This is a genomic window from Achromobacter anxifer, assembly GCF_903652925.1.
Classification (GTDB): Bacteria; Pseudomonadota; Gammaproteobacteria; order Burkholderiales; family Burkholderiaceae_B; genus Achromobacter; species Achromobacter anxifer.
Genome location: NZ_CAHLAR010000003.1, coordinates 564,687 through 788,361, shown reverse-complemented (window position 1 = coordinate 788,361; position 223,675 = coordinate 564,687). Strand labels below are relative to the sequence as shown.

The window sequence follows — 223,675 nt, the reverse complement described above, 5'->3', positions numbered from 1 at the left end:
CGCTATGGCCGCAGCGTTCGACCTCGCCCACCATGATGATGTGGTCGCCCTCGACGTAGCGGCTGCGGTTGTGGCATTCGAACCAGGCGGCGCAATGTCCGTCCAGCATGGGCGTGCCACCCGGCGCGTGGTGCACCGTCAGGCCGGCGTAGCGGTCCGGCGTCTTGCCGGTGGCGAAGCGGCGCGCCAGCGCGATCTGCTCCGAGCCCAGCACGTTGACGACATAGCGCTCGCACTGCTCGAAGGCGGCCAGCGACGACGAGTTGCGCGACAGGCTCCACAGCACCAGCGGCGGATTCAGCGAGACGGAATTGAAGGAGCTGACCGTCAGTCCGATGGGCGCGCCGTCCAGGCCGGCGGCCGTCACGACGGTCACGCCCGTGGCGTAGCGGCCCAGCGCGGTGCGGAAAAAGGCGGCGTCAAAATCAGGGGAGGAGGCGGGCATGCAATTGTTAATTGGAACGGGCGCGCGCGGCGCCCGGCATCAAGGCGACAGGCGTTCGATCTTCCAGACCTGGCCGTCGGCGACATAGCGCAGGCGGTCATGCAGGCGCGAGGGCCGGCCTTGCCAGAATTCGAAGGCGGTGGGCTTCAGGCGGTAGCCGCCCCAGTGCGGCGGGCGCGGCGGCTGTTCGCCGTAGCGCTCGCGGAATTCCTGCTCGCGGGCTTCCAGCTCTTCGCGGGTGATCGGCTGGCTCTGGCGCGAGGCCCAGGCGCCGATGCGCGAACCGGTGGGCCGGCTGTGATAGTAGGCGTCCGATTCGTCGGCCGGCACCTTCTCGACCACGCCCTCGATCCGGATCTGGCGTTCCAGGGGCTGCCAGAAGAACAGCAGGCTGGCGCGCGGCTCGGCCTGCAGGTCCAGGCCCTTGCGGGATTCGTAGTTGGTGAAGAACGTGAAGCCGCGCTCGTCGAAACCCTTGATCAGGACGATGCGCGCGCTCGGCTGGCCGCTGGCGTCCACCGTGGCCAGGGTCATGGCGTTGGGCTCGGGGACCTTGGCGGCCAGGGCTTCGTCGAACCAGCGGGTGAATTGCTCGAACGGGGAAGCCGCGGCCTGGGTTTCCAGCAGCACGTTCTTGTCGTAGCTTTGACGCAGATCTGAGACGGACATGGGGCGTAGAGTTCAGCGTTGATAACAAGGAGTTTATACCGCCTGGGAGGCGGCACCCTTATTGACCCCGCTCAGGTCGCAGGCAAGATTTCCCGGGCGCGCGCCTCAGGCGCCTTCCGGCAGGGCCTGCCCGTCCAGTTCCAGCCGGCGCGCGATGGCGTCCAGGCGGGCGTCGTGGATGCCGGCGGCGCGCAGCGCCTGAGCGGTCTGCACCACGTATTCGGTGCAGGGGCCGTAGCGCCCGGCGGCGCGGCGCACGATGGCCAGCAGCTCGGGCTCGGGCAGGGCGCGGATATAGGCCGGGTTGTCCCGGTTCATGATGAAGACCAGCGCCCGGACGGTGCCGGATTCGGTGGTGCAGTTGAGCCAGCGCGGCAGATAGGCCCCGGTGGACATTTCGCGGTCCCACAGCGCGGGGAAATAGGTGGGCACCTGATCGCCCGCCAGCCTGTAGACCACGCCCCGGCAGGAGCCGCCGCGGTCCAGGCCGAACACCAGGCCCGGGCATTCCGGCGTGCCGCGGTTGACGCGCGACCACAGGCACAGCGCGCGGTGGTGGCCGCGCAGGGTCGCCAGGCGGCGTTCGACGAAATCGAAATCAGGACGCCATACCAGGGAGCCGTAGCCGTACACCCAGACGTCTTCGCCGGCTTGCCAGTGGCGCAGGGCCTCATCCAGGGAGGCCTGCCGTTCTTCCGGCGTCCAAAGGCGAAAGGGCAGGCTGGCGCCGGCGTGGCCGGCGGCGGGAGGAGAAGACTGCATGTTCACGGCTACTGTTGTTTCCGGTCAGACTCGATCGGGGGATTGCGGTTGGCCCAGCCTCCGGCCATCAGGGCGACTGAATAGGCCCAGAACAAGGGGGCAACGCCAATTACCGCACCAAGCGCGCCGAAGGTCAACGGCAGGGACACCTGGGAGCCATTGATCAGGGCCATCCGCAGGCCCACGGCCTCGGCTGCCCGGCCCGGGGGCGAATGCTGGTGCAGCAGCGACAGCATGCTGGGCTGACAACAGCCCAACGCCAGTCCCAGGATGAAAGACAGCACGATCAGGATCGTAACGTCGGTGAACATCGGGTAAAGCATGAAATCGATGGCGGCCGTTGCCATTGCCGCCCGCACCAGCGTCCAGGACCGCACGCGACGCTGAATGAAGGGCAATACCAGGCGGATGATGAAAGTTGCCGCCGCGAAGGACGCAAGTATGATGCCGATCGTGGTGGCCGACAGGCCGATGGCGACGCCGAAAATGGGCACGACGAACAGATGCGTGTCCCACGCGCCGGACAAAATGGTGTTGACCATCAGGATGCGGCGCAGCGCCGGTACTTCCAGCAATTCCGTAACACGGCGCTTTTCGGCTTCTTTTTTGCCGGACAGCTGCGAATCCACCGCCTTCAATTGGTGACGCAAGGCATACAGCCCGCCCGCCGACAGCAGCGGACCCAGGGTCAGCAGGCCGAAGGCCAGGCGCGTGCCCAGATGGTCAATGGCCAGCCCCGCGATCAGCGGGCCCGAGAACCCGGACCCCGCCAGCGCCAGCGACATGAAGGAAAAATTGCGCAGGCGCTGCGCCGGCTCGGCGTGGCCCAGCAGATCCTGCGTCGCGACCTGGTGCAGCATGAAGCCGATGCCGATGCAACAGGACGCGATCAGCAGGGCGAACTGGGTCTGCGAGATGAAGGGCAGCGCCGTGCCCACGGCCACCAGGGAAGTGCCGATCACCAGCGGCCGGACGATGCCGACCCGGTCGACCCAGCGCCCGGCGCGCACGGAAAACAGCATGGGAAGCACCGCGAACACGGCGACCAGGGTGCCCACCTTGAAGGTCGACAGTCCCATCTGCAGCGCGGTCAGCGAGACAGTGATCCGTCCCCCTGTAAGCGCCACGTGATTCATCATGGCCAGCAGGCACAAAAGCACCGCCCCGGAAAATTCCGGGGAACTGGGTGACGAGGAGGGGGATCTGAGAGGAGTGGACACGGATACGGCTTAACTGCATTCATTCTGGCCATAACGTCGCCCTATGTCGAGGCGAGGTCGTTTTGCGCTGCGGCAAAGCCATATTGGCGCCAATCGCGAGATAGGCGCCATCTAGCGGCCAACTCGCATGCTTATGGCGCGAGATGGCGGCACGTTCGGCGCATGTGCGGGTCAGTGCTTCCATAGGCCGGGCGCAAGACGTTGTATCGTTCATGCAACGGAACAATCGCACTAGTGCTTGACGTCCGGTGCCGCTTTACCGTTTTTCACCGTTTCGCCACATATCGTCGATTCTTCCGACGGACTGCGCGTTTAGGATGTGCAGGCACCGTCGGCAAGTCTGCTTTTGCCTGGTCCGCAATCCGCAATCCGCAATACCGGCGACGGGCCGATCCCCGGCGCCACATCCGGCAGGTTCAATGAAAAAGTCTCGCAGCAAGTTCAAGCGCTACTCCCTGATCGCCGTTTTGCTTCTGTTAGCAGTCATTGGCGCGCGCGCCGCTTTCTTCCCGGCGTCGCCGCCAGCCACTTTCGCGGTGGCCGAGGTCACCCGCGCCAATCTCGAAGACAGCGTGCTGGCCAGCGGCACCCTCGATGCCATCGAGCGCGTCAGCGTGGGCGCCCAGGCCACCGGCCAACTCAAGTCGCTGAAGGTGGCGCTGGGCGACCGCGTCAAAAAGGGCCAGCTGGTCGCCGAGATCGACGACATGACCCAGCAGAACGAGCTGCGCAATGCCGAGGCCGCCTTGCAGACCCGGCGCGCCGAGCGGACCGCCAAGGTCGCGGTGCTGAAGCAGGCCGAACTCGCCTTTCGCCGCCAGCGCCAGATGCTGGCGGCCGACGCCAGTTCGCGCGAAGCCTACGAGAACGCCGAGGCCACGCTGGGCGTGACCCGGGCCGAGATCGCCTCGCTGGACGCGCAGATCGCCCAGGCCGAGATCCAGGTCGACACAGCCCGCGTCAACCTGGGCTACACCCGCATCGTCTCGCCCATCGACGGCATGGTGGTGGCCGTGGTCACCAAGGAAGGCCAGACCGTCAACTCGATCCAGAGCGCGCCCACCATCATCAAGGTGGCCCAGGTGGACACCATGACCGTCAAGGCGCAGATTTCCGAGGCGGACGTCACCCGCGTGAAGCCTGGCCTGCCGGTGTACTTCACCATCCTGGGCGAACCGGACCAGCGCTATCGCGCCCAGCTGCGCGCGGTGGAGCCGGCACCGGACTCGGTGCAGAAGGACGATGCGACCGCCAGCCTGACGGGTTCCTCCAGCGGCAGCTCCACCACCGCCGCCGTCTACTACAACGGCCTGTTCGACGTGCCCAACCCGGACGAGAAGCTGCGCATCTCCATGACCGCCCAGGTCTTCATCGTGCTGGGCGAGGCCAAGGACACCGTGGTGGTGCCGTCCTCGGCGCTGGGCAAGCGCGGCGAGGACGGCCGCTACGCCGTGCGCGTGGTGCTGAAGGACAACAAGACGGAGACCCGCCAGGTCCGGATCGGCATGAACAACAACGTCCAGGCGCAGGTGCTGGAGGGGCTGGAGGTGGGCGAGCGCGTCGTGTCGGCGGATGCCGCGCCGGCCGCCGCGGCGCCGGGGGCCTGAGATGAGCGGCCCCCTGATTTCGCTGAAGGGCGTGCGCCGCGAGTTCCCCGCGGGCGAGCAGACCATCGCCGTCCTGAAGGACATCGACCTGGCCATCGAGGCCGGCGAGATGGTGGCGATCGTGGGCGCGTCCGGCTCGGGCAAGTCCACGCTCATGAACATCCTGGGCTGCCTGGACCGCCCGACCCGCGGCGAGTACCGGGTGGACGGCCGCAGCACGGGCGAGCTGGATCCGGACGAACTGGCCGAGTTGCGCCGCGAGCATTTCGGCTTCATCTTCCAGCGCTATCACCTGCTGTCCGACCTGACGGCGCAAGGCAACGTCGAAGTGCCGGCGGTCTATGCCGGCAAACAGCGCGAGGCGCGCCTCGAACGTGCCAATGAACTGCTGCGGCGGCTGGGCCTGGGCGAGCGCTCCGAACACCGGCCCGGCCAGCTGTCCGGCGGCCAGCAGCAGCGCGTCAGCATCGCGCGCGCCCTGATGAATGGCGGCGACATCATCCTGGCCGACGAGCCGACCGGCGCGCTGGACACGCATACCGGCCAGGAAGTGCTGCGCATCCTGGAGGAGCTGAACGCGGCGGGCCACACCATCATCATCGTCACGCACGACATGAACGTGGCGCGCCATGCCCAGCGCATCATTGAGATCAGCGACGGCGAGATCGTCGCCGACAAGCGCAATCCCGACGCGCCGCGGCGCGAGCACGTCAAGGAAGAGGCGCCGGCGCTGGCGGCGCGGCCGGTCTGGCAGGCTTACCTGGACCGTTGCGGCGAGGCCCTGCGCATGGCGCTCCTGGCCATGAACGCGCACCGTCTGCGCACCTCGCTGACCATGCTGGGCATCATCATCGGCATCGCGGCGGTGGTGTCGGTGGTGGCGCTGGGAGAAGGGTCGCGCCGCAAGATCCTGGACGACATCAGCGAGATTGGCACCAATACGGTGGAGATATTCCCCGGCAAGGACTTCGGCGACGAGAAGGCCGTCAACATCCGCACCCTGGTGCCGGCCGACGCGGACGCGCTGGCGCGCGAATCCTATGTGGACAGCGTCACGCCGGAGGTCTCCACCAGCAACACGCTGCGTTACCGCAACGTGTCGGTGAACGGCGTGATCCAGGGCGTGGGCGAGCAGTACTTCCGCGTGCGGGCCATCAAGCTGGCCCAGGGCAAGTTCTTCGACGACATCAGCGTGACGCGGCGCGCCCAGGAGGTCGTGATCGACGACGGCACCCGGCGCAAGCTGTTCGGCTCGCATACCGAGCCCATCGGACAGGTGGTGTTCCTGGGATCGATGCCGGCGCGCGTGATCGGCGTGACGCAGAAGAAGGACACCGTCTTCGGCAGCAATGACTCGCTGAACGTGTGGATTCCCTACACCACGGCGTTGTCGCGCGTGCTGGGCCAGCAGCACCTGAAGAGCATCACGGTGCGGGTCAACGACGCCACGCCGCCCGCCGCGGCGGAGCAGGCCATCGTGCGCACGCTGACGCGGCGCCACGTGACCAAGGACTTCTTCGTGTTCAACACGGACGCGATCCGCAAGACCATCGAACGCACCACCGCCACCATGACGCTGCTGGTGTCCATGATCGCGCTGATTTCGCTGATGGTGGGCGGCATCGGCGTGATGAACATCATGCTGGTATCGGTGACCGAGCGCACCCGCGAGATCGGCGTGCGCATGGCGGTGGGCGCGCGGCGCAGCGACATCATGCAGCAGTTCCTGATCGAGGCGGTGCTGGTGTGCCTGATCGGCGGCGCCATCGGCATCGTCCTGTCCCTGGGGCTGGGCGTGCTGGTGTCCAAGGCCACCGGCGGTTCGTTCAAGATGGTGTATTCCACGGCATCGATGGTGGCGGCGTTCACCTGCTCCACGCTGATCGGTGTGCTTTTTGGCTATTTGCCGGCGCGCAATGCGGCGCGCCTGGATCCCGTAGAGGCGCTGGCCCGGGAATGAGGACGATGAAAGCGGTTTCCCTGATCTGCAAACCCGGCGCCCTGGCGCTGCTGCTGGCGCTGGCCGGTTGCGGCAGCCTGCTGCACACCGACTACGAGCCGCCCGCGACCACGGCGCCCGCGGCCTGGACCCATGCGCCGGCCAGCGACGTGCAGGCCGGGCCTCTGGCCGATGGCGGCCAGTGGTGGCGCAAGTTCAACGACCCCGTGCTGGACGGACTGGTCGACGCCGCGCTGACGCGCAACAACGACCTGGCCGCCGCCGCGATCCGCGTGCGCCGCGCGCAATATCAGGCCGGCATCACCGAGGACAAGCTGTTGCCGCAACTGGGCGGCAATGCCGACGTGACGCGCAACCGCAATCTGCATGGCGATCGCGCCATCACTCGGACCAATGCGGCGCAACTGACCGTCAGCTACGAAGTGGACCTGTGGGGCAAGCTGTCCAGCCAGCGCGACGCCGCGCAGTGGGAAGCCCTGGCGACCGAGCAGGACCGCCAGAGCGCGGCGCTGTCGCTGGTGGGCACCACCGCCACGCTCTACTGGCAGACCGCCTTCATCAACCAGCGCATTGCCAGCAGCGCCGAAAGCATCGCCTACGCGCGCAAGACGCAGGACCTGGTGCGCGCCCAGTACGCGGCGGGCGGCGCATCGGCGCTGGAAATGGCCGAGGCCGAACAGACCGTGGCCAGCCAGCAGGCCGCGCACACGCTGCTGGTGCAGCAGCGCGTCGAATACGCGAACGCACTGACCATCTTGTTCGACGGTCCGCCGGACCGCATGATGGCCGATCCCGCGCGGCTGCCGCAATATCCGCTACCCGAAGCCCGCGCCGGCGTCCCGGCCGAACTGCTGGGCCGCCGCCCGGACCTGCGCGCCGCCGAACTGCGCCTGCGCCAGGCGCTATCCACCGTCGACGCGACCCGCGCCAGCTTCTATCCGCCGCTGACCCTGACCGGCGCCCTGGGAAGTTCGAGCCCGACGCTCTCGGACGTCCTGAAGAATCCGGTGGGTTCCCTGGGGGCGGCGCTGACGCTGCCTTTCCTGCAATGGAACCAGATGCAGCTCAACATCAAGATTTCCAAGGCCGACTACGAAGAGCGCGTGGTCAATTTCCGCCAGGCGCTGTACCAGGCGATGGCGGACGTGGAGAACGCCTTGTCGAACCGCACCCAGCTGCGCTTGCAGGCCGAGCAGCTGGACGCGTCGCTGCGCGCGGCGCGGGAAGCCGAGAGGTTGTATGAGGTGCGTTATCGGGCGGGGGCGGTGTCGTTGAAGGACTGGCTGGATGCGCAGGAGAAGCGGCGGGTGGCTGAGGTTTCTCGGGATGAGAATATGTTGAATCGGTTGGTGAATCAGGTGGTGGTTTATCAGGCATTAGGCGGGGATGATGTTGGTGGCGGTGTTATTGAGTCTGCTGCTGGCGGGGCGTCGGGATCTTAAGACGCCCGTCGCGTCGGCGTTGCGGGCCGCGCGGGTCAACGATTGCGGTCCGGAGCCTTCGCTCCGGACTTCCCCGTCGTCATCTTCGTCACCGCCTTCGGCGGTTCCTTCAGATTCCCTCGGGCTTATCGACTCCCCGCGCGGCCCGCAACGCCGACGCGACGGGCTCTGCCGTTTGAAACTTGGCGTCAGCCGGGGCGATCTGTCTCCGTAGGGTTCTCGCCGACGGCGGGGTGGGGCGAAGGTCTTGCGGGGCCCGCCCCAGGCCGGCCGCGCGGGCGGCCTTTTGGGGCTTACGCGGCGTCTTGCGATTGGTGATGGCGCTGCGCGCCGCTGACGGTCCGGTACAACCAACGACACCCATATGCCAAAGAAGGCCGCCCGCGCGGCCGTCTTTGGCGTCCCTGCAAGATCTTTCTCTCATCTTCGTCGGGGAGCAGAATGCCAAGCACACTGCCCGTCCCTGTGGCCGGCAAGATTCAATCAGCGGAGCCCGGTGCGGCGGTGCCCTGCGTGGCGCGGGGCGTCGATAAGCCCGAGGGAATCCGAAGGCAGTCGCCGGAGGCGACAACGAGGATGACGCAGGGGAAGTCCGGAGCGAAGGCTCCGGACCGCAATCGTTGCCCCGCGCCACGCAGGGCACCGCCGTGCCGGGCGTCTAAAGAAGCAGCACCCGTCCCACAAAGCCCGCCTGCAATAAAATACGCCCCCATGAACACCCCAGAACCCCAAGCCGACCTCGACCGCCGCTTCGGCAGTCTCTCCCGCCTGTACGGCCCCGAAGCCCCGACCCGCCTGCGCAATGCGCACGTGGCGGTCGCCGGGCTGGGCGGCGTCGGCTCCTGGACCGTCGAGGCCCTGGCGCGCTGCGGGGTAGGCGCATTGACGCTCATCGACCTGGACCACATCGCAGAATCCAACGTCAACCGCCAGATCCACGCCCTCACTGCCACGTTAGGCCAATCCAAGGTCGACGCCATGGCCGAGCGCGTGCTGGCGATCAATCCGGAATGCCGGCTGACGCGGGTGGATGATTTCGTTTCGCCCGAGAACGTCGCCGAGGTCCTGCCCGGCCCGTACTCCGTCATCATCGACTGCACCGACCAGGCCGCGGCCAAGATCGCGATGATCCTGCACGCGCGGGAAATCGGCGTGCCCATGCTGTTGTGTGGCGGCGCGGGCGGAAAGACCGATCCGCTGGCCCTGCGCGCCGGCGACCTGTCGGCCGCGGTCAATGATGCGCTGCTGTCCAAGCTGCGCAACAAGCTGCGCCGGGAGCACGGTTTTCCTCGGGCTTCCGACCAGAACGGCCGGGCCCTGAAGCGCGTGCCGAAAATGGGCATCCACGCCCTGTGGTTCGACCAGCCCGCCATCCTGCCCGACGCCTGGACCCGGCCCGCCGAGGGCGAGGACGACATGGGCGCCTCGGGTGAGACCCTGGCGCCGCAAGGCCTGTCCTGCGCCGGATATGGCTCGGTCGTGACCGTCACGGCCGCCATGGGCATGGCGGCGGCCAACGAAGCCCTGCGCCTGGCCCTGTAGGGCCAGCCTGAACGCGGGTCCTGAAGGGCCGGCGCCAAAGGCCGAGCCCTACAAGGCCACGAACACCACGCCGTCCTCGATCCTGACCGGATAGGTGGCCAGGTTCTCGCGCAGCGGCGAACAGAGCGCGCGGCCGTCGCGCACGTCGAAGCGTCCTTGATGCAGCGGACATTCGATCTCATGCCCCTCTAGAAAGCCGTCGCACAGCCGCGCATTGCCGTGCGTACAGAGGTTGGCGGTGGCGTAGACCTCGCCCTCCACGCCGTACAGCGCGATCTCGCGGCCGCCGGCCTGCACGGCGATGACTTCGTCCTCAGGCACCTCGTCCCGCGCGATGGCCTTGATCCATTGCGTGCTCATGGTTGTCGTGTCCTTGTTCAGATGGGGTAGATGAGCGAATTCGGCACGAGTTCGCTGTCGAAGATGCACAAGCGCGATTCGAACTTGAGCCCGTCCGGGCCGCGCCGCACCACGTCCAGGTAGCGGCCCACGTTGAACACCGTGGTCAGCTGGCTGGGCTTGGTGCGGAACACGGCGTAGTTGGCCTCGGATTCGATGCGGTCGCCCTGCACCGACAGCACGCGCGGCGCGCCCACCACGTGGCGCTGGTAGTAGGGGTCGTGGAAGATGGTGTCGGTGGCGCCGTAGATGCGGTCCTTCAGCATGCCGCGGCTTTCGAAGGACATGGTCGCCAGCGGATAGCCGCGCTCGTGGTTCTCGCGCGGCAGCACTTTGTACACGCAGTCTTCCATGAAGAAGTCGGGCCACTTCTCCCACTGTTCCGCGTCCAGCGCGGCGGCGTAGTCGTTGTACAGGCAGGTCAGTTGGTAGTAGAGGGGAAAGTCCAGCATCTTCAGGCCTCCATGACCCGGCGCCAATACGCGTACATGCCGCGGATCAGCGTTTCGGTGACCATGTGTTCGGTGTTCTCGGCGGTCTTGCCGCCCAGTTCCGCCACGCTGCGGTGCCAGGGCTTCTGCTCGAAGCCCGCTTGCGAGAACTCGATGACCTCGCCGTCGTCCGCCGACACGAAGCCCGCGGGGCCGAACAGATTGGCCTGGCGCAGCCGGCGGCGCGTCATCTCGGGCGTATCGTCGGCGAAGCCGAAATGCGTCCAGACGAAATCGAAGGCGTCGTGGCCCACCGGTTGGATGTGGCGCGTGGACAGCGAGTTCACCTGCTGCTGGATGATGACGCTGGGGAACAGCGTCATCAGCACGGCGGTGGGGCCGTTCCACCAGGGCTCGGGCACGATGTCCAGGAAGCGGTCGTCGTTCAGCGACATCTGTTCCTTGAAGCTGGACACGCCGCTGGTCACGCTGCCCTTGCCGCCCTGGCCGCGGGTCGAGATCATCGCGGCGTGGCGGAAGTGGCGGTCCATTTTCAGTTCGGACCGGTTGTCCGCCCGCCACAGGCCGAAGGTGACGAACCAGGTGTGCAGCAGGCCGGGATGGTAGGGGTCCTTGATGTTCTCCTGCATCAGCTTCCAGTTGCCCGGGATGCGCTGACGGCTGTAGCCGTGGATCACCAGTTCGCGGCCGTCGAAGACGCGGTCGAAGTAGTGCAGGATGTCGGGCCCCAGATAGTCTTCCAGCGGCTCGACCTCATGGTCGAATGAGGCGAACACCACGCCGTTGCGGCAGGCCACGGCAAGCTTGGTCAGGCCGTGTTCTTCCGGCTTGAAATCGGGCGGCATGCCGCCGTTGACCTTGCCGTCCTGCTTCACGCCGCGGCGGAACGGCACCCCGATCAGATTGCCTTGCAGGTCGTAGTTCCACTGGTGGTAAGGACAGACGAATTCGCTGCGGTTGCCGGAGCGTTCGCGGCAGAACTGCACGCCGCGGTGCGCGCATACGTTTTCCACCACGCGCACCTGGCCCTCGTTGTCGCGCAGCAGGATGACGGAGCGCTCGCCCACGGTGGTGCGCTTGAAGTCGCCCGGATTCGGGATCTCGGCTTCCAGGCCCACGTAGCTCCAGTGCGCGCGGTAGAAGAACCGCTCCAGTTCGCGCTGGTGCAGCGCGGCGTCCGTGTAGACGCCGAAGGGAATGCGGTGGGAGCCGTCGTCCTGCCAGCGCGGGGCGAATTGAATGGGTTGCTCGGGGGCGTTCATGATCCGCTCCGGCTACAGGGCGCGGCGGCGGGACGCGTACAGGTACGCATGGCGTGTCTCCTTGGTTCGGCGGGCCGCGGGAGCGGTCCGGCAGAGCCGGCGCGGCATGGGCGCAGGCGTTTGTCACATCATCGGGCAGGCTGCGAAATAAATAAATAGAATCTGCTTAATGAGATAAATCACCAGAATGAATATTGGTGGAGGCAAGCGCATGAACCTGCAAGACGTGGATCTGAACCTGCTGGTCGTCTTCAACGAACTGCGCAAGCACGGCCGGGTGTCCGCCGTGGCCGAGAGCCTGGGCATTTCGCAGCCCGGCGTCAGCAACGCGCTGGGCCGGCTGCGCAAGCTGCTGGGCGATGAGCTGTTCCTGCGGACCTCGCGCGGCATGGTGCCCACGCCCTACGCGCAGGATCTGGCGCAGCCCATCGCCGCGGCGCTGGAGGCGCTGCACAGCACCCTGAACGCTCGCGCCGCCTTCGACCCGGCGCACAGCGGGCGCGCCTTCGTGATCGGCGTGAACGACGTGGGCGAGACCTATTTCCTGCCGCGGCTGATGCGCGCGCTGGACCGCGCCGCGCCGGGCGTGACGGTGCGCACCGTGCGCACCACCTCGATCGACGTGAAGGACGAGATGGAGCGCGGCCGCATCGACCTGGCCATGGGCTTCTTGCCTGACTTGAAGACCGGCTTCTTCCAGCGCCAGCTGTTCCGCCAGCCCTACGTGTGCATCTTCCGCCGCGACCACCCCCTGGCGCGCACCGGCGTTTCCGCCCGGCAGTTCCGCGCCGCCGAGCATGTGGCCATCGCGTCGGAGGGCACCGGCCATGGCGTGGTGGACCAGGTGATCGAACAGGCAGGCATCCGGCGGCGCCTGCGCCTGACCGTGCCGCACTTCATCGCGGTGGGGCCGGTGCTGGCCGCCACCGACATGATCGCGGTGGTGCCACAGCGTTTCGCCGACTGCGCCTGCGGGCCGTTCGGCCTGGCGACCGCGCCCTGTCCGGTGAAGATCCCGGAGTCCGTTATCAATGTGTTCTGGCACGCCCGGAATCATCGCGAGCCGGCCAACCAGTGGCTGCGGCAGGTGGTGGTGGACGAGTTCGCGGACTAGGGCCTGTGCAAGGCCCCTTCTAGTGTGAACAGGCCCTAGGCTTCGCGCAGCACCACGGGAAACCAGCCGCGCAGCGCATTGGACAGGCGGACCTCGTCGGCGGCATGCAGGTCGGCCAGGGTCAGGACGCGCTCTTCCACCTGTTCCGTGTCCAGCAGTTCGGCGCGCTGCACGCCGGGCAGACAGCCGCTGTCCACGGGCGGCGTGTACCAGTCACCGTCCAGGCGCAGATAGACGTTGCTGCGGCTGCCTTCGCAGAGTTCGCCGCGTTCATTCAGATAGAGCAGATCGAAGATGTGCGGATGCGAGGGCAGCCATTCGATCGTCTTGGTGTACCAGGGGCGGTAGGTGGTCTTGTAGCGCAGCAGCGGTTCGGACGAACGCAGCGCTTCGGGCGCCAGCATGGCTTCCTGCACCGCGGGCAGGGGCGGCAGCGGCGCCGTCTGGATGCTGCGGCTGCCGTCGCGCGCCACCAGCAGGCGCAGGCGGTGCGGCCCGGGCGTGGACACGCCCAGCGCGGTGATCATGATGTCGGCTTCGACGGCCCGGCCGCCCCAGCCATAGCCCAGCGCCTTGCAGGACGCTTCCAGCCGCTTCAGGTGGCGCGCCAGCAGCGGCACCCGGCGTTCGGCATCGACCAGGATGGTCTCGATCAGTTCGGGTTGCATGGGACTCTCCTGGGTCTATGGGTACGCTGCGGCCGCGCTCTATCCTACTACCGATGGCGGCGTGCCGGACTCAGGTCCGCAGGATGCGGGCCTTCCAGTGGCATTCCTGCCATTCCTCGGCCGGGTCCGAATCGTGCACGATGCCGCCGCCCACGCTGTAGACGCCATGGCCGTCCGCGTCCAGCACCAGGGTGCGGATCGCGACATTCAGCGAGAAGTCGCCGTCGGGCGCCAGCCAGCCGATGCTGCCGCAATACAGGCCGCGCGGCGCGGGCTCCATCTGGCGGATGCGGCGCATGGCAGCCACCTTGGGGGCGCCAGTGATCGAGCCGCAGGGGAACAGCGCGCGCAGCACGTCTTCCAGCGAGGCGTCCGGCGCCAGCGCCGATACCGTGGACGTCATGGTCCAGACCGTGGGATAGCGCTCCAGCGAGAACAGCGCATCCACCCGCACCGAGCCCGGTTCGGCCAACCGGCCCAGGTCGTTGCGCAGCAGGTCCACGATCATGAGGTTCTCTGCGCGGTTTTTTTCGCTGGCCAGCAGCGCCTGGCCCAGTCGTTCGTCCTCGGCCGGATCGGGGTGGCGCGGAGCGGTGCCCTTCATGGGGCGCGTGGTCAGGCGCGGGCCGTTGCGGCGCACGAACAGCTCGGGCGAAAACGACAGCACCGTGCGCGCGCCGTCCTGGATGTAGGCGCCGTGCGCCACCGGGTTGCGGGCGGCGATGCGCCGGTATAGCGCGGCCGCGTCGCCCTGGAACTGCAGGTCCAGCGGCTGGGTGTAGTTCACCTGATACAGCTCGCCGTCGCCGATCAGCCCGCGGATGGCCTCGATCTGATGCACATAGTCCGCCTCGGTCATGCGGGGGGCGGGCAGGCTGATGGCGGCCGGCGCGCTGCCAGGCGCTGGCGCGTCCCAGGGCGCTTCGTCATGCTTGCGCTCGAAAACCAGCGCCGTCAGGCGCGGCGTGCCGTCAGCGCGCGGCGGCGTCCAGGGGCCTGTGGGCGGCGCCATGGCGGCTTCCGGCAACAGCCATTCGCCCAGCTCGTAATCCAGCAACAGGGCGATCCAGCGGCCCTGCCGCCGCTGCGCCTCGATCGCGGCCAGGGCAGGGCCGACCTCGGCGGCGGCGCGCGCCTCGATCCGCGAGCAAAAGCCCTCGAATCGCAGCGCGCGGCCGGCCAGCCGGTCTTCAAAACGACATTCCATGCTGCCTACTGCTGTTGATGGGCCAGGAATTCCTTCAGGACCCGTCCCGTGTGGGAATGGTCGCTCAGGGTCATGACGTGTTCCGGCGAGCCTTCGCCCACCAGCTTGCCGCCGCCCGTGCCGCCTTCGGGGCCCAGGTCCAGCAGCCAGTCGGCTTCGGCGATCACGTCCAGGTTGTGCTCGATCACCACCACGGTGTTGCCGGCTTCCACCAGGCGGTGCAGCACGTGGATCAGCTTTTCCACGTCGGCCATCGACAGACCCACGGTGGGCTCGTCCAGCACGTACAGCGTGTGCGGGATGCGCGAGGCGCGGCCGGTCTTGATCAGGCCGTCGGTCAGGCGGGCCTTGGACAGCTCGGTCACCAGCTTGATGCGCTGCGCCTCGCCGCCCGACAGGGTGGGCGAGGGCTGGCCCAGCGTCAGGTAGCCCAGGCCCACGTCCTGCATCAGCTGCAAGGGGCGGTGGATCTTGGGGTGCGCCGCGAAGTAGGCGATGGCGTCGTCCACTTCCATGGCCAGCAGTTCGCCGGCGTTCTTGCCGCGCATCTGCACGCTGAGGGTGTCGTTGTTGAAGCGCGCGCCGTTGCAGGCGTCGCAGGGCACCTTCACGTCAGGCAGGAAGTTCATTTCGATGGTGCGCATGCCCTGGCCTTCGCAGATCGGGCAGCGGCCGTCGCCGGTGTTGAACGAGAAGCGCGCCGCCGTCCAGCCGCGCATGCGCGCTTCGCGGGTATCGGCGAACTGCTTGCGCACGTCGTCCCAGAAACCCACGTAGGTCGCCGGGCAGGAGCGCGGCGTCTTGCCGATGGGCGTCTGGTCCACTTCCAGCACGCGGTCGATGGCTTCCCAGCCCTTGATGCTGTCGCAGCCCGCCCAGCCCGGCGCCTTGCCTTGCGACACGGCCTGCATCAGGTTGTCCAGCAGCACTTCGCGCGCCAGGGTGGACTTGCCCGAGCCCGACACGCCGGTCACCACGCTCAGGCGGCCCACCGGGATCTTCGCGTCCACGCTGCGCAGGTTGTGCAGGCGCGCGCCCTTGATCTCGATCATGGGCGTGTCGGCCTCGACCGGCCGGCGGCCTTGCAGCGGATGCTGCAAGGGCTTGGCCAGATAGCGGCCGGTGACGGATTCGGGCGCTTCGATCAAGTCCTGCGCGCTGCCCTGGGCCACCACGCGGCCGCCGCGGATGCCCGCGCCCGGGCCGATGTCGATGATGTGCGAGGCGCGGCGGATGGTGTCGTCGTCGTGCTCCACCACCACCAGCGTGTTGCCGTTGCCTTCCAGGCGCGCCAGCGCGTCCAGCAGGATGCGGTTGTCGCGCGGGTGCAGGCCGATGGTCGGCTCGTCCAGCACGTAGCACACGCCTTGCAGATTGGAACCCAGCTGCGCGGCCAGGCGGATGCGCTGCGCCTCGCCGCCAGACAGCGTGGGCGCGGCCCGGTCCAGCGCCAGGTAGTTCAGCCCGACCTCTTGCATGAAGTTCAGGCGTCCGCGGATTTCCGTGAGGATGTCGCGGGCGATCTCGCCTTCGCGGCCGCGCGCCACCAGGCCGGTGAAGAAGGTATGCGCGTCCGACACCGGCAGCGAGGCCAGTTCCGCGATGGACTTGTCGCGCCAGCGCACGGCGCGGGCCACGCGGTTCAGGCGCTGTCCGTCGCATTGCGTGCAGGGCTTGGCTTCGCCTTCGTACCACGCGTTCCAGGCGGTTTCCTCGCCGGTCTGCTCCTCGTCGAAACCTTGCAATTGCAGGCCGGTGCCGTAGCAGCCAGTGCACCAGCCGTGCTTGGAGTTGTACGAGAACAGGCGCGGGTCGGGTTCGGGGAAGCTGGTGCCGCAGGACGGGCAGGCGCGCTTGACCGAGAAGTGCTGCTGCTGCAGGTCGCTGTCCAGCGCCTCGTGCAGCTTGTTCACGGGCCAGACCACCGACATCACGCCCTGGCCGTTTTCCAGCGCATTCTTGACCGCGGCGCGCAGTTCGGCCTCATTGGCCGGGTCCACCACCACGTCCGCGATCGGCAGTTCGATGGTGTGTTCCTTGTAGCGGTCCAGCCGCGGCCACGGGGCCACGGGGATGAACTCGCCGTCCACGCGCAGGTGCGAGTGGCCCTTGGAGCCGGCCCATTTGGCCAGGTCCGTGTAATAGCCCTTGCGGGCGGTGACCAGCGGCGCCAGCAGGCCGATGTGCTCGCCCTTGTGCTCGCGCAGCAGGCGCGCCACGATCTGGTCCGTGTTCTGCGGCTCCACCGCGACGTTGCAGTCCGGGCAGTACTGCGTGCCCAGCTTGACGTACAGCAGGCGCAGGAAATGATGGATTTCCGTCATCGTGGCCACGGTGGACTTGCGTCCGCCGCGGCTGGTGCGCTGTTCGATGGCGACCGTGGGCGGGATGCCGAAGATGGCGTCCACGTCCGGTTTGCCGGCCGGCTGCACGATGGCGCGGGCGTAGGCGTTGAGCGATTCCAGGTAGCGGCGCTGCCCCTCGTTGAAGAGGATGTCGAAGGCCAGCGTGGACTTGCCCGAGCCGGACACGCCGGTGATGACGGTGAACTTGTCGCGCGGAATTTCCACGCTGACGTTCTTCAGGTTGTGCTCGCGCGCGTTGCGGATCTCGATCGCCATATTGGCCTGGCGGCGCTCGCGCATCAGGGATTGCAGCGGCCGGCCCGCGTCCGCGTCGTAGGCCTCGCCCGGCTCGGCGATGCGAGCGGTCAGGCCCGCCTGCTCGACTTCCTGCGCGTCGGCGTCGGTGCTGACGACCACGTCGGCCGGCAGGATGCTGACCTCGTAGTCGCGCAGGGCGGCGCCGGTGTGCGAGTTGGGGTTGTCCATCAGGTCCTGCGGCGTGCCGACGCCGATGACCAGGCCGCCGGCGTCGCCGCCTTCGGGGCCCAGGTCGATCAGCCAGTCGGCCGCGCGGATCACGTCCAGGTTGTGCTCGATGACCAGCAGCGTGTGGCCGGCGGCCAGCAGCTTGCGGAACGCGCGCATCAGCCGCGCCACGTCGTCAAAGTGCAGGCCGGTGGTGGGTTCATCGAACAGGAACAGGCTGCCCTTCTTGGCGACCTTGGCGGTGGAGATGCCGCTGCGCGCCGCTTCGGCCAGGTGGCCGGCCAGCTTCAGGCGCTGCGCCTCGCCGCCCGACAGGGTGGGCACGGGCTGGCCCAGCCGCACGTATTCCAGGCCCACGTCGGCCAGCGGCGCAAGGCCGGTCTGCACGTCGCGCAGGCCCTTGAAGAAGTCCAGCGCCTCGCTGACCGTCATCTCCAGCACTTCATCGATGGACGCGCTCTTGCCCAGGTGTTCGACGCGCACTTCCAGCACTTCGGGGCGGAAACGCTTGCCGTCGCAGTCCGGGCAGCGCAGGTACACGTCGGACAGGAACTGCATTTCCACGTGTTCGAAGCCGGTGCCGCCGCAGGTGGGGCAGCGGCCGTCGCCGCCGTTGAAGCTGAAGGTGCCGGCCGTGTAGGCGCGTTCGCGCGCCAGCGGCGCCTGGGCGAACAGCTTGCGGATCGCGTCGAACGCGCCCACGTAGCTGGCCGGATTCGAGCGCGCGGTCTTGCCGATGGGGGTCTGGTCCACCATGACCACTTCGGCGATCTGCTCGGCGCCCAGCAGGCGTTCGAAGGCGCCCGGCGCTTCCGAGGGCTTGCCCTTCTGCTTGAGCAGGGCGGGGTAGAGCACGTCCTGCACCAGGGTGGACTTGCCCGAGCCGGACACGCCGGTCACGCAGACCAGGCGGCCCAGCGGCAGCTCGACGGAGACGTTCTTCAGGTTGTGGGCGCTGACGCCTTCCAGCAGCAGGCGCGGCGTGTTCGCCGCCACCGGCATGGGGCGCGGCGCTTCCACGCGTTGGCGGCCGCCCAGGTAGTCGCCCGTCAGCGTGCGCGCCGCGCGCAGCTGGGCCGGGGTGCCGTCGAACACGATCTGGCCGCCGCGTTCGCCGGGGCCGGGGCCGATGTCGATGATGCGGTCCGCGGCCACCATGACCTGCGGATCGTGCTCCACCACCACCAGCGTGTTGCCGGCGTTGCGCAGGCGGTGCATGACTTCGACCACGCGGTGCATGTCGCGCGGGTGCAGGCCGATGGACGGCTCGTCCAGCACGAACAGCGTGTTCACCAGCGAGGTGCCCAGCGCCGTGGTCAGGTTGATGCGCTGCACTTCGCCGCCCGACAGCGTGCGGCTCTGGCGGTCCAGCGTCAGGTAGCCCAGGCCCACGTCGCACAGGAACTTGAGGCGCGCGCGCACTTCGGTCATGAGCAGGTCGGTGGCGGCGTCCAGCGCGCCGGAGAACGACAGCGTGTCGAAGAAGGTCCGCACGCGTTCGATGGGCAGCAGCATCACGTCATGGATGGACAGGCCGCCCAGGTTGTCGAGCTGTTCGCGGCTCCAGTTGGCGCCCACGGGCATGAAGCGCTTGTAGCGGCCGTCTTCCGGCGGCAGCACGGTGTCGGCTTCTTCCTTGGTGCCCAGGCGCCAGAGCAGCGCGTCGGGCTTGAGGCGCGCGCCGTTGCAGGTGGGGCAGGGCGTGTAGCTGCGGTACTTCGACAGCAGCACGCGCACGTGCATCTTGTAGGCCTTGGTTTCGAGCCAGTCGAAGAAGCGCTGCACGCCGTACCATTGGTGCTTCCAAGCGTCGTTGCCGCCCTTCCAGTCGGGCGTGCCGTACAGCACCCAGCGCTTGTGTTCTTCGCTCAGCTTCTTCCAGGGCACGCCCAGCGGCACGCCGGCCTTGGGCGCGTACTTCTGCAATTCGTCCTGGCATTCCTTGTACGACGGGGTCGTCCAGGGCTTGATGGCGCCTTCCAGCAGGGTCTTGTTTTCGTCCGGGATGACCAGGCCGAAATCGATGCCGATCACGCGGCCGAAGCCGCGGCAGGCTTCGCAGGCGCCCAGCGGCGAATTGAACGAGAAGCTGCTGGGCAGCGGATCGGTGTATTCGATGTCGCAGTCGGCGCAATGCAGGCGGTCGCTGTACTTCCAGATGTGGGCGTTGCCGCCTTCCGCGTCCATGACGTACACGGCCAGGTGGCCGGCGCCCATGCGCAATGCGGTGTCCAGCGCTTCCATGACGCGTTCGCGTTCGGTGCCGGCGAAGCGGAAGCGGTCCTGGATCACGTGCAGGATGCGGCGCGATTCCGTGCCGGCCTTCGCGGCCTTGGCCTTCTTGGCGCCCTTGGCCGGGGCGGCGGCGCGCGGCGCGGCGGTTTCCTCGGCGTGCACGCGGGTGTAGCCCTGCTGCTCCAGGAAGCCGCGCACTTCTTCCTCGGTGAAGTTGGCGGGCACGGCGATGGGGAAGGTCACCACCAGCCGCGGGTCGCCGGCCACGGCGGCGCGTTCGGCCAGCGAGTGGTAGATGGAATCCGGGGTGTCGCGCCGCACCACCTTGCCGCAGCCGCGGCAATACAGCTTCGCGCCGCGCGCGAACAGCAGCTTCAGGTGGTCGTTCAGTTCGGTCATCGTGCCGACCGTGCTGCGCGAGCTGCGCACCGGATTGGTCTGGTCGATGGCGATGGCGGGCAGGATGCCTTCGATGCGGTCCACCTGCGGCTTGTCCATGCGGTCCAGGAACTGGCGCGCATAGGGCGAGAAGGTTTCCACATACCGCCGCTGCCCCTCGGCGTACAGGGTGTCAAAGGCCAGCGAACTTTTGCCGGACCCCGACACGCCGGTCACGACGACCAGTTCGCCGGTGGCGATGGTCAGGTCCAGGTTCTTGAGATTGTTCTGGCGGGCGCCAACGATGCGAATTTGGGAGCTCATGGACGGTATCGTAGCCTGAGGGGAGAGGCCTGCCCGAGCGACAACCCATCGCTGGTTCCGAGCGCGGCGATATGGAATAATTGACTATATTGTGAGTCACGCGTCCAATATGTGGACAAAATCGATGCTCACTAGCTGTATAAATAAACAGTATCGCAGATTCGTCTGAAATTCGCGCTGTCCGCGTTGCTCGTTCTGCAGATTCATTGCTAAGGCATGCCGTCCTTAGTTGGAGACATAGTTGCTGGAAACCAAGGTCCCGGGCGCCGCGGCGTTCGCCAAGTTCATGACGGTGCTGCAGGCGGTGGCGGATGCGCCCCAGCCGCCCACGGCCGCGTCGCTGGCGCGCAGCTGCGGCTATCCCCGGCCCACGGTCTACCGCATCGTCGCCGCCCTGGCCGAACAGGGCATGGTGGCCGAAACCGGCGGCGCGTACCGCCTGGGGCCGCGCCTGATGTCGCTGGCCAGCCGGGCCTGGTCGCAGTTCGACCTGCGCGCGGCGCTGGCGCCCGACCTGCAGGCCCTGCGCGACGAAACCGGCGAAACCGTGCACCTGGCCGTGCCCGCCGGGCACGAGATGACCTATATCGACAAGCTGGAAAGCCCCGGCCCGGTGCGCATGGCGTCGCGGGTGGGGGCTTCGGTGGCGCTGCATTCCAGCGCGGTCGGCAAGGCCTACCTGGCGGCGCTGGACGAGGCCTCCCGCGAGCGCCTGCTGCGCGACCTGCCGCTGACCGCGCGCATGCCGGGCACCGCGACCAGCCTGCCGGCGCTGCGCGCCATGCTGGACACGGCCGCGGCCCGCGGCTACGCCACCGACGACGAGGAAAACGAAGCCGGCATCGTCTGCTACGGCGTGGCGCTGTGCGACGCGGCCGGCCGGCCCATCGCCGGCGTCAGTGTCAGCACCTTGCTGTTCCGGCGGCGCGGCGATCCGCAATCCGCCTATATCGAACCCTTGCTGCGGCTGCGCGACGCCGCCGCGGCCAAACTCTCCGTCCTGCCGGTATCGCCCGGCGGCGCCTGACCGTCTGCCCCCAAGGAATGCCATGACCGCATCTGCCCCTCTTGCCTCCAAGCTTGCCGCCCTGTTGGCCGCCCGGGTCGTGCCCGTGCTGCGCTACACGGACGCGGCCACCGCCGCCTATGCGGCCGAAGTCGCCGTGGCCGCCGGCTGCACCACGCTGGAGTTGACCTGGACCATCCCCGGCGTCACCGACCTGGTGCGCGCGCTGCGCGACAAGCACGGCAGCGCGCTGCTGCTGGGCGTGGGCACGGTGCTGGACGAGCATCAGGCGCGCGAGGCACTGGTGGCCGGGGCGGACTTCCTGGTGTCGCCGGCCCTGGCCACCGACATCGTCGACCTGGCGCACGCGGCCGACGCGCTGTGCCTGCTGGGCGCCTTCACGCCCACCGAAGTGCTGGCGGCCCGGCGCGCGGGCGTGGACGTGGTGAAGGTCTTCCCGGCCGACACGGGCGGCCCCAAGCACCTGGCGGCGCTCAAGTCCGTCTATCCGGACACGATCTTCTGCCCCACGGGCGGCGTGACCCAGGACAATATGGGCGCCTACTTCGCGGCCGGCGCCGCCATGGTCGGCATCGGCAGCAATCTGTACGACAAGGCGGCCTTCGCCGCCCGCGATACCGCTGCCCTGGTGGCGCAGATCGTCCGCACCCGCGAGGCCGCCCATGGCTGATTTCGACATCGTCGCGCTGGGCGAGCCGCTGGTCGAACTGAACCAGACGCAGCAGGACCAGCGCCAATACCTGCAAGGCTTCGGCGGCGACACCTCCAACGCCGTCATCGCCGCGGCGCGGCAGGGCGCCCGCTGCGCCTACCTGACGCGGGTGGGCAACGACGCCTTCGGCCAGCAGTTCCTGGACTTGTGGCAGGCCGAGGGAGTGGATACCTCGGGCGTACAGGTGGACGAGCAGGCTCATACCGGCCTGTATTTCGTGCAGCACGGCCCGGACGGCCATGCCTTCAGCTATCTGCGTCGGGGCTCCGCCGCCAGCCTGATGACGCCGGCCAGCCTGGATTCCGGCCTGATCGAGCGCGCCCGCTACCTGCACGTGTCGGGCATCAGCCTGGCGATCAGCACCAGCGCTTGCGATACCGTCTTCGCCGCCATCGAGCGCGCGCGCGCGGCGGGCGTCCAGGTCAGCCTGGATTCGAACCTGCGGCTGCGCCTGTGGCCGGTGGACCGCGCCCGCGCCGTCCTGCGCGAGACCATGCGCCTGGCCGACCTGTTCCTGCCCAGCATGGACGACATGCAGCACTTGACCGGCAACGACGATCCGGAACGCACGCTGGACTGGATCCGCGACGCCGGCGCCGCCGGCGTGGTGGTGTTGAAGCTGGGCAAGGACGGTTCCATCATCGACGACGGCCGCCGGCGCGTGGCGGTGCCGGCCTTGCGCGTGGATGCCGTCGATGCGACGGGGGCGGGCGACTGCTTCGCGGGCAGCCTGCTCGCGCGCCGTTGCCAGGGCGATTCCTGGGAGGACGCGGTGCGCTACGCCAATGCGGCGGCGGCCCTGTCCACGCTGGGCTATGGCGCGGTCGACCCGCTGCCGCGCAAGGAACAGGTCCTGGAACGGCTGCAAGGCACCGCGGGCTGACCGCCCGCGGTATCCAAGTCCGCGCGGCAGGCGCAGGGGCGATCCGTCCCAGATTTCCTGCCGCGTTGCCTGAACAAGACGGGGTGCGCCCAAAATCCCGCCATTGGCGCAGCCTTCCGATTTCAGGCTAAAATGCCAAGTTACCCGAATTTTCCGCCAGCCCAGTATCCGGTTGTGCGGTCGTCGATCCCCGCACAATTCATCAGGAGAATCAACATGGCTGAACGCAAACGCGTGCGTCGCAACACCCTGGAACGTCGTTGCCTGGGCAAGGCTTTCAAGCGCTTGTTCGTCACGTCCCCCAAGGGCGTTTTCAAGATGCTGGAAAAGATCAAGCGCGTCTAATTGACGCGTTCGGCCGGAGTTTTCCGGTCCGATAAAAAAACCCGCCGGTGCGCCGCGCGGGTTTTTTTTCGTCCGCAGCCGGCCGGGGCGGCGCCACGTCTATTCCTGGTCCTGGGGCGGGCCGAGCTTGGGCAGGATGAAATCCATGAAGGCGCGGGTCTTCGCCGGCTGGATGCTGGACGGATACACCACGTAGATCGAAATCGGGTCCACCTTCCAGCCCGGCAGCACGCGCTTGAGCGAATTGCGCTTGATGATGGGGGCGAGCGCATGGCAGTGCGGCATGCGGGTAATCGCCAGGTCCAGCCCCGCCAGCGTGCCGGCGATGCTCATGTTGTTGGCCGCCAGATGGCCGCTGACCGGCACGCGTTCGGTGACCGCGCCGCGGTGCAGCGTCCAGTGCGAATGCGCTTCGTCGATGGCGGTGCGCAAGCACTGGTGCTGGCTGAGGTCCGCCGGCACCTTGGGTTCGCCGTGCCGGGCCAGGTAGCGGTCCGAGGCATACAGGTGGTTCTCCAGGGAAACCAGTTCCTGCACCACGGCGCCGCTAGGCACGGTGCTGTTGCCGTTGCCATTGTCATAGCCGCTTTCCGCCGCGGTCCGCGGATGATGGGCGTCGTTGCCGAATCGCAGCACCACGTCGAACGGGGTGCCCTGCGCGTCGGAGGCCGTCATCATGCTCAGGTCGAATTCGCATTCCACTTCGGGATAGCGATCGGTGAAATCGGTGATGGTTTCGGGCAGCAGCCACATGGCCAGGCTGTAGGGCATGGAGACCCGCAGATTGCCCGAGGGGCCGCCCGACAGCGATTGCAGCTGCTCGTGCGCCAGGCGGGCCTCGTCGATCAGGCCCTGGCATCGGCGCATATAGGCCGCGCCGGCTTCCGTGAGGTCCAGGCGGCGCGTGTTGCGGTTGATCAGCCGCAGGCCGATGGCGCGTTCCAGCTCGTTGATGCGGCGCGACAAGGTGGAAGTCGGCATATTGAGCGCGCGCGCCGCCAGGCTGAAGCTCTTGCGCTTGGCAACCTCCACGAACAAGGCGATGTCATTGAGCTGGACGGTCGAAGCTTCCATAGGCATTCCGGTTTTGGCCGCCCGAGTGTACGCCACCCGGATATGCGGCCGAAGACAGGCGCGATACCGCCAAGTCCGATAAAGCTGTGATTTTGTCAGATTTGATTGCAAATTCGCGCGCGGCGGCGCCGGTTCGCGCAAGCATATCCCCTACACTTCAGGCGAAAACACCAAAACCAAGACCGCAGCGTTTGCGCTACGCATCGCAAAGGGGCTCAGTGGGCATGACCGACACACCAACTCTTTTTACTGTTTTAACGCCCACCTACAACCGGGCGGGCACGCTGCATCGTGTCTATGAATCCCTTTCCCGGCAGACTTTCCGGGATTTCGAATGGGTAGTGGTGGACGACGGCTCCACCGACAACACCCACGAATCCATTCTGGACTGGCAGGCGCGCGCCGATTTTCCCATCCGCTATTTCTGGCAGAACAACCGCCACAAGAAAACCGCCTTCAACCGCGGCGTGCGCGAGGCGCGCGGCGAGCTGATCGTCGCCCTGGACAGCGACGACGAGATGCCACCCGACGCCCTGGCCATCTTCAAGGAAACCTGGGACGCGATTCCGCCGGCGCGGCGCGAATCCTATGTCGCGGTGACGGGCCTGTGCGCGCGCCCCGACGGCAGCATCGTCGGCGACCGCTATCCGCAGGACGTGTTCGACAGCACCGCGGTGGACGTCTATTTCCGCTACCGCATCAAGGGCGAGAAATTCGGCTGTATGCGCACCGACATCCTCAGAAAATTTCCCTTCCCCGAGGACGTCGCGGGCTTCGTGCCCGAAAGCCTGGTGTGGTGGGCGATCGCCCGCGCCGGCTACCTGAGCCGCTTCATCAACCGCGTCGTGCGCACCTATCACGACACGCCTGGCGGCTTGAGCCAGGGCGCGGTTTCCGTGGCCAACAACGCCCAGGGCCTGTACCTGCTGGCCTGGGACATGCTGCAGCACCACCTGGAATTCTTCCGCTACCGGCCGCGCGAATTCATCATGGCCGCGGCGCGCTATACGCGCTTCCGCCTGCACCTGAAGCACTCCGGGGTGCCGACCGCGGTGCAGGCCTACAAGCTGACGAACCCCCTGGCGAAGTTCATGGTGGCGGCGATGTGGCCGCTGGGCTATGCCCTGTACCGCCGCGACCGGCGCCGCGGCGTCGCCTAGGACCCGCGGCGGCAGGCCGCGGCCCGCATTTCAAGCGGGAGCCGCGGCGGGCGCCGCCCCGTGCCCAAGCCCCAGATAGACCTCGACCACGCGCGGATCCTCCGCCACCTGGGCCGCCGGGCCTTCCAGCGTGACGGCGCCGGTTTCCAGCACATAGGCGTAATCGGCCACCTGCAGCGCGGCGCGGGCGTTCTGCTCGATCAGCAGGATCGACACGCCCATTTCGCGCAGGCGGGCGACGATGCGGAACACTTCGCGCACGATGCGCGGGGCCAGGCCCAGGCTGGGCTCGTCCAGCATCAGCAGCTTCGGCTTGGCCATCAGCGCGCGGCCCACCGCCAGCATCTGGCGCTCGCCGCCGGACAGCGTGCCGGACAGCTGCGCGCGGCGCTCCTTCAGGCGCGGAAACAGCTCGTAGACTTCGGCCAGCGTCTGCTCCTGGTCGCGCAGACCGCAGCGAAAGCGGTGGAACGCGCCCAGCATCAGGTTGTCTTCCACCGTCATCTCGGAGAACAGCTCGCGCTTTTCGGGCACCAGGTTCATGCCCGCGGCCACCATTTCCTCGATTTCGGCGTGTTCCTGCCGCTTGCCGCCGAAGACGATCTGGCCGCTGGACGGCAGCACGCCCATGATGGCGGACAGCAGGGTCGTCTTGCCGGCGCCGTTGGGGCCGATCACGGTCACGATCTGGCCTTCGCCCACTTCCAGGCTGACGCCCGAGACGGCCTCGACCTTGTCGTAGGCCACGCGCAGGTCGTGCACTTCCAGCAATTTCGCGCTCATCATTCCACTCCGCCCAGATAGGCTTCCAGCACCGCGGGGTTGTTCTGGATCTCGCCGGGCAGGCCCTCGGCGATCTTCTCGCCGAAGTCCATGACCACCACGCGGTCCACCAGCCCCATCACGAAGTCCATGTCGTGCTCCACCAGCAGGATCGCCATGCCTTCGGCGCGCAGCTTCTTCAGCAGCTCGGCCAGCTCGCGCTTTTCCTGGTAGCGCAGGCCCGCGGCGGGCTCGTCCAGCAGCAGGATGCAGGGATCGGACGCCAGGGCGCGGGCGATTTCCAGGATGCGCTGCTGTCCCAGGGCTAGCGAGCCGGCCTCGTCATGCAGATGCTTGCCCAGTCCGGTGCGCTCGACCTGGCGCGCGGCTTCGGCCAGCAGGCGCGCTTCCTCGGCGCGGTCCAGCCGCCAGGCGGCCGGCAGCACGCCGCGGTGGCCGCGCAGGTGCGCGCCGATGGCCACGTTTTCCAGCACGCTCATGCGGCCCAGCAGGCGCACGTGCTGGAACGTGCGCGACAGGCCCAGCCGCGCGATGCGGCGCGCGCCGGCGCCGGCCACCGACTGGCCCAGCAGCGTCACCGTGCCCGAGGTCGGTGTGTCGACGCCGGAAATCTGGTTGAACATGGTGCTCTTGCCGGCGCCGTTGGGGCCGATCAGCGCCAGGATCTCGCCGGCGCGGATTTCCAGGTTCATGGCGTTGTTGGCGACCAGGCCGCCGAACTTGCGCGTCACGTCCACGGCTTTGAGCACCACTTCGCCGCGCGGCGGCATGGGCTTGCGCGGCAAGGGCTCGGCATTCATGTCCAGCTTGCGCGGCTGCTTCTTCACCGGCACCCAGCGCGTCAGGACCGGCCACAGGCCGCTGCGCGCGCGGTGCAGCAGCAGCACCATGCCGAAGCCGAACACGATCACCTCGAAGTTGCCGGTCTGGCCCAGCAGCCTGGGCATCCAGTCCTGCAGCCATTGCTTGAGCACGGTGAAGACGCCCGCGCCGACCAGCGCGCCCCACACCTGCCCCGCGCCGCCGATGACGGTCATGAACAGGTATTCGATGCCCATCTGCAGGCCGAAGGGATTGGGGTTCACGAAGCGCTGCATGTGCGCATACAGCCAGCCCGAGGCGCAGGCCTGCAGCGCCGCGATGATGAAGATCACCATGCGCGAGCGGGCCGTGTCCACGCCCATGGACTCCGCCATCACCCGGCCGCCCTTGAGCGCCCGGATGGCGCGGCCCTCGCGCGAATCCAGCAGGTTCTGCGTGGACCATACCGCCACCAGCAGGAAGGCCCAGATCAGGTAGTAGATGTTGTCGCCCTGGTTCAGCGTCCAGCCGAACAGGTTGATGGCGGGAATGTCCGGGATGCCGGTGTGGCCGCCCAGGCCTTCGACCGAGCCGAAGACGAAGTACAGCGACAGGCCCCAGGCGATCGTGCCCAGTGGCAGGAAATGGCCCGACAGCTTGAGTGTGATGGCGCCCAGCAGGTAGGCGATGAGCAGCGTCAGCAGCAGCCCCGCCAGCAGCGTCAGCCAGGGCGAGGCGCCCAACCACGCCAGCCACGACGGCAGCGTGTCCGCGCGGGTGGTCAGCAGCGCCGTGGTGTAGGCGCCCACGCCCACGAACGCGGCTTGCCCGAAGCTCGTCAGGCCGCCGACGCCGGTCAGCAGCACCAGGCCCAGCGCCACCATGGCGTACAGGCCGATGTAGTTCAGCAAGGTGACGTAGAACGGCGGCAGGACCAGCGGGGCCAGGGCCAGCAGCGCCAGGAACGCGAGGAGGATGTGGCGCGGGTTCATTCGTCTTCTTCCTCGACGTGATGGCTTTTCAGTGAACGCCAGAGCAGCACGGGGATGATCAGCGTGAACACAATGATTTCTTTGTAGGCGCTGGCCCAGAACGAGGAGAAGGCTTCGATCAGGCCGACCAGGATGGCGCCGGCGGCGGCCAGCGGATAGCTCACCAGTCCGCCGATGATCGCGCCCACGAAGCCCTTCAGGCTGACCATGAAGCCGGAGTCGAAGTACATGGTGGTGATGGGCGCGATCAGAATGCCCGAGACCGTGCCGATCAGCGCGGCCAGGAAGAACGTGGCCTTGCCCGCGAAGACCGGCGAAATGCCCATCAGCCGCGCGCCCAGCCGGTTGAAGGCCGCGGCGCGCAGCGCCTTGCCGTACATCGAGCGTTCAAAGAACTGGTAAAGCACGATGATGAGCAGGGCCGACACCGCCACCACCCACAGCGCCTGGCTGTTGACGTTCAGCGGACCCAGCGCCAGGCTGGCGTCGCTGAACGGCGCAGTGCGTGCGCCCTCGGCACCGAAGGCCAGCAGCCCCAGGCCGACCAGCGCCAGGTGCACGGCGATGGACACGATCAGCAGCACCAGCGTCGAGGCCGACGCGATAGGCTGATAGAACAGGCGATACAGCTGCGGTCCCATCGGCACCACCAGCAGCAGCGTCAGCAAGGCCTGCGCCGCCATGGGCAGCTGCGCCAGCGGCAGCTTGTAGAACAGCGCGGCCAGCGCCAGCGGATAGACCAGCTTCACCGCCATGCGCCATGCGCCGCGGTTGCGGCCCGGCCGCTTGCGGCGCGCCAGCAGATCGGCGCCGACCTCGGCCACCGCGAAGGCGAACAGCAGCCACACCAGCAGCACCGGCTTGCCGGCCTGCAGCGCAGCCATGGTGAGCGCGCCGAACGCGACGAACTCGCCTTGCGGGATGAACAGCACGCGGGTGACGGTAAAGACCAGCAGGATGGACAAGGCCAGCAGCGCATAGATGGCGCCGTTGGTGATGCCGTCCTGCCCGAGTATCAGGGCAATCTGAGCATTCATGCGAAATTCCGGGTAAGACAGACAAGCACGCCAGGTACGTCATCCCCTGTCCGCGCGCACCCTCCGGGATGCTACGGAGCAAACTCTGCGCACCCTATCGGGATGCCACGGAACCGACTCTGCGCACCCCATCGAGATGCCACGAAGCAGGCTCTATGCACCCCTAGCGGGATGCCGCGGATCCGGGCTCTGCCGGTCCGCAGGCATGCCCCCCTGGGGGGGAAGCGCGCAGCGCTTCGGGGGGGGACTATTTCATCAGCTTCCAGGCGCCGTCCTTGACGGTGATGAGTTCGCGGCCGCGGTCGTCGAAGCCGCTGTGGTCGGCGGCGGACATGTTGTAGACGCCCTGGGTGCCGACCAGCTCCTTGGTCTGTTCCAGCGCATCGCGCAGCGCGCTGCGGAATTCCTTGGTGCCCGGCTTGCCGGCCTTTTCAGCCAGCGGCACGGCCTTTTCCAGCAGCAGGCCGGCGTCGTAGACGTTGGCGCCGAAGGTGGCCGGCTTGGAGCCGTTGAGCTTTTCGTAGGCGGCGATGTAGTCGGCGGCGACCTTCTTGGACGGGTTGCTGTCAGGCATTTCCGGCAGCACCAGCATCAGGCTGGCGGCCAGGATCGTGCCTTCGACCTTCTTGCCGCCCAGCTTCAGGAAGTCGGGCAGGGCCGCGCCATGGGTTTGGTAGAACTTGCCCTTGTAGCCCTGATCGAACAGCGTGGTCTGCGGCAGCACGCTGGCGGCGCCGGGGGCGGCAATCAGCACGGCGTCCGGCTTGGCGGCCAGGATCTTCAGCGCCTGGCCCGTGACAGAGCTGTCGAAGCGCAGGTAGCGTTCGTTGGCGGTGATCTTGATGCCCTTTTCCGCGGCCAGGCCCGCGAACACCTTGGACCAGTTCTCACCGTAGGGATCGTTCAGGCCGATGAAGCCGACCGTCTTGATGCCGGTCTTGGCCATGTGATCGACCAGCGCGCGCGCGATGATGTCGTCGTTCTGGGTGGTCTTGAAGACCCACTTCTTCTGCTCGTTCATGGGCAGCACGACCGCGGCGGTGCCCACCGGCGCCAGCATGGGCACGCCGGCCTCGGCCGCGAACTGGATCACGCCCATGGCGTTGGGCGAGCCCGACGGGCCGATCAGCGCGTCCACGTTCTGTTCCGAAATCAGCTTCTTGAAGGCCGTCACCGAGTTGGTGGAATCGCTGGCGTCATCCAGCGAGATGTACTCCACGGTCAGGTCGCCGATCTTCTTGGGCAGCAGCGGCACGGTGTTCTTCTGGGGGATCCCGACCAGGGCCGTGGGGCCGGTGGACGAGGTGACGACGCCGACCTTGACTTGGGCCAGGGCGGGCAGGGCGAACAGCGCGGCTACCGCGGCGGCAGCGGCCAGGGGGAGTTTCTTCGACAGCATGGCAAAACCTCCGGATAGGGAGCAGGGTGGGGGTGCGGCTGGAAAACGGAGAAAACGGTACTTCTGTGCTTGCTTGGTTTGCTTTAATACTTGTTGCTTAAACTTTCTTGTGCGCAGGCTCGCACTGTAGACCTGGTCCGCAGTGCTTACCTATCCGTCAAAACCCGAAGCGGCGCGCGCGATGCGCGCTCAGATGGTGATTGAGCTGACGCTGGCGCCGCCGCAGACGAACAGCGTCTGGCCGGTGACGAAGCTGTTGGCGGGGTCCGAGAAGAACATGACGGCGCGCGCCACGTCGTCCGAACGGCCCAGGCGCTTGACCGGGATGCCGGCCGCCAGCTGCTTTTCGCGCTCGCTGCCGGGCTCGATCACCTCGTAGAACATATCGGTCTGGATCGGGCCCGGCGCCACCACGTTGACCGTGATGCCATAGGGCGCCAGCTCCAGCGACCAGGTGCGCGCCATGCCCACCATGCCGGCCTTGGTGGCCGAATAGGCGGTGCGCGTCGGCAGGCCCAGGGCGCCGCGCGACGACATCATCACGATGCGGCCGAACTTGCGTTCCTGCATGCCGGGCAGGGCGGCCTGCACCAGGCTGATGGCCGCGCCCAGATGGATCTGGGTCAGGCCGTGCAGTTCTTCCTGCGTGACCTGCGGCAGCAGGTTGGGCCAGATGACGCCGGCGTTGTGGATAACGTGGCTGATGGGAAACTTCGCCGCGGCTTCCGCGCCGGCCTGCGCAGTCGCGTCCGCGTCCAGCAGGTCCACCTGCATGTTGTGCAGGCGCGGATGGCTGAAGTCGGCGGCGCGGCGCGCCATGGAAATCACTTCGTAGCCTGCGTCCAGCATGCTGCGGCAGATCTCGGCGCCGATGCCGGCGCTGCCGCCGGTGACGATGGCGACGTTGGTGTGCGTCATGGATATCCCCCTGTAATCGTGGTTGCGCGGCCGGCTCAGGCGCGGCCGGCTCAGGTGCGGCCGGCTCAGGCCTTGGGCGCCAGCGCCAGCACGCGCAGCGGGCTGCCCGAGCCGCTGCGGATCTTGAGCGGCGCCGAGAAGATCACCGCGCCGGTCGGCGGCAGTTGGTCCAGGTTGGTCATGCATTGCAGGCCGTAGCGGTTGTTGCCGTGCATGTAGTAGTGGCAGGGGTAGGGGGGATCCAGGTGCTGCGCCTGGCCCGCGTCGGTGCCGACCGACTCGGTGCCGAATCCGTGCACGTCGCGTTCCTTGATCAGCCAGGGCACCACTTCAGCATCCGGGCCGGGCGAGTGCGCGCCGTCTTCCTGCAGGTTCAGGTAGTCGGCGGGCTTGGCGCGCTTGGACCAGTCGGTGCGCATCAGCACCCAGGAACGCGCGGGGATGCGGCCGTGCCGCTCTTCCCACTTCTTCACGAAGTCCACGGTCAGCAGGAAGTCGGGGTTGTCGCGGGATTCGGCCGAGCAGTCGATGACGCAGGCGCTGGCGATGAAGGCCTCGACCGGAATGGTGTCGACGGTGTTGTCAGGCTGGTCCTTGCCCGTGACCCAGTGGGCCGGCGCGTCGAAGTGGGTGCCAGTGTGCTCGGAGCACGAGAAGTTGTTCCAGTACCAGGCGGGGCCGCGCTCGTCGTAGCGCGAGATCTCCTCGATGCGGAACGGCCAGGCCTGGCCGAATTCCGGCGGCAGCACGATGGTCGGGAATTCAGGCGTCAGCGTCTCGGTCAGGTCCACCACGCGGATGCGGCCGGACATCAGTTCGGCCATGAATTGGGCAAGAATATTTTGGCTCATGTGCTGTTCCTCTAGGTTCGTGCGTTGTCGGGGCGGCGGGCCGTCAGGCTCCCAGCTCCCTTTCCAGTCCCTTGGGGTTCTCCGCCAGCCGGGCGCGGAATTCCTGCGCGACATCGCCGACGTAGACGTCCTCGATGCCTTCCTTCAGCGCGCGCACGATGGCGGCGGCGATCGCCGCGGGCGCCACGCGCGGGGGCGGCGTACGCTGCTCCCATTCGTGGTCCACCGGCCCGGGGAACACGTTCACCACCCGCACGCCCGCGCCGCGCATCTCGGCGCGCAGGCATTGCGCCAGGGACAGCGCGGCCGCCTTGGACGCCGACCACATGCCGCGCGACGGCAGGTTCATGTGGGCGTAGATGGACAGCACGTTGACCCAGGCCGTGGCGCTGTTGACGCCGTCCGCGGCGCGGCCGCACAGCGCCGGGCCGAAGCTCTGCGCCAGACGCATCAGTCCCAGCACGTTCACGTCCATGGCGTCGCGCGCCGTGTTCACGTCCTTGCGGTTCAGCAGGCCGCCCTCGCGCTCCAGGTCGGCGGTGTTGACCAGGATCTCGACCTTGCCGCCGATGGAGGCGGCGACGCGTTCGACCGAATCGGTGTCGGTCACGTCCAGCACCACCGCCTGCACCCGCGGGTCGGCCGCCAGGGCCTCGAAGGCGGCGTCGCGCTTCCAGGCCTGCGGATCGCCCAGGAAGACGGCCGGGCAGCCGGCGTCCAGCAGGGCGCGCGCCACGGCCTGGCCCACCGCCGACTTGCCGTCGGTGACCAGGGCGCGGCGGAACTTGGGATCGCACGAGGTTTCGCGCAGGGTCTTGTCGTCTTCCATGTTCGGCGTGTTCCTTTCAGGCAGGGCGATCATCACGGCCTGGCCGCTGCGGTCCAGCTTCAGCCCCAGGCGCACGCGGTCGCCGTCGGCGCAGTCCTGGTGCACGTGCGCCACGACGGAGGGGCCGGCGGTCATGCGTACCGTGCCCACGCGCCAGGGCAGGCGTTCGCGGAAATACAGGTCGTTGCTGTGATGCAGGGTGGTGCTGACCAGCAGCACGCCGCTGGCATCGGCCGGCCGCCAGGGCAGGCGCTCGGACAGGCAGTGGCCGCAGACCTCGCGTGGCGGATACTGGACCGCGCCGCAGTCGGCGCAGGTCTGCAGGTCGAAGCGGCCCTCGGCGGCGGCGGCGGTCAGCCCGAGCGCGCTGCGGCTGCGCCAGCCCGGTGGCAGCGTCGGCTGGCGAGTGCGGGCGATCGGATTCTTGCGGGGCGGCTTGGCCAAGGGTTCGGTCATGCGTGGCTCCCCAGGATGGCCGCGGCGGTGCACAGTCCGCGGTCGTAATTGATCATGCCGAAGCCGCTCACCATGCCGAGGCGGGCGTCGGCCACTTGCGTACCACCGGCCGTGCCGCTCAATTGGCGCAGCGCCTCGACCATGCCCAGATAGCCGCCGGCCGCGCCGGCCTGGCCCACCGACAACTGGCCGCCATTGGTGTTGAAGGGAAAGCTGCCGTCCACGGTAAAACTGTTGTTGCGAACGAAGTCGGGGGACGAGCCCTTCTGGCAAAAACCCAGGTCTTCGATCTGCATCAGGTTGATGACGGGGTAGTCGTCGTAGGCCTGCAGGAAATCCATGTCGCCAGGTTGGACGCCGGCCTGGCCGTAGAGCTCGTCCAGGTCCATGGCCCAGCCGCCGCGGGTCTGGATCGGGTCCTCGATCCAGGCGTTGTGGCGTTCGATGGTGGAGAGGATGCGGGCGTAGGGCAGCTTGAGCGCGCGCGCCCGGTCCTCGCTCATGACCAGGAAGCCGTCGGCGCCGGCGCAGGGCATCACGCAATCGAACAGGTGTATCGGGTCGGTGATGACGCGGGCGTCCAGGTATTGGGCGAGCGTCAGCGGCTTCTTCATCAGCGCATGCGGATAGCGCAGGGCGTTGTCGCGCTGCGCCACGCACAGCTTGCCGAAGTCCTCGCGGGTGGCGCCTGTGGCGCGCATGTAGTTGGCGGTCAGCAGCGCGAAGCTGGCGTTGGGGCCGCCCGCGCCATAGGGGTAGACCGCGTCCTGCGCGAAGCGCGAGAACTGGCTGACCGTGTTGCGGAACGAGTCCACGTGATTGGTGTCGCCCGCGATGCAGGCCACGATGTTGGCGTCGCCCGCCTGTACGGCGCGGGCCGCGCGGCGCAAGGCCGCCACGCCGCTGGCGCCGCCCATGGGGATGTGGTCCAGCCAGCGTGGGCTCATGCCCAGGTGCTGCACCAGGCCGACGGCGGTGTCGGGCGCCAGCGTGAAGCTCGACACGCAGAGCCCGTCCACGTCGGTCTTGGCGATGCCGGCCTGGCGGATCAGCGCGCCCAGCGCCCGGCCCAGCCACCAGTGGGCGGCATGGGTGGAATAGCGTTCATAGGGAATGGTGACGGGCAGGGCCGCCACCACGCCGTCATAGCCGCGGCGGCTCATCGCGCGGGCTCCTGGCGTTTCTTCATGTGGCCGGTGTCCACGCAGCGGTCCGTGCCGGGCAAGGTGGGCGCCAGGGCCTTCATTTCGCCGCGCTGGATCTTGTTGGTGGTGGTCAGCGGCAGGCTGTCGACGAAGGCCACGTAGCCGGGCGCCTTGTAATAGGCCAGTTGCTCCAGGCTCCATTGCACGATGCTGCGCGCGGCCTCCGCCAGCGCCGCGGCGTCGGCCGGCAGGCTCTCTGGCACCACGCAGGCCAGCACTTCGTCGCCGCGCACCGCATCGGGCACGGCGGCCACCGCCACCGCCTTCACCAGCGGATGCTGCAGCAGCACGCTTTCCACTTCCACGGCAGAGATGTTTTCGCCGCTGCGGCGGATCACGTTCTTCTTGCGGTCGACGAAGCGCAGCGCGCCGTCGGCGTCGCGGCGCACGATGTCGCCGGTATGGAACCAGCCGTCTTCCCAGGCCTGGGAGGTCGCTTCCTTGTCCTTGAGGTAGCCGGCGAAGAAGCCGTAGCGCGGATCGTCGCCGGCGTGGCGCACCAGCAGTTCGCCAGGCTCGCCGGCCGCGGCCTCGGCGCCCGAGTCGGCCACGATGCGCACCAGCACGTCGTCTTCTTCGCGGCCGAAGCAGCTGCTGCCGATGTGGCGCGGCTCCTGGTTGGCGATGATGACGGCGCCCGCGCCGGTTTCGGTCATGGCCCAGGCTTCCAGCAGGGGAAAGCCGAAGCGCTCTTCAAAGGGCTGGTGCAGCTTGCGGTCCACGCCCGCGCCGAAGCCGAAGCGGATGGCGGGCTGCCTATCGCGCGCCGAGGGCTCGGCCTTCATCAGGATGGCGGGCATGACGCCGAGGTAGTGCAGCACCGTCGCGCCGGAGTCGCGCACGCTGTCCCACCAGGTCTTGGGGTGGAAGCGGTCCAGCGGGATCAGGCAGCCGCCGGTCAGCACCATGGCCATGGCCGAATACGCCATGGCGTTCATGTGCACCAGCGGCAGCGGCGTCAGCATGCGTTCCTGGCCCGGGCGCAGTTCGCACAGGCCGCCGATGCGGGCGTACCAGCCGCCCGCGTGCAGGAAATAGCGGTTGGGCAGGATGCAGCCCTTGGGCCGTCCGGTGGTGCCGGACGTGTAGAGCAGGGCGCACTCGGTCAGCACGCCGGGCTCGCTGCCTGCCTGCGGCGCGGGGAAGGGCGCGGCGGGCGGCGCGTCGTCCGGTCCCATCACGCGCAGTTCGCGGCCGGCGCGTTGCGCAGCGGCCAGCAGGTCGGCGTGGCGTTCCGGCAGCGCCACGGCCAGCGCGATCTCGGAGTGCCCCGTCAGGTATTCGAGTTCGGCGGCGCGCAGGTCGGGATTGATCGGCACCACCGACACGCCCAGCGCATTCAGCGCGAACCAGTGCAGGAAGAAGGCGGGGCGGTTTTCCAGCAGCAGGCCGGCGCGGTGGCCATGGCCGTAACCGGCGCGGGCATAGGCCGCGCGCAGGGTCTCGATGGCCTCGGCGGCCTGGCTGTAGCTCAGCTCGCCGGCGGCGATGCCATAGGCCAGCGCCGTCTCGGGCAGGATGCACAGGAAGGGCTGGGCGCCGTAGCGGGCCGCGGTGTCGCGGAATGCCTGATGGACCGTGGTGCTCACAAGCCGCTCCTACATGAACAATTGGATATTGCCGAAGGCCGCGTCGCAATTGACGAGGTCCACGCGCTTGAGGCGGATGCGCAGCGCGCCGTCCTGCTCCACCAGGTGGTGGGTGGCCCAGCCCGCGTACAGCGTCTGCGCGTCGTGCCGCGTTTCGACGTAATGGAAGGCGGTGCGCACCACGTGGCGGCCCTCGGCGGGCGCCGCATCGGGATGGCCGTGTTCGACCGTGGGCGCCTGCAGCAGGTGATGGCAGCGGCTCTTGGGCTGTTGCGAGAAGGTGCGCTGGCCGGCCAGGCGCTCGACGCGCACGCGCAGCAGCAGCTTGTCCTCGTACATGAGCGAGGCGTGCAGCTTGGGGTCGGTCTGGCCATGGGCCAGCGGCATCCAGTAGTAGCCGTCCTCGGTGTACAGGTCCAGCCAGTCCTCGAAGCGCAGCTCGTCCAGCATGCGCGCCTCGGCGTAGACAAAATCGATCAACTCGCGGTCGCTTGCGCTCATACCGACTCCGGTCCGGTCATGTAGCGGCCCCATGCGCGGTACTGGTTGCGCATCTGCCATTCATTGGTGCCATTGGTGGCGACGTTCTTCTGGCCGACCTCGTCGGGCGAGTACAGCCGGCCGACGTTGACCCAGTCGCGCGCGCGCGATTGCAGGCCGTCCTGTGCGCGTTCGTACATTTCCAGGTCATCGTGCCCGACCACCGAAGTCGGCGCGTTGATGAGGCGGTTGTACATGAGCGTGCGTTCCAGCAGCAGGTCGGGCGCGCCCACCAGGCGGAAGGTCCAGGACTCCACCAGCGTGCGGTCGGCGGCGATCGGCTTGAAGATGCGCAGCGTCTGGATCGGGCCCTTCACCATGATGTTGGGGAAGTACACGGTGTTGTGGCGCACGTCGCCCAGGATCTGCTTGGCGCGTTCCTCGCCATAGGCCGCCACCATGGAATCCCAGTAGCCCGGAATGCCGGAATACGAGGCGTGGATGGAGTCCGACACGCCGGTATGGCCGTGGCCGTTCTCCCACACGCGTATGCCCATGTTCTCGAAGAACTCGTAGGGCGAGATGAAGGGCGCGAACAGCTCCACGGCCATGGGCTTGGGCGTGCCTTCCGGCGCCTGTTCCCAGACCTTCACGGCGGTGCCGGCCGAGGATTCGTGCGCCACCATCGGGTGGCAGGTGTCGGTCTGGTTGTCGACCAGCATCTTCCAGTTGCAGCGGTGCATGTAGCGCAGCACTCCGCCGGCGACTTCCAGCCGGCCCTCGGGCGAGCGGTCGACCATGTTGTCCAGGGTGGACAGCGATTCGCCGAAGAAGTCTTCGAAGGACTGGCCCTCCGGGTTCAGGCGGCAGAACACGAAGCCGCGATGGTTCTTCACGTCCTTCACCGCGGCCATGCCCTGGCTGGCTTCGCAGTTTTCCAGCCCGGTGTTCTCGTAGCCCTTTTTCAGCGGGATGGACAGCAGGCTGCCGTCGGTCTTGAAGGTCCAGGCGTGGTAGGGGCAGCGGAAGAACTTGCCGGTGTTGCCGCAGGCGTCGCCCGCCACCATGGTGCCCTTGTGCGGGCAGCGGTTGTGCAGCACCCGCACCGAGCGATCGCTGTGGCGCACCATCACCACCGGCTGGCTGCCTACCGTGGTGGTGACGTAGTCGCCGGGATTGGGGACCTGGCTGTCGTGGCCGACGTAGACCCAGGTGTTGGCGTACAGGCGCTCCATCTCCAGTTCGAACAGCTCCTGGTCGATGAACAGGTCCTTGTGCACCTCGGTGTCGCGCAGCAGGGCGCGGATGGCATCGGGATTGTCGCGGTATTTGCCCATGGTGGCGCTTCCTTGCGTCGGTGCTACAGGTCCAGCACCAGGCGCGCCGACTTGGCGCGCGAGATGCAGATCTGGATGATCTTGCCGCTGGCTTTCTCGGTGTCCGAGAGGTAGTAGTCGCGGTGGTCGGGTTCGCCTTCCAGCACGTTGGCCTGGCAGACGCCGCATTCGCCGCGCTTGCAGTCGTACATCGGGTCGCAGCCTTCCTCTTCCATGACGTCGACGATGGTCTTGTCGGCGGGAATGGTCAGCACCCGGCCGGACTGGCGCAGTTCGACCTCGAAGGGCTGGTCGCCGGCCTGCGGCGCGGCCGTGGCGAAGAGTTCGAAATGAATGTGGGCGTCGGGCCAGTGGCGCGCGCGGGCGCTTTGGATGACGGCGTCGATCAGGCCCTTGGGGCCGCAGACGTACAGGTGCTGGCGCGGCGACGAGGATTCCAGCAGCGCCTGCAGGTCGAAGCGGCGGGACGGATCGTCGTCGGCATGCAGGCTCAGGTCGGCGCCGGCCAGGGCCTGGAGTTCGGGCAGGAAGGCCAGCTGGTCCTTGCTGCGGCCGCAGTAGTGCAGATGGAAGGCGCGGCCCGCGGCCTTGAGCGCGGCGGCCATGGACGCCACCGGCGTGATGCCGATGCCGCCCGCGATCAGCACCACGGGTTCGTCGCCGGCGGGCGACTCGTGCAGCGGGAAGTCGTTCTTCGGGCCCTCGACCGTGAGCGTGTCGCCGGCGGTGAGCGCGTGCATGTGGCGCGATCCGCCCTGGCTGGTTTCTTCCAGGCGCACGCCCAGGCGGTATTCCTCGGGCTGGGCGAACTTGCCGGCCTCGGGCGCCAGCTGCACCAGCGAATAGCAGCGCGGTTCGCGCAGACCCGGCACCGTCACTTTCAGGTGCGCGCCCGGCCCGAAGGCGGGCAAGGGGCCGGCGTCCTCGCGCGCCAGCCGGAACGAACGGATCAGCGGCGATTCCTGCCGGACTTCCCGGACGATGAGTTTCAGTGTCTGCACGGCGATTGTCCCTATCTTTGCTTGTCTCAGGCCGCCAGCTTTTCAGCCAGCTGGCGTTCCATGGGGCCGCATTTTTCGTTGGCCAGCGCGGTTTCGCGCAGCGAGCGCAGCGTCTCGGCGGCATCGGGCCGGCCAACCAGCTGCTCCGCCGCGGCGATCAGCTGGCGGTACTTGCCGCCGCCGCGCACATGCGTGTCGCTATAGCCCTTGACCAGGCGGCGGCAATTGACGGTTTCGACGGCCAGCGCGTAGTCGCGCGGGGTCAGCCGGGCGATCAGGTCCAGCCACTGTTCCAGGCCGGCGGCTTCGGCCTGGTGGCGCAGCGTGCTGCGGCGGAAGCGCCGCATGCCGGCCAGCGTGTACAGCATCAGGAAGCCGCCCAGCGTGCCGCTCTGCATGCGGCGGCCGTGGCCCAGGCGGCGTTCGACGAAGCTGCCGAAGGCCTTGGAGTTTTCGAGCCAGCGGCCCAGCCCGGCGGGCAAGGTGCCGCAGATTTCTTCCAGGCGCGGGTGCATGAATTCGGTGGTGTAGACCAGCTGGTCCGGACGCGCGCCCACTTCCTGGCGCACGCGGTCGAAACGCGTGGCGCGGGTCTTCAGGTCGGCGACGCGGATCACGTCGTCGTAGGCCATGGCCGTGGCCACGTAGCGCGCGGCGGCACAGGTCAGCGCCCACTGCCGGGCCTCGCCGCCGTGGGCGGCGTCCAGGTCGCGGATGGCCTTCATGCGGCGCAGGTATTCGGCGGCGTAGGCCAGGTCCTGGAACTCGATCTGGCGGCGCGTGCCAGCCGCCAGCATGGGCTGCGCACAGGCGGGGAAGTCGCGTTTGATCGTGTCCAGCAGGGCCTGGGCCTTGGGGCTGGCGGCGCGTTCGGGCACGGCGGGCACCGGACGGGACAGATCGATGGGGGCTGGCTGCGCGGGCGCCTGGTCGGCGGATTCGAAGCCCAGCGCGAAGGCGCGCAGGCTGGCTTCCACGCCCAGGCCGGCGCGCCGCACCGTGGCCTCGAAATCGTCGCGCGAGAAAGGCAGGGCGCCGCTGCCGGCCACCGCGCCGAACAGGCTGGCGCTGATGACGCTGCTGGCGCGGTCGGCGAGGTCCTGCAGGTCGAAGCAGAGGAAGCGCTTGGCCGCGGCGCGGCCGGCTTCCAGCACCTTGTTGGGATCGGCGATGCCGTTGCCGGGCGCGGACTTTTCGCTGACCGCGTAGCTGCGGTGCGAAGAGGTCAGCAGCACCGTGCGTTCCGGCGTGACCAGGCCGCGCTGGATGGCGCGGCCGCCTTCCATCAGTTCCGCCGCCACCACCAGGTCCACGTCGCCCGGCGTGGGCATCAGGGCCAGGGCGGGCGGACGGCCGGCGCGCTGCACCTCGGCTTCCGGCAGCAGTTCCAGGTAATAAATGGTGGCGCCGGTGCGCTGGGCCACGCCCGGCACCGAAGTGGTCTGGGCCCACCAGCCGGCGTGCTCGGCCATGTCGACGATCCAGTCGGCCAGCACGCCGCCGCCCTGGCCGCCCATGGCCAGGATGGCGATCTTGATCGGGTTGGCTTGTTGCATAACGGCCGGGTTCATGGAACGGGTGTCCTCAGAGGGCGTGGTGGGCCAGGCGCGCGGCGCGGCGCCGTTGCAGGAAGCCGATGACGGCGGTGCGCATGCGCGCCAGGAAGCGGTCGCGGCCAGTCGGGTTGTGGACGATGTCGGCGCGGTAGAAGGACGGGCAGAGCACGGCGGCATGGGCGACCTCGCCGCAGTTGCCGCAGCCCACGCAGCTGCTTTCCACGTGCGCCACCGGGTCTTCCTTCAAGGGGTCGCCGCTGTCCTTGACCGTCAGCGACGGGCAGCCCGACAGGCGGATGCAGGCGTGGTCGCCGGTGCAGACGTCCGGGTCGACGCCGAAGCGCTCCTTCACCACGCGCTTGCCTTCCTTCACTGCCTTGTTGAACAGCGGCTTGATGCGGCGCTGCTTGTTCAGCATGCATTCCGACTGCGCGATGATGACCTTGGGGCCCTTGATGTCGGTGGTCAGCGCTTCCTCGATGGTGGCGCGGACCTTGGCCACGTCATAGGTGCGGTCCAGCGTGCGCACCCACTTCACGCCCACGCCGCGCACGGCCTGGTCGATGGGGTTGTTGGTGGAGCGGTCCGGGTTGTCGGCGCGCGAGGACAGGATGTCCTGGCCGCCGGTGGCCGAGGCGTAGAAGTTGTCGACGATGACGATGACGCCGTCGTACTTGTTGAACACCGCGTTGCCGATGCCGGAGGCCAGGCCGTTGTGCCAGAAGCCGCCGTCGCCCATGATGGAGATGGGGCGCTTGGCGGCGGGCACGTTGAAGGCCGCCGCGCTGGAAGCGCCCAGGCCGTAGCCCATGGTGGTGGCGCCCAGGTTGAACGGCGGCAGGATCGAGAACAGATGGCAGCCGATGTCGCAGGAAATATGATGCTGGCCCAGCGTCTCCTGCGCCAGGGTCAGGGCCGAGAAGATCGGCCGTTCCGGACAGCCCGTACAGAAGCCGGCGGGACGCGGCGGCACCACGGCGGCCAGGCCCTCGACGTGCTTGTGGAAGGTGATGGGCTGTTCGGCCGGCTGCGGGGCGGGCTTGGGCCGCGCCACTTCGGTGACCTGCAGCTGGCTTTGCGAGGCGTCGGCCGCGGCGGCGGGATGCGTCTGCAGCGATTCCGGGCGCTGGCGCTTGAGGAATTCGCGCAGGCCGTCGCGCATGACCTGGGTGGTGTATTCGCCCGCCATGGGCAGCACGTCCTTGCCGGACAGCCTGGTGTCGATGCCGGCGCGTCGCAGCACCGCGTGCAGGTTCTGTTCGATGTAGTCGGGCTGGCCTTCTTCCAGCAGCAGCACGGCGCGCTTGCCGCGGCAAAAATCGATGACCTCGTCCTCGATCACCGGGTAGGTCACGTTCATGACGTACAGCGGGATGCGGCTATTGCCGAAGTTGTCGGCCAGGCCCAGCAGCTGCAGCGCGCGGATGACGCCGTTGTAGAGCCCGCCTTGCAGGATCAGTCCGATATCGTCCTGGTCGCCGTCGAAGTGCTCGTTGAGCTTGTGCTCCTTGATGTAGCGGATGGCGGCGGGCCAGCGTTCCTTGATCTTTTCCTGCTCGTGCAGGAAGGAGGCAGGCGGCAGCACGATGCGGCTGGTGTCGCGCGCCGGGCTTTCCAGCGCCTCGGCCAGCGAGAAGGCGGGGCGCTTGTTTTCCTTGGCGATGAAGCGGCCGTGCACGTGGCAGCCTCGGATGCGCAGCTGCAGCATCACGGGCGTCTTGCTGGCTTCGGACAGCTCGAAGCCATCCTCCACCGCCTTGACCATGCTTTCCAGGTTGGGGCGCGGGTCCAGCAGCCAGATCTGCGACTTCATGGCGAACGCGTGCGAGCGTTCCTGCATGATGGACGAGCCTTCGCCGTAGTCTTCGCCGACGATGACGAGCGAACCGCCCGTGACGCCGCCCGAGGCCAGGTTGGCCAGCGCGTCGGACGCGACGTTGGTGCCGACGGTGGACTTCCAGGTGACCGCGCCGCGGATGGGGTACATGACCGAGGCCGCCAGGGTGGCCGCCGCCGTGGCTTCCGAGGCGCTGGCCTCGAAGTGCACGCCCAGTTCCTGCAGGATGTCGTTGGCGTCCGCCAGCACGTCCATCAGGTGCGAGATCGGCGAACCCTGGTAGCCGGCGACGTAGCCCACGCCCGACTGCAGCAGGGCCTTGGTGACCGCGAGTATGCCTTCGCCGCGGAACTCTTCGCCCGCTCCGATGCGCAACTGCTGGACTTCTTTTTTGAAAGACCTTTCAGCCATCTGGCACTCCTTCGCGGCCCGGCCTGCGGGTCCTCAATGGTTGCTGCTGCGCAGCATCGTCACGACAGGAAAAACTCGTCTTAAAAATACTTTAGGAGTCAACGTTTTAGCTGTCAACAAAAAAGATGAAATTTCATGGAAAACAAAAAATATCACGCTAAAACAATGACGTATATACTCGTTGTTCTCTAGTGCGCAGCGCCTTTCCGGCGCCGCGATGGTGCAAAAATGGGTTGCGATTCCGGGTATACCCTGTGCTGCGCAACAGCATTGCGGCGCATCATGGCGCGCGTTTGCGCCAGCGTGGTGCAATGCGCATTTCGTCGGGCCGCGTCGGCCCTGGTTTCCGGTGCGTGGGAGCAAAGCAACATGCGGTTGGACAAGCAGCGGGACACGGACGCGGCGGCGCACAAAGGTCGCTTCGTCGATGGCTATCTGGCCTATCTGCTGGCGCAGGCCAGCCAGCGCATTTCGGCGGAATTCCATCTTCAGGTGAAGGCGGCCGGCCTGTCCGTGACCGAATGGCGGGTGCTGGCCAGCCTGCAGGGCAGCCGCGGCGAAACCATAGGCACGCTGGCGGTGCTGGCCATCACCAAGCAGCCCACCCTGAGCAAGGTGGTGCAGCGCATGGAAGGCGAGGGCCTGGTGGCGCGCACCGGCGTGCGGGCGGACCGGCGCCAGACCCGGGTCTGCATCACGACCAAGGGCAGCAATCTGATTGCCGCGCTGTGCGAGCAGGCCTTGCAGCATCAGAAGGCCGTGCTGGCGCCCTTCGGCGAGGAAAAGGCCGCCATGCTGATCGACATGCTGGAAGTGTTGATGACGGAGCACGTGCCGCTGGAGATGGCGGCGCCCGACGACGAATAGCCGGGACCGGCGGGGCGGCGCCTGGACCTGTGGCACCGAACACTGTTTGCTTCGATTATTTTGTTACAAACTTATGTGTCCCCAATACCGTCTCCCTCTGTGAAAACCCCTGACGGTACGCATAAACCCTCAATTGACGGAGGTCTTGCGGCTAGGCAATATCGCGCCGGTATTCAGACTACTGTCAGGAGTAAACCTATGCGCCGCACCTTGATTGCTATCGCGATCGCCGCCGCCGTCGCCGTGCCCACGATCGGGCAGGCCAAGACTTTCCGCTGGGCCGCCCAGGGCGACATCCTTACCTTCGATCCGCATTCGCAGAACGAAGGCATGACGATCGCCGCCAATAGCTACATCTACGAACCGCTGGTGGACTATGACAAGTCCTTCAAGGTGACCCCGCGCCTGGCGACGGAGTGGGAGCAGGTTTCGCCCACGCTGTACCGCTTCAAGCTGCGCCCTGGCGTGAAGTTCCATGACGGCGCCGCCTTTACGGCCGACGACGTGGTGTTCTCGATCCACCGCGCCATGGCGCCCACCTCGAACTACAAGGCCTACACCACCGGCATCAAGGAAGCCCGCAAGGTCGACGACCTGACGGTCGAGATCGAGACCTCGGCGCCCAACCCCGTGTTGCTGCGCCAGCTGACCAACGTGTTCATCATGAACAAGGCCTGGTCGGAAAAGAACAACATCGCCAAGCCGCAGGACTACGTCAACAAGGAAGAGACCTACGGCGCGCGCAACACCAACGGCACCGGCCCCTACAAGCTGAAGTCGCGCGAAGTGGACGTGCGCACGGTGTTCGAGGAAAACAAGGGCTGGTGGAACCAGGCCGGCAAGGTCGGCAACGTGACCGAAGTCGTGTTCACGCCGATCAAGCAGAACGCCACGCGCACCGCGGCGCTGCTGTCGGGCGAAATCGACTTCGTGCTGGATCCGGCGGCCCAGGACCTGGAGCGTCTGCGCCAGTCGGCCAAGGTGGTGGAAGGCAACGAGTACCGCACCATCTACCTGGGCCTGGACCAGAAGCGTCCGGAGCTCCAGTATTCCAACATCAAGGGCAAGAACCCGTTCCAGGACATCCGCGTGCGCGAAGCGCTGTACCGCGCCATCGACGTGGACGCGATCAAGCGCGCCGTGATGCGCGGCCTGTCCGCGCCCACCGGCACGATGATCGCGCCGCAGGTGCATGGCTGGGCCCAGTCCCTGCATGCGCGCGTGCCCTACGATCCCGAAAAGTCGCGCGCCCTGCTGAAGGAAGCCGGCTACGACGGCACGCTGAACTTCACGCTGGACTGCCCGAACAACCGCTACATCAACGACGAAGCCATCTGCCAGGCCGTCGTCGGCATGTGGGCCAAGGTCGGCGTCAAGGCCACGCTGAACGCCATGCCGCGTTCGACCTATTTCCCCAAGGTGCAGTCGTTCGACACCAGCGCCTACCTGTTCGGCTGGGGCGTGCCCACCTTCGACGCCATGTACACGCTGCAGAACCTGATCCGCACCAAGGGAGAGGGCGCGGACGGCATGTACAACCTGGGCAACTACAGCAACAAGGAACTGGACGTCATCATCGACAGGATCAAGACCGAGACCGATCCGGCCAAGCGCGACGCCGACATCATTACCGTGCTGCAAGGGCACGCCAAGGACTTCGGCCATATCCCGCTGCACGACCAGGTCATTCCCTGGGCCATGCGCAAGAACGTCACGGTCATTCACCGTGCCGACAATCGCCTCGTTGCCGATTGGGTCAAGGTTGACTGATCCAGGCTAATCAAACGGCGGGGCCCGAGCGCCTTAGGCTCCTGGCCCCGCCGTTACGCCTTTTCCGCCTATGTTTGCTTTCATACTGCGTCGCCTGTTGCAGGCCGTAGCGGTGATGCTCACCGTCTCGCTACTGGCCTTTGTGCTTTTTCAATATGTCGGCGACCCTGTCACCATCATGCTGGGTCAGGACGCCACCGATGCCGAGCGCATCGCACTGCGTGAGCGCCTGGGGCTAAACGAGCCCGCCATCGTCCAATTCGGCCATTTCGTGGGCAACGCCCTGCAGGGCAATTTCGGCATCTCCCTGCGCCAGAGCGAGCCCGTTTCCACCCTGCTGAAATCCCGCCTGCCGGCCACGCTGGAGCTGTCCATGGTGGCGGCCTTGCTGGCGCTGCTGGTGGGCGTGCCGCTGGGCGTCTACACCGCGCTCAAGCGCAACAGCCTGCTGTCGCAGCTGCTGCTGGCCGGCTCGCTGCTGGGCGTGTCGCTGCCGACCTTCCTGATCGGCATCCTGCTGATCCTGGTGTTCTCCGTGCAACTGGGCTGGCTGCCCAGCTATGGGCGGGGCGACACCGTGAGCGTGGGCTGGTGGTCCTCGGGATTGTTCACCGCCACGGGTTGGAAGCATCTCATCCTGCCGTCCATCACCTTGTCGCTATTCCAGATGACCCTGGTGCTGCGCCTGGTGCGCTCGGAAATGCTGGAGGTGCTGCGTTCGGACTACATCAAGTTCGCGCGCGCCCGCGGCTTGAAGCGCCGCGCCATCCATTTCGGCCATGCGCTGAAGAACACGATGGTGCCGGTCATCACCATCACCGGCCTGCAGCTGGGCGGCATCATCGCCTTCGCCATCGTCACGGAAACCGTGTTCCAGTGGCCGGGCATGGGCCTGCTGTTCATTCAGGCGGTGCAATTCGCTGACGTGCCCGTCATGGCGGCCTACCTGTGCCTGATCGCGCTGGTCTTCGTGGTGATCAACCTGATCGTCGATCTTTTGTATTTTGTCGTGGACCCGCGCCTGCGTAGCGGGCTGACCCGCGGCGGGGGGGCTCACTGATGCGCGCCGTACTCAAACGCTGGTGGGACAGCGACATCGCCTGGGCCTGGCGCCGGGCGCCCGTGGCCATCGTGGCCACCCTCTTGCTGGCGCTCTTGCTGATCGGCTCCTTCGGGGCCGGTTGGGTGGCGCCGCACAATCCGTTCGACCTGACCAAGGTGGAGCTGCTGGACGCGCTGCTGCCGCCCGCCTGGGAGACCAACGGCCAGCCGACCTACCTGCTGGGCACCGACAGCCAGGGCCGCGACCTGTACTCGGCCATCCTGTACGGCACCCGCGTGTCGCTGCTGATCGGCCTGGCCTCGGTGCTGCTGTCCATGGTGATCGGCATCGTGTTGGGCCTGATCTCGGGTTACGCGGGCGGGCGCGTCGACGCCTTCATCATGCGTATCGCCGATGTGCAGCTGTCGTTCCCGGCCATCCTGATCGCGCTGCTGATCGACGGCGTGGCGCGGGCGGCGGTGCCGCGCGAGATGCACGAGCTGATCGCGTTTCCGGTGCTGATCGGCGCGATCGCGCTTGCCGGCTGGCCGCAGTACGCGCGCACCGTGCGCGGCTCCACCCTGGTGGAGAAGAACCGCGAATACGTGCAGGCGGCGCGCGTGATCGGCGTGGCTTCGCCCGTCATCATGTTCCGCCACGTGCTGCCCAATGTGCTGGGTCCGGTGCTGGTGCTGGCCACGGTGCACCTGGCCACGGCCATCATCACGGAAGCCACGCTGTCGTTCCTGGGCGTCGGCGTGCCGCCGACCGCGCCCTCGCTGGGCACGCTGATCCGGATCGGCAACGACTTCCTGTTTTCAGGGGAATGGTGGATCACCATCTTCCCGGGCGCGGCGCTGGTGCTGCTGGTGCTGTCGGTCAACCTCCTGGGCGACTGGCTGCGCGATGCGCTCAACCCGCGTCTGGCATGAAGCCCACCCCCGAAGCGCCTGCGGCGCTTCCCCCTCAAGGGGGCGCCGCGAGCGGACCGGGAAACCCGGATCCGCTGCGGCCCCGCGAGGCGGAGGCCCGCAGTCGTGTGCAACAGGTAATTGAATTGAGGTATCGCGCATGAGCGCATTACTAGAAGTCCGCAATCTGCGCGTGGAGTTCCCGACGCGCCGCGGCACGCTGCGCGCCCTGGACGACGTGTCCTTTTCCATCCAGGCCGGCGAAGTCCTGGGCGTGGTGGGCGAGTCCGGCGCCGGCAAGTCATTGACCGGAGCCTCCATCATCGGCCTGCTGGAACCGCCTGGGCGTATCGCCGCAGGCGAGATCCTGCTGGCGGGCCGCCGCATCGACAACCTGCCCGACGAGCAGATGCGCCGCGTGCGCGGCCGCGAGATCGGGGCGGTGTTCCAGGATCCGCTGACCTCGCTGAACCCGCTGTACACGGTGGGCCGGCAACTGGCGGAAACCATCGTGACGCACCTGGACCTGAGCTGGTCCCAGGCACGCGAACGCGCGGTGGAGCTGCTGGCGGCCACCGGCATCCCGGCTGCGCGCGAGCGCATCGACCACTATCCGCACCAGTTTTCCGGCGGCATGCGCCAGCGCGTGGTGATCGCGCTGGCCCTGGCGGCCGAGCCCAAGCTGGTGGTGGCGGACGAGCCCACCACCGCGCTGGACGTGTCGATCCAGGCGCAGATCATCGAACTGCTCAAGCGCCTGTGCCGCGAAAACGGCACAGCGGTGATGCTGATCACGCACGACATGGGTGTGATCGCCGAGACCGCCGACCGCGTGGCGGTGATGTACGCGGGCCGCGTGGCCGAGATCGGTCCGGTGGCGGACGTGATCCACAAGCCGCGCCATCCCTATACGACGGGGCTGATGGGATCGATCCCGTCGCTGGAAGGGCATTCCGAAAGACTGGTGCAGATCGACGGCAGCATGCCGCGCCTGAACGCCATTCCGCCGGGCTGCGCCTTCAATCCGCGCTGCGGCCAGCGCTTGCCGCGCTGCGGCGTGGAGCGCCCGGAGCTGATGGCCGCCGGCACCTCCCGAGCGGCCTGTTGGCTGCACGACAACAACGATAAGGTGGCCGCATGACGACGCCCTTGGTAGAAGTAAAGGACGCCGCGCGCTGGTTCGATGTGTCGCCGCCGTGGCTGGAACGCAAGCTCGCGGGCAAGCCGCGCGTGATGCTGCGCGCCGTGGACGGGGTGTCGTTCGAGATCGCGCGCGGCGAAACGCTGGCGCTGGTCGGAGAATCGGGCTGCGGCAAATCGACCGTGGCGCGCATGCTGGTGGGCCTGTACGGCCTGACCCGCGGCGACATCCGCTTTGACGGACAGCCCTTGTCGCGCATGTCGGAGCCGGGAGGCCGGGCCCTGCGCAAGCGCCTGCAGATGATCTTCCAGGATCCCTATGCCAGCCTGAATCCGCGCTGGCGCGTGGGCCGCATCATCGCCGAGCCCATGCTGACGCATACCAGCATGTCACCCGACGAGCGCAGCGCGCGCGTGGGCGAACTGCTCAAGCAGGTGGGCCTGGATCCGGCGGACCAGGGACGCTATCCGCACCAGTTTTCGGGCGGCCAGCGTCAGCGCATCTCGATCGCGCGGGCCCTGGCGGTGAATCCTGAATTCCTGGTGTGCGACGAGCCGACCTCGGCCCTGGATGTGTCGGTGCAGGCGCAGGTGCTGAACCTGATGAAGGATCTGCAGCGCAACCTGGGGCTGACCTATCTGTTCATTTCCCACAACCTGGCGGTGGTGCACCACGTGGCCGACCGGGTAGGGGTGATGTACCTGGGCCGCATGGTGGAGGTGGCGCCGCGCGACGAACTGTTCGCGCGGCCACGCCATCCGTACACGCGCATGCTGCTGGAAGCGATTCCCGACATCAACGGCGCGGGCAAGCCGCGCACGGCGGTGGCGGGAGAGGTGCCGAATCCCTTGAATCCGCCGTCGGGCTGCACTTTTCACCCGCGCTGCCCGCATGCGAACGAGCGCTGCAAGGCCGAGGCGCCGGTGGCGATGGCTGCGGGAGTGTCGGTGGTAGCCTGCCACGCCGTGCAGGAAGGGCGGATCTCAGTCTGATCCGCGGGCGGCGCGGTTGTGCGGGGGCGCTACGTCCGCCGCGACCCGCCGTCCGGGGCCGCCTCAGTGGCGGTGGTTGTGGTCGTGAGGATGATCGTGATCGTCCTCATCGTCCTCATCTTCTTCGTCCTCGTCGTCTTCCGCGTCCGGGTCTTCCGGCACGGGCTCTTCCGTCAAGGCGAACGGCAGCACGTCTTCCAGATTGTCGGACCAGGCGGATTCTTCGCCATCGTGGTCCAGCTTGATGAAGCGCTCGCCTTCGTTCAGCGAGATCTCGATGGCCCAGAGATAGACGCAGTCGTAGGTGTCGTCGTCGGACTGCGGCAGGCCGCCGCGGTTGCCCAGCAGGCGCGCGCCCGGGCCGCCCATCTGGACGTGGGTCTGTTCTTCGTCGGGCTTGGCGTTTTCGTCCACCGGCACGCCATAGGTCACCCATTCGGTGCCTTCATCGCCCAGCACCACTTCGGCCAGCACGGGTTTGCCCAGATAGGCGCTCAAGGCGTCGGCTGTCTTGGCCAGCATGTCCAGTTCGGGCGCACTGAAATGGGTCAAGGAAGCGGGAGGGGTGGCGGAGGCAGACATGAAAAGGGTTCCTGGGCGCGATGAAGCCGCGACGGCACGGCAAGTGTAGGGCGTATTGTCTCGCGATCGGCCGCGCCTTGCATCAGGCGCTTGGATGACGCGTTTTTCCGGGGTCAGGATGCGGGCGCGCCGCCCTGGCTGCGCCTGCGCGCGCTGTCCGGCGATTCGCCGGTGAGCCGCTGGAACATGGCGATGAATGCCGAGGGCGTGCTGTAGCCGAGTTCGCGCGCCACGGACTGTACCGGCCTGCCTTCGTCCAGCATGCCCAGCGCGCTGACCACGCGCAGCCGCGAGCGCCATTCGCTGAACGACATGCCCAGGTGCTGCTGGCAATGGCGCAGCAGCGTGCGCTCGGTGATGCCGGCGGTGGCGGCCCAGTGCGCGGCGCCGCGCTTGTCGCCCGGGCTGTGCTGCAGCGCCGACAGGATGGGCGCCAGCAGCGGGTCGGCGCTGGACGGCAGGTAGCTCGCGTAGGCGCGGGCCTGGCGCGTCTGGTCTATGACGATCTGCGCCATGCGCCGGTCTTCCGGCGTATCCGGATAGCTGACGCCGCGCCGTTCGAAGTCGCCCAGGATCGCGCGCATGACCGGGCTGATCTCCAGCGTGCAGGGTTCCTGGGGCAGGCCGGCGCAGGCCGCGGCCGGGATGTCAATGCAGGCGTAGTGCACTTCGCCCTCGTTCTGGCAGCAATGCTCGACATGCGGCGGTATCCAGATGGCGTACTGCGGCGGCGACAGGTAGGTGACGCCGCCTATGCCGATTTCCATGATGCCCGAGATCGCGAAGTTCAGTTCCGCCCAGGGCGAGCTGTGGCGCTTCATGCGCGAACGCGGCGTGAAGTGCAGGATGCGGCAGGCCAGCGGGTAGGGCAGGTGGCTGGCCAGCGTGGGCGTGGAATCGGCGGGAGCCATGTCGGAACTTCGTCTGATCTTGTCTGTTTTTCATTATATACATCAGGTCGGACAGATCCTACACTTGCCTATCCTCTCTTTACCGCTTTGCCTTGCTTCATGACGCGCGCCCACACCCCGCATATTCCCGCCCGCTATCTGCTGTATCCCCTGCTTGCGGCCCTGATCTGGTCGGTCAACATGATCGTCACCAAGATGGCGGCCAGCGCCATCGCGCCGGCGGCCATCGGCTTCTACCGCTGGGCCCTGGCCGGCCTGGTGCTGACGCCGTTCGCGCTGCCCGGCGTATGGGCGCAGCGCCGCCAGATCCTGCCCAACCTGCACAAGCTGGCGGTGCTGGGCGGGCTGGGCATGGCCCTGTACCAGGGGCTGGCCTATGTGGCGGCCGCCAGCACCACGGCGACCAACATGGGCATCATCACGGCGATGATTCCGCTGATGACCATCGCGGTGGTGGCGCTGCTGCTGCGCGAACTGCCCTCGGTCATGGCCATGCTGGGCGGCCTGCTGTCGCTGGCGGGACTGGCGCTGCTGATCGGCGAGGGTGATCCCGCCCGCCTGCTGGAGGTGGGCGCCAACCGTGGCGACCTGCTGATGGGCGTGGGCGCGCTGGCCTATGCGCTGTACGGCGTGCTGCTGCGCCGCTGGGCCTTGCCCGTGGGGCCGTGGCAATCGCTGTATGTGCAGGTGGCCTTCGGCGTGCTGTTCCAGTTGCCGGCCTTCCTGATGGCGCCGCCGTCGCCGCTCAACGGCGACAACCTGCCGCTGGTGCTGTACGCGGCGGTGTTCCCGTCGCTGTTCGCGCCCTTCCTGTGGATGCAGGGCGTGAAGCATCTGGGCCCCAACCGCGCCAGCATCTTCCTGAACGTGATGCCGGTGGCCACGGTGGCGATCGCGGCCGTGTTCCTGGGCGAAAAGCCGCACCTGTTCCACATCGTCGGCGGCGCGATGGCGCTGGCCGGCGTCATGTTGGCGCAAACCCGGTTCGGCAGCCGGGCGGCGCGGCCCAGGAACGCCTGAGCGCCCGGGCCGGGAGCGCCGGCCGGGCATTTGGCCGCGGACACACGCGGGTCAGGGTTCCGGCCTACAATCGACGGTTTCTCAGCTATATCTCCTATACGAGCCCATGGCCCAATACGTCTACACCATGAACCGTGTCGGCAAGATCGTCCCGCCCAAGCGGCAGATCCTGCGCGACATCTCGCTTTCGTTTTTTCCTGGCGCCAAGATCGGCGTGCTGGGCCTGAACGGCTCGGGCAAATCGACGCTGCTGAAGATCATGGCCGGCGTCGACCGCGAAATCGAAGGCGAAGCCATCCCCATGCCGGGCCTGAACATCGGCTACCTGCCGCAGGAACCGCAGCTCAACCCCGAGCACACGGTGCGCCAGTCGGTGGAAGAGGGCCTGGGCGCCGTCGTCACGGCCAAGAAGCGCCTGGACGAGGTCTATGCCGCCTACGCCGAGCCGGACGCCGATTTCGACGCGCTGGCCGCCGAGCAGGCCGAGCTTGAGGCCATCATCGCCGCCGCCGCTTCCAGCGGCGCGGACGATATCGAGCACCAGATGGAAATCGCCGCCGACGCGCTGCGCTTGCCGCCCTGGGATGCCGTAATCGGCAACCTGTCGGGCGGCGAAAAGCGCCGCGTCGCGCTGTGCCGCCTGCTGCTGTCCAAGCCCGACATGCTGCTGCTCGACGAACCCACCAACCACCTGGACGCCGAAAGCGTGGAATGGCTGGAGCAATTCCTGCACAAGTTCCCCGGCACCGTGGTGGGCGTGACCCACGACCGCTACTTCCTCGACAACGCGGCCGAATGGATCCTGGAACTGGACCGCGGCTACGGCATTCCCTGGAAGGGCAACTACAGCTCGTGGTTGGAGCAGAAGGAAGACCGCCTGAAGCAGGAAGAGGCGTCGGAATCGGCCCGCCAGAAGACCATCAAGAAGGAACTGGAGTGGGTGCGCCAGAACCCGAAGGGCCGCCAGGCCAAGGCCAAGGCGCGCCTGGCCCGCTTCGAGGAACTGTCGTCCTACGAATACCAGAAGCGCAACGAAACCCAGGAAATCTTCATTCCGGTGGGCGAGCGCCTGGGCAACGAGGTCATCGAATTCAACAACGTCAGCAAGGCCTACGGCGACCGCCTGCTGATCGACAACCTCAGCTTCAAGGTGCCGCCGGGCGCCATCGTCGGCATCATCGGCGCCAACGGCGCCGGTAAGTCGACGCTGTTCCGCATGATTTCCGGCCGCGAGCAGCCGGATTCGGGCGAGGTCAACATCGGCCAGACCGTGAAGCTGGCCTACGTCGACCAGTCGCGCGACGCGCTGGAAGACAAGAAGACCGTGTTCGACGCGGTGGCCGACGGCGCCGACCTGCTTACCGTGGGCAAGTTCGAAATGTCGTCGCGCGCCTACCTGGGCCGCTTCAACTTCAAGGGCGGCGACCAGAACAAGGTCGTGGGCCAGCTGTCGGGCGGTGAACGCGGCCGCCTGCACATGGCCAAGACGCTGATCGCCGGCGGCAACGTGCTGCTGCTGGACGAACCGTCCAACGACCTCGACGTCGAAACGCTGCGCGCCCTGGAAGACGCGCTGCTGGAGTTCCCCGGCAGCGTCATGGTCATCAGCCACGACCGCTGGTTCCTGGACCGCATCGCCACGCACATCCTGGCCTTCGAAGGCGACTCGCAAGTCGTGTTCTTCGACGGCAACTACCAGGAATACGAAGCCGACAAGAAGCGCCGCCTGGGCGAAGAGGGCGCCAAGCCCAAGCGCCTGCGCTACAAGGCCCTGAAGTGATCAGCGCCTGACGAGAATCCCGGCCTTGCGCCGGGATTTTTTTTTGCCGGGGGTATGCTAGGACCTGTGCTAGGCCCGGCATAGTGCGAACGGGCCTTGCTGACCACTTCCAGGGGTACCCCGCAATGTTGTTGTCCGCCACCGATTCCACCCTGCTGATCGTCGACATGCAGGGCCGCCTGATGCCCGTCATCCACGACAACGAGGCCGTGCTCAACGCCGCGCACAAGCTGGCGCAGGCCGCGCGCCTGCTGGACGTGCCGGTGGCCGCCACCGAGCATCACGCCAGGATGCTGGGCGCCACTGTCGAACCGCTGCGCGAGCAAGTCCAGAGCACGTTCCAGAAGATGCATTTTTCCTCGGCGCTGGAACCTGGCTTCGAGGCTTGGCTGCCGGCCGCGCGCAAGACCATTCTGGTTGCGGGCTGCGAAGCGCACATCTGCGTGCTGCAGACCGTGATCGGCCTCATCGACCTGGGCTACCACGCGGTGCTGGTGTCGGACGCCGCGGGCTCGCGCAAGCCCGCGGATCATCACGCGGCGTTGCGGCGCGCGCGTGTGCATGGCGCGGAAATCGTCACGACCGAGATGGCGATTTTCGAGTGGATGCGCACTTGCGAGCACCCGCGCTTCCGCGAGGTGTTACGTCTGGTCAAATAGCGCCGGCGGCCTGCAACATTGTCCCTGGGGCGCGCAAAATTTATCTCGCCCTTTGACACAATTCATGGGCAAACCTCACAGCCAAGGCAGGGATATTTTGCGATCCTGACGGTTCCAGACCCTTATGGGCGCCGCGCGCTCGCACTCAGTTTCATGCGCGGTTCCTGGGTACGAGAATAGGAACCACAAATATGAAAATCGCATCTCTCTCCAAAATCTGTGTCGCGTTGGCGATGACCGCAGCCATGGCTGGCTGCTCTTCCTGGGACGGCATGAGCCATCGCCAGAAGAGCGCGGTGGGCGGCGCTGCGTTGGGCGGCGTCGCGGGCGCCGTGATCACCAACGGCGGCATCCTCGGAACAGTGGGTGGAGCGGCGATCGGCGGCGTGATCGGCGATCAGGTCGGCAAGCGCTGAGCGCTTCAGCCCCAAGAAAAATGCCCGGCATCGCCGGGCATTTTTTATTGGCCTCGTGGCACGCGCCGCCAAGGCCGCGCGCACAGCCGCATCAATTCTCGTTTTGCGGCATTTCGATCTTCACTTCGAGGACCTCCAGCGTGTCCTGGCGTTCCAGGTGCACCTTGATGTCATCGGGGTTGATCTTCACGTATTTGGAAATGACGGCGATAAGCTCCTGCTGCAACTGCGGCAGGTAATCGGGCGAGTCGCCGCGGCCCCGCTCGTGGGCCAGGATGATCTGCAACCGTTCCTTGGCAACGGATGCGGAGGTCTTCTTTTGACCAAGCAGAAACGACAGGAAGGACATTGCTTACTTGCCTCCGAACAGGCGTTTCAGGAAACCGGGCTTTTCGTAATCGGTAAAGCGCAGGGCCTTGTCTTCGCCAAGGTAACGGGCCACGACGTCCTTGTAGGCTTCGGAAACGTCAGTGTCTCTGAGATGGATGGCCGGCAGGCCCTGGTTCGACGCCTGCAGCACCGCTTCGGATTCGGGGATCACGCCGATCAGCTTGATGCGCAGGATGTCCTCGATGTCGCCCAGCGACAGCATTTCGCCGTCGACCACGCGCTTGGGGCTGTAGCGCGTGAGCAGCAGGTATTCCTTGACCGGTTCGTCGCCTTCCACGGCGCGCTTGGACTTGGCGGCCAGGATGCCCAGGATGCGGTCGGAGTCGCGCACCGACGAGACTTCCGGGTTGGTCACGACCAGCGCGTCGTCGGCGAAGTAGGCGGCCATCAGCGCGCCAGTTTCGATGCCGGCGGGCGAGTCGCAGACGATGTAGTCGAAGCCCATGCCCTTCAGGTCATTGATGACCTTTTCCACGCCTTCCTGCGTCAGCGCGTCCTTGTCGCGCGTTTGCGAGGCGGGCAGGATGAACAGGTTTTCAAGCTGCTTGTCCTTGATCAGGGCCTGGTTGAGCGTGGCTTCGCCCTGGATCACGTTGACGAAGTCGTACACGACGCGACGTTCGCAGCCCATGATCAGGTCGAGGTTGCGCAAGCCGACATCGAAGTCGATGACAGCGGTCTTGTGGCCTCGCATCGCGAGTCCTGCAGAAAAACTGGCGCTGGTCGTGGTTTTGCCCACGCCGCCTTTGCCGGAAGTCACCACAACAATGCGTGTCATGACGATCAAACCCTTATGTTCGAATAAATCGCGTTATCGTAAAGCAAAAAGCCCTTGTAAGGCTTCTTACAGGATGTGTGGAAATTTGCGCGGGTGTCTGCGCGTGCCGCCATTTCCGGGGCTCAGGCCTTGAGGGCCTCGATGCGTAGCGTGTCGCCGTCCAGGCGGATCAGCGCGGGCTGGTTTTGCAGCGTGCGGTCCAGCTTGTCCTCGACCACGCGGTACACGCCGGCCACGGCCAGCAGCTCCGCGTCCAGGTGGGTGGTGAAGATGCGGGCCGAGGTGTCGCCGCGAGCGCCGGCCATGGCCTTGCCGCGCAGCGGACCGTAGACGTGGACGTTGCCGTCGGCGATGACTTCAGCGCCTTGGCTCACCATGCCGATCACGACCAGATCCGTGTGGCGCGCGTAGACGCGCTGGCCCGAGCGCAGCGGCTTGGTGATGACTAGCGCCGACGACGAGTGCGGCGCGGCGGGCGTGGGGCTGGGGGCCGAGGTGGTGCTGCTGGCGGCGCGAGCGGGCAGCGGTTCGGCATCGGACTTGTCCGTGGCCACGGGCGTTTCGGCCGGGGTTTCTTCGGTGGGGGCGGGCGCGGTTTCGACCGCGGCGGCGGGCACCGAAGGCACCGGGGTGGCGACGTCGTTGGGCGGCGCGGTGTCGATCACGGGCGCGGGGCGGGCCGTGGGCGTGGACAGTTCCACCGGTGCCAGGCCCGCGGCACGAGCGGCTTCCAGGTTGGCGCCTTCGGCCACCACGCCGATGGGCGGCAGGTTATGGCCGCGCAATGCCGCCAGCAGGGCGGTCCAGTCGATTTTTTCCTCGACGCGGCTGGCGTCGATGACCACGGGTTCGTTTTCGAAGAAGCTGCCTGCATCGGCCATGCGCTTGGCCAGTGCGGCGTTCAGGCGTTCGGGGTCGGCGCTGTGCAAGACCACCCGGATGGCATAGAGGGTGGCGCTTTTGAAGTCCAGGGCTAGGGATTCAGTGTTCATCTTGATTGTGGCTGGCGGTCCGGGCGCCAGGAAACGGCGCGCTCGGCCGGCTGCGAGGTTCGGGGGATGATAACCCGCCCAGGGGCCGCATGCGCAGGGGGCGGCCCCAAAGAAAAAGGCGCCTTTCGGCGCCTTTTCCGTGCAATGCGGACGCGGCGCGTCAGCCTTGCGCCCACGAGTCGCGCAGGGTCACGACGCGGTTGAGCACCGGCGCGTCGGGCGTGGACTCCTTCAGGTCGGCCGTGAAGTAGCCCAGGCGCTCGAACTGCCAGGTGGCGCCCGGCGTGGCGATGGTGCCCGGTTCCAGCCAGGCCGTGACGGTCTGCTTGGAATTCGGGTTCAGGCAGGCCAGGAAGTCCTTGTCGCCGCCGTCGGGACGCGCGTCGGCGAACAGGCGGTCGTACAGGTGGATCTGGGCCGGCACCGCATGGGCCGCGCTGACCCAGGTGATGTTGCCCTTGACCTTGACGCTGTCGGCGCCGGGCGTGCCGCTCTTGGTGTCCGGCAGGTACTCGGCCTGGACCTCGACGACCTCGCCGGCCTCGTTCTTGGTGAAGCCGGTGCAGCGCACCACGTAGCCGTACTTCAGGCGCACGGTGTTGCCCGGGAACAGGCGGAAGTACTTCTTGGGCGCTTCTTCGCGGAAGTCGTCGCGTTCGATCCAGAGTTCGCGCGACAGCGGGAACTCGCGCACGCCGGCTTCGGGATCATGCGGGTTGCGCGGCGCGGTGCAGATCTCGGTCTGGCCTTCCGGGTAGTTGGTGATGACCAGCTTGATCGGATCCAGCACGGCCACCGAGCGCGGCGCGACCGGGTCCAGGTCGTCGCGCACCGCCTGCTCCAGCAGGCTGTAGTCGATGCGCGAGTCGGACTTGGACACGGCGGTACGGTCGCAGAACAAGCGGATCGAGGACGGCGTGTAGCCGCGGCGGCGCAGGCCGAAGATGGTCGGCATGCGGGGGTCGTCCCAGCCGTCCACGTGGCCTTCGCGCACCAGTTGCAGCAGCTTGCGCTTGCTGGTGACGACGTAGCTCAGGTTCAGGCGGGAGAATTCGTACTGGTGCGGCAGCGGCTGGGCCAGCTTGCCCAGTTCGGCCAGGCGCGCCAGGATCCAGTCGTAGAACGGGCGCTGGTCTTCGAACTCCAGCGTGCAGACGCTGTGCGTGATGCCTTCCAGCGCGTCTTCCACCGGGTGCGCCCAGCTGTACATCGGGTAGATGCACCACTGGTCGCCGGTGCGGTGGTGGTGGGCATGGCGCACGCGGTACATGACCGGGTCGCGCAGGTTGATGTTGGGCGAAGCCATGTCGATCTTCGCTCGCAGCACCAGGCTGCCGTCGGGATGCTTGCCGTCGCGCATTTCGCGCAGCAGCGTCAGCGACTCGGCGGCCGGGCGGTTGCGCCAGGGCGAGTCGGTGCCGGGTTCGGTCAGCGTGCCGCGGTTGGCGCGGATCTCTTCGGGGCTTTGCTCGTCGACGTAGGCGTGGCCGGCCTCGACCAGCGCCTCGGCGAACTCGTACATGTAGCCGAAGTAGTCGCTGGCGAAGTACAGGTTTTCGTTGCCGTCCGCCTTCCAGTCGAAGCCCAGCCAGTGCACGGCCTCGATGATCGCGTCGACGTACTCCTGGTCTTCCTTTTCGGGATTGGTGTCGTCAAAGCGCAGGTGGCAGACGCCGCCGAAGTCGCGCGCCAGCCCGAAGTTCACGCAGATGCTCTTGGCGTGGCCGATGTGCAGGTAGCCGTTGGGCTCCGGCGGGAAGCGCGTGCGGATGCGGGCCGGATCCAGTCCGCCCTGTTGTTGCAAGGCCGCCGGGCCAGGCTTGCCCGCCCAACGCTTGCCTGCGAAGCGCTGGGCTTCGAGGTCGTCTTGAACGATGTTGAGCAGGAAATTCGATGCGGCAGGGGTCGGCGTCGTGGCGGAGGTCATTCTTGAAAGAATAGGAAAAAGCAGCGACAAAGAGTCAATTTTGCCACGTTCCGCAGGCGAGGCCTTTTACGTGTCCGTGCAACCGGTTTCAAACTGGCCCCACATTCATGTAACTGGCTCTACACTACGGCCCATCATGGACATATCCACGTTATCCCTGGCTCGCACGCAGTTCGTGGCCAGCCTGAGCTTTCTGGCGTTTTTCCTGGCCTTCTCGCTGGCGCTTGCCTGGGTGCTGCTGTTCTTCAAGATCAGGGCGCGCTGGTCCGGCCATGGCGGCTGGACGGCCGCCTACCGCTTCTGGGTGCGGATCTTCGCGCTGGCCTTCGTGCTGACCCTGGCGACCAGCGTGCCGGTGCTGATCCAGCTGGGCAGCCTGTGGGCGGGCCTGATGGACAAGATCGGCAACGTGGCGGGCCCCTTGCTGGGCTACGGCATCCTGTCCGTGTTCATCCTCAAATCCTGCTTCCTGGGCGTCATGCTGTTCGGCCAGCGCCGCGTGTCGGACGGCGCCCATACGCTGGCCGTGCTGATGGTGGCCGTGGGGCAGCTGGTGGCGGTGTTCTGGGTGCTGGCGCTGCAGTCCTGGATGCAGACGCCGGACGGCGCGCTGCTGGTCGATGGGCGCTACCAGGTCTACGACTGGACCGCCGTGGTGCTGAATCCCTCGGTGGGCTGGCGCATGGCCGTGGTGGTCGTGGGCGCCGCGCTGGCCGCCGCGTTCCTGATGATGGGCGTGACCGCCTTGCAGGCCCTGCGGCGGCCGCTGGGCGACGGCGAGCGCAACACTTTCAAGACCGGCCTGGTGGTGGCGGTGGTGGCTGCCTTCCTGCAGTTGCCGGTCGCGACCGGCGCCGGGCAGATGGTCGCCAAGCTGCAGCCCGCCAAGGCCGCGGCGGCTGCCGGCTTCTGGGAAAGCGGTTCCGAACCGCAACTGGTGCTGTTCGGCTGGCCCGATGCCCGCGCCCATACCAACGTGGCCGACGTGACCCTGCGCAATACCGGCGGCATGTGGCTGCACCGCAACCAGGACGGCACCTACCGCGGCCTGGACAAGTATTCCGGCATGCTGCCGCCGGTGGCGCTGACCTTCTGGTCGCTGCGCGTAGCGGCCGGGCTGGGCCTGCTGATGCTGGCCGTGGCCTGCGTGACCTTCCTGTGGACCTTCCGGCGCGGCCTGGATCCTTCGACCCTGCCGCGCTGGTGGCAGCGGGTGCTGTGCGGCATGATGTTCTCCGGCGCGATCGCGGTCGTGGCCGGGTGGTGGGTCTCCATCCTGGGCCTGCAGCCGTTCGCCGTGAACGGCACCATCACGCAATCCGAAGTGCTGGGCATCGTCGCCTCCAGCACCGTGCTGTACGGCCTGATCGGCTATGGCGTGCTGTACGCGCTGCTGCTCGCGGCGTTCGTCGGCATGTTGTTCCATGCGGCGCGCTACGGCGTCGTGCCCGTGCGCAAACTGGGCGGAGGTGCGCAATGATCGCCATGCTGGCCGCCTCGCAGGGGCTCAACCCCGACGATCCTTCTTTCTGGATGCCGCTGGCCTTCATGGCCATGCTGTTCGTGGTCATCGCCGCCGGCATGGTGCTGGACGGCTTCGACCTGGGCGTGGGCATACTGCTGCAGTTGGCGCCGGAGCACGAGCGCGGCCGCATGATGAGCCTGCTGAGCCCGTGGCGCGACGCCAATGAGTTCTGGCTGCTGCTGGGCATGGGCCTGTTCGCGGCGGCATTCCCGTTCGCCTGGGGCGCGGTGCTGGGCAAGCTCTACGGGCCGCTGACCTGCATGGTGCTGGGCGTGGTGCTGCGCAGCGTGTCGTTCGAATTCCGCATCCGCGCGCGCAACGAAATGAAGCCGCGCTGGATCTTCGGCTTCTGGGCCGGCTCGCTGATCACCGCCTTCGGCCAGGGCATGCTGCTGGGCCGGATCGCCACCGGCTACCAGTCCGATGCCGGCTATGGCTGGTTCTCCATGTTCGTCGGCCTGTGCGCGGTGGCGGCTTATGTGCTGCTGGGCGCGTCCTGGCTGGTGATGCGGGTGGACGGCGACCTGCAGCGCCGCGCCGCCAACTGGGCTCGCCACGCCATCCGCTGGACGGCGGTGGGCATGGTGGCGATCGCGGTTACGCTGGGCCTGGCCAACGCCGGCATCTTCTACAAATGGAGCAATATCGCCCACCTGAGCCTGGCGGCCACGGTCTGGGTGATGATGCTGGCGGGCTTCGTCGCCGCCGAAATGCTGCTGGCGCGGCTGCCCGGCCGCGCGGACCGCTTCAGCTGGCTGCCGTTCGTGCTGTGCGTGGCCTTGTTCCTGCTGATGCTCAGCGGGCTGGCCTACAGCCTGTTCCCCTACCTGATCCTGGACGACATGACGCTGTGGGACGGCGCGGGCGCGCTGGGCTCGATGCGCCTGGTGCTGGCCGGCGCAGTCGTGGGTGTTCCGGTGGTGCTGGTGTTCAACATCCTGGCCTACCGCTCGGTCTTCGGCAAGGAGCGCGCGCGAGTGCCGCTGCTGCCGCCGCCGACCTGATCCGGCTGGTGGTGGCCGCGGCGCCCGGACAGCGCCGCCGTCACAAGACGGGCTTGGCCACCCGCTGCAGGATTTCCTCGCCGTAGGCTTCCAGCTTGCGGGCGCCCACGCCGCTGATGTGGCTCAGTTCGTCCATGGATTCGGGCTGGGCCAGCGCGATTTCGCGCAGCGTGGCGTCGTGGAAGATGACGTAGGCCGGCACGCCATGGCTCTTGGCGACTTCGCCGCGCCAGGCGCGCAGCGCCTCGAATACCGGTTGCAGTTCGGCCGGCAGGTCGATGGCCGCGGCCTTGGGGCGGCCGCTGCCGGTCTTGCCCGAGCGCGGCTTCTTTTCGGATTCCCGGCGCAGCATCAGTTGCCGTTCGCCCTTGAGCACGGCGCGGCTGCCTTCGGTCAGGGCCAGGGTGCCGAAGCCTTCGTTGTCCACCGTCAGCAGCCCTTGCGCCAGCAATTGGCGCAGCACGCCGCGCCAGGCGGTATCGCTCAGGTCCGCGCCCACGCCGAACACGCTCAGCGTTTCGTGGCCATGCTGCTTGGTGCGTTCGGTGACCTTGCCGCGCAGGATGTCGATGATGTGGCCGGCGCCGTAGCGCTGGCCGCGTTCCTTCCACAGGCGGTAGACGGCGGACAGCACTTTCTGCGCCGCCACCGTGCCGTCCCAGGCCTGCGGCGGGTCCAGGCAGACGTCGCAGTTGCCGCAGGCCGTGATCTGTTGGCCGAAGTAGGCCAGCAGGCGCACCCGCCGGCATTCCACCGTTTCGCACAGTCCCAGCATGGCGTCCAGCTGCTGGCCCAGGCGGCGGCGATAGGACTCTTCGCCGGGCGACTCGTCGATCATGCGGCGCTGTTGCACCACGTCCTGCAGGCCATAGGCCAGCCAGGCCGTGGCGGGCAGGCCGTCGCGGCCGGCGCGGCCGGTTTCCTGGTAATAGCCTTCCACGGACTTGGGCAGGTCGATGTGCGCCACGAAGCGCACGTCGGGCTTGTCGATGCCCATGCCGAAGGCGATGGTGGCCACCATGACCACGGCGTCCTCGCGCAGGAAGCGCGCCTGGTTGGCGGCGCGCACCTGCGCGCTGAGGCCCGCGTGGTACGGCATGGCGTCGATGCCCTGGTTGCACAGGAACTCCGCGGTTTCTTCCACGCGGGCCCGCGACAGGCAATACACCACGCCCGATTCGCCTTCGTGATCGGTCTGGATCATGTCCAGCAGCTGCTTGCGCACCTCGTTCTTTTCGATGATGCGGTAGCGGATGTTGGGGCGGTCGAAGCTGGAAACGAAGTGGCGCGCGTCGTCCAGCTGCAAGCGCTGGGCGATCTCGCTGCGGGTATCGGCGGTGGCGGTGGCCGTGAGCGCGATGCGCGGCACGTCGGGCCAGCGTTCGTGCAGCATGGACAGGCCCAGGTATTCCGGACGGAAGTCGTGGCCCCATTGGGACACGCAGTGGGCCTCGTCGATGGCGAACAGCGCGATGCGGCCGCGTTCCAGCAACTGCAGGCAGCGGTCGGTCAGCAGGCGCTCGGGCGCCACGTAGAGCAGGTCCAGCTCGCCGGCCAGGAAGGCTTGTTCGACGTCGCGGGCGACCCGCCATTCCTGGGTGGAGTTCAGGAAGGCTGCGCGCACGCCCAGTTCGGTCAGGGCATCGACCTGGTCCTGCATCAGCGCGATCAGCGGCGACACGACGATGCCAGTGCCTTCGCGGACCAGGGACGGGATCTGGTAACAGAGCGACTTGCCGCCGCCCGTGGGCATGAGGACCAGCGCGTCGCCGCCGTCGATCACCTGTTCGACAATGGCTTGCTGGTCGCCGCGGAAGGATTCGTAACCGAAAACGCGCTGCAACACGCCGAGGGCGCGCGCGTCAGACATGGGGGTAGGCCGGGAGCATCATGGCGGGGATTTTAAGCCGCAATTCCGGCAGACCCTTTCCACAGGGAGATTTTCGTCCTTGGCACGGCCGGTCTACCAGCTCAGCCAGGTGCCGCGCATGAAGGTGTCCACCGGCATGCTCAGGTTGGCGCGCCATTCGTAATTGCCCGACAGGATGTCGCGGTCCGCGCCCACCGCTAGCTTGACCTTGGGCGCCACGAACATGCTGTGGGACAGGCCCACCCGCTGTTCGGCCAGCGCGGATCCTTCCCGCAGGCCGGAATAGGTGCCGCTGAGCACCCCCCAGCCGGTGATGGGGACGCCGGCCGACACCGTGTTGCGGGTCTGCGCGGTCGCCGCGCCGCCGCCGGCGTAGCTGGACAGATCGCCGTAACCCGCGCCGATCTGCTCGTTGGAATAGCCCAGGTTGACGCTGTCGGCCACGTCCACGTTGTAGTCGAAGCGGTAGCGCCAGGCGCTGGCCGCATCGAAGGAGCTCTGCGTGGCCCCGGCCTTGAAGGTGCCGTATTCGCCCGCGGCATAGGTGGTGCCCATGCCGCGGGTGGTAAGCATGGGGGCGCTCTGCACCTGGCCTTCCACGGTCAGCGCGGGCGTGAGTCCGTAGCGCACGGCGCCGCTGCCCACGGGGTCGCCGTAGTCCACGGCGCCCGAGCTGGCGGCGGGGTCCATGCGGTTGAGCCGGCCGAGCGAGGACGAATAGCCGAAGCTGCCTTCCGGAGCGGTGGCGCCGGATCCGCCCCAGTTCGAGATCTGCAGCCCGCCCACCGGGGCACTGCTGCCCCAGGCCGGGGCCCGGGCGTTGATGTTGCCGACGGAGACCGACGGACCCGTGGTGTTGCGGTAGACCCAGTTGCGGTCGCCGGCGTAGCGCAGGCCTTCCTGGCTGCTGGCGGAGGCGAACCAGGGGCGGGTAGGGCGCGAGACGCCCGAAATCACGACCATGGGTATGCGCGGCAAATCCCCGTCCTCGAGCGCGAAGGAATAGTCCGGCGTGGCTTCCTCGGGCGAGGCCAGCACGCCGCAATCGAGGGGGGCGGCGGGCTGGGTGTCGCCTGACAGCGCCAGCCCGGTGCCGGGTATGGGGTCCGCCGCGTCGACGGCCTGCGCGCCGTGCACGGTGGTGTCCAGGACGGGTTCCATGGCCTGCATGTCGCAGGGAGAGGGATCCAACGGCACCGCGCGCGATGCCATCGAAGGGGCGGGGCGCACGGGTATGGGTTGTACCGGGGACAGTACGCCGATGCCGCGTGCCGAGGGGCCGGCCGGAACATAAGGGGACGCAGCCAGCGGATCGCTCAGGGCCGGGGCGAACGGGCAGGCGAGGCCCGCCGCCAGCGCGGCGCGCAACAACCGTTTTCGCCAGATGATTGCAGGGGCGATCATAGATGCAGTGTAGAAAGGGAATGCCGCCCGGCCTGTAAGCGTTCTTTAGCAAAGCGGACAGGCTGAGGAGGGCTGGCCCCTATTTTAGGGCCAGTCCGGGCGCGATGCAGCGGCTTGCCGGGAAAGCGCTGGAAAACGCGTCCAACATCGTGCAACAGGTATATTTCAGTTGATTTCCTGCCTCTTGCGGCCAGGCGCGGCGCGCCGCACTATGACATCCATGGACAATCCCCACACCAAGCTGCTGGTCGTCGACGACGATCCCGCCTTACGGCAATTGCTGGCCGACTACCTGAACCGGCACGGCTACGACACCCTGCTGGCGCCGGACGCCACCGACCTGTCGTCCCGCATTACCCGCTACGCGCCCGATCTGCTGGTGCTGGACCGCATGCTGCCCGGCGGCGACGGCGCGGACGCCTGCCGCCGCCTGCGCGAGCAGGGCGAAGACATCCCCGTGATCCTGCTGACCGCGCGCGACGAGGCGGTGGACCGCATCATCGGCCTGGAGGCGGGCGCCGACGACTACGTCGGCAAGCCTTTCGACCCGCGCGAACTGCTGGCCCGCATCGAGGCCGTGTTGCGGCGCAAGCGCGGGCCGTCCGCGCTGACCAAGGACGCGCCGGTCTCGTTCGGCCCCTTCGTGTTCGACCCCTCCACCCGCCAGCTGTCGCGCGAGGGCACCGTGGTCAAGCTGACCGGCGGCGAGATCAACCTGCTGGAGGCGCTGGTGCGCAACGCGGGCAAGCCGCTGTCGCGCGAACGGCTGCTGGCGCTGGCGCGCGACGACGACGCTGGCGAACGCAATGACCGCGCCATCGACATCGCCATCCTGCGCCTGCGCCGGGTCATCGAGGACGATCCCAAGCAGCCGCGCTGGATCCAGACCGTCTGGGGAATCGGCTACCGGTTCTCGCCCTGATGCGCTTTTCTCCCGGCTTTCTGGTGCCGCGCTCGCTGCGGGCAAGGCTGATCCTGCTGATCCTGGGCTCGGTCCTGCTGACGCAGGCGGCCACGCTGGTGACGGTGTCGTACTTCCGGCACAAGTTCATGGAAGACGTGGCCATCGGCTACATCGTCACCACTATCCGCACCTTGCGCGCCGCCGTGTCGCAGGTGCCGGCGGAGGAACGCGCCGACTTTGTGCGCACCGCTTCGCAGAACCAGTGGCGCCTGTGGTCGCGGGTGCTGCCCGCCGAAGCCAAGCTGCAACGCTTCAATGGCCGCCGTCCTCCGCCCAAACCCAAGCCCGCGCCGCCTCCTCCGCCGCCGCCGGCCGCGGACGCGCAGATGCACGGCCCCCCCGCGCCTCCGCCGCCCGAAGTCCGCGACGACGATCACGGGAATGAGCGGGGCGCCGAGCGCGGCAATGAGCGCGCCGACGGCCGCGACGGCGACCGCGCGCGCGACCGCGAGGAGCATGGCCGCCGCTACCAGCCCGAGCCGGACGACATCCGCCGCGACCTGCGGGTGCTGGTGCAGCAGTTGAATGAACGGCTGAACGACGGCACGCGCGTGGCGCTGTCGCGCGGCCCCACGCCGGAAATCTTCATTTCCCTGGCGCCCAACTCCGCCAGCGAGGACGTGCCGCGCCTGCGCGAATGGCTGGTCATCCCGCTGGAGCGCCTGGACCCGCCGGTGGCCACGCCCTTCGTCGCTGCCTGGCTGGGCGGCCTGGGCCTTTTGCTGTTGCTGGCGGTGGGTTTCTCGTGGCACATCACGCGGCCGATCACCCGGCTGGCCGATGCGGCCGACCGCCTGGCCGCGGGGCAGCCGCAGCGCGTCCAGCCTTCGGGACCGCACGAAACCCGGGTGCTGGGTGAGCGTTTCAACGCCATGCTGGATGCGTTGTCCGAGTCCGACTCGGTGCGCCGGACCCTGCTGTCCGGTCTGCCGCACGACCTGAAGGGACCCTTGTCGCGCATGTGGCTGCGCATCGAGCTGGCCGACGACTCCAAGCTGAAGGAAGGACTGCGCGCGGACCTGCAGGACATGCAGCACATGGTCGACCAGTTCATCGGCTTCGTGCGCGGAACCGATCCGGCCGCCTACCGCTACGCCTCCATGGCTCTGTCCGACTGGCTGACCGAGCGCGTGGGCGCCTGGCAGGGCGCGGGCACTGAGATCAGTCTGCAGGCCGGCGACGAGGTTGCCGGGCTGGTGGTGCAGGCGGACGCGGTGGCCCTGGGACGCCTGCTGGACAACCTGATCGGCAATGCCCTGAACCATGGCGCGCCGCCGGTCGAGGTCACCCTGCGCCGCGAGGAACACCAGGCGGTGCTGGACGTGGCCGACCATGGCGCCGGCATCGTGCCGGAGCGGCGCCAGGAGGCCCTGCGTCCGTTCAGCCGCCTTGACGATGCGCGCACGCGCACCGGCAGCGTCGGGCTGGGCCTGGCGCTGGCCGAAGCCATCGCGCGCGCCCACGGTGGCTCGCTGGAGCTGCTGGCGGCCGAATCCGGCGGACTCTGCGTGCGGGTCAGGCTGCCCCTGTCCGAATCGGCCTAGGGCCAGCCGCGAGGGCAGGCAGCTCCTGCCCGAATCGGCCCGGGTTTCGCCGCGGGACAGCCTGCCTCGGCCTGAATCGGCCCGGGCTTTGCCGCAGGGTGTACGGCCCCGGGGCGGGCCGCGCTACGGTACGATGCATCCTGCTCAGCATTTTGTCGTTCCCGCACCATGGCCATCCAGTCCGATTCGCTTTCCTCCCGTCCCGACGCCCCCCGTATCGTGGCGCCGCAGCCGGTGTCGCCCAACGAGGAGTCGATCGAACGCGCCCTGCGGCCCAAGGCGCTGGACGAGTACGTCGGCCAGCAGCGCGCCCGCGAGCAGCTGGAGATCTTCATCGCCGCAGCCAGGAAGCGCGGCGAGGCCCTCGATCACGTGTTGCTGTTCGGCCCCCCGGGCCTGGGCAAGACCACGCTGGCCCACATCATCGCGCATGAAATGGGCGTGCAGCTGCGCCAGACCTCGGGTCCGGTGCTGGAGCGTCCGGGCGACCTGGCCGCGCTGCTGACCAACCTGGAAAAGAACGACGTCCTGTTCATCGACGAGATCCACCGCCTGTCGCCCGTGGTCGAGGAAATCCTCTACCCGGCGCTGGAGGATTTCCAGATCGACATCCTGATCGGGGAAGGTCCCGCCGCGCGCAGCGTGAAGCTGGACCTGCAACCCTTCACCCTGGTCGGCGCCACCACCCGCGCCGGCATGCTGACCAACCCCTTGCGCGACCGCTTCGGCATCGTGTCGCGGCTGGAGTTCTACAACGCCGCCGATCTCGGCCACATCGTCACGCGCAGCGCCGGCCTCTTGAATGCCGGAATCACGCCGGACGGCGCCGCCGAAGTGGCGCGCCGCGCCCGCGGCACGCCGCGCATCGCCAACCGGCTGCTGCGCCGGGTGCGCGACTACGCCGAGGTCAAGGCTGGCGGCACCATCGACGCCGAGGTGGCCGGCCGCGCGCTGGCCATGCTGGAAGTCGATCCGCAAGGCCTGGACCTGATGGACCGCAAGCTGCTGGAAGCCATCATCCACAAGTTCGACGGCGGCCCCGTCGGCGTGGACAGCCTGGCCGCGGCCATTGGCGAAGAGCGCGACACGATCGAAGACGTGATCGAGCCCTATCTGATCCAGCATGGCTACCTGCAGCGCACGCCGCGCGGCCGCACGGCCACGCTGACCACCTGGCGCCACCTGGGGCTGACGCCGCCGGCCGGCGCTTCGGCCGGTTCGGGCGATCTTTTCGGGAAGTAGCCGGGGCCGAATCGGCCGGGGCTGCGCTGCGGACGGCGTTCCGCTGGCGCGGGGAGCGCGCCGCGGGTTTATCATCCGAAGGTTTTGATTTCCCTTCGCGATCAAAGGACCGAATCCCATGCAGCCAGAATTGCCCACCTATGATGACGTCGTACGCGCCAGCGAGCGCCTGGCCGGCAACGCGCACCGCACGCCCGTACTGACCTCGGCCACGGCCGATGCGATCAGCGGCGCGTCGGTCTTCTTCAAGTGCGAGAACTTCCAGCGCATGGGCGCCTTCAAGTTCCGCGGCGGCTACAACGCCATCGCGCGCCTGACGCCGGAGCAGCGCGCTGCGGGCGTGGTGACGTTCTCGTCGGGCAACCACGCGCAGGCCATCGCCCTGGCTTCCAAGCTGCAGGGCGTGCAGGCCACCATCATCATGCCGCTGGACGCCCCCGCGGCCAAGCGCGCGGCGACGGAAGGCTATGGCGGCAAGATCGTCACCTATGACCGCTACACCGAGGACCGCGAGGCCATCGCCCGCCGCATCCAGGCGGAAACCGGCGCCACCCTGATCCCGCCTTACGACCACGAAGACGTGATCGCCGGCCAGGGCACCGCGGCCAAGGAATTGTTCGAGGAAGTGGGCGAACTGGACTACCTGTTCGTCTGCCTGGGCGGCGGCGGCCTGCTGTCGGGATCGGCACTGTCGGCCTACGCGCTGAGCCCGCGCTGCCTGGTCTACGGCGTCGAGCCCGAAGCCGGCAACGACGGCCAGCAATCCCTGCGCAAAGGTGAAATCGTCCGAATTCCGGCGCCCAAGACCCTGGCCGATGGCGCCGCCACCACGCACCTGGGCAACCTGACCTTTCCGCTCATCCAGCAGCACGTCCGCGACATCGTCACGGTGACGGACGAGCAGCTGGTCACCACCATGCGCTTCTTCGCCGAACGCATGAAGATGGTGGTGGAGCCCACCGGCTGCCTGGGCGCGGCCGCCGTCATGCAGAACGTGGTGCCGGTGCGCGGCGCGCGGGTCGGCGTCATCATCAGCGGCGGCAACGTCGACCTTCCGGTCTACGCCAAACTGCTGGCGGCCTGAGGGGCTTACAGCGGCCCGCAAGGGGCCGCCGATGCGCGCTTGCGGTTGTCGCGTGTGCAAGGCAGAATCGGACCTGAATCCTGACGAACAGGGGCTGCGACATGCGTATCCTTGTCATCGGCGGCACCGGTTTCATCGGCCGTCATCTGGTCGCGCGGCTCTCCGCGGACCAGCATCAGATCATCGTGCCCACCCGGCTTTACGCCCGCGGGCGCGACCTGCAGATACTTCCCACCGTCACCCTGATCGAATGCGACGTGCATGACGACGCCACGTTGGACAGCCTGGCGCAGGACTGCGACGCGGTCGTGAATCTGGTGGGCATTCTGCACGGCAACGCGGGCCGGCCCTACGGCTCGGACTTTGCGCGGGCGCACGTGCTGCTGCCGCAACGCATTGCCCAGGCCTGCCGCCGGCAGCGCGTGCCGCGGCTGCTGCACGTCAGCGCGCTGGGCGCCGACTCCAATGGCGACAGCATGTACCAGCGCTCCAAGGGCGACGGCGAGGCCGCCATCAAGCAGGAATTCCAGGGCTGGAACGAGGGCGGATGGACCATCTTCCGCCCTTCGGTGATCTTCGGCCCCGACGACAAGTTCACCAATATGTTCGCGGGCCTGGCGCGCTGGCTGCCGGTGCTGCCGCTGGCGGGCGCGCATGCGCGCATGCAGCCCGTCTACGTGGGCGACGTGGTCGCCGCGCTGGCCTCGTCGCTGGGCGACACGCATACCTGCGGCAAGACCTACGAACTGGGCGGGCCCCAGGTCTACACCTTGGGTGAGATCGCGCGGCTGTGCGCGGCCTGGAGCGGCCATCCCCGGCCGGTGATCAGCGTGCCGATGGGCGTGGGCCGCATGCAGGCGATGCTGTTCGAATGCCTGCCCGGCAGGACGCTGATGTCGCGCGACAACCTGGATTCACTGCGCCGCGACAACGTCTGCACCGGGCCGATCGCGCCTGAACTGCATGTGGTGCCGACCGGGCTGGAAGCCGTGGCCCCGCGCTACCTGTAAGCCTGTTTCAGCGCACCAGCGCCTTCAAGGCCTGCTTGATGCCGTCGGACACGCCCACGCCTTCGGGCAGCGTCTTCAGCGCCGACAGCGATTCCTTCTCCGAGTAGCCCAGTGCCAGCAGCGCGTTCAGGATGTCGGACTGGTTGTCCGGCGCCGCGTGGGGCGAGGCGCCGATGTCCGCGCCCAGCTTGCCGCGCATTTCCAGCAGCAGGCGTTCCGCGGTCTTCTTGCCGATGCCGGGCACGCGCGTCAGGCGGCCGGATTCCTGCAAGGTGATGGCCTGGGCCAGGTCCGCCACCGACAGGCCCGACAGCACGGACAGGGCGGTGCGCGCGCCGATGCCGCTGACCTTGATCAATTCGCGGAATGCGCTGCGTTCGCCGGCCGAGGCGAAGCCGTACAGGATGTGGGCGTCCTCGCGCACGGTCAGGTGGGTGTAGAGGGTGACGCGCGCGCCCGTGTCGGGCAGCGAGTACAGCGTGCTCATGGGCACGTCGATGTCATAGCCCAGACCGCCCACGTCCACGCAGATGGTGGGCGGGAGTTTTTCGATCAGGGTTCCGGTGATGCGTCCGATCATGGTGATGGTGGCCTGGCAATGGTGAGGCCGCTGAATGCGCGGCGAATGCGGGGATTCTATACGCGCGGGCGCGCAATCGGCGGGAACTGGTCCCGCCTTGCGGCAAATCGCGGCGTGTCAGGGGTTCAGCCGATCAGGCGGCCGTTGCGGATGCGGGTCTTGCCGCTCATGCGCAGGGAGGCGCCCAGGCGCTCCAGCTTGTCCTGCAGCGGGCCCGCATGGGCATGGCAGATGGCGCAGGCCAGCGCGTCGGCCGAGTCGGGCGCGGGCGCGCCGTCCAGCGACAGCAGGTGCTGCACCATCATCTGCACCTGTTCCTTGGCGGCGCGGCCGGTGCCGACCACGGCCTTCTTGATCTGCAGCGCGGTGTACTCGTGCACGGCCAGCGAGCTGTCGGCCAGCGCGCACAGCGCGGCGCCGCGCGCCTGCCCCAGCAGCAGGGTGGAAGCGGGGTTGGTGTTCAGGAAGATGATTTCAAGCGCGGCCACATCGGGCTGCGTGTCGCGCGCAACCTGGCGCAGATTGTCCAGGATGACCTTCAGGCGTTCGGCCAGCGCCAGCGCCGGCGGGACCACGATGGTCCCGCTGGCCACATAGCGCAGCCGCGGGCCGTCGGCATCGATCACACCGAAGCCGGTGCGGCGCAGGCCGGGATCGATGCCGAGGACGCGCATCAGTGGCGGAAGTGGCGGGTGCCGGTCAGCACCATGGCGATGCCGTGCTCGTCGGCCGCGGCGATGACTTCGTCGTCGCGCACGCTGCCGCCCGGCTGGATCACGCAGGTCGCGCCAGCCGCCACCACCACGTCCAGGCCGTCGCGGAACGGGAAGAAGGCGTCCGACGCCACGGACGAACCCTTCAGGGTCAGGCCGGCGTTTTCAGCCTTGATGGAGGCGATGCGGGCCGAGTCGATGCGGCTCATCTGGCCGGCGCCCACGCCCAGGGTCATGCCGCCGCCCACGAACACGATGGCGTTGGACTTGACGTACTTGGCGACCTTCCAGGCGAACGCCAGATCGTTCATTTCGGCTTCGGTGGGCTGGCGCTTGCTGACCACCTTGAGCGCGTCGCGCGGCACGTTGTAGGAGTCCGGGCTCTGCACCAGCCAGCCGCCGCCCACGCGCTTGATGTCGAAGGCGTTCTGGCCGGTGCCCATCGGCACTTCCAGCACGCGCACGTTCTTCTTGGCGGCCAGGATGGCCAGCGCGGCGCCGTCATAGGCCGGCGCCAGCAGCACTTCCAGGAACTGCGCGCTGACGGCTTCGGCCGTGGCGGCGTCCACCGGACGGTTGAAGGCGATGATGCCGCCGAAAGCCGAGGTCGGGTCGGTCTTGAAGGCCTGCTGGTAGGCGCCCAGCGTGTCGGCCGCGACGGCCACGCCGCAGGGGTTGGCGTGCTTGACGATGACGCAGGCGGGCGCCTCGAAGCTGCGCGCGCATTCCCAGGCGGCGTCGGCGTCCGCGATGTTGTTGTAGGACAGTTCCTTGCCCTGCAGCTGGCGGTAGTTGCCCAGCAGGCCAGCCGGACGCTGCGCGTCCACGTAGAAGGCGGCGGTCTGGTGCGGGTTTTCACCGTAGCGCAGGGCCTGTTGCTGCTTGACCTGCAAGGTCAGGGTGCCGGGCCATTCGTTGCGGGCCGGCACGGCTTCCTGCTTGGGCTCGGCTTCGGCCAGGCTGGTCAGGTAGGCGGCGATGGCGCCGTCGTAGGCGGCGGTGTGGGCGTAGACCTTGGAGGCCAGCGCCAGGCGCAGGCCGTAGGAGGTGTTGCCGCCCTTGTCCATTTCGGCCAGCACGCGCGAGTAGTCGACCGGGTCGATCACCACCGTCACGCCGCCGGCTTCGGTGCCGTGGTTCTTGGCCGCCGCGCGCAGCATGGCCGGGCCGCCGATGTCGATGTTCTCGACGGCGTCGGCGAAAGTGCAGTCCGGCTTGGCCACGGTTTCGCGGAACGGATACAGGTTGACCACCAGCATGTCGATGCGGTCGATGCCGGCCGCCTTGATGGTGTCCATGTGCTCGGCGCTGTCGCGGCGCGCCAGCAGGCCGCCGTGGATCTTCGGGTGCAGCGTCTTGACGCGGCCATCGAGAATTTCGGGCGAACCCGTGTGGGCCGCCACTTCGGTGACGGTCAGGCCGGAGTCGGCCAGCAGCTTGGCGGTGCCGCCGGTGGACAGCAGGCGCACGCCGCGCGCGGCCAGGGCGCGGGCAAATTCAACGATGCCGGTCTTGTCGGACACCGAAAGCAGGGCGGTTTCGATTTTCATGGTTGGGGACGGGAGTGGGCGGGAGCGCCTTTCTCGTTCAGGTCGGATGGGAAATCTGGGGGGAGCGGGCGGCGCGATGCGCAGCCGCCCGCAAGCGAAAGCTATACCTGGATATTGTGCGCCAGCAACTTCTTGCGCAGGGTGTTGCGGGTGATGCCCAGCATTTCGGATGCCCGCGACTGGTTGCCGCCCGACCGTTCCAACGCCACTTCAAGCACCGGGCGCTCAACGCAGCGCATCACCATGTCCCACATATCGTGGGGCTCGGATTCGCCCAAGTCTTCGAAATAGCGCTCCAGGCTGGCGCGCACGCATTCTTCCAGGACATCTTTCTTGCTCATTTGAGTACAGATATTTTTATGTTGGTGTTGAGGCGGTTATGCCGCCAGCAGGGCTTCTGCGACCGGCGCCGGATGGGATCCGCCGTCGCGCGAGATGAGGTCGAACCAGTCCGACACGGCCCGCCACTGGTCGCGGGTGTTGTCGATCAGATTCATGCGGGCGCAGAACGAGTCCGCCCCCGGCAGGCCGTCCAGATACCAGCCTATGTGCTTGCGCGCCGTGCGTACGCCGGTGTGCTCGCCGTAGAACCGGTAGTGGTCGTCGAGATGTTCGAGCAGCAGCTCGCGCATTTCCCCATAGGAGGGAGGGGCCAGTGTTTCGCCCGTGCGCAGGTAGTGGTCGATTTCGCGGAAAATCCAGGGACGGCCTTGAGCCGCCCGGCCGATCATGACCGCGTCGGCGCCAGTGTAATCCAGGACGAGCCTGGCTTTTTCGGGCGAGGTGATATCTCCGTTGGCGACAACGGGGATTTTCAGCTCGGCCTTGACGGCGCGGATAGTGTCATATTCCGCCTCCCCCGTATAGAGGTCGGCGCGGGTGCGGCCATGCAGGGTCAGTGCGGCGATGCCGGCGTTTTCCGCCATTTTCGCCACCCGCAGGGCATTGCGGCTTTCGCGGTCCCAGCCGGTGCGGGTCTTCAGGGTCACCGGCACGTCCAGGGGCGCGCAGGCGGCCACCACCGCGTCCAGGATGCGGGCGATCTGGTCTTCATGGCGCAGCAGCGCCGACCCGGAGGCCACGTTGCAGACCTTCTTCACCGGACAGCCCATGTTGATGTCGATGATGCGGGCCCCCTTGCTGGCATTGAATGCCGCCGCCTCGGCCATCATGGCGGGGTCGGCGCCGGCGATCTGCACCGAAATGGGGGCGATCTCGCCGTCGTGGTTCAGGCGGCGGGACGTCTTGACGCTATCCCACAGCTTGGGGTTGCTCGCGGCCATTTCCGACACGGCGTAGCCCGCCCCCAGCTTCTTGCAAAGCTGGCGGAAAGGACGGTCCGTCACGCCCGCCATGGGCGCGACCATCACGTTGTTGGGAAGGGTCCATTGACCTATGCGCATGCTCACATTTTAACCGGCTCGATCGTTCCCCCTTTGTCACTTGGAGAACACTTGGTAACAAAGGAAGGCGAAAGCAGACAATCCGTCCCCTGTGCGGGGACGGATTACCAGGGAATCAGGCGCGGAAACCTTGCAGCAGATGCTGCGCCAAGGGCGCGCGCAGCGGGGAGGCCAGATCCATCCCCAATAAGGCCAGGCCGCAGGCATGCTCGACCGGCGCCAGGCCGGTCGAGAAGATGCGGGGCATCAGATCGGTCAGGCCCGCGGTGATGAAGCGGTCCACATGGCGCGCGCCGGCGAATTCCGCCAGGGCGGAGCCGGGATTGACCTCGGGATGGGCCAGCCAGCCGCCCAGCGTCTGGGCCAGGCGGGCTGCGTCGCGCAGGCCCAGGTTCAAACCCTGGCCGGCGACCGGATGCAGGGTTTGCGCGGCATTGCCGATGGCCGCCACGCGGCCATGCACCTGGGCGCGGCGGGCGCTCAGCGCCAGCGGGAAGACATGGCGCGGCGCCTGGCTGGAAAGCCTGCCCAGGCGGTCGCCAAAGGCTGCGGACAGCGCCCGCGAAAAGGCGGCGTTGTCCAGCGCGGCCAGTTCGGCGGCGCGTTCCGGCGCGCTGCACCAGACCACGGAATAGGCGTCCGGCATCTGCGGGTGGGGCAGCAGCGCCAGCGGACCTTCGGCGGTGAAGCGTTCCCAGGCCCAGCCGCGGCGGGGCAGGGTTGCGTGGGCGGTGGTCAGCACGGCATGCTGGTCGTAATCGCGTCGCACGTCGGTCCCGCCCGCGCCGTCGGATTGCACCGCGACCCGGCACAGCAGCGTCGCGTCGCCCTGTTCGACGCGCACGCCGTCGGCGTCCTGCAGGCCGATCCGGGCCGGGGGGCCTTCCAGCACGGTGACGCCGCAGGCGGCCACGCATTCGTCCAGCCTGGCGTGCAGCCCGGAATAGGCCACCACGCTGCCCAGCTGGGGCACGCCGAAATCGGTGTTCTGGATCAGGGTGCGACCCAGCCGCCCGCGCTGCGACACATGGATGTTGCGGATGTCGGCCGAGCGCTCGGGCCAGGCATGCAGCGACTCCAGCAGCACGCGGCTGCCGTGGTTCATGGCCAGCACGCGGGGATCCGCGGCGGGCGCCGCCGCCGACGGCGCGGCCGGTGCGGGCGCGTTGCCCGCAAGCAGCGCGATGCGGGCCGGATCCGGCGCCACGCGCGCCAGCATCAGGGCCAGCACGCGGCCCACCGGGCCCGCGCCAAGAATCGCTATGTCGAAGGCGGAAGAAGTCATGACCGGATTTTAACCGTCCACTACAATCCGCAGCAGCCGGCGCAGTCCAGCCGCCGGGGTTTCCCTTTCCGGTCGATCGACATGACGCAGCTCCAGGCTTCCTCCCCGTTGTCCGCCGCACCCGCCCGCCGCCCGCGCGGCAAAGTCACGGTAGGCCTGCTGGCCTGCCTGTTCGGCGCCTTCGGGGCACACTGGTGGTATCTGGGACGCCGCCATGCCTGGCTGGTGACCGCGGTGACGCTGGTCAGCCTGTTCTGCGCCTTCAATTACTACCCCGTCTGGTACGACAACCCCGCCTTCTTCCTGGTGTTCATTCCCATGATCGACGGGTTCATCGAGAGCGCGGTGTTCTCGCTCATGTCCGACGAGAAGTTCGACCGGATCTACAACGCCGGCCTGGGCCGGCCGAACCGGACCGGCTGGGGGCCGGTGCTGGTGGCGCTTACTGCCTGCCTGGTCGGTTCCATCGTGTCCATGTTCGCCATTGCCATGGTGGTGGTCTACACCTGGGTGGCCATGGGCTGGCTGGACGGCTACGTCTTCTAGCGCGGGCCGGCCGCGCCGCCTATTCGCGCATCAGCGCCTCGATTTCCGCTGCCTGTACCGGCACGCCGCGCGTGATGAGCTCGCAGCCCTCGTTGGTGACCAACGCATCGTCTTCGGTGCGGATGCCGATGTTCCAGTAGGCCTCGGGCACGTCGTCGGCGGGCCGTACATAGATGCCGGGCTCGATCGTCAGCATCATTCCCGCTTCCAGCCGGCGCCAAGGGCGTTCCGCGCCCTGGGCGGGCCCGGGCTGGCGGTAATCGCCCACGTCGTGCACGTCCAGGCCCAGCCAGTGGCCGGTGCGGTGCATGTAGAAGCGGCTGTAGTCTCCGGATTCCAGCACGCCGTCGAGGGAGCCCTTCAACAGTTTCAGGTCCAGCATGCCTTGGGCCAGCACGCGCAGCGCGGCCTGGTGGCCGTCGTTGAAGCCGCGGCCCGGCGCGGTGGCCTGCGCCGCCGCGTCCTGGGCCGCCACGGTCAAGTCGTACAGCGCGCGCTGCGGGCCGCTGTAGCGGCCGTTCACGGGGAAGGTCCGGGTGATGTCGCTGGCGTAGCTGTCGACCTCGCAGCCCGCGTCGATCAGCACCAGGTCGCCATCGCGCAGCACGGCTTCGCCGGCCGGGTAGTGCAGCACGCAGGCGTTTTCCCCGGCGGCCACGATGCTGTTGTAGGCCACCGACTGCGCGCCGTGGCGGCGGAATTCGTACAGCAGTTCCGCCTCGATTTCATATTCGCGCATGCCGGGGCGGGCGACGCGCATGGCGCGCATGTGGGCGCCGGCGGAAATCTTCGCCGCGCGCCGCATCGCCGCGATCTCCGAGGCGTCCTTGATCAGCCGCATTTCCGCTAGCAGGGGCCGGATGTCCTGCTGGCGCGAGGGCGGGGCGTGGCCGCCGCGGCTGGCCTCGCGCGCGGCGGCCAGCCAGCGGTGCAGGCGGCCGTCGCTGCGCTTGTCGCCGGCCAGCGGGGCGTACAAGGTCGCGTGGTCCAGCAGCAGCGAGGGCATCAGTTCATCCAGCGCATCGAGCGGGTGGGCGTCGTCGAAGCCGAAGTGCGCTGCGGCCGCCTCGGGGCCGAAGCGCTTGCCTTCCCAGATCTCGTGTTCGATATGACGCGGGCGGCAGAAGAGCAGGGCGCGGTCGCTCGCGCCGGCGATCAGCACCAGCCAGGCGCCGGGTTCGGTGAAACCGGTCAGGTAGAAGAAATCGCTGTCATGCCGGTACGGATACTCTGCGTCGCGGTTGCGGGTGGCCTCTGGGGCGGTCGCCAGTATGGCGATGCCGCCGCCTTCGGCGCGCATGTGCTCCATCAGGCGTTGGCGCCGTGCGGCGTAAGGGGCGATGTCGTCGGGAGGCAGGCTCATGGCGGACTGGGGCGCGAACCCCGGCAGGGTGAGGATGCCGTTTACTTTACCTGCCATCCCCCGGATCCGACACCCCGCGCCGCCCGCGCGGAAATCGCTGGACGAGGCAGGGCAAGCTGCTACAATCGCCGCTCTGTCATTGGGGAGTAGCCATCCTTTGTCCCCTCAAAGGAGCTAGCGTCAACAGACTTGGTGGTTCAGCGCTGCGGAGCAGCCGCTAGAACTCCATGGCGCTAGTAGCGGTATCCATGCAAGCGGCGCGCCCGCCGCATGGATCAGCCAGGCGAGACCTTTGGCCGCATTGCGATCACCCCAGCCGGGCGAGCCGCGATGTCGCGCCAATTGGTTTCTGCTCGTCCGGCTCGCCTATATGTTTCTCACCCTGTTCCTGTTTTTCCTGTCAGCGGCAGTGATCTACTTCGCCTGCGAATTCTTCGTCAACGGCGTCGAGTGGGTCGGCCATCGCTTCCAGCTTGGCGCCACCGCCACGGGCACCGTGCTTGCCGCGTTCGGCACCGCCTTGCCGGAAAGTGCCGTGACCTTCATGGCCGTGGTCTTCGGCGAAACCCCCGAGCAAAAGGACATCGGCGTCGGCGCCGCCATGGGCGGGCCGCTGGTGCTGGCCACGCTGGCCTATGCGGTGGTCGGTCTGGCCCTGTGGCGTTCGCGCCGCGGACGGGCAACCCAGGCGGACTGTATCAACGCGGACCAGCGCCGGCTGGCCCGCGATCAGGCCTGGTTCATGGGCATCTTCATCTTCAAGGTGGGCCTGGGTCTGCTGGCCTTTGCCTGGAAGCCCTGGCTGGGCATCCTGTTCCTGGTGACCTACGGCCTCTACGTCAAGCGCGAACTCAGCAACGACGAGGCAAGCCTGGACAGCGATGATCTCGAACCGCTGAAGCTGCGTCCCCGCGACGAGGATCCGAGCATGTTCTGGGCGGTCACGCAGACGCTGCTGGCGCTGGTGGTGATTGCCGGGGCATCGCACGTGTTCGTCAACCAGATCGAGGTGTTGGGCGTGGCCATGGGCGCATCGCCCCACGTCGCCGCCTTGTTGCTGGCGCCGGTCGCGACCGAGCTGCCTGAGATCATGAATGCGCTGATCTGGGTGCGGCAGGGCAAGGAGCGGCTGGCCCTGGCCAACATCTCGGGCGCCATGATGATCCAGGCGACCATTCCCAGCGCGCTGGGCATCTTCATGACGCCGTGGCTGCTGGACGCCCCCTTGCTGGCCGCCGGCCTGTTCACGATGCTGTCGATCGGACTGCTGTGGATGCGTTTCCGCAGGTCGGCCATGAGCGTGCCGGCGCTGTCGGCGGTGGGAGGCCTGTACGCGGTGTTCGCTGCTTATCTGGGCTGGCACTTCTACGTCTGACGGCAAGCGCGGCATTGGCGGCGGCGCGGGGGCGGCTTGTTGGGGGCGCAGCCCCCGCTTTTTTTGCCACACCCCGGGCCCTGTTTCTCGGCAAAAACCTTGTCCATAAGTGGAAACCCGCGTAAAATCCCGCCTGTTATCCATCCCAGGAGCAGTCTTCGTGAATACCGATTCCGGCGAAAGTTGTCGATCTAGCATCGACGTCGCTGTTTAACAGGTCCACGCAGAACTCCGTCTGCCGCAGCCTGTTGAACAGGTTGCGGTTGTATCCCAAGCTCCAGGCGCAAGCCCGGACAATCGCGTAAGCCAGCGGCTTGCCGGGAACCTCCCCAACGTAAACCGCCAGAACCGCCGCCAGTCGTCGCAGCGCCAGCGTACGCGCACGTTTTTCGTGCCCGCCCGCCAGGCGCCGTGCGTATGCGTGCGTATTCGCGATCACGCTCCCCATTTTTGCAATGGAGGTCGTAATGCGTTTCTTCGACTTGTTCCTGCGCCGTGCCGGCGTGGACCGCGCCGCCGCCCTGGGCCGCCGCCGTGGCATTTCGCGCCTGACGGTCATCTGTCCGCGCGATGAACTGGGCGCCTTGCGCAAGCAGATCTGCCTGGACTTCAGCGCGGCTGGCCTGGATGTCTCGCAAGTGCAGATCGACCAGGGCCGCGACCCTGGCATGGCGTCCGCCTGCATCACCGTCAATTGCCCCCCGGAACTGCGGGGCGAGCTGATGTCGCAAGCGCGCCGCCTGAGCGCCAATCCCGCCGTGCGCCACGTGCATTTTGGCGCGCAAGCCGCCAAGGCCGCTCAGCCTGCGCTGGCCTGACGTCCTTGATTCCGTCCCACAGGAGAGATCATGCCTAGTGCCTTAGACCCCGAGCCTCGATTGCGCCCAGTGCGCGGCGCCGGCATGCCTGTCTGACCTGTCTACTCGCTGCGAGCCGACCGGCCGGATCGTCATCCTGGCCCGTACGGAGTCCGCAGCCTGGAATCCCCGGCCTGGCCCACTTCCTGTGCGCCGCTGCCGCCGGCAACGATTCCTCCGCTAGCTCCCCTTCCGTTTTCCGCACCCGGCGCATCTTCATGCGATCCGGACACCGGCAACATTGCCCCGGTGCCTGCGCACGCCCGTAAGCGGCGGATCGACGGCCTGCGCCCGCAGGCCGCGGCCCGCTGCTGCCCGCGCGCAGCCACGGCGGGCGGGGGCGTCCGTGTCTCCGACAACCAACTACACCAATAGCCGGAGCACTCCGATGTTTAAGTTCCTCAAGTCCTTCTTTTCGTCCGCGGCTGGCCTGCGGCATACCGCAAGGCATTTCCGCCGCTCACCCATGCCGGAACAGGGCGCGGCGGCAGCGTCCTCCGATACTTCCCGCCATGCCAACCGCCAGATGCTGGATCTGTCGCGCATGGACTTCGGCGCCTTGTTCGCTCTCTTCGGCAGCAGCCGCGGCGGACTTTCGGAAAGCCAGGCCGAGGCCGCGCGCGAACGTTACGGCGCCAACGAGGTCGACCACGAAAAGCCGCTGTCCTGGTATGCCCATCTCTGGTTGTCCTACCGCAACCCGTTCAACCTGCTCCTGAGCGCGCTGGCCGCGCTGTCCTGGCTCACCGACGTGCACATGGCCGAGCCGGACGACCAGTCCTGGACGGCGGTCTTCATCATCGGATCGATGGTGCTTATTTCCACCGTGCTGCGGTTTGCGCAGGAGCAGCGCTCCAATCGCGCCGCGGAGGCGCTCAAGGCCATGGTGCAGAACACCGCCACCGTGCTGCGCAACGATCCCGCTGCCGGAGCCGAGGGCGATGCCCGCCGCTACTTCGGCGTCACGCTGCACGTCAGCGGGTCGCGCCAGGTCGAGGTGCCGCTGGCGGAACTGGTGCCGGGCGACGTGGTGCTGCTGTCCGCGGGCGACATGATTCCCGCCGATTGCCGGATCTTGACTGCCAAGGACCTGTTCATCGCGCAGGCCGCCTTGACGGGCGAATCGCTACCGGTCGAAAAGTACGCCACGCAGCGCGCCGAGACCGCCAATGCGTTGGAACTGGAGAACATGGCGTTCATGGGCACCAACGTGGTCAGCGGCTCCGGCAGCGCCCTGGTGGTGGCGACCGGGGCGCGCAGCTACTTCGGCCAGCTGGCCGGGCGCGTCACGCAGAGCAGCCGCGCGCCGACCCAGTTCCAGCAAGGCATCAACCGCGTGAGCTGGGTGTTGATTCGCTTCATGCTGGTCATGGCGCCGATTGTCCTGCTCATCAACGGCTTCACCAAGGGCGACTGGATGGAGGCGCTGCTGTTCGCCTTGGCCATCGCCGTGGGCCTGACGCCCGAAATGCTCCCGATGATCGTCACGGCCACGCTGGCCAAGGGCGCGGTGCGCATGTCGCGCCGCAAAGTGGTGGTCAAGCGGCTGGACGCCATCCAGAACCTGGGCGCGATGAACGTGCTGTGCACCGACAAGACCGGCACCCTGACCCAGGACCGCATCGTGCTGGAGCGGCATACCGACGTCTACGGCACCAGCAGCGACGACGTGCTGGCCTACGCCTATCTCAACAGCTACTACCAGACCGGGCTGAAGAACCTGCTGGACGTGGCTGTGCTGCAGCACGCCGAGGTGGAGCGCAAGCTCAACCTGGCCGCGAAGTACCGCAAGGTCGACGAGATTCCCTTCGACTTTTCCCGCCGCCGCATGTCGGTGGTGGTGAACGAGACCGAGAACGGCCGCGAACACCATGAACTGATCTGCAAGGGCGCGCTGGAAGAGATGCTGTCGGTCTGCACCCGCCTGCGAGTGGGCAGCGAGGAGCATCTGCTGACCGATGCCCGCCGGGCGGACATCCGCCGGGTGACGGCGGACCTGAATCGCGATGGCCTGCGCGTCATTGCCGTGGGCGTCAGGGAGATGCCGCCCACCCAGCAGACCTATGGCGTGGCGGACGAATCCGACCTGGTGCTGGTGGGGTACATCGCCTTCCTGGATCCTCCCAAGGAATCCACCGCGCCCGCGCTCAAGGCGCTCCGGAATTCAGGCATCGAGGTCAAGGTGCTGACGGGCGACGTGGAGCTGGTGACCCAGAAGGTCTGCCGCGAAGTGGGCTTCGAAGTGCGCAAGGTCTACCTGGGCGCGGAGATCGAGGCGATGGACGAGGCCCAGCTGGCCGTGGCAGTGCAGGAGGCCAATGTGTTCGCTCGCCTGACGCCGGCCCACAAGGAGCGCATCGTGCGCAGCCTGCGGGCGCAGGGCAATACCGTGGGCTTCATGGGCGACGGCATCAACGACGCGCCGGCCCTGCGGGCGGCCGACGTCGGCATTTCGGTGGACTCGGCGGTCGACATCTCGAAAGAGGCGGCCGACATCATCCTGCTGGAAAAGAGCCTGATGGTGCTGGAGGACGGTGTGATCGAAGGCCGCAAGACCTTCTGCAATATGCTCAAGTACCTGAAGATGACGGCCAGCTCGAACTTCGGCAACGTCTTTTCGGTCCTGGTGGCCAGCGCCTTCCTGCCGTTCCTGCCGATGTTGCCCATCCACCTGCTTGTGCAGAACTTGATGTACGACATTTCCCAGACGGCGATCCCGTTCGACAATGTCGACGAAGAACTGCTGAAGAAGCCTCAGCAATGGGATCCGGACGGCCTGGGCCGCTTCATGGTGTTTTTTGGTCCGATCAGCTCCATATTCGACATCGCTACCTATGCGCTCATGTGGTACATCTTCCAGGCCAACTCGCCGGAACACCAGACGCTGTTCCAGTCGGGCTGGTTCGTCGAAGGCCTGTTGTCGCAGACGCTCATCGTCCATATGATCCGCACACGCAAGATCCCGTTCCTGCAGAGCCGCGCGGCCTGGCCGTTGATGGGCATGACCCTGATGGTCGTCGTGCTGGGATTGCTGCTGCCGTTCTCGCCGCTGGCTGGGTATCTCCAGCTGCAGGCGCTGCCATGGAGCTATTTCCCCTGGCTGGCGGGCATCCTGTTCTGCTACTGCGCGCTGACGCAGCTGTTGAAGGGGTTCTGGGTTCGCCGCTACGGCTGGCAATAAGTAGACGAGCCCGCGGCGGGCTGGCGCCCGCCGGGCTATCAGGAGAAATGCATGAGAATCGCTACTTTCGCCGCGCTGATGGCGGCAGGCATGGCGCTACCCCTGGCGGCGCACGCCGTCGACGCCGGACAGGGGCTGACGCTCTATGGCGTGGTGGACGCGGGCGTGGCCGTCACCAATGTGTCGGGGCAGGGCAGCCATAGCGGCCTGCTCAATGGCGGGCTGACCGACTCGCTCTGGGGCATGACGGGGATGGAAGACATGGGCGGCGGCTGGAATGCCCGCTTCCAGCTGGAAAGCGGCTTCGATCCGTCCTCGGGCAAGCGGGCCGACAATGACCGTCTGTTCAACTATGCCGCCTGGGTCGGGCTGGGCCATGAAAGCTATGGCGAATTGCGGCTGGGGCGCCAGCGCACCATCGGCCAGGTCTACGGCAACTCCCTGGAGATCGCCTCCTGGAAGGAAATGGGCATGGGCGCCACCTTCAAGGCTTCCGACAACTACCAGTTCAGCAACCTGGTCAACTATTACACGCCCGTGTGGCAGGGCTTCCAGGCGGGTATAGGCTATTCGTTCGATGCCGATGACCGGAGCCAGTTCCGCACCGCCAACAACAACCGCGCCGTCAGCCTGGGCCTGAAGTACGAGAACGGGCCCTTGCTGGCGGTCGCCACCTGGGACCAGTTGCGCCTGGCGGAGCCGCCGGCGGGCAACAATGGCCGGCCGCAGGCGCTGCAACTGGGCGCGTCCTACGACTTCGAGGTGCTGAAGCTGTCACTGGCTTGGTCGCGTCAGCGTAATGGCGACGTCGGGCTGGACGGCGGCGACCCGGACGGACTGGGCATGGGCCTCGGGCCGGCGGCCTTCGTCCGCGGCGGCACGGTCAACGCCTGGCTGGTGGGCGCCAGCGTGCCGGTCGGGCCGGGCACCGTGCTGGTGCAGTGGTCGCTGGCGCGGCCGGACTGGCATTGGGACAACGGCTCGGCGGCGCGCAATGCGCAGGTGATGACCCTGGGCTATACGTACGGCCTGTCCCCGCGCACGACGCTGTACGCATTTGCCGGCTATGCGTCGAACTACACGCTGGACGACCAGTTCGATCCCGGCCACTCCCACACCACACGCGTGGGCACGGGCATTTCGCACCGCTTCTGAGCGCTGCGGCGGGGTCTACTACAATCGACGGAGCATGGCGCCTGGCGCTCGCTCCTGTCCCGCCCGACGTTTTCCGGATGGTCTGCATGAATAGTCTCGAATGGCTCATACCCTGGGAGTTCTCTCCCACGCTGGTGGCCTCCTTCCTGGTGGCCATCGTGCTGTTCGTGCGCGGCCAGCGAGTCCACCATGTGACCGCCGCCCGCAAGGCCCTGTTCTGGGCGGGCATGGTGCTGCTGTACCTGTCCATGCATACCCGGCTCGACTACTACGCCGAGCGCATGTTCTTCATCCACCGTATCCAGCATCTGGTGCTGCATCACCTGGGGCCGCTGCTGGTGATGGCGGCTTTCCCGGGCCAGGTCATGCGCGCGGGCCTGCCCATGGCCTGGCGCATCCGGCTGCGCGACTTTCTACGCACCGGATCCGGCCGCGCCACCGTGGCGGTGCTGACCCACAAGATCTTCGTCCCGGCGCTGTTCGTCTTCCTGGTGATCGTCTGGCTGATTCCGTCGGTCCAGTTCTATTCCATGCTGGACTGGCGGCTCTACCGGCTGATGAACTGGTCGGTGGTGATCAGCGGCTTCATGTACTGGAACCTGATCCTGGACCGCCGGCCCGCGCCGCCCGCGGCCATGACGCCCGGGGGGCGAGTCATTTCGCCCGTGCTGACGATGCTGCCGCAGATGGTGGCGGGGGCGGTCATCGCCTTCACCGAAAGCGATATCTACCCGCTGTTTGAACTGTGCGGCCGAGCCATTGCCATGTCGGCCCAGACCGACCAGACCATAGGCGGCCTGACCATGTGGATTCCGGCCGCGCTGGTCGAGGTGATCGGGTTGATGGTGGCCCTGGGGACCTTGATGCGCCTGTCCGCGAAGGGACGCCTGCGCAAGGCCGACCGCGAGGCCCAGGCGCGCGCCAAGGCCAAGGCCCGGGCGCTATCCGCCTGAAGCGCGGACGGCGCCCCGCCTGCCGCTATTCCGGCAGCAGGCCGTGGTACTTCTTGCCCAGCGCCACGGTGGCCTGGAACATGCCGGCCTTGCTGCCGCAGTCATAGCGCACGCCTTCATAGCGGTGCGCATACACGGCGCGCTCGCGCATCATCGAGGCGATGCCGTCGGTCAGCTGGATTTCATTGCCGGCGCCCATCTTGGTGGAGCGCAGGTGGTCGAAGATCGCGGCTTCCAGCACGTAGCGGCCCACCACGGCCAGCGTCGAGGGCGCGGCCTCGGGGTCCGGCTTTTCCACGATATGGGTGACGCGTTCCGTGCGGCCGTTGCCGCTGGCCTCGCCCTGGCGGGTCGCCACGATGCCGTACTTGCGGGTATCGGCGCGGGGCACGTCCTGCACGCCCAGCACGCTGGCGTTCTGCGCCACGGCCACGTCCACCAGTTGCTTCAGCGCGGGCTGGTCCGAGTCGATCAGGTCGTCCGCCAGCAGCACGGCGAAGGGCTCGTCGCCCACGGCGGGAGCGGCCGACAGCACGGCATGGCCCAGGCCCAGCGGGGCCGACTGGCGGATATAGAGGCAATTCACATGCGCGGGTAGAATGCCCCGCACCATGGCCAGCAGCTCGTGCTTGCCCTTGCTTTCCAGGTCGGATTCCAGTTCCGGCGCGGAGTCGAAGTGGTCTTCGATGGCGCGCTTATTGCGCCCCGTCACGAAAATAAGGTCGGTGATGCCGGCGGCCACGGCCTCTTCCACGGCATATTGGATCAGCGGCTTGTCGACCACGGGCAGCATTTCCTTGGGCATCGCCTTGGTGGCGGGCAGGAAGCGCGTGCCCATGCCTGCGACAGGGAAAACGGCTTTACGGACAGGACGCATTGAGACCTCGTTGGGGGTATCGATGAAACATTTTAAGCTCATCGCTATCATAGGCTTATGAACAGCAGGAAAATGCCATCCATTTGCTCGATTGCGAAACGGGGTGCAATCGTTGGACTGTCCTTGGCCCTGGCCGTCCCCGCCATCCCGGTGGCCGCCTGGGCGCAACCGGTAGGGCTGCCCTCCATGGGCGCCGCGTCCGCGACGGAACTGTCCCCGATGCTGGAGCGCAGCCTGGGCGAGGCCATCATGTCCCAGGGGCGGCGCGACCCGACCTACGTGGACGACTCCGAGCTCAGCCAGTACCTCACCACCATGGGCCGCAAGCTGGCGGCGTATGCGCCGGGAGCCGTGCCCGAGGTCGAGATGTTCGGCGTGCGCGACCCCGAAATCAACGCCTTCGCCATGCCTGGCGGCTTCATCGGCGTCAATACCGGCCTGATCGTGTCCTCCGCCAGCGAGTCCGAGCTGGCCGCGGTGCTGGCGCACGAAATCGGCCACGTCGTGCAGCGTCACATCGCCCGCGGCATGACTCAGCAGAACCAGAACAGCATGGTGATGCTGGCCAGCCTGGCGGGTGCGCTGCTGGCGGCTTTGGCCGGGGGCGGCGGCAACCTGGCGATGGGCGTGGCGGCATTCGGCCAGGCCGCTGCCATCAACCGTCAGCTGGGCTTTTCGCGCGACGCGGAACGCGAGGCCGATCGGGCCGGGTTGCAGATGCTGACCAAGGCCGGCTACGACGCCGAAGGCATGTCGCAGATGTTCGGCCGCCTGATGAACGCCTCGCGCCTGAATGAAGGCGCGGGCGGCGGTTCCTGGGCCAGCACCCACCCGCTTTCGATAGAACGCATGTCGGACGTGCAGAACCGCGTGCGCGCCGCGCAGCCGGTCGCCTCTCGTCATGTGGATAGCGACGACTTCTGGTACGTGCGCGCCAAGATGCGGGTGGTGCAGGGGCGCGACGCCGTCAGCCTGCGCACGGCGGGGCAGCAATTGCAGGACGAAGCCCAGGCGCTGTCCGGGGTGCGCCGCTCTGCCGCCTACTATGGGCTGGCGTTGCAGGCCTACCAGCGCAACAACATGGCGGAGGCCGAACGCAACTGGAACCTGGCGTCCGCCGATGGCCGCGCGTCTCCTCAGTTGGCCAAGCTGAGCGTGGACATCGCCCTGGCCCGCAAGGATTATCCGAAGGCGTTGGAGCTGGCCCAGGCCGCCGCCAAGCGCTGGCCCGCGCAGCGGGCCCTGGGCATTGCCTATGCCCAGGCGCTGCAAAGCGTCGGCCGCCACGCGGACGCGCAGGAGTACCTGCGGGCCAAGATCAAGCAGTGGGGCAGCGACGAGCCCAGCCTCTACCAGATGCTGGCGCAAAGCGAAGACCGCAACGGCAAGCCGGTGGCGGCGCGCCGCGACCAGGCGCGCTACTACGTCATGACCGGCGCGTATGCGGCCGCGGAATCGCAGCTGCAGCAGGCGCGCAGCATGTCCACCGACTTCTACGAGCAGTCGCAGATCGACGTGCAGATCAAGGAAGTGAAGGACAAGCTGGCCGAGGAGCGTCAGCTGTTGGAACGCTTCAAATCGGGCTGAGGCGGGTCTCGGCCTGGGTCTCGGCCCGCCTTACAGGCCGGTCTCGAAGAAGCGTCCGAGCCGTTGCGGCAGCCAGTTCAGATGCGCCGGGAAGCTGCCGGTGGGAAAACCGGCGTGGCCGCCATCCGTGGGCTGGTGCAGCAGGATGGTGGGCGAGCATTCCTCGGGCGCGGGCAGCGACGCCGCCGGAACGAAGGGGTCGTTGCGGGCATTCAGCACCAGCGTCGGCACGGAGATCTTCGGCAGCCAGGGCTTGCTGGACGCGCGCGTCCAGTAATCCAGCGCATTGCGGAAACCATGCATGGGCGCGGTATAGGTGTCGTCGAATTCGCGCAGGTCGTGCGCGTGGGCGATGCGCATCACGTCCACGGCGCCCGGGAAGCGGTGCGCCTTCTCAAGCACCTTGTGCTTGAGCGTTTTCATGAAATGGGCGGTGTAGACCCGCCGGTTGAATATCCCCGTGGACAGCGTCTTGCCGCAAGCCACCAGGTCCAGCGGCACGGAGACGCCGGCGCAAGCCGTCAGCCAAGCGGTGTCTTCCTGGTGCTCGCCCAGGTACTTGAGCAGGGCATTGCCGCCCAGCGACACGCCGACGGCATGCCAGCGCGCGTGCGGAATGCGCTGGCGCACGGTTTGCAGCATGAAGCCGACTTCGGCCGAGTCGCCGGAGTAGTAGGCGCGGGCCAGGCGGTTGGGCACGCCCGAGCAGCCGCGGAAATGCGCGATCACCACGATCCAGCCGCGCGCGCGGAAATGATGCGCGATGGATTGCGCATAGCGGCTGTTGCTGCCGCCTTCCAGGCCATGGAACAGGACCAGGGCAGGGGTGTCGGGGGTATGGGGAAGCGACTTCCAGTCCGCTTCCGTCATCCACCGCGCCGCGGCGGTCTTGCCGTTGGCGACCGGGCGCTGTCCGCTGATGGGCGCGCCATCGGCGGCCTTGTGCGGGAACAGGCCCGGGCCGGTCCAGTCGAAGTCGACGAAATCGGTGTCGGGCGTATCCACCCGTTCGCGCACGAACGCGATGCGGTGATACTGCGCGAACAGGGCGGCATAAACCGTCTGGCTGTCGCCTCCGGGCAACCAGGAGGGAACGGGGCAGGGCGTTGTATCAAGACGAGCAGCGGCCAACTAAAAATCCACCCGATTCAATGCAGCATGTCGGGTACGTCGTGCAAGTCGAGCACCCCGGCTTCCGTGGGCGCCGGCGAGGCATGGTGCATGACCATGCGCCAGCCGGTGGGACCCTTGTGGTAGATGTTGGTGGCATAGCAATTCGCGAATTGCGTGCCTTCCCGCGTGCGCACCGCCACCTGTTCCACCAGCACGTGCACCGCGCACATCATGCTCAGCATGACCAGCGGGCGCAACGGGCGCACGTGCAGAGGGCCGTTGGCCAGCACCTGCTGCCAGGAATCGTGCACCGCTGAATGGCCGACGATGCGCAGGCCGCCCGGGTGGATGCAGACGACTTCCTCGTCGTCCGCCCAGACTTGCATCAGGCGAACGCAGTCCCCCTGCTCCAGGGCTTCGTAGAACGCGTGTTCTGCTTCTTCGGGGGTGGCGAACATGGCTGGGGAAACGGAAGGACGTTGCGGGGCGGGCAGCTTAATGGCCGTGCCCGTGCAGCACCGTGCCGGGCTTCAGGCGGTATTCGGCGCCGCAGTAGGCGCAGCTGGCGGAACCGGTGCGGGCCACGTCCAGGAAGACGCGGGGGTGCATGCTCCAGAGCGGCGCCTTGGGGCCCGGACAGAACACGGGCAGGTCTTCGGCGCCGACCTCGATGACTTCGTGGGAGTGGGGGACGGCGGCCGGGGCAGCAGCGGTCATGGATATTCCTGAAAAAAAACCGGTAAACGGCAGGTTGGGGCAATGATGCGGCCAGGTCGTGGACCGGGCCGCGCGGATCAGACTTTACTCAGCCAGTGATGGTACTTCGGGTTGCGGCCATTCACCACGTCAAAAAACGCTTTCTGCAGCTTCTCCGTGATCGGGCCGCGCCGGCCGGAGCCGATCTGGCGGTTGTCCACTTCGCGGATGGGCGTCACTTCGGCGGCGGTGCCGGTGAAGAACGCCTCGTCGGCGATGTAGACGTCGTCGCGCGTCAGGCGCTTGGTGAGCACGCGCAGGCCCAGGTCGGCGGCCAGCGCGTGTATGGTTGAACGGGTGATGCCGGTCAGGGCCGACGCGATTTCGGGCTCGCAGAGCACGCCGTCCTTGACGATGAAGAGGTTTTCGCCGGAGCCTTCGGCCACGAAGCCTTCCGTGTCCAGCAGCAGGGCTTCGTCGTAGCCGTCCTGCAGGGCCTCGGTATTGGCCAGGATGGAATTGGCATAGGTGGTGGCCACCTTGGCGCGCGGCATCGTGACGTTCACATGCTGGCGCGCAAACGACGACACCTTGACCCGGATGCCCTGGGACAGGGCTTCCTCGCCCAGGTAGGCGCCCCAGGGCCAGGCGGCGATGGCGACATGCACCTTGGCGCCCTTGGGCGACACGCCCATTTTTTCGGGGCCGTAGAACACCAGGGGCCGCAGGTAGCCGGATTCGAGCTGGTTCTCGCGCACGACCGTCCGCTGCGCCTCATTGATCGTGTCGCGATCGAAAGGCATGGGGATCTGGTAGATGTGCGCCGAATTGAACAGGCGGTTGGTGTGGTCTTCGAGGCGGAAGATGGCGGTGCCGAGCTCGCCGCGGTAGGCGCGCACGCCTTCGAAGACCGACAGGCCATAGTGCAGGGAGTGGGTCAGGACGTGCGTGGTCGCGTCTCGCCACGGGACGAGCTTGCCGTCATACCAGATGAAGCCGTCGCGGTCTGCCATCGACATGGTCTACTCCCAAGAGCCCAGGAATCTCGAGGCCCATATTGTATCAAGCGGCGAGGTTACAATACGCCTCTATTCGCGCCCCGGCGCGGCGCCGCCAGGCCCGCGCATCTTGATCCCGGCGGGCGAACGGGTTGTCGTGCGTTCCTTTCCTTAGAGTTTCCATGTCGTCCTGTCCGAATCGCCAGGGGGCTGCCGTTGTCCTCTGAATCTGCGCTTCCTGAATCCGAAGACCCCGTCGCGGTCCGCCAGGAGCGCATCGCCGCATTCCGCTCCGGCGTTCACGCCATCGTGCCCGCCCTGATCGCCACGGCCACCTGGGGACTGGTTACCGGGGTGGCCATGGTCAAGTCGGGCCTGACCGAATCCATGGCGCTGGCCATGACCCTGCTGCTGTACGCCGGGTCTGCCCAGCTGACTTCCCTGCCGCTCATCGCCACGGGCGCGCCGCTCTGGCTGATCTTCGCCGCCGGCTGCGTGGTGAACCTGCGTTTCCTCATTTTTGGCGCGGCGCTGCAACCCTATTTCCGCCATCTGTCCTGGCCCAAGCGGCTGGGGCTGGGATATTTCACGACCGACATGGGTTTTGTGCTGTTCATGCCGCGCTATGGCGACTCGGCTGTGCGCGGCACGCGCGAGCAGCTTTGGTACTTCATGGGCACGATCGCCCCGGGCTGGTTCGTCTGGCAGACGTCGTCCATCGTCGGCATCTACCTGGGCACCATGGTGCCCACCAACTGGTCGCTGGATTTCGCCGCGGTGCTGGCGCTGCTGGCGATCACGGTGCCGCTGGCCACCAGCAAGCCCATGCTGATTTCCATGCTGGCGGCCGGCGTGGTCGCCTGGACCGGCCAGGTCCTGCCGCTGCGCCTGGGCCTGGCGGCCGCCGTGGTGGCGGGCGTGGTGGCCGGCATCTGGGCCGAACGTTACTTCAAGGCCCGCGCATGACCCTCTGGCCGTCCGAAATCTACGTCTATTCCGCCATCCTGCTGCTGGCGCTGTGCAGTGTGCTGACCCGCGCCGGCTTCATGCTGTTTGGCGACTACATCCCCTTGCCGGACGGCGTGCGCCGCGCCCTGCGCTACGCGCCCGCCGCCGCCCTGACCGCCATCGTCGTGCCGGACCTGCTGCCCTGGAAGGCCGGGCTGGGGCCGGTGTTCGATTACAAGCTGGTCGCGGGCGTGGTCGCCATCCTGGTTTTCCTGCGCACCCGCAGCGCGGTGCTGGTCATCATCGTGGGCATGCTGGTTCTGTGGGGCCTGCGCTGGCTGGCCGGCTGACGGGCGTTTCGGCAAGAGTGTCCGTCTGATGGACGCTTCGAGTATGGCCTGCGGGCGCTTGCCGCCGGGCCGCGGAAGGCGTTTGCAACGCCTTTCGGATGGCGTTTGAACCGTGTGGTAGTGCGGCTGCGCTAAAATCATGTTATCCACAGCAATCCGGGCCTGGTACTGCCCTCATAGGTATCGAATCCAGAACGCGTCGCGACCGCACGCATTCTGGCCGTCCCGATGCGTATGTAGTGCAGTGCGCGTAGCACTCTCGTTTTGTTCTTTTTCACTGGTCCGGTATCTGCCTAACCCTGATGACTGAATCCACTCAAGCCGTAGCACCCGCCGCTGACGCTCCCGCGCCGACGTTCGCCGACTTCGGACTGCACCCCCTGCTGCTGCAGTCCATCGCCGAAACCGGCTACACCACCCCCACGCCTATCCAGGCTCAAGCCATCCCCGTCGTGGTGGAAGGCCGCGACGTCATGGGCGCGGCCCAGACCGGCACTGGCAAGACGGCCGCTTTCACGCTGCCCATCCTGCATCGCCTCATGCCGCTGGCCAACACCAGCGCATCGCCCGCGCGCCATCCGGTGCGCGCGCTGATCCTGACGCCCACGCGCGAATTGGCGGACCAGGTCTACGAAAGCGTCAAGCGCTACAGCAAGCAGACGCCGCTGCGTTCCGCCGTGGTGTTCGGCGGCGTGGATATCGGTCCGCAGAAGGAAGCCTTGCGCCGCGGCTGCGAAGTGCTGGTGGCCACGCCCGGCCGCCTGCTCGACCACGTCGAGCAAAAGAATGTGAACCTGAGCCAGGTCGGCATCCTGGTGCTGGACGAAGCCGACCGCATGCTGGACATGGGCTTCCTGCCCGACCTGGAGCGCATCATCCGCTTGCTGCCCGCGCAGCGCCAGGGCCTGCTGTTCTCCGCCACCTTCAGCAATGAAATCCGCAAGCTGGGCCGTTCGTACCTGAACCACCCGGTCGAAATCGAAGTCGCGGCGCGCAACGCCACGGCCAACACGATTACCCAGATCGCCTACAAGATGCCCAGCGACGCCAAGCGCGCCGCGGTGGTGCATCTGGTGAAGTCGCGCGGCCTGAACCAGGTCATCGTGTTTTCCAACACCAAGATCGGCACGGCGCGCCTGGCGCGCGACCTGGAGCGCGACGGCGTGAAGGCCGAATCGATCCACGGCGACAAGACGCAGGCGGACCGCATGAAGGCGCTGGAAGCCTTCAAGGCCGGCGAACTGGAAGTGCTGGTGGCCACCGACGTGGCCGCGCGCGGCCTGGACGTGGCCGGCGTGCCCTGCGTCATCAACTACGACCTGCCGTACAACGCCGAAGACTACGTGCACCGAATCGGCCGTACCGGCCGCGCGGGCGCGTCGGGCGAGGCCATCGCCCTGTTCACGCCCGACGAAGAGCGCTTCCTGCTCGATATCGAAAAACTCATCAAGCGCGAAGTGCCGCGCGGCACGCTGGACGTGCCCGCCGACCTGATCGCGCGCAGCCACCGCCGCAGCGACGAGCGCCGCGGCTCGTCCTCGCGCGAAGGCCGTGAAGGCGGCCGCGAAAGCCGTGATGGCCGCAGCGACCGCGGCCGTTCGTCCGACCGCCGTTCCGGCTATTCGTCCTCCACGCCGCGCCAGCCCGTGGACGATTTCTTCTTCAAGCCCTACGAGCCCTCGGCGCCGTCCGCGCCGGCCGAAGAGCCGGCGCCCAAGAGCAATGGCTCGTCCGGGCCGAAGCGCCAGGTCGCCGTCCTGCTGGGCGGCAGCCGCAAGCCCTGACCGGCGCAGCCATAAAAAAACCCGCAAGGCCTGGACAGGCCTTGCGGGTTTTTTGTTGCCGGAGGACGTCCAGTCAGGACGACAGCATTCGCGGCAGGTCGGGCAGGGCCGTGGCGACCGCCGGGCTGTTCGCATCCAGGCTTTCCAGCAGGCGCTCCAGATGGCCGATATGCGGCAGCATCGGGCCGTAGAACACCACCCGCGGACCGATCTGGACCAGCAGCGTGGGGAAGTTCTCCACGTCTTCATCGCCCAGCAGCTCGGCATGGTCCTCGATGTCTATCCAGGCGAAGACGTGCCGCGGCATGGCCTCGGCCAACGCCTGCAGCTTGGGCTTGTATTGTTCGCAGGTATCGCACCAGGCCGCGCAGAAGCAGGCCACCAGCCAGGTATCGGGTGCAGCGCCGAGCCGCGCGCGCAGAGCGGTCAGATCGGTATCGGGTACAAGTAGAGGCATGTGGGCAGATCGAGGCGTGTTTGACTATCATACCCGGGATGTCTACCCCTTTTTCCTCTTCCATGACCGCTCTGCGCACTGATTCCGCCACGCCCGGCAATGACCGGTTTTCCGCAGCAGGGGCCGGCGCCGTCAGCGTCGGCCAGGCGTTCAAGCGCGCGCTGGTGTCCCAATGCCATCCCACCATGCTGTTCGCGGTGTTGCTGCCGTTCCTGATTGCGCTGGTGGGTTGCCTGCTGCTGCTGTACCTGTTCTGGACGCCGCTCAACGAATGGCTGGCGGCCGAGGCGGCGCGCTGGGACTTCGTCAACCGGGCGGAGGACTGGATGCTGGCGATGGGGCTGTTCTCGCTCAAGGTCTACATGGTCCCGGTGATCGCGGTGGCCATCCTGTTGCCAGTGTCGGGCATCCTGGGCCTGGCGATCGCAGCCGTCTTCGTGATGCCGCTGGTGCTGCGCCACGTCAGCCACCGTGAATATGCCGGCGTCACGCGCCAGGGCAAGCACGCGACCGCGGTCAGCGTATGGAACGCGATCTGGGTCTCGCTGGCGTTTGCCGCGGGTTGGCTGCTGACCTTGCCGCTGTGGCTGGTGCCGCCCATGGCCATCGTGCTGTCGATCTTCTGGTGGGCCTTCGCGTTTTCGCGCATGATGCGCGTGGACGCCATCGTCGAACATGCGAGCCCGGCCGAGCGCAAGCTCATTCTGGAACGCAACAACGGCGGCTTCTGGACCATAGGCCTGCTCTGCTCGCTATTGAACCTCTTGCCTCCCGCGTGGGTCATCCTGCCGGTGTTCTCGGCCCTGGTCTACGCCCATTACGGTCTGGAAGCGCTGAAGCGTTTGCGCGAGGACCGCGTCATCGACGTCTGACCGGCGTCATACCTCTTACTTTCTGGAATCGGACATGGCCGCAGAATCCGCCGCCCGCCGCATCGGCCTCATCATCGTAGGGGACGAGATCCTCTCGGGCCGCCGTCAGGACAAGCATTTTTCCAAGGTCGTCGAGCTGCTCGGCGCGCGCGGCATGCAGCTGAGCTGGGCCGAGATCGTGCCGGACGACCGCGACACGCTCGTGGCTACCTACAAGCGCAGCTTTGCCACCGGCGACGTGGTGTTTTCCTGTGGCGGCATCGGCGGCACGCCCGACGACCATACCCGGCAGGCCGCCGCGGCCGCGCTGGGCCTGCCGCTGGCGCTGCATCCCGAGGCCGAACAGGCCATCGCGCTGCGCTCGGCCGAGATGGCCGCCAAGGGGCAGGGCACGGCCGACATGAGCACGCCCGAAAACCAGCAGCGCCTGCAGATGGGCGTGTTCCCGGCAGGCTGCGAGATCGTGCCGAATCCCTACAACCGCATTCCGGGCTTCTTCATCAAGGACCATACCTTCGTGCCGGGCTTTCCGGTCATGGCCTGGCCGATGCTGGAATGGACGCTGGATACGCGCTATCGTGCGCTGCAGCATGTGCGCGCCCATGCTGAGCATTCCTTCCTGGTGTTCAGCATGCCCGAGTCGCGCATCACCCCTGCCATGCAGACCGTGGAAACCCGCTGGCCCGGGGTGCGGGCGTTCAGCCTGCCGAGCGTGGGCGAGGCGGGCGGCACGCCCCATATCGACCTGGGCGTGAAGGGCGAACCGGCAGCTGCCGCAGAGGCGCTGGAGTATTTGAGGGCCGAGGTGCTGCGCCTGGGCGGCAAGCTGGCGCCCCCGCCGGCGGCGTGAAAACCGGGCCGCCCGACGTGTGCGGCCCTTATTTTTGATACAAAAACCGGTTGCCAAACGCCGCAGTAAATTTCACAATACGGGAAAGAACTGTTTGCTGCGATGCCGCAAGTCCGGTTCCCAAAAGTGGGGCCCTACAGGCGGCGCAGCTGTCCTAGCCCCCTGTCCATGTCCCGTCTCCCCACTACCCGCAATGCCCTGGACGCCGAGACCGAAGGCGCCTCCGCCCATCCCATCGCCATCCAGGTGATCGAGCGCGCCATGCGCCTGCTCGACGCCCTGGCCGCGCAGCCGGATCCGGTAACGCTCAAGGAGCTGTCCGCGACCACCGGGCTGCACGCGTCCACCGCGCACCGCATCCTGAACGACCTGGTCGTGGGCCGCTACGTCGAACGCGTCGACAACGGCCTGTATCAGCTGGGCATGCGCCTGCTGGAGCTGGGATCGCTGGTCAAGGGGCGGCTGAACGTGCGCGAGGCCGCCATCTCCGCGATGCGCTCGCTGCACAAGCTGACGGGGCAGACCATCAACCTGTCGGTCCAGCAGGGCGACGAGATCGTCTACATCGACCGCGCTTGGAGCGAACGTTCGGGCATGCAGGTGGTCCGCGCCATCGGCGGCCGCGCGCCCCTGCACCTGACCTCCACCGGCAAGCTGTTCCTGTCCACCGCCGATACGCGCCAGGTCCGCGCCTACGCCCTGCGCACGGGCTTGGCCGGCCACACGCGCAATAGCCTGACCGACCTGGACCGCCTGGAACGCGAACTGGCGCTGGTGCGCCGCCACGGCTATGCGCGCGACAACGAAGAGCTCGAACTCGGCGTGCGCTGCATCGCAGCGGGCATTTTCGACGATACCGGCAAGCTGGTCGCCGGCCTGTCGATCTCGGCGCCTGCCGAGCGCCTGCAGGACGACTGGATCAAGGCCCTGGTCGAAACCGCTGCCAGCATTTCCGAAGCGCTGGGTTACGAGCCTTCTGTCTCCACGGGCTTCAACGGCCTGGGCATGGCCGCCGAAGCCCTGCGCCCGTAACAGGCAAAGCCAGGCAAAAGAAAAGCCCCGTGGAGGGGCTTTTCTTTTTGAGGCGCGCCGCGCGGGCGCTTGCCCTCGATTATTGCTGTTCGACGCCAGCCTTCTTGAACAGCTCGGCCCATTGCGGGACCTGCTGCTTGACCTTGGCATCCAGCGCTTGCGGGTTGGCGTCGGCCGTCAGGACCTCGGCGCCCAGCTGCTTCATGCGCTCCTGGAACTTGGGATCGGCCAGGCCGGCCTGCAGGCTCTTGACCAGCTTGTCGACGACGGGCTTGGGCGTGCCCTTCGGCACCCACATGCCATGCCAGATGCCCACTTCAAAACCCTTGTAGCCGGATTCGTCCATGGTCGGCAGCTTGGGCAGCGTCGGGACGCGCTTCAGGCTGGTGACGGCGTAGGCCTTCACCTTGCCGCTGTCGATCTGCTGGGTGGTGTTGGTGGTCTGGTCGCAGAGCAGGTCCACCTGCTTGCCGAGCAGGTCGTTCATCGCCGGCGCGGTGCCCTTGTAGGGGATGGTCAGCAGCTGCACGCCGAGCGCTTCGACCAGCATGGTGCCGCACAGATGGCTGGCGGCGCCGATGCCGGCGTTGGCCAGCGAGACCTTGTCCTTGTTCTGTTTGACGTACTCGGCCAGCTCCTTCATGTTGTTGGGCGGGAAGTCCGAGCGCGCGATGATGGTCATCGGCACGTCGACCACCAGGCCGATGGGCTCGAAGCCCTTGTAGGGGTCGTACCCCGGATTCTTGTACAGCGAGGGCGCCGTCGAGAAGCCTGCGTGCATCAGCAGGACGGAATAGCCGTCGGGCTGGGCGCGGGCCACCTGGGTGGTGCCGATGGTGCCGCCGGCGCCGCCCTTGTTCTCGACCACGACCGTCTGGCCCAGAGTCGGCCGCATGGCTTCCGCGAGCGAGCGCGCGACGTTGTCCGTCGGGCCGCCGGCGGCGAACGGCACCACCATATTGATGGGGCGTTCCGGATATTCCGCGTGGGCGGCGCCTGCCGCGAGCATGGCGCTGGCCGCGAGCAAGGCCGAAAGCGTGCGGGGGATGAGGGTCATGGAGTCTCCAATTGCAGGGTTTTGCTTGCTGCGATTTCGTTATTGCGCGCCGACTTATGGTTTGTATTTGTCTGTCATCAGCGTGAAAGCAGTGTAGAAAACAATTGATACGACGTCACTTCGGGTATTTCCCGAATCCTGGGAAATCTTTGTGCTGGATCAACTCCCGGCGAGGCGTGCACCATCAATGTGCAAATCTTTGTTGCGTCGCACAAAATCTTCTTGACAAGTATTTTTCCGAGCCTAGAATAGCAATTGTGCAGTGCATCAAACGGGCCGGCGGTAGCTTGTAGTACCAGTTTCCGCGCACGTTTTTATAGTTCGTCGCAGACAACCATCCTCACTTGCCGGACAGCCTCCGGCTACCCCTGAAGGAGCATTCTATGAGCGCCATCCCGCAACAAGTCCTGGACCGTCAAAAAGCCAGCATCAACACCATCGTGGCCGCCCAATCGGCCGTTTTCGCCGGCTTCGAAAAGCTGGTCGAACTGAACCTGAAGGTCGTCAAGGCTACCCTGGACGAAGTCGCCCAGAAGTCGCAACAAGCCGCTGAAGTCAAGGATCCGCAGGAAGCCGCCGCGTTCGCCTCGGGCCTGCTGCAGCCGGGCGCCGAAAAGGCCATGGCCTACACCAAGCACGTGTACGACATCGTCGCCGGCGTGCAGACCAGCCTGGTCAAGCTGACCGAAGAACAGATCGCCGAAGGCCAGCAGCAACTGACCGAAGCCGTCGACCAGTTCTCCAAGAACGCCCCGACCGGCTCGGAAAGCGCCGTCGCCCTGATCAAGTCCTCGCTGGCCACCGCGACCAGCGCCTACGATTCGATGACCAAGGCTGCCAAGCAGGCTGCTGAAGTCGCCGAGTCGAACCTGAACGCCGCCGCCAACGCGACCTTCAAGGCCGCCACGGACGCCGCCGACGCCGCCACCAAGGTTGCCAGCCGTAGCCGTCGCAGCGCCTAAGTTTTTGGCGCGCGATGCTGCGCAAACCGCAGTTATGTAGTACTGTTGAGTGACAGAGCAGAGCTGGAATTAGGGCCACCCACCGGGTGGCCCCTTTTTTTTGCCCGTCTTTTGCCCGCGCTTTACCCGTCCTGCCGACGGATGCCGGGCCCGTTGCCGGCTAGCGCGCCACGGCGCGCACGCATTCGCCCACCAGGGCGGGGCCGCGGTAGATCAGGCCCGTATAGACCTGCACCGCGTCGGCGCCCGCCGCCATTTTTTCGCGGGCCTGCTTGCCCGACATTACGCCGCCCACGCCGATGATGGCCAGGCTGCCACCCAGCTTCTCCTTCAGCCGGCGGATGACCGCCAGCGACAATTCATGCACCGGCGCGCCGGACAGTCCACCGGCTTCCTCGGCGTGCGCCATGCCGGTTACCGCATCGCGCGACAGCGTGGTGTTGGTGGCGATGACGCCGTCGATGCCGTGGCGCGGCAGGATCTCCGCGATGGAGTCGATCTGCTCCTGCGTCAGGTCGGGCGCGATCTTCACGGCCATGGGCACGCGGCGCTGGTGCTGGTCTTCCAGCGCCCGGCGCTTGTCGGCCAGCTGCCCCAGCAGAGCCGACAGTTCGTCGCCGCCTTGCAGCGCGCGCAGATTCTTGGTGTTGGGCGAGGAAATGTTGACCGTCACGTAATCGGCATGCGGATATACGCCTTCCAGCCCGATCAGGTAGTCGTCCGCGGCGCGCTCGATCGGCGTATCGGCGTTCTTGCCGATGTTCAGCCCCAGAATGCCGCCTTGCTTGCGCCAGGTGCTGCGCTGCACATTGGCCAGGAAGGCATCCAGGCCCTGGTTGTTGAAGCCGAGGCGGTTGATCAGCGCATTGGCGCGCGGCAGCCTGAACATGCGCGGCTTGGGGTTGCCGGGCTGCGCGCGCGGGGTCACCGTGCCTACCTCGATGAAGCCGAATCCCAGGTTGCCCAGCGCGTCGATATAGGCGCCGTTCTTGTCCAGGCCCGCGGCCAGCCCGATCGGGTTGGCCAGCTGCAATCCCATCAGCGTGCTCGGCGCCTTCGGCTGCGCGTGCATGAGCTTGCGCGTGGCGCCGCATTCATAGGCGCGCTGCAGGCCCGACAGGGTGACTTCGTGGGCGGTTTCCGCGTCCATGGCGAACAGCGCCGGGCGGGCCAGGGGATAGGCGTGGAAGAGGATAGACATGGGGCGGAATTGTAGAGCGAATTTTGCCCGTCCTGCGCCTTGCGGGGCGCTCCCCGAGGGAGGTCCGCTTCAGGCGGGTGGCGGCGCCGGCTGTTCGCCCCACGCGCCGTCGACCAGGAACTGGGCCGGGTGGAAGCTGGATTTGTAGGACATCTTGCGGCTGGCGGCGATCCAGTAGCCCAGGTACAGCCAGGGCAGGTTCAGCGTGCGGCACTGCTCGATCTGCCAGAGGATGCTGTAGGTGCCCAGGCTGCCGGGCAGATCGGGATCGTAGAAGGTGTAGACGGAGGACAGGCCGTCGTCCAGCGCGTCGATGATGGACACCATCACCAGCGCGCCTTCCGGATCGCGGAATTCCACCAGCCGGGTATTGACGCGGCTGGTGAGCAGGAACTGCGCATATTGCGTGCGGCTGTCCTCGTCCATGCCGCCGCCGGGATGCCGGCCCTGCTGGTAGCGGGTGTAAAGGCGGTAATGCTCGGGCGACCAGGCCAGCTCCGCGACGAACGACTGCAGGCCCTGGTGGTCGCGCCAGGCGCGGCGCTGGCTGCGGTTGGGCGCGAAGCCCGCCGCATCCACGCGCACCGGGATACAGGCGTGGCAGTTGTCGCAATGGGGACGGTAGGTGAAGAGCCCGCTGCGCCGAAAACCCTGTTCCACCAGCTGGGAATAGGTGCCCGCATTGATCAGGTGGCCGGGCGCGGCGACCTGCGACCGTGCCTGGCGACCCGGCAGGTAGCTGCAAGGGTAGGGAGCGGTTGCGTAGAACTGCAGGGTGGAGAAGGGAAGTTCTTTGAGCTGGCTCATTGGGGACCCCGCGATGCGGCGGCAAGCCCGCAGCGGGGTGGCTACATATTAACGCCGAACCCCGGGGCGGATGCTGTGTCGGGATGCAAGCGGCCGGCGCTGTCCAGCGTGCCGCGGACCCAGGGCACGGCGGATTGCGCCGTGGCGGCGCGCACGTGTTCGAGGAATGCGGCGCGCGAAATCGGGCGCGCGCCCAGGCTGGCCAGATGCCGCGTCTGCTGCTGGCAATCGATGCGTTCCACGCCGTGCGCCGCCAGGTAGCGCACCAGGTAGGCCAGCGCGATCTTGGAGGCGTTGGGTGCGCGGGTGAACATGGATTCACCGAAGAACATGCGGCCCAGGCTGATGCCGTAGAGGCCGCCGGCCAGCTCGCCGTCGATCCAGGTCTCGATGCTGTGCACGTAGCCGGCCTCGTGCCAGGCGCGGTAGGCCTGCTGCATGGCGGCGGTGATCCAGGTGCCGGGCTGGCCGTCGCGCGGCGCGGCGCATTGCGCCATCACGGTGGCGAAAGCGGTGTCGACCCGCACCTGCACGCGCGGCGCGGCGTGTTCCTGGCTGGCGATCTGACGCAGCAGCTTGCGCAGGGAATGCGATGGCGCGAAGTCCTTCACGGCCAGCACCATGCGCGGATCCGGGCTCCACCACAGTATCGGCTCGCCCTCGGAATACCAGGGAAAAATGCCGTTGGAGTAGGCCGCGATCAGCCTCTGCGTCGACAGGTCGGCGCCCGCCGCGAGCAGGCCGTCGGGATCCGCAAGCGCAAACTCCGCAGGCGGAAAGGGGGTGTCGACGGCTAGCCAGGGCAGTTTCAACGGTGCGATTCTAGGGTGTAGTGATGGGGGGCGAACACGCCCTGCTTGCGGTCGTCGAAGTAGTGGCGCAGGGTGGTGGCGACGGTGCGGAACGCCAGATCGTCCCAGGGAATCTCGGACTCGTCGAAGTAGCGGGCTTCCAGGCTTTCGGGGCCGGGATCCAGGTCGGCCGACACCGCCTGGGCCAGGTAGAACACATGCACCTGGTCGATCTGGGGCAGGTCGATGATGGTGTAGAGATCGCCCAGCTTGATGCGCGCGCCGGATTCCTCCAGCGTTTCGCGGGCGGCGCCCTGCGCGGTGCTTTCGCCCAGCTCCATGAAGCCGGCGGGCAGGGTCCAGGTGTTGTAGCGCGGTTCGATCGCGCGGCGGCACAGCAGGACGCGGTTTTCCCAGACGGGAACGGTGCCGACCACCAGCCGGGGGTTCTGGTAATGGATCGCGCCGCAGTGATCGCAGATATCGCGTTCGCGGTTATCGCCTTCGGGAACCCGGCGGCTGATGGGCGAGCCGCATTGGCTGCAGAAATGCGAACGGCGCGGCGCGGGGAAATATTCGAGGGGCGATTTGGCGGTCATGGGTACGATTCTAACGGCTGCGGCGGGTGCTGGCGCGCCGGCCCGGGACGGCCGGGGAGGGGGCGCCGAAGCGGCCTTCCAGATGCTCCACGAAGGATCGTACCTTGGGTGACAGAAAGCGCCGGTGCGGATAGACGGCGTACATGGAGATCGGCGTGTGGGCGTAGCTGGTGAGCAGCGCGACCAGGCGTCCGGCGCGCACGTCGTCGCCCACCAGGAAATCGGGCTGCAGGATGATGCCGTGGCCAGCCAGCGCCGCGGTGCGCAGCACGTCGCCATTGTTGGCGCGCAGCGCTGCGTTGACGCGCACCAGGTGGGTCACCCCGTCCTTTTCGAAATGCCATTCGTTGCCGGTGCTGGCGTAGGCGTAATGCAGGCAGCGGTGCTGCTTCAGTTCCTCCGGGGCTTGCGGCGTGCCGTGGCGTTCCAGATAGGCGGGGGCGGCGCAGACGAGCAGCTGCTGTGGCGCCAGGGGCCGCGCCACCAGCGACGAATCCATCAGCGGCCCGATGCGCACCGCGACGTCGTAGCCGTCTTCCACCAGATCCACCACCCGGTCGTTCAGGTCCAGGTCGATGACCACGTCGGGATAGCGCAGCAGGTATTCCGCGATGGCGGGCCCCAGGTGCAGGATGCCGAACGATACCGGCGCGCTCACCCGCAGGCGGCCGCTGGGACGCTGTCCTTCGGCCTGCAGCGATAGCTCCAGGTCGGCCACTTCGGCCAGTATCGGCCGCACGCGTTCGTAGAAGGCGCGTCCGGCATCGGTCATGCTCAGCTTGCGCGTGGTGCGGTTCAACAGGCGCACCCCGTACTTCTGCTCCAGATAGGCGATCTGGCGCGTGACCACGGAGCGGGCCTGGCCCATCTTGTCGGCCGCGGCCGCGAATGAACCCAGTTCCACGACCTTGGCATAGGTCTGCATGGCGGTGTGCGTGTCCATGATTGTTTCCTATCGGGGAACAATAATTTGCAATTCTGCATGTTTATCTTTGTTTTTGGAATCGTAAGAATAGCGCTCGTCAAGAATCTTCCCGTCCTGGGCGATTCCCCAACGCTCTAGGAGAGTGCAATGGTTGATACCCGTACCGCGCCCTATGCCGCGCTGCTGCTGCGCGTGGCGCTCGGCATCATGTTCCTGGCCCATGGCCTGACCAAACTGCTGGTGTTCACGCTGCCCGGCACCGCGCAGTTCTTCGCCAAGATCGGCTTCGCCGGCTGGCTGGCCTATCCGGTGACCTTCTTCGAGGTCGGCGCCGGCGTGCTGCTGATCCTGGGCATCGTGCCGCGCTGGGTCGCCGCCATCGCCGTGGTGCAGCTGTTCGTGGCGTCGACGGTGCATTTCCCCAATGGCTGGGGCTTTGGCAACGCCGGCGGCGGCTGGGAATATCCGATCTTCCTGACCGTGGCGGCCGCCGTGCTGGCGCTGCTGGGCGATGGCAAGTTCGCGCTGGTCAAGAGCGGCCGCGGCTGATCGCTGCGCGCATCAGACTGTCTACCGCCACGGACGTGGCCGACGAGGCGGCCGGACCCTAGAATGGCCCGGCCGCTTTTTCATTCCGGAGCTTTCATGCATACGCCCATGTCGTTCATCAAGCGCACAGCCGCCGCAGCCATGCTGGTCCTGGCGCTGTCGCCCGCCGCCCACGCGTCCGCCGAACAGGAGGCTGCCAACAAGGCGGCCGTGCTGGCCTTTTACGAAAAGGGCTTGAACCAGAAGGACGCGGATGCTGCGCTGAAGTACGTGGGCGACCGCTATGTGCAGCACAACCCGAACGCGGCGGACGGACCGGAAGGCTTCCGCAAGTTCATCGCCTTCCTGCGCGACAAGTTCCCGCAGTCGCATAGCGAGATCAAGCGCGTCTTCACCGATGGCGACTACGTGATCCTGCACGTGCACGCGGTGCGTCAACCGGGCGAACGCGGCAGCGCCATCATCGACATTTTCCGCCTGGAGCAAGGCAAGATCGTGGAGCACTGGGATGCGGTGCAGCCCATCCCCGAGCAGTCCGCCAACGCCAACGGCATGTTCTAAATGGTTCAGGGGCGGGGCGCGGGATCGAAGCCCAGCGCCTGCGCCACGTCCCGCTGCGCGATCGATGCCAGCGGGGCCGCCGGATAGACGCCCGGCCAGGCAGCCTGAAGTTCCAAGCCGGGCTTGAGTCCGGCCAGGCCATCGAGCAGCGGCGCGCCGTCCGTCGTGGCCATGCTCTCCAGCAGAGGGGGCAGATCGCGATCCAGCACGATGCCGGCGCCCAGGGGCGTCATGGCATACAGCTGACCCGCATCGTCCAGTTTCCACGCGCGGACCGCGTCGACCGCCTGGTTGGTGTGCGTGACCAGACCGCGATTGTCGTCGCTCAGCCGCAGCACGTAAGGCGCGGCGTCCAGGCGCAGGAATACGCGCTGCGGACCATTCTGGAAAAACCAGCGGCCCGCGTCGTCGTGTTCGTAGTTGCGGTTGATGAATTCCAGGATCTGGGTATTGGTGATGGAATCGCCCGGGCCGCCCGCGGCGGCCTGGCCCTGCGGATGCAGGCGCCAGCGGCCGCGCGCGTCCAGCGACAGCCAGCCGTACACCGCCGGCACGTCGGGCCAGCGGGCTAGCGCGTCCTTCACCGATTGATCCATGTTCAGGGGCGGATGATGATGGGGGGCGGGTTGATGATGATGGCGGGCGCCGGCATCACGGCCACCGGCTGCGGTACCTGCACATAGCCGTGGCGGTAGTCGTCCCGGCACTTGCGCTTTTCCTGGTAGTCGCCATTGCGCTTCCATTTGCGCTCGACCTTACAGGCGCCGTCCCAATATTGTTCCTTGTACTCGCGGCCGTGGCGATGGCGGTGCTTGTCCGAATCGGCCTGCGCGGCGATCGGGGCCAGCGTGAGCAACGCCGCCGTGGACAGCGTCAGCAGCGCGGAGGAAGAGCGGGCTCGGGAGTTCGGAATGGTACGCATGGGATCCGTCATCAGTTGCAAACGGCGTCACCATAGCAATCATTCGACTGACGGCGCGTAGGGATGCGTAACCAGATGCTGGCGGAAAGCCGCAATCGTACCCGAGCCGCGGTTTACTGCGCTGGGGCAGGGCGTCGCTGCGAGCGCCTTTCGCGCCGTATGAATCCCAGGAGCGCTTCGGCAGCGGGCGAAAGGCTGCTGCCGCGGCGTCGCATCAGCACGAAAGCCCGCGACACCGCGGGGCGCACCAGGGGCACCGCCGCCAGCATCGGATAGGCCCCTGGCTGCAGGGCCAGGTCGGGAACGATGGCCACGCCCACTCCCGCCGCCACCATGCCCACGGCAGTGGTGCTTCTCTGGACCTCGAAACGCGCCTGCAAGGCTATGCCTGCGGGCAGTTGGTCGTCGAGCAGGGGGCGGTTGCTGCTGCCCGCGCCAGGCAGGATCAGCGCTTCGCTCTCCAGCTCGGACCAGGCAACCGCCTTGCGCCGGGCCAGCCGGTGTTCGTTCCTGCAAACCAGCACGAAGCGGTCGTGCAGCAGTTCCTCGTATTCGATTTCAGGCACCAGCCGGTCCGCGATTCCGATGCCGAACTCGGCGGCGCGGTCCAGCACGGCCTGCTGCACGCCCACGGAAGAATGGTCCAGCACGCTGACCCGGTTGTCCGGAAAGGCAGAGGCATAGGCTTCCAGCACGCGCGGCAGAAAACGCACGCCCACCGTCGGCACGCAGGCCAGGGTCACGTTGCCGGCAAGCGCCTGCCGCTGTTCCCGGATCTGCTGCAGCGCGCTTTCCAGTTCGCCCAGCAGGCGCCGCGCCTGCGGCAGGAAGCTGCGGCCCACAGTGCTCAGTGAGATCGTGCGGGTGGTGCGATCGACCAGGCGCACCCCCAGATTGATTTCCAGGTTTCTGATGCGGCGGCTCAGCGCCGCCTGCGAAAGGAACAGCGACTCGGCTGCCTTGCCGAAGCTTTCCCGTTCAGCCAATGCCACAAACGCTTGAACACCCAGGACGTCCAGTTTCATAGGTTTTTTGCATCAATGAACGAAATCATTTCATTTTACGAGGAGCTCCGGGCCGCGTAAAAATTGAGCACTCACTTCCTTCCTGCGAGCCACGGCAAATGAAGATCGCTATCCTGGACGACTGGTTCGATACCCTGCGTCGCCTCCCTTGTTATTCCCTGCTGCGTGATCATGAGGTCACCGTCTGGACGGACCACGCGGAAGATTCCGACGTGCTCGCGCAGCGCCTGGCCGATACGGAAGCGCTGGTCCTGATCCGCGAGCGCACCACCATACGCCGCGAACTGATAGAGAAATTGCCCAAGCTGCGCTTGATCAGCCAGCGCAGCGTCTATCCCCACATCGATGTCGCCGCCTGTAGCGAGCATGGCGTCCTGGTCTGTTCCGACCTGCATGCCGATACGCCTTCCTACGCCGCCGCGGAGCTGACCTGGACGCTGGTGCTGGCCGCCATGCGGCAACTGCCGCAACAGGTCGAGTCCATGCGCCAGGGCCACTGGCAATGCGGCGTGGGCCACACCGTCCGCGGCAAGACCATGGGCATCTTCGGCTATGGCCGCATCGGCAGGGTGGTTGCAGGCTACGCGAGGGCGTTCGGCATGCGGGTGCTGGTCTGGGCCCGCCCCGAGTCGCTGCAGCGCGCGCGCGAGGACGGCTACGAAGTCGCAAGCTCCCGGCAGGAGTTCTTCGCCTCCTGTGATGTGCTGTCGCTGCATATGCGCCTGGTTCCCGCCACCAAGGGCATCGTCACCGCCGCGGATCTCGCGGCCATGAAAGAGGGATCGCTGTTCGTCAACACCAGCCGCGCCGGACTGGTCGAACCCGGCGCATTGCTGCAGGCGCTGCGCGCCGGCCGCCCGGCCATGGCGGCGTTGGATGTCTTCGAGCAGGAGCCCCTGACCGACACGGCGAATCCGCTGCTGCAGATGCCCAACGTCCTGTGCACGCCCCACATCGGATACGTGACCTATGAGGAATGGGATCTGCAATTCAAGGACGTGTTCAACCAGATTCTTGCCTTTGCGGCAGGCAGGCCGGTGAACATGGTGAATCCGCAGGTGGTGACGTCATGAATGCATCCTTGGAGAGATTGGCGAAGCGGCTGGATCTGGATGCCGCGGACCATGAACGCCTGCGCCTGGCTTTCGGCCGCGCCTGTGCGCAGCGGGTCGAGCATCTGCTCGAAGAGCAGGAGGCCCAGGATTGCCTGGCGAGCCTGGGCCGCTATCTGGACGGCGCGATCGGGCACGAACAGCTGGAGCAGGTTTCCGCGCAGGCTGCGCGCCTGGCGAACCGGCACCAGGGGTCGACATCCATAGATGGCTGTGGCCACGCCGCGGTGTCGGCGACCTATGCGGTCGCCAGCGCCCTGGCTGGCAAGGCGCTGCGCGCAGCCGAATACGCGGCCTACGCCGCAGTCTACGGGCAGGGCGGTTACGGCGCCGTGTCGGATCCTGAATCGTTCGAGGTGGAGTTCGCCTGGCAGGCGGGATGTCTGGAGTTCTTGGCTGCCGGCAGGGCTGACTAGCCCGTGTCGCGGAGGTGGGGCGGCAGCTTATTGCCCGCAGCCCGGATCCGGAAAAACAAAAAACCCGCAGAGTTTCATCTGCGGGTTTTCAGAAATCGCTGGAGGCGCAAGCCGGAATCGAACCGACGTACACGGATTTGCAATCCGCTGCATAACCACTCTGCCATTGCGCCAGCACTTGCAAGAAAAAAGGAAGCTCGGATTTGGCCGGTGCTTCCTTTTTGTATTTGGAGCGGGAGACGAGTCTCGAACTCGCGACCTCAACCTTGGCAAGGTTGCGCTCTACCAACTGAGCTACTCCCGCAGGGCACTGCATTTTGGTGCGGTGTCTGATTTGGTTGTCAGAAGGCCGTGTTCACCAAAGACAGCAATTATACACAGAATTTCGGGCTTGTGTAGCCTGGCCGGGCGAAGAGGCTAAAAATCCCCTTTCGCCCGATCAGGCGGACGATCAGGGCGTCTCGCCGGACACCGGGGCGGTGACCGCGGACTCGGGGGCAGCCTCAGGCGCGGACGCCTCGGCAGGCGCGGCAGCGGGCGTGGCAGCCGGCGCGGCGGCCTTCTTCGCGGGACGGGCCTTGCCGGCCGGCCGGCGCGTAGCCTGGCGGCGCGCATAGGCGGCCTGTTCGGCCGTGACCGTGCCCGCGGGCTGGCCTTGCAGGTCGACGCGCGTGGCGTCCGCGACCATGCTGCTCCAGTAGCGGCTGCCCTTGCACCAGGTGGCGATGGCTTGCTTGAGCTGTTCTTCCGTCATGCCCAGCTTTTCGAGATGCTGGGCCGCGTCGGCCAGGATGCCCTGCTTGAGCGGCAGCTTGGGCGCGGGATTCTTGGGGAAAGCCTGCGGGAAGTGCTTTTGCAGGCGCCAGATGGCCTCGACAACCGGGTCGACGGGCTCGCGCTTTTGCTGCGGGCGCGCGGCAGCCTTCGCTTGATCAGACTCGCGCTTTTGCTGCGGCCGGGCCGCGGCCTTGGCTTGATCAGGTTCCCGCTTCTTTGTCCGGCCTGCCGCCTTCGGTTGGACCGGCACCGCCTTTTGAGCCTGTGCCCGCAGCTGCTCGCGCAGGTCGGCAAGTTTTTCAAAACCCATTGTTATTTCCAACACCTCAGATTTGTTCAGGCTGAAGGTTACCGCAAGTGCGCGAATGCAGCACTGTCGAACGGCTCTGTGTGTGGCGGCGACGCCATGTCGCGGCGGCCGCGAGGGGCGCGGAGCGGGAGGGTTCAGCGTCCGGACGGCGGGCAGGCTGGCTGGCCGGGAACCTGTATGGCGCGGCCTTTCAGCAGGATGGGCGTGCCGGGATAGACGTGGAAAGGATCCACCGGCCGGCCATCCGCCACGGCGTCCTTGACCTGATAGCGCACGTTGCCTGACGCGGTCAGCCAGGCGCCTTCCCGCTCGCAGCGCAGCGTCAGTGCCGAGGTTTCACGTTGCGGCAGCAGGCGCACCAAGGTGCTGAAGGCCAGGCTGACGACGACATCGCCGGAGGTGCCAGCGCCTCCGCGATCCAGCAGGTTGACGACCGGCTTGATATCCAATCGGTAGACCTGTTCCTGTTCCACGTCGGCCAGCGGCTTGAGCGTGATGGTTTTGCTCTGCCCGGGCGCGAGCGACAGTTTGAAGGGGGAAACGTAGAGCACAGGCTGCTCCGTTTGCGCGACAGGCTCCAGGCGTTCCTGTTCGGTCTCGACGCCTGGGTTGAGCAGGCGCGACAAGGCGATGGATACGTACTCCGCGCGATCGCCCCGGTTGACGATGTAAACCGAGGCCGGCTTGCCTTGCACGACCGCGAGCTTGGGCGTCACGTCGACGTGCGCTGACGCGGGCGCCACAAGTGCGGCCCCTAGAAATAACAACAGAAGGCGGGAAGGTTTCATCTGCTTCTACTCGAAATCGGATTGCGCGCCGCGCGTCAGGGGCCGCGAGCCACGGGTTCAAACACCAGCGACAACTCGCCGACATAGTTGCCTGCGGTTTCCTTGAAACTGCCGGCTGGCGGTAGGGCCGAAATCGCCAGGCCGTAGTAGCCGATGGAGTCCTCGCCCGCGGCCAGGGCTGGCGGATTCTGGAATCTGGCATCCTTGCCGACCGCCAGGATTTTCTGTTCGCCGCCCTCCAAGGCCAGCGTGACCTTCGGGTCGCGGAACATCTGGGCCGCGTTGGCGGCGTTGCGGATCTCCAGCGGCCGGTCCATGCGCACCTGAAACGCGCCGCTCGAGGACACGATGCGCAAGCGAGCTTGAGTTTCATAGGGCGAGTCCCAACCGCGCGGCTGCTGCATGGCCAGGCCCTGATCGAACCAGCCGCCCTTGTCGTCCGTGATCAGCAGCCTGTTGGGCGCCTTGACAGTGGCCCGGATCGTGCTCGTGGTCTTGCCGGTCACCACGATATTCGTTGCGGCGGGCGCCGCCGCTGGCAGCATTCCCAGGGCCAGCAGCAGGCAGATGCGGGCTGCGATTCTGTTCATGTATGGGTCCTTATTGGGTTCAAGGCTGAGCGCTCTCGGCGATCTGATAGATCAGCACGCCATACGCCATGTTGATGATCAGGGGGGCGGCGCTGCCATGGGCCTCGCCCGGCTCCAGGATCACCCGCTCCCGCGGCCGGAAGGTGATGCGCCAGACCTGCGTGCGGGCGGGCGGAGTCAAGATGCGCAGGTTCATCCGGTACTTTTGCCCAGGCGCCAGGACCAAGCGGTTGGGGGTGACCAGCAGGCCGGGCTGCTCCGTCTCGCCAACCGGCACCAGCACTTCCGGCATCGATCCGGGATTGAGCAACAGCTGCTGCTCCACATCCAGGTAGAGGGGACTGTCACCGCGGTTTTCCGCCAGCAATTCGCCCGGCGTCTTGCCGGATTCTAGCCGCAGCTCGGCGCGCGGCAGATGCAGGATGCCAGCCGCCAGGCCGCAATGAGGCCAGGGCAGGGCGAGCGCGAAAAGGAGAAAGGCGGCGCTACGGGCGATCCGCTGGAGGAGGGCGTTTGGGCTCATGGCGTGGGTTAGGGCTGCGCGACGACAGTGAAGTTGAGCACGTCGCCGTAGTCGCCTTCCTTCGCCGTCTTCGGCGTGTCGGCCGTGAACGTGGGGTTGAAGCATTCGCGGCCGCTGTCGCCAAAGGTGGAGACCACGTTGCGGTTGTTGGGCAACTCTACAGAGATATTGGTCAAGGTGTTGCGCAGAACGACCCGATAAGGCACGGCGTCAGCGGGGGATGCCAGATGCCTGAGCTGGTAAGAGCCGGTGCCCGACAGGCCGTTCTGGTTGGCGGCGTTGACTGCGTAATGCACTCCTGCCAGCCTGGGGCCCTCATAGGTAAAGCACAGCTGTTCGGCTGCGCCGCTGAACGGCTTCTCTGTCGACATCCCCAGCAGCAGCTCTCCGAGGTTCCAGTCGGGTGCATTCATGGCTATCGCCGGATCCGGCGGAGGCGGAATCTCAGGATTGGTGATGACCTCACATGTGCCAGAGGTACTGCTCTTGCTGATGTATGCCAGCCCTTTGATTTCGGCTACATCGTTGCCGTACGTGATATTGCCGGCGCGCAGCCCCACGGCGGGCCAAACCGAGAAATGCGTGTTTTTCAGGATGACCTTGACCCTGACGGTTTGCGCGTTCTCGTTGTGCCAGGCTCCCGGGTTTGGGTGCGAGGGCGCGTAGCCAAACATTGAATAGGCAAGTGGAGATGTACTGGCCGACTCGCCTATGTGCAAAGTGTCATTCATGAAGACCTTGTAGATCTTGTCGGCCATGCCAAGGCTGCTTTGCAGGACGCCATTCATGTCATAGCTGTAGATCATGACGCCTCTGGAGAAGAAGCGGCGGTTGTACTGCCCCAGATGTCCTCGGGTGCTGTTGTAGTTGATGGTCACCCCAACCGTGCTGGTGCCGTCGCTGTTGTCTTGGTACGTGCAGTTGCTGTAGCCGTTGCTGACGTTGCTGTACTCCAAAGTCCAAGGTCCGGCGCCAACGCCAGGGGCGGCCGCACCCGCTGCGAGCAGGGCGGCCGCGAGCCGCATCGGAACCCGTATCCTGATGGGGGTGAGATTCATGTGCGTTGTCCCTACACTGATTGATGCGTTCATTCCCGGCAATCGAAGGTCAGCAGTGGCGTGTGCGGCGGTGCGGAGGCTCAAGGCCGGCTTTACGGCCGGGCGACAACCGTGAAGGTGAGCATGTCGCTGTAGTCGCCTTCTTTCGCTGTTCTTGGCGTATCGGCCGTGAATGTGGGAATGAAACACTCGCGGCCGCTGTCGGCCAAGGTGGAGCCCACATTGCTGTTGTTGGGCAGTGCGACTTCCGCATTGGTCGTCGCGTTTTGCAGGACGACCCGGTAGGGCACCGTGTCGGCAGGCGAAGACTGGTGCCGGAGCTGATACCAGCCGTTGCTCGCAAGACCGTTTTGATTGGTGGCGTGGATGGCGTAGTGACGCGAGCCTGCCAATCTCGGGCCGTCGTAGACGAAGCACAGCTGGTCGGCGGGCGCGGGAAATGATTTGCTCGATTTTTCTCCTTGCGGCAATTCACCCAGATTCCAGTCCGGCGCGGTCATCTCAATCTGCGTTTGCGGGGGCGGCGGATTGGTGGGATCCAGGATGGTGTGGCAAACGCCGGGGGGATCGCCTCGCCTGATGTAGACCATCTTGGTATCAAGGATAAGTTCGGCGCCGCTTAACACTCCGTACGGCGAATCAGTAATATTCGCGACGCGTAGGGCTATGGCCGGCACCATACGCCTGTCGCCGATTCCAGGAATCCTGTCACTGAGTCCAACGTAGGCATTTACCAGCGTCGAGTTCGCGTCCGGTCGGCGCCAGGGTGACATAAGTCCTTGGGACTCCACCCAGCCGAGTGGAAAAAACACACGACCAGGTACAGGCCCCGGCAGAGTCCTGTCTCCAAGCACACCGAAGCTGTCGCCCATGGCCGGGTAGTAGCGCAACTGCCAGGGGGTGGAAGGAAGGAGTTTTCCGTCCTCGTCATACATATAAACGACTATCGCCCGTGAACGGAAATCCGGATTTAGCGAGCCCAGATGACCTTTGACGTTTTTGAGTCGTACCGTAGCTAGGTAGCGCGAGGAGAAGTTGTAGTCTGGGGCAAAGATAAGCGCAGGCCCTAAGCTGCAATTGCTATAGCCATCAGTTAGATCGCTGATGCTTGTACGCGTAAATTGACTTATGCTTTGCGCTGTCGAGGCGCTGCCGGCAGCAATGATCGCGCTTGCGGCCAGAAGCACGGGCGCCAACCGGATCCACACTCGGTCGGCGATGGGGCGTAGCCACATGCTGGGCTGCTTGGTCTTGGTCATCGCGTTCATGAGCGGCAATCAATGGTTTGCCGGGTTTCGTCGATCTGCACGGTCAGGCGGTTTTCCGCGAAGTGCTGAGGCGTGCCGGGAAACAAAGCCGCTTTGCCCAATGGCCGCTTGCGGTCAGACGCTGAGATGTCCGAGATGGACAGATGCACATTGCCGGTGTTCTCCAGCGTCACTCCCCCGTTTTCACAGCGATAGGACCAGGCCGACCGCTGTTGAGCCGGAGGCGGTATGTGGTGAATCAGGACGCCATATCCCACCGAGACGGACATGGGGGCCGTGATCTTGTCCTGGGGCGCCGCGTCCACCTGCATGGCCTTCACCGGGACTACATACAGGCGATACAACTCCTCTGCCGCGGGCACGGACAATGACTTGAGGCTGACCGCGCGGCTTTGACCCGGCCCCAGCGTCAGCTTGTCCGCATTGGCCAGCAGGCCGGGATGCTCGAGCTCGCTCAAGGGCACCTTGTCTTCGGGGGTGAGACCGGGGTTCGTCACCTTCATCAGCGATATCGAGAGATAGAGCGGCGCATCCCCCAGGTTCTTGAGCGTTACGCCGTACTCGTGGCCGTTGAAGACCTTCAGGCGGGCGGGCATGACCATCAGTTCGCCTTCGGCTCGCGCCTGGGTTACCGCCAGCAGCGTCAAACCGAACAGCAGTGGCAATGTGGTGCGTCGCATGATTATGTTTTCCTGTTCAGGTGTTCAATTACCGGCAGCGGTAGTAGCTGCCGTTGAAAGTGTTCGACAGGTCGCAGTCGTAGCGCCGGCCAGGCTGCTCCACCGTGATCGCGCGCAGCACGGATTTGCTGGCGACCGAGAACAGCCCGTTGGAATAGGCGGTATCGCCGGTCTCGAGGATCTTTCCGCCCACGGGCTTGCCCGATGCGTCCAGCAGGATGCCGCTGTAGATCATGTTGATCGCCACTTTGGCCTGCGCCGCATAGACTTGGCCGGGATGGGCCCGCACCACGTTGGCCGGGACTTCGATGTTCATGTCCATGTGTTCGTTATTGCTCGACACCTGGGCAAACGGCAGGTCGCGATAGTTGTTCAACGGAACGGCGTAGGTGCTGCCGCCAGCCACCGGGTGGCCCTCGACGCTGAAGCCGTATGGCGTGCCTTCGAGGTCGGGCGTCTGCAGCAGCAGAGCGCTGCCGCTGCTGTTGTAGCGTCCCAGCGCAACGCCTTCCGCGCCGACCGCGGCCATACCTCGGTAGTTGAAATCGGCGTTGCTGCCGTAGCTGCTGTGGCCCAGGCTGAGCGACGCGTCGCCGCGCGTGCCGGAGCGGCTACCGTAGAGGTTGATGCCGTTGCTGGCGCTGCTCCGGTTGACCGTGACGCCGGCCGTCGAGCTGCCGTAGCTGTCCTGGAAGTCCTTGCGATAGTCCCCGCTGAGCTGGGTATCGCCGCCCTGGCGGGCCGCGCGGAAGCTGGCCTGCGTCTTGTCCAGGGTCCAGCTCATGTTGAAGTACACGGCGTAGCCGCCGTCGCCCCGGCCGTATCCGCCTTTCTGCACGCCCAGCGAGAAAGTCGACCAGAGGCCGTTGGGGTGGTAGTTCCAGCGCGCCTCGGCCTGTTGTATTTCGCCGCGGCTGTGTTTGTTGTAGTTGTAGCCGACCGCAACCGCGCCCAGGCTCCTGCTGTATGACAGGCTGGTGCTGGGCGCGCCCCAATAAAAGCGCGATATGTTGTTGTTCTGGTACCGGCTGAGCGTCGCGCTGCCCAGCACGGGGTCGCTCATCGACAGGTTGAAATAGCCGCCCGCGCCGCGTTCGCCGCCAAGCAGACCCAGCGTGGGCGTGATCTCCGCGGTGCCGATCCGCCCAGGACGCGTGACGTTTATCTCGCTCGCCCACCGGGATTGGTCGCCGGCGATGAACGAGGCATTCATGTAGAACTGGCTCAGGTTGCGGCTGACGGCGGCCTGGAACAGCTGGCCGTCGGTGCCCATTTCCTTGCCCGCCGTCACATGCCAGGAGTTGCGGCCGCCGCCGTTGAAGTTCAGGTTGTTGATGTCGCGCGTTTCGCGGTTGACCAGATTGCCGTTGCGGTCCACCAGCCGGATTTCCACCGGGTAATAGCCTCCAGGCAGATCGATGAAGCTGATCTCATTGCGGCCGAGTATGGCGGGGCGCTTGAGGACCAGGCGTCCATTGCGGTAGAACTCGTAATTGCCCTCGGCGGTGGAATACAGCACCAGCGAACCCGTGTCTTGATTGGCACGCAAATGGTCCTGGCTGCCCAGGGTGATGAACTGGTCGAAGCTGGGAGACAGCAGCGTACCGACTGAACCCGAGGCGTAGTCGAGGCTGTTCTGCTTGCCGGCCCGGACATAGGTGCTCTGGAAATTCTTCTGCAGGAAGTAGGACGAAATGCCTTGGTCGCGGCTGCTCTGGCCGCGCATGCGGTTGCGGCTGCCGTACCAGCTCATGTAGCCGAAGCTGCGCATGGGCAGGCCGAGCCACGTCGAACCGCTGACGTTCAAGGCGCGATAGCTGTCAGACGAGCCGCGCAGGTCGAGCGACTGATTGTTGACCAGTCCCCAAGTGGTGGCGGGAGACAGGTAATCATCGCGCGAGCTTCGGATCTGCAGCGTGCGGCGGATCTTGTCGATGGTGACGTAGTGCTCCGCCAGGCGCAGGTCGCAGCCGTTGACGCATTGTTTGTAGTCGATCTCGGAGACAACTTTGCGGATGACCTCCACGTCCTCCAGCGCCACGCCGTTCTCGGCGTACTTCACGGGGTCGAACGTGAGTCGGTTGCGTTGCGGGGAATAGGCAATCAATCCCGGCAGCGTCTTGCCGTTGAACGTGGCGACGTAGCTCGCGCTGTTGTCCATTTCAACTGCGCTGAATCCCTCGGGTATGCCGTAGGAGATCTTCGTTTGCGCAAAGACCTGGGCAGATGCGGCGGCAAGCGTGCAGGCCAGCAGTTTCTTTCGGCAATGGGGGACCCGATGAGCGTGCATGCCCGGAAATCCAAATGGGGAGGTAGAGCCCCGACAGGGGCCCTGGATGAAGGGGGGCGGCGCAGTCTTACGGGGCGGGTTCGAACAGCAGGACCAGATCGCCGCTGTAGCTCCCGTTGGTACTGAGGGTGCTGTTGGCGGCCTTGGTGGGAGCCTTGACTGAGATCTTCAGGTCATGCTGTTCGTCGTAGCCGTCGGTTTTCTGCGCGACCTGGACAACCTTCACCGCCGAGCCGAATTTCACCTCGTTTTCGCCCGTGGATTGGGTGATGGAAACCTTGGAGTCGGTCATCTGGTAGACGCCGTTGGAAAGCTGCAGGGGCTTTGCCAACGACACATTGAAGGCGGCGCCCTTGGTCCAGACGCGGATCGGCAGGGTCTTGGTGAACTCAGCCTGCTTGTAGTCCTTGGCGTCGAGTTCTTCCGTGCCATACCACGTGGAGCCGTCGGGCTTGGAAACGAAAATCGCGTCGTTGATTTGGGCCGTCAGGGTGATGGTCTTGGAGACGGGGGCCGCGTGCGCCATGCCGGCAAACGCGCCAGCCAATCCCATGGCGATCAGGATCTTGCTCAGTTTCATAGGGGAACCGGGAGTTGATGTTGAATGAGCGCCTTCGAGGGGTGGTGAAGGCGGGTTTGGGTACCGGACGTCTTGTGAACATCCAATGCCATGCATCATCTCTGTTCGAGGCGCTTCGAGGTCTGAGAAATTTCTTGTTCTTCGTGCCCGGAAAAGCCATATGCCGCGATCACGGATAGCGGCTGCCCACCTTGAAGTCCCGCCATCTATCGCCTCCCATCGCCAACATCAGATCCAGGCTGTCCGCGCCGATGCGCGAGGACAGCAGCTCACCCTGGAACATCAGGTTGGGGAAGGCGCGCATCCAATGGAAATCGGTGGCGTCATCGGTACCCATGATCAGCACCGGCAATTTGAATGCCTGCGCGCGCTGGAGCAGCGAAAAGAACCTGGCGTGAAGCATGGGGTGTTGCGAGAAGCCCCGGGGTATCTTCATGTGCACGCCCGCGACGCGCAGAACGCCATGGGAGGCGGGCCGGCCGTCCACCAGTGTCGGCCCGATTCTTACCCGCAGGCCGGCAGCGAAGTCGTGGCGGTTGCGGAAGAGTTCGGCATCGGGAAGCAGATCCCACGCCATGGGGATATTGAGTGTGAACAGCGACGCCGGATAACTCAGGTCTGGCATGCTTTCGTCGGCTTGGCCGGAATGCAGGCGCAGGCGGTTCTGGTCCAGCGACAGGTTCAGTTCCGCGCATACGGCGCGGGCCGACCACGAGGAGACACCGGCCGGGCTGTCATAGCCGAAGGACAGCGGAATGCCTTGGCTTCCCTGACGGAAGAGAAGCAGCGCGGCGCGCAGTCCGTTCATGGCCGCATGAGCGTCATCCGGCGGCGGTGCGTGGCTTTCAGGCGTATCGGGCAAGGCGTATTCGCATACCCGGCCGTCCGCGGAAAAGATGGGTTGATAACCGGTGCCCGAAGGAACTGGACTTTGGGGCGTGGAGCCGGCGCCGCCGCTGGGGACGTATTCCATTTTTCCTGTGCGTGCCCGCGCGTTCCTGGCCAGAATGGCGACGGCGCTTGGCGCGCGGGGTTCGCATTATGTTTTCAAAATGTGATTCTAGAAACCAGCGGATGCGTGGACTTTGGGAATTTTCTGATTTGCTTCAGCCCTGCGTTTCACCGGAAATCTCGGTCATCTTGTCGCGCAATTGCGTGACGAATGCGGCGAGGCGTGCGGGCATCGCGCCGTCCAGTCCGCCCTTGCGCAGCTGCGTTTCCAGGTCTTCGGCCTGGCGTGACAAGTGGGTCATGTGCACGGCGGCGAGGCCGCCGCGTATCCGGTGCAACGCGGCGCGGACGTCCGCGCCGTCACCGCTGTTCCTCGACGCTTCCAGGCGGGCGATATCGCGCTCCATCGTTTCCAGGAAAACAGCCCTGTATTTGGCGGGAATCGCAGGCGCGCCAGGAAGCGGCGGTCCGGCGGTTGTGCGTTGCACCGCGGCGGGAATACTCTCCGTGGCGGTCCGCGCCGCGGCATAGGCCTGCAACTGTTGCCTGAGCGCGCGCAGACTGATCGGCTTGGCCAGCCAGGCGTCCATGCCGGCGGCCATGCAGCGCTGCTTCTCCGCCTTGGTCGGATTCGCCAGCAGGCCGACGACAGGTATTTCGGCGCCTAGGGCGCGCAGCGCGCCGGCGAATTCATAGCCGTCCATGCCGGGCATGCCGATATTCGTCATGACCAGGTCGAAGGGCTGGATTTTCCACAACGCCAAGCCCTCGGCGCCGTTCGACGCCAGTACGGGGCGGCAGCCCAGGCGCTTGAGTTGATCCCGCAGCGTGGCCTGGTTGATCGGGTTGTCTTCGGCGACCAGTACCCGCAGGTTCAAGGGGCCTGGGTCGGGCGGCAGCGCGCCGGCCGCGCCCGACATGAGCTGCTGTATGGCATAACCTATCTGGCGTGTGGAGTGCCGGTCCACCAGGGCGCCGTTGCCGCGCGCCGTTCCGGCCAGAATGTGCGGGCCTTTCCATGGCGCAGGTTCGGTGTTCCGGATCAGCGCCAGGTCGACCAGCACGCAGGTTTCGTCGCCATGCGCGACGCTGCCTGGGGGAACCGTGCGGGACTGCGCTCCCCATAGCCGCAGCCATTGGGATATGTTCTCGCTGGCCTCCTTGCGGGCGCTGCGCACCAGCACGCGCAGGCCCTGCAACTGGGGAACCGGGGCGGGTGGTGCGTCGGCCTGGTTCAGCAGGAGCGAGAGGGAGAAACTGCTGCCCAGTCCGGGTTCACTGACGATCCGGATGCGGCTGCCCATGAGCGCCGCCAGGCGGTCGCACAGGTACAGGCCCAGGCGCGCGCCATGAGCCGCGCGCGAGCCAGCGCCGGATTGCTGGAAGGCTGCGAACAGGCTGGCCTGGCCGGCGGCGTCGATGCCTATTCCGCTGTCGGAAACCTGCAGGTCCAGGCGCACCTTGCCGTCTGGCAAACCCTGGGCGCGCATGCGGGCGACGACATGGCCGGACTCCGTGAACTCGATGGCATTGTTCAGCAGGTTGCCGAGGATTTGCCGGATGCGGCCGGCATCGCCGCTGACGCAATCGGGCACCGAGGTGTCCAGGCAACCATAGATGAGCAGTCCTTTCCGTTCCGCCAATGCGGCATGCTGGGCCACCGCGCTTTCCATGAGTTTGCGCGGGTCGAATGCGCTGGTTTCCAGGGCAAACTGGCCGGCCTCCATGCGGGCGATGTCGAGCAGACTGCCGAGGAACTGCCGGAGCTTGGCGGAGGCGCTCTGGATGCGCTCGACCTGCTGCCGCTGTTCTTCGTTCAGCGGCGTCATGCCCAGCACTTCCAGGGTGCCCAGCATTCCATACAGAGGCGTGCGAATTTCCTGAGTGATGGTGGCAAGGATGCCGGCGCCGGATTGATAGACCTTGTCGGCCTGCGCCTTGGCGCTGCCCAGCAGGCGGTCCATTTCGGCGCGGGCGCTGATGTCGGCGAAGGCGCAAAACACGATGTCCTGCCCACGGTACCGGGTAGGCGCATAAGCGACGGCCAGGGACCTGCCATCAGGGGTATTGAACGTCGCCATGTGGCCGGGCTCTTGCGCCAGGCGGGCCAGGCGCAAGAGCTGTTTCGCATCTTGCGTGTCCGGCAAGGTCTGGCCCTTGCCCGCGCCCAGCCATTGCAACGCCAGGGCATTGGCGAAGACCAGGCGGCCGTTGGCGCGCGAGAGCCCGCACAGCGCGCACGGAACCGTGGTGAACAAGGTCCGGCCGAGCGCCTCGCATTCCGCGAGCGCGCGCCGCGCCGCGTTCCCCGGTTCGGCGACATGGCGGCGGTGCCAGAGCCAGAATTGGGTGCAGGCGCAAAGACCGGCGGACAACAGCAGCAGCGCGCAGGCGGACAGCCAGGCATTGGCTCGCAACAGGCTGCCGTACTTCAGCTTGTAGTAGCCGGTCCAGGAGCCTGTGCTGTCCGTGGTTTTCAGGATCAGCCCGTCGGCGGCATAGCGGAAGCCCAGGCGCTCCATGGCCGGCAATGCGTCGTCGCCCAACAGCACGTCTCCTTCGATCCCGACCAGCCAGAATTGGTCATGGAGAGGCCGTTCAAGCCCGGCGGGCATGGTTTCCTGGCGATCGAGATGGCGGGCGAGCGTCGAGAAGTCCAGCTGCAACAGGTCTGCCTGCTGCCGCAGGACTTGCTGCCCTGCGCAGTAGAGTGCGGCGGCGCAGAACAGGGCAAGGGGAAGGAAGCGGAGGAACGCGGCGCTCAGGCGGCGCAGGCGGCAGGGGTTTTTCTTCAGCGGCATATCCAGTATCGGAAGGCTGTCGGCGGGCCTTGTCCTAGTGCGGAGGGGACAATGGGGTGAAGTAGGGGTTGGGCTCGTAGGCCAGCAGTTCGCTGAATGCCGTGACGTTGACGGCGGCGGAAATCAGGAACCCTTGCGCCACGTCGCATCCGATGCGGCGCAGCAGCTGCAGGTCCTCCACCGTCTCCACGCCTTCCGCGGTCACTTGCAGACCGAGTTGGCGTCCCAGCTGAATCGATGCCACCAGGGCGGCTTCCATTACCTCGTCGGCCGCCGCGCCGTTGACGAAGGCCCTGTCGATCTTCACTTCGGTGTACGGCGTGGAGATCAGGCTGTACATCGAGCTGTAGCCCTTGCCGAAGTCGTCCTGCGACAGTCCGAAGCCCTTCAGGCGCAGCCGGCTCGCGCCCATGTGGAATTGGCCGGCGACTGCCGGCATGTCGTCCTCGAGCAGTTCGAAGGTCACGTCAGCGGCGGGAACGTCGAGTCTGGTGACCATGGCATGCAGTTCGTCCGGCAGTTGCGGCAGGTCCAGCAGGCTGGCGGAAAGATTGACCGAGATGGGGATGCGGTATCCCTGATCGCGCCAGATGGAATAGGCCTTCAAGCCGTCGCCCAGCATGCGCATGAGCAGTTCGCGATCCAGCTTGTGGGCCCGTAGCGACTGAAGGAACGAGGCGGGCAGCATCAGGCCGAATTCGCGGTGCTGCCAGCGGACCAGCGCTTCGGCGCCCACGATGTTGCCGGAGATGAGCGATTTCTTGGGCTGGAACCAGGCCTGGATACTGCCGTCCCGCAGGGCGTCTTCAACCGTGCGCCTGTCAAGCAGGGGGCGGATGCAGCCGGAGCCGGACTGCGCGGCCTGAGGCGCGGCCGGTTTTCTCAGCAGGCTCGCCGCCAGGCCGTTGATCTGCTCCGGGGAGACGGGCTTGATGAAACTGCCCAGCACCGCGAAGCCGCGCTCCTTGGCCATGAGACCGATGCTGTTGCTCATCCGGCGTGAGCATCCCGTGACGATCGCCAGTATCGGATTCAGGTCCTGGTTGGCGAGTTCATGGATGAATTGCGCGCCGTCCATTCCGGGCATGTCGACATCCATCAACACCAGGTGATGGCCTTCGTTGCGTATCCGTTCCAGGGCATCGTTCGCGTCGAGCGTGGTGTCGACGTGGCTGAAGCCAGCGTCTTCGAGCATGTCTTTCAGCAGGACGCACTGGTAGGCGTGGTCATCCAGCACCAGCACTTTGAGTTTGGACAGCATGTTCTATTCAGCCTTCTGCATATGCGCGCAGGGTTTCGGTCAGGGCGACGATGGGCAGGGGTTTCAGCAGCACCTGGTTCATGCCGGCTTCCAGCCCCTTATTGATGGTTTCCGGCGCGGCGCTGGCAGTTACACCCAGTATGGTTCCCCGGTAGCAGAGCCCGCGCAGCGCGCGCGCCAGCTCGTAGCCGTCGAGCACCGGCATGTTGATGTCCGTTATCACCGCGTCGTACTGGTCCGGATCCCACCGCTGCAATGCTTCGCGGCCGTTGAAGACGATGGTGGCCGCGCAGCCCAGATGTTCGAGCTGCTCGCGCAGGATGACCTGGTTGATCGCGTTGTCCTCGACGACCAGGATCCGCAGTCCCAGCGATACGCGCGGCGCGTGGGGCGGCGGCAGCAAGGTCTGTTCGTGGCCGTGTTGGGCCATGCTTACCGCGACGCCTATGCTGAAGGGATTGTCCTGGCTCGTGATGCCGAGACGGCCCCCGTGCGCGGCGATCGAGGCATGGTCCGCGCCGGGAGCGAGCACGCGCACCTTGCTTCTGCTCCAGGACGGCTCCGGTTGCGCGGGCGGCCAGGTCTGCACCAGGACCGCATGTTCGGACTCCTGAGCCTGGGCCTGGCCGCGATACGGCAGGGCGATGGCGCCCCATTTGTTCAGCCAGGCGCAGGTGTTCGCCACGACTTCGGGGATCGCTCCGCTGACGTATACGGCGCTGCGTCGCAGCAGGATAGGCGAGGCCGGTTCCATTTCGGTCACTTCCAATGCAATGGCGAACGTGATGCTGGTGCCCAGGCCCACGTCGCTGACGACGGATAAACTGCCCCCCATCAGGTCGGCCAGGCGCCGGCTGATGGTCAGGCCCAGTCCGGTGCCGCTTATGTCTTGCTCCACGCCGGAATGCGCCCTGAAATAGGGTTCGAACAGCTGGACTTGAGATTCGGCGCGTATGCCCACTCCCGTATCCGTAACCTGGAAGCGCAGCGTCACCTTGCCCGATTCGGCGCAGCTGGCCGCCGCGCGCACCACGACGCGGCCCGCCTCGGTGAATTTGACCGAGTTGCTGACGAGGTTGTTGAGAATTTGCAGCAGCCGGGTTGGATCTCCCTTCACCGTTGCCGGCATGCCGGTATTGGCCACCGAGAAGATCAGCAACCCCTTGCCCTGGGCGCGGGCGGCGTAGTTCGCCACCGCCTTTTCCAGCAGGTCGGCCGGGGAGAACTCGGAGATGATCAGGTCCTCGTGGCCGGCCTCCATGCGGGACAGGTCCAACGTGTCGTTGATGGTGCGTAGCAAGGTCGAGGAAGACTGCTGCATGGTGTGCAGGTATTGCTGTTGCTGGCTGCTCATGGGCGTGAGCGCAAGCAGTTCCAGCGTGCCGAGGATGCCGTACAGCGGGGTACGTATCTCATGGCTGATCGTCGCAAAGAACAGCGTTTTCGCGTCGCTCGCCTGGTCCGCGGCCTGCTTGGCATCGCGCAGGGTGCACTCGACCTCCTTCTGCGCCGAGATATCGCTGATGGCGCATATCACCACCTCCTCGGCCTGGTAGCAGGTCGCGGCGTAAGTCAGGCAGACTGTGCGTCCGTCGTCCAGCTGGTACTCGTGCCGGCCGGCCTGGACTCCCGCGTGGCGGATGTCCTGGCGCCAGCTCTCGTGCGCGTCCAGCAGGCGGCGGCCGGCCTCGTTCGACATGACTTGGGTGCCGTCCGCGGGGCGCACCAGGCTGAGTCCGATAGGCGCGACTTCGATGATTTTCCGGTTCAGGGCCAGGCTGTCGATGAGCGCCGTCTGGTGCCGGATCGAGGGCGAGACCAGCTTTTCCCGGATGTGGCGCACTCCCAGCAGGACAACGGTGCTCAGGCAGGCCGCGACGGCCCCGGCGGTCCAGAAGGACGTCGCGCCATGCCGCAGCACGTCCCCAGTCGGCACGTAGTAAACCAGCCGCCAGCCGGCCTCGCCGACGGTCTTGCTCAGCGCCAGGCTATGGGGCAGCCAGCTGCCGCCCAGAAATCCGAAGGAATTGCGAGCCAGTCCCGCCGCTGCTGATCCCAGGGCGGAAGGCGAGGGACCGCCGCGCAAGGCTACCTGGCCGTCGCTGTCGTAGAGCGCGTAGCTTGCGCTGTCGCTTGCGTGTTCCGGCGCGATGACCGAGGCGATGCCTTCAACCTCGAGTCCCAGCCAGGTCTGCTCCCGCCCCGTCGAGTCCAGGGGAGTGTAGAGAAATAGATGATCGGTCGTTTCCGTCAAGGGCCGGATCCAGATGATGGGCGCGCGGCCGTCCGGGTCTGGCGCAGGCCGGTGCGTAGCCAGGGTCTCGTAGAGCGATTGTCCGGTGCTGGCGGAGATGCCGTGCCTTGGCGCCCTTGTGTCGTCCAACGCCTGCCGCGTCGTGCCGGGGCCCGCCAGCGTCGTATAGACGATGCGGGCATTGGCCGCCGCGACGTCAGCCCGGTTGCGGCCCGTGAGTATCAGCGCCCACTCATAGGCGTCGGCGTCGTCGAGCAATGGAAGCACGCTGATTTGCCCGGTTTCGCCAAAAGTTCCGGGCGCGGCGTGCGCTTGCATGCGATCCGTATTGCGCACCGAGGAGGCCGCCAGGGACCGGAGCAGGGCTTCACGCTGGTCGAAGAATATCTGCGCCTTGTCGGCGGCGGCGTTCATGCGGCGGCGGTAGCTGGAAACTTCATCGCTGAACGACCAATACATGGACAGCATCGTTCCCACGAGGATGCACGCCAGCAGCGCCAGGGCGAGCAGGTGCAGCAGGATCATGGGCAGCCGGGAGGTTGCCGGCATGAATCCATCGGGGAGGCTGGGGGAGGCCGTCATGCAGCGATGGTATGGGCCGGTGCTATCCCCCAGGATAAGAAAATTCTCAAAAGTTACCGGGAAAGTCCAATGAATATCAAAGGCTTAGCGGGATTTTTGCGAATTTTAGGCAATGCGGCGGGCGGTGCGGCGGCGGCGGGTTGAGCGCCGAGCCCAGGGGCGGCATGAACGTGTCAAGTTGTTATCGGCGGATGGTATCCACAAGCGTCACTTATTTTATTGGATGGTATCCATATTATTGAATTAATAATCCGGTTGGTATCCGTTATTGATTATTGGATTATCAAGATGGTATCCGTACTTACTGTTTCAATAATCTGAAGGGTATTTGCCGGTTAATTCTCCGTATTGCAAAAAAATCGGTATAAATTGCGTCCTTTTTTGAGAAGGCCTATTCAAATTATGTAGGCCTGCTGCGTTACGTATTAATACTTTCGCAGCAATCTGGTAATGGCTGCAAATAAGATTATTAACCGAAATATGGAGAATCCACGTTGATATACGGCACGAAGAAATGGCTAACGGCGACGCTCGCACTGAGCGCGTCATACTGCGTAGGCGTCAAGGCCGCGGACCTGACCGTTGCGCCTGGCAATACGCGGGTATTTGACGGTTCGGCCAACTTCCCCGGCGGGGTGGATGTCAGCGGCGGCACGCTGGTGGTCGGCGGCAATGGCGGCGGAGCGGGCGTCACGCTCGGCGGCAACGTCAACGCGACATCGAACGGCATCGTCGCGGGCTTCGGCTCGATCAATGGCGATCTCAATGTTTCCGGCGCGCGCGTCGCGCCCGGCTATTCCGTGGGCACGCCGACTGGGGTTTCCAATGGCAACATCGTGGTCAACGGCAACCTGTCGATGAACAACGCGGTGTTCGACTTCGAGACAGGCTATGCGGGGCTGCCCATCACGCAACCCGGCACCGGCGACAACCTTACCGTGCGCGGCAATGCCGCCATCAACAACACGACGCTGAATGTCTCGGTTAACACCTTGGGCGTGAACGCCGGCTACTACCGCATCCTGTCCTACGGCGGCACCCTGAGCGGCAACGGCCTGACGCTGGGTTCGGTCACCGGCGACTCCACGCCGCCCGCGACCATCCAGTCGCTGACCGGCGACAAGCAGATCAACCTCATCCTGGGCCCGAGCACGACCAATCTGTGGAACGGCAACGGCGCGGCGTCCGCCACCCGCGCCGGCGGCGGCAGCGGCACCTGGACCGCGACCAGCGGCAACTGGAATAGCCCCAGCAATGCCACGGGCGCTCTGCCGGACGGCGGTTATGCCATCTTCACCGGCGCGGCCGGCACGGTGAGCGTCGACGGCAGCGCGGGTCCCGTGCGCGTGTCGGGCATCCAGTTCGCCACCGACCGCTATCAAGTGCAAGGCGCGCCCATCACCCTGGTGGGCAGCGGCGGCAACCCGCCGGCCATTGTGGTCGGCGACGGCACCTATGCCTCCGGCCAGTTCGTCGACACCATTCACAATTCGCTGCAAGGCACGCAGGGCTTCGTCAAGACCGGCCCCGGCTCGGTGATTCTGACCGGCGACAGCAGCGGCCTGACCGGCCCCATCCTGATCGCCGACGGCGCATTGGAAATCGACGGCAAATTGAACGGTCCGATGGACATCGGCCGCGAAGTGGTGCTGGCGGGCGTCGGCCAGGTCGGCACGACCACCCTCTATCCCACGGCCGTGATCTCTCCCGGCAACGATGGCTCGCCCATCGGCACGCTGACCGTGAACGGCAACCTGACCTTCGGCCAGGACACCATCTATCGCGTGCACGCCGATCCGGCCAGCAGCGCGAGCGACCGCATCCATGTCACCGGCATTGCCTACCTGGACGGCTCCGTGGCGCATGTGGGTCCCGACGGCAACTACGCGCCGCGCACGACCTACACCATCCTGACGGCGGACGGCGGCATCCAGGGCAAGTTCACGGGCGCCTCCAGCGCGTACGCGTTCCTGACGCCCACGCTGAGCTACGACGCGAAGAACGCGTTCATGACGCTGGCGCGCAATGACGTGCCGATCGGCAGTATCGGCGGTTCGGGCAACGAGAGCAGCGTCGGCGGCGCGCTCGATAAGGAAACGCCGCCCACGACCGGCGGCGGTTCGGGCACGACCGGCAGCGGCTCCGGCACGACGGGCAACGGTTCGGGCACGACCGGCAGCGGTTCGGGCACGACCGGCAGCGGTTCGGGCACGACCGGCAGCGGCACGGGCACGACCGGCAGCGGTTCGGGCACGACCGGCAGCGGTTCGGGCACGACCGGCAGCGGTTCGGGCACGACCGGCAGCGGTTCGGGCACGACCGGCAGCGGTTCGGGCACGACCGGCAACGGCTCCGGCACGACCGGCAGCGGTTCGACCACGACCGGCGGCGGATCCTCGCTGGTCGGCAGCGGCATTGGCGCGGACAAGAACACCGCCGCCAGCCAGGTGGCGACGGCCGTCCTCACCATGACGCCGGGCGAAGCGCGCTCCGCCTTGAAGCAGTTGTCCGGCGAAGCGTATGCCAGCACCTCCAGCGTGTTGTTGAGCCAGGCTGACACCGTGCGTTCGATGTCGCTGGACCATTTGCGCGGCAACCTCGACGCGCCGATGCGCGCCGGACGCCCCACGGCCCAGCTGGGCGCGGCTTCGTCCGACGGCATGCCGCAAAGCGGCGCATCGCCTGTCTGGGCGCAGGTCTTTGGCAACTGGAGCACCTTTGGCGGTGATAGCAACGCGTCCAGCGTGAGCCAATCGTCCGGCGGCCTGTTCGTTGGCGGCGACGGCGCCGTGGGCGGCGGCTGGCGCCTGGGCGGCGCGGTGGGCTACACCGGCACCCACAACTCGATCTCCGATACCTCGTCGCGCTCCAGCGTCGACAGCTATACGGCGACGATGTTCGGCGGGCGCAGCTTCCAGGCCGGTCCCGGCAACATCCGCTTCATGGCGGGCGCGGCCTACACCTGGCACGACATCGACACCAAGCGCGACGTCGTGGCCGGAAGCCTGAACCAGCGTCTCAAGTCGTCCTATAACGCCTCGTCGACGCAATTGTTCACCGAACTCGGCTACAAGCTGCCGCTGGGCGATGCCTATACCGTCGAACCCTTTGCCGGCCTGGCCTGGAACCAGCTGCGCACGCGCGGCTTCCAGGAGTCGGGCGGCACGGCAGCCCTGCGCGGGTCGAGCAGCACCGACGATGTGACCAGCACCACGCTGGGTCTGCGCGGCGGCTGGCAGTTCGGTTCGGATCAGGCGCCGGGCCGTCTGACCGCAACGCTGGGCTGGCGCCATGCCATGGGCGATGTGAAGCCGAGGCAGGAACTGGCTTTCGACGGCGGCAGCACGTTCTCGGTGACGGGCGTGCCGATCGCGCGCGACGCGGCGGTGCTCGGCCTGGGCGCCGAAATGGCCATCACGCGCAACACGACGGCCGGCATTTCCTACGACGCGCAGTTCGGCGGCGGCAACCGCCAGCAGTCGGGCCTGCTCAGGCTGGCCGTGCGCTTCTGATCGGGCGCAGCAAGGCGCAACAGGCATCGCGATTGCGGCGCCCGTTGTGCCTGTATGGGCTGTAATTTAGGTCAAATGAAAAAGGGGCGAATCGAAAGATTCGCCCCTTTTTTTGGACTTGCCCAAGAGTGCGCGTTGAGCGGAGCCAGAGCGGACGAGACGCAATGGGTCCTAGTGCTTATCGGCCCCTTGCCATCGCAGATAAGCCGAGCGGGTAACGGCAGACACTGAATCCAGGACTTTCCGGTGATCGACCTGATGCCGCAGCATCAGCCGCGCATCGGCCACGGCGCGGGATTTGCAGAACCAATGGCAACTGTGCTGCAGCAGATACAACTCTGCCGAGAGGTGGTACGCGCGCTCTCTTGCGTCCCAGTGGCTCTCGTTGTCCACGACATGGCGCAAGCCGGATGCATGGATGTGCAGCAGTTCACGAAAATCCCGTGTCATTGCAGGAAGAAAGCGCTCGATGAATGGCACGCAGAACGAGAGCGTGCTCACGCGGGTAGCCTGTGGGCTTTCCTTCTGCATGGCGTCGGCCAGAGACCGCACTTGTGCCGCCACGGCGCGTTCGGTCTGGGCGAAGGTTTCCAGCACCTGCAACTGGCGTGTTTCAGCGTCTTCGCGGATGGCGCGGGTGTAGCCTTGCGTCAGTGTTTCCATGTGGCGCTCAAGCTGCAAGCCGCCCAGATGACGCCCCAGCAACGCAATGCGGGCGCGCTGGTAGCGCACGCGCAGCACCTGCCATGCCGCGACAAGCACCAGCAGGATCAATGCGGTATCCATTGCCCGTGTCCCTTTATTTTCCAAGCGGCACAAACCGCAATGAAAAAAGGGCCCGAAGGCCCTTTCTCAAGGATTTCCAGGAAAGGCCTGGAAATCAAAATTTGGAGCGGGAGACGAGTCTCGAACTCGCGACCTCAACCTTGGCAAGGTTGCGCTCTACCAACTGAGCTACTCCCGCATTTTCGTTGCTTCGAGCCATCCGCGATCTTGGCGATCGTGGGCGGTTCCAGGCAAGCGAGGCGGAAGTATACCCAATTTTCCAAAAGATGCACGCGGCCCGCGGAATGCCGCGATGCGTGCCTCCGATCCGGCGGGCTGATGCTGCTTCGTCACCCCAGTGATCGCCATTGATTGAACATGCGGCGGCGCGGCATGCGCTGGATCTCCAATCCGGCGCTATGAAAGCGCGAAAATTATCTTCAAAAAATATCAACTAAATCTATATTGCTTCACTATTACGCAAGATTCAGAATTCTGTTCAGGGGCGCGACGTGTCGCCCGAGGGCGGAAAATGGATACCAAGAACTCCACGAATCAGAGACAACTCACGGTCCGCATTTCCCGGGGGACCGAGGACGGAAGCTACTCCACGTACTCGGTTCCCTGGCGGGAAAACCAGACGGTCCTGGATGTGGTGACCGAAGTCCAGCGCACGCAGGAGCCCAGCCTCTCGTACCGCTACGCATGCCGCGTCGGCGTCTGCGGCTCCTGTGCGATGACGGTCAACGGCAAGCCCCGCTGGACCTGCCGGACGCACGTGAGCCGCGTCGAGGAAGACGGGGTGATCGTGATCGAGCCGATGCGCAACATGCCCCGCATCAAGGACCTCGTGGTCGACATGAGCGAGTTCTTCCAGAAGTGGGCGCGCGCCGGCAACACCTTCATCGGCACGGCCACGCGCAACGATCCGCCGGCGCTGGTGTCGCCGCAGAGCAAGAAGCGCAAGCAGGCCGACGCTGCCATTGAATGCATCAACTGCGGCGTGTGCTACGCGGCCTGCGACGTGGTGTCATGGGACAAGGACTATCTTGGCCCGGCCGCCCTGAACCGGGCGTGGACGCTGTTCAACGACGAGCGGCACGCGGATCCCAAGGACGTGCTGCGCAAGGCCACCTCGGGCAGCGGCTGCAATTCCTGTCACACCCAGGGCAGCTGCATGAAGCACTGTCCGGTCAGCCTCAGCCCCACCGGCAGCATCGCCGGACTGAAGCGCAGCGCCATTCTCAGCCTGCTCAAGGGGGGCTGACATGGAAGCTCGTCTCTTCGCGCTCCAGCGCCTGACGGCGATGGTGATGGCGCCCTTTGTCCTGGTGCACGTGGGTCTGGTCATCTATGCGGTCCGCGGCGGCCTGACGGCGGGCGAGATCCTCTCGCGCACCCAGGGCAACTGGTTCTGGATCGTTTTCTACGGCCTGTTCGTGCTGAGCGTGTCGGTCCACGTTCCCATCGGGGTGCGCAACATCCTGATCGAGTGGCTGCGGATCGGCCGGCCCGCGGCCTCCGTCGTCGGCCTGGCGTTCGGCGCGGCGCTGCTGGTGCTGGGCGTGCGCGCGGTCGCCGCGATAGGAGGGCTGATGCCATGAAGTCGGCTCGCAATCACCAGGCGTACTGGGCCTTCCTGGGACACCGCCTGTCGGGACTGGCGCTGGCCCTGTTCCTGCCTGCCCACTTCTACGTGCTGGCCATGGCGCTGGACGAAGCGCGCCTGGACGGCTTCCTGAAGCTGGCCGAGATGCCGGCGATGAAGTTCGGCGAATGGGGGCTGGTGCTGCTGCTGACCCTGCATATGTTCTTCGGGCTGCGCCTGCTGGCGCTGGAGCTGTTGCCCTGGAGCTCGCCGCGGAACGCGCGCATGGCCTGGATCGGATGGGGCTTCGCGCTCTCGATGGTCACGGGCCTGGTTTTCATCGCTGGAGTGATCTGAGATGCGGATCGAGAATCACAAGACGGACATCCTGGTGCTGGGCACCGGAGGGGCGGGCCTGTTCGCGGCGCTGCATGCCAAGAAGGCCAACCCGTCCCTGCGGGTGACGGTGACCGTGAAGGGCCTGCTGGGCAAATGCGGCTGTACTCGCATGGTCCAGGGCGGCTACAACGTCGCGCTGGCCGCGGGCGATTCGGTGGAACGCCACTTCATGGACACCATCGAAGGCGGCAAGTGGCTGCCGCGCCAGGACCTGGCGTGGCGGCTGGTCGAAGGCGCGGTCGAGCGGGTGCGCGAGCTGGAAAACGAGATCGGCTGTTTCTTCGACCGCAATCCCGACGGCACGCTGCATTCCAAGGCGTTCGCTGGCCAGAGTTTCGACCGCACGGTGCACAAGGCTGACCTGACCGGCATCGAGATCATTAACAGGTTGATGGAGCAGGTCCGGGCGCTGGACGTCGACGAACTGGAAGAGCATCGCGCCATCGAACTGATACCCGCCGCCGACGGCTCGGGCATCTCCGGGGTCCTGTTCATCGACATGCGGACCGGCGGCTACCGCTTCATCCAGGCCAAGGCCGTGCTGCTGGCCACGGGGGCGGGGCCGACGATGTATCGCTATCACACGCCTTCCGGCGACAAGACCTGCGACGGCCTGGCCATGGCGCTGCGCTACGGCCTGAAGTTGCGGGACATGGAGATGGTGCAGTTCCATCCCACCGGCCTGCTCGGTGGGCCCGATACCCGGATGACCGGAACGGTGCTGGAGGAAGGGTTGCGCGGCGCGGGCGGCTATCTGCTGAACGGCGCTGGCGAGCGCTTCATGGCCAACTACGACAAGCGCGGCGAACGCGCCACGCGCGACGTGGTCAGCCGCGGCATCTACGCCGAAATGCGCGCGGGGCGCACCGGACCGATGGGCGGGGTCTACATCCAGATGAGCCATCTGGGTCCGGAGAAGGTGGCCAAGACCTTTCCCGGCATGGTCAACCGCTGCAAGGATTGCGGCTTCGACCTGGCGGGCGGCAAGGTGGAGGTGGTGCCGACCGCGCACTATCTGATGGGCGGCGTCGAGTTCAACGTGGACGGCTCGACGGCCTCGCCGGGCCTTTATGCGGCCGGCGAAGATTGCGGCGGCGTGCACGGCGCCAACCGCCTGGGCGGCAACGGCGTGGCCAACTCCACCGTGTTCGGCGGCATCGCCGGCGACGCGATGGCGGCCTACGTCGCCAAGTCCGGCCTGTGGCGCGACCCCGACCAGCGCGTCATCGCGCGCGGCGTCGAGCGCGCCGAATACCCGTTTTCTCGGCCCACCGGACGCATCCACGAACTGCGGGACGCACTGTCGCAGACCATGTGGGACGACGTCGGCGTGCTGCGCCGGCGCGAGGCGATGGAGCACGGCCTGGACGCCGTCGCCGGCCATCGCGCGGCGCTGCGCGACATCGGCGTGGCGGACGGCGACCGCCGCTACAACCTGACCTGGCACGACTGGCTCAACCTGGAAAGCCTGGTCGACATCTCCAAGGTCATCACGCTCTCTGCGCTGGCGCGCGAGAACAGCCGCGGCGCGCACTACCGCGAAGACTTCCCCGAGGCCGGAGACCTGCACGCCAGCTGCTACACGCGCGTCAGCGCGCAGGACGGCGAGGTGGCGCTGGAGATGGTTCCGGTTTCCTTTGACATCGTCAGGCCCGGCCAATCGCTCATCGAGGGCGAGGCAGGCAACCCCCAGAGCTGAGGCACATCCCACCATGAGCATCCCTGTCCGGAAAGTTGAAGAGGCGGCGCTGGAAATCATGCGCCGCGCGGCGATCGAGATCCCCGCGGACTACAAGCATGGCATCCAGGAACTGCAGAAGAAGGAAACCGGCAAGCTGCCGCGTTTCGTCATTCACGCCATGATGGACAACTGGGAGGCCGCCGACCAGGACCGGCGTCCCATGTGCGCCGACACCGGCTTGCCGCGCTACTACGTCAAGGTCGGCAACAACGCCTCGGTCGATGCCGGCTTCGTCGCGGTGGAGCGCGCGCTGCGTCATGCCACGGCCGAGGGCACCGTCAGCATTCCGCTGCGGCCCAACCGCGTGCATCCGCTATGGCGCACCGACCACAACAACAACGTCGGCATCAATGCGCCCGAGATCGAATGGTCTTTCGAGCCCGACACCGACTGGATCGAAATCACCACCGTGCACAAGGGCGGCCTGTTCGGCACCGACTACCGCATGTTGTTCCCGGGCGACGGCATAGACGGCATCAAGCGCTTCGTGCTGGACACGCTGATCGCCTTCGGCAAGCGCGGCCTGGCCTGTCAGCCGGCCATCGTCGGCATCGGGCTGGGCGGCTCCAAGGACACCTGCATGCAACTGGGCAAGCAGGCCGCCTGCCTGCGCACGGTGGGCGACAGGAATCCGGATTCCAAGGTCGCGGAACTGGAGCTTGAGCTGATGCGGCTGGGCAATTCCATCGGCATGGGCGCCATGGGGTTCGTGGGCTCCGGCATGGTGGTCGATTGCCACATCGAGTGCGGCTACACCCATACGGGGGGCATGCCCATCAGCCTGCATACCTTCTGCCTGTCTTCGCGCCGGGCCACCGCGCGGATCCACGCCAACGGGGCCATCGAGTACCGCACCGATCCCCAATGGTTCACGCCCTACATGCGCCGGGAGACGGTCGAATGGTAAGCAACGACGACGACATCAAGGTCTTTCACCTGGACCTGCCCGCCAGGCGCGAGGACATCGCCAGGCTTGAACTGGGATCGGCGGTCTATCTCAATGGCGTGGTGTACACGGCCCGCGAAGGCATCTACAAGAAGGTGCTGGACGAGGGCCTGCCGCTGCCGGTGGACCTGCGGTCCCTCAGCAACGTCAACTTCCATTGCTCGCCGGCCGCGGCGCCGGACGGGCGCGGCGGCTACAACGTGGGCGCCGTCACCGCCACGGCCTCGTTCCGGTTTTCCAAGTGGATCCCGCGCTGGCTGGAGGAAACCGGCTGCCGCATCCTGATCGGCAAGGGCGGCATGCCGGCCGACGACTACAAGAAGGTGCTGGCGCCGGGCGGCGCGATCTACCTGACGACCGTCGGCTACGGCACCGGCGCGCTGCTGGGCCGCGGCATCAAGCGGGTGCGCGAGGTGCATTGGCTGGACGAGCTGGGCATCGCGCAGGCCATGTGGCTGTTCGAGGTCGAGAACTTCGGGCCCTTCATCGTCGAGAGCGACCTGGAGGGCAATTCGCTCTTCGCCCAGCACGCCGAAACCATCAATGCGGGCATCGAGAAGCTCTATGCGGGGCTCAAGCCGCCCGCGCTGCACCGCTATGGCGAGACGGACGACCGCAAGGACGAAGTGATGTAGGCGCGGCAAGGCAGACCCCGGCAACCAGATTCCTGACAGAGAGACCTCGATGATCATCGACTTCCGGCTTCGGCCACCCGTGGGCGGCTTCCTGAACACGCTGATGTATTCAGCGGGAGAGCGCCGCGACGGCTTTACCCGGACCGTGGGCTTCGAGCCTTCCCCGGCGGCGCAGCAGCAATCCATGAGCCTGCTGCTCGACGAGATGGATGCGGCGGGAATAGGGCGCGGCGTGGTCGTGGGCCGCCTGGCCGGCGTGCTGGGCAGCGTGTCCAACGAGGACGTGCGCGGCATCGTGGCCGAGCACCCGGACCGCTTCATCGGCGCGGCCTCCATCGATCCCACCGACCGCCGCAAGGCGTTCCAGGCCATCAGCCAGGCGGTCCGGGATGGCTTCAAATTGATCAACATCGAGCCCGGCTCCTACCCGGTGCCCATGCATGCCGACGACCGCCGCCTTTACCCGATCTATGGCCATTGCGAGGACCTGGGCGTGCCGGTGATCATGATGGTCGGCGGCACGGCCGGCCCCGACCTGAGCTATTCGGACCCGATACGGACCGATCGCGTCCTGGCGGACTTTCCCGGCCTGAACGTGGTGGTGGCGCACGGCGGATGGCCCTGGGTCAATGAGATACTGCACCTGGCCTTCCGCCGGCCGAACCTGTGGCTGTCCCCCGACATGTATTTTTCCCGCATGCCGGGCTGGGAGGAATACGTGAAGGCGGCCGACGGTTTTCTCTCGGACCGGATGCTCTACGCCAGCTCGTTCCCGTTCTGCCCGGTGCAGGGGTACAAGGAATGGTTCGAGACCTTGCCGATCCGGGAAGATAATCTCAGGAAAGTCATGGGCGGCAACGCGCGGCGCCTCTTGGGCATCTAGCGCGCCATGCCGCTCTTTCCATAACGCTGTGCTCCACCAGGACCTTGTTTGCATGGACATCCGGACCCTCTACACGCTGATCGCGATTGCGGACCATGGCAGCTTCGCCGAGGCCGGCAACACCATTGGCCTGTCGCTGTCGGCGGTGAGCATGCAGGTCCGCGCGCTGGAGGACGAGCTCGGCATCACGATCTTCGACCGCAGCCGGCGTCCGCCGATACTCACGGACACGGGGCTGGCGCTGGTGCATCGCGCGCGCGACCTGATCGCGCACTGGGAGAGCATGAGCGCCTCGTTGAAGAAGGGGACCTCGGCGGGCCTGCTCAAGCTCGGCAGCGTCCATACCTGTGTGTCGGGGGTGCTGCCGCTCGCCTTGCGCCATCTGCAGAAGCAGGGGCACGGCCTGGAAGTGCATGTCACCACCGGGCTGACGCATGACCTGGAGCGCGCGCTCTACCACCGCCAGCTGGACGTGGCGATCGTGACGGAACCCGACGCGCCGCGTTCGGGCCTGGACTTCATGCCCTTCGTGGAGGAACAGCTGGTCGTCATCGCGCACCGTTCGGTGAAAGGCGCCAGCGACCAGGAGATCCTGGAGCAGACGCCCTATGTGCGCTTCAACCGATCCGCCCGCGTGGGACATCTGGTGCAGGAAGAGATGGTGCGCAGGCGCATCACCGTGCGCTCGACCATGGAGATCGACAACCTCGAAGGCGTCATCGCCATGGTGGCCAACGGCCTGGGCGCCTCGGTGGTGCCCGCCAGGCGCGGCCGGAACGAGTTCCCAGCGGGCATCCGCGTCATTCCTTTCGGCTCGCCGACGGTCACCCGGCGCCTGGGCATCCTGGCTCCCAAGGAGAACCCGCGCGCCCATCTTTCGCAGTTGTTGCTGGACGCATTGAAGTCAGTCTGCGCCAGCCAGCAGGAAGCCGCCGGCTAGGCCGGCCTCAGTCAGCAGTCCGTAGTCCAGCAGTCCAGTAGTCCGCAGAAAAACACCGCAACGTCCCGGAAAAAAATCGAGCCCATCGGCCCGAGGGACAGTTGTTGCCTGGCGAATCGTCCGCCTGCCAAGGGCGGCGGGCCTCGCCGTCCCGCGAACTGAAGGAGACAGAACCATGAAAGACGACAATCAATCACGGCTGGCGCGCCGCCGCATCGTTAAGGCGATCGGATACGGCCTGGCGCTATCGCCGTTCCTGGCCAGGTCCGCGCGAGCAGATTGGCCGGCGGACCGGGTAGTGCGGATGGTCGTGCCGTTTTCGGCGGGCGGGGCCACCGACCTGCTGGGCCGCGCGCTGGCGGCCGAACTGGGCAAGGGCCTGAAGCAGAGCGTGATCGTCGAGAACCGCGCGGGCGCGGGTGGCAGCGTGGGCGCGCAGGCCGTGGCCAGCGCTCCCGCGGACGGCTACACGCTGCTGCTGGCCTCGGGCAGCATGTTCACGGTCAATCAGTTCATCTACAGCAAGCTGCCGTACTCGCTGGAGGACTTCAGTCCGATCGGCAAGGTGGCCAACGGACCCATGGTGGTCACGGTCAACGCCAATCTGCCCGTCAAGAACACGCGGGAACTGATCGAGTACGCTCGTGCCAGGCCCGGCAAGCTGAGCTTCTCGTCCGCGGGCGTCGGCAGCCAGACGCATATGGCGGGCGAGGCCTTCAGCGATGCGGCCGGGATTGAACTCATGCACGTGCCGTACAAGGGCGAAGGCCCGGCCTACACGGATCTCATGGCGGGCGTGATCGAAGTAGCCGTGGGCAACATCAACGCCATCGTCCCCTTGCTCAAGGGCGGACGCTTGCGCGCGCTGTCGGTCACGGGCAAGGAGCGTTCGGCGCTGCTGCCCGATGTGCCGACCACGGCGGAAGACGGCGTGCCGGGATTCGAGTTCACCGGCTGGTTCGCGCTGCTGGCGCCCGCGGGCACGGCGCAAGCCTCCATAGACCGGCTGCTGGCCGACGCCAGGATGGCGGTCGAGCAGCCCAATATGAAACGCTATCTGGCGGAGCAGGGCATGTACGCGGCCATCGTGCCTCCCGCCCAACTCAGGGATGAGATTGCCAGGGAGTCTGCCAAGTGGAAGGCGCTGGTGGAAAAGAAGAAGATCACCGCCAGCTGAACGCCGGACCCGATCCCTACTTGTCCATCGAGGTCATGGTGTCCGCCGAATCCCTATTCATTGCCGCTCCCGTCATCTTTGTTGCCTATGTCGTCTTCGGGATGACGGGATTCGGCGCGGCCATGGTGGCCGTGCCGGTGCTGGTCCAGTTCATTCCGCTGCAGTTCGCCGTGCCGCTGGTGGTGCTGTTCGACCTGGCCTGCACCGCGCTGGTGGGCGGCAGCAACTGGCGGCGGGTATCGCTGGTTGAACTCAAGCGCCTGTTTCCCTGGCTGCTGCTGGGGATAGGGTTGGGCGTCACGCTGCTGCACAACGCCGGCGCCAGATGGCCCCTGATGCTGCTGGGCGGCTTCGTGCTGGCGGTGTGCATCAAGGGACTGAGGGGCGCGCCATCGAAGGCTGCGGCTCCGCTGAAGACGCATTGGGCGCTGCCGTTCGGCGTCTTCGGCGGCATTTTCAGCGCGCTGTTCGGGACCGGCGGGCCGATCTACACCATCTATCTGTCGCGGCGGCTGGACGCGCTGGATCAGTTCCGCGCCACGATCTCGGTGGTCATCCTGTTGAGCGGGGTGATCCGGGCAGCGGCTTTCGGCGCCGCCGGCCTCTACTCGCAGCCGGAAATTCTGTCGGCCGCCGCCGTGCTGCTGCCCGTGGCCCTCATCGGCCTGTACGCGGGTTCGCGCCTGCGCACCCGCGTATCCGCCGACGTGCTGAAGCGGTTCATTTTCCTGCTGTTGGCGATCGCCGGCGCCGGCGCGATCTACCGTGGATGGATCTCGCCATCGTGAGGCAAGCCGCCAGTCCGGCCGGGACCGGCGGCGTGCCGCCAGCGCGGTCCTACTTCGCCGTCGGCATGGCGAATTCGGCGCCCTTGCCGATGCTCTCGGGCCAGCGCTGCATGATGGACTTCTGGCGGGTGTAGAAGCGCACGCCTTCCTCGCCATAGGCGTGCATGTCGCCGAACAGGCTGCGCTTCCAGCCGCCGAAGCCGTGCCAGGCCATGGGCACCGGGATCGGCACATTGATGCCCACCATGCCGACTTCGATGCGCCGGCCGAATTCGCGCGCGACGTTGCCGTCTCGGGTGAAGCAGGCCACGCCGTTGCCGTATTCGTGGGCGTTGATGAGATCCACCGCTTCCTTCAGGTCCTTCACGCGTACGCAGCCCAGCACCGGGCCGAAAATCTCTTCCTTGTAGATGCGCATGTCCGGCGTGACGTGGTCGAACAGGGTGCCGCCCATCCAGAAGCCGTCGCCGCAGCCGTCGCCCGCCTGCGCGCCCTGGAAGCCGCGGCCGTCCACCAGCAGCTGCGCGCCTTCCTGCACGCCCAGGGCGATGTAGCCGCTGATGCGCTCGTGCGCGGCGCGCGTCACGATGGGGCCCATTTCGGCGGCCGGGTTCTCGCCGTCCAGCACCTTCAGGGTCTTGGTGCGTTCGATCAGCCGGGGCAGCAGCCGGTCGGCCACGTCGCCCACCAGCACCGCCACGCTGACCGCCATGCAACGTTCGCCTGCCGAGCCGTAGCCGGCGCCGATCAGCGCGTCCACCGCCTGGTCGATGTCGGCATCCGGCATCACCACCATGTGGTTCTTGGCGCCGCCCAGGGCCTGCACGCGCTTGCCGTGGCGCGCGCCGGTTTCATAGATGTAGTTGGCGATGGGGGTGGAGCCGACGAAGCTCACCGCCTTCACGTCGGGATGCTCCAGCAGCGCGTCCACCGCCACCTTGTCGCCCTGGACCACGTTGAACACGCCGTCGGGCAGGCCGGCCTCGCTCAGCAGTTCGGCGATGCGCAGCGACGCGCTGGGGTCGGTGGGGCTGGGCTTGAGCACGAAGGTGTTGCCCGCCGCGATCGCCACGGGGAACATCCACATGGGCACCATGACCGGGAAATTGAACGGCGTGATGCCCGCTACCACGCCCAGAGGCTGGCGCAGCGTCCAGTTGTCGATGCCGGTGGAAACCTGTTCGGTGTGCGCGCCCTTCAGGAGCTGAGGCACGCCGCAGGCAAACTCGACGATGTCGATGCCACGCGTGACTTCGCCTTGCGCGTCGGAGAAAACCTTGCCATGCTCGGCGGTGATCAGGTGGGCCAGTTCGTCGCGGTGCTTGTTCATCAGCTCAAGAAACCTGAACAGCACGCGCGCGCGGCGGATCGGCGGGGTATCCGCCCATTGCGGGAACGCGGCGCGGGCGCTGGCCACCGCGCGGTTCACCTCGTCGGGCGTGGCCAGGACCACCTGCTTCGCGACGGCGCCGGTGGCCGGATTGAAGACGGGCTGGCGGCTGCCGGTCCCGTCGACGGGGCGGCCGCCGATGTAGTGTCCGGCATTGCGGGATCCGGCGCTGGCGTGGCTTGCGTTCATGGTCTGCTCCTGTGCTCAAGCATGGTGTTCGGGAGCTGGCACTGTCGCGCATTGCCGTCCGGCCGTCGAGACCAGAGGGCTGGAATCAGTGTTTGATGTTTCGAACAATGGAGCAGGGCATGACGAAAACAAGGCGCTTGGAAGACCTGTGGTCGCATATCCATTGCCTGGGCGTGCTGGCCGATACCGGCAGCTACACGGCGGCGGCCCGCCGCCTGCAGATCAGCAAGGCCTCGGTGAGCCAGCGCATCGTGGAGCTGGAGCAGGCGGCCGGCGTGCCGCTGGTGCGCCGCACGACCCGCAGCGTGGGGCTGACCGAGGCCGGGCAGAGCCTGGTCGACCAGACCGCGGCGGCCTTTCTGCGCATCGAGGAGGGGTTTTCCGCCGTGCAGAACCTGTCCGAGGGGCCGCGCGGCGTGCTGTCCGTGACCGCGCCCGTGGCCCTGGGACGGCAGATCATCGCGCCGCTGATCCCCGGGTTCCTGAAGGAATTTCCCGATGTACGGATCCAGCTGGATCTCAGCGATCATCTGGCGTCCCTGGCCACCGAGGGGTTCGACCTGGCGATCCGGCACGTGGCCGGCGTGCCGGACACGCACGTGGCGTCCGTGATCTGCGAGACGCGCTCCGTGCTGGCGGCGGCTCCGGAGTATCTGTCGGCCAATGGCACGCCCAAGACCCCCATGGATCTTGCCGGCCACAACTGCCTGCATTACCCGCGGCGCAGCGGCGGCGCCACCTGGTCATTCGAGTCGCGCGCCGGGGACAAGCGCGTGGCGGTGCCGGTGCGCGGCAGCTTCACCGCGAACAACAGCGAAGTGTTGCGGGAAGTGGCCGCCGGAGGGCTGGGGATCGCGCTGCTGCCGGACTTCAGCGCGAACCAGGCCTTGCGCAGCGGGGAACTGGTCGAGGTCCTGCCCGGCTGGCGCGTCGTCGGCGACTATGCCGAACGCCTGTATGCGGTCAGGCCTTACACGCCGCGCGTGCCCCTGACCGTGTCCTCGTTCGTCAGCTATCTGCGCCAGGCCATCCCGGCCTCCGCGGGGCTGGGCGGACCCGGCAAGGACGCTAGTTGACCTGCAAGCCGGCGCGGGCCACCAGATCCGCATAGATCGCCGCGCCCTGGCTGACGTACTTTTCCGTCTCGGCGGGCGACAGCACGTGGGGGATGCCGCCGAAGTTGGCATTGCCGGCGATCCATTTCGGATCCTGCGAGATCTGCCTGAGCACCTCGGCCCATTTGGCGACGGCCGCCGGATCCATGCCCGCGGGGCCGAAGAGCCCGCTCCATCCTATGACCGCTTCAAGCTGCGGCAGCCCCAGTTCGCGCGCCGTCGGGATGTCGGGAAACTGCGCCAGGCGTTCGGGCGTGGTCGTCAGCAGGGGGCGCAGCTTGCCGCTGGCGAGCAGGCCCGTCATCGAGCTGAGGTTGTTGCAGGCGAAATCCACGTCCTTGCTGAGCACTGCCAGCGCGACCTCGTTGCCGCCCTTGTAGGGCACGCTGACCACGGCGTCCGCCTTCAGTCCCTGGGTGCTGAGCAACAGCTGGGGCGCCAGGTTCTGCACCGTTGCCGGGCCGGAGTGGCTGTAGTTGAGCTTGCCGGGCTGCGCCTTCAGCGCCCGGGTCAGGTCGCTCATGCTCTTGTATGGGCTGTCCGGATGCACGACACAGACCACCGGGTTCAGCTCCAGCAACCCGATGTAGGTGAAATCCTTGGAGGTATAGGGCGTGGTCTTGGGCTGCAGGGCGGGCAGCAGGACCTGGGAGCCGATCCGGCCCACCAGCAGTGTGTAGCCGTCGGGCGCGGCAGCCTTCACGGCGGCGGAGCCGATCGCGCCGTTGGCGCCCGCCTTGTTGACCACCACCAGGGGTTGGCCGACCAGGCTTTGCGCGGCCGCCGCCAGGTTGCGGGCCGCCATGTCGGCGTCGCCGCCCGCGCTGAACGGGACGATGAGCTGCACCGGTTTGGAGGGGTAGGCCTGGGCGGATGCAAGGCCGGGGAGCGAGGCGAGCAGGCAAAGCGCGGCGCGCGCGAACGCGCCCGGCCGCGGGCCGGTAGGGCGGATCATGGGAAGTCTCCTGTCGTGCTAAGGGACGAAACCGGACTGCAGCTGTGCTCGATGCCTCGAGGTCAATGACCGGTCGCGGACTGCGTGGATGGGCTGAAAACCGGGGCGGCCTCGCCCGCCAGGGAAACATTGATGCAGGCGGGCAGCCCGCTGTTCATCGCCGCGCCCAGGGCGGTGCCCAGGCTGTCGGCGTCGTGGGCGGCGTAGCCAGCTCCGCCCAGCGCCGCAGCGACCTCGTGATAGCGCGCCGTCGGCGACAGTTCGCAGCCGATCAGCCGTTGCGGGCCGTATGTGCGCATCTGGATCAGGTGTTCGGCGTTCCAGCGCAGGTCATTGCCGATCACGGCGATGATCGCGGCCTGTTCGCGCACCGCCGTGTCCAGTTCCATCAGGTGGAAGCCGGCCGTGCCGTCGCCCATGAGGACCAGCACCGTGGCGTCGGGCCGCGCGATCTTGGCTGCGATTGCGTAGCAGACGCCGGCGCCGATGGCGCCGGACATGCCGTTGATGATGCGTGCCGGCGCCTGGCAGAACGCCTGCGCCCATTGGCCGAATTCGCCGCCGTCGCAGACCAGGACAGGTTCGTGCGCGGAGGCGAGGAAGGCCTGGACCGTCTCGCACAGCGCGCGGGGGCCCAGGGCGCCGTTGCCGGGAGCGGGGGCGCCCAGGCTGGTGCGGTTGCGCAGCGCTTCATCCACCTGGGCGCGCCAGGCGGCGCGTCCGGCGGGCGGCGCCGGCGTCTGCATCGCGGACAGCGCGGCGCAGGGGTCGGCTTGCAAGGACAGGACGAGGCGTTCGCCCAGGAGGCGGCTGGCGCGTTCCAGCATGCCGGGGTCGGGGTCGATCACCGCGACCCGGGCATGCTTGCCCAGCGCGCCCGCGCCGCCGAATCCCAGCGTGAAGTCCAGGCTCTTGCCCGCCAGCACGATGAGGTCCGCCTGCGGAATCAGCGCGGACAGGGAGCCGAGCGACGGGTCCTTCAGGCCGCGCGGGCTTTCCATGGGAATGACGCGCACGCCCAGGGCTTCTTCCAGGTTCTCGCGCGTTGCTCGCATGTGCGGCCGCGCGCCGGTCGGCCCGCTCAGCACCAGGGGGCGCTGCGCCGCATGCAGCAGCGCGGCAAGTTGTTCCAGGCTGCGTGCGTCCGGTTGCGTGGCCGCAGGCCGCATGTCGGCCTCGGGAAGATCGGCCAGGCCCGTCTCGGCCGTGAGCAGATCGAAGGGCAGGGCCAGATGCACCGGTCCGCGGCGCGGCGCAAGCGCCTCGGCGACCAGGCGGTGCAGCGCGGGATGGAGTTCCTGTGTGCTCTGGGGACGCAGCGACAGCTTGGTCAAGGGGCTGGTGATGGCGACCTGATCCAGCTCCTGGAATGCACCCGAGCCGTCTTCGCTGACGGAGGAATCGCCCGAGATGAGCAGCACCGGGCTTTCCGCCTGCGATGCCGAGTACAGCGGCGCCAGGCCATTGGTGATGCCAGGCGCGGCCGTGAGCATGGCCACGCCAAGTTCGCCGGTGATCTGGGCCCAGGCGTCCGCCATGAAGACGGCGGCGGCCTCGTGCCGTACGTGGATGATGCGGATGCCCGCGTCGATACAGGCATCGTAGAGCGGCATGATCTGGTTGCCGGACAGGCTGAAGATGGTCTTGACGCCCAGGCGATGCAGCGTACGGATAATCAACTGAGATCCAAGCACCTTTGTCTCCGCTATGGCCGCGCCTGGCAGTGCCGCGCGCCTTTCTTGACCTGCTATGGGAGTGTGCAGTCTATCGGCTATCCGCCGCGGGTTGGTTGATGTTTTTTGAACCAAGCGCAGGCCGTCGGACGGCAGGGATCGCGGGGTGTGGCGGCGGGGAGGAGAGGCGGGGTCGGGGGCCGGGTTCGGGCGGGGTTTGAGTGGGGGTTGAGTGGATAGCGGACGGATATCCCGTGCCCGCGTAGACCGGCGCGATGCGCGCGGAAATGAAAAAAGGGCCCGGAGGCCCTTTCTCAAGGATTTCCAGGAAAGACCTGGAAATCAGAATTTGGAGCGGGAGACGAGTCTCGAACTCGCGACCTCAACCTTGGCAAGGTTGCGCTCTACCAACTGAGCTACTCCCGCATGGGTTCTGCACTTGAAACAGCCAGAACCTGTTTTCTTATTCACTCTGATCAACTTGGTTATCGATCAGAAGGCGCGCATTCTACATGATTTTTTTGAGCTTGTCTTGGCCTGTGCTTACTTGGCTTTGTTCACTGCGAGCAGTTTTCGAACAAGTCCCGAAGCTCAGGGAAAGCACTCAATCAAGTAATATGAGCGAAGACAGAAACTATAGCAATCCGCAGCATCCATGTCAAATTTCTCCGTCGACATCCCCGCGCCTCCTGCCTTGTACCCGGTCAGCCAGGATCTCACCCGGCTGAATACGCTGGGCCTGGTTTCCCGGGCGGACGCGTTCGTGACGCTGGACGACCCGGCGCAACTTCCGTCGCTGTCGCGGCTGGCCAGCCAGGCATCGTCCCTGCTGGTGCTGGGCGGCGGCAGCAATCTGGTGCTGCCGCGGCAGGTGGAGGGGCTGGTGGCGCGGGTCGCATTCAAGGGCGTGCGCCTGCTGGAGGCCCGGCCCGATGCTTGGCTGGTCGAGGCGGCGGGCGGTGAGACCTGGCACGGCTTTGTCGAAACCTGCGTCCGGCAGGGCTGGGACGGGCTGGAGAACCTGGCGCTGATTCCCGGCACCGTGGGCGCGGCCCCGGTGCAGAACATCGGCGCTTACGGCGTCGAGCTGCAGGAGCGCTTCCACAGCCTGAGCGCCTGGGACGTGCGCGCCGGCCGCCTGGTCGAAATGAGCGCGGCGGAGTGCCGTTTTTCCTATCGCGACAGCGTGTTCAAGCACGACGAGCCCGGACGCTGGATCATCGTGAGCGTGCGTTTCGCCTTGCCGCGGCCCTGGCGGCCGGTGCTGGGCTATCCCGATCTGCAGCGTCATGCCCGCCTGGCGGCGGGCGAGCCGGCGGCGCGCGACATTTTCGACGCGGTGTGCGAGATTCGCCGCGCCAAGCTGCCGGATCCGGCGGTGACGGGCAATGCGGGCAGCTTCTTCAAGAATCCGATCGTGTCGGCCGGCGTGCGCGACGCCTTGCTAGGCCGGTTTCCCGGGCTGGTGTCGTACGCCCAGCCCGACGGCGGCTACAAGCTGGCGGCCGGCTGGCTGATCGACCAGTGCGGCTGGAAGGGCCGCGCGCTGGGAGCGGCCGGTGTGCATGACCGCCAGGCGTTGGTGCTGGTGAATCGCGGCGGAGCCACCGCGGCCGACATCATGGGCCTGGCTCATGCCATCCAGGCGGCGGTGTCCGAGCGCTACGGCGTGCGGCTCGAACCGGAACCCGTGGTGGTATGAAGCGGTTTCGGCCAGGCATGAAAAAAGGACCCCGCAGGGTCCTTTTTTCTTGCCGCGGCGGGTATCAGAGACCCAGCACGGATTGCATGTCGTACAGGCCGTTGTGCTTGCCATCCAGGAAGCGGGCGGCGCGCAGCGCGCCTTCCGCGTAGGTGGCGCGGCTGGCCGAGCGGTGCGTGATCTCGATGCGTTCGCCGGTGCCGCAGAAGGACACGGTATGGTCGCCGACGATGTCGCCGCCGCGCAGCACGGAGAAGCCGATGGTGCCGGGCTTGCGCACGCCGGTGTCGCCATGGCGGCTCCAGGTGGCGACGTCAGGCAGGGCCACGTTCCAGGCGGAGGCGATGGTCTCGCCCATTTTCAGCGCGGTGCCCGAGGGCGCGTCGACCTTGTTGCGGTGGTGCGCTTCGAACACTTCGACGTCATAGCCCGAATTCAGGATGCGCGCGGCCATGTCCAGCAGCTTCAAGGTGGCGTTGACGCCCACGCTCATGTTGGGCGCGAAGACGACACCGATCTTCTGGGCGGCGACTTCGATCGCGGCGCGGCCGTTGTCGTCGAAGCCCGTGGTGCCGATGACCGCGTTCACGCCATGCTTGACGCAGGCCCGCAGGTGTTCGAGCGTGCCCTCGGGGCGGGTGAAGTCGATCAGGCAGTCGGCCTGGGCCAGGGCGTCGAGATCGTCGGTGATGGCCACGCCGGTCTGCTTGCCCAGGGGGGCGCCGGCGTCCTGACCCAGCGCGGTCGAACCGTTGCGGTCCAGCGCGACGGCGAGCTCCAGGCCGGAGGCGTTCAGGACGGCTTCGATCAGCATCTGGCCCATACGGCCGCTGGCGCCAGCAATTGCAATACGCATGAGAGGGTCCTTGGTGTTACCTGAGCGGCTCGGGCGAGTTGCCCGGCTGGCCCGGGTACTGGTTCATGGGGCTGACCGGCGCGGCGGAGTCGCGCTTGAGCTGGTCTGCCTCTTCCTTCTGGCGGGCTTCGTCTTCGTTAAGGCGCTTTTCCGCCTTTTCGTCGGCCGCCGCGTTGGGCGTATTGATCTGGTACGGCTGCAGGTCGGGCTGCTTGTCGCCTTCCCAGCGGGTCAGCCGGTCATTTTCGAACCAGACGGTGAATTTGCGTTCCTGGGCTTCGCCGTAGCCGGGCTTGTAGTAGTAGGGGTAGTCCCAGCGGTTGGCGTGCAGCACGCTGGTCAGCGTCGGGCTGCCCAGGGCGAAACGCACCTGCTCGCGCGTCATGCCGGGTTGCAGCAGGGCGACCTGCTCCTGGGTGATCCAGTTTCCTTGCTGGACGCCGGCCTTGTAGGGGAAGCCCCACTTGTCCCCCGAGCACCCGGCCAGGGCGACGGCCAGGGCGGCCACAGCCAGGCCGGTCTTCAGTGAGCGGGAGGGAATTCGTGCAATCATGGACACTACGCGCCCCTATTATTTGGAAGCAGACAAAACCGTTATCATAAAGGTTTCATAAGGATAGTTCCGCATGGCGGCATGATTTCGGTGAGCCGGCTCGCGGTGCACCTATCCTGCCCATGCCAACGCGGACGGAGAGCGATTACACCATGAGCGACCAAAGCGAACTGAAGAACATGGGTTTGAAGGCGACGTTCCCGCGCCTGAAAATTCTTGATATTTTCCGGAAATCGGACCAACGGCACCTCAGCGCCGAAGACGTCTATCGCGCCCTGATCGGCGAAAACGTCGAAATCGGCCTGGCTACCGTCTACCGCGTCCTGACCCAGTTCGAACAGGCCGGCATTCTTGCCCGCAGCCAGTTCGACAGCGGCAAGGCGGTGTTCGAGCTCAATGACGGGGACCACCACGATCACCTGATCTGCACGAATTGCGGCAAGGTGGTCGAGTTTTCGGACCCGGAAATCGAAAAGCGCCAGCAAAAGATTGCCAAGGACAACGCCTTCGCGCTGGAAAGCCACGCCATGGTGCTGTACGGCATCTGCGGCAGCTGCATGAAGGGCCGCTAGTCCCCGGTCCTTACACCCCGGCCCGCCGCCACGCTCGCAGCGGGCCTGCGAGATCCAAAGCCCCTACATATTGAAGGGGCTTTTTTTATCCGTGGCGCTTTAGTTCTGGCCGAAGCCTTCCAGCATTTCGCGGGCGTGTTCGCGCGTGGTCGCGGTCAGCTTGATGCCGCCCAGCATGCGCGCGATTTCCTCGACGCGGGCGGAGGCGTCCAGTTCTTCGATGCTGGAGCGGGTCGATCCCCGCGATTCGGCCTTGGAGACCAGGAACTGGTTGTTGGCGCAGGCCGCGACCTGCGGCAGGTGGGTGACGCACAGCACCTGATGGCGTGCGCCGAGTTCGCGCAGCAGCTTGCCGACGGCCTCGGCCACCGCGCCGCCGACACCGCTGTCGACCTCGTCGAAGATCAGGGTGGGCACGCGCGCGGCGCGGCTGGCGATGACGGACAGCGCCAGCGAGATGCGTGACAGTTCGCCGCCCGAGGCCACCTTGGCCAGAGGGCGCGGCGTGGTGCCGGCGTGGCCCGCCACCAGGAATTCGACTTGCTCATTGCCCTGGGCGGACGGCGCAGATTCGGCCAGCGTGGGCTCGAACTTGCCGCCTTGCATGGCCAGCGTCTGCATGGCCAGCGTGACCTGCTTGCCCAGGTCCTTGGCGATCTTGCGGCGCGCCGTGGTCAGCTTGGCCGCCGCGGCGTCGTACTGGGCCTGTGCGGCTTGAGCCTGGGCGCGCAGGGCGTCGATATCGCCCGCGGCCTGCAGCGCGGCAAGCTGCGCATGCAGGTCATCGCGCAGTTCGCACAGCGCGTCGGGCTCGACGCGGAACTTGCGGGCGGTCTCGAACACCAGGCCCAGCCGGCCTTCGACGGTAACCAGCCGCTGCGGATCGAGGTCCACGCGGCTGACGTAGTTGTTCAGGTCCGACACGGCTTCGCTGATGGCGATGCGCGCCGATTCCAGCTCGTCGTGCACGCCTTGCAGGCCCGGATCATGGCGCAGCATCTGCTGGAGACGGTGATTGGCCGAGGTGAGGCGGTGATGCGCGGAATCGCCTTCGCCGTCCAGGGCTTCGAGGATTTGCGTGGCGCCGTCCAGCAGGGATTGCGAGTGCGACAGGCGGGTGTGTTCGGACTGCAGCGCCTCCCACTCGTCAGGTTCGAGGTTCAACTTGTCGAGCTCGTCGACCTGCCATTGCAGGCGGTCGCGTTCGGAGGCCAGGCTGGCGGCGTCCTTCTCGGCGGATTCCAACTGGCGCGCCAGTGCGCGCCATTGCTTCCAGGCCTGGCCCACCGCGTTGCGCAGTTCGCCGTGGCCGCCGTGGGCGTCCAGCAGGTCGCGCTGGGCGTCGGAGCGCATCAGGCTCTGGTGCGCGTGCTGGCCGTGGATGTCGACCAGGCTGTCACCCAGCTCGCGCAATTGCGCCACGGTGGCGGGTGTGCCGTTGATGTAGGCGCGGCTGCGGCCCTGGGCGTCGATGACGCGGCGCAAGGACAGTTCCGCGTCGGCGTCGATCTCGCGCTCCTGCAACCAGGGAATGAGGCCCTTGGGCGTGTCGAAGACGGCGGTGATGTCCGCGCGCGGCGCGCCTTCGCGCAGCATGCTGGCGTCGCCGCGTTCGCCAAGCGCCAGCGCCAGCGCATCCACCAGGATGGATTTGCCCGCGCCGGTTTCGCCGGAAAAGACGGTGAAGCCGGCATCGAAATGGATTTCGGTCTGTTCGACGATGACGAAGTCGCGGATATGCAGGGTGCGCAGCATGTGGGGGCGCTTACTACTCTACGTTGTCGGAGGCTTCGGGCATCAGGTTCCAGTGCAGCTTGCGGCGCAAGGTGGAGAAGAAACTGTAGCCTTCGGGATGCACGAAGCGGATGGTATAGGGTGCTCGTTGCACGACGATGCGGTCGCCCGGCTGCAGGTCGGACCAGGTCTGCATGTCGAAATGCACGCTGGCGCCGACTCCCACGCGGCCCATGGCGTTCAGCGTCATGTTCAGCACGCCGGAGTCGGGAATGACGATGGGGCGGTTGGACAGGGTTTGCGGCGCCACGGGCACCAGCACCATGGCATTCATGCCTGGATGCAGGATGGGCCCGTTGGCCGACAGCGCATACGCCGTGGAGCCGGTAGGGGTCGCGATGATCAGGCCGTCGGCGCGCTGCGTGTACATGAAGGCGCCGTCCAGCTCGACCCGCACTTCGATCATGCCGCCGCGTCCCGCGCGGTTCAGCACCACATCGTTGAGGGCGGAGGCGGAATACATCTTCTGGTCGCCGCGCCACACGCTGCCTTCCAGCAGCATGCGCTCTTCGATCTGGAAGCTGCCTTCGAGCACGCGCGCCAGCGCGCCGTGCGCATCCTGTAGCGCGATGTCGGTGATGAAGCCGAGGCGGCCGTGGTTGATGCCGATCAACGGCATGCCATACGGCGCCAGGTGGCGGCTCGCGCCCAGCACGGTGCCGTCGCCGCCCATCACCACGGCCAGCGAGGCGGTCTGGCCGATTTCCTCGAGCGTGGCGATGGGGTATTCGGTCAGGCCGGTATTGCGCGCCGTGTCCGCGTCGATGAGCACCTGCCGGCCCGCCTGCCTCAATGCGTGGGCCAGCGCTCTCAGCGGTGTGTCCAGGCCGGTGTCCTGGTATCTGCCGATCAGGGCTACGGTAGGAAAGTGCATGGCTGCTTGCGAATAAAAAAAGGCCGGACCTGAAGCCGAAACCTGCCCGGAATGGGCGGTTTAGCCGATTATATGGGGCCGCATATGGGCTTGCGGGACAAAAATCGCCTCAATCGAAAAAGATTCCCTAAAATACTTGTTATGGATGACCGCGCACGCGCACTACTGAAAGCGTTGATCGAACGCTATATCGCCGATGGGCAGCCTGTCGGCTCGCGGACGCTATCGAAAGTCTTCGACCTGTCTCCGGCCACGATTCGCAATGTGATGGCGGACCTTGAAGAGTTGGGGCTGATCCATAGCCCGCACACCTCCGCCGGCCGCGTGCCCACGCCGCGGGGCTACCGCATGTTCGTCGATTCCCTGCTGGCGGTGCAGTCCTACCAGCTCGAACCCCACAACATGGGCGAGATGCTGGCGGCGGCCGAGCCCACCCGGGCCGTCAACGCCGCGGCGGCGCTGCTCTCCAACCTGACCCAGTTCGCGGGGGTGGTGCTGACGCCCAAGCGCGCCCAGGTGTTCCGCCAGATCGAATTCATCCGGCTGTCCGACAAGCGCGTGCTGCTCATCATCGTCACGCCCGACGGCGACGTCCAGAACCGCATCCTGTTTGTCCAGCGCGATTACTCCGAGACGGAATTGCTGGAAGCCGGCAATTTCTTCAACATGCACTTCGCCGGCAAATCCTTCAACGTCGTGCGGCAGACCCTCTCGACCGAACTGGCGCAGTTGCGCGAGGATATCTCGCGCCTGATGCAGGCCGCGGTCGAAGCCAGCGCGGAAGCCGCCGAGGACGGCGACGCCATGGTCATCTCCGGTGAGCGCAAGCTGCTGGACGTGACCGACATCGCGTCCGACATGGACCGCCTGCGCAAGATGTTCTCGCTGTTCGAGAAAAAGACCGATCTGCTGCAGCTGCTGGACGTATCCAGCCGTGCCCAGGGGGTGCAGATCTACATCGGCGGCGATTCGCAGCTGGTGCCGATGGAAGAAGTCTCGGTCATCACCGCGCCTTATGGCGTGGACGGCAAGGTGGTCGGCACGCTGGGCGTGATCGGTCCCACGCGCATGGCCTACGAACGCGTCATTCCCATCGTGGACATCACGGCGCGCTTGTTGTCCAACGCTCTCAGCCACAACCAGTAGGTCCATTCGAAGCTACGTCCTCCTCGCGGAGGAAGGGGAGTTTTTGTGTTTCTTCGCCTGTTCAAGTACCTGTGGCCTGAGCGCTATCTGCCGGAACCCGAGCAGGAGGACCCCTTCGACGAAGACCCCGCGCCGCGCGGGCCGGGCAAGGTTGGCGTGCTGCTGGTGAACCTGGGCACCCCGGACACCCCGGGCAAGAAAGACATACGCAAGTACCTGGGCGAATTCCTGTCCGATCCGCGCGTGATCGAGATCCCGCGCTATCTGTGGAAGCCCATCCTGCACGGGCTGGTGCTGACCATGCGGCCCAAGAAGCTGGAGCCGCGCTACGCCGGCGTCTGGATGAAGGAAGGCTCGCCGCTGATGGTGTACAGCCAGCGCCAGGCCGAAGGCGTGCGCGCCGCCCTGGCCGAGGCCGGGATCGACGCGGTGGTGGAACTGGGCATGCGCTACGGCAACCCCTCGATCCCCGACGCCATCTCGCGCCTGCGCCAGCAGGGCTGCGAGCGCATCCTGACCGTGCCGCTCTATCCCCAGTACGCCGCCAGCACCACCGCCACGGTGGTCGACGCCGTCACCCGCCATGCCGGCCGCCTGCGCGACCAGCCCGAACTGCGCTTCATCAAGCGCTTCCACGAAGAGCCCGCCTACCTGGACTCGCTGGCCGGCCGCATCGAGCGCTACTGGCAGGAGCATGGCAAGCCGCAGAAGCTGATCATGAGCTTCCACGGACTGCCGCGCTATTCGATCGAACTGGGCGACCCGTACTACCGCGACTGCATGGAAACGGCGCGCCTGCTGTCCCAGCGCCTGTCGTTGCCGCGCGAGCAGATCGAGGTGACCTTCCAGAGCCGTTTCGGCACCGCCCGCTGGCTGGAGCCCTATACCGAACCCACCCTGAAGGCGCTGGCCGCCGCCGGCGTGACCGAGGTCGATGTGGTGTGCCCGGGTTTTGTGGCAGACTGTCTGGAAACCCTGGAAGAGATCAGCCTGGAATGCCGCGACGCCTTTATCGGGGCGGGCGGCAAGCGCTTCCGCTACATCCCGGCGATCAACGACGATCCGGCCTGGATCGCAGGGCTGGCCAGCCTGGTGGCACGGCACTTGCAGGGGTGGCCCACGCAATCACGGACTTGAAGGAGAAGGCGCATGCACCATGATCCCAAGACTGGAAAGATCGTCAAAAAGGGGCAGGTGAGCACCCCGGTGGACGAAGATCAGCTGGAGCACGAGCTGGACGAGGCGCTTGCCGAGACCTTTCCCGCCAGCGATCCCATCGCGATCAACCCCGAGCCGGAAGAGGACCGGGGCGTCGATCGCGCCCTGAAGGACAGTTTCCCCGCCAGCGACCCCGCCGCGCCCGCCCAGCCGCACAGGAAGTAGGGCGTCCGCGGCGGCCATGCGCCGTTTGCATGATGGCGGAAGAATGTGCTGAATTTATGCTTGCAGTCTGACAATTGACGGCATTTGGCAGAAATTGGGCAGATTTTTGATTACATTCCTCCTGCCTTTGCGGCCCGGCGCCGTCAGGGAATATTTGCTTTCCCGGGCTTGAAATAGGGGTATTGGCCCCCATTCATGTCTGCGAAAGCCATACTTTTTGGAGGATTCCCCATGACGGCACCCAACGAGCCTGTAGATCAGACGCCCGAAGTCGGCAAGAGCGCCGATGCGGCTCCCGCCGCCGAGGACGCCGCGCAGGCCGAGCTGAACGAGTTGCGCGCCCAGCTGGACGCCGCCCTGGCTACCGTCAACGACCAGCAGGACCAGTTGCTGCGCGTGCGGGCCGAGGCCGAGAACGTGCGTCGCCGTGCCCAGGAAGACGTATCCAAGGCACGCAAGTTCGGCATCGAGTCGTTCGCCGAAAGCCTGGTTCCGGTCAAGGACAGCCTGGAAGCCGCGCTGGCCCAGCCCGAGCAGACCGTCGAGACCCTGAGCGAAGGCGTCCAGGTCACGCTCAAGCAGCTGACGGCGGCCTTCGAGCGCAATCTGCTCAAGGAAATCGCGCCGGCGCAGGGCGACAAGTTCGACCCGCACCAGCATCAGGCCATTTCGTCCATCCCCGCCGAGCAGCCCGCCAATACCGTGGTGCAGCTGCTGCAAAAGGGCTATGCCATCGCCGACCGGACCCTGCGTCCGGCGCTGGTGGTGGTGTCCGCCGGCTAGGGCTGAGCACGCCGCGCGCCATGACGGACCCCCATTTCGATCCCTCCCAGGTATTCCAGGTGTTCGGCATGCGCCATGTCGACACCGAGGGTTTCGATGCGGCCGTGGTCCAGGCGCCGGGGGCGGATCTGCGCTGCGTGTTCCTGTGGGGGCAGGATTGCTATAACTGCAACCTGTTCAAGCAGGCGGCGCTATTGCACCAGGAAACGCTGCTGGAACTGGGCCTGACCTGGTTCGAGGCCGACGTCTACGCGGACGAAGCGCTGGGAAGGCGCTTTTCGCTGCATGGCGTCCCCACTTTTGTGCTGTACCGGGGCGGGAAGCGGCTGGGCCGTATCACGGGCTGGCCCGGTCTGCCCCAGTTCACCGCGGCCATCCGCCGCTTGCAGGAAACGGCTGTAGAAAATTCCGGCCCGGTGTCTTGAAAAACCCTTCGGGCAGCCCCAGTTATGTGGGGACAAGAAGTTTCTCCCTATTTTCATAGATTCAGATTCAATCAAGGTAACCCACCATGAGCAAGATTATTGGCATTGACCTGGGCACGACCAACAGCTGCGTGGCTGTCATGGACGGCGGGCAGGTCAAAATCATTGAAAACGCGGAAGGCGCTCGCACGACTCCCTCCATCGTTGCCTACATGGACGATGGCGAAACCCTGGTCGGCGCGCCGGCCAAGCGTCAGGCCGTGACCAACCCCAAGAACACCCTGTACGCGGTGAAGCGCCTGATCGGCCGCAAGTTCGACGAAAAGGCGGTGCAGAAGGACATCCACCTGATGCCCTATGCCATCGTCAAGGCCGACAACGGCGACGCCTGGGTGGAAGTGCGCGGCAAGAAGATGGCGCCTCCCCAAGTGTCGGCCGACGTGCTGCGCAAGATGAAGAAGACCGCCGAGGACTACCTGGGCGAAGAAGTGACCGAGGCCGTCATCACCGTGCCCGCCTACTTCAACGACAGCCAGCGCCAGGCCACCAAGGACGCCGGCCGCATCGCCGGCCTGGAAGTCAAGCGCATCATCAACGAACCCACCGCTGCCGCGCTGGCGTTCGGCCTGGACAAGACCGAAAAGGGCGACCGCAAGATCGCCGTCTATGACCTGGGCGGCGGCACGTTCGACGTGTCCATCATCGAAATCGCCGACGTGGACGGCGAAAAGCAGTTCGAAGTGCTGTCGACCAACGGCGACACCTTCCTGGGCGGCGAAGACTTCGACCAGCGCATCATCGACTACATCATCTCCGAGTTCAAGAAGGAACAAGGCGTTGACCTGTCCAAGGACGTGCTGGCCCTGCAGCGTCTGAAGGAAGCCGCCGAAAAGGCCAAGATCGAGCTGTCCTCGGCGCAACAGACCGAAATCAACCTGCCGTACATCACGGCGGATGCCTCGGGTCCGAAGCACCTGAACCTGAAGATCACGCGCGCCAAGCTGGAAGCGCTGGTCGAGGAACTGATCGAACGCACGATCGAGCCCTGCCGCGTGGCCATCAAGGACGCCGGCGTGAAGGTTTCCGACATCGACGACGTGATCCTGGTCGGCGGCATGACCCGCATGCCCAAGGTTCAGGAAAAAGTGAAGGAATTCTTCGGCAAGGATCCGCGCAAGGACGTGAACCCCGATGAAGCCGTCGCCGCTGGCGCCGCGATCCAGGGCTCCGTGCTGTCGGGCGACCGCAAGGACGTGCTGCTGCTGGACGTCACCCCCCTGTCCCTGGGTATCGAAACCCTGGGCGGCGTGATGACCAAGATGATCCAGAAGAACACGACCATCCCGACCCGGTTCTCGCAGACCTTCTCGACCGCTGACGACAACCAGCCGGCCGTGACGATCAAGGTGTTCCAGGGCGAGCGCGAAATCGCCGCGGGCAACAAGGCCCTGGGCGAGTTCAACCTCGAAGGGATCCCGCCGTCGCCCCGCGGCATGCCGCAGATCGAAGTCACGTTCGACATCGACGCCAACGGCATCCTGCACGTGTCCGCCAAGGACAAGGGCACCGGCAAGGAAAACAAGATCACCATCAAGGCCAACTCGGGTCTGTCGGAAGACGAGATCCAGCGCATGGTCAAGGATGCAGAGGCCAACGCCGAGGAAGATCACCGCGTTGCCGAACTGGCCCAGTCGCGCAACCAGGCCGACGCGCTGGTGCACGCCACCCGCAAGTCGCTGACCGAGTATGGCGATAAGCTCGAGGCTTCCGAAAAGGAAGGCATCGAAGCCGCCATCAAGGCACTGGAAGACACGCTGAAGGACGGCGACAAGGCCGCGATCGACGCCAAGGTGGAAGCCCTGTCGACCGTTTCGCAGAAGCTGGGCGAGAAGATGTACGCCGACATGCAGGCGCAACAAGCCGCCGGCCAGCAACAAGCGGCCGACAACGCGAAGCCGGTGGACGACAACGTCGTCGACGCCGACTTCAAGGAAGTCAAGCGCGACCAATAATGGCCGGGCGCTGACCTGCCTCTGCCGCCCGGTAGCCGGAGAAATCCGCCTACCGGGCGTACTCATTCTGTAGCACTGAAAAGAAGGCTCGTTTTTCGAGCCCACGGATCATGGCAAAACGTGACTATTACGACGTCTTGGGCGTAGCGAAGAACGCCTCGGACGACGACCTCAAGAAGGCCTATCGAAAGCTGGCCATGAAGTACCATCCGGACCGTAATCCGGACAGCAAAGAAGCCGAAGAGAAGTTCAAGGAAGCCAAGGAAGCCTACGAGGTCCTGGGCGACGAACAAAAGCGCGCCGCATATGACCGCTATGGCCATGCGGGCGTGGATCCCAACGCCGCCGGCATGGGCGGCGGCATGGGCGGTGGTTTCGCCGACGCCTTTGGCGACATCTTCGGCGAGATCTTCGGCGGCGGCGGCGGTGGCCGCCGTGGCGGCGGCCCGCAGGTGTACCGCGGCGCCGACCTGAAGTACGCGCTGGAAATCACGCTGGAGCAGGCCGCGGCCGGTTTCGATACCGAAATCCGCGTGCCCAGCTGGGAAAACTGCGACACCTGCCACGGTTCCGGCGCCAAGGCCGGCACCTCGCCCAAGACCTGCCGCACCTGCGGCGGCTCTGGCGCCGTGCGCATGCAGCAGGGCTTCTTCAGCGTGCAGCAGACCTGCCCGACCTGCCATGGCAACGGCAAGGAAATCACCGATCCGTGCCCCGCCTGCGACGGCGTGGGCCGCATCCGCCGCAACAAGACGCTGCAGGTCAAGATTCCGGCGGGCATCGACGACGGCATGCGCATCCGTTCCAGCGGCAACGGCGAGCCCGGCATCAATGGCGGCCCTCCGGGCGACCTGTATGTGGAAATCCACATCAAGCAGCACAAGATCTTCCAGCGCGATGGCGACGACCTGCACTGCGAGCTGACCATCCCGTTCACCTCGGCGGCATTGGGCGGCGAGCTCCAGGTGCCGACGCTGGGCGGTAAGGCCGAGATCTCCATCCCCGAAGGCACGCAGTCCGGCAAGACCTTCCGCCTGCGCGGCAAGGGCATCCGCGGCGTGCGCGGCAGCTACCCGGGCGACCTGTACTGCCACGTCGTGGTGGAGACTCCGGTGCGCCTGAGCGACGACCAGAAGAACATCCTGCGCCAGTTCGAGGCCTCGCTGAACGACGGGGGCGACCGCCATTCGCCGCAAAGCAAGTCCTGGACGGACAGGGTGAAGGAATTCTTCAGCTGAACCGCCTGAGGCAAGCAAAAAGCCGCGACTCCCGTCGCGGCTTTTTTTCGCCCGCAATTCTGCAAATGGAAAGACCGCGGCTAACGCCGCGGCCCTGGTGCTGCTACTGCAATCACTGCTACTACAACTGCGGTTACTGCTGCTTCAACTGCGATTGCTACAACTGCGGTTACTGCGACTGCGATTACTGCAACTGCTGTATCAACTTCAACTTCCAGACTTCAACTTCAACAGCTACTTCGACTGCTACATCTACCGCCGCTGTCGCCGCTAAAAAACCGGCCTCAAACCATGATGCCGTCCGAGGCCGGCCGGGCCACAGCAAGCAGCTCACCGGGTGATCGGCGGATATTCCAGTTCGCCGAACGTGTATTGGCCGCTGGCCTTGACTTGCGCCAGTTCCTGCTGGACGTCAGCGCGCGTCTTGGCGCTGGCGGGGGCGGACACGGCCGCCGGGTATTCCAGTTCGCCGAAGGTGTATTGGCCGCTGATCTTGGCTTGTTGCAGCTGGGCTTGCACTTCCTGCGAGCTCAGGCTGGTGGTCTGGGGCAGGGCGGGCGGATAGTCCAGTTCACCGAAGGTGTACTGGCCGCTGGCCTTGGCTTGCTGCAGTTCGGTCGCTACCTGGGCGCTGCTCTTGGCTTGTTCCACACCGGCGGCTTGGGCGCCGACGCCAACCAAGGCCAGGGATAGCAGCAGGGTGGTGGTTAGGGTTTTCATGGTAGACCTCCAATTCGTCTTAGTTGGGGACCGAATCCGGCGGCCCTCCGTCGTGGTTCGTTGTGTGTTCCCGATGACTGAATTGTGATCGTCATCCCAATTGGGATAAACCCGTATTTCTTGAAAACATCTTTCCAAATAATCGAGTAATTATCTTAGTGGTGAAAATTACCGATGTTTTTGGAATAGTCGGGTCGATTCCAGGGGAATTTGGCGAGCTGAAGTCCAGGCGGCATGCAAAAAAAGCCCCGCCGTGGCGGGGCTTGCGGACGCGGGGAGCCCGGTCAGGGCGCCGCTTTCTTCTTGAAGTCGCCGGCGACCGCGGTGCTGAAACCGTCCGGGCGCAGGTACTTGCGCAGGGCGGAGTTGACCGACTCTGCCGACAGCGCGGAGATCTTCTTGTCCATTTCCGCCGACCAGGCGAACGTGCGGCCGCGTTGCAGGTAGTCCAGCCAGGTGCTGGCCAGGACGTCGTCCTGGGCGCGGGCCAGGTTGCGGTAGTTCAGCAGGGCGGTGATGCCGTCCGAGATTTCCTTGTCCGAGAAGCCGTCCTTCAGGACGCGGGCCAGTTCCTCGCCAATGGCCTTTTCCAGCCGCTCGCGGTTCTGCGGGGCGTAGATGGCGTACATGGTCCAGCTGGCCGAGGGCTCGAACGACGAGACCGACAGCGAGCTGCGCACGTTGTACGACAGGCCTTCGGTCTCGCGCACGCGGTTCCACAGGCGCGAGGTTTCGGAGGCGCCGAACAGGTAGTTGGCCAGGTACAGGGCGGCGTAGTCCGCGTCCGTGTCCTGCAGCTTCAGCGGCATGCGCGAGACATAGAACGCGTTGGCCTTGTCGGGCGTTTCGATGTCGAACTGCTTGGCGGGAATGTCGCGGTACGGGTTGGGCACGCGGGTGTAGGCGGGCGCCTTCTTCCAGCCGGCCAGGCCCGTCTTCAGCGCCTTTTCCACGGCTGCCGGTTCGAAATCGCCGACCGCCGAGTACTCGATGTTGCCCGCGCCGTAGAACTTGGCGTGGAACTTGGCCAGGGCGTCGCGGTTCAGCGCGCGCACGCTTGCCAACGATTCCTCGAAGGTCGGCACGTAGCGCAAGTCATCGGCGGGCCATGGATTGTCCTGGCGGGCCAGGGCGCGTCCGGCCAGGGCCGAGGGCTCGGTCATGGCGTTCTGGATCGAGGTTTCGAGCTGGCGCTGGTATTCCTCCAGCTGCTCCTTCGGGAAGTTGGCGTTGCGGACGATGTCCAGCGCCAGGGCGGTGAGTTCGGGCAGGTTCTCGCCCTTGGTCGACATGGCGATCTTGAGCGTGGTGCCGCCGCCGCTGAAGCCGAGCTCAGCTTGCAGCTTGTCCAGGCGGTCCTGGATGTCCTGGCGCGACAGCTTGGCGGTGCCGCGGGTCAGCAGGTCGGCCACGGCGCTGGAATTCACGCGCTGGCCGAGCAGGTCCTTCTCGTTGCCGAACTGGATCAGCATCTGGGCCTGCACGCGGTTGCCGCGCGTGGCCTTGGGCAGGAGCGCCAGCTGGACCGGGCCGTTGGGCAGGTCGAGCTTCTTGCGCTGCGTCAGCTTGTCGATGTTCTCAGGCGTGGGATCGAAGGCCGAAGCGGCCTTGAAGTCCGGATCGCCCTTGTAGTCCTTGAACACGGCGGTCAGGTCCACACGCTGCTGCTGCGGCGCGCGCACGGGCTTTTCGGTGGGAATGTAGCGGCCTTCGACGCTGTTGCTCTGGACCAGGTAGGTGGTCGCGGCGCGCTGCACTTCAGCCAGCGTGGCCTTGCGCGCGCGGTCGCGCTGCAGGAAGAACAGGCGCCAGTCGCCAGCGGCGATGGCTTCGGACAGCGCCACGCCGACCCGCTCGGGATCGCTGTAGGTCTGCTCCCAGGCGGTCAGCCATTTGCTGCGGGCGCGGTCCAGTTCCTGTTGGGTGAAGGGCTTCTTGTCCAGCGATTCGAGCGTGCCGGTCAGCGCCTTCATGGCGGCGTCCAGGCTCTTGCCCGGCGTCAGCTGGGCGGCGAACATCGCCAGGCCCGGATCCAGGTTTTCCATGGTGAAGCCGAACACGCCGGAAGCCAGCTTGGTCGGCACCAGGGCATGGTAGAGACGGCCCGAGGGCGTGTCGGCGAGGATGGTGGCGGCCAGGTCCAGCGGCACGAAGTCGGAGCTGCCGGCGGCCGGGATGTGATACATCGCGGCGACCAGCGGGGTGCCGCCGGTGCGGCGCAGGGTCACGGAGCGTTCGCCATCCTGGGCGGGCTCGACGGTGTATTCGGGCGGCAGCTTGCGCTCGGGCTTGGGCAGCTTGCCCAGCGTTTCCTCGATGTCGGCCAGCGTCGCCTGCGGATCGAATTTGCCCGCGACGATCAGCACGGCGTTATCGGGCTGGTAGTACTCGTGGTAGAAGGCGCGCAACTGGCCGATGTCCACGTTCTCGACGTCGGAGCGCGCGCCGATGGTGTTCTTGCCATAGCTGTGCCACTGGAAGGCCGCGGCCTGCATCTTCTGCATCAGGATGCGGAAGGGGCTGTTCTCGCCGCTTTCCATTTCATTGCGGACCACGGTCATTTCCGAGTCCAGGTCTTCCTTGGCGATCAGGGAATTGACCATGGCGTCGGCCTGCCAGCCCAGGTACCACTTGAGCGTGTCGGGGTTGGCGGCGAAGCTGGCGAAATAGTTGGTGCGGTCGCTGGAGGTCGAGCCGTTGGCCTGCAGGCCGCGGCGCGAGAACTCGCCCATGGCGTTGCGGGTGGTGGAAGTGCCCTTGAACAGCATGTGTTCGAGCAGGTGCGCCATGCCCGTCTGACCGTAGTTCTCGTTGCGCGAGCCCACCAGGTAGGTCATGTTGACGGTGGTGGAGGGCTTGGATTCATCGGGAACCAGCAGCACTCTCAGGCCGTTGGCCAGGCGGTATTCGGTGATGCCTTCGATCGAGGCGGCCTCCGAAACGCCGGCCGGGAGGCTCGCGGCGCCGGCCTGGAAGGCCAGGAAGGAGGAAAACAGCAGCACGCTCAGCGGGCGCGGCAGCTTCGACAGGGACAGGCGCATGGCAGACAATTCCTTTGGCATGGCAGAATCCGTTGGAGTGTATACGTTGGCAATGGTTCAGGGGGCCGCACAGGCTGCGCCGCAGCGCGCGAGGCCCCGGACCGCAAGGCAAGGAAGTTCCACATGTCCCTATCCCTGGAAGTCGAAACGCCCCGGCTGGTGCTGCGCCAGTGGCGAGCGGCCGACCGCGAGCCTTTCGCGGCGCTGAACCAGGATCCCCGCGTCACCGAATACCTGTTGCCGCTGACCGCGCGGGAGAGCGATGCGCTGGCCGACCGGCTGGCTGCCGGCATCGACGAGCACGGTTGGGGTTTCTGGGCCGTGGAGGCGCCGGAAGTGGCGCCGTTCATCGGCTTTGTCGGCATCAAGCCCCTGGCGCCCTCCTTGCCCTTCGCGCCGGGCGTGGAGATCGGCTGGCGCCTGGCACAGCGGCATTGGGGCAAGGGTTATGCCACGGAAGCGGCCGAGGCGGCCTTGCGGGCCGGCTTCGAGCAGGTGGGCCTGGAGGAGATCGTGGCGTTCACCGCAGTCGGCAACGCGCGCTCGCGCGCGGTGATGGACCGCCTCGGCATGCGGGCGGATGCGGAAGGCTTCGACCATCCCGCGGTACCGGAAGGGCATCCCTTGCGCCGGCATGTGCTGTACCGGATCGGGCGCGGGCTCTGGCACGGGCGAGAAAATGGTGACGCAGGTGCAGGCGCGGCGCCGGTCGCGGCGGCATAAGGGCCGGCAAGCCCCGTGAACAGGGGATGTTGCGTCGCCATATTTCGGCAATCCCAGGCGATTTGAGGCCATCCGGCCTGCGGGTGTAAGCTTTTCACCAAGCAGTACCAGTTGCTGACGGGATGCGCGACAGCCCGTACACAGGCTTCCCGTCCAACGCCAGACGCCGCTTCCTGCGCGGCGCCGGTGCTTGTCGTTCGCGCCTTCGCCGCCGGCATCGTGCCGGCGCATTTACCGGAGGAACGACCCATGCTGACCGAGATCGTCACGCGTGCCTTGTCCCAATTGACCGGCAGCCCCCTGAAGGGCGACGGTATCAAAGGACAGTTTCAGTACGCCTATGCCAGTGATGACGGCCAATTCGTGGCCATACTGACCCATGACATGACCACCTACGTGGTGGACTTGAGCACACAACGATATTTCGCGGAGTGCGGCGGCTCGCCTCGGGGCTTTGCCGGACACGTGCTGGAAATGGAGGGTGCGACCGCGCGTAGCCATCCCTGGCCTGCGGCCAACGACCTGTTCGACCTGGACATGGATGCGGACGAGCTTGCATGGCATCAGTGCCCCGGCCTGCGCCGCGAGCCGCCCGCCGACCGATCTGCGGAGAGCCGCGCCGCCTGAGAGTGGCCAGAAGCGGCAAGATCCAACTGAACCGGCGGCTTCGCCGGTTTTTTTTATGCGCGAAAGCGGCTGGTCCAATATCCGCAAGGCCAAGCCGCTCGCTACAATTTGCGCCATGACTACGCCCGCCGAAAACCGCGCGCCCGATGGCGCAACCCTGGTCGATTGCACGCATGCCCGCCATGCCGACCAGATCCTGGCCATTTTCAACGACGCCATCGCCAACTCCACCGCGCTGTACGACTACAAGCCGCGGCCGCGCGAAGCGATGCAGACCTGGTTCCAGGTCAAGCAGCAGGGCGGCTTCCCGGTGCTGGGATACGAGAACGCAGCCGGCGAGCTGATGGCCTTCGCCAGCTACGGCACCTTCCGCGCCTGGCCCGCCTTCAAGTATTCGGTGGAGCATTCCGTGTACGTGGACGGGCGCTTTCGCGGGCAGGGCCTGGGCGAGGCGCTGATGCTCGAACTGATCCAGCGGGCGCGCGCCAATCAGGTGCACGTGCTGGTGGGCGGCATCGACGCGAGCAACCAGGGCAGCATCCGCCTGCATGAGAAACTGGGCTTCAAGCATGCAGGCACCATCCGCGAGGCGGGCTTCAAGTTCGGGCGCTGGCTGGATCTGGCGTTCTATCAGCTGACGCTGGATACGCCTGAAGAACCGGTCGACGGGTAAGCCCGCGCCGCGCGCTTCCTACTTCGACAGCATGCGCATGGCCTGTTCCAGGCCGGCGACCGTCACGGGGTACATGCGCCCTTGCATGATGTCGCGCAGCAGCGCGATGGACTGGCGGTACTGCCAGGATGCGGTGGGTTCGGGGTTGAGCCAGACCGATTTGGGCCAGGCGTCCAGCAGGCGGCGCATCCATTCGGCGCCGGGTTCCTTGTTGTAGTGTTCGACCGAGCCGCCCGGCTGCAGGATTTCGTAGGGGCTCATGGTGGCGTCGCCGACGATGATCAGGCGCCAGTCCGGGTTGTACTTGCGCAATACGTCCCAGGTGTCGAAGCGCTCGTTCTGGCGCCGGCGGTTGCTCTGCCACAGGCTTTCGTAGGGGCAGTTGTGGAAGTAATAGACTTCCAGGTTGCGGAATTCGCTGCGGGCCGCCGAGAACAGTTCCTCGACGCGTCCGATGTGGTCGTCCATGCTGCCGCCCACGTCCAGCAGCATCAGCACCTTCACGGTGTTGTGGCGCTCGGGCACCATGCGCAGGTCCAGGTGGCCGGCGTTGCGCGCGGTGCTGGCGATGGTGTCGTCCAGGTCCAGTTCCATTTCCGCGCCCTGGCGCGCGAAGCGCCGCAGGCGGCGTAGCGCGACCTTGAAGTTGCGCGTACCCAGTTCGACCTGGTCGTCGTAGTCCTTGAACTGGCGCATGTCCCACACCTTGACCGCGCTGCGGTTGCCGGCTGAGTCTCCGCCGACGCGGATGCCCTCGGGGTGGTAGCCGCCATTGCCGAAGGGCGAGGTGCCGCCGGTGCCGATCCATTTGCTGCCGCCGGCATGGCGTTCCTTCTGTTCTTCCAGGCGCTCCTTGAAGAGCTCCATCAGCTTGTCCCAGCCGTGCTTTTCGATCGCGGCCTTCTCTTCGGGAGTCAGGCTTTTCTCGAACTGCTTGATGAGCCAGTCCAGCGGGATCTCCTTGCCGGGAGGCAGGGAGGCCGCGATGCCCTTGTAGTAGGCGCCGAAGGCCTTGTCGTAGCGGTCATAGAGCGCTTCGTCTTTGACCAGCGTGGCGCGCGCCAGGAAGTAGAACTCGTCCAGCGTGGGCGCCATGAGGTCTTGGCGCAGGGCATCCACCAGGGTCAGGTATTCCTTGACCGAGACCGGGAGCTTGTGCGCCCGGAGGTGGTAGAAGAAGTCGATCAGCATTTGCGGGCCGCCCGTGGTTGCTGGCGGATCAGCGGCGCTGGCCGCCGCGCGTCATGGCCGCCAGGCGTTCCAGCAGGTGCACGTCCTGCTCGTTCTTGAGCAGCGCGCCGGCCATCAGCGGCACGGCGGTGGCCGTGTGCGCGTCGATTTCGGCGGCGCTGGAGCCTTCGGCCAGCAGCAGGCGCAGCCAGTCCAGCAGTTCCGAGGTGGACGGCTTCTTCTTCAGGCCCGGTGCGTCGCGCAGCGCGAAGAAGGTGTCCAGCGCGGCGCGCAGCACGTCCTGCTTCAGGTGCGGATAGTGCACGGCGACGATGTCGCGCATGGTCTCGCGGTCGGGGAAGCGGATGTAGTGGAAGAAGCAGCGGCGCAGGAAGGCGTCGGGCAGGTCCTTTTCGTTGTTGGACGTGATAATGACCAGCGGACGATGCCGCGCCGAGATGGTCTCGCGCGTTTCGTACACGTGGAATTCCATGCGGTCCAGTTCGCGCAGCAGGTCGTTGGGGAATTCGATGTCGGCCTTGTCGATCTCGTCGATCAGCAGCACCACCGGCTCCGGCGACTGGAAGGCCTGCCACAGCGTGCCCTGCACGATGTAGTTGCGGATGTCGCGGACCTTTTCATCGCCCAGCTGCGAGTCGCGCAGGCGCGACACCGCGTCGTATTCGTACAGACCCTGATGCGCCTTGGTGGTGGACTTGATGTGCCACTGCAGCAAGGGCCGGCCCAGCGCGCGCGCCACTTCCTCCGCCAGCATGGTCTTGCCGGTGCCGGGTTCGCCCTTGATCAGCAGCGGGCGCTGCAAGGTGAGGGCGGCGTTGACGGCGAGTTTCAGGTCATCGGTGGCGACATAGTTGTCGGTCCCGTCGAAGCGGTCTGGCGAGGCGGAAGTAGCGGACTGGGCTGCGGACATGGTCTGATGGCTTCTGAGAATTGACGTTGATCAATATCATCGTAAGGTATTAATCCTGAGCAATTATCGTACAATCAGGCGGTTTTGCTTTGGGTTCGACCCGCAACGTGTTTGCCGAGGGCCTTTTCGTGTGAGCAGGCCCTAGTCCTTAGCCATACCAAGAAGAGCCATTCCAATGAAGTTGCGAACCTCTCTGAAGTGCACGGTATCCGTGTTGGCCGCGATGGCATCCTGTGCGATCGCCGGCCAGGCTGTTGCTGCAGACGCAGCAGTGGTCGGTAATGTCCAGAACGCCCGCGACAAGGTTTCCATGTGCATCGGTTGCCACGGCATCGAAGGCTACAAGGCAACGTTTCCCGAGCTGTACCACGTGCCGATGATCGCTGGGCAGAACGCCAAGTACATCGAAACCGCCCTCAACGAGTACAAGAAAGGCGCGCGCAGCCATCCCACGATGGACGCCATCGCCGGCAGCCTGTCCGACCAGGACATCGCCGACTTGGCCGCGTACTACTCGAATCTCAAGTAAGGGGGCAAACACATGAATCGCTACATGCTTGCCCTTGCGGGCGCGACCCTGGCCGTGACGGGCGTTGCCGCCCAGGCGCAGGACCTGACTGCCGGCAAGGCCGTCTTCGACAAATTCAACTGTGCTTCCTGCCATGGCGCGGACGCCAAGACGGCGGTGGACCCGGCCTATCCGACCCTGGCCGGCCAGCACGCCGACTATCTGGTCCATGCCTTGAAGGCCTACAAGCGCGGCGCCTCCGGCAGCGCGGCCACGGCCAACGTGCGCAAGAACCCCATCATGGGCGCCTTCGCCACCCAGCTGTCCGACCAGGACATCTCCAACGTGGCGGCCTGGCTGTCGGCGCAACCCAGCGACCTGGGCGTGCGCAAGTAAGCCGTTCCGGCTGGCCCGCACTACAAGAAAGCCCTCGATTTGAGGGCTTTTCTTTTACTCGGACTGCCGCGGCGTTCAGCGGCTGGCGCGCTGGCGGATCAGGTCGATGTAGGTGTCGCTGTCCAGCGGCGTGCCCAGGCGTTGCGCTTCCCAGACCACCTGGCCCAGGCATTCCATGATTTCATGCGCGGCCTGGTGGGCGTCGCTGCGCGCCACCAGTTGCTGGTAGGCGCTGCGGATCCCGGGCGGATGATCGATGGACAGCTGCTCGGCGATGGCCAGGTGCATGGAAAGATGCAGAAAGGGGTTGGTGCGGCCCTTCTCCACGGAGTATTCGGCCGTCATGGCCTCGGGGTTTTCCAGGTCGCCGTGGTATTCCGGATGCTCGATGATCCAGTCCAGCGCGATGGCTTCGAGCGGCGTCAACACCTCGGACGCGCGGTGCTTGCGCCAGGTTTCGATAAAGAATTCGCGGACTTGGTCGCGGGAGGGATTGAACATCTGAGGGCGGGCGTAAGGCAGGCTGGTGATGCATTATTTTACCGCTGTGCGCAACCCGCCAGGCCCGCCGGCCCCTTTGCGATATAGAATTGGTTGCTATCGGCCATCCAGCGCGCGGTTCCCGAGGGCGATCTTCCCCGCCGGAACGGACGCTTCCCGATGCCGGCGCGTGCAGAAAAACCACTCGGAGCAAATGGAGCATTCATGTCCTACCAACATATCAAGGTTCCCGCTGGCGGCCAGAAGATCACGGTCAATGCTGATTTCTCGCTGAATGTGCCCGATCAGCCCATCGTCCCCTACATCGAAGGCGACGGCACGGGCGCGGACATCACCCCGGTGATGATCAAGGTCGTCGACGCGGCGGTGCAGAAGGCCTATGGCGGCAAGCGCAAGATCCACTGGATGGAAGTCTATGCCGGCGAAAAGGCCACCAAGGTCTACGGCCCGGACGTGTGGCTGCCCGACGAGACGCTGGACGTCGTCAAGGATTACGTGGTGTCCATCAAGGGCCCGCTGACCACGCCGGTCGGCGGCGGCATCCGTTCGCTCAACGTGGCCCTGCGGCAGCAGCTGGACCTGTACGTCTGCCTGCGCCCGGTGGCCTACTTCAAGGGCGTGCCTTCGCCGGTCCGCGAACCTGAAAAGACCAACATGGTGATCTTCCGCGAGAACTCGGAAGACATCTACGCCGGCATCGAATACATGGCCGAAAGCGAGCAGGCCAAGGAACTGATCCAGTTCCTGCAGACCAAGCTCGGCGTGAAGAAGATCCGCTTCCCGAACACCTCATCCATCGGCATCAAGCCCGTGTCGCGCGAAGGCACCGAGCGCCTGGTGCGCAAGGCCGCCCAGTACGTCATCGACAATGACCGCTCGTCGCTGACCCTGGTGCACAAGGGCAACATCATGAAGTTCACGGAAGGCGGCTTCCGCGACTGGGGTTACGCGCTGCTGCAGAAGGAATTCGGCGCGACGCTGATCGACGGCGGCCCGTGGTGCAAGTTCAAGAACCCGAAGACCGGCCGCGAGGTCATCGTCAAGGACGTGATCGCCGACGCCTTCCTGCAGCAGATCCTGCTGCGTCCGGCCGAATACGACGTGATCGCCACCCTGAACCTGAACGGCGACTACATCTCCGATGCGCTGGCCGCGCAGGTGGGCGGCATCGGCATCGCCCCGGGCGCCAACCTGTCCGATTCGGTCGCCATGTTCGAAGCGACCCACGGCACCGCGCCGAAGTACGCCGGCAAGGATTACGTGAACCCCGGTTCCGAAATCCTGTCCGCCGAAATGATGTTGCGCCACATGGGCTGGACCGAAGCCGCCGACCTGATCATCTCCAGCATGGAGAAATCCATCCTGTCCAAGAAGGTCACGTACGACTTCGCCCGCCTGCTCGAAGGCGCGACCCAGGTGTCGTGCTCGGGCTTCGGCCAGGTGATGATCGAAAACATGTAATTGGCGGCTTGCCGCCCGCAGTCCCCGTGAACCCGCCCGCCGTCATGGCGGGCGGGTTTTGTTTAACCCATCAAATGGCATGGCGCTGCGTGTGCCTGCTGCCCCTTTTCCCAGGTTGAGAGTTGTGCCCCGACTGTATGTTGCTTTGGCCGTGTGGCTGGTGTTGTTGGTTCCCGCGCTGGCGCTGACCAGTCCCATAGGGGGAACCGTCATCATTTATCTGGCAGGCCTGATTGCATTGACCGCGCTGGCCTTCAATGCTGCCAAACGCAAGGAGCCCATGGATTTCCGGGCCTTGCTGCCCATGGCCCTGGTCTTGGCGCTGCCGTTGCTGTGCATGTTCATCACGTCCGCAGTGCGAGGCGTCTGGAGCAACTCGGAGTTGGAGAAGCTGCTGCGGTTTGCGCTGGCGGTGCCAGTGCTTTGGCTATTGCTCAGAGCGCCGCAACGATGGCTGCAACAGATCCAGTGGACCATTTTGGCAGGCGCGCTGGCGGGAGCGATTATGTTGATCGTCGCCATGACGTTCCGGGATCGCGCCTGGGTTGTCGAAATTGGCGGGCGCTACAACGCTGTCGCCTTCGCCAACATCACGCTGCTGTTCGGCATGATGTCGCTGCTGTCGACAGGCTGGGGATCCCTCACTCGCTGGCCGCGCGCCGAGACCGGTCTGAAAGTGCTGGTCTTCCTGTTGACGGTGTATGCGACCTGGCTTTCCCAGACCCGCAGCAGCTGGATGCTGCTTCCCATCCTGGCGCTGATCGTCCTGCTGGGATTGCGCGGCTACAGCCGCCGACAAAAGGCATGCTGCGCGCTGGTGCTCGGCGCCGTCCTGGCCGTCAGCGCGGTGGGAATATGGAAATTCAGCAGCCGCATGCATGCGATCGAGAGCGATTTGCGAGACTACGCGACCGCGACCGACCGGGATTCCTCGCTCGGCATTCGCCTGCAGTTGTGGCGTGCATCCGTCAGGATGTTCGAAAAAAGTCCTGTCGTGGGCGTGGGGCCGAGCATGTTCCGCAGTGAACTGCTGGAGTTGAACAAGCAGGGCGTGGTGTCGGAGGCGGTCGTCGAAGGCTTTGGCGAACCCCACAATGACCTGCTGGCTGCTTTGTCGGGATACGGGTTGCTGGGCCTGTTGAGCATGCTGGCGCTGTATATGGCGCCGGCCTGGATATTCCTGCGCAGGTTGGCTAGCGATGACCGCGTCATACGGATCGGCGCGCAGATGGGGCTGCTGTTCTGTCTGGGTTTTTGTGCCTTCAGCCTGACCGAAATGATGTTCCGCAACATGCGCAGCGTGCCCACGTATTCCTTGATCGTGGTGGCGCTGATCGCGTTGACTGCGCCGCGCTTGGCGGGTGGCGGGCAGGCAAAAAAAGCGCCGAGAAAAAAGCGCAAGACAAGTCCGGCCGGCGTTTTTTTTATGGGTCTTGCGCTAGATCAAGCGCCCCGAGTAACCCTGGTAAAAACCCCTGTGCTGTCCCTTATTCTGACGAAACGCATACATAAATCGTCACATTCTGCCTCGATTGGTTTCGTTGGGTGGATGAACATGGATAAGAGGGACTATGAGAAATTCCAGCTTGCGCAGGGAGCTGCTGTGCTTCGTGTTCGCCGTCGGGGCCGTGGTACTGGCTTTGGGCGCCTGGGACGCCTGGGAGCGGCGCACCGAGATGGTGGCCGAGCGCAAGACTGAGCTGCGTCATGTCCTGGATCTGGCTGCCGGCATCCTGCGCAACGGCAAGCAGAGCGTGCGCGAGGGCATGCCCCTGGAAGAGGCCAAGCGCAACGTGGCGCGCCGATTGGCGCAGCTGCGCTATGGCGAGGACGGCTACGTGGGCGCCTTCGGTGACGGCTACGACCTGCTAGTGCACCCCGATCCCAAGCTGGTCGGCACCAATGTACGGTCCATCAAGGACAGCGCGGGGCAGCCGATATTCGAAGATCTCTATGCCCGGGGCAAGTCGGGCGGCGGCTACACGCGCTACCTGTTCCCGCGGCCGGGAACGGAGCAGGCGTTGCCCAAGATCAGCTACGCCACCTACGACGCTGATTGGGGCTGGCTGCTGTTCACCGGCCTGTACGTGGACGACGTCGACCAGGCCTTTTACGGCACCTTGTGGCGGCAGGGCGGCGTGACGCTGGGACTGCTGGCGCTGTTGCTGGCGGCAGCGCTGCGCTTTTTCCGCACGCATGTGCTTGGTCCGCTGGACCAGGCGGTGGCGGTCTGCGAACGCGTGGCCAACGGCGACCTGTCCGGCAGCGTGCCGCGCAATCAGCGGGGTGAGATCGGCCGCCTGTTCGACGCCATGGCGCGGATGCAGCAACGCCTGGATGTGGCGGTGCGCAGCATCGTGCATTCCACGGCATCCATCGCCGCGGCGTCGCGCCAGATCGCGGCGGGCAGCATGGACCTGTCGGACCGCACCGAGAAGCAGGCCGCGGCGCTGGAGCAGACGGCCGCCAGCGTCGAGCAGATCACCGCCACCGCCCAGCAGAGCGCGCAGCACGTGCGCGAAGTCAGCTCCCTGGCCAGCGAGGCGGCGCAGCTGGCGCGGCAGGGCAGCGATGAGACCCAGCACGCCATCGACGCCATGCGCGAGATTTCGCAAAGTTCGCAGCGCATCGACGAGATCATCCGGCTGATCGACGAGATCGCATTCCAGACCAATATCCTGGCGTTGAACGCCGCGGTGGAAGCGGCGCGCGCGGGCGAGCAGGGCCGAGGCTTCGCGGTGGTGGCGGGCGAGGTGCGCGCGCTGGCCCAGCGTTCGGCCACTGCGGCAAAGGAAATCAAGACGCTGATCGAAGCCTCGGCGGATTCGGTGGAGCGGGGCAGCCAGCGGGTCGAGCAGGCCAGCGCGACCATGGGCAGCGTCCTGGAGTCGGCCGCCACCAGCGCGCCGCTGATGGGCGAGATCGCCACTGCATCCGCCGAACAGAGCGTGGGCATCGAGCAGATCAACCAGGCCGTGACGCATCTGGACGGCGTGACGCAGCAGAACGCCGCGCTGGTGGAAGAGTTCGCGGCCTCGGCCGCCGCGCTGAGCGATCAGGCCGGCGAGCTGGCCAATGCGGTTGCTGTGTTCAAGCTGTCTGCAGCCGGCTAGGCGAGCCCTGCACCACGCTCATGGCCCGCTGCAGGCGCTGCCCCAGTTCGCGGCTGGCGCTGGTCATGGGCAGGCGCAGCTCGTCGGCGATGAGGCCTTGCATGGCGAGCGCGCGCTTGATCGGCGCGGGATTGGGTTCGGCGAACAGCAGCCGGATCAGGCCGCGCAGCGGTTCGAACATTTCGCGCGCGGCTTCCGCGTGGCCGTCGCGGGCCAGCTGCATGATCTCGACGTAGCGTTCGGGGTAGAGGTGCGCGGCGGCCGGGATGGCGCCGCGGCCGCCGGCCAGGAAATGGTCCAGCAAAGCCGCGTCCTCGCCGCATAGCGCGGCCAGCTTGCCGCGCGCGTTCAGCGAGGCCAGCACCGAGGGATTGCATTCCTTCACGGCGGTGAAGTTCGGCAGCGCGGCCAGCGTTTCCATGGTCTCGACCGTCATCGTCACGCCGGTGCGCTTGGGGATGTTGTACAGGATGACCGGGCGTTCGGTGGCCCAGGCGATCTGCCGGTAATGCCACAGGATGCCGGCCTGGGACGGACCCAGGTAGTACGGCGGCGGCACCAGGTAGCCCGCGGGCTGGTACTTCTCCAGACGCCGGATCGCCGCCGCCAGGCCGCGCGTGTCGACGCCGCCCGCGCCGAAGACCAGCGGCAGCGCGTGCGGGTCGCTGGAGATGGCTTCGATCATGTCGATCTTCTCGGGCACGCTCAGCAGATTGCCCTCGCCGGTGGAGCCGAACAGCACCAGGCCCGCGATGCCCGCGTTGCGGTAGTAGCGGGCCAGCGCCTGCGCGGCGTCCAGGTCCACATAGCCGCCGCGCATGGGCGTGATCATGGGCAGCCAGATGCCCTCGAATGCGGTCTTGCGTGGCATGTCCATGGCTTATTGCACCGTGATCGCGCGGGCCGGGCGCACCGGGCCGAACTCCGCGCGGGGCAGACCGGACATCACCGCATGCATCAGCGCATCCAGCTGTGCGCGGTCGCATTGCAGCTGCAGCACGCATTGCTCGTGGGCATGGTCCACGGACAGCACATAGATGCCGATGTCCCCGCCTAGCGCGCGGTGCAGCGCCAGCCGCACGTTCAGCGCGTCCAGCGTGTCGATCCTGATGGTCAGCGCGACCAGGTCGGGCCGGGCTTGCGCGTGCTGCGCGGGCAGGGGGGCGGGCATGGATGAGTGGCGGGCTTGCAGTCGTGGGATCATGGCGGGAGAAGGGATTGCCGCTGGCGGCGTTCCGGGATCCGGTTGGTTGATGACGCTTCCACTATAGGAAGCGCGCCATAAATCCTGCCGATAAAAGCGGACGCGGCGCGTAAAAAACGCGTCAACGTCCGTGCGCCCTCAGAAGGTCTTGGTTACCGACAGCAGGCCCGTCGCGCGGCCCATGTCGCGGCCGTGTGTATTGGTGTAGACGGCGCGGTCGGCGTTGGTGTCCAGGTAGGCCAGCGACACCGACAGGCCTTGGCCGAAGTCCTTCGTCAGCCCCAGCTTCCAGTCCGTGTACGAACCGTTGTCGACGTTGCGCACCAACTGCCGGCCGACGTGCGCGTTGATGGTCAAGCCCCAGACGCCGGTATCGAAATTGCCGGACAGGTCGAAGTATTGGCTGTACTTGCTGTCGGCGAAGCCGAACAGATTGGTCATCGCGATGGAGTACTTGAACATCACCGGTCCGTAGCCGATGCCGGCATAGAGCTCGGTGGTGTCGGGGCTGGTAAAGCTGGACGGATAATCGCCGGGGTAGTAGTACTGCAGGATGCCCAGGTCGACAGGCACGTCCTGCGCGAGGTTGCCTTTGTAACCGCCGTAGAAGTCCATTTCCACGGGGGCGGACACCTTGCTGTTGCTGTCGTTGAGCCAGCTGATGCTGGAGTTCCAGTTGCCCAGGTAGAAGCCGCTGGAATGGGCCAGGTCGAATCCGCCCTGGATGGCCGGCTTGTTATTGCTTTGCATCAGGCCGCGATAGCGGTACTGGCTGGCCAGGGTGAGGTTCGCCGTCAGCGCGAAATCGGAAGCGGCGGGCGTGTTTGCGGCATCGGCGGCAGGCGTATCGGCGGCGAGCGCGCTGGCGCTGTGCGCGGCGGCCAGGGTCAGCAGCGCGAACGCGGCCAGGGTATGGCGGGGCATGGGGGCTCCTAGTGTTGGATGGGATCGCAACAATAGGAGGAACCGCATAAAGCCCGAGACAAGACTTGCGGGCCGCGCATAAACGCGGCATCAATGCGCGCGCCGCGGCGCGCGTTTCAGCCCGCGAAGCGGTAGCCCACGCCGATTTCGGTCAGCAGGAAGACGGGTTGCGCCGGATCGGCTTCGAGCTTCTGGCGCAGATGGCCCATGTAGATGCGCAGGTAGTGGTTGCTTTCCACATGCGACGGTCCCCACACTTCGCGCAGCAATTCGCGGTGCGTCATGACCTTGCCGCGATGCGCCAGCAGCGCCGCCAGCAGCCGGTATTCCATCGCGGTCAGGTGGACGTGCTGGCCGCCGCGCTCTACCACGCGCTTGGCGAAGTCAACGCGCACGTCGCCGAAGCTGATCTCCGACGCATTGCCCGCGCCGCCCCGGGCATGCCGCCGCAGCAGCACGCGCAGGCGCGCCAGCAGTTCGCTGACGCCGAAGGGCTTGGTGAGGTAATCGTCCGCTCCGGCATCCAGCGCGGCGACCTTGTCGGCCTCGGCGCTGCGCGCGGACAGCACCAGCACCGGCACTTCGGTCCAGCCTCGCAGCTCGCGGATCAGGGTCATGCCGTCTTCGTCGGGCAGGCCCAGGTCCAGCACCACCGCGTCGGGCTGCCGGGTGCCTGCCTCGATCAGGCCGCGCTTGACGGTCTCGGCTTCATACACGGCGCAGCCCTCGCTTTCCAGGGCCTGGCGCACGAAGCGCCGGATGTTGGCGTCGTCTTCAATGATCAGGACGGTAGGCTGGTAATCGAACATGCTGTGCGGCGTTCAAGGGGTTTCGGATTGGATGGGGGGCGGCGTGCCCAGCGGCAGGGTGAAAACGAATTGCGCGCCGGAGTCCTGGCCTGGCGCGTGCTCGACCCAGATTCTCCCATGGTGGGCGGCGATGATGGCTTCGCATACCGCCAGGCCCAGGCCGACGCCCGGCGTGGCGGATTCGCGGTCGCCGCGCGTGAATTTCTCGAAGATGCGGCGTTCCGCGCCGACGGGCACGCCTGGACCGTTGTCGCTGAGGGCCACGCGCAGTTCGCCTTCATGGACGTCCGCGTGCAGGCGCAGGACGCTGCCGGCGGGCGTGTACTTGGCCGCGTTCTCCAGCAGATTGCACAGCACGCGTTCGATCAGCACGCCATCGCATTCCACCAGCGGCAATTGCGACAGGCTGTCCACCGTGACGCGATGCGCGGCCAGCGGCTCGCGCATGGCGGCCAGCGACGCGCCCACCAGTTCTTCGATGGACTGCCATTCCAGGCGCAGCGGCGTGTCGCGGCTTTGCAGCCGCGCCATGTCCAGCAGGTTGACGACCAGGGCATGCATGCGCTGGGCTTGGTCGCGCATGGCGCGGATGGTGTCGTGGATGCCGGGCGGCAGCGTGTCCTGCTGGCGCATCAGTGTGTCCGTCATGCCGACCAGGCTGGTCAGCGGGGTGCGCAGATCGTGCGATACCGCTGCAAGTAGCGAGTTGCGCAGCTTCTCGGATTCCATGCTGACCAGCGCCTGCTGCGCCACTTCCACATAGTGCAGGCGTTCCAGCGCAATGGCGATCAGGGTGGCGTAGGCCTCGATCTGGCGGCGCGAGTCGGGGTTGGAGAACAGGCTGCGGCGCGGCGCGGCCAGCGCCAGCACGCCGCGCGTGCGCATGGGCGCCTTCAGCGGCAGATACAGCAGTTCGCTGTTGGACAGGGTGGCGGTGCCTGCGCCTGCGGGCTGTCCGTGGTCGTAGACCCACTGGGCCAGCGCCGACTCCAGCGGCGGCATGTCTTCCGCGGCCGGCGAGGCCAGTTTCAGCCTGTCGTCCAGGCCCAGGATGTAGAGCGCGCAGCGCGAGCCGAAGGTGGCGTGCACGAACGCGCCGGCCAGGGTGACGATCTGCTCCGGCAGCAGCGCGGACGACAGTTCGCGCGCGAACTCATACAGGCTGCGCGCGTCGGCCTCGCGCTTGACCGAGGTCTGCGCCTGCAGGCGCAGGCCGGCGGTCAGCTGGCCGATGAGCAGGCCCACCGACAGCAGCACGCCGAAGGTCAGCAGGTACTGCACGTCGGATACGGCGAAGGACGCCAGCGGCTGCACGAAGAAGAAGTCGAACAGCCCGACGCTGACGACCGAGGCCAGCGCTGCCGGGCCGCGGCCATGGCGCAGCGCCACCGCCACCACCGCCAGCAGGAACAGCATGACGATATTGGTCTGGTGCAGGGCCGGGAAGGCCAGCGCGGACAGCGCCGTGGCCGCGGCGCAGTAGCACAGCGCCCAGGCATAGCCAGCCAGCGGCCGCGGATTGCGCTCGTCGGCGGCCTGGCGCGCTCGTTGTCCCAGCGTCAGCGGATCGCGTCCGGGCGCGGAGGCGGCCGGCAGCGGCGGCGCGCCCAGGCGGATGATGTCGATCTCGGGGCAGCCCGCGGCCAGCATGTCGGCGAAACTGTGGCGGCGCCACAGCCAGCCCGGCGAGAGGGCCGCGGTCAGCAGCGCGGACAGCGACAGTCGCAGGCGCTGCAGGCCGCTGGCTCGGGTGCGGCCGATGATGGCCTTGGTGATGTTGTGGCGGCGCACGTAGCGCACCACGGCCTCGACCATGTCGCCGCCGGCCAGCGTTTCGCTGCGCGCGCCGAGCGAATCCGCCAGGGCCAGGCTGCGCTGGATGCGTTCCTGTTCGGCCTGCGGCGGCGGCGCGGCGCGCGGCGTGTCGATGGTGACCACGTGCAGATCGCATTCCAGCTGCTGGCTCAGGCGGTGGGCGCTGCGGATGACGTACTCGGCGTCCACGTCCGGGCCGATGCAGGCGACCACGGCTTCGCGCGTGCGCCACACGGGTTCGATGGCGCGGTCGCGGCGGTATTCCTGGACATCCTCGTCGACGTGGTCGGCGGTGCGGCGCAGCGCCAGCTCGCGCAACGCGATCAGGTTGCCCTTGCGGAAAAAATTGCGGGTGGCGTGGCGGGCCTGCTCGGGCAGGTAGACCTTGCCTTCCTTCAGGCGGCGCAGCAGTTCGTCGGCCGACAGGTCCACCAGGATGACTTCGTCGGCCGCGTCGAAGACCTCGTCGGGCACGGTTTCCCAGACGCGCACGCCGGTGATGCTGCCGACCGCTTCGTTCAGGCTGTCCAGGTGCTGCACGTTCAGCGTGGTCCAGACGTCGATGCCGGCCGCCAGCAGTTCCTGGATGTCCTGCCAGCGTTTGGCATGGCGCGAGCCGGGCGCGTTGGAGTGGGCCAGCTCGTCCACCAGCACCAGGTCGGGGCGGCGCGCCAGCGCGCCGTCCAGGTCGAATTCCTTCAGCACATGGCCGCGGTAGGCCACGTCCTTGAGCGGCAGCGCAGGCAGGCCTTCCAGCAGCGTGGCGGTTTCGCGCCGGCCGTGGGTCTCGACGATGCCGGCCAGCACGTCGGCGCCCTGGGCGGCGTGCGCGCGCGCCGCCACCAGCATGGCGTAGGTCTTGCCCACGCCGGCGGACGAGCCGAAGTAGACGCGCAGCTTGCCGCGCACCGCCTGCCGCGCGGCGTCGTCCAGGGTCTTCAAGAGCGCGTCGGGGTCGGGACGCTCGCCAGCGATATCAGCCATGAACGCGCAATAGGTGTGAGGGAACGGCTGGTAATACTATACGCCGCGGCATCAGCGCGCCGGACTCAGCTGGTCCAGCGCCAGATTGAGCTCCAGCACGTTGACCGCGGGGTCGCCCAGCACGCCCAGCCAGGGCTTTTCGGTATGGGCCTGGATCAGCGCGTCGACCTGCGCGCGCGGCAGGTTGCGCGCGCGTGCGACGCGCTCCGCCTGGTAGGCGGCGGCGGCCGGACTGATGTGCGGATCCAGTCCGCTGCCGGACGCGGTGACCAGGTCCACCGGCACCGGCACGGGGTTGGCGGGATCGGCTTCCTTGAGCGCGGCGATGCGGGCCTGGATGGCTTCGGCCAGCGCCGGATTGCGCGGCCCAAGGTTCGAGCCGCCGGAACTGGCGCCGTTGTACGGCATGGGCGCGGTGGCGGACGGGCGGCCCCAGAAGTAGCCGGGCGAGCTGAACGACTGGCCGATCAGTTCCGAGCCCACGACGCGGTCGCCTTGCTTGATCAGCGAGCCGGCCGCCTGGTGCGGGAACACGGCGGCGGCGATGCCCGTGGTCAGGAAGGGGTAGGCCAGACCGGTCACCAGCGACAGCGCGGCGAACACGACCAGCGCGGGGCGCAGGATGCCGCCTTGGCGCGGCAGGGGGGCGGAGGTTTTCATGAGAGTTTCCTTTTCAGTGGCGGGCCGGGATCAGACCCAGCCCAGGGCGGCCAGCACCATGTCGACCAGCTTGATGCCGGCAAACGGCACCAGCAGGCCGCCCAGGCCGTAGATGAGCAGGTTGCGGCGCAACAGCACGGCGGCGCCCAGCGGCCGGTAGCGCACGCCCTTGAGCGCCAGCGGGATCAGCACCACTATGATCAGCGCGTTGAAGATCACCGCCGACATGATGGCCGAGGCCGGCGTGGCCAGGTCCATGATGTTCAGCACGTTCAGTTGCGGATAGACCGTGGCGAATGCGGCCGGGATGATGGCGAAATACTTGGCCACGTCGTTGGCCACGCTGAAGGTCGTGAGCGCGCCGCGGGTCATCAGCATCTGCTTGCCGATCTCGACGATCTCGATCAGCTTGGTGGGGTTGGAATCCAGGTCCACCATGTTGCCGGCTTCCTTGGCGGCCTGGGTGCCCGAGTTCATCGCCACCGCCACGTCGGCCTGCGCCAGCGCGGGCGCATCGTTGGTGCCGTCGCCCGTCATCGCCACCAAGCGGCCTTCCGCCTGGTAGGCGCGGATCAGCTTGAGCTTGGCTTCGGGCGTGGCTTCGGCCAGAAAGTCGTCCACGCCGGCCTCGGCGGCGATGGATGCGGCGGTGAGCTTGTTGTCGCCGGTGATCATCACGGTCTTGATGCCCATGCGGCGCAGCTCGGCGAAGCGCGACCGGATGTCGGGCTTGACGATGTCCTTCAGTTCGACCACGCCCAGCGCGCGGTTGCCGTCGCTGACCATCAGCGGCGTGCTGCCGCGGCGCGCCACGTCCTCGGCCAGGCGCAGGGCCTGTTCGGGCACCGTGGCATCCTGCGCGGCGAGCCAGGCTTGGACGGCATCGACCGCACCCTTGCGGATCATGCGGCCGTTCAGGTCCACGCCGCTCATGCGCGACTGCGCGGTGAAGGGCACGAACTCGGCGTTGGAGATCGGCGCGGCCGGCGCGTGGATGGACTTGTCGGCCAGCGCGACGATGCTGCGGCCTTCCGGCGTTTCGTCGGCCAGCGAGGCCAGGCGCGCGGCCTCGGCCAATTCGCGCGCGGACACGCCGGGCGCCGGCAGGAAGGTCGAGGCCTGGCGGTTGCCGAAGGTGATGGTGCCGGTCTTGTCCAGCAGCAACACGTCGACGTCGCCGGCGGCTTCGACTGCGCGGCCCGAGGTGGCGATGACGTTGGCGCCCATCATGCGGCTCATGCCCGCCACGCCGATGGCGGACAGCAGGCCGCCGATGGTGGTGGGAATCAGGCAGACCAGCAGCGCGACCAGCACCGTCACCGTGACGGCGGTGCCGCCGCCGGCGGCATGGACCGCATAGATCGAGAACGGCATCAAGGTCACGACCACCAGCAGGAAGACCACGGTCAGGCCCACCAGCAGGATGGTGAGGGCCAGCTCGTTGGGCGTCTTCTGGCGCTTGGCGCCTTCCACCATGGCGATCATGCGGTCCAGGAAGCTCTCGCCCGGATCGGCGGCGATGCGCACGAAGATCCAGTCCGACAGCACGCGGGTGCCGCCGGTGACCGACGAGAAGTCGCCGCCGGATTCGCGGATGACGGGCGCGGATTCGCCGGTGATGGCGCTTTCGTCCACGGAGGCCACGCCGGCGATGATCTGGCCGTCGCCGGGGATGGTTTCGCCCGCTTCGACCAGCACCACGTCGTCGCGGCGTAGCAGGCCCGAGGGCTGGCTGACGGCCCGGCCGCGCCAGTTGCCGGGCTGGGCCGTGGCGGCGTCGGCGTCGCGAAAGCCTTTCAGCAGGCGCGCGTCGATGGTGGTGCGCAGGCCGCGCAACGTAGCGGCCTGCTGCTTGCCGCGGCCTTCGGCCAGCGCTTCGGCGAAGTTCGCGAACAGCACCGTGAACCATAGCCATACGCTGATCGCCAGGATGAACCCGGCGGGCGCCTCGGCTTGGCCGCGCAGGGCCATGACCCACAGCACGGTGGTCAGGATGCTGCCCACGTAGACCACGAACATCACGGGGTTCTTCAGTTGCGCGGCGGGCGAGAGCTTGCGCAGGCTGTCCAGCAAGGCGGGGCCGACCAGGGCGCGCGACCACATGCCGAACTTGCGTTCATGCTGGCCGCCAGCCGCGGCACGGGCGGCGCCGCCGCCGGCGCCGGTAATGGAGGTTTCAATCTTGGCCATTTTCATTCCTAGCCTTTCGTTTGCAGGTGTTCCGCGACCGGGCCCAGGGCCAGCGCGGGCACGTATGTCAGGGCACCCACCAGCAGCACCGCGCCGATCAGCAGCACCACGAACAGCGGGCCGCTCGTGGGCATGCTGCCCGCGCTGGCGGGATGCCGGCGCTTGGCGGCCAGCGAGCCGGCCATCGCCAGGATGGCGACGATGATCGCGAAGCGGCCAAACCACATGGCGATGCCCAGCAGCACGTTGTAGAAGGGCGTGTTGGCGGACAGGCCGGCGAAGGCGCTGCCGTTGTTGTTGGCGGCGGACGTCAGGGCGTAGAGGATCTCCGAGAAGCCGTGGATGCCGGGATTCAGCACGCCGGCCTGGCCGGCCGATACCGAGACTGCCAGCGCCGTGCCGCAAAGCACCAGCAGCGGCGTCGCCAGGATGACGATGGAGACCATCTTCATGTCATAGGCCTCGATCTTTTTGCCCAGGTATTCCGGAGTGCGGCCTATCATCAGCCCGGCGATGAAGACGCCCAGGATGGCGAAGGCCAGCATGCCGTACAGGCCAGAGCCCACGCCGCCGAAGACGACCTCGCCCAGTTGCATCAGCAGCATCGGCGTCAGGCCGCCCATGGCATTGAACGAATCGTGCATGCCGTTGACCGCGCCGCAGGACGCCGCCGTGGTGACGGTGGCGAACAGCGAGGTGGCGGCTATGCCGAAGCGGGTTTCCTTGCCTTCCATGTTGCCGCCGGGCGAGAACGCGCTGAGCGCGCTGTCGGCGCCGGCCTGGGCGGCCATCGGATTGGGTTGCTGCTCGAAGTAGGCGGCAGACAGGGCGAACACCGTGAACAGCACGGTCATGGCCGCCAGGACCGCGATGCCCTGGCGACGGCTGCCCACCATCTCGCCGAACGAGAAGCACAGCGCGGCGGGGATCGCCAGGATGGCCAGCATCTCCAGGAAGTTCGCCAGCGGCGTGGGGTTTTCGTACGGATGCGCGGAGTTGGCATTGAAGAAGCCGCCGCCGTTGGTCCCCAGCAGCTTGATCGATTCCTGCGAGGCGACCGGACCCATGGCCAGGGTCTGGGTCTTGCTGACGGCGGGATCCGTCACGGCCTGGCCCTTGGCGTCCAGCACGGGCTGGCCCTGGGCGTCGACGCGCGGCTGGTCGTAGTGGACGGCCTCGATCGTCTGGACCTCCTGGTAGGGACTGAAGTTCTGGATCACGCCCTGGCTGACCAGCGCCAGCGCCAGCACCAGGGACAGCGGCAGCAGCACATAAAGCGTGCTGCGCACCATGTCGGTCCAGAAGTTGCCCACCGTGGCCGAGCAATGGCGGGCCAGGCCGCGGATCAGCGCGAACACCACGGCGATGCCGGTGGCGGCCGAAACGAAGTTCTGCACCGTCAGCGCCAGCATCTGGGTCAGGTAGCTCATCGTCGATTCGCCACCGTAGCCTTGCCAGTTGGTGTTGGCCACGAAGCTGATGGCGGTATTCAGGGCGGAATCGGGCGAAACCGCTCCCATGCCGGCGGGGTTCAGCGGCAGCACGCCCTGCAGGCGCTGCAAGGCGTAGACCACGGCGATGCCGATGATGTTGAAGGCCAGCACCGCCAGGGCGTATCGCTTCCAGCCCATTTCGGCCTGGGGATTGATGCCGGCCAGCCGGTAGATGCCCCGTTCCAGCGGGCGGCCCCAGGCGGTCAGCCGGGACTGCCCGTTTTCCATGGCGATGCGGATGTAGCGCCCGAGCAGGGGCGCGATCGCAAGCAGGACTGCCAGGTACACGACCAGCAATCCGATGAATTCGGCGGTCATCAGAATTTCTCCGGTTTGAACAGCGCGACCAGCAGGTACACGAACAGCAGGGCGGCGGTCAGGCCGCTCAGCCAATAGAGCCAGTTCATGATTGCTCCCCCGCAGACAAGGCTTCACAGAACCGGAGCAGGGCGTAGGTCAGCCCCGCCATGACGGCGAAGACGACGATATAGATGGCATCCACGTTTTTTCCTCCCGGGAAGCGGCGCTTCCCTCGAACGACTGGCCCTTGCGGCAAAAACGGATGCGCGCCGGGCAGGCCAGGTGACCAATCAGGACACCGGCAGGTTACGGAGCAGGGGGTAAAAACGGGGTATACGTTTGGGAGGGGGGTGTAAATGAAACGTAAAATCCCAATATTTAGAACGTGGATGTCAAAATGCACCACTGTGGTGCGCGGAATATGTAAATGAATGCTCCTTCTTAGGGCATTCCCCTAGTGTGACAATCCCGCTTCTGGTGCAGAATCTCGTTCCATGCAGGTGAGGAGACAAAGCCCTGCATGGGCAAATACCGGCGGCACCGGTACATAAAAAAAGTAAAGCAGTACCCAAAAAAAGCAAAACGCACAACGGCTGGCACCAGGAAGTGCCGGCCGTTGTCGCATAAAAAGCCGGCATTTCACTCGCAAAGGCTTTTCAGGCGCCCGCGTTTCGCGATAAACACATAGGGGTCCGCTCATCCCAGCTATGCCGGAATCGCGCCTTTCATCCTCGCAGCGAACCACCACTCCCTATTGGCGCCGCAATCTGTGGCTGATCCTGGTGTTGCTGGTCGCCTGGGCGGCGCTGACCTTCATTCCCGCCTACTTTGCCCGCAGCCTGAACTTCGATTTCATAGGCTGGCCCTTCGCCTTCTGGATGGCCGCCTATGGCGCGCCGCTGGCCTACCTGATCATCATCGGCATCTACGCCCGGGTCATGAACCGCGCCGATGAGCGCACCGAAGACGCCGGAGGGGACCGCTGATGCCGTTTTTCAGCGGAGACACGCCCCAGGAGTTCCGGGTCCGGCTACGGCGCATCTACGTCCTGTACACCGCCGGCTTCGCGCTGATGATCCTGCTGATGGCGCTGGCCGAGATCCTCGGCATGCCGCGCAACTGGATCGGCTACGTGTTCCTGCTGGTCACGGTCAGCCTGTACGCGGGCATCGGCATCGTCTGCCGGACGTCGGACCAGGTGGAGTACTACGTGGCCGGACGCCGGGTGCCGGCGATCTACAACGGCATGGCCACGGCCGCAGACTGGATGTCGGTGGCCTCCTTCATCGGCGTGGCAGGCACCCTCTACCTGACGGGCTACGGCGGCCTGGCCTACATCATGGGCTGGACCGGCGGCTACGTGCTGGTGGCCATGTTGCTGGCGCCCTATCTGCGGCGCTTCGGCCAGTACACCATCCCCGATTTCATGGGCGCGCGCTACGGCGGCAACATGCCGCGGCTGGCGGGCGTGGCCTGCGCCATCCTCTGTTCCTTCACCTACCTGGTGGCGCAGATCTACGGCGTGGGCATCATCACCACCCGCATGACCGGCATTTCCTTCGAACTCGGCATCTTCGTGGCGCTGGGCGGCATGCTGGTCTGTTCGTTCCTGGGCGGCATGCGCGCGGTCACCTGGACCCAGGTGGGGCAGTACATCATCCTGGTCATCGCCTACCTGGTGCCGGTGGTCTGGCTGTCGGTCAAGCACACCAACATGCCCGTGCCGCAGCTGTCGGCCGGCGTGGTGCTGCAGCAGGTCACCGAAAAAGAGGTGTACCTGCAGAACGACCCGGCCGAGATCGAGGTGCGCCGGCTCTGGCAGGAGCGCGCCGACGAGATGGGCCGGCGGGTGGCTGCCCTGCCCGAATCCTGGACCCTGGAAAAGGACAAGCTGCGCAGCCGGCTGGCCCAGCTGAACGCCACCGACGCGCCCATGGTCGAGATCCGCTCGGCGGAACGCGAACTGGCCGGCTATCCCGCCAGCGTGGAAGAGGCGCGCATCGCGTGGTCGCAGTCCAAGGCCACCTTCGAGGCGCGGGCCGCGCCGCCCACGCCGCATGCCGAGCCTTTCCCTTCCAAGGATCCGGAAGAGCAGAGCAATATGCGCATCAATTTCCTGGCGCTGGTGCTCTGCCTGATGCTGGGCACCGCTGGCATGCCGCATATCCTGATGCGCTCATACACCACGCCCTCGGTCATCGAGGCGCGCAAATCGGTGTGCTGGTCCTTGCTGTTCATCCTGCTGCTGTATTTCATGGCGCCGGCGCTGGCGCTGCTGGTCAAGTACGAGGTCTATACGCAGGTGGTGGGGTCCAGTTTCCTCAGCCTGCCCAACTGGGTGCATGCCTGGAGCGCGGTCGACAGCAATCTGCTGGACGTGACCGACGTCAACCGCGACGGCATCGTGCAGCTGAGCGAGATCAGCATGGGCGCGGACGTGGTGGTGCTGGCCATGCCGGAGATCGGCGGGCTGCCTTATGTGATCTCGGGCCTGGTGGCGGCGGGCGGGCTGGCCGCGGCGCTGTCCACCGCCGACGGCCTGCTGCTGACCCTGTCCAACTCCCTGTCGCATGACATGTGGTACCGCATGGTGTCGCCGCGCATGTCGGCGGCGCGCCGGGTGATGGTGTCCAAGATCCTGCTGCTGCTGGTGGCCTTCGGCGCCGCCTGGGTGGCGGCGCGCAAGCCGGCGGACATCCTGTTCATGGTGTCGGCCGCGTTCTCCTTCGCGGCCTCGTCGTTCTTCCCGGCGCTGGTCATGGGGGTGTTCTGGCGCCGCGCCAACAAATGGGGCGCGACGCTGGGCATGGCGGCGGGGCTGGCGGCGACCTTCGCCTACATGACGCACACGCATCCGTGGCTGCGCGAATGGGTGCTGGGCATTTCGCGCACACAGCCGGTGGATTTGTGGTGGGGCATACAGCCGATCGCGGCGGGCGTGTTCGGCGCGCCGGTGGCCTTCCTGACGATCATCGTGGTGTCGTTGCTGACGCCGCCGCCGGACCGCGCCACGCTGGCGCTGGTGGATTATCTGCGCCATCCGGGCGCGCCCAGGCCGCCGAGCGAAAACGCCTAGGGCATTTCGCAGGCGTCGGCCCTGCGGTTTTCCGGGTCGATGCAAGCGGCCCAAGCCGCCGCGGGCATGGCTTGCAGCAAGGTATAGGTCTGACCTGGCGCCCACAGCCAATGCACGCCGCCCGGCGTCTGGCCGGCGGCGTTCCAGATCCGCTTGCGTTGCGCGGCGGTCATGGCGAACTGGCCGCCGTTGCCGCTGTTGCCTGTTGCCAGCACCTGGGCGGGGTCGCGCTTGGCGGCATAGATGCTGGCCATGCCCTCGGCAGTCTGCCTGGGCTGCACGATGGCCCAGTCGTAGTGGTATGAGTCCAGCGCAGGCGCTTTCCAGGCCGGGCCGGGCAGCACCAGCGCGGGGTACTGGTCCGGGCTTGCGCGGTAGGGCAGTCCCAGCACGGGGGCTTCGTCCGACCATGTCTGCCGCTGGCGCAAATAGCGCTGCGTCTTGCGACCGTTGGCGTCGTACGTCACGACTTCCAACGCAGCCTCGGATTTGTCCAGATAGGAAATGGTGCGCAGCAGCCGGCCCGCCGCGTCATGCACGTAGCGAGCCACGGGCCGGGAGGCCGCGGCGCAATCGTTGGCGCCAAGCTCGGCCAGCCAGCCGCGCGCGTCGTAGCGCAGGCAGTAGCGTGCCGGCCGGTTGCGGCGGCCTTCCCAGGTGCGCGAGCGTTCCTCGTAGCCCGTCAGCCGGCCGGCCGCGTCATAGTAGAAACGCGTTTCGGCATCCGGCGGGGGCAGCGCGGTCTGGCCTGATTGGCGGGCTGCGTCGACGGCGCTGGCGCTGTAGCGGGCGATGCCGCATAAATGCTGGCGGCCGTCGGGGGCGCTTTCCCAGCGCAGCAGTGTGGCGCCGATGCGGGCGACCGGCGCGGCGGCGTAGACCGACCAGTCCACGCGTTCGGCCCAGATGGCGGCGGTGGCGCGCGCGCCCGTGTCGATGGCGATGCTCGGCAGCCATGATGGGATGCGAGAGCCGTCCAGCGCCAGCAAGGTCTTCATGTCGTCCAGGGAAATATCCATCACCCTGGTGTGGCGCTGCGCGGACGCTGCCAGCGGTTCGCACAGCGCGTTGGCCAGCCCGGGAGCCAGGGACAGCGCCGCCAGCGCAAGCAGGCGCAGCACGGAATCAGAGCGCGGCATTGTGCAGGTAGGCGATCAGCCCCCAGAGTTCGCTGCTGACGCCGCCCAGGCGCAGCGAGCCGCCGCGCGTGTCCATCAGCAGGAAGGGGTAGGCGTTGCGTTCCAGCTTGCCAGGCGGCGGCAGCCGGTAAGGCGTGAAGTGCTCACCCGAGAGCAGGTAGGTATTGGCCATGTCGCCGACATCCACATGCAGGTACCAGACGGTCAGGTCCGCGACGTTCAGGGCCGCGTCCGCTTCCGGGTATGGACCGCCCTGGCCCGCTGGGATGGCGCTGTCCAGCACGGCGATGAACACGGTGCGCGGGCCGGGTTTCGGAAAGTAGGTCCCTTCGGCGCCGCGCTGCGCGAAGGCCTGGCGGATGAACCCCGCGCCGCGCGTGCCGGGCACTACCGAGCGGGTGAACATCGTGTCCAGCTCGGTCTCCGAGAGCGGGCGAGGCGAGGCGGACAGCCGTTCCAGGTCTTGCTTGAAAACAGTCAGCCAGGCGCGGTAGCGCACGAGTTCGGCGGCGCGGTTGAAGTCCTGGGCCCAGGACTTGCCTGCCGGCAGAAGGCCCAGGCAAGCCAGGCACAGAGCCGACGCCAGCCAGCGGCGGATGTGGAGGTTCGCCGTGGGCTGATCGCGAGGCTTCAATGCGAGACGGACTTCGAGAAGACGTTCATCACCACCACGCCGGCGATGATGAGCCCGATGCCGATCAGCGCGGGCGTGTCCAGGTGCTGCTTGAACAGCACCGCGCCGACGATGGAAATCAGCACGATGCCCACGCCGGACCAGATAGCGTAGGCGATGCCCACGGGGATTTCGCGCAGCGTCAGCGACAGGAAGTAGAACGAGATCACATAGCCGAACACCGTGATGATGGACGGCGCCAGGCGGGTGAAGCCTTCGGATCCCTTGAGCGCGCTGGTCGCGAAGATTTCGGCGATGATGGCCACGGCCAGATAGAGCCATTTCATTTGCGGGATCCTTCGGCCTGCCGCAGCAGCACCAGCAGGGCGCCCGCGCCGCCTTCGCGTTCGGGCGCCTCGGAAAACGCCAGGACTTCGCTCTTCTGCACCAGCCAGGTGCGCGCCTTGTCCTTCAGCACCGGCTCCAGCCCCTGCGAACCGTAGCCCTTGCCGTGCACGATGCGCACGCAGCGGATGCCGTGTTCCTGGCATTCGTCCAGGAACGACAGCAGGGCGTGGCGCGCCTGTTCCACGCGCAGGCCGTGCAGATCCAGTTCAGCGCCGGCGCGCCATTGGCCGCGGCGCAGGTTGCGCGCGGTGTCCGGCGCGGCGTCGCTGCGCACGAAGGCGGTGCCGCCCTCGGACAGCAGATGCGTGATTTCGCCGCCGTCGGAGACGCCGACATCGGCGCGCGTGGGCGTTTCGCCCAGCGCGTTGGCGCGGCGCAGCGCGGGCGCGGGCTGCGCCACGGGCTTGTGCTCGACCCGCTGGGCGGCCTGCTTGAGCGGCGTGACCGACCGCATCGTGCGCTGGAATGCCGCCGTGTCGTCCACGGGGGCGCTTTCGGGCTTCTTCAGCGCCGCCACGCGTTGGGCGAGGGCGGCGCGTTCGCGTTCGGCCTGCAGGTCCTTCTTCAGGCGTTTCAGGTCGGCCAGGCCGACCTTACTGCCCCGCATTCTCCAGCCACCGTTGTGCGTCCAGCGCGGCCATGCAGCCCGTGCCGGCGCTGGTGATGGCCTGGCGGTAGACGTGGTCCTGCACGTCGCCGGCGGCGAACACGCCGGGGACGGAGGTCATCGTGGCCATGCCGGACAGGCCGCTCTTGGTGACGATGTAGCCGTCCTTCATTTCCAGCTGGCCCTGGAAGATCTCGGTGTTGGGCTGGTGGCCGATGGCGATGAACGCGCCGGTGGCCGCCATGTCTTCGGTGGCGCCGGTGTCCACGTGGCGTACGCGCACGCCGGTAACACCGCTGTCGTCGCCCAGCACTTCTTCCAGGGTATGGAACAGCTTCAGTTCCATATTGCCGTTCTCGACCTTGCTCATGAGCTTGTCGACCAGGATGGGCTCGGCGCGGAACTTGTCGCGGCGGTGGATCAGGGTGACCTTGCGGCAGATGTTCGACAGGTACAGCGCTTCTTCCACGGCGGTATTGCCGCCGCCGACCACGACCACGTCCTGGTTGCGGTAGAAGAAGCCGTCGCAGGTGGCGCAGCCGGACACGCCGCGGCCCATGAAGGCCTCTTCGGACGGCAGGCCCAGGTACTTGGCCGAGGCGCCGGTGGCGATGATCAGGGCGTCGCAGGTGTAGATCTTGCCGGTGTCGCCCGTGAGGGTGAAGGGACGCTTGGACAGGTCGACCTTGGCGATGTGGTCGAAGATCATTTCGGTGTTGAAGCGCTCGGCGTGCTTTTGGAAGCGCTGCATCAGGTCCGGACCCTGCACGCCTTCCGCGTCGGCCGGCCAGTTGTCGACGTCCGTGGTGGTCATGAGCTGGCCGCCTTGGGCCAGACCTGTAACAAGAACAGGGCTCAAATTGGCGCGTGCCGCATAGACGGCCGCCGTGTAACCGGCAGGGCCGGAACCGAGTATCAAAACTTTAGCGTGCGTAGGCGTGGACATGGGCGGGTATCTTTAGGTTAACGCCCAATTATAATGAGCCGCATGCCGCGTATCTCGACTGCTTCTCCGCGCGCCTCGCGCAACACCCGTAACGGGCCTTCGCCGCTGCAGACGCGCCTTTCGGCGTTGCTGCGCGAAGCCCGCTGGATCCTCTTCGCCGCCCTGGCTGCCTGGCTCACGCTGGTGCTGGCCACCTGGAACGCGGCCGACCCCGGCTGGTCGCATTCCGTCCCCGCCGGCGCCATTCACAACCGGGGCGGGACGCTCGGCGCCTATCTGGCCGACATCCTGCTCTATCTGTTCGGCTTTTCCGCCTGGTGGTGGGTCATCTTGCTGCTGCACCGGGTGCGCGCGGGCTACCGCCGCCTGGCCAGCCATCTTCGCGTTACCAATGGTAAGCAGCCGGAAGTGTTGCCGCGCGTCCATTGGGAAGAGGGCATCGGCTTCTTCCTGCTGCTGGTCGGCTCGCTGGGCATGGAAGCCCTGCGCCTGGCCAGCCGCGGCATGCACCTGCCCGGCGCCTCGGAAAACACCAGCGGCGCGGGCGGCGTGATCGGCCAGACGCTGGCCGACCTGATCGGCCGCAGCATCGGCTTCACCGGCAGCACGCTGGCCTTCCTGGTCATGCTGGCCATCGGCCTGAGCCTGTTCTTCTCGTTCTCGTGGCTGTCCGTCGCCGAGCGCGTGGGTTCCTGGATGGAAGGCCTGGTGCGCCGCGTCCGCAATTCCTACGCCGCCCGCGAAGACCGCAAGGTCGGCGAGGTCGCCAAGGCCGTGCGCACCGAACAGGTCGTGGCCAAGCAGGAAAAATTGGTGCACGAACAGCCGGTCCGGATCGAACCGGCGATCACCGTGGTGCCCAAGTCCGAACGGGTCGAAAAGGAAAAGCAGCAGTCGCTATTCTTCGCGCCCTCGGGCGGAGCCGAAGGCGATCTGCCCGCGATCAGCCTGCTGGATCCGCCCCTGGCCAACCAGGAAACGGTGTCGGCCGAAACCATCGAATTCACCTCGCGCCTGATCGAAAAGAAGCTGGCCGACTTCGGCGTGTCGGTCACCGTGGTGGCGGCGCAGGCCGGCCCGGTCATCACGCGTTACGAAATCGAGCCCGCCACCGGCGTGAAGGGCAGCCAGATCGTCAACCTGGCCAAGGACCTGGCGCGCGCGCTGAGCCTGGTCAGCATCCGGGTGGTCGAAACCATCCCCGGCAAGAACCTGATGGGCCTGGAACTGCCCAACCCGCGCCGCCAGATGGTCCGCCTGTCCGAGATCCTGGGCTCGCAGACCTACCACGCCAGCCATTCCGTCGTGACCATGGCGCTGGGCAAGGACATCGCCGGCAATCCGGTGGTGGCCGACCTGGCCAAGATGCCTCACCTGCTGGTGGCCGGCACGACCGGTTCGGGCAAGTCCGTGGGGATCAACGCCATGATCCTGTCGCTGCTGTACAAGGCGGATGCGTCCCACACCCGGCTGATCCTGATCGATCCGAAGATGCTTGAAATGAGCGTCTACGAAGGCATTCCGCACCTGCTGGCGCCGGTGGTCACCGACATGCGCCAGGCGTCCAACGCGCTGAACTGGTGCGTGGGCGAAATGGAAAAGCGCTACCGCCTGATGAGCAAGATGGGCGTGCGCAACCTGGCGGGCTACAACACCAAGATCCGCGATGCGATCAAGCGCGAGGAACCGATCCCGAATCCGTTCTCGCTGACGCCGGACGCGCCCGAACCCCTGTCGCCGCTGCCCACCATCGTGGTGGTCATCGACGAGCTCGCCGACCTGATGATGGTGGTCGGCAAGAAGATCGAAGAACTGATCGCCCGCCTGGCGCAGAAGGCACGCGCCGCCGGCATCCATCTCATCCTGGCCACGCAGCGTCCCAGCGTCGACGTCATCACGGGCCTGATCAAGGCCAACATCCCGACGCGCATCGCGTTCCAGGTGTCGTCCAAGATCGACTCGCGCACCATTCTTGACCAGATGGGCGCGGAAACCCTGCTGGGCCAGGGCGACATGCTCTATATGCCGCCGGGCACCGGCCTGCCGGTGCGCGTGCACGGCGCGTTCTGCAGCGATGACGAAGTGCACCGCGTGGTGGAAAGCCTCAAGGCGCAGGGCGAGCCCAACTACATCGAAGGCCTGCTGGAAGGCGGTCTGGACGGCGACGGCGGCGAAGGCGCCAGCAGTGTCACCGGCATCGGCGGCGACGCCGAATCCGACCCGATGTACGACCAGGCCTGCGAAGTTGTCCTCAAGCACCGCCGCGCGTCCATTTCGCTGGTGCAGCGCCACCTGCGCATTGGTTACAACCGTGCGGCCCGGTTACTGGAGCAGATGGAGCAATCGGGTATGGTGTCGGCGATGCAGTCCAATGGCAACCGCGAGATCCTCGTTCCCGCAGCAGCCGCCGCCCGAGAGGAAGCCTGATGAAGATGTTCCGCCGACTGGCCGCCATCGCGGCCCTGAGCCTGACGCCCGCCTGGGCATTCGCCGCCAGCGCGCAGGAGCAGTTGCGCTCCTTCGTGGCCACGGTGAGCTCGGCCACCGGTGCGTTCTCGCAGTACACGGTGAACAACCAGGGCCGCACCCAGCCCGCCCAGACCGGCGTATTTTCGTTCCAGCGTCCCGGCAAATTCAAGTGGGCAGTGCAAAAGCCCTACGAGCAGCTGGTCGTGTCGGATGGCCGCCAGGTGTTCCAGTTCGATCCGGACCTGGCCCAGGTGACCGAGCGCAAGGTCGACGCCGCCATCGGCACTTCTCCCGCCGCCATCCTGTTCGGCTCCGGTTCGCTGGAGCAGTCGTTCGAAGTGTCGGCCCTGCCGTCCAAGGACGGCATCGACTGGCTGCGTGCCAAGCCGCGCACCGCCGACGCGGGTTTTTCGCGCGTCGACATCGGCATGAAGGACAACCTGCCTGTGCGCGTGGAGTTGCTGGACTCGTTCGGCCAGACTACCCGCGTGGACCTGTCCGGCATCGCCGCCAACCCGCAGTTGCCAGCGTCTGAATTCCAGTTCGTGGCGCCCAAGGGCGTGGATGTGGTGAAGATGTAAAAAAAAAGCCCGGCGATGCCGGGCTTTTTTGTATGGGACGCTCTTTCCCCGCCGGGCCGCCCCAAGGGGAAAGGCCCCCTCGGGGGGCAGCTAGCCCGCGTTAGCGGGCGCGGCGTGGGGGCGCTTATACGCGATGCAGTCGACTTCGACCTTGGCGTCCACCACCAGCGACGACTGCACGCAGGCCCGGGCCGGCGGGTTCTCCCCGAAGTACTCCTTGAATACCTTGTTGAACGACGCGAAATCGCGCGCGTCGTCCAGCCATACGCCGCAGCGCACGACGTGCTCGGGACCGTAGCCGGCTTCCTTCAGGATGGCCAGCACCTGCTGGATGGCCTTGTGCGATTGGGTCACGATGCCGCCCTCGACGACCTCGCCGTTTTCCATCGGTACCTGGCCGGACACGTGCAGCCAGCCGTCGGCCGCGACCGCGCGGGCGAAGGGCATGTGCGAGCCGCCCTGGCCGGTGCCGCCTGCGACGCCGTAGCGGGTGATGCCGTTGTTGTCGGCGGTGGGAGTGGTGCTCATGGTTCTCTCCTGGAGTGATGGCGCCAGGCGGACGCGCGCCGCGTCCGCCTGGGTTCAGCTGAAGTTCTTGCGCAGGTCGCCGCTGCGCGGCAGCCAGCGGCCGGCGCGGTCGCCGGTGGACTCGCCCTGGCGGTAGGACAGGGTGCCGTTGACCCACACCGCTTCGATGCCGGCGGCGGTCTGCACCGGGGCGGCGAAGGTGGCGCGGTCGATGACCGTGGCCGGATCGAACAGCACCAGGTCCGCGTGATAACCCTCCTGCACCAGGCCGCGTTCGGCCAGGCCGAAGCGCGAGGCGGACAGGCCCGTCATCTTGTGCACGGCCTCGGTCAGCGGGAACAGGCCCACGTCGCGGCTGTAGTGCCCCAGCACGCGGGGGAACGCGCCCCAAAGACGCGGGTGCGGCATGGGATCGTTGGGCAGGCCGTCGGAGCCCACCATGGTGAGCCGGTGCGACAGCACGCGGCGCACGTCGTCCTCGTGCATGTTGTGATACACGGCGCCCGCCGGCTGCAGGCGCGCGGCCGCTTCCAAAAGGCTCAGGCCCCAGTCGGCGGCGATGTCGGCCAGCTTGCGGCGGGCCTGCTCCGGATGCGGCACGGACCAGGTGATGTCGATGTCGAACTCGTCCGTGACCTGCTTCAGGTCCAGCGTGGACGAGCTGGCGGAATAGGGATAGCAGTCGCAGCCCACGTGTTGCAGCCGGCCCGCGGTCTCCAGCGTGGACAGCACTTCCTTCGTGCGGCCCCAGTTGCCGGCGCCGGCGCACTTCAGGTGCGACACCACCACCGGTACGCGGGCATGGCGGGCGATGTCGAAGGCTTCCTGCATGGCGTCCAGGATGGCGGCGAACTCCGAGCGCAGATGCGTGGTGTAGAGCGCGCCGAACTCATCCAGGGCCTCGGCCAGCAGCTTGACCTCTTCGGTGTCCGCGTCGAAGGCGGAGGCGTAGGCCAGGCCGGTGCTCAGGCCGATGGCGCCATGAGCCAGCGCGTCGCGCAGTTGCTCGCGCATCGCCAGGACTTCCTCGCGCGTGGCGGCTCGGTCGAGCCGGTCCATGTGATTGCTGCGCAGGGCGGTGTGGCCGACCAGCGCGGCCACGTTCACGGCGGGCCGCGCGGCTTCGACGGCGCGGGTGTAGTCGGCGAAGGTGGGGTAGCTGAAGTCGGCGCGCGCGCCCAACAGGTTCATCGGGTCCGGCGGCTCGCCGCGCAGGGCCACGGGCGACGCGCTGATGCCGCAATTGCCCACCACCACGGTGGTCACGCCCTGGGACAGCTTGGGCAGCATGTCCGGCGTGCGGATGACGTTGGTGTCGTCATGGGTATGCACGTCGATGAAGCCGGGAGCCAGCGCCAGGCGGGTGCCGTCGAAAATATGGCGGGCGGCCGCGCCGGGCAGGTCGCCGATGGCGGCGATGCGGCCGTCGGCCAGCGCCACGCTGGCGCGGTACGCGGCTTCGCCGGTGCCGTCCAGGACCAGCACATTGCCTATGAGGGTGTCGTACATCTTGTGTTCCAGTTCAATCGCCCAGCGGCAGGCGGTTCGGGCCGCCGCGGTGTTCGTCCAGCGCCAGCTTGATGCGGCGCAGGCGCTCGCGGTTCTCTTCCTGATTCAGCATGGCCAGCTCGGTCGAGAGCAGGTCGATGGCCAGCATCATCGCGTAGCGCGAGGCCGAGGGCTTGTAGATGAAGTCCGTTTCGTCGGTGCGGATCGGCAGCACCACGTCGGCCAGTTCGGCCAGCGCGGAGGTCTCGTCGGTGATGGCGACGATGCGCGCCCGGTACTGCTTGACGATGCGGGCCGCGCCCACGATCTCGGGCGTCAGGCCCGAGGCCGACAGGATCAGCACGGCATCGCGTTCGTCCAGCGTGGCCGCGACCATGCGCAGCAGCACCGCGTCGCTGTACACGGCGATGGGGTAGCCCAGGCGCACCAGGCGCGACTGGACTTCCTGCGCCAGCACGGCGGACGCGCCGCCCATGCCGAAGACATAGATCATGCGCGCGCCGTCGACGATGCCGGCGGCCGCCTCGAACAGCTGCTCGGTGAAGACGGGCAGGTGCGCGCGCAGCGTGCTTTCGATGTCGGCGTAGATGCGGGCGTAGAAGGTGCTTTCCTCCGGCGGCGCGCTGGGGTCCAGGAAGCGGCTGCCCACGGTGCTGGCCTGGGCCAGCTTCATCTTCAGGTCGCGGGTGTCGTCGCAGCCCACCGTGCGCGCGAAGCGGGAGATGGTGGCGATGCTGACGCCGGCCTTGGCGGCCAGCTGGTCGACGGTGGCGCTGGCGCCCCAGATGATGTCGTCCAGAATGGCGTCGGCGACCTTGCGTTCGGTCACGCTCAGCGAGTCCCGCCGACTGCGTATCTGGAAGACGATGTCGCGGATGATGTTCATGTGGGCTTCCTGGGTCTGATCTGGACAGTGGGCGGCCGTGTCAGGCCGCCAGCTCGGCATCGCCGATGCGGGAACAGGTCACGTAGTGGCCCGGGCCGACGCTGGTGGCCTGCGCCTCGGTCGCCGCGCAGCTGTCGATGGCATGCGGGCAGCGGGTGCGGAACACGCAGCCCGAAGGCGGATTGACCGGGCTGGGGATGTCGCCCTTGAGCAGGATACGCGAACGCGGCGCGCGCGGATCCGGCACCGGGGCGGCGGACAGCAGAGCGCGGGTATAGGGATGGCGCGGGCGGGCGTAGACCTCGCTGGTCGGGCCGCGTTCCATGACGCGGCCCAGGTACATCACCACGACCTCGTCGCACAGGTAGTCCACCACGGCCAGGTCGTGCGCCACGAACAGCATGGTCAGGCCCAGGTCGCGCTGCAGGTCCTGCAGCAGGTTCAGTACCTGCGCCTGCACGGACACGTCCAGCGCGGACACGGGTTCGTCGGCCACGATGAAGTCGGGCTCGACCGCCAGCGCGCGGGCGATGCCGATGCGCTGGCGCTGGCCGCCCGAGAATTCATGCGGATAGCGGCGGCTGTGGTCGGCGTTCAGCCCCACGCGTTCCAGCAGTTCGCCGATGCGGGCCATGCGGCGGTTCTGGGCGAGCTGGTGGGTGTCCAGCGCCTCGCCCAGGATCTCGGCCACCGTCATGCGGGGGTTGAGGCTGGCGTAGGGGTCCTGGAACACGATCTGCATGCGGCGGCGCCAGGGCAGCATCTGCTTTTCGGACAGCTTGGTGATGTCCTGGCCGTCGAACAGGATGCGTCCGGCGGTGGGCGCGAACAGGCGCAGCAGGGCGCGGCCGGTGGTCGTCTTGCCGGAGCCGGATTCGCCGACCAGGCCCACGATGGTATTGCGCGGCACATCGAAGCTGACGCCGTCCACGGCCTTCACCATGGGCGCGTTGCGCGCCTGCGAAGTGGGGAAGTGGACCTTCAGGTCCTGGATCCGCACCAGCGGCTCTTCGGCGCGGATGGGGGGCGGGTTGCTCGTCATATCTGATTCACCTTGATGCAGCGCGCGCGGTGTTCGGTCTGCACCGGCACGAGTTCGGGCACGGCGGCGCGGCAGTCGTCGGCGGCCAGCGGGCAGCGCGGCGCGAAGGTGCAGCCAGGCGGCAGCGACAGCACGCTGGGCACGTTGCCGGGAATGGCGCGCAGGCGTTCGCCGGAAGCCAGCAGGGCGGCCGTGGGGATGCAGGACAGCAGGCCGCGGGTGTAGGGGTGCGTGGGTCTTTCGAACAGGTCGTAGACGCCGGCGTCCTCGACCACGCGGCCCGCGTACATGACCGCCACGCGGTGCGCGATCTCGGCCACCACGCCCAGGTTGTGCGTGATGAACAGGATGCTCATGTTCATCTCGGCCTGCAGCCGGCGCAGCAGGTCCAGGATCTGCGCCTGCACGGTCACGTCCAGCGCGGTGGTGGGCTCGTCGGCGATCAGCACGGCGGGGTTGCACGCCAGGGCCAGCGCGATCATCACGCGCTGGCGCATGCCGCCCGACATCTGGTGCGGGTACTCGTTGATGCGCCGGTCGGCGGCCGGGATCTCCACGCGCTCCAGCATCTCGCGGGCGCGGCGGATGGCGGCGTCGTAGGAGCCGCCCTCATGCTGCAGCACGGCCTCGGCGATCTGGTCGCCCACCGTGTACAGCGGGTTCAGGCTGGTCATGGGCTCCTGGAAGATCATGGCGATTTCGGCGCCGCGGATCTTGCGCAGGGTGGCGGGCGAGGCCTGGGCCAGGTCGTGCTGCGCGCCCTGGCGGTCGCGGAACAGGATCTTGCCGCCTTCGATGCGGCCCGCCGGCTTGGGCAGCAGGCCCATGATGGACAGGCTGGTCACGGACTTGCCGGAGCCGGATTCGCCGACGATAGCCAGCGTTTCGCCGCGCGCCAGGTCGAAGGTGACGCCGTCCACGGATTTGGCGATGCCGTCGCGGCTGTGGAACCAGGTCTTCAGCCCTTCCACGGAAAGCACGACGTCTCGGGTGCTTGCGGTCATGATTACAGCTCCTTGCGCAGGCGCGGGTCGAGGACGTCGCGCAGGCCGTCGCCGACCAGTTGCAGCGACAGCACGGACAGCACGATGGCGATGCCGGGGAAGATCATGATCCAGTCGGCCGAGCCCATGTACTGCTGCCCGGCGTTGATCATGGTGCCCCAGGTGGGGATGTCGGGCGACACGCCTACGCCCAGGAACGACAGGCCGGCCTCGGCCAGGATCGCGTAGGCGAAGATGAACGTGCCCTGCACCAGGATGGGCGACACCAGGTTGCGCAGCACGTGCACGGTGACGATGCGCCAAGTGGGCACGCCCAGCGCGCGGGCCGCTTCCACGAAGGGCAGCTCGCGGATCACCAGGGTCGAGGCGCGTACGATGCGCGCCAGGCGCGGCGTGTAGACGATGCCCAGCGCGATCACCACGTTGACGAGCGAGGGGCCGAGCGCGGCCACCAGCGAGATCGCCAGCAGGATGTCGGGGAAGGCCATCATGGCGTCGATCAGGCGCGACACGACCTTGTCCGCCGAGCGGAAGAAGCCGGCGATCAGGCCCAGCGCGATGCCCAGGATGCTGGACACGATCACCACGGAGAATCCCACCATCAAGGACAGGCGGCCGCCGTAGATGACGCGGCTGAACACGTCGCGGCCGAAGTCGTCGGTGCCGAACCAGTTCGCGGCGCCGGGCGCCTTGAGGCGGTTCATGATGGACAGCTTGAACGGATCGTGCGGGCTGATCCAGGGCGCCAGCAGCGCGGCCAGCACCAGCACCACGATCACGATCAAGCTGATCAGCACGGTCTTGCGCGACACCAGCAGGCGCAGCACCTGCCAGCGGTCGGTTCCGGAATTCACAGTAGTCCCGGTTGTCATTTCAATTGCTCCACTTGCGGTGCATCGAATCGGGGCCGCGCGGAGCCGGCTTTGCCGGGCCGCAGGCGGCGCCCCCTTGAGGGGGAAGCGCCGCAGGCGCTTCGGGGGTGGGCTTCATCATCAGTAACGGACGCGTGGGTCGACCAGCAGATAGAGCAGATCGATGATGAGATTGATCAGGACGTAGATGGCCGCGATGATCAGCAGCGCGCCCTGGATGACGGGGTAGTCGCGGCGCAGCACCGCCGACACCACCAGGCTGCCCACGCCGGGCAGGCCGAACACGGTCTCGGTCACGACCGCGCCGCTGATGAGCAGCGCGGTGGTCAGGCCCAGCACCGTCAGGATCGGGATCAGCGCATTGCGCACGGCGTGCTTCAGGATCACCTTGCTTTCGGGCAGGCCCTTGGCGCGGGCGGTGCGCACGTAGTCGTCGCGCAGCACGTCCAGCATGCTGGCGCGGATGAAGCGGGTGATCAGCGCGGAGTTCACCAGGCCCAGCACCACCGCAGGAAGGATCAGGTGCGACAGCCGGGTCATGAGCGAGGCATCGGGCCCGCCGTAGCCGGCCACGGGCAGCCATCCCAGCTTGACCGAGAACACCTGCATCAGCAGCAGTCCCAGCCAGAAGCTGGGCACGCTGGAGGTAAACATCGAGAACGACAGCACGGACTGGTCCAGCGTGGTGCCGCGCTTGACCGCGGAGAGTATCCCGACCGGCAGGGCGATGGCGCTGGCGATCAGCAGCGACATGAGCGTCAGCAGGATGGTGGGCTCGGCCCGGTCGGCCAGCGCCGACAGCACTGGCTTGTTCATGAAGATGGATTGGCCCAGGTCGCCTTGGGCCAGCTTGCCCAGCCACGTCAGGTACTGCACGGCCATGGGCTGATCCAGCCCCAGCTGCGTGCGCAGCGCGGCGATGTCCTGCTGGCTGGCTTGCGGGCCCAGCATCACCGCGGCCGGGTCGCCGGGCGTGACGCGGATGATCACGAACACGATGGTCGCGACGATGAACATCACGGCCACCAGCCCGACCAGCCGGTTTAAGAGATAACGCAACACGATGGAAGTCCTGAAGAAGCGTCGTAACGTGAAACGGGGGTGCCATGCGCTCGATGGGTGGCGCCTGGCCTGGTCAGTTGGGCGCGGCAGACAGTCTCATCCCGCCTCTGCGCTGCCGCGCTCAACTCGTCTTACTTGGACTTCCAGGCGTTCCAGAAGTACGGCCACGGCACGGCGTTGGTGCCTTGCAGCGCCGGAGAACGCGCGGCCTGGGCGTTGAAGTCGCCGACCTTGATGAAGGGCACTTCGTCGTACACGGCCTGCTGCACGTCAGCCCAGCGCTTGACGCGTTCTTCCTGGCTGCGGGCCTGGTTGAAGGCGTCCAGGGTCTGGTTGCGGCGCGGCGTGTCCCACCAGCCCGGCGCGTCCTTCGACGGGAAGTCGATCAGGGCGGGTTCGGGCAGGAAGGGGCTGTGCGTGATGAAGATGTCCCACAGGGCGGGATCCTGGCGGCGCTGCGTCAGCGTGGCCCAGTCCACCACCTGCATGTCGACGGTGAAGCCGGCGGCCTTCAGGTATTCGGCGGCCACCAGGGCCATCTTGTAGTGGAACTCGTATTGCTGGCTGGTCAGGATGCGGATCTTGCGGTCCTGCACGTTGGCGCCGTCCACCAGCTTTTTCGCGCCGGCGGCGTCGCCCTTGTTGTAGACCTTGCCGCCCAGGGACGTGGCCCAGGGGAAGCCCTCGGGGTACAGATCGCCGTTGAGCTTGTAGAAGTTCTTGTCGCCGAACGCGGCGTACAGCATGTCTTCTTCATTCAGCGCCAGCTGCACGGCCTGGCGGACCGCCTGGTTCGACATGATGCCCTGCTTGGTGTTGAGCACCAGGCGCGGCCAGCCGAAGGGCTTGAGCATCACCGGATCGGAGCGGCCGTTCTTGAGCTTGGGCAGCGATTCGACGGGCAGGGAGTCGACGTAGTCGAACTGTCCGGCCACCGCGCTTTCGACGCGGGTGTTGGCGTTGCTGACCGGCACGAAGCGGATCTCGTCCAGGTACTGCTTGCGCGCGCCGCCATAGCCGTCGGGCTCGCCTTCGCGTTGCTTGTAGCCGTCGAAGCGGACCAGCTGGATGTACTGGTCGGGCACGCGCGCCTTCAATTGGTAGGGGCCGGTGCCGACGAATTCGGTCAGGGCCGGGGCGATCTTGCCCTTGGGCATGATGACGGCGGCGCTGTTGTTCATGGCCAGCAGCGCGGTCAGGGGCGCGTAGGGCTGCTTGAGCGTGATGCGGATGGTGTTGGCGTCCGGCGCTTCCATGCCGGTGATGATCTTGGCGGCCATCTTGCCGCGCGTGGCGGTCTCGGTCCAGCGCTTGAGCGAGGCCAGCACGTCGGCCGAATCCATCTTGGAGCCGTCGTGGAAGGTGATGCCCTGGCGCAGCGGGATGATGTAGGTCAGGCCGTCAGCCGAGACTTCCGGCAGCTTGTCGGCCAGCAGCGGGGTCAGGTTCCACTTGGCGTCGAAGGTGTACAGCGTTTCGAAGAAGTGCTGGGTCAGGATGCCCACCAGGTCGGCCGTGCTGGTCATCGGGTCCAGCGTCGGCGGCTCGCCTATGGTGGCGACCGAGATCGTGCCTCCCTTGATCGGCGCGGCACAGAGGGCGGGGGTCGACAATGCGGTCAAGCCAATTGCGCCGGCCAGCAGCAGGCTATTGAGCCCGCCGCCTCGCCGGGAGGTACGGAAGTTCATGATTCTCTCTCCAGAGGGTCAAAAACGGTTTTACTTGTAGTAATTAGAGGATTGCGCCGGGGTCCGCGATGCTTCCTGCCCCGCGCCGGCGCGGCGGAGGGCAGGGACGTTCAGAAGAAGGTGTCGGCCACGTCGACGACGCGGTACTGCTCGTCCACCAGCAGCACTTGGCGCCACTTGTCGAAGGTCAGGCAGGGGTGGGAAATGTCGAAGGCGATCATGTCGCCGACCTGGATGTCGTCGCCTTCGCCGATCTGCATGAAGGCGTGCTGATCCATCATCGCGCTCAGCTTCCAGTGCGCGGGAACCGGGCCGGGCGCGCTATCGCGGCCGGGGCGGTAGAGCGAGGCGGGCGCCGGCAGGCCGGCGTCGAAGGCGGCGTCGCGCTTGCCCATGGCGATGATGGCGCGGCCGGGTTCGGGCAGCGACTGCACGTAGGCCCAGACTTGCAGGGCCGGCTGCAGGCCGGGCTCCATCTTGCGGGCGACCGGGTTGTGGGCGTTGATGCGCTCGGCGGCGGAACGGTAGATGCCGACGTCATGCGACAGGTAGCAGCCGGGGCGCAGCACGATTTCCAGCGGCGCGCCGATGTCGGCTTGCGAGAATTCCTCGGCCACCACGTCGAACCAGGCCGAGCCGGCGCCGGAGATCAGCGCCGGGCCATTCTTGCGCAGGCGGCCGGCGGCGGCCAGGCCGCGCAGAGCGTCGGTGGCGCGGCGCAGGAAGGCGCGGATCGCGCCTTCTTCCTGCAATACGCCTTCGTAGACTTCGATGCCGGCCAGCGCCAGGCCAGGCCATTTGCCGATCTCGTCGGCCACGGCCTGCAACTGCGCGTCGTCGCGCACGCCGGTGCGGCCGCCCTGCGGGCCCAGTTCGATCAGCACGGGCAGGGTCAGGCCCTGTTCGCCGAAGTAGGCGCCCAGCTGCGCCGCGTTGGCGGGGGAATCGACGATGCAGAAAAAGGTGAAGCCCGGATCGCGCAGCAGGCGGGCGATGATGGCCATGTTGGCGCGGCCGACCAGCTGGTTGGCCATCAGCACCCGGCGGATGCCGTGCTGGTATGCCGCCTGGACCTGCGGCGCGGTCGCCAGCGTGATGCCCCAGGCGCCGCCGTCGATCTGGCGCTGGAACAGCGCCGGGCTCATCGTGGTCTTGCCGTGAGGCGCCAGCTTGACCTTGTACGCTTCCATGAAGCGCTGCATCCATTGCAGGTTGTGGCGCACGCGGGCTTCGTACAGCACCGCCACGGGCAGGCTCACGTCCTCGTTGAGCAGGTTCCAGTCCAGTGCCGCCACGCCGGCGGTGGTACAGGATTCCGGAAAGGCGCCCAGGCCTTTGCCGTTCACGTCCAGGGGGGCTGCGGGGAAGGAGGAATTCGTCATGGCGGGCGCCTGCTATGGAAAATATTTACGTCAAATCTGATTTTTTTCATTATCGTGAAAGAAATTTACAAGCGGGAGCTAGGAGTTTCCCGTAGTCGGCGCAGGCCGGCGGTTGGCGCGACAATAGGAAAAACCTCCGACACAAGGAAGCGTCATGCTGAAAGTTGCTTTGGGCCAGTTCGCCGTCAGCCGCGTCTGGGAAGAAAACGCGCAGGTCTGCATCGACCTGATGGAACGCGCCCGCGCCGGCGGCGCCGGCCTGCTGGTGCTGCCGGAAGGCATCCTGGCCCGCGACATCACCGATCCCCAGATCGTCCTGAAGGCCGCCCAGCCGCTGGACGGCCCCTTCATGAGCCGCCTGCTGGAAGCCAGCCGCGGTTCGCAGATGGCGACCATGATGTGCGTGCACGTCCCGACCGGGGAAGGGCGGGTCTGGAACACGCTGGTCACGCTGCGCGACGGGCAGATCCTGTCGCAATACCGCAAGCTGCACCTGTACGACGCCTTCAACATGAAGGAATCCACCAACGTCACGCCGGGCGTCGACATTCCGCCTCTGCTGGACATCGGCGGCCTGCGCGTCGGCCTGATGACCTGCTATGACGTGCGCTTCCCGGAACTGGCGCGGCGTTTGGCGCTGGACGGCGCCGACCTGCTGGTGCTGCCGGCCGCCTGGGTGCGCGGCCCGCTGAAGGAAATGCACTGGGAGGTGCTGGTTACCGCCCGCGCGCTGGAAAACACCTGCTACGTGGCGGCCGCGGGCGAATGCGGCGAACGCAACATCGGCTGCAGCATGGTGGTGGACCCGCTGGGCGTGGTGACGGCGCGCGCGGGCGAGGCGCCGGCGCTGGTGTACGCCGACATCGACCCCGAGCGCCTGGCGCATGCCCGCAAGGTGCTGCCGGTGCTGGAGAACCGGCGCTTTGCGCCGCCTGCCCTGGGGTGAGCGCACCCTGGGCTGGAGCCGGCCCCTGGGTGAGCCGCTCCAGGGCAGGCGCAGGCCCGCGGCATGGTGTAATGCTGACTTGAATTACTTGCTGTCTCCCCTCATCTTCTGCCAATGAGCAACGATCTCTTCGCGGCCGATCCTGCGCATCGGCCCTATGTGCCCCTGGCCGAACGGCTGCGTCCGCGCACCTTGTCCGACGTGGTCGGACAGTCGCACCTGCTGGGGCCGGACAAGCCCCTGCGCGTCGCCTTCGATTCGGGACGCCCGCACTCGATGATCTTCTGGGGCCCGCCCGGCGTGGGCAAGACCACGCTGGCGCGCCTGATGGCGGACGGCTTCGACGCGCAGTTCATCGCCATCTCGGCGGTGCTGGGCGGGGTCAAGGACATCCGCGACGCGGTCACCGTGGCGCAGGTGGCGCAGGGCCAGGGACGCCGCACCATCCTGTTCGTCGACGAGGTGCACCGCTTCAACAAGGCGCAGCAGGACGCGTTCCTGCCCTATGTGGAAAGCGGGCTGTTCACCTTCATCGGCGCCACTACTGAGAACCCCTCGTTCGAGGTCAATTCGGCGCTGCTGTCGCGGGCGCGGGTGTACGTGCTGCAATCGCTCACGCCCGAAGAGCTGCAGCAGCTGGTCGACCGCGCGGCGCAGGCCCTGAACGACGCGCTGGAAGAGGGCGAGCAGATCCACATCGAGGCCGACGCGCGCGAACAGCTGGCGGCCTGGGCCGACGGCGACGCGCGCCGCCTGATCAGCGCCGTGGAAGTGGTGGCCGAGTCGGCGCAGGCCGCCGGCCGCGACACGGTGGACGCGGCTTGGCTGGAGATCTCGCTGTCGCAGAACCTGCGCCGCTTCGACAAGGGCGGGGACGCGTTCTACGACCAGATCAGCGCGCTGCACAAGTCGGTGCGTGGCTCCAACCCCGACGCCGCGCTGTACTGGTTTTGCCGCATGATCGACGGCGGCGCCGATCCCAAATACCTGTCGCGCCGCCTGGTGCGCATGGCGGTGGAGGACATCGGCCTGGCCGATCCCCGCGCCACGGACCTTGCCGTGAACGGCGCCGACATCTATGAGCGGCTGGGGTCGCCGGAGGGCGAGCTGGCGCTGGCCCAGGCGGTGGTCTACATGGCCTGCGCGGCCAAGTCGAATGCGGTCTACAACGCCTACAACCAGGCGCGCAAATTCGCGGCCGAGCACGGCAGCGCGCCGGTGCCTATCCACCTGCGCAACGCACCCACCAAATTGATGAAGCAGCTGGGTCACGGCAAGGCCTACCGCTACGCGCACGACGAGCCGCACGGCTACGCCGCCGCCGAGCAATATTTTCCCGATGGACTCAATCCCTCCTTCTATCGGCCGACCGATCGCGGCCTGGAGGCTAAAATCCAGCAAAAGCTGGCATTCCTGCGCGAGCTGGACGCTCAGGAACGCGCCAAGAAACGGTAACGGGCCCCGCCCGTTGCTTCACGCAACCTCACCGACATCACCATGCTAGACCCGATACTGCTGCGCAAAGACCTGCAAACCGTCGTTGACCGCCTCAAGACCCGCGGCGTGTCCTTCGACACGGAACGGTTCAATGAGCTGGAATCCCGCCGCAAGGCCGTCCAGACCGAAACCGAGTCCCTGCAAGCCCGCCGCAACGCGCTGGCCAAGCAGATCGGCCAATTGAAGGCCAAGGGCGAGGACGCCAGCGCCGTCATGGCCGAATCGCAGGCCGTGCCGGTGCGCCTGAAGCAGCTGGAAGAAGAACTGGCCGCCCTGCAGCAGCCGCTCAATGAACTGCTGATGTCGGTGCCCAACCTGCCGCATGCCAGCGTGCCGCTGGGCGAATCCGCCGACGACAACGTCGAAGTGCGCCGCTGGCTGCCTGGCGCGGCCGGCGCCGACGGCAATCCGCCGGCCCTGGCGTTCGAGGCCCGCGACCACGTCGCCATCGGCGAGCCCCTGGGCCTGGATTTCGATATGGCCGCCAAGTTGTCCGGCGCCCGCTTCTCGTTCATGCGCGGCTCCATCGCGCGCCTGCACCGCGCCTTGTCGCAGTTCATGCTGGACCTGCAGACCGGCACGCACGGCTATACCGAGTGCTACACGCCCTACATCGTCAATGCCTCGACGCTGTACGGCACGGGCCAACTGCCGAAGTTCAAGGACGACATGTTCGCCGTGTCCAAGGGCGGCGGCGACGACGATCCCAAGGTCGACGACCAGGGCAAGCCGTATGTGCGCGAAGACCAATACCTGATCTCCACCTCGGAAATCACCCTGACCAGCGTGGCGCGCGACACCATCCAGGCTGCCGCCGACCTGCCGCTCAAGCTCACGGCGCACACGCCGTGCTTCCGTTCGGAAGCCGGCAGCGGCGGCCGCGATACCCGCGGCATGATCCGCCAGCATCAGTTCGACAAGGTCGAAATGGTGCAGATCACGCAGCCCGAGCAATCGTATGAAGCGCTGGAAGACATGGTCGGCCACGCCGAGCGCGTGTTGCAGCTGCTGGGCCTGCCGTATCGCGTGGTGCTGCTGTGCACGGGCGACATGGGCTTCGGTTCGGCCAAGACCTACGACCTGGAAGTGTGGCTGCCGGCCCAGAACACCTGGCGCGAGATTTCCTCGGTGTCGAACTGCGAAACCTTCCAGGCCCGCCGCATGCAGGCGCGCTTCCGCAATGCCCAGGGCAAGCCGGAATACGTGCACACGCTCAACGGTTCCGGCCTGGCCGTGGGCCGCGCGCTGGTCGCCGTGCTGGAAAACCACCAGCAGGCCGACGGCAGCGTGCTGATTCCGCAGGCCTTGCAGCCTTACATGGGCGGCCTGACGGTGCTGAAGCCGGCAGAAAAAGCCTGACGCCTTTCAGCGTGTCCATCCGCCATTTGGCGGAGAAAACGACGGAGCCCTCGGGCTCCGTTTTTTTCTAATATGTGTACATATTCCTGTCGCCTGCGGCCATTAATCTGGCGGCGACGGTGTTTGATTATGATGTGAGCAATTGTGTATTCCAATAAAAGGGCCGGATAGTTGCGGCACAATACGCCCCGTGTTCTACACGCTTCATTCACTTAAATAACAAGGAGTTGCCCATGACTTCAAGAATGATTGGAGATTTTCGTGTGAGATGCTCCGTGGCTAAAGAGGACGAGCAGGGCTACCGCGTGCAAATATGGACCCGCCGCGTTGGCGGCACGGCGCCGGAAAAATGCTGGACCGTGCCCGGACAGGAGCCGTTCACGACCCTGCATGAAGCCGAGCAGGAAAGCCTGCAGCTGTTCCAGGGCATCAACGGCGTGCGTTTCAACGGTGAACCGGAGTTTGCGCATGCGTCCGCATAATGGTTGGTGGCGTTCGACGAGCGAACCGCGCCGCTGGATCGATCTGGTCCAGGAATCGTCGCGCTGGGCCGATGGCAAGGCCAAGCAGGTTGTGCAACAGCCGGCCGCGCTGGCCGCAAAACCCGTGCAGGCTCCGGCAGCCTGATTTGCCTTTTGCGGGGCACCGGACATTGCTCCGCAGAAAAAAAGGCCACTCTTGCGAGTGGCCTTTGTCTTTTCCGGCGTCGGCGGGGCGGACCGCCGCTGGATTCCGTGCTTAATCGCGGTCGTGCCCGTGTCCGCGGCCGCGATAATAATCGTGCCCGCGTCCGCGGCCGTGGTAGTAGCCACGGTCATAGTAGCGGCCGCCGCCACGGTAATACACCGGAGCCGGGTAAACGACCGGGGGCGCGACATAAACCGGAGCCGGGCGATAGTAGACGGGGGGCGGGGGCGCCACGTACACCGGTTGCGGCGCTACATAGACCGGGGCCGGATACACGATGCCGGGCACGCCGATGGAAATACCGACGTCCACGCGAGCCAGGGCGACGCTGGAGATCAGCAGACCCGCCGCACCCACGCCAGCGATAAGCCATTTTTTCATGTTCCACCTGCCTGCCGCTTGACGCAGCAAAGTTGAGTATTCGTTGATGCCATTTTCGGGCTTTTCGGCGGGCAAGGGGTAAGCGGACCGGCGTCAATCGCGACAATCCGCAACCGTCCCCCAGGGCGTGGTTCGCGCGATGTTGCCTCGCAGCAGCAAGTCTTCGCTCTGGGGAGGCCGTCATTGAAATGGATTGAAATCGCCTGGAATCAGGTGAAGCCAGGGGCGCCGGTTACAGGCGGTCACTATCCGCCCCTGTTTCCGGGTAACGGCGTTGCGCCGATGCGCCAGTTTCCTAGGCTTCCTGCTCGTCGTCAGGGTGCTGGCGGCGGAATTCCACCACCCATACCCAGGGGTTCGCGGCCCAGGCATGCGAGCCATAGCGTTCGCACCAGGTCAAGGCGAAGGCGGTCTGCAGCGGTACGCCCGGCAGCAGGGCAGAGGACTGATACAGGGCCTGGGTACCCTCGGCGCGGGCGTCGGCCTCGGACAAGGTTTGCAGGCGCTGGATGCGCACACCCACGATGACGGCCGTGGCGAAAGGCTTGCCGGTTTCGTCCGTCAATTCGATGCTTTCACCTGTTTTCCCAAAAGGGCATCTGACCCAGCTGGAGGTTTTGCGCAGTTCGGAAGGGTTATCCAGCGAGGGGCCCATGGCCACCCATTTGCCAGAGTCCGCGGCATCCGCATACCAGACTGTAGTCAGTTTGGTCGGCTGAGGTTTCAAAATACGGCGGCTCTGCACTTTGCGGCCGTCCAGGATGGCCTGGATTAGCGGTTCGCTGAATTGAAGAGACTGCTTTTTCATGCTGCGCGGCTCTCCTCACGATCAACATATATGCGCTGCCATTGACGAAAAATCCGGACGGCGCGTTGCCTGCTGCGCAGGCGGCTGCACAGGGAAGTATGCCGTGTCATGCCCATCATGTCAGGCATGCTCCGGATTTGTGTGTCTTTTTGAATACGGCGCGGGGAAGTTTGTATACTCGAAACATGACTACTGACCTGCACAATCTCAAGCCTGGGTACTACTGGTACACCATGGCAAATGACCCGCTGGCCATCATCCATATTCACGAAGATGGCGGCGCGACGCTGATGGGCACGGATTACCGCATCGGCGCCGAAGGCGTGGCCGACATGGTCCGCCAGGGCGAACGCTTCTTCTGGATCGAACCGCCCCAAGCCTGAGCTAGCCTGCACGCGGCTCCCGGTCTGGGCCGGGCCGGCCAGCGTGCCGCGCCTGGAATCCTGCCATGACCGACCTGTTGTTGAAGAATGTCCGCTCGCCGCAAGGCGCGGCGGTGGACGTGCTGGTGCGCGACGGGCGCATCCAGCTTATCGGCCCCGGACTCGGCGCCGATCCGGGCGTGCCGGTGGAAGACGGCGGCGGCGCCTTGCTGCTGCCGGGCCTGGTCGAAGGCCATACCCACCTGGACAAGACCACCTGGGATTCGCCCTGGTACGTGAACGAAGTGGGGCCGGCGCTGACCGACCGCATCGACAACGAACGCGCCTGGCGCGCCCGCACCGGGCACGACGCGGCCAGCCATTCGCGCGCCCTGGCGCTCGCCTTCCTGCGCGAAGGCACGACCCGCATCCGTACCCACGTCGATATCGACACCGAAGCCGGGCTGCGGCATCTGGATGGCGTGCATGCCACGCGCGCCGAACTGGCCGGCCGGTTGGAAATCCAGACCGTGGCCTTTCCGCAGTCGGGGCTGCTGATACGGCCTGGCACGGCCGAGTTGCTGGACCAGGCTCTCGGCCAGGGCGCGGATGTGCTGGGCGGCCTGGATCCGTCCGCCATCGACCGCGACCCGGCCAGATCGCTGGACGTGCTGTTCGGCATCGCCGACAGACACGGCAAGCCCATCGATATCCACCTGCACGAGCCGGGCGAACTCGGCGCGTTCACCCTGGACCTGATCCTGGACCGCACGCAAGCGCTGGGCATGCAGGGCAAGGTCGTCATCAGTCATGCCTTCTGCCTGGGCGGAGTGGATGCGAAGCGCCTGGACGGGCTGCTGCGGCGGCTGGCTGCGCTGGACGTGGCCCTGCTGACCACGGCGCCGCCTTCGCGTCCGGTGCCGGCCGTGCGCGCCTGCCGCGAGGCCGGCGTGACGATCTTCGGCGGCAACGACGGCATCCGCGATACCTGGACGCCCTATGGCAGCCCCGACATGGTGGCGCGCGCCATGCTGATCGGCCTGCGCAACGACCTGCGGCGCGACGACGAGGTCGAATGGGCTTTCGATTGCGTGACCGCCGCCGCGGCCCGGGCCTGTGGCTTTACTGGCTATGGCCTGGAGCCGGGCGCGCGCGCCGATCTGGTGCTGGTCGACGCCAGTTGCATCGCGCAAGCCGTGGCGGCGCGGCCGCCGCGCCGCCTGGTGGTGTCCGGCGGCGTGGTCGTGGCCCGCGACGGCCGCGACGCGAGCCCGCAGGGCTGATCCGCAGCTCAGGCCAGGCCGAGCTCGGTCTCGGCCAATTCCACGAACGCCTGCATCAGCGTCGCGCGCACGCCGGAACGCAGCCAGACCGCGCCCACCGTGCGCACCGGGCACGGCTGCGGCAAGGGCCAGCGCCTGACGCGGGCTGACGGCTCGCCCGTGGTGGCCCAATCCGGCAGCAGCGCCACGCCCAATCCTTCCGACACCAGCTTGGCGATGGAATCGATGCCATCGAGTTCGAAGCGCACCTGCGGCCGCAGGCTGCGCGCGCGCAGGTAGTCGTCCGCCATCTTGCCGCCCACCACGCTGCGGTCATAGCAGATGTAGGGTTCGCGCGCGAGGACCTCCAGCGGGTCGCGCACCTTCATGCCGGCGGGCGTCACCAGTACCAGCGGCTCCTGGCGCAGGTCGCGCCAGGCGCAGGTCTTGGGGATGGCAAACAACGGATGCACCAGCAGCGCGCCGTCCAGCTCGCCGGACAGCACCTTGGCATAGAGCAGGGTGGTGGGGGCGGGCTCTATATAGATTTCGATGTGCGGATGGCGCGCAACCCAGGTGCGCAGCACGGGCGGCATGATGCCCGTCAGCGCCGTGGGCGTGGCGCCCAGGCGCAGCGGGCCGGCGGGCAGTTCGGTGTCGGACGCGGCCGAGCGCAGGTCGCGCACGTCGCGCAGGATGGCGCGGGCGCGTTCCAGGATACGCATGCCGGCCTGCGTCGGCTTCACGGTTCGGCCGGAACGCGCGATCAGGGCGCTGCCCATGTCCGCCTCCAGCGCGCGCAGGCGCTGCTGCACTGTGGCGGGCGTCAGTCCCTGGTGGCGCGCGGCCTGGGCGATGGAGCCCAGCTCGACCACGTGCACATAGGTTTGCAGAAAGCGCGAATCCACGTTCCCATGGTCTCCATGAAAGATGCTTTTTCCATATTCTAAAGATGGATGAAGATAATTGTTGTTTTCTTTGGCGGCGGCAAGAATACGCCCAGAGCGTCGAGGCCGCGCAAGGCGCGACGGCCGCGCCTGCCGGAACTTCCCGATAACCAAGGAGCCAGTTGTGCCCATCATTGAATCCATAGACGTGTGCGCCGCCGCGGTGCCGCTGGATAAAGTCACTTCGTTCTCGAACCGCAGCGTGTCCACGCGGCACTACGGCCTGGTGAAGGTCCGCTCGGCCGACGGCGTGGAAGGCATCGGCTTCTGCTACGTGGGCAGCGCCGGCGGCGCCATCTTCGAAGCCGCAGTGCAGAACCTGCTGGCGCCGGTGCTGCTGGGCAAGGATTCGCATGCGGTCGAAGGACTGTGGCAGACCATGTACCAGGAAGCCCTGCTCCAGGGCCGCCAGGGCACGGTGATGCGGGCGCTGAGCGCGCTGGACATCGCGCTGTGGGACCTGAACGCCAAGACCGCCGGTCTGCCGCTGCACAAATTCCTGGGCGCGGTCGAGCTGGAAACCGTGCCGGCCTATGCCAGCGGCGGCTACTACCTGGACGGCAAGACGCCGCAGCACCTGGGCGAGGAAATGGCGAGCTACGTGGACAAGGGCTTCCGCGCGGTCAAGATGAAGACGGGCCGCCTGTCGCCGGCCGAGGAAGAGGCGCGCCTGAAGGCGGCGCGCGCGGCGATCGGACCCGACGTCGAACTGATGATGGACTGCAACAACGCCTGGCAGGACGTGACCCAGGCCATGCAGTACATCCGCCGCTTCGAACAGTACGACCCCTACTTCATCGAAGAGCCCTTTGGCCCCGACGACATCGACAGCCATGCCAAGCTGGCGCGCCTGACCCGCCTGCCCATCGCCACCGCCGAGATCGGCTACGGCCGCTGGTATCACAAGGAGCTGCTGGACAAGGGCGCGGCCGGCATCCTGCAGACTGACGCCGCGGTCTGCGGCGGCATCACCGAGTGGAAGCGCATCGCCGCCACCGCCGCCAGCTATGGCGTGGTGGTCTGCCCGCACTGGTTCCATGACGTGCACGCGCCGCTGGTCGCGGCCACGCCGAACGCGCGCTATGTCGAATTCTTCTGGGACGACCAGGTCCTGAACTTCCGCAGGCTGGTCGACCGCCAGCTGACCCACAAGCAGGGGCGCGTGGTGCTGCACCAGGAGCCCGGCCTGGGTTTCGGCTTCGACGAACGCATGGTGGAACGCTACGGCAAGTGGACCCGCGTCGGCCGCTGAGGCCGGGGACGCCGCCGCCAGGCCGCGGAGATGGCCGGCGGCGGCGTGTGATGACAGTATTTCGATAAGCAGTCGCCGGCCCATGGACCGGCGCGCAAGGAGACGGCAATGCAACGTAGGCAATTCATGACCAGCGCGGCGGCGCTGGGGGCGGCGCTGGTCCTGCCGGCAACCGCGCGCGCGCAGGATCTGCCGCACGGACCGGTGAAGATCGTGGTCGGTTTTCCCGCAGGCGGCGGCACCGACGTGCTGGCGCGCCTGTTGGGGCAGAAGCTGGGCGTGATGTGGAACATCCCGGTCATCGTCGAGAACCGGGCGGGGGCGGCCGGCATCATCGCCGCCGAGCAGGTGGCGCGCCAGCCCAACGACGGCAACACGCTGCTGATGGCGCACGTCAACAGCCATGGCATCGCGCCCGGCCTGCAACCCAAGCTGGCCTATTCGGTGGAGCGCGATTTCACCCCTATCGCGCTGGTCGGCAAGACGCCCACCATCCTGATCGGCGGCGCCTCGCAGCCCGCCAAGACGCTGCCGGAACTGGTCGCGCTGTGCAAGGCGCAGCCGGGCAAGATCGTGTTCGGCTCGGCCGGCAGCGGCTCGGCGCAGCACCTGGCGCTGGAGATCTTCAAGGCCCGCGCTGGCATCGACGTGCTGCACGTGCCCTACAAGGGCTCGGCGCCCTTGATGAACGACCTGCTGGGCGGCCACGTGCAGTATTGCTTCGAAGGCATGACCACGGCCACGCCGCTGGTGCAGTCCGGCAAGGTGATCGCGCTGGCGCAGACGCTGCAGCAGCGCTCCAAGAGCCAGCCCGACGTGCCGACGGTGGCGGAGCAGGGCTATCCGGGCTTCGAGGCCAGCATCTGGTTCGGCATGGTGGGCCCCGGCAAGATGCCTGCGGCCATGGTCCAGCGCATGAACCAGGACATCGACCGCGTCCTGGCGATGGCGGACGTGCAGGAGAAACTGGCGCAGGTGGGCGCGGAGGACGGCGGCGGTAGCGTGCAGCGCTTCGCGGACTTCATGAAGCAGGAGCAGCAGAAGTACGCCCAGACCATCAAGGACGCCAAGATCGTCGCCGAAGGCTGAAGGTCCGCCGGCGGGCGGAAATTGATGGAGACACTAGCCCCCCAAAAAGTGTAAAAAGATATAACCTCGCCAGCCGGCGATTCCAGGGGACGGCTTCGATGCCGCGCAAGTATGTAATAGGCATCGCCATCGCTCTCGCCGCCGCCGCGGCGCTGTTGCCCATCGGTTTCGCGCTGCACATGTCCTGGGCCCGCGCCGTCGCGGGCGAGCAGCGCTACCTGGACGGCCAGGCGCAACGGATCCTGAAGGACACCCAGGAAATGCTGGACCAGACCGTGGCGATGCTGCGCGATCTGGACGATGTGGCATTCGAGCCCTGTTCGCCGCAACACATCCGCCACATGCGGGCCCTGGCGCTGCGCGACCGGGCCGTGGACGACCTGGCCTTCGTGGCCGGCGGCGTCGTCAAATGCACCACCTGGGGCGTGCCGGCCTATGACGAACCCCTGGTTCCCGCCCAGGTCGATCTGGCCAACGGCGGCCGCCTGGTGCTGGACGCGGTGCCGGTCCAGAGCCCCGGCATCCGGATGGTGGCCGTGCGCCATGGCGATTACAGCGCCCTGCTCGAACCGGGCAGGTTCACCGAGAGAGCGGCCGCCGACGGCTCCCAGCTGGCCGTGGTCCTGCCGGGCGTGGGCATGCTCGGCACCCGCAACAATCCGGATCTGGTGCTCGTGTCCCAGGCGCTCAATGGCGGCAAGCTCGACATCGATGAAGCCTATCTGAGCGCCGTGGCCCGGAATGCGGACCTGGCCGTGGTCCTGCTCGAACCGCAAACCGAAGCGCTGGACATGCTGCCGCGCGAGCGCCTGTTCTGGTTGCCCATGGGCGCGCTGGTCGCGGCCGTCATGATCGGGCTGGTGGTCTGGCTGTCGCGCCGCCGCCTGTCGATCGCGGGCGAATTGGCCACCGCCGTCAGGCGGCGCGAGTTCGTCGTGCACTACCAGCCCATCATCGATCTGCGGACCGGCCGTTGCATAGGAGCCGAGGCGCTGGTCCGGTGGGTCAGGCGCAGCGGCAAGACGCTGCGGCCCGATCTGTTCATTTCCATCGCCGAGGACAACGGGCTGATGACCCGCATCACCGAAGAGGTGTTCCGCCTGGTGATCCGCGACATGGAAGACCTGCTGGGCGAGGACCGCGGCGCGCACATCGCCGTCAACCTGAGCGCCAGCGATCTCAAGGACGGCAAGGCGCTGCGGGTGTTGCAGCGCATGCTGGAGGGCACGGCCATCGATCCCAGGCAGATCTGGCTGGAAGCCACCGAGCGCGGCTTCATGGACGTGGACAAGGCCTGCAGCGTCATCGAACAGGCCCGGGCGCAAGGGCATGCGGTGGCCATCGACGACTTCGGCACGGGCTATTCCAGCCTGTCCTATCTGCAGCGCCTGCCGCTGGACTCGCTGAAGATCGACAAGTCCTTCGTCGACACCATAGGCACCGACTCGGCGACACACAAGGTCACGGACCACATCATCGACATGGCCAAGTCGCTGAACCTGCTGACCGTGGCCGAAGGCATCGAGCGCCAGGAACAGGCGGACCACCTGATCGCCCGCAACGTGGACTTCGGCCAGGGCTGGCTTTACGGCAAACCCATGCCGGCGCCGGAATTCATCGGCTACTACAGGAAGAACGTGGCCAGCACGCCGCCGCCGGGGCGACTGCCCGACGCGCGGGCCTGAGCCTCGCCGCCGCGCTCAGCGCGCCTGCGGCTCCACCCAACCCGCCGTGGCCGAAATCGACCGGGCCTTTTCGCTCAGCAGCCGCGCGGTGTCGGATTGCAGGTCGTCGTCGATGGCGCCCACCGGCCCCATCAGCGTGATCGCCGCCTTCATTTCGCCCAGCATGTCGAAGATGGGCGCCGACAGCGACGTGAAGTGCGGCAGCAGCGCATCGCGGCAGCGGCTGAGGTGGTGCGTGAGCACCTCGTCGCGGATGGCCTGCACGTCCCGCTGCGTGTAGGACTTGCCGGCGGCGCCATGGCCGTCCAGCCCGGACGAGGCCATTTCCTGTTCCAGCAGTTCGCGCGTGCTGGCTTCCGGCAGGTGGGCCAGGAAGTTGCGGCCCAGCGCCGATGACAGCAGGGGCAACACGCTGCCCACGCGCAATTCCAGCAGGGGGCGGCTGCGCGCGCCTTCGACGCGGTAGACGATGGTCGGGCCCTTGTTGCCCCACACGCCCAGGAACACGGTGTGGCCGGTGATGGCGGCCACTTCGGCCATGATGGGCCGCGCGGTGGTGAAGACGTCGAACTGCTCCAGGGCCGCCAGGCCCAGCCGCAGGGCGTAGGGTCCCAGGCCGTAGTGGCCAGTGTCCGCATGCTGCTGCACCACGCCCACTTTCTGGAAGCTCACCAGGTAGTAGTGGACGTTGGGCACCGTCAGCTCACAGGCGTCGGCGATTTCCTTCAGGGGCAGGGGACGGCCGGCCTTGCGGATGACGTCCAGGATCCGGAACCCCACTTCGATCGACTGGATGCCCCTGCGCGCGGCCGTGGGCGCCTGTTCCGCATTCTTTTCAACCTTGCCGGCGGGCCTTGCCATTGCTGCCTCCACTGATTTTCTGGCGGCAGTGTAGCAGCGGCCGCGACCGCTTCCGCCCGGGGGGAGAACCCGTTCGCCGGGTTTCCCCTAGTTTTTCAGATCCTGGCTTAAGTTTGATAATAGTTAATGACTACAGCATTATCAATTTAGAACGCATCAGGAACGCACGCATGGAAGCGAATGTGGCAATGCAAGGGCTCGACGCGAGCCCGACGCTCAGCAGGAAGGAGGAACGCCAGGTGGTGGTGGCCTCGACCCTGGGCACCTTGTTCGAGTGGTACGACTTTTTCATCTACGGGACCCTGGCCGTCTTCATGAGCCAGGTGCTGTTCCCGCAGGACAATCCCACCGTGGCGCTGCTGGCCGCGCTGGGCGCGCTGGCGGTGGGCTTCATCATCCGGCCGCTGGGCGCGGTGCTGTTCGGCTACCTGGGCGACAAGCTGGGCCGCAAGTACACCTTCCTGATCACCGTGGTGATGATGGGCGGCGCGACCGTGCTGATCGGCTGCCTGCCCACCTATGAATCGGCGGGCCACCTGTCGTGGATCCTGTTGCTGACCTTGCGCGTGGTGCAGGGCCTGGCGGTGGGCGGCGAGTACGGTGGCGCGGTCATCTACGTGGCCGAGCACTGCGAGCCCAAGCGCCGCGGGCTGCTGACGGGCTGGATCCAGATCACCTCGTCGGCGGGCCTGATCCTGTCCCTGATCGTGATCCTGTCCACCCAGGCCATGATGAGCGCGGAAGATTTCCGCCAATGGGGCTGGCGCCTGCCGTTCATCCTGTCGATCGTGATGCTGGCCGTGTCGATCTACGTGCGCGCCAAGCTGCATGAGTCGCCCGTGTTCACGCGCATGAAGCAGCAGAACCGCCTGTCCAAGAACCCGGTCAAGGAAACCTTCGGCCAATGGTCCAGCCTGAGGCTGGTGCTGCTGGCGCTGATCGGCGTCACCGCCGGTCAGGGCGCCACCTACTTCACCGGCCAGTTCTACGTCATGATCTTCATGCAGCAGGCGGTGCAGCTGGACCAGACCAGCGTCTACACGCTGATCCTGATCGGCTTCATCATCGGCGCGCCGACCTTCGTGCTGTTCGGCTGGCTGTCGGACCGCATCGGCCGCAAGTGGATCATGATGGTCGGCCTGTTCATCGCGGCCGTCGGCTACCACTCGATGTTCGACGTGCTGCTCAAGGCGGGCAACCCCGCCCTGGCGCAGGCCATGCAGAGCACTCCGGTGCGCGTGCATGCCGACACCAGCGGCGGCGCCTGCGACTTCGGGCTGCAGGCGGCCATGATCGGCAGCCACGCCGACCACAAGAAGGTCTGCGTGCAGGCCAAGAAATTCCTGGTCGGCAAGGGCATCAACTTCGAATACGCCGCGCCGCTGCCCGGCCAGAGCATCGCCATGAGCGTGGGCGGCACGACCGTCAACGGCTTCGACCGCGCCGCCTACGCCAGCGCGCTGACCGCCGCCGGCTACCCCGAGCGCGCCGATCCCGCGCGCGTCGACCGCACGACCATCATCCTGATCCTGGTGCTGATGACCGCCGTCGTCGCCATGGTCTACGGCCCGGTCGCGTCCTATCTGGTCGAGCTGTTCCCGGCCCGCATCCGCTATACGGCGCTATCCTTCCCGTACCACATCGGCGCCGGCATCTTCGGCGGCATCGTGCCCTTTACCGCCACCTACCTGGCCCAGGCCAGCGGCAATATCTTCGGCGGCCTGATGTATCCGGTCGTCGTGACCGCGGTGGTCGGCGTCATCGGCAGCCTGTTCCTGCCGAACACCCGCGCCCGCGCCATCGACGAAGACCCCGCGCACTGACAAGAAAGGAGAGACATGTCCAAGCAACAGAGCTTCAAGGCTGCCGTCATCCAGGCGGCATCCATCCCGACCGACAGCGTCGCCTGCGCCGAGAAGGCGGCATCCCTGATCCGCCAGGCGGCGGAGCAGGGCGCCCGGGTGCTGGTGTTCCCCGAGGCCTTCCTCGGCGGCTATCCCAAGGGCAACTCCTTCGGCGCGCCCATCGGCATGCGCAAGCCCGAAGGCCGCGACGCCTTCGCCAGCTATCACAACCAGGCCATCCGCCTGGACGGCGAGGAAGTCGCGCTGGTGGCGCAGGCCGCGGCCGACACCGACAGCTTCGTGGTCATGGGCTGCATCGAGGCCGACGGCGGCACGCTGTACTGCACCGTGCTGTACTTCAACGGCCGGGAAGGGCTGGCGGGCAAGCACCGCAAGCTCATGCCCACCGCCGGCGAACGCCTGATCTGGGGCTTCGGCGACGGTTCCACCATGCCCGTCTTCGACACCCCCTACGGCAAGATCGGCGCCGTCATCTGCTGGGAGAACTACATGCCCATGCTGCGCATGTATATGTACAGCCAGGGCGTGGCGCTGTATTGCGCACCGACCGCCGATGACCGCGATTCCTGGATCCCCAGCATGCGCCACATCGCGCTGGAAGGCCGCTGCTACGTCCTGACGGCCTGCCAGCACCTGCGCCGCGACGCTTATCCCGACGACTTCGAGTGCGCGCTGGGCGATGCGCCCGACACCGTGCTGATGCGCGGCGGCAGCGCCATCATCGATCCGCTGGGCGAAGTGCTGGCCGGTCCGGATTTCTCCGCCGAAACGATTCTGTACGCGGACATCAACCCCAACCAGATCCTGCGCGGCAAGTACGATTTCGACGTGTCCGGCCATTACGCCCGCCCCGACGTCTTCCAGCTGCAGGTCGACACCCGCGAAAAGCGCGCCGTATCAACCTTCAACCCCGGCCAGCAGCAGGAGGCCTGATCCATGCATTTTGATTTTGGCGCCTTGCCGGCGCAGACGGTCTACAACGTGCTGACATCGACCGTCACCCCGCGGCCCATCGCGTGGCTCACCACCGTGTCCGGCAAAGGCGTTGTCAACGCGGCCCCGTTCAGCTTCTTCAATGTCATGGGACATCAGCCGCCGACGGTCGCCATCGGCCTGATGCGCCATGCCAGCGGCGAACTGAAGGATTCCGGCGCCAACATCATCGAGAACGGCGAGTTCGTGGTGAACCTGGTGCCGGAGTCGCTGGTCGCGCAGATGAACCAGACCTGCGCCGACTATCCGGCGGACGTGGATGAAATGGCGGCGGCCGGCCTGACCGCGCTGCCGGCGTCGCATGTGCGTCCGCCCTTGATCAAGGGCTCCCCGGTATCGCTGGAATGCGTCAGCCAGGCGACCATCGTGACCGGCCCGCGCCAGCTCGTGGTGATCGGCCGGGTGCTGGGCGCCCATGTCGACGATGCCTACGTGCTGGATGCCGAACGCGGCTACATGGACACGCCGGCCATGGGTTTGATCGCGCGCATGCATGGCGGCGGGTGGTACGCGCGCAGCACGGACCTGTTCCAGTTGGCGCGGCCGACGGCGCCGTTGTGAGGCGAGGCATGGCCGCCGGCGCTGATTGCGGCGCCGGCAGCGCTTCAGGGGAATCCGCCGGCTTGCCGGCGATTCCCCGCTTTCCCGGTCAGGCCAGGACGTACACCCAGGCTTCCTTGCCAGACTTCAAGGGCACGCGCACGCGCTTGTAGTCCGAAACCTCATAGCTGTCGGCGGCGGCGAGCTCCTGTTCGGTAATGCTGAACACCTTGCCAGGGACCTCGTCCTGCGATTGGCCGGTAGGTTTGACGATGGGGTGGAATTTCTGCCCGCTCTTGCGCAGAACCTCGGGATCGGTGATCTCGACCATGGACTGCTTGTAGCCCAGCATGGCGTCATCCTCGCCGTCGAGCAGGCGGCCGAAGGATTCCAGCTGGACCTTTTCCAGCTGCAGGGTTCCGTAGGAAAACAGCAGGCAATTCCGACTATCCGACACGTTCCGTTGCTCCCGAGGTTTGCGGGCTTCGGTGAGTTGCCCGCGCGGGCGGAGTTCTACTGGCTTGGCGGGGGCGGCTCCGGGGTTGGCTGGGAACCGCGCATGCTTCGATTGCCATCCCCGATGGCCGTGGCCGGCCGGAATGAAAAAAACCCGCGTCCGGTGAGGGATGCGGGTTTTTTGGTGTTCCGGTGAATTCACCGAAAGCGAATACTGGCGGAGAGGGTGGGATTCGAACCCACGGTACGGGGATACCGTACGCCTGATTTCGAGTCAGGTACATTCGACCACTCTGCCACCTCTCCTTGCTGGGTTTCGTAACGGTGGGGTTTCCACTAAAAGATCCCTGGTCGGAAGGATCTTCGTTGTCGAAGCAGCGAAGCCCGCAATTCTACAGGATTTTTTTTGTTTGTGTAAAGGGGGTGGCAGAAAGCCTTCTACAGCGGGTTTCATGCAGCTTCCAGCGGCGGCGTTCTTTGCCCAGAATCCCGATATGCCGGCCTTCCGCTCCCGGCAGCCGTTGCTCCCCCGGCCCTCATCCTGGAATCCAGCCGTCCCATGGATCTGATCCTCATCCTCCTGCTCGCGGCCGTGCTGTGCGTGCCCTTCACCCAGTTGCTGGGATTGGGCGCCATTCCGGGCTACCTGCTCGCGGGTGTGCTGGTGGGGCCGTCGTGCCTGAAGCTGGTCACGAATGTGGACACCATGATCGGCGTGTCGCAATGGGGCGTGGTGATGATGCTCTTCATCATCGGGCTGGAGCTGTCGCCCAAGCGCCTGTGGGCCATGCGCAATGAAGTCTTCATGCTGGGAGCCTTGCAGATGCTGGCCTGCGGGCTGATGCTGGCGCTGGTGTTCGGCGCGGCCTTGCGGCATCTGGCTGGGATGGAGTGGCAGGCGGCGATCCTGTGCGGCCTGTCGCTGGCGCTGTCGTCCACGGCGGTGGCGTTGCGGTTGCTGGACGAGCGCGATCTGACGCGCACGCCGCTGGGCCGGTCGGCGCTGGGGATACTGCTGTTCCAGGACATGGCGGCGATTCCGATGCTGGTGGCGGCCGGCTTGCTGGGCTCGGACGGCACCTCGGCTCCTTCTTTCAAGGAAGCCCTGGTGGCCGTGGTGGTGGTCGGCGCGGCCTACCGGCTGCGGCTGCTGGGCTGGGCGGCCAAGGCGCAGCTGAATGAGCTGTTCACCGCCGCCGCGCTGCTGATGGTGGTGGGCGCCGCCCAGCTGTTCGACTATGCGGGCCTGTCCGGCGGCCTGGGCGGCTTCCTGGTGGGGGTGCTGATGGCGGAGTCCCGCTACCGTCACGATCTGGAAAGAGCGATCGAGCCCTTCAAGGGCCTGCTGCTGGGCCTGTTCTTCGTCGCCATCGGCATGTCCGTGAACCTGACGGTGGTGGCCGACCATTGGCGCTTCATCTTTGCCGGCGTGACCGCGCTGCTGCTGGTCAAGGCCTTGATCCTGTACGGTTTTGCGCGCTTCCTGGGCTTGCCGCGCTATCACCGGCTGCTGTTCGCCGTGGTGCTGGCGCAGGGCGGCGAATTCAGCTTTGCCATCTTCAATGAAGCCTGGGACAACCACCTGATGAACCTGGAGCAGCGCGACCTGCTGTCGGTGATCGTGGCGATTTCGATGGGCGTGGTGCCCGTGCTGATCAAGCTGCTGGAACTCATCCCCGAGAAGCGCGGCGGCATGGCCGACCTGCCCACGGCGGAGTCGGTCCGGCATGAGACGCCACCGCCGCCCGCGCCGCGCGATCCGCCGCCCGCCGGATGACCCTGCGGGACGTGCGGGCATGGCATGATTGCCGTCTTGCCGGGCAGCTACACTTGACGCCTGCCTGGCCCGTCCCTCGCGCCCGACCACAGGAGAATGCTCATGCTTAAAGGAAAAGTCGCCCTCGTCACCGGTTCCACCAGCGGCATCGGCCTCGGCATCGCCACCGCCTTTGCCCAGCAAGGCGCCGACATCGTCTTGAACGGCTTCGGCGACGCGGCCGAAATCGAAAAAGTGCGCGCCGGCCTGGCGGACAAGCACGGCGTGAAGGTGATCTATGACGGCGCGGACCTGTCCAAGGGCGCTGCCGTGCGCGAGCTGGTCGAGAACACCGTGCGCCAGATGGGCCGCATCGACATCCTGGTCAACAACGCCGGCATCCAGCACACCGCCCTGATCGAGGACTTCCCCGCCGAAAAGTGGGACGCGATCCTGGCGCTGAACCTGTCGGCCGTGTTCCACGGCACCGCCGCCGCCTTGCCGCACATGAAGAAGCAGGGTTTCGGCCGCATCATCAACATCGCCTCGGCCCATGGCCTGGTGGCTTCGGCCAACAAGTCGGCCTACGTGGCGGCCAAGCATGGCGTGGTGGGCTTCACCAAGGTCACGGCGCTGGAAACGGCGGGGCAGGGCATTACCGCCAACTCCATCTGCCCGGGCTGGGTCCGCACCCCGCTGGTGGAAAAACAGATCACCGCGCTGGCGGAAAAGAACGGCGTCGACCAGGAAACCGCCGCGCGCGAACTGCTGAGCGAGAAACAGCCCTCGCTGCAATTCGTGACGCCGGAACAGCTGGGAGGCACCGCCGTGTTCCTGGCCTCGGACGCCGCCGCGCAAATCACTGGAACGTCCGTCTCGGTCGATGGCGGCTGGACGGCACGCTGATAAAAGGAATTCTGGAATGCTGTTTCTGCTTTCTCCCGCCAAGAAGCTGGACTACGACTCGCCGCTGCACATCGAGACGCACACCCAGCCGCTGTTCGTGGATCAGGCCGCCGGCCTGATCAAGGTGCTGAAGACCAAGTCGGCCGAGGACATCTCCGAACTCATGAGCCTGAGCCCGGCGCTGTCCGAGCTGAACGTGCAACGCTATGCGCACTGGAAGCGAAGCTTCACGCAGGCCAATTCGCGCCAGGCGGTGCTGGCCTTCAATGGCGACGTCTACGAAGGCCTGGAAGCCGCCACCCTGTCGGCCAAGCAGCTGGATTGGGCGCAAGAGCACGTGGCCATCCTGAGCGGCCTGTACGGCGTGCTGCGCCCGCTGGACCTGATGCAGCCGTACCGTCTGGAAATGGGCACGCGCCTGGCCACGCCCAAGGGCAAGAACCTGTACGAGTACTGGGGCTCGGCCATCGCCGGCTACTTGAACGAACGGCAGGCCGGCCAGAAGGCGCCCGTGATCGTCAATCTGGCGTCCGAGGAATACTTCAAGTCGGTCGACCTGAAGACCCTCAAGGCGCGCGTGGTGCAGTGCGTGTTCCAGGACTGGAAGAACGGCGCCTGGAAGGTCATCAGCTTCCACGCCAAGCGCGCGCGCGGCCTGATGGCGCGCTACGCGATCCTGCACAAGGTGTCCAAGCCCGAAGGCCTGCAAGGCTTCGACCTGGAAGGCTACAAGTTCGACGCTGCCGCCTCGTCGGAAGACAAGCTGGTGTTCCGCCGCAAGGTCTGATCAGGTCCCGGGCCTTGAGCCCGGGACGGCTTCCTTCCCCAGCCCCGCGGGGATTACGCCGCAGCCGCGACCGGCGGCGCGTGCGTGGGATCGGCCAGCGCGTGCAGTTCCTGGCGGATCATGTGCGCGGCCTTCAGCATCTGCTTGACCGGATAAACCAGGGCCGCCTGTTCGCCTTCGGTCTCGAACTGGGTGGGCAGGTTGGCGGGCGCTTGCGCGCGGTTTTCGTCCAGCAAGTCCACCATGCCGGTCAGCGCCCGCTGCACAGCCTCGGGCGTGGCGGGCAGGCTGGCCAGGATGGGTATGGCCGCGGTGATCTGCGAGGCCAGGATGTGGTTCTGGATCAGCAGGTTGTTCAGCTCGGGCACGCTCACCTGGTGCGACTTGGGTTCGCTCATCATGCGGTAGAAGGCCTCGGCGAAATTGCTGAACGCGATATGCACGTTCTTGCGCGCCAGCCGCCACGCCAGGTCGGCGTCCGTGACTGCGGGGGTCTCGCCGGCGGCCGCGCCCACCGGCGCGCCGTGGGCCTGCATGGCCTCGACGTAGCGCAGGCCGGCGATCAGGTATTCGCGGTTGGCGCGCGTGGCCGCCGCGGCCAGCGGCTTCAGGTAGCGGGCCTCCCACCAGGGCAGGATGTAGCTGCAGATCAGCGCCAGCGCGCAGCCGATCAGCGTGTCGATGGCGCGTTCCCCGATCACCGACATGGACACCGTGCCCGGCGACACGAAGTGGAACACCAGCACCACGAACAGCGTGTTGAAGGTGGCGCTGGCCATGTAGTTCAGCTGGACCAGGCTGTTGCCCATGATGCAGGCGCCCAGCAGCACGGCGAACAGCAGTTCCGGGCGGTCGGTCAGGTTGAACAGCAGCAGGGCCAGGATGCAGCCGATCAGCGTGCCCGTCAGGCGCCAGCTATTGCGCTGGCGGGTCAGCGCGAAACCCGGCTTCATGATGATGACGATGGTCAGCATGATCCAGTAGTTGTGCGCGGAAAACGCCGGCGACAGCCATTGGCTGGCCAGGGTCATGGCGATCGCCGCGGCCGCCGTCACGCGCAGCGCGTAGCGGAAGTGGGGCGAATCCAGGCGCAGGTTGCTGGTCAGCAGCCCCACGCGGAACTCCTGCCGCGAAATGAAGCGCGTCAGCGACTTGTTGATGCGCAGCACGTCGGTCGGTTTGGCGTCGGGCGAGGCGGCGGTGTGGTCGGCCAGGCGGTCGACGATGCGCGCCGAATTGCGCAGCCGGCGCAGCACCTGGATGATCAGCGCCAGCATCTCGGGTTCGCGTTCGCCCAGGCCCTGCTGCTTGAGCTGTTCGATCTCGTATTCGATGGCGCGCAGCTCGGCCTTGGCGCTGCTGCGGTACTGCACCTTGCGCCCGCGCGACACGTCCAGCGCGATGCGGTTGAGCTCCAGCGACATCTTCACCAGCGCGTCGCGCATGAACATCAGGCAGTCGTTGCCGGCCAGCGCGCGGCGCAGCGCGGCGTAATCGGTATGGGTGGCCACCAGCGTGTCCAGCAGCTGCAGCATGTCCACGAACATGTTCCAGAGCATCACGCGCTGGCGATCGCCCAGGCCCTTGCCGCGGGGCAGGGCGCGCAGCACCATGTCGCGCGCCGCCTGGTGTTTTTCGGTCATGACCGACTGGCGCTGGATCAGCTCGCGGTAGGCGTCGTCCAGGTCGGCCGTGTCGTCGTAGAACGTGGCGCGGGCCGCCACGTAGTCGGCGGTGGCGAACAGCGCCACCGACATGGCCTGCTGTTCCTCGCGCAGCCAGAACAGGCGCGAAAACCCCAGGCTGAACGCCACGTAGAACAGCGCGCCGCCCAGCGTGGCCGCGGCGTGCGCCAGCACCTCATGGGGCGCCAGTGGAGAGTGCATGGTCAGGGTCATCAGCAAGAGGCCGGCAAAGCCGATCAGCCCGCCGCGCTTGCCGAAGACGGTGAACATCG

205 protein-coding genes, 5 tRNA genes, 1 pseudogene and 1 riboswitch (2 of these 212 only partly in view) are annotated in these 223,675 nt (G+C 66.5%); of the genes and pseudogenes, 95 read left to right on the top strand and 116 right to left on the bottom strand.

The features are described 5' to 3' along the window. From HWY37_RS12910 to HWY37_RS12895, 4 genes are all read right to left on the bottom strand, one after another. A protein-coding gene (locus HWY37_RS12910; protein ID WP_176088772.1) for a flavin reductase family protein crosses the window boundary here: on the bottom strand, window positions 1-445 show its 5' portion. 80 nt of this gene lie to the left of the window's left edge; only the first 445 of its 525 coding nucleotides appear in the window; it begins with the start codon at window positions 443-445; its stop codon lies off the left edge, out of view. A 39-nt stretch (window positions 446-484) separates the two neighbouring features. Next, window positions 485-1,114 (bottom strand): pyridoxamine 5'-phosphate oxidase, encoded by a 630-nt coding sequence (gene pdxH / locus HWY37_RS12905; protein WP_176088771.1) that lies wholly within the window; start codon window positions 1,112-1,114, stop codon window positions 485-487. 105 nt (window positions 1,115-1,219) lie between these two features. After that, the gene (locus HWY37_RS12900) at window positions 1,220-1,882 is read right to left on the bottom strand and encodes a gamma-glutamylcyclotransferase (protein ID WP_373418140.1); all 663 of its coding nucleotides are present in this window, start codon (window positions 1,880-1,882) and stop codon (window positions 1,220-1,222) included. Between the two features lie 2 nt (window positions 1,883-1,884). Beyond that, a complete protein-coding gene (locus tag HWY37_RS12895; RefSeq protein ID WP_246302271.1) occupies window positions 1,885-3,015 on the bottom strand; it encodes an MFS transporter in 1,131 nt (376 codons plus the stop codon). A gap of 500 nt (window positions 3,016-3,515) precedes the next feature. Between HWY37_RS12895 and HWY37_RS12890 the strand changes: the two genes are divergently transcribed. The 4 genes from HWY37_RS12890 (at window position 3,516) to HWY37_RS12875 (ending at window position 9,647) form a co-directional block, all read left to right on the top strand. Continuing rightward, window positions 3,516-4,703: an efflux RND transporter periplasmic adaptor subunit gene (locus HWY37_RS12890; protein WP_176088770.1), complete on the top strand. Its 1,188-nt coding sequence runs from the start codon at window positions 3,516-3,518 to the stop codon at window positions 4,701-4,703. 1 nt (window position 4,704) lies between these two features. Beyond that, a complete protein-coding gene (locus HWY37_RS12885; protein ID WP_175205236.1) occupies window positions 4,705-6,663 on the top strand; it encodes a MacB family efflux pump subunit in 1,959 nt (652 codons plus the stop codon). 5 nt (window positions 6,664-6,668) lie between these two features. Beyond that, entirely contained in the window at window positions 6,669-8,105 is a 1,437-nt protein-coding gene (locus HWY37_RS12880; protein WP_176088769.1) for an efflux transporter outer membrane subunit, read from the top strand. Between the two features lie 711 nt (window positions 8,106-8,816). Next, complete coding sequence (locus tag HWY37_RS12875) at window positions 8,817-9,647, top strand: tRNA threonylcarbamoyladenosine dehydratase (protein ID WP_176088768.1); 831 nt, start codon at window positions 8,817-8,819, stop codon at window positions 9,645-9,647. 48 nt (window positions 9,648-9,695) lie between these two features. On the opposite strand, the gene HWY37_RS12870 is transcribed toward HWY37_RS12875, so the two are convergent. From HWY37_RS12870 to HWY37_RS12860, 3 genes are read right to left on the bottom strand one after another with little or no spacing between them, the layout of a single operon-like run. Further along, window positions 9,696-10,007 carry a non-heme iron oxygenase ferredoxin subunit gene (locus HWY37_RS12870; RefSeq protein WP_176088767.1) on the bottom strand — a complete coding sequence of 104 codons (312 nt, stop codon included), beginning with the start codon at window positions 10,005-10,007 and terminating at the stop codon, window positions 9,696-9,698. A 17-nt stretch (window positions 10,008-10,024) separates the two neighbouring features. Then, complete coding sequence (locus HWY37_RS12865) at window positions 10,025-10,498, bottom strand: aromatic-ring-hydroxylating dioxygenase subunit beta (protein WP_175205232.1); 474 nt, start codon at window positions 10,496-10,498, stop codon at window positions 10,025-10,027. Window positions 10,499-10,500: 2 nt separating this feature from the next. Continuing rightward, window positions 10,501-11,760, bottom strand: a complete 1,260-nt coding sequence (locus tag HWY37_RS12860; RefSeq protein WP_175205231.1) for an aromatic ring-hydroxylating dioxygenase subunit alpha — start codon at window positions 11,758-11,760, stop codon at window positions 10,501-10,503. A 211-nt stretch (window positions 11,761-11,971) separates the two neighbouring features. Here HWY37_RS12860 and HWY37_RS12855 point away from each other — a divergent pair, with 211 nt between their 5' ends. After that, the gene (locus HWY37_RS12855) at window positions 11,972-12,874 is read left to right on the top strand and encodes a LysR family transcriptional regulator (RefSeq protein ID WP_176088766.1); all 903 of its coding nucleotides are present in this window, start codon (window positions 11,972-11,974) and stop codon (window positions 12,872-12,874) included. Window positions 12,875-12,909: 35 nt separating this feature from the next. Here the strand turns inward: HWY37_RS12855 and HWY37_RS12850 are convergent, their stop codons facing one another. The 3 genes from HWY37_RS12850 to uvrA form a co-directional block, all read right to left on the bottom strand. After that, window positions 12,910-13,542 (bottom strand): aminotransferase class IV family protein, encoded by a 633-nt coding sequence (locus tag HWY37_RS12850; protein WP_176088765.1) that lies wholly within the window; start codon window positions 13,540-13,542, stop codon window positions 12,910-12,912. 70 nt (window positions 13,543-13,612) lie between these two features. After that, window positions 13,613-14,749 (bottom strand): aminodeoxychorismate synthase component I, encoded by a 1,137-nt coding sequence (locus HWY37_RS12845; RefSeq protein ID WP_176088764.1) that lies wholly within the window; start codon window positions 14,747-14,749, stop codon window positions 13,613-13,615. Window positions 14,750-14,754: 5 nt separating this feature from the next. After that, a complete protein-coding gene (gene uvrA, locus HWY37_RS12840) occupies window positions 14,755-20,517 on the bottom strand; it encodes an excinuclease ABC subunit UvrA (RefSeq protein ID WP_176088763.1) in 5,763 nt (1,920 codons plus the stop codon). Window positions 20,518-20,758: 241 nt separating this feature from the next. On the opposite strand from uvrA, the gene HWY37_RS12835 reads away from it, so the two are divergent. The 4 genes from HWY37_RS12835 (at window position 20,759) to HWY37_RS34775 (ending at window position 23,484) form a co-directional block, all read left to right on the top strand. Beyond that, window positions 20,759-21,544 (top strand): IclR family transcriptional regulator, encoded by a 786-nt coding sequence (locus HWY37_RS12835; protein WP_175205226.1) that lies wholly within the window; start codon window positions 20,759-20,761, stop codon window positions 21,542-21,544. A gap of 22 nt (window positions 21,545-21,566) precedes the next feature. Continuing rightward, window positions 21,567-22,214 carry a bifunctional 4-hydroxy-2-oxoglutarate aldolase/2-dehydro-3-deoxy-phosphogluconate aldolase gene (locus HWY37_RS12830; RefSeq protein WP_175205225.1) on the top strand — a complete coding sequence of 216 codons (648 nt, stop codon included), beginning with the start codon at window positions 21,567-21,569 and terminating at the stop codon, window positions 22,212-22,214. Then, window positions 22,207-23,139, top strand: a complete 933-nt coding sequence (locus HWY37_RS12825; RefSeq protein WP_176088762.1) for a sugar kinase — start codon at window positions 22,207-22,209, stop codon at window positions 23,137-23,139. Before HWY37_RS12830 ends, HWY37_RS12825 begins: the two co-directional genes overlap by 8 nt. A 216-nt stretch (window positions 23,140-23,355) precedes the next feature. Continuing rightward, window positions 23,356-23,484 carry a hypothetical protein gene (locus HWY37_RS34775; protein ID WP_255423380.1) on the top strand — a complete coding sequence of 43 codons (129 nt, stop codon included), beginning with the start codon at window positions 23,356-23,358 and terminating at the stop codon, window positions 23,482-23,484. 99 nt (window positions 23,485-23,583) lie between these two features. Here HWY37_RS34775 and HWY37_RS12820 read toward each other — a convergent pair whose 3' ends face one another. Next, window positions 23,584-24,558 (bottom strand): LysR family transcriptional regulator, encoded by a 975-nt coding sequence (locus HWY37_RS12820; RefSeq protein ID WP_176088761.1) that lies wholly within the window; start codon window positions 24,556-24,558, stop codon window positions 23,584-23,586. Between the two features lie 224 nt (window positions 24,559-24,782). On the opposite strand from HWY37_RS12820, the gene HWY37_RS12815 reads away from it, so the two are divergent. Further along, window positions 24,783-25,718: a glycosyltransferase family 2 protein gene (locus tag HWY37_RS12815; protein WP_176088760.1), complete on the top strand. Its 936-nt coding sequence runs from the start codon at window positions 24,783-24,785 to the stop codon at window positions 25,716-25,718. A 30-nt stretch (window positions 25,719-25,748) separates the two neighbouring features. Here the strand turns inward: HWY37_RS12815 and HWY37_RS12810 are convergent, their stop codons facing one another. The 14 genes from HWY37_RS12810 to HWY37_RS12745 all read right to left on the bottom strand — a co-directional run bounded on the left by HWY37_RS12810 (window position 25,749) and on the right by HWY37_RS12745 (window position 43,200). Beyond that, window positions 25,749-26,501: an ABC transporter ATP-binding protein gene (locus HWY37_RS12810; RefSeq protein ID WP_176088759.1), complete on the bottom strand. Its 753-nt coding sequence runs from the start codon at window positions 26,499-26,501 to the stop codon at window positions 25,749-25,751. Then, complete coding sequence (locus HWY37_RS12805) at window positions 26,501-28,294, bottom strand: branched-chain amino acid ABC transporter ATP-binding protein/permease (protein WP_175205220.1); 1,794 nt, start codon at window positions 28,292-28,294, stop codon at window positions 26,501-26,503. The genes HWY37_RS12810 and HWY37_RS12805 overlap by 1 nt, the downstream gene beginning before the upstream one ends. Continuing rightward, window positions 28,291-29,331 (bottom strand): branched-chain amino acid ABC transporter permease, encoded by a 1,041-nt coding sequence (locus HWY37_RS12800; protein WP_175205219.1) that lies wholly within the window; start codon window positions 29,329-29,331, stop codon window positions 28,291-28,293. The genes HWY37_RS12805 and HWY37_RS12800 overlap by 4 nt, the downstream gene beginning before the upstream one ends. Window positions 29,332-29,578: 247 nt before the next feature. After that, window positions 29,579-30,730, bottom strand: coding sequence for an ABC transporter substrate-binding protein (locus tag HWY37_RS12795; RefSeq protein ID WP_176088758.1), 1,152 nt, complete (start codon window positions 30,728-30,730; stop codon window positions 29,579-29,581). 189 nt (window positions 30,731-30,919) lie between these two features. Beyond that, a complete protein-coding gene (locus tag HWY37_RS12790) occupies window positions 30,920-31,648 on the bottom strand; it encodes an SDR family NAD(P)-dependent oxidoreductase (protein ID WP_176088757.1) in 729 nt (242 codons plus the stop codon). Window positions 31,649-31,713: 65 nt separating this feature from the next. Then, the gene (locus HWY37_RS12785; RefSeq protein WP_175205216.1) at window positions 31,714-32,499 is read right to left on the bottom strand and encodes a cyclase family protein; all 786 of its coding nucleotides are present in this window, start codon (window positions 32,497-32,499) and stop codon (window positions 31,714-31,716) included. Window positions 32,500-32,542: 43 nt separating this feature from the next. After that, window positions 32,543-33,784, bottom strand: coding sequence for an SDR family NAD(P)-dependent oxidoreductase (locus tag HWY37_RS12780; protein ID WP_176088756.1), 1,242 nt, complete (start codon window positions 33,782-33,784; stop codon window positions 32,543-32,545). Then, the gene (locus HWY37_RS12775) at window positions 33,781-34,947 is read right to left on the bottom strand and encodes a thiolase family protein (protein WP_176088755.1); all 1,167 of its coding nucleotides are present in this window, start codon (window positions 34,945-34,947) and stop codon (window positions 33,781-33,783) included. The genes HWY37_RS12780 and HWY37_RS12775 overlap by 4 nt, the downstream gene beginning before the upstream one ends. Continuing rightward, window positions 34,944-36,578 (bottom strand): AMP-binding protein, encoded by a 1,635-nt coding sequence (locus HWY37_RS12770; protein ID WP_176088754.1) that lies wholly within the window; start codon window positions 36,576-36,578, stop codon window positions 34,944-34,946. The genes HWY37_RS12775 and HWY37_RS12770 overlap by 4 nt, the downstream gene beginning before the upstream one ends. Before the next feature lie 9 nt (window positions 36,579-36,587). Next, on the bottom strand, window positions 36,588-37,079 hold the full coding sequence (locus tag HWY37_RS12765; protein WP_175205212.1) for an aromatic-ring-hydroxylating dioxygenase subunit beta: 492 nt from the start codon (window positions 37,077-37,079) through the stop codon (window positions 36,588-36,590). Next, window positions 37,076-38,395: an aromatic ring-hydroxylating dioxygenase subunit alpha gene (locus tag HWY37_RS12760; protein WP_176088753.1), complete on the bottom strand. Its 1,320-nt coding sequence runs from the start codon at window positions 38,393-38,395 to the stop codon at window positions 37,076-37,078. Before HWY37_RS12760 ends, HWY37_RS12765 begins: the two co-directional genes overlap by 4 nt. 23 nt (window positions 38,396-38,418) lie before the next feature. Continuing rightward, window positions 38,419-39,396, bottom strand: coding sequence for a PDR/VanB family oxidoreductase (locus HWY37_RS12755; RefSeq protein ID WP_176088752.1), 978 nt, complete (start codon window positions 39,394-39,396; stop codon window positions 38,419-38,421). Window positions 39,397-39,422: 26 nt separating this feature from the next. Next, the gene (locus HWY37_RS12750; RefSeq protein ID WP_176088751.1) at window positions 39,423-40,967 is read right to left on the bottom strand and encodes an indolepyruvate oxidoreductase subunit beta family protein; all 1,545 of its coding nucleotides are present in this window, start codon (window positions 40,965-40,967) and stop codon (window positions 39,423-39,425) included. A 13-nt stretch (window positions 40,968-40,980) separates the two neighbouring features. Beyond that, complete coding sequence (locus HWY37_RS12745; protein WP_175205208.1) at window positions 40,981-43,200, bottom strand: ferredoxin family protein; 2,220 nt, start codon at window positions 43,198-43,200, stop codon at window positions 40,981-40,983. Between HWY37_RS12745 and HWY37_RS12740 the strand changes: the two genes are divergently transcribed. From HWY37_RS12740 to HWY37_RS12710, 7 genes are all read left to right on the top strand, one after another. Next, a complete protein-coding gene (locus tag HWY37_RS12740) occupies window positions 43,181-43,369 on the top strand; it encodes a hypothetical protein (protein ID WP_175205207.1) in 189 nt (62 codons plus the stop codon). The two genes, HWY37_RS12745 and HWY37_RS12740, sit on opposite strands and share 20 nt — an antisense overlap. A gap of 200 nt (window positions 43,370-43,569) precedes the next feature. Further along, window positions 43,570-44,067: a MarR family winged helix-turn-helix transcriptional regulator gene (locus HWY37_RS12735; protein WP_176088750.1), complete on the top strand. Its 498-nt coding sequence runs from the start codon at window positions 43,570-43,572 to the stop codon at window positions 44,065-44,067. A 198-nt stretch (window positions 44,068-44,265) separates the two neighbouring features. Beyond that, the gene (locus HWY37_RS12730) at window positions 44,266-45,837 is read left to right on the top strand and encodes an ABC transporter substrate-binding protein (protein ID WP_175205205.1); all 1,572 of its coding nucleotides are present in this window, start codon (window positions 44,266-44,268) and stop codon (window positions 45,835-45,837) included. Window positions 45,838-45,907: 70 nt separating this feature from the next. After that, the gene (locus HWY37_RS12725; protein ID WP_175205204.1) at window positions 45,908-46,897 is read left to right on the top strand and encodes an ABC transporter permease; all 990 of its coding nucleotides are present in this window, start codon (window positions 45,908-45,910) and stop codon (window positions 46,895-46,897) included. Continuing rightward, entirely contained in the window at window positions 46,897-47,811 is a 915-nt protein-coding gene (locus HWY37_RS12720; protein WP_175205203.1) for an ABC transporter permease, read from the top strand. The genes HWY37_RS12725 and HWY37_RS12720 overlap by 1 nt, the downstream gene beginning before the upstream one ends. 139 nt (window positions 47,812-47,950) lie before the next feature. Continuing rightward, a complete protein-coding gene (locus HWY37_RS12715) occupies window positions 47,951-48,931 on the top strand; it encodes an ABC transporter ATP-binding protein (RefSeq protein WP_175205202.1) in 981 nt (326 codons plus the stop codon). Further along, window positions 48,928-49,923 (top strand): ABC transporter ATP-binding protein, encoded by a 996-nt coding sequence (locus tag HWY37_RS12710; RefSeq protein ID WP_175205201.1) that lies wholly within the window; start codon window positions 48,928-48,930, stop codon window positions 49,921-49,923. The genes HWY37_RS12715 and HWY37_RS12710 overlap by 4 nt, the downstream gene beginning before the upstream one ends. 63 nt (window positions 49,924-49,986) lie before the next feature. On the opposite strand, the gene HWY37_RS12705 is transcribed toward HWY37_RS12710, so the two are convergent. Together HWY37_RS12705 and HWY37_RS12700 are read right to left on the bottom strand one after the other, a co-directional pair. Then, window positions 49,987-50,505, bottom strand: a complete 519-nt coding sequence (locus HWY37_RS12705) for a hypothetical protein (RefSeq protein ID WP_175205200.1) — start codon at window positions 50,503-50,505, stop codon at window positions 49,987-49,989. A 113-nt stretch (window positions 50,506-50,618) separates the two neighbouring features. Further along, window positions 50,619-51,416, bottom strand: coding sequence for an AraC family transcriptional regulator (locus tag HWY37_RS12700; protein WP_175205199.1), 798 nt, complete (start codon window positions 51,414-51,416; stop codon window positions 50,619-50,621). 99 nt (window positions 51,417-51,515) lie between these two features. Between HWY37_RS12700 and HWY37_RS12695 the strand changes: the two genes are divergently transcribed. The 4 genes from HWY37_RS12695 (at window position 51,516) to HWY37_RS12680 (ending at window position 55,291) form a co-directional block, all read left to right on the top strand. Beyond that, window positions 51,516-52,436, top strand: coding sequence for a DMT family transporter (locus HWY37_RS12695; RefSeq protein WP_175205198.1), 921 nt, complete (start codon window positions 51,516-51,518; stop codon window positions 52,434-52,436). 106 nt (window positions 52,437-52,542) lie between these two features. Next, on the top strand, window positions 52,543-54,216 hold the full coding sequence (gene ettA / locus HWY37_RS12690; RefSeq protein ID WP_175205197.1) for an energy-dependent translational throttle protein EttA: 1,674 nt from the start codon (window positions 52,543-52,545) through the stop codon (window positions 54,214-54,216). Window positions 54,217-54,341: 125 nt separating this feature from the next. Further along, complete coding sequence (locus HWY37_RS12685; RefSeq protein ID WP_175205196.1) at window positions 54,342-54,875, top strand: isochorismatase family protein; 534 nt, start codon at window positions 54,342-54,344, stop codon at window positions 54,873-54,875. 191 nt (window positions 54,876-55,066) lie between these two features. Beyond that, window positions 55,067-55,291, top strand: a complete 225-nt coding sequence (locus HWY37_RS12680; protein ID WP_042796532.1) for a glycine zipper 2TM domain-containing protein — start codon at window positions 55,067-55,069, stop codon at window positions 55,289-55,291. Window positions 55,292-55,382: 91 nt separating this feature from the next. Here HWY37_RS12680 and minE read toward each other — a convergent pair whose 3' ends face one another. From minE to HWY37_RS12660, 4 genes are all read right to left on the bottom strand, one after another. Further along, entirely contained in the window at window positions 55,383-55,640 is a 258-nt protein-coding gene (gene minE / locus HWY37_RS12675) for a cell division topological specificity factor MinE (protein ID WP_175205195.1), read from the bottom strand. Window positions 55,641-55,643: 3 nt separating this feature from the next. Next, window positions 55,644-56,459: a septum site-determining protein MinD gene (gene minD, locus HWY37_RS12670; protein WP_041652327.1), complete on the bottom strand. Its 816-nt coding sequence runs from the start codon at window positions 56,457-56,459 to the stop codon at window positions 55,644-55,646. Between the two features lie 122 nt (window positions 56,460-56,581). Next, window positions 56,582-57,451 (bottom strand): septum site-determining protein MinC, encoded by an 870-nt coding sequence (minC, locus tag HWY37_RS12665; protein ID WP_175205194.1) that lies wholly within the window; start codon window positions 57,449-57,451, stop codon window positions 56,582-56,584. Window positions 57,452-57,611: 160 nt separating this feature from the next. Continuing rightward, window positions 57,612-59,378 (bottom strand): glutamine--tRNA ligase/YqeY domain fusion protein, encoded by a 1,767-nt coding sequence (locus HWY37_RS12660; protein WP_175205193.1) that lies wholly within the window; start codon window positions 59,376-59,378, stop codon window positions 57,612-57,614. Between the two features lie 136 nt (window positions 59,379-59,514). Between HWY37_RS12660 and HWY37_RS12655 the strand changes: the two genes are divergently transcribed. Together HWY37_RS12655 and HWY37_RS12650 are read left to right on the top strand one after the other, a co-directional pair. Further along, a complete protein-coding gene (locus tag HWY37_RS12655; RefSeq protein WP_175205192.1) occupies window positions 59,515-60,858 on the top strand; it encodes a cytochrome ubiquinol oxidase subunit I in 1,344 nt (447 codons plus the stop codon). After that, entirely contained in the window at window positions 60,855-61,907 is a 1,053-nt protein-coding gene (locus HWY37_RS12650) for a cytochrome d ubiquinol oxidase subunit II (RefSeq protein ID WP_176088749.1), read from the top strand. Before HWY37_RS12655 ends, HWY37_RS12650 begins: the two co-directional genes overlap by 4 nt. Before the next feature lie 40 nt (window positions 61,908-61,947). On the opposite strand, the gene recQ is transcribed toward HWY37_RS12650, so the two are convergent. Both recQ and HWY37_RS12640 read right to left on the bottom strand, forming a co-directional pair. Continuing rightward, window positions 61,948-63,777, bottom strand: coding sequence for a DNA helicase RecQ (gene recQ / locus HWY37_RS12645; protein WP_175205190.1), 1,830 nt, complete (start codon window positions 63,775-63,777; stop codon window positions 61,948-61,950). 93 nt (window positions 63,778-63,870) lie between these two features. Next, entirely contained in the window at window positions 63,871-65,181 is a 1,311-nt protein-coding gene (locus HWY37_RS12640) for a fimbrial protein (RefSeq protein ID WP_246302270.1), read from the bottom strand. A 220-nt stretch (window positions 65,182-65,401) separates the two neighbouring features. On the opposite strand from HWY37_RS12640, the gene HWY37_RS12635 reads away from it, so the two are divergent. The 5 genes from HWY37_RS12635 to HWY37_RS12615 all read left to right on the top strand — a co-directional run bounded on the left by HWY37_RS12635 (window position 65,402) and on the right by HWY37_RS12615 (window position 71,025). Further along, window positions 65,402-66,103, top strand: a complete 702-nt coding sequence (locus HWY37_RS12635) for a response regulator (protein WP_054457345.1) — start codon at window positions 65,402-65,404, stop codon at window positions 66,101-66,103. Continuing rightward, a complete protein-coding gene (locus HWY37_RS12630) occupies window positions 66,103-67,689 on the top strand; it encodes a sensor histidine kinase (protein WP_175205189.1) in 1,587 nt (528 codons plus the stop codon). The genes HWY37_RS12635 and HWY37_RS12630 overlap by 1 nt, the downstream gene beginning before the upstream one ends. Window positions 67,690-67,857: 168 nt before the next feature. After that, complete coding sequence (gene ruvB / locus HWY37_RS12625; RefSeq protein WP_175205188.1) at window positions 67,858-68,931, top strand: Holliday junction branch migration DNA helicase RuvB; 1,074 nt, start codon at window positions 67,858-67,860, stop codon at window positions 68,929-68,931. Between the two features lie 118 nt (window positions 68,932-69,049). Then, a complete protein-coding gene (locus HWY37_RS12620) occupies window positions 69,050-70,015 on the top strand; it encodes a threo-3-hydroxy-L-aspartate ammonia-lyase (RefSeq protein ID WP_175205187.1) in 966 nt (321 codons plus the stop codon). Between the two features lie 101 nt (window positions 70,016-70,116). After that, window positions 70,117-71,025 carry a complex I NDUFA9 subunit family protein gene (locus HWY37_RS12615; RefSeq protein ID WP_176088748.1) on the top strand — a complete coding sequence of 303 codons (909 nt, stop codon included), beginning with the start codon at window positions 70,117-70,119 and terminating at the stop codon, window positions 71,023-71,025. A gap of 7 nt (window positions 71,026-71,032) precedes the next feature. On the opposite strand, the gene ruvA is transcribed toward HWY37_RS12615, so the two are convergent. From ruvA to HWY37_RS12585, 6 genes are all read right to left on the bottom strand, one after another. Continuing rightward, window positions 71,033-71,605 (bottom strand): Holliday junction branch migration protein RuvA, encoded by a 573-nt coding sequence (gene ruvA, locus HWY37_RS12610; protein ID WP_013391723.1) that lies wholly within the window; start codon window positions 71,603-71,605, stop codon window positions 71,033-71,035. 125 nt (window positions 71,606-71,730) lie between these two features. Beyond that, window positions 71,731-72,279 carry a crossover junction endodeoxyribonuclease RuvC gene (ruvC, locus tag HWY37_RS12605; protein ID WP_175205185.1) on the bottom strand — a complete coding sequence of 183 codons (549 nt, stop codon included), beginning with the start codon at window positions 72,277-72,279 and terminating at the stop codon, window positions 71,731-71,733. Then, window positions 72,279-73,868: a bifunctional phosphoribosylaminoimidazolecarboxamide formyltransferase/IMP cyclohydrolase gene (gene purH, locus HWY37_RS12600; protein WP_176088747.1), complete on the bottom strand. Its 1,590-nt coding sequence runs from the start codon at window positions 73,866-73,868 to the stop codon at window positions 72,279-72,281. The genes ruvC and purH overlap by 1 nt, the downstream gene beginning before the upstream one ends. Window positions 73,869-73,969: 101 nt before the next feature. Continuing rightward, window positions 73,970-74,209, bottom strand: a complete 240-nt coding sequence (locus HWY37_RS12595) for a helix-turn-helix domain-containing protein (protein WP_006217670.1) — start codon at window positions 74,207-74,209, stop codon at window positions 73,970-73,972. 36 nt (window positions 74,210-74,245) lie between these two features. Then, window positions 74,246-75,271 carry a tRNA dihydrouridine synthase DusB gene (gene dusB, locus HWY37_RS12590; RefSeq protein ID WP_175205183.1) on the bottom strand — a complete coding sequence of 342 codons (1,026 nt, stop codon included), beginning with the start codon at window positions 75,269-75,271 and terminating at the stop codon, window positions 74,246-74,248. A 115-nt stretch (window positions 75,272-75,386) separates the two neighbouring features. Further along, window positions 75,387-76,556 (bottom strand): UbiH/UbiF/VisC/COQ6 family ubiquinone biosynthesis hydroxylase, encoded by a 1,170-nt coding sequence (locus HWY37_RS12585; protein WP_176088746.1) that lies wholly within the window; start codon window positions 76,554-76,556, stop codon window positions 75,387-75,389. A gap of 81 nt (window positions 76,557-76,637) precedes the next feature. Here HWY37_RS12585 and HWY37_RS12580 point away from each other — a divergent pair, with 81 nt between their 5' ends. Further along, a complete protein-coding gene (locus tag HWY37_RS12580; RefSeq protein WP_176088745.1) occupies window positions 76,638-77,102 on the top strand; it encodes an NINE protein in 465 nt (154 codons plus the stop codon). Window positions 77,103-77,121: 19 nt separating this feature from the next. On the opposite strand, the gene HWY37_RS12575 is transcribed toward HWY37_RS12580, so the two are convergent. Next, window positions 77,122-78,465: an aminopeptidase P N-terminal domain-containing protein gene (locus tag HWY37_RS12575; protein WP_176088789.1), complete on the bottom strand. Its 1,344-nt coding sequence runs from the start codon at window positions 78,463-78,465 to the stop codon at window positions 77,122-77,124. A gap of 128 nt (window positions 78,466-78,593) precedes the next feature. Continuing rightward, window positions 78,594-78,783, top strand: a riboswitch (yybP-ykoY riboswitch). 52 nt (window positions 78,784-78,835) lie between these two features. Here HWY37_RS12575 and HWY37_RS12570 point away from each other — a divergent pair. Continuing rightward, a complete protein-coding gene (locus tag HWY37_RS12570) occupies window positions 78,836-79,840 on the top strand; it encodes a sodium:calcium antiporter (protein WP_175205180.1) in 1,005 nt (334 codons plus the stop codon). A gap of 136 nt (window positions 79,841-79,976) precedes the next feature. Here the strand turns inward: HWY37_RS12570 and HWY37_RS12565 are convergent, their stop codons facing one another. Further along, window positions 79,977-80,279, bottom strand: a complete 303-nt coding sequence (locus HWY37_RS12565; RefSeq protein ID WP_175205179.1) for a hypothetical protein — start codon at window positions 80,277-80,279, stop codon at window positions 79,977-79,979. 28 nt (window positions 80,280-80,307) lie between these two features. On the opposite strand from HWY37_RS12565, the gene HWY37_RS12560 reads away from it, so the two are divergent. The 4 genes from HWY37_RS12560 (at window position 80,308) to HWY37_RS12545 (ending at window position 85,986) form a co-directional block, all read left to right on the top strand. Further along, a complete protein-coding gene (locus HWY37_RS12560) occupies window positions 80,308-80,658 on the top strand; it encodes a hypothetical protein (RefSeq protein WP_175205178.1) in 351 nt (116 codons plus the stop codon). A gap of 427 nt (window positions 80,659-81,085) precedes the next feature. Further along, the gene (gene mgtA / locus HWY37_RS12555; protein ID WP_176088744.1) at window positions 81,086-83,878 is read left to right on the top strand and encodes a magnesium-translocating P-type ATPase; all 2,793 of its coding nucleotides are present in this window, start codon (window positions 81,086-81,088) and stop codon (window positions 83,876-83,878) included. Between the two features lie 51 nt (window positions 83,879-83,929). Then, window positions 83,930-85,033 (top strand): porin, encoded by a 1,104-nt coding sequence (locus HWY37_RS12550; protein WP_176088743.1) that lies wholly within the window; start codon window positions 83,930-83,932, stop codon window positions 85,031-85,033. A 77-nt stretch (window positions 85,034-85,110) separates the two neighbouring features. Beyond that, window positions 85,111-85,986 carry a cytochrome c oxidase assembly protein gene (locus HWY37_RS12545; RefSeq protein WP_175205175.1) on the top strand — a complete coding sequence of 292 codons (876 nt, stop codon included), beginning with the start codon at window positions 85,111-85,113 and terminating at the stop codon, window positions 85,984-85,986. Between the two features lie 25 nt (window positions 85,987-86,011). On the opposite strand, the gene galU is transcribed toward HWY37_RS12545, so the two are convergent. Then, on the bottom strand, window positions 86,012-86,863 hold the full coding sequence (gene galU / locus HWY37_RS12540; protein WP_175205174.1) for a UTP--glucose-1-phosphate uridylyltransferase GalU: 852 nt from the start codon (window positions 86,861-86,863) through the stop codon (window positions 86,012-86,014). A 57-nt stretch (window positions 86,864-86,920) separates the two neighbouring features. On the opposite strand from galU, the gene HWY37_RS12535 reads away from it, so the two are divergent. After that, complete coding sequence (locus HWY37_RS12535) at window positions 86,921-88,450, top strand: M48 family metalloprotease (protein ID WP_175205173.1); 1,530 nt, start codon at window positions 86,921-86,923, stop codon at window positions 88,448-88,450. Between the two features lie 30 nt (window positions 88,451-88,480). Here HWY37_RS12535 and HWY37_RS12530 read toward each other — a convergent pair whose 3' ends face one another. The 4 genes from HWY37_RS12530 to HWY37_RS12515 form a co-directional block, all read right to left on the bottom strand. Continuing rightward, window positions 88,481-89,581: a YheT family hydrolase gene (locus HWY37_RS12530; RefSeq protein WP_176088742.1), complete on the bottom strand. Its 1,101-nt coding sequence runs from the start codon at window positions 89,579-89,581 to the stop codon at window positions 88,481-88,483. Between the two features lie 17 nt (window positions 89,582-89,598). Next, complete coding sequence (locus HWY37_RS12525; protein ID WP_175205171.1) at window positions 89,599-90,021, bottom strand: YybH family protein; 423 nt, start codon at window positions 90,019-90,021, stop codon at window positions 89,599-89,601. A gap of 37 nt (window positions 90,022-90,058) precedes the next feature. Next, window positions 90,059-90,280, bottom strand: a complete 222-nt coding sequence (locus HWY37_RS12520) for a zinc-finger domain-containing protein (RefSeq protein ID WP_175205170.1) — start codon at window positions 90,278-90,280, stop codon at window positions 90,059-90,061. Between the two features lie 77 nt (window positions 90,281-90,357). Continuing rightward, entirely contained in the window at window positions 90,358-91,278 is a 921-nt protein-coding gene (locus HWY37_RS12515) for a branched-chain amino acid transaminase (protein WP_175205169.1), read from the bottom strand. A 195-nt stretch (window positions 91,279-91,473) separates the two neighbouring features. Here HWY37_RS12515 and HWY37_RS12510 point away from each other — a divergent pair, with 195 nt between their 5' ends. From HWY37_RS12510 to HWY37_RS12500, 3 genes are all read left to right on the top strand, one after another. Then, a complete protein-coding gene (locus HWY37_RS12510) occupies window positions 91,474-92,223 on the top strand; it encodes an AzlC family ABC transporter permease (RefSeq protein ID WP_176088741.1) in 750 nt (249 codons plus the stop codon). After that, on the top strand, window positions 92,220-92,555 hold the full coding sequence (locus tag HWY37_RS12505; protein WP_175205167.1) for an AzlD domain-containing protein: 336 nt from the start codon (window positions 92,220-92,222) through the stop codon (window positions 92,553-92,555). The genes HWY37_RS12510 and HWY37_RS12505 overlap by 4 nt, the downstream gene beginning before the upstream one ends. Window positions 92,556-92,857: 302 nt before the next feature. Beyond that, window positions 92,858-94,339, top strand: coding sequence for a DEAD/DEAH box helicase (locus HWY37_RS12500; protein ID WP_176088740.1), 1,482 nt, complete (start codon window positions 92,858-92,860; stop codon window positions 94,337-94,339). 73 nt (window positions 94,340-94,412) lie between these two features. On the opposite strand, the gene HWY37_RS12495 is transcribed toward HWY37_RS12500, so the two are convergent. Further along, entirely contained in the window at window positions 94,413-94,796 is a 384-nt protein-coding gene (locus HWY37_RS12495) for a thioredoxin family protein (protein ID WP_175205165.1), read from the bottom strand. A gap of 62 nt (window positions 94,797-94,858) precedes the next feature. Here HWY37_RS12495 and HWY37_RS12490 point away from each other — a divergent pair, with 62 nt between their 5' ends. The 3 genes from HWY37_RS12490 to HWY37_RS12480 all read left to right on the top strand — a co-directional run bounded on the left by HWY37_RS12490 (window position 94,859) and on the right by HWY37_RS12480 (window position 97,550). Continuing rightward, entirely contained in the window at window positions 94,859-95,668 is an 810-nt protein-coding gene (locus HWY37_RS12490) for an EI24 domain-containing protein (RefSeq protein ID WP_176088788.1), read from the top strand. Window positions 95,669-95,702: 34 nt separating this feature from the next. Further along, the gene (locus HWY37_RS12485) at window positions 95,703-96,518 is read left to right on the top strand and encodes a competence/damage-inducible protein A (RefSeq protein WP_176088739.1); all 816 of its coding nucleotides are present in this window, start codon (window positions 95,703-95,705) and stop codon (window positions 96,516-96,518) included. A gap of 168 nt (window positions 96,519-96,686) precedes the next feature. Further along, window positions 96,687-97,550 (top strand): IclR family transcriptional regulator, encoded by an 864-nt coding sequence (locus HWY37_RS12480; RefSeq protein ID WP_176088738.1) that lies wholly within the window; start codon window positions 96,687-96,689, stop codon window positions 97,548-97,550. A gap of 79 nt (window positions 97,551-97,629) precedes the next feature. Here HWY37_RS12480 and HWY37_RS12475 read toward each other — a convergent pair whose 3' ends face one another. Continuing rightward, window positions 97,630-98,607: a tripartite tricarboxylate transporter substrate binding protein BugD gene (locus HWY37_RS12475; protein WP_176088737.1), complete on the bottom strand. Its 978-nt coding sequence runs from the start codon at window positions 98,605-98,607 to the stop codon at window positions 97,630-97,632. A 383-nt stretch (window positions 98,608-98,990) separates the two neighbouring features. Between HWY37_RS12475 and phaP the strand changes: the two genes are divergently transcribed. Beyond that, window positions 98,991-99,569: a TIGR01841 family phasin gene (phaP, locus tag HWY37_RS12470; protein WP_175205160.1), complete on the top strand. Its 579-nt coding sequence runs from the start codon at window positions 98,991-98,993 to the stop codon at window positions 99,567-99,569. 160 nt (window positions 99,570-99,729) lie between these two features. On the opposite strand, the gene HWY37_RS12465 is transcribed toward phaP, so the two are convergent. The 5 genes from HWY37_RS12465 to HWY37_RS12445 all read right to left on the bottom strand — a co-directional run bounded on the left by HWY37_RS12465 (window position 99,730) and on the right by HWY37_RS12445 (window position 103,910). Then, entirely contained in the window at window positions 99,730-100,770 is a 1,041-nt protein-coding gene (locus HWY37_RS12465; protein WP_176088736.1) for a quinone-dependent dihydroorotate dehydrogenase, read from the bottom strand. Window positions 100,771-100,839: 69 nt separating this feature from the next. Continuing rightward, complete coding sequence (locus HWY37_RS12460; RefSeq protein ID WP_176088735.1) at window positions 100,840-101,577, bottom strand: arginyltransferase; 738 nt, start codon at window positions 101,575-101,577, stop codon at window positions 100,840-100,842. 41 nt (window positions 101,578-101,618) lie between these two features. After that, entirely contained in the window at window positions 101,619-102,389 is a 771-nt protein-coding gene (gene aat / locus HWY37_RS12455) for a leucyl/phenylalanyl-tRNA--protein transferase (RefSeq protein ID WP_175205157.1), read from the bottom strand. Then, window positions 102,386-102,967, bottom strand: a complete 582-nt coding sequence (locus HWY37_RS12450) for an NUDIX hydrolase (protein WP_175205156.1) — start codon at window positions 102,965-102,967, stop codon at window positions 102,386-102,388. Before HWY37_RS12450 ends, aat begins: the two co-directional genes overlap by 4 nt. A gap of 10 nt (window positions 102,968-102,977) precedes the next feature. After that, window positions 102,978-103,910, bottom strand: coding sequence for a LysR family transcriptional regulator (locus HWY37_RS12445; protein WP_175205155.1), 933 nt, complete (start codon window positions 103,908-103,910; stop codon window positions 102,978-102,980). Between the two features lie 129 nt (window positions 103,911-104,039). On the opposite strand from HWY37_RS12445, the gene HWY37_RS12440 reads away from it, so the two are divergent. Further along, window positions 104,040-104,441 carry a DoxX family protein gene (locus HWY37_RS12440; RefSeq protein ID WP_175205154.1) on the top strand — a complete coding sequence of 134 codons (402 nt, stop codon included), beginning with the start codon at window positions 104,040-104,042 and terminating at the stop codon, window positions 104,439-104,441. Between the two features lie 96 nt (window positions 104,442-104,537). Beyond that, window positions 104,538-105,002 carry a nuclear transport factor 2 family protein gene (locus HWY37_RS12435; RefSeq protein ID WP_373418141.1) on the top strand — a complete coding sequence of 155 codons (465 nt, stop codon included), beginning with the start codon at window positions 104,538-104,540 and terminating at the stop codon, window positions 105,000-105,002. Window positions 105,003-105,007: 5 nt separating this feature from the next. Here HWY37_RS12435 and HWY37_RS12430 read toward each other — a convergent pair whose 3' ends face one another. The 3 genes from HWY37_RS12430 to HWY37_RS12420 all read right to left on the bottom strand — a co-directional run bounded on the left by HWY37_RS12430 (window position 105,008) and on the right by HWY37_RS12420 (window position 106,949). Beyond that, the gene (locus tag HWY37_RS12430) at window positions 105,008-105,598 is read right to left on the bottom strand and encodes a DUF2946 family protein (protein ID WP_176088734.1); all 591 of its coding nucleotides are present in this window, start codon (window positions 105,596-105,598) and stop codon (window positions 105,008-105,010) included. 2 nt (window positions 105,599-105,600) lie between these two features. Continuing rightward, on the bottom strand, window positions 105,601-105,924 hold the full coding sequence (locus HWY37_RS12425; protein ID WP_175205152.1) for a hypothetical protein: 324 nt from the start codon (window positions 105,922-105,924) through the stop codon (window positions 105,601-105,603). 113 nt (window positions 105,925-106,037) lie between these two features. Beyond that, window positions 106,038-106,949, bottom strand: a complete 912-nt coding sequence (locus HWY37_RS12420) for a LysR family transcriptional regulator (RefSeq protein ID WP_175205151.1) — start codon at window positions 106,947-106,949, stop codon at window positions 106,038-106,040. A 98-nt stretch (window positions 106,950-107,047) separates the two neighbouring features. Between HWY37_RS12420 and HWY37_RS12415 the strand changes: the two genes are divergently transcribed. Continuing rightward, on the top strand, window positions 107,048-108,022 hold the full coding sequence (locus HWY37_RS12415; RefSeq protein WP_175205150.1) for a D-2-hydroxyacid dehydrogenase family protein: 975 nt from the start codon (window positions 107,048-107,050) through the stop codon (window positions 108,020-108,022). After that, window positions 108,019-108,477: a hypothetical protein gene (locus tag HWY37_RS12410; protein ID WP_175205149.1), complete on the top strand. Its 459-nt coding sequence runs from the start codon at window positions 108,019-108,021 to the stop codon at window positions 108,475-108,477. The genes HWY37_RS12415 and HWY37_RS12410 overlap by 4 nt, the downstream gene beginning before the upstream one ends. Before the next feature lie 99 nt (window positions 108,478-108,576). Here the strand turns inward: HWY37_RS12410 and HWY37_RS12405 are convergent. From HWY37_RS12405 to HWY37_RS12335, 15 genes are all read right to left on the bottom strand, one after another. Then, a tRNA-Cys gene (locus tag HWY37_RS12405) sits at window positions 108,577-108,650 on the bottom strand. A 55-nt stretch (window positions 108,651-108,705) separates the two neighbouring features. Beyond that, window positions 108,706-108,781 (bottom strand) — tRNA-Gly (locus HWY37_RS12400). Between the two features lie 147 nt (window positions 108,782-108,928). Beyond that, window positions 108,929-109,564: a ProQ/FinO family protein gene (locus HWY37_RS12395; protein ID WP_175205148.1), complete on the bottom strand. Its 636-nt coding sequence runs from the start codon at window positions 109,562-109,564 to the stop codon at window positions 108,929-108,931. Between the two features lie 134 nt (window positions 109,565-109,698). Further along, window positions 109,699-110,307 carry a hypothetical protein gene (locus HWY37_RS12390; protein ID WP_246302269.1) on the bottom strand — a complete coding sequence of 203 codons (609 nt, stop codon included), beginning with the start codon at window positions 110,305-110,307 and terminating at the stop codon, window positions 109,699-109,701. A gap of 80 nt (window positions 110,308-110,387) precedes the next feature. Then, the gene (locus HWY37_RS12385) at window positions 110,388-110,942 is read right to left on the bottom strand and encodes a hypothetical protein (protein ID WP_175205146.1); all 555 of its coding nucleotides are present in this window, start codon (window positions 110,940-110,942) and stop codon (window positions 110,388-110,390) included. Window positions 110,943-110,961: 19 nt separating this feature from the next. After that, window positions 110,962-111,465: a hypothetical protein gene (locus HWY37_RS12380; RefSeq protein WP_175205145.1), complete on the bottom strand. Its 504-nt coding sequence runs from the start codon at window positions 111,463-111,465 to the stop codon at window positions 110,962-110,964. Window positions 111,466-111,473: 8 nt separating this feature from the next. After that, on the bottom strand, window positions 111,474-112,523 hold the full coding sequence (locus HWY37_RS12375; protein WP_176088732.1) for a hypothetical protein: 1,050 nt from the start codon (window positions 112,521-112,523) through the stop codon (window positions 111,474-111,476). Window positions 112,524-112,615: 92 nt separating this feature from the next. Further along, a complete protein-coding gene (locus HWY37_RS12370) occupies window positions 112,616-113,791 on the bottom strand; it encodes a hypothetical protein (protein WP_176088731.1) in 1,176 nt (391 codons plus the stop codon). Then, a complete protein-coding gene (locus tag HWY37_RS12365; RefSeq protein ID WP_176088730.1) occupies window positions 113,788-114,471 on the bottom strand; it encodes a pilus assembly protein in 684 nt (227 codons plus the stop codon). Before HWY37_RS12365 ends, HWY37_RS12370 begins: the two co-directional genes overlap by 4 nt. A 28-nt stretch (window positions 114,472-114,499) precedes the next feature. Further along, entirely contained in the window at window positions 114,500-116,632 is a 2,133-nt protein-coding gene (locus HWY37_RS12360) for a TcfC E-set like domain-containing protein (RefSeq protein WP_246302268.1), read from the bottom strand. 196 nt (window positions 116,633-116,828) lie between these two features. Then, entirely contained in the window at window positions 116,829-117,341 is a 513-nt protein-coding gene (locus HWY37_RS12355) for a CS1 type fimbrial major subunit (RefSeq protein WP_175205140.1), read from the bottom strand. A gap of 169 nt (window positions 117,342-117,510) precedes the next feature. Continuing rightward, entirely contained in the window at window positions 117,511-118,314 is an 804-nt protein-coding gene (locus HWY37_RS12350) for a hypothetical protein (RefSeq protein ID WP_176088728.1), read from the bottom strand. Between the two features lie 133 nt (window positions 118,315-118,447). Further along, window positions 118,448-121,093 (bottom strand): hybrid sensor histidine kinase/response regulator, encoded by a 2,646-nt coding sequence (locus HWY37_RS12345; protein WP_176088727.1) that lies wholly within the window; start codon window positions 121,091-121,093, stop codon window positions 118,448-118,450. A 34-nt stretch (window positions 121,094-121,127) separates the two neighbouring features. Then, window positions 121,128-122,354, bottom strand: coding sequence for an EAL domain-containing response regulator (locus HWY37_RS12340; protein WP_175205137.1), 1,227 nt, complete (start codon window positions 122,352-122,354; stop codon window positions 121,128-121,130). A 7-nt stretch (window positions 122,355-122,361) separates the two neighbouring features. Then, entirely contained in the window at window positions 122,362-125,157 is a 2,796-nt protein-coding gene (locus HWY37_RS12335) for an ATP-binding protein (protein ID WP_246302267.1), read from the bottom strand. 527 nt (window positions 125,158-125,684) lie between these two features. On the opposite strand from HWY37_RS12335, the gene HWY37_RS12330 reads away from it, so the two are divergent. Next, on the top strand, window positions 125,685-128,702 hold the full coding sequence (locus HWY37_RS12330) for an autotransporter family protein (protein ID WP_176088726.1): 3,018 nt from the start codon (window positions 125,685-125,687) through the stop codon (window positions 128,700-128,702). Between the two features lie 171 nt (window positions 128,703-128,873). On the opposite strand, the gene HWY37_RS12325 is transcribed toward HWY37_RS12330, so the two are convergent. Beyond that, complete coding sequence (locus tag HWY37_RS12325; protein ID WP_175205135.1) at window positions 128,874-129,488, bottom strand: hypothetical protein; 615 nt, start codon at window positions 129,486-129,488, stop codon at window positions 128,874-128,876. Between the two features lie 102 nt (window positions 129,489-129,590). Next, window positions 129,591-129,666 (bottom strand) — tRNA-Gly (locus tag HWY37_RS12320). A gap of 333 nt (window positions 129,667-129,999) precedes the next feature. Between HWY37_RS12320 and HWY37_RS12315 the strand changes: the two genes are divergently transcribed. The 10 genes from HWY37_RS12315 to HWY37_RS12270 all read left to right on the top strand — a co-directional run bounded on the left by HWY37_RS12315 (window position 130,000) and on the right by HWY37_RS12270 (window position 138,564). Next, complete coding sequence (locus HWY37_RS12315; protein WP_176088725.1) at window positions 130,000-130,734, top strand: succinate dehydrogenase/fumarate reductase iron-sulfur subunit; 735 nt, start codon at window positions 130,000-130,002, stop codon at window positions 130,732-130,734. A gap of 1 nt (window position 130,735) precedes the next feature. Continuing rightward, the gene (locus HWY37_RS12310) at window positions 130,736-131,071 is read left to right on the top strand and encodes a succinate dehydrogenase (RefSeq protein ID WP_176088724.1); all 336 of its coding nucleotides are present in this window, start codon (window positions 130,736-130,738) and stop codon (window positions 131,069-131,071) included. Further along, window positions 131,068-131,412, top strand: coding sequence for a succinate dehydrogenase/fumarate reductase transmembrane subunit (locus HWY37_RS12305; RefSeq protein WP_175205132.1), 345 nt, complete (start codon window positions 131,068-131,070; stop codon window positions 131,410-131,412). Before HWY37_RS12310 ends, HWY37_RS12305 begins: the two co-directional genes overlap by 4 nt. A 1-nt stretch (window position 131,413) precedes the next feature. After that, window positions 131,414-133,153, top strand: a complete 1,740-nt coding sequence (locus HWY37_RS12300; RefSeq protein WP_176088723.1) for an L-aspartate oxidase — start codon at window positions 131,414-131,416, stop codon at window positions 133,151-133,153. Between the two features lie 13 nt (window positions 133,154-133,166). Then, window positions 133,167-134,102, top strand: a complete 936-nt coding sequence (locus HWY37_RS12295) for a fumarate hydratase (protein ID WP_175205130.1) — start codon at window positions 133,167-133,169, stop codon at window positions 134,100-134,102. Next, window positions 134,096-134,776, top strand: coding sequence for a fumarate hydratase C-terminal domain-containing protein (locus tag HWY37_RS12290; RefSeq protein ID WP_175205129.1), 681 nt, complete (start codon window positions 134,096-134,098; stop codon window positions 134,774-134,776). The genes HWY37_RS12295 and HWY37_RS12290 overlap by 7 nt, the downstream gene beginning before the upstream one ends. 49 nt (window positions 134,777-134,825) lie before the next feature. After that, a complete protein-coding gene (locus HWY37_RS12285) occupies window positions 134,826-135,659 on the top strand; it encodes an amidohydrolase family protein (RefSeq protein WP_175205128.1) in 834 nt (277 codons plus the stop codon). Between the two features lie 52 nt (window positions 135,660-135,711). Beyond that, entirely contained in the window at window positions 135,712-136,599 is an 888-nt protein-coding gene (locus HWY37_RS12280; protein WP_176088722.1) for a LysR substrate-binding domain-containing protein, read from the top strand. 175 nt (window positions 136,600-136,774) lie between these two features. Further along, window positions 136,775-137,776 carry a Bug family tripartite tricarboxylate transporter substrate binding protein gene (locus HWY37_RS12275; RefSeq protein WP_175205126.1) on the top strand — a complete coding sequence of 334 codons (1,002 nt, stop codon included), beginning with the start codon at window positions 136,775-136,777 and terminating at the stop codon, window positions 137,774-137,776. After that, window positions 137,734-138,564 carry a sulfite exporter TauE/SafE family protein gene (locus HWY37_RS12270; protein ID WP_338076255.1) on the top strand — a complete coding sequence of 277 codons (831 nt, stop codon included), beginning with the start codon at window positions 137,734-137,736 and terminating at the stop codon, window positions 138,562-138,564. Before HWY37_RS12275 ends, HWY37_RS12270 begins: the two co-directional genes overlap by 43 nt. 49 nt (window positions 138,565-138,613) lie before the next feature. Here HWY37_RS12270 and HWY37_RS12265 read toward each other — a convergent pair whose 3' ends face one another. After that, complete coding sequence (locus tag HWY37_RS12265) at window positions 138,614-140,143, bottom strand: CoA-acylating methylmalonate-semialdehyde dehydrogenase (RefSeq protein ID WP_176088721.1); 1,530 nt, start codon at window positions 140,141-140,143, stop codon at window positions 138,614-138,616. A gap of 119 nt (window positions 140,144-140,262) precedes the next feature. On the opposite strand from HWY37_RS12265, the gene HWY37_RS12260 reads away from it, so the two are divergent. Then, window positions 140,263-141,219 (top strand): LysR family transcriptional regulator, encoded by a 957-nt coding sequence (locus tag HWY37_RS12260; RefSeq protein WP_176088720.1) that lies wholly within the window; start codon window positions 140,263-140,265, stop codon window positions 141,217-141,219. Here HWY37_RS12260 and HWY37_RS12255 read toward each other — a convergent pair. The 3 genes from HWY37_RS12255 to HWY37_RS12245 form a co-directional block, all read right to left on the bottom strand. After that, on the bottom strand, window positions 141,212-142,213 hold the full coding sequence (locus HWY37_RS12255) for a Bug family tripartite tricarboxylate transporter substrate binding protein (RefSeq protein ID WP_175205123.1): 1,002 nt from the start codon (window positions 142,211-142,213) through the stop codon (window positions 141,212-141,214). The two genes, HWY37_RS12260 and HWY37_RS12255, sit on opposite strands and share 8 nt — an antisense overlap. Window positions 142,214-142,275: 62 nt before the next feature. After that, on the bottom strand, window positions 142,276-143,892 hold the full coding sequence (locus HWY37_RS12250; RefSeq protein WP_246302266.1) for a thiamine pyrophosphate-binding protein: 1,617 nt from the start codon (window positions 143,890-143,892) through the stop codon (window positions 142,276-142,278). A gap of 344 nt (window positions 143,893-144,236) precedes the next feature. After that, a tRNA-Gly gene (locus HWY37_RS12245) sits at window positions 144,237-144,312 on the bottom strand. A gap of 229 nt (window positions 144,313-144,541) precedes the next feature. On the opposite strand from HWY37_RS12245, the gene murB reads away from it, so the two are divergent. Further along, window positions 144,542-145,588 carry a UDP-N-acetylmuramate dehydrogenase gene (gene murB / locus HWY37_RS12240; RefSeq protein ID WP_176088718.1) on the top strand — a complete coding sequence of 349 codons (1,047 nt, stop codon included), beginning with the start codon at window positions 144,542-144,544 and terminating at the stop codon, window positions 145,586-145,588. A 64-nt stretch (window positions 145,589-145,652) separates the two neighbouring features. Here the strand turns inward: murB and dapB are convergent, their stop codons facing one another. After that, window positions 145,653-146,444 carry a 4-hydroxy-tetrahydrodipicolinate reductase gene (gene dapB, locus HWY37_RS12235; protein ID WP_175205120.1) on the bottom strand — a complete coding sequence of 264 codons (792 nt, stop codon included), beginning with the start codon at window positions 146,442-146,444 and terminating at the stop codon, window positions 145,653-145,655. 16 nt (window positions 146,445-146,460) lie between these two features. Beyond that, window positions 146,461-146,997 (bottom strand): outer membrane protein assembly factor BamE, encoded by a 537-nt coding sequence (locus HWY37_RS12230; protein ID WP_175205119.1) that lies wholly within the window; start codon window positions 146,995-146,997, stop codon window positions 146,461-146,463. 152 nt (window positions 146,998-147,149) lie between these two features. Between HWY37_RS12230 and fur the strand changes: the two genes are divergently transcribed. Further along, window positions 147,150-147,569, top strand: a complete 420-nt coding sequence (gene fur / locus HWY37_RS12225; RefSeq protein WP_013391855.1) for a ferric iron uptake transcriptional regulator — start codon at window positions 147,150-147,152, stop codon at window positions 147,567-147,569. A 99-nt stretch (window positions 147,570-147,668) separates the two neighbouring features. Here the strand turns inward: fur and recN are convergent, their stop codons facing one another. After that, a complete protein-coding gene (gene recN / locus HWY37_RS12220) occupies window positions 147,669-149,324 on the bottom strand; it encodes a DNA repair protein RecN (protein ID WP_176088717.1) in 1,656 nt (551 codons plus the stop codon). Window positions 149,325-149,337: 13 nt separating this feature from the next. Next, window positions 149,338-150,237, bottom strand: a complete 900-nt coding sequence (locus HWY37_RS12215) for an NAD kinase (RefSeq protein WP_175205117.1) — start codon at window positions 150,235-150,237, stop codon at window positions 149,338-149,340. A gap of 141 nt (window positions 150,238-150,378) precedes the next feature. Here HWY37_RS12215 and hrcA point away from each other — a divergent pair, with 141 nt between their 5' ends. From hrcA to dnaJ, 7 genes are all read left to right on the top strand, one after another. Continuing rightward, complete coding sequence (gene hrcA / locus HWY37_RS12210) at window positions 150,379-151,383, top strand: heat-inducible transcriptional repressor HrcA (RefSeq protein WP_102774198.1); 1,005 nt, start codon at window positions 150,379-150,381, stop codon at window positions 151,381-151,383. Between the two features lie 45 nt (window positions 151,384-151,428). Next, window positions 151,429-152,520, top strand: a complete 1,092-nt coding sequence (gene hemH / locus HWY37_RS12205; protein ID WP_175205116.1) for a ferrochelatase — start codon at window positions 151,429-151,431, stop codon at window positions 152,518-152,520. 12 nt (window positions 152,521-152,532) lie between these two features. Beyond that, entirely contained in the window at window positions 152,533-152,766 is a 234-nt protein-coding gene (locus HWY37_RS12200; protein ID WP_175205115.1) for a hypothetical protein, read from the top strand. A gap of 231 nt (window positions 152,767-152,997) precedes the next feature. Next, complete coding sequence (gene grpE, locus HWY37_RS12195; protein ID WP_175205114.1) at window positions 152,998-153,549, top strand: nucleotide exchange factor GrpE; 552 nt, start codon at window positions 152,998-153,000, stop codon at window positions 153,547-153,549. Window positions 153,550-153,569: 20 nt separating this feature from the next. Next, window positions 153,570-153,974, top strand: a complete 405-nt coding sequence (locus HWY37_RS12190; protein ID WP_175205113.1) for a thioredoxin family protein — start codon at window positions 153,570-153,572, stop codon at window positions 153,972-153,974. 86 nt (window positions 153,975-154,060) lie between these two features. Next, entirely contained in the window at window positions 154,061-155,986 is a 1,926-nt protein-coding gene (dnaK, locus tag HWY37_RS12185; RefSeq protein WP_175205112.1) for a molecular chaperone DnaK, read from the top strand. 110 nt (window positions 155,987-156,096) lie between these two features. Next, a complete protein-coding gene (gene dnaJ, locus HWY37_RS12180) occupies window positions 156,097-157,224 on the top strand; it encodes a molecular chaperone DnaJ (protein ID WP_175205111.1) in 1,128 nt (375 codons plus the stop codon). A gap of 330 nt (window positions 157,225-157,554) precedes the next feature. On the opposite strand, the gene HWY37_RS12175 is transcribed toward dnaJ, so the two are convergent. Both HWY37_RS12175 and HWY37_RS12170 read right to left on the bottom strand, forming a co-directional pair. Continuing rightward, entirely contained in the window at window positions 157,555-157,944 is a 390-nt protein-coding gene (locus HWY37_RS12175; protein WP_176088716.1) for a DUF4148 domain-containing protein, read from the bottom strand. A gap of 284 nt (window positions 157,945-158,228) precedes the next feature. Beyond that, on the bottom strand, window positions 158,229-160,985 hold the full coding sequence (locus HWY37_RS12170; protein ID WP_176088715.1) for a M16 family metallopeptidase: 2,757 nt from the start codon (window positions 160,983-160,985) through the stop codon (window positions 158,229-158,231). Between the two features lie 123 nt (window positions 160,986-161,108). On the opposite strand from HWY37_RS12170, the gene HWY37_RS12165 reads away from it, so the two are divergent. From HWY37_RS12165 to HWY37_RS12155, 3 genes are all read left to right on the top strand, one after another. Next, a complete protein-coding gene (locus tag HWY37_RS12165) occupies window positions 161,109-161,708 on the top strand; it encodes a GNAT family N-acetyltransferase (protein ID WP_175205109.1) in 600 nt (199 codons plus the stop codon). A gap of 249 nt (window positions 161,709-161,957) precedes the next feature. Continuing rightward, window positions 161,958-162,335, top strand: coding sequence for a hypothetical protein (locus HWY37_RS12160; RefSeq protein WP_175205108.1), 378 nt, complete (start codon window positions 161,958-161,960; stop codon window positions 162,333-162,335). A 115-nt stretch (window positions 162,336-162,450) separates the two neighbouring features. After that, window positions 162,451-163,008: a GNAT family N-acetyltransferase gene (locus HWY37_RS12155; protein WP_175205107.1), complete on the top strand. Its 558-nt coding sequence runs from the start codon at window positions 162,451-162,453 to the stop codon at window positions 163,006-163,008. Window positions 163,009-163,026: 18 nt separating this feature from the next. Here HWY37_RS12155 and HWY37_RS12150 read toward each other — a convergent pair whose 3' ends face one another. Together HWY37_RS12150 and HWY37_RS12145 are read right to left on the bottom strand one after the other, a co-directional pair. Next, window positions 163,027-164,199 (bottom strand): vWA domain-containing protein, encoded by a 1,173-nt coding sequence (locus tag HWY37_RS12150; RefSeq protein WP_175205106.1) that lies wholly within the window; start codon window positions 164,197-164,199, stop codon window positions 163,027-163,029. 28 nt (window positions 164,200-164,227) lie between these two features. Beyond that, window positions 164,228-165,109, bottom strand: a complete 882-nt coding sequence (locus HWY37_RS12145) for an AAA family ATPase (RefSeq protein ID WP_175205105.1) — start codon at window positions 165,107-165,109, stop codon at window positions 164,228-164,230. 175 nt (window positions 165,110-165,284) lie between these two features. Here HWY37_RS12145 and HWY37_RS12140 point away from each other — a divergent pair, with 175 nt between their 5' ends. Further along, window positions 165,285-165,638 carry a c-type cytochrome gene (locus tag HWY37_RS12140; RefSeq protein WP_175205104.1) on the top strand — a complete coding sequence of 118 codons (354 nt, stop codon included), beginning with the start codon at window positions 165,285-165,287 and terminating at the stop codon, window positions 165,636-165,638. Window positions 165,639-165,650: 12 nt separating this feature from the next. Continuing rightward, window positions 165,651-166,013, top strand: coding sequence for a c-type cytochrome (locus HWY37_RS12135; protein ID WP_175205103.1), 363 nt, complete (start codon window positions 165,651-165,653; stop codon window positions 166,011-166,013). 75 nt (window positions 166,014-166,088) lie between these two features. Here HWY37_RS12135 and HWY37_RS12130 read toward each other — a convergent pair whose 3' ends face one another. Then, entirely contained in the window at window positions 166,089-166,514 is a 426-nt protein-coding gene (locus HWY37_RS12130; protein WP_176088714.1) for a DUF1841 family protein, read from the bottom strand. Window positions 166,515-166,718: 204 nt separating this feature from the next. Here HWY37_RS12130 and icd point away from each other — a divergent pair, with 204 nt between their 5' ends. The 3 genes and pseudogenes from icd to HWY37_RS12115 all read left to right on the top strand — a co-directional run bounded on the left by icd (window position 166,719) and on the right by HWY37_RS12115 (window position 171,088). After that, window positions 166,719-167,975: an NADP-dependent isocitrate dehydrogenase gene (gene icd / locus HWY37_RS12125; protein WP_176088713.1), complete on the top strand. Its 1,257-nt coding sequence runs from the start codon at window positions 166,719-166,721 to the stop codon at window positions 167,973-167,975. A 124-nt stretch (window positions 167,976-168,099) separates the two neighbouring features. Further along, window positions 168,100-169,329: pseudogene (locus tag HWY37_RS12120) on the top strand (O-antigen ligase family protein); the annotation flags it as partial. Between the two features lie 217 nt (window positions 169,330-169,546). Next, window positions 169,547-171,088, top strand: coding sequence for a methyl-accepting chemotaxis protein (locus HWY37_RS12115; RefSeq protein WP_176088712.1), 1,542 nt, complete (start codon window positions 169,547-169,549; stop codon window positions 171,086-171,088). Here HWY37_RS12115 and dapA read toward each other — a convergent pair. The 9 genes from dapA to kdpF form a co-directional block, all read right to left on the bottom strand. Then, on the bottom strand, window positions 171,066-171,965 hold the full coding sequence (dapA, locus tag HWY37_RS12110) for a 4-hydroxy-tetrahydrodipicolinate synthase (protein WP_176088711.1): 900 nt from the start codon (window positions 171,963-171,965) through the stop codon (window positions 171,066-171,068). The two genes, HWY37_RS12115 and dapA, sit on opposite strands and share 23 nt — an antisense overlap. Window positions 171,966-171,968: 3 nt before the next feature. Then, window positions 171,969-172,259 (bottom strand): hypothetical protein, encoded by a 291-nt coding sequence (locus HWY37_RS12105; RefSeq protein ID WP_246302265.1) that lies wholly within the window; start codon window positions 172,257-172,259, stop codon window positions 171,969-171,971. A 171-nt stretch (window positions 172,260-172,430) separates the two neighbouring features. After that, window positions 172,431-173,216, bottom strand: a complete 786-nt coding sequence (locus HWY37_RS12100) for a TorF family putative porin (protein ID WP_175205099.1) — start codon at window positions 173,214-173,216, stop codon at window positions 172,431-172,433. Between the two features lie 116 nt (window positions 173,217-173,332). Continuing rightward, complete coding sequence (kdpE, locus tag HWY37_RS12095) at window positions 173,333-174,025, bottom strand: two-component system response regulator KdpE (RefSeq protein WP_175205098.1); 693 nt, start codon at window positions 174,023-174,025, stop codon at window positions 173,333-173,335. Window positions 174,026-174,037: 12 nt separating this feature from the next. Then, complete coding sequence (locus HWY37_RS12090; RefSeq protein ID WP_175205097.1) at window positions 174,038-176,824, bottom strand: sensor histidine kinase; 2,787 nt, start codon at window positions 176,822-176,824, stop codon at window positions 174,038-174,040. Between the two features lie 51 nt (window positions 176,825-176,875). Further along, window positions 176,876-177,484: a potassium-transporting ATPase subunit KdpC gene (kdpC, locus tag HWY37_RS12085; RefSeq protein ID WP_175205096.1), complete on the bottom strand. Its 609-nt coding sequence runs from the start codon at window positions 177,482-177,484 to the stop codon at window positions 176,876-176,878. A gap of 30 nt (window positions 177,485-177,514) precedes the next feature. Continuing rightward, the gene (gene kdpB / locus HWY37_RS12080; protein WP_176088710.1) at window positions 177,515-179,674 is read right to left on the bottom strand and encodes a potassium-transporting ATPase subunit KdpB; all 2,160 of its coding nucleotides are present in this window, start codon (window positions 179,672-179,674) and stop codon (window positions 177,515-177,517) included. A gap of 8 nt (window positions 179,675-179,682) precedes the next feature. Then, on the bottom strand, window positions 179,683-181,485 hold the full coding sequence (gene kdpA / locus HWY37_RS12075) for a potassium-transporting ATPase subunit KdpA (RefSeq protein ID WP_176088709.1): 1,803 nt from the start codon (window positions 181,483-181,485) through the stop codon (window positions 179,683-179,685). Continuing rightward, entirely contained in the window at window positions 181,485-181,574 is a 90-nt protein-coding gene (gene kdpF / locus HWY37_RS12070; protein ID WP_013391886.1) for a K(+)-transporting ATPase subunit F, read from the bottom strand. Before kdpF ends, kdpA begins: the two co-directional genes overlap by 1 nt. 600 nt (window positions 181,575-182,174) lie before the next feature. On the opposite strand from kdpF, the gene HWY37_RS12065 reads away from it, so the two are divergent. Both HWY37_RS12065 and HWY37_RS12060 read left to right on the top strand, forming a co-directional pair. Further along, window positions 182,175-182,453 carry a DUF4212 domain-containing protein gene (locus tag HWY37_RS12065; RefSeq protein WP_175205093.1) on the top strand — a complete coding sequence of 93 codons (279 nt, stop codon included), beginning with the start codon at window positions 182,175-182,177 and terminating at the stop codon, window positions 182,451-182,453. Continuing rightward, window positions 182,453-184,543 carry a sodium:solute symporter family protein gene (locus HWY37_RS12060; RefSeq protein ID WP_175205092.1) on the top strand — a complete coding sequence of 697 codons (2,091 nt, stop codon included), beginning with the start codon at window positions 182,453-182,455 and terminating at the stop codon, window positions 184,541-184,543. The genes HWY37_RS12065 and HWY37_RS12060 overlap by 1 nt, the downstream gene beginning before the upstream one ends. Here HWY37_RS12060 and HWY37_RS12055 read toward each other — a convergent pair. The 5 genes from HWY37_RS12055 to trxB are packed head-to-tail and all read right to left on the bottom strand — an operon-like array spanning window position 184,540 to window position 188,256. Then, window positions 184,540-185,682, bottom strand: coding sequence for a hypothetical protein (locus tag HWY37_RS12055; protein ID WP_176088708.1), 1,143 nt, complete (start codon window positions 185,680-185,682; stop codon window positions 184,540-184,542). The genes HWY37_RS12060 and HWY37_RS12055 overlap by 4 nt on opposite strands. Further along, window positions 185,669-186,316 (bottom strand): hypothetical protein, encoded by a 648-nt coding sequence (locus HWY37_RS12050; protein WP_176088707.1) that lies wholly within the window; start codon window positions 186,314-186,316, stop codon window positions 185,669-185,671. The genes HWY37_RS12055 and HWY37_RS12050 overlap by 14 nt, the downstream gene beginning before the upstream one ends. Beyond that, the gene (locus HWY37_RS12045) at window positions 186,313-186,642 is read right to left on the bottom strand and encodes a DMT family transporter (RefSeq protein WP_175205089.1); all 330 of its coding nucleotides are present in this window, start codon (window positions 186,640-186,642) and stop codon (window positions 186,313-186,315) included. The genes HWY37_RS12050 and HWY37_RS12045 overlap by 4 nt, the downstream gene beginning before the upstream one ends. After that, window positions 186,639-187,310, bottom strand: a complete 672-nt coding sequence (locus HWY37_RS12040) for a Smr/MutS family protein (RefSeq protein WP_175205088.1) — start codon at window positions 187,308-187,310, stop codon at window positions 186,639-186,641. The genes HWY37_RS12045 and HWY37_RS12040 overlap by 4 nt, the downstream gene beginning before the upstream one ends. After that, on the bottom strand, window positions 187,297-188,256 hold the full coding sequence (gene trxB, locus HWY37_RS12035) for a thioredoxin-disulfide reductase (RefSeq protein WP_176088706.1): 960 nt from the start codon (window positions 188,254-188,256) through the stop codon (window positions 187,297-187,299). Before trxB ends, HWY37_RS12040 begins: the two co-directional genes overlap by 14 nt. 42 nt (window positions 188,257-188,298) lie before the next feature. On the opposite strand from trxB, the gene HWY37_RS12030 reads away from it, so the two are divergent. Beyond that, window positions 188,299-190,683: a DNA translocase FtsK gene (locus HWY37_RS12030; RefSeq protein ID WP_175205086.1), complete on the top strand. Its 2,385-nt coding sequence runs from the start codon at window positions 188,299-188,301 to the stop codon at window positions 190,681-190,683. Further along, window positions 190,683-191,306, top strand: coding sequence for an outer membrane lipoprotein chaperone LolA (gene lolA / locus HWY37_RS12025; RefSeq protein WP_175205085.1), 624 nt, complete (start codon window positions 190,683-190,685; stop codon window positions 191,304-191,306). The genes HWY37_RS12030 and lolA overlap by 1 nt, the downstream gene beginning before the upstream one ends. 90 nt (window positions 191,307-191,396) lie before the next feature. Here lolA and HWY37_RS12020 read toward each other — a convergent pair whose 3' ends face one another. From HWY37_RS12020 to HWY37_RS11980, 9 genes are all read right to left on the bottom strand, one after another. Next, the gene (locus tag HWY37_RS12020; RefSeq protein ID WP_175205084.1) at window positions 191,397-191,834 is read right to left on the bottom strand and encodes a RidA family protein; all 438 of its coding nucleotides are present in this window, start codon (window positions 191,832-191,834) and stop codon (window positions 191,397-191,399) included. A gap of 54 nt (window positions 191,835-191,888) precedes the next feature. Beyond that, the gene (locus tag HWY37_RS12015) at window positions 191,889-193,343 is read right to left on the bottom strand and encodes an N-acyl-D-amino-acid deacylase family protein (RefSeq protein WP_175205083.1); all 1,455 of its coding nucleotides are present in this window, start codon (window positions 193,341-193,343) and stop codon (window positions 191,889-191,891) included. A gap of 13 nt (window positions 193,344-193,356) precedes the next feature. Beyond that, window positions 193,357-194,229: a MurR/RpiR family transcriptional regulator gene (locus HWY37_RS12010; RefSeq protein WP_175205082.1), complete on the bottom strand. Its 873-nt coding sequence runs from the start codon at window positions 194,227-194,229 to the stop codon at window positions 193,357-193,359. A gap of 40 nt (window positions 194,230-194,269) precedes the next feature. Continuing rightward, complete coding sequence (locus HWY37_RS12005; RefSeq protein ID WP_175205081.1) at window positions 194,270-195,271, bottom strand: ABC transporter ATP-binding protein; 1,002 nt, start codon at window positions 195,269-195,271, stop codon at window positions 194,270-194,272. Then, window positions 195,268-196,275, bottom strand: coding sequence for an ABC transporter ATP-binding protein (locus HWY37_RS12000; protein WP_175205080.1), 1,008 nt, complete (start codon window positions 196,273-196,275; stop codon window positions 195,268-195,270). Before HWY37_RS12000 ends, HWY37_RS12005 begins: the two co-directional genes overlap by 4 nt. A gap of 2 nt (window positions 196,276-196,277) precedes the next feature. Next, entirely contained in the window at window positions 196,278-197,147 is an 870-nt protein-coding gene (locus HWY37_RS11995) for an ABC transporter permease (RefSeq protein ID WP_175205079.1), read from the bottom strand. Window positions 197,148-197,267: 120 nt separating this feature from the next. After that, window positions 197,268-198,209, bottom strand: coding sequence for an ABC transporter permease (locus tag HWY37_RS11990; RefSeq protein WP_175205078.1), 942 nt, complete (start codon window positions 198,207-198,209; stop codon window positions 197,268-197,270). A gap of 131 nt (window positions 198,210-198,340) precedes the next feature. Next, window positions 198,341-199,897, bottom strand: coding sequence for an ABC transporter substrate-binding protein (locus tag HWY37_RS11985; RefSeq protein WP_176088705.1), 1,557 nt, complete (start codon window positions 199,895-199,897; stop codon window positions 198,341-198,343). 110 nt (window positions 199,898-200,007) lie between these two features. Next, the gene (locus HWY37_RS11980) at window positions 200,008-201,279 is read right to left on the bottom strand and encodes an amino acid deaminase (RefSeq protein ID WP_176088704.1); all 1,272 of its coding nucleotides are present in this window, start codon (window positions 201,277-201,279) and stop codon (window positions 200,008-200,010) included. Between the two features lie 154 nt (window positions 201,280-201,433). On the opposite strand from HWY37_RS11980, the gene HWY37_RS11975 reads away from it, so the two are divergent. The 5 genes from HWY37_RS11975 to HWY37_RS11955 all read left to right on the top strand — a co-directional run bounded on the left by HWY37_RS11975 (window position 201,434) and on the right by HWY37_RS11955 (window position 205,708). Continuing rightward, entirely contained in the window at window positions 201,434-202,225 is a 792-nt protein-coding gene (locus tag HWY37_RS11975) for a deaminated glutathione amidase (RefSeq protein ID WP_175205075.1), read from the top strand. A 114-nt stretch (window positions 202,226-202,339) separates the two neighbouring features. Then, on the top strand, window positions 202,340-203,680 hold the full coding sequence (locus HWY37_RS11970) for a replication-associated recombination protein A (RefSeq protein ID WP_176088703.1): 1,341 nt from the start codon (window positions 202,340-202,342) through the stop codon (window positions 203,678-203,680). Between the two features lie 42 nt (window positions 203,681-203,722). Next, a complete protein-coding gene (serS, locus tag HWY37_RS11965) occupies window positions 203,723-205,081 on the top strand; it encodes a serine--tRNA ligase (RefSeq protein ID WP_175205073.1) in 1,359 nt (452 codons plus the stop codon). Between the two features lie 233 nt (window positions 205,082-205,314). Further along, entirely contained in the window at window positions 205,315-205,563 is a 249-nt protein-coding gene (locus HWY37_RS11960) for a hypothetical protein (protein ID WP_175205072.1), read from the top strand. Next, window positions 205,550-205,708, top strand: a complete 159-nt coding sequence (locus tag HWY37_RS11955) for a hypothetical protein (RefSeq protein WP_175205071.1) — start codon at window positions 205,550-205,552, stop codon at window positions 205,706-205,708. Before HWY37_RS11960 ends, HWY37_RS11955 begins: the two co-directional genes overlap by 14 nt. 111 nt (window positions 205,709-205,819) lie before the next feature. Here the strand turns inward: HWY37_RS11955 and HWY37_RS11950 are convergent, their stop codons facing one another. After that, a complete protein-coding gene (locus HWY37_RS11950; RefSeq protein ID WP_175205260.1) occupies window positions 205,820-206,149 on the bottom strand; it encodes a virulence factor in 330 nt (109 codons plus the stop codon). 295 nt (window positions 206,150-206,444) lie between these two features. Beyond that, window positions 206,445-206,957, bottom strand: a complete 513-nt coding sequence (locus tag HWY37_RS11945) for an ASCH domain-containing protein (RefSeq protein ID WP_175205070.1) — start codon at window positions 206,955-206,957, stop codon at window positions 206,445-206,447. 185 nt (window positions 206,958-207,142) lie between these two features. Here HWY37_RS11945 and HWY37_RS11940 point away from each other — a divergent pair, with 185 nt between their 5' ends. Together HWY37_RS11940 and HWY37_RS11935 are read left to right on the top strand one after the other, a co-directional pair. Beyond that, entirely contained in the window at window positions 207,143-207,340 is a 198-nt protein-coding gene (locus tag HWY37_RS11940) for a hypothetical protein (RefSeq protein WP_175204981.1), read from the top strand. A gap of 65 nt (window positions 207,341-207,405) precedes the next feature. After that, entirely contained in the window at window positions 207,406-208,602 is a 1,197-nt protein-coding gene (locus HWY37_RS11935; RefSeq protein WP_176088702.1) for an amidohydrolase family protein, read from the top strand. Window positions 208,603-208,610: 8 nt separating this feature from the next. On the opposite strand, the gene HWY37_RS11930 is transcribed toward HWY37_RS11935, so the two are convergent. Then, a complete protein-coding gene (locus HWY37_RS11930; RefSeq protein ID WP_175205068.1) occupies window positions 208,611-209,489 on the bottom strand; it encodes a LysR family transcriptional regulator in 879 nt (292 codons plus the stop codon). A gap of 163 nt (window positions 209,490-209,652) precedes the next feature. Here HWY37_RS11930 and HWY37_RS11925 point away from each other — a divergent pair, with 163 nt between their 5' ends. The 3 genes from HWY37_RS11925 to HWY37_RS11915 all read left to right on the top strand — a co-directional run bounded on the left by HWY37_RS11925 (window position 209,653) and on the right by HWY37_RS11915 (window position 213,554). Continuing rightward, window positions 209,653-210,780, top strand: coding sequence for a mandelate racemase/muconate lactonizing enzyme family protein (locus HWY37_RS11925; RefSeq protein WP_175205067.1), 1,128 nt, complete (start codon window positions 209,653-209,655; stop codon window positions 210,778-210,780). 108 nt (window positions 210,781-210,888) lie between these two features. Continuing rightward, a complete protein-coding gene (locus HWY37_RS11920) occupies window positions 210,889-211,869 on the top strand; it encodes a Bug family tripartite tricarboxylate transporter substrate binding protein (RefSeq protein ID WP_176088701.1) in 981 nt (326 codons plus the stop codon). 98 nt (window positions 211,870-211,967) lie between these two features. Continuing rightward, window positions 211,968-213,554, top strand: coding sequence for an EAL domain-containing protein (locus HWY37_RS11915; protein ID WP_175205065.1), 1,587 nt, complete (start codon window positions 211,968-211,970; stop codon window positions 213,552-213,554). A 15-nt stretch (window positions 213,555-213,569) separates the two neighbouring features. On the opposite strand, the gene HWY37_RS11910 is transcribed toward HWY37_RS11915, so the two are convergent. Further along, window positions 213,570-214,415 (bottom strand): IclR family transcriptional regulator, encoded by an 846-nt coding sequence (locus HWY37_RS11910; protein WP_176088700.1) that lies wholly within the window; start codon window positions 214,413-214,415, stop codon window positions 213,570-213,572. 170 nt (window positions 214,416-214,585) lie between these two features. Here HWY37_RS11910 and HWY37_RS11905 point away from each other — a divergent pair, with 170 nt between their 5' ends. Genes HWY37_RS11905 through HWY37_RS11895 form a run of 3 tightly spaced genes read left to right on the top strand, consistent with a single transcriptional unit; the run spans window position 214,586 to window position 217,834 of the window. Then, window positions 214,586-216,238, top strand: a complete 1,653-nt coding sequence (locus tag HWY37_RS11905; protein WP_175205063.1) for an MFS transporter — start codon at window positions 214,586-214,588, stop codon at window positions 216,236-216,238. Between the two features lie 15 nt (window positions 216,239-216,253). Next, on the top strand, window positions 216,254-217,213 hold the full coding sequence (locus tag HWY37_RS11900; protein ID WP_175205062.1) for a carbon-nitrogen hydrolase family protein: 960 nt from the start codon (window positions 216,254-216,256) through the stop codon (window positions 217,211-217,213). 3 nt (window positions 217,214-217,216) lie between these two features. Next, window positions 217,217-217,834, top strand: a complete 618-nt coding sequence (locus HWY37_RS11895) for a flavin reductase family protein (protein ID WP_175205061.1) — start codon at window positions 217,217-217,219, stop codon at window positions 217,832-217,834. 88 nt (window positions 217,835-217,922) lie between these two features. Here HWY37_RS11895 and HWY37_RS11890 read toward each other — a convergent pair whose 3' ends face one another. Continuing rightward, the gene (locus HWY37_RS11890; RefSeq protein WP_175205060.1) at window positions 217,923-218,270 is read right to left on the bottom strand and encodes a gamma-glutamylcyclotransferase family protein; all 348 of its coding nucleotides are present in this window, start codon (window positions 218,268-218,270) and stop codon (window positions 217,923-217,925) included. 214 nt (window positions 218,271-218,484) lie between these two features. Continuing rightward, window positions 218,485-218,575, bottom strand: a tRNA-Ser gene (locus HWY37_RS11885). A gap of 253 nt (window positions 218,576-218,828) precedes the next feature. On the opposite strand from HWY37_RS11885, the gene HWY37_RS11880 reads away from it, so the two are divergent. From HWY37_RS11880 to yaaA, 3 genes are all read left to right on the top strand, one after another. Next, a complete protein-coding gene (locus HWY37_RS11880; protein WP_175205059.1) occupies window positions 218,829-220,046 on the top strand; it encodes a cation:proton antiporter domain-containing protein in 1,218 nt (405 codons plus the stop codon). Window positions 220,047-220,148: 102 nt separating this feature from the next. Further along, window positions 220,149-220,931: a 3-hydroxybutyrate dehydrogenase gene (locus tag HWY37_RS11875; RefSeq protein ID WP_042796640.1), complete on the top strand. Its 783-nt coding sequence runs from the start codon at window positions 220,149-220,151 to the stop codon at window positions 220,929-220,931. A 16-nt stretch (window positions 220,932-220,947) separates the two neighbouring features. Beyond that, window positions 220,948-221,718 (top strand): peroxide stress protein YaaA, encoded by a 771-nt coding sequence (yaaA, locus tag HWY37_RS11870; RefSeq protein WP_175205058.1) that lies wholly within the window; start codon window positions 220,948-220,950, stop codon window positions 221,716-221,718. A 53-nt stretch (window positions 221,719-221,771) separates the two neighbouring features. Here the strand turns inward: yaaA and HWY37_RS11865 are convergent, their stop codons facing one another. Then, a protein-coding gene (locus HWY37_RS11865; protein WP_175205057.1) for an FUSC family protein crosses the window boundary here: on the bottom strand, window positions 221,772-223,675 show its 3' portion. The gene runs 319 nt beyond the window's last position; only the last 1,904 of its 2,223 coding nucleotides appear in the window; its start codon lies off the right edge, out of view; its stop codon occupies window positions 221,772-221,774.

What these genes read in the sequence shown, in the direction of transcription:
- pdxH (WP_176088771.1), bottom strand. Translation starts at nt 1,114, where the DNA reads ATGTCCGTCTCAGATCTGCGTCAAAGCTACGACAAGAACGTGCTGCTG.
- HWY37_RS12895 (WP_246302271.1), bottom strand. Translation starts at nt 3,015, where the DNA reads ATGATGAATCACGTGGCGCTTACAGGGGGACGGATCACTGTCTCGCTG.
- HWY37_RS12890 (WP_176088770.1), top strand. Translation starts at nt 3,516, where the DNA reads ATGAAAAAGTCTCGCAGCAAGTTCAAGCGCTACTCCCTGATCGCCGTT.
- HWY37_RS12885 (WP_175205236.1), top strand. Translation starts at nt 4,705, where the DNA reads ATGAGCGGCCCCCTGATTTCGCTGAAGGGCGTGCGCCGCGAGTTCCCC.
- HWY37_RS12880 (WP_176088769.1), top strand. Translation starts at nt 6,669, where the DNA reads ATGAAAGCGGTTTCCCTGATCTGCAAACCCGGCGCCCTGGCGCTGCTG.
- HWY37_RS12875 (WP_176088768.1), top strand. Translation starts at nt 8,817, where the DNA reads ATGAACACCCCAGAACCCCAAGCCGACCTCGACCGCCGCTTCGGCAGT.
- HWY37_RS12870 (WP_176088767.1), bottom strand. Translation starts at nt 10,007, where the DNA reads ATGAGCACGCAATGGATCAAGGCCATCGCGCGGGACGAGGTGCCTGAG.
- HWY37_RS12865 (WP_175205232.1), bottom strand. Translation starts at nt 10,498, where the DNA reads ATGCTGGACTTTCCCCTCTACTACCAACTGACCTGCCTGTACAACGAC.
- HWY37_RS12860 (WP_175205231.1), bottom strand. Translation starts at nt 11,760, where the DNA reads ATGAACGCCCCCGAGCAACCCATTCAATTCGCCCCGCGCTGGCAGGAC.
- HWY37_RS12855 (WP_176088766.1), top strand. Translation starts at nt 11,972, where the DNA reads ATGAACCTGCAAGACGTGGATCTGAACCTGCTGGTCGTCTTCAACGAA.
- HWY37_RS12850 (WP_176088765.1), bottom strand. Translation starts at nt 13,542, where the DNA reads ATGCAACCCGAACTGATCGAGACCATCCTGGTCGATGCCGAACGCCGG.
- HWY37_RS12845 (WP_176088764.1), bottom strand. Translation starts at nt 14,749, where the DNA reads ATGGAATGTCGTTTTGAAGACCGGCTGGCCGGCCGCGCGCTGCGATTC.
- uvrA (WP_176088763.1), bottom strand. Translation starts at nt 20,517, where the DNA reads ATGAGCTCCCAAATTCGCATCGTTGGCGCCCGCCAGAACAATCTCAAG.
- HWY37_RS12830 (WP_175205225.1), top strand. Translation starts at nt 21,567, where the DNA reads ATGACCGCATCTGCCCCTCTTGCCTCCAAGCTTGCCGCCCTGTTGGCC.
- HWY37_RS12825 (WP_176088762.1), top strand. Translation starts at nt 22,207, where the DNA reads ATGGCTGATTTCGACATCGTCGCGCTGGGCGAGCCGCTGGTCGAACTG.
- HWY37_RS34775 (WP_255423380.1), top strand. Translation starts at nt 23,356, where the DNA reads ATGGCTGAACGCAAACGCGTGCGTCGCAACACCCTGGAACGTCGTTGC.
- HWY37_RS12820 (WP_176088761.1), bottom strand. Translation starts at nt 24,558, where the DNA reads ATGGAAGCTTCGACCGTCCAGCTCAATGACATCGCCTTGTTCGTGGAG.
- HWY37_RS12815 (WP_176088760.1), top strand. Translation starts at nt 24,783, where the DNA reads ATGACCGACACACCAACTCTTTTTACTGTTTTAACGCCCACCTACAAC.
- HWY37_RS12810 (WP_176088759.1), bottom strand. Translation starts at nt 26,501, where the DNA reads ATGAGCGCGAAATTGCTGGAAGTGCACGACCTGCGCGTGGCCTACGAC.
- HWY37_RS12805 (WP_175205220.1), bottom strand. Translation starts at nt 28,294, where the DNA reads ATGAACCCGCGCCACATCCTCCTCGCGTTCCTGGCGCTGCTGGCCCTG.
- HWY37_RS12800 (WP_175205219.1), bottom strand. Translation starts at nt 29,331, where the DNA reads ATGAATGCTCAGATTGCCCTGATACTCGGGCAGGACGGCATCACCAAC.
- HWY37_RS12795 (WP_176088758.1), bottom strand. Translation starts at nt 30,730, where the DNA reads ATGCTGTCGAAGAAACTCCCCCTGGCCGCTGCCGCCGCGGTAGCCGCG.
- HWY37_RS12790 (WP_176088757.1), bottom strand. Translation starts at nt 31,648, where the DNA reads ATGACGCACACCAACGTCGCCATCGTCACCGGCGGCAGCGCCGGCATC.
- HWY37_RS12785 (WP_175205216.1), bottom strand. Translation starts at nt 32,499, where the DNA reads ATGAGCCAAAATATTCTTGCCCAATTCATGGCCGAACTGATGTCCGGC.
- HWY37_RS12780 (WP_176088756.1), bottom strand. Translation starts at nt 33,784, where the DNA reads ATGACCGAACCCTTGGCCAAGCCGCCCCGCAAGAATCCGATCGCCCGC.
- HWY37_RS12775 (WP_176088755.1), bottom strand. Translation starts at nt 34,947, where the DNA reads ATGAGCCGCCGCGGCTATGACGGCGTGGTGGCGGCCCTGCCCGTCACC.
- HWY37_RS12765 (WP_175205212.1), bottom strand. Translation starts at nt 37,079, where the DNA reads ATGAGCGCAAGCGACCGCGAGTTGATCGATTTTGTCTACGCCGAGGCG.
- HWY37_RS12760 (WP_176088753.1), bottom strand. Translation starts at nt 38,395, where the DNA reads ATGGGCAAATACCGCGACAATCCCGATGCCATCCGCGCCCTGCTGCGC.
- HWY37_RS12750 (WP_176088751.1), bottom strand. Translation starts at nt 40,967, where the DNA reads ATGAACCCGGCCGTTATGCAACAAGCCAACCCGATCAAGATCGCCATC.
- HWY37_RS12745 (WP_175205208.1), bottom strand. Translation starts at nt 43,200, where the DNA reads ATGGCTGAAAGGTCTTTCAAAAAAGAAGTCCAGCAGTTGCGCATCGGA.
- HWY37_RS12735 (WP_176088750.1), top strand. Translation starts at nt 43,570, where the DNA reads ATGCGGTTGGACAAGCAGCGGGACACGGACGCGGCGGCGCACAAAGGT.
- HWY37_RS12730 (WP_175205205.1), top strand. Translation starts at nt 44,266, where the DNA reads ATGCGCCGCACCTTGATTGCTATCGCGATCGCCGCCGCCGTCGCCGTG.
- HWY37_RS12725 (WP_175205204.1), top strand. Translation starts at nt 45,908, where the DNA reads ATGTTTGCTTTCATACTGCGTCGCCTGTTGCAGGCCGTAGCGGTGATG.
- HWY37_RS12720 (WP_175205203.1), top strand. Translation starts at nt 46,897, where the DNA reads ATGCGCGCCGTACTCAAACGCTGGTGGGACAGCGACATCGCCTGGGCC.
- HWY37_RS12715 (WP_175205202.1), top strand. Translation starts at nt 47,951, where the DNA reads ATGAGCGCATTACTAGAAGTCCGCAATCTGCGCGTGGAGTTCCCGACG.
- HWY37_RS12710 (WP_175205201.1), top strand. Translation starts at nt 48,928, where the DNA reads ATGACGACGCCCTTGGTAGAAGTAAAGGACGCCGCGCGCTGGTTCGAT.
- HWY37_RS12705 (WP_175205200.1), bottom strand. Translation starts at nt 50,505, where the DNA reads ATGTCTGCCTCCGCCACCCCTCCCGCTTCCTTGACCCATTTCAGTGCG.
- HWY37_RS12700 (WP_175205199.1), bottom strand. Translation starts at nt 51,416, where the DNA reads ATGGCTCCCGCCGATTCCACGCCCACGCTGGCCAGCCACCTGCCCTAC.
- HWY37_RS12695 (WP_175205198.1), top strand. Translation starts at nt 51,516, where the DNA reads ATGACGCGCGCCCACACCCCGCATATTCCCGCCCGCTATCTGCTGTAT.
- ettA (WP_175205197.1), top strand. Translation starts at nt 52,543, where the DNA reads ATGGCCCAATACGTCTACACCATGAACCGTGTCGGCAAGATCGTCCCG.
- HWY37_RS12685 (WP_175205196.1), top strand. Translation starts at nt 54,342, where the DNA reads ATGTTGTTGTCCGCCACCGATTCCACCCTGCTGATCGTCGACATGCAG.
- HWY37_RS12680 (WP_042796532.1), top strand. Translation starts at nt 55,067, where the DNA reads ATGAAAATCGCATCTCTCTCCAAAATCTGTGTCGCGTTGGCGATGACC.
- minE (WP_175205195.1), bottom strand. Translation starts at nt 55,640, where the DNA reads ATGTCCTTCCTGTCGTTTCTGCTTGGTCAAAAGAAGACCTCCGCATCC.
- minD (WP_041652327.1), bottom strand. Translation starts at nt 56,459, where the DNA reads ATGACACGCATTGTTGTGGTGACTTCCGGCAAAGGCGGCGTGGGCAAA.
- minC (WP_175205194.1), bottom strand. Translation starts at nt 57,451, where the DNA reads ATGAACACTGAATCCCTAGCCCTGGACTTCAAAAGCGCCACCCTCTAT.
- HWY37_RS12660 (WP_175205193.1), bottom strand. Translation starts at nt 59,378, where the DNA reads ATGACCTCCGCCACGACGCCGACCCCTGCCGCATCGAATTTCCTGCTC.
- HWY37_RS12655 (WP_175205192.1), top strand. Translation starts at nt 59,515, where the DNA reads ATGGACATATCCACGTTATCCCTGGCTCGCACGCAGTTCGTGGCCAGC.
- HWY37_RS12650 (WP_176088749.1), top strand. Translation starts at nt 60,855, where the DNA reads ATGATCGCCATGCTGGCCGCCTCGCAGGGGCTCAACCCCGACGATCCT.
- recQ (WP_175205190.1), bottom strand. Translation starts at nt 63,777, where the DNA reads ATGTCTGACGCGCGCGCCCTCGGCGTGTTGCAGCGCGTTTTCGGTTAC.
- HWY37_RS12640 (WP_246302270.1), bottom strand. Translation starts at nt 65,181, where the DNA reads ATGATCGCCCCTGCAATCATCTGGCGAAAACGGTTGTTGCGCGCCGCG.
- HWY37_RS12635 (WP_054457345.1), top strand. Translation starts at nt 65,402, where the DNA reads ATGGACAATCCCCACACCAAGCTGCTGGTCGTCGACGACGATCCCGCC.
- HWY37_RS12630 (WP_175205189.1), top strand. Translation starts at nt 66,103, where the DNA reads ATGCGCTTTTCTCCCGGCTTTCTGGTGCCGCGCTCGCTGCGGGCAAGG.
- ruvB (WP_175205188.1), top strand. Translation starts at nt 67,858, where the DNA reads ATGGCCATCCAGTCCGATTCGCTTTCCTCCCGTCCCGACGCCCCCCGT.
- HWY37_RS12620 (WP_175205187.1), top strand. Translation starts at nt 69,050, where the DNA reads ATGCAGCCAGAATTGCCCACCTATGATGACGTCGTACGCGCCAGCGAG.
- HWY37_RS12615 (WP_176088748.1), top strand. Translation starts at nt 70,117, where the DNA reads ATGCGTATCCTTGTCATCGGCGGCACCGGTTTCATCGGCCGTCATCTG.
- ruvA (WP_013391723.1), bottom strand. Translation starts at nt 71,605, where the DNA reads ATGATCGGACGCATCACCGGAACCCTGATCGAAAAACTCCCGCCCACC.
- ruvC (WP_175205185.1), bottom strand. Translation starts at nt 72,279, where the DNA reads ATGCGCGTCCTCGGCATCGATCCCGGCCTGCGCCGCACCGGCTTCGGT.
- purH (WP_176088747.1), bottom strand. Translation starts at nt 73,868, where the DNA reads ATGAAAATCGAAACCGCCCTGCTTTCGGTGTCCGACAAGACCGGCATC.
- HWY37_RS12595 (WP_006217670.1), bottom strand. Translation starts at nt 74,209, where the DNA reads ATGAGCAAGAAAGATGTCCTGGAAGAATGCGTGCGCGCCAGCCTGGAG.
- dusB (WP_175205183.1), bottom strand. Translation starts at nt 75,271, where the DNA reads ATGCGCATAGGTCAATGGACCCTTCCCAACAACGTGATGGTCGCGCCC.
- HWY37_RS12585 (WP_176088746.1), bottom strand. Translation starts at nt 76,556, where the DNA reads ATGACTTCTTCCGCCTTCGACATAGCGATTCTTGGCGCGGGCCCGGTG.
- HWY37_RS12580 (WP_176088745.1), top strand. Translation starts at nt 76,638, where the DNA reads ATGACGCAGCTCCAGGCTTCCTCCCCGTTGTCCGCCGCACCCGCCCGC.
- HWY37_RS12575 (WP_176088789.1), bottom strand. Translation starts at nt 78,465, where the DNA reads ATGAGCCTGCCTCCCGACGACATCGCCCCTTACGCCGCACGGCGCCAA.
- HWY37_RS12570 (WP_175205180.1), top strand. Translation starts at nt 78,836, where the DNA reads ATGTTTCTCACCCTGTTCCTGTTTTTCCTGTCAGCGGCAGTGATCTAC.
- HWY37_RS12560 (WP_175205178.1), top strand. Translation starts at nt 80,308, where the DNA reads ATGCGTTTCTTCGACTTGTTCCTGCGCCGTGCCGGCGTGGACCGCGCC.
- mgtA (WP_176088744.1), top strand. Translation starts at nt 81,086, where the DNA reads ATGTTTAAGTTCCTCAAGTCCTTCTTTTCGTCCGCGGCTGGCCTGCGG.
- HWY37_RS12550 (WP_176088743.1), top strand. Translation starts at nt 83,930, where the DNA reads ATGAGAATCGCTACTTTCGCCGCGCTGATGGCGGCAGGCATGGCGCTA.
- HWY37_RS12545 (WP_175205175.1), top strand. Translation starts at nt 85,111, where the DNA reads ATGGTCTGCATGAATAGTCTCGAATGGCTCATACCCTGGGAGTTCTCT.
- galU (WP_175205174.1), bottom strand. Translation starts at nt 86,863, where the DNA reads ATGCGTCCTGTCCGTAAAGCCGTTTTCCCTGTCGCAGGCATGGGCACG.
- HWY37_RS12535 (WP_175205173.1), top strand. Translation starts at nt 86,921, where the DNA reads ATGAACAGCAGGAAAATGCCATCCATTTGCTCGATTGCGAAACGGGGT.
- HWY37_RS12525 (WP_175205171.1), bottom strand. Translation starts at nt 90,021, where the DNA reads ATGTTCGCCACCCCCGAAGAAGCAGAACACGCGTTCTACGAAGCCCTG.
- HWY37_RS12520 (WP_175205170.1), bottom strand. Translation starts at nt 90,280, where the DNA reads ATGACCGCTGCTGCCCCGGCCGCCGTCCCCCACTCCCACGAAGTCATC.
- HWY37_RS12515 (WP_175205169.1), bottom strand. Translation starts at nt 91,278, where the DNA reads ATGTCGATGGCAGACCGCGACGGCTTCATCTGGTATGACGGCAAGCTC.
- HWY37_RS12505 (WP_175205167.1), top strand. Translation starts at nt 92,220, where the DNA reads ATGACCCTCTGGCCGTCCGAAATCTACGTCTATTCCGCCATCCTGCTG.
- HWY37_RS12500 (WP_176088740.1), top strand. Translation starts at nt 92,858, where the DNA reads ATGACTGAATCCACTCAAGCCGTAGCACCCGCCGCTGACGCTCCCGCG.
- HWY37_RS12495 (WP_175205165.1), bottom strand. Translation starts at nt 94,796, where the DNA reads ATGCCTCTACTTGTACCCGATACCGATCTGACCGCTCTGCGCGCGCGG.
- HWY37_RS12490 (WP_176088788.1), top strand. Translation starts at nt 94,859, where the DNA reads ATGACCGCTCTGCGCACTGATTCCGCCACGCCCGGCAATGACCGGTTT.
- HWY37_RS12485 (WP_176088739.1), top strand. Translation starts at nt 95,703, where the DNA reads ATGGCCGCAGAATCCGCCGCCCGCCGCATCGGCCTCATCATCGTAGGG.
- HWY37_RS12480 (WP_176088738.1), top strand. Translation starts at nt 96,687, where the DNA reads ATGTCCCGTCTCCCCACTACCCGCAATGCCCTGGACGCCGAGACCGAA.
- HWY37_RS12475 (WP_176088737.1), bottom strand. Translation starts at nt 98,607, where the DNA reads ATGACCCTCATCCCCCGCACGCTTTCGGCCTTGCTCGCGGCCAGCGCC.
- phaP (WP_175205160.1), top strand. Translation starts at nt 98,991, where the DNA reads ATGAGCGCCATCCCGCAACAAGTCCTGGACCGTCAAAAAGCCAGCATC.
- HWY37_RS12465 (WP_176088736.1), bottom strand. Translation starts at nt 100,770, where the DNA reads ATGTCTATCCTCTTCCACGCCTATCCCCTGGCCCGCCCGGCGCTGTTC.
- HWY37_RS12460 (WP_176088735.1), bottom strand. Translation starts at nt 101,577, where the DNA reads ATGAGCCAGCTCAAAGAACTTCCCTTCTCCACCCTGCAGTTCTACGCA.
- HWY37_RS12450 (WP_175205156.1), bottom strand. Translation starts at nt 102,967, where the DNA reads ATGACCGCCAAATCGCCCCTCGAATATTTCCCCGCGCCGCGCCGTTCG.
- HWY37_RS12445 (WP_175205155.1), bottom strand. Translation starts at nt 103,910, where the DNA reads ATGGACACGCACACCGCCATGCAGACCTATGCCAAGGTCGTGGAACTG.
- HWY37_RS12440 (WP_175205154.1), top strand. Translation starts at nt 104,040, where the DNA reads ATGGTTGATACCCGTACCGCGCCCTATGCCGCGCTGCTGCTGCGCGTG.
- HWY37_RS12435 (WP_373418141.1), top strand. Translation starts at nt 104,538, where the DNA reads ATGCATACGCCCATGTCGTTCATCAAGCGCACAGCCGCCGCAGCCATG.
- HWY37_RS12430 (WP_176088734.1), bottom strand. Translation starts at nt 105,598, where the DNA reads ATGGATCAATCGGTGAAGGACGCGCTAGCCCGCTGGCCCGACGTGCCG.
- HWY37_RS12425 (WP_175205152.1), bottom strand. Translation starts at nt 105,924, where the DNA reads ATGCGTACCATTCCGAACTCCCGAGCCCGCTCTTCCTCCGCGCTGCTG.
- HWY37_RS12420 (WP_175205151.1), bottom strand. Translation starts at nt 106,949, where the DNA reads ATGAAACTGGACGTCCTGGGTGTTCAAGCGTTTGTGGCATTGGCTGAA.
- HWY37_RS12415 (WP_175205150.1), top strand. Translation starts at nt 107,048, where the DNA reads ATGAAGATCGCTATCCTGGACGACTGGTTCGATACCCTGCGTCGCCTC.
- HWY37_RS12410 (WP_175205149.1), top strand. Translation starts at nt 108,019, where the DNA reads ATGAATGCATCCTTGGAGAGATTGGCGAAGCGGCTGGATCTGGATGCC.
- HWY37_RS12395 (WP_175205148.1), bottom strand. Translation starts at nt 109,564, where the DNA reads ATGGGTTTTGAAAAACTTGCCGACCTGCGCGAGCAGCTGCGGGCACAG.
- HWY37_RS12385 (WP_175205146.1), bottom strand. Translation starts at nt 110,942, where the DNA reads ATGAACAGAATCGCAGCCCGCATCTGCCTGCTGCTGGCCCTGGGAATG.
- HWY37_RS12380 (WP_175205145.1), bottom strand. Translation starts at nt 111,465, where the DNA reads ATGAGCCCAAACGCCCTCCTCCAGCGGATCGCCCGTAGCGCCGCCTTT.
- HWY37_RS12375 (WP_176088732.1), bottom strand. Translation starts at nt 112,523, where the DNA reads ATGAATCTCACCCCCATCAGGATACGGGTTCCGATGCGGCTCGCGGCC.
- HWY37_RS12370 (WP_176088731.1), bottom strand. Translation starts at nt 113,791, where the DNA reads ATGAACGCGATGACCAAGACCAAGCAGCCCAGCATGTGGCTACGCCCC.
- HWY37_RS12365 (WP_176088730.1), bottom strand. Translation starts at nt 114,471, where the DNA reads ATGCGACGCACCACATTGCCACTGCTGTTCGGTTTGACGCTGCTGGCG.
- HWY37_RS12360 (WP_246302268.1), bottom strand. Translation starts at nt 116,632, where the DNA reads ATGGACAACAGCGCGAGCTACGTCGCCACGTTCAACGGCAAGACGCTG.
- HWY37_RS12355 (WP_175205140.1), bottom strand. Translation starts at nt 117,341, where the DNA reads ATGAAACTGAGCAAGATCCTGATCGCCATGGGATTGGCTGGCGCGTTT.
- HWY37_RS12350 (WP_176088728.1), bottom strand. Translation starts at nt 118,314, where the DNA reads ATGGAATACGTCCCCAGCGGCGGCGCCGGCTCCACGCCCCAAAGTCCA.
- HWY37_RS12345 (WP_176088727.1), bottom strand. Translation starts at nt 121,093, where the DNA reads ATGCCGCTGAAGAAAAACCCCTGCCGCCTGCGCCGCCTGAGCGCCGCG.
- HWY37_RS12340 (WP_175205137.1), bottom strand. Translation starts at nt 122,354, where the DNA reads ATGCTGTCCAAACTCAAAGTGCTGGTGCTGGATGACCACGCCTACCAG.
- HWY37_RS12335 (WP_246302267.1), bottom strand. Translation starts at nt 125,157, where the DNA reads ATGCCGGCAACCTCCCGGCTGCCCATGATCCTGCTGCACCTGCTCGCC.
- HWY37_RS12325 (WP_175205135.1), bottom strand. Translation starts at nt 129,488, where the DNA reads ATGGATACCGCATTGATCCTGCTGGTGCTTGTCGCGGCATGGCAGGTG.
- HWY37_RS12315 (WP_176088725.1), top strand. Translation starts at nt 130,000, where the DNA reads ATGGATACCAAGAACTCCACGAATCAGAGACAACTCACGGTCCGCATT.
- HWY37_RS12310 (WP_176088724.1), top strand. Translation starts at nt 130,736, where the DNA reads ATGGAAGCTCGTCTCTTCGCGCTCCAGCGCCTGACGGCGATGGTGATG.
- HWY37_RS12305 (WP_175205132.1), top strand. Translation starts at nt 131,068, where the DNA reads ATGAAGTCGGCTCGCAATCACCAGGCGTACTGGGCCTTCCTGGGACAC.
- HWY37_RS12300 (WP_176088723.1), top strand. Translation starts at nt 131,414, where the DNA reads ATGCGGATCGAGAATCACAAGACGGACATCCTGGTGCTGGGCACCGGA.
- HWY37_RS12295 (WP_175205130.1), top strand. Translation starts at nt 133,167, where the DNA reads ATGAGCATCCCTGTCCGGAAAGTTGAAGAGGCGGCGCTGGAAATCATG.
- HWY37_RS12290 (WP_175205129.1), top strand. Translation starts at nt 134,096, where the DNA reads ATGGTAAGCAACGACGACGACATCAAGGTCTTTCACCTGGACCTGCCC.
- HWY37_RS12285 (WP_175205128.1), top strand. Translation starts at nt 134,826, where the DNA reads ATGATCATCGACTTCCGGCTTCGGCCACCCGTGGGCGGCTTCCTGAAC.
- HWY37_RS12280 (WP_176088722.1), top strand. Translation starts at nt 135,712, where the DNA reads ATGGACATCCGGACCCTCTACACGCTGATCGCGATTGCGGACCATGGC.
- HWY37_RS12275 (WP_175205126.1), top strand. Translation starts at nt 136,775, where the DNA reads ATGAAAGACGACAATCAATCACGGCTGGCGCGCCGCCGCATCGTTAAG.
- HWY37_RS12265 (WP_176088721.1), bottom strand. Translation starts at nt 140,143, where the DNA reads ATGAACGCAAGCCACGCCAGCGCCGGATCCCGCAATGCCGGACACTAC.
- HWY37_RS12260 (WP_176088720.1), top strand. Translation starts at nt 140,263, where the DNA reads ATGACGAAAACAAGGCGCTTGGAAGACCTGTGGTCGCATATCCATTGC.
- HWY37_RS12255 (WP_175205123.1), bottom strand. Translation starts at nt 142,213, where the DNA reads ATGATCCGCCCTACCGGCCCGCGGCCGGGCGCGTTCGCGCGCGCCGCG.
- murB (WP_176088718.1), top strand. Translation starts at nt 144,542, where the DNA reads ATGTCAAATTTCTCCGTCGACATCCCCGCGCCTCCTGCCTTGTACCCG.
- dapB (WP_175205120.1), bottom strand. Translation starts at nt 146,444, where the DNA reads ATGCGTATTGCAATTGCTGGCGCCAGCGGCCGTATGGGCCAGATGCTG.
- HWY37_RS12230 (WP_175205119.1), bottom strand. Translation starts at nt 146,997, where the DNA reads ATGATTGCACGAATTCCCTCCCGCTCACTGAAGACCGGCCTGGCTGTG.
- fur (WP_013391855.1), top strand. Translation starts at nt 147,150, where the DNA reads ATGAGCGACCAAAGCGAACTGAAGAACATGGGTTTGAAGGCGACGTTC.
- recN (WP_176088717.1), bottom strand. Translation starts at nt 149,324, where the DNA reads ATGCTGCGCACCCTGCATATCCGCGACTTCGTCATCGTCGAACAGACC.
- HWY37_RS12215 (WP_175205117.1), bottom strand. Translation starts at nt 150,237, where the DNA reads ATGCACTTTCCTACCGTAGCCCTGATCGGCAGATACCAGGACACCGGC.
- hrcA (WP_102774198.1), top strand. Translation starts at nt 150,379, where the DNA reads ATGGATGACCGCGCACGCGCACTACTGAAAGCGTTGATCGAACGCTAT.
- HWY37_RS12200 (WP_175205115.1), top strand. Translation starts at nt 152,533, where the DNA reads ATGCACCATGATCCCAAGACTGGAAAGATCGTCAAAAAGGGGCAGGTG.
- grpE (WP_175205114.1), top strand. Translation starts at nt 152,998, where the DNA reads ATGACGGCACCCAACGAGCCTGTAGATCAGACGCCCGAAGTCGGCAAG.
- HWY37_RS12190 (WP_175205113.1), top strand. Translation starts at nt 153,570, where the DNA reads ATGACGGACCCCCATTTCGATCCCTCCCAGGTATTCCAGGTGTTCGGC.
- dnaK (WP_175205112.1), top strand. Translation starts at nt 154,061, where the DNA reads ATGAGCAAGATTATTGGCATTGACCTGGGCACGACCAACAGCTGCGTG.
- dnaJ (WP_175205111.1), top strand. Translation starts at nt 156,097, where the DNA reads ATGGCAAAACGTGACTATTACGACGTCTTGGGCGTAGCGAAGAACGCC.
- HWY37_RS12175 (WP_176088716.1), bottom strand. Translation starts at nt 157,944, where the DNA reads ATGAAAACCCTAACCACCACCCTGCTGCTATCCCTGGCCTTGGTTGGC.
- HWY37_RS12170 (WP_176088715.1), bottom strand. Translation starts at nt 160,985, where the DNA reads ATGCGCCTGTCCCTGTCGAAGCTGCCGCGCCCGCTGAGCGTGCTGCTG.
- HWY37_RS12165 (WP_175205109.1), top strand. Translation starts at nt 161,109, where the DNA reads ATGTCCCTATCCCTGGAAGTCGAAACGCCCCGGCTGGTGCTGCGCCAG.
- HWY37_RS12160 (WP_175205108.1), top strand. Translation starts at nt 161,958, where the DNA reads ATGCTGACCGAGATCGTCACGCGTGCCTTGTCCCAATTGACCGGCAGC.
- HWY37_RS12155 (WP_175205107.1), top strand. Translation starts at nt 162,451, where the DNA reads ATGACTACGCCCGCCGAAAACCGCGCGCCCGATGGCGCAACCCTGGTC.
- HWY37_RS12150 (WP_175205106.1), bottom strand. Translation starts at nt 164,199, where the DNA reads ATGCTGATCGACTTCTTCTACCACCTCCGGGCGCACAAGCTCCCGGTC.
- HWY37_RS12145 (WP_175205105.1), bottom strand. Translation starts at nt 165,109, where the DNA reads ATGTCCGCAGCCCAGTCCGCTACTTCCGCCTCGCCAGACCGCTTCGAC.
- HWY37_RS12140 (WP_175205104.1), top strand. Translation starts at nt 165,285, where the DNA reads ATGAAGTTGCGAACCTCTCTGAAGTGCACGGTATCCGTGTTGGCCGCG.
- HWY37_RS12135 (WP_175205103.1), top strand. Translation starts at nt 165,651, where the DNA reads ATGAATCGCTACATGCTTGCCCTTGCGGGCGCGACCCTGGCCGTGACG.
- HWY37_RS12130 (WP_176088714.1), bottom strand. Translation starts at nt 166,514, where the DNA reads ATGTTCAATCCCTCCCGCGACCAAGTCCGCGAATTCTTTATCGAAACC.
- icd (WP_176088713.1), top strand. Translation starts at nt 166,719, where the DNA reads ATGTCCTACCAACATATCAAGGTTCCCGCTGGCGGCCAGAAGATCACG.
- HWY37_RS12115 (WP_176088712.1), top strand. Translation starts at nt 169,547, where the DNA reads ATGAGAAATTCCAGCTTGCGCAGGGAGCTGCTGTGCTTCGTGTTCGCC.
- dapA (WP_176088711.1), bottom strand. Translation starts at nt 171,965, where the DNA reads ATGGACATGCCACGCAAGACCGCATTCGAGGGCATCTGGCTGCCCATG.
- HWY37_RS12105 (WP_246302265.1), bottom strand. Translation starts at nt 172,259, where the DNA reads ATGCCCGCCCCCCTGCCCGCGCAGCACGCGCAAGCCCGGCCCGACCTG.
- HWY37_RS12100 (WP_175205099.1), bottom strand. Translation starts at nt 173,216, where the DNA reads ATGCCCCGCCATACCCTGGCCGCGTTCGCGCTGCTGACCCTGGCCGCC.
- kdpE (WP_175205098.1), bottom strand. Translation starts at nt 174,025, where the DNA reads ATGTTCGATTACCAGCCTACCGTCCTGATCATTGAAGACGACGCCAAC.
- HWY37_RS12090 (WP_175205097.1), bottom strand. Translation starts at nt 176,824, where the DNA reads ATGGCTGATATCGCTGGCGAGCGTCCCGACCCCGACGCGCTCTTGAAG.
- kdpC (WP_175205096.1), bottom strand. Translation starts at nt 177,484, where the DNA reads ATGAAAACCTCCGCCCCCCTGCCGCGCCAAGGCGGCATCCTGCGCCCC.
- kdpB (WP_176088710.1), bottom strand. Translation starts at nt 179,674, where the DNA reads ATGGCCAAGATTGAAACCTCCATTACCGGCGCCGGCGGCGGCGCCGCC.
- kdpA (WP_176088709.1), bottom strand. Translation starts at nt 181,485, where the DNA reads ATGACCGCCGAATTCATCGGATTGCTGGTCGTGTACCTGGCAGTCCTG.
- kdpF (WP_013391886.1), bottom strand. Translation starts at nt 181,574, where the DNA reads ATGAACTGGCTCTATTGGCTGAGCGGCCTGACCGCCGCCCTGCTGTTC.
- HWY37_RS12065 (WP_175205093.1), top strand. Translation starts at nt 182,175, where the DNA reads ATGCCGGAATCGCGCCTTTCATCCTCGCAGCGAACCACCACTCCCTAT.
- HWY37_RS12060 (WP_175205092.1), top strand. Translation starts at nt 182,453, where the DNA reads ATGCCGTTTTTCAGCGGAGACACGCCCCAGGAGTTCCGGGTCCGGCTA.
- HWY37_RS12055 (WP_176088708.1), bottom strand. Translation starts at nt 185,682, where the DNA reads ATGCCGCGCTCTGATTCCGTGCTGCGCCTGCTTGCGCTGGCGGCGCTG.
- HWY37_RS12045 (WP_175205089.1), bottom strand. Translation starts at nt 186,642, where the DNA reads ATGAAATGGCTCTATCTGGCCGTGGCCATCATCGCCGAAATCTTCGCG.
- HWY37_RS12040 (WP_175205088.1), bottom strand. Translation starts at nt 187,310, where the DNA reads ATGCGGGGCAGTAAGGTCGGCCTGGCCGACCTGAAACGCCTGAAGAAG.
- trxB (WP_176088706.1), bottom strand. Translation starts at nt 188,256, where the DNA reads ATGTCCACGCCTACGCACGCTAAAGTTTTGATACTCGGTTCCGGCCCT.
- HWY37_RS12030 (WP_175205086.1), top strand. Translation starts at nt 188,299, where the DNA reads ATGCCGCGTATCTCGACTGCTTCTCCGCGCGCCTCGCGCAACACCCGT.
- lolA (WP_175205085.1), top strand. Translation starts at nt 190,683, where the DNA reads ATGAAGATGTTCCGCCGACTGGCCGCCATCGCGGCCCTGAGCCTGACG.
- HWY37_RS12020 (WP_175205084.1), bottom strand. Translation starts at nt 191,834, where the DNA reads ATGAGCACCACTCCCACCGCCGACAACAACGGCATCACCCGCTACGGC.
- HWY37_RS12015 (WP_175205083.1), bottom strand. Translation starts at nt 193,343, where the DNA reads ATGTACGACACCCTCATAGGCAATGTGCTGGTCCTGGACGGCACCGGC.
- HWY37_RS12010 (WP_175205082.1), bottom strand. Translation starts at nt 194,229, where the DNA reads ATGAACATCATCCGCGACATCGTCTTCCAGATACGCAGTCGGCGGGAC.
- HWY37_RS12005 (WP_175205081.1), bottom strand. Translation starts at nt 195,271, where the DNA reads ATGACGAGCAACCCGCCCCCCATCCGCGCCGAAGAGCCGCTGGTGCGG.
- HWY37_RS12000 (WP_175205080.1), bottom strand. Translation starts at nt 196,275, where the DNA reads ATGACCGCAAGCACCCGAGACGTCGTGCTTTCCGTGGAAGGGCTGAAG.
- HWY37_RS11995 (WP_175205079.1), bottom strand. Translation starts at nt 197,147, where the DNA reads ATGACAACCGGGACTACTGTGAATTCCGGAACCGACCGCTGGCAGGTG.
- HWY37_RS11985 (WP_176088705.1), bottom strand. Translation starts at nt 199,897, where the DNA reads ATGAACTTCCGTACCTCCCGGCGAGGCGGCGGGCTCAATAGCCTGCTG.
- HWY37_RS11980 (WP_176088704.1), bottom strand. Translation starts at nt 201,279, where the DNA reads ATGACGAATTCCTCCTTCCCCGCAGCCCCCCTGGACGTGAACGGCAAA.
- HWY37_RS11975 (WP_175205075.1), top strand. Translation starts at nt 201,434, where the DNA reads ATGCTGAAAGTTGCTTTGGGCCAGTTCGCCGTCAGCCGCGTCTGGGAA.
- HWY37_RS11970 (WP_176088703.1), top strand. Translation starts at nt 202,340, where the DNA reads ATGAGCAACGATCTCTTCGCGGCCGATCCTGCGCATCGGCCCTATGTG.
- serS (WP_175205073.1), top strand. Translation starts at nt 203,723, where the DNA reads ATGCTAGACCCGATACTGCTGCGCAAAGACCTGCAAACCGTCGTTGAC.
- HWY37_RS11960 (WP_175205072.1), top strand. Translation starts at nt 205,315, where the DNA reads ATGACTTCAAGAATGATTGGAGATTTTCGTGTGAGATGCTCCGTGGCT.
- HWY37_RS11955 (WP_175205071.1), top strand. Translation starts at nt 205,550, where the DNA reads ATGCGTCCGCATAATGGTTGGTGGCGTTCGACGAGCGAACCGCGCCGC.
- HWY37_RS11950 (WP_175205260.1), bottom strand. Translation starts at nt 206,149, where the DNA reads ATGAAAAAATGGCTTATCGCTGGCGTGGGTGCGGCGGGTCTGCTGATC.
- HWY37_RS11945 (WP_175205070.1), bottom strand. Translation starts at nt 206,957, where the DNA reads ATGAAAAAGCAGTCTCTTCAATTCAGCGAACCGCTAATCCAGGCCATC.
- HWY37_RS11940 (WP_175204981.1), top strand. Translation starts at nt 207,143, where the DNA reads ATGACTACTGACCTGCACAATCTCAAGCCTGGGTACTACTGGTACACC.
- HWY37_RS11935 (WP_176088702.1), top strand. Translation starts at nt 207,406, where the DNA reads ATGACCGACCTGTTGTTGAAGAATGTCCGCTCGCCGCAAGGCGCGGCG.
- HWY37_RS11920 (WP_176088701.1), top strand. Translation starts at nt 210,889, where the DNA reads ATGCAACGTAGGCAATTCATGACCAGCGCGGCGGCGCTGGGGGCGGCG.
- HWY37_RS11915 (WP_175205065.1), top strand. Translation starts at nt 211,968, where the DNA reads ATGCCGCGCAAGTATGTAATAGGCATCGCCATCGCTCTCGCCGCCGCC.
- HWY37_RS11910 (WP_176088700.1), bottom strand. Translation starts at nt 214,415, where the DNA reads ATGGCAAGGCCCGCCGGCAAGGTTGAAAAGAATGCGGAACAGGCGCCC.
- HWY37_RS11905 (WP_175205063.1), top strand. Translation starts at nt 214,586, where the DNA reads ATGGAAGCGAATGTGGCAATGCAAGGGCTCGACGCGAGCCCGACGCTC.
- HWY37_RS11900 (WP_175205062.1), top strand. Translation starts at nt 216,254, where the DNA reads ATGTCCAAGCAACAGAGCTTCAAGGCTGCCGTCATCCAGGCGGCATCC.
- HWY37_RS11895 (WP_175205061.1), top strand. Translation starts at nt 217,217, where the DNA reads ATGCATTTTGATTTTGGCGCCTTGCCGGCGCAGACGGTCTACAACGTG.
- HWY37_RS11880 (WP_175205059.1), top strand. Translation starts at nt 218,829, where the DNA reads ATGGATCTGATCCTCATCCTCCTGCTCGCGGCCGTGCTGTGCGTGCCC.
- HWY37_RS11875 (WP_042796640.1), top strand. Translation starts at nt 220,149, where the DNA reads ATGCTTAAAGGAAAAGTCGCCCTCGTCACCGGTTCCACCAGCGGCATC.
- yaaA (WP_175205058.1), top strand. Translation starts at nt 220,948, where the DNA reads ATGCTGTTTCTGCTTTCTCCCGCCAAGAAGCTGGACTACGACTCGCCG.